Source organism: Peribacillus sp. B2I2, assembly GCF_041261685.1.
Lineage (GTDB): Bacteria > Bacillota > Bacilli > Bacillales > DSM-1321 > Peribacillus.
On the sequence record NZ_JBGCCB010000001.1, the window covers coordinates 809,902 to 1,040,587 of the forward strand.

Sequence of the window (230,686 nt, forward strand, 5' to 3'; positions counted from 1 at the left end):
ACTTGAAATATGGGTGAGGAATAAGACAACGATGGTGCTTGTCACCCATGATATTGATGAATCCATCTTTTTATCGAGGAAGGTTGTCGTCATGGATGCAAAGCCAGGACGAATTAAAGCTATCGTTCCAATCGATTTACCATATCCAAGAACACGAACAAGCAAAGCATTTCAGGAATTCAGGTCCGTCATTTTAACCCAACTGGATCATCTTCCTGAGGAAAGGGAAGATTGGAGCATTTAAATAAATTTTTAAAAAAAGGAAGGATGAATAAAATGTCTACACAGACCGTTGTTCAAAACAAGCCGCTTGTCATGAGGGAAACGACAAAACAATCCAAGATTGCCAAGTCAGCATTGCGGGGTTCGGTCCTTCCCGTTGTCGTGTTGATTGCATGGCAATCATTAGGTTCAATAGGAATCCTGCCTGCCCAATTATTCTCATCACCTTTATTGATCGTCACAACTTTCATTGATCTCGTTCAGTCAGGGGAAATGGCCATGCATTTACAAATTAGTTTAACGCGGGCTCTTCTTGGTTTTGCATTGGGTGGTTTTTTAGGCTTAATGATGGGTGTCATCGTGGGCATGCAAAAAAAATCCGAAGAATATCTAAATCCAAGCATTCAAATGTTACGAACAGTTCCTTTACTTGCGATTACCCCTTTATTCATTATGTGGTTCGGATTTGGTGAACTATCAAAAGTGCTGCTTATTGCATTAGGTGCTTTTTTCCCGCTATATTTACAAACATTTTTGGGCCTTCGGAATGTGGATAAAAAACTATACGATGTTGCCCGAATCTTAGAGTTCAGCCGTCTGGAACAAATAACGAAGCTCATGATTCCGGCAGCTTTACCAAATATATTACTTGGTATCCGTTTAGCCTTAAGTGCTGCTTGGATGTGCTTGGTCGTCGCTGAATTGCTGGGCGCCGATAGAGGGGTGGGCTTCATGATCCAGGATGCCCGTTCATTCATGCAAACGGACGTCGTATTCGTAGGCATCATCCTTTTTGCCCTCGCTGGTAAAATCTCCGACTCGTTTGTCCGCTTTTTAGAAAACCATTTGCTGAAATGGCAAGATAGTTTTAAAGCCTAATTGAAAAGGATGACCGCCCGTTGATGGAAGGTCATCCTTTTTCTTGTTTGAAAGGTGTTTTTATACTATTTCTTTAAATAAGGGCAAATAAATGGTGAAAGATGTTCCCTTGTTCAATTCGCTTTGCACCACGATTTTCCCTTTGTATTTTTGAACGATGGAATAACAAACGGTCAGGCCGATACCAGTTCCCTTATCCTTAAGCGAATAAAATGGAGTGCCGAGTATTGCAAGCTGGTCTTTGGAAAGACCTATTCCTGTATCCGTTATTCGTATTTTTGCCATAGTGCGTTCCTGCTCTGTTTCCACCTTGATGAATCCAGGATTGTTCATTGACTCAATTCCATTTTTCATGATATTGACCAGTATCTGCTTAAGCTCGATGGGATTCATATTAATATGTAGGTTGTCACGGAAATCCAGGATAAAGCCTATGTTGCGATTATTGGCGAAACTGGTTAATAGATCGGAAATCTTTTGGATTTCATAATTTAAAGGAATGACCTGTATATTATCCGTTTGCGGTTTTGCCAAAGACAAATAGTCATTGATAATCACTTGTGTATATTCAAGTTCTGTAAGCATGGTCTGTACATAAAATTTTTCCGTTTCATTCAGTTCCTTCTCTTGATCTAATAACTGGGCAAACCCTTTTACGACTGTAATGGGATTCCGTATCTCATGTGCAATGGTGGCAGCGAGCTGTCCGACTGAGTTCAATTGCTTGGCCTGCTGAATTTCCTTATGGAATGCATTAGTGGATTCCATCCTATTATTGGTTCCAATGAATACGAATACCAATATGATTTGTATAGCGATGAAATTAAGCGTATTGCCGAAACTATCCAAAGCGACATATTCATAAGTGTATTGAAGGTCCGTTTGCGAAATGGTCAAGATGGAAGCAGGACCTAATATGATATTTAAAGTGGAGACAATATAAAATCCAATTTTATCAAAGAGAAAAATGGGAATCAAGGGTGCTATAGCAAATAAAGCCAGCATAATTGCAGTGTCTGAAAATATCCAGAATTTACCATACAAATAAACAGTAATTAAGAAAATGAATAGGGTTTTATAGAAATTGACTTCTGTTTTTAAGAAAAATAACAGAGAAATTATCATCCCCGATATTAAAATGACCTGTAATGTCATCTCGTAAGGATTATCTTTCCAACTTATAGGTGATACAGAAATCCCCACCAATAGTAAAAAAGATATCATTGCCATGAATGCCTTCAGGATAAATCGGTGTTTGTTTTGATAATATTGATAATTTTTTAACATAATTCCCCTTAATATTAATATTCTGTTTGCTTAATAGTAATATGATACTAGTTTTTTGTAAATTAGAAAAAGATAGATTTTGTCATCGATAGTCTCTCTTTCTATTTCTAAAAAGGGCTGTTCTCTACGAATGGTTCAGTTGGAATTTGAGAAAATCCTTTCAAAAAGTCTTCACCCTGGTTAGGCTAGGGCTCTCAGCTTCATATTTGCTTTTAAAGGTGTTTTGTTTTTTTCTATATGAATTAAACTTAAGGACAACTATAAAAGCGTATAGAAGTGGATTCTAAAGGCCGTCAAATGTACCAGTAATACCAACTCTGCCCAGGCCCTCTTGGTATGTCAACATTGACACACATGATCTCATATCTGGAATTTGTAAGCTATAGATTTAGTTTATTATGGATTTGGAAAACTATTAAATTGTAGAGAAAGGATGATGGATTATGAAACTAGCCAAGTTTATGTTCATTTTAACTGCACTTGTACTGATCATTAGTTCTATTGGTCCAAGTTCTGCGAAATCTAAGTCGACTCATGACATAAATAAAGAAATTACAGATGTAACATCACTTGAAAATGCAGAAGAAACTTCCTTCGATAATCTTGAGGATGTTAAAATTACAAAAAAAACTGAAAAATTGGCATCTGAAATTGAATTGGATAATTATTATTATCTAATGAATTCGATTTAGAATAAGTCGCTAATAATCAATCCTTACGAAATGACTAGTGAAGAAAAAGCAAAAAAAAACTATGATTCTGAATCCAATTCTTTTATTGAGGATTCTGCTTCAATATCCACAAACTCAAAATTGATAGCTTTGGCGTTCAAACAGCGAAGTAAGGAGTTTAGTAATGAAGAGAATGTGGAAATATTTAGTAATAGGTATATGGGTTACTGTTTTTTTCTACTATTTCAATATCTACATGCCAAGAAACTTTTTATATTTTCTTATTGGATTACCAGTATCCATGTTTAGCACATTTTTTATTTATAACTTTTTCAGTAAAAGAGGCTTTTAGTGGGTTCCTACTCCGACTCTCTTCACGGGACTTTCTTGTATCAACTAGAGTGAAGAAAATGCATGATGGGGAGACGAATGCTTTTTGGTTAGGTACAACAAACTAAATGAATGCCCTGTGGGTAATTTATTAGATAGGTTATTTTACCCAATTAAACCAATTTATTATTTCTTTACACTATATTTGCTATAGATTCACATTCCCCTTCTAAAATGATGGTAACAATAGGAGGGAGAGAGGGAAAATGAAAACGAATATAAAGAAATTCGGTTTATGTATGATGAGTGCGGCCTTTATATTGCAGGCTACTTCTATGGGGGCTTCAGCAGCAAATGAAAATCATTCGAATTCATCTATTTATGAGAAGAAAATCGTGAATGTCGCACATCGCGGAGCTTCCGGTTATGCACCTGAACATACCATTCCCGCTTATCAATTGGGAGAACAAATGGAAGGCGACTACATAGAAATCGATCTTCAGATGACCAAGGATGGAAGATTGATAGCGATGCATGATGAAAAGGTTGATCGTACAACGAATGGTACAGGTCTGGTGAAGGATTTAACTCTGGCAGAAGTCAAAAAACTGGATGCCGGTACATGGTTCAATGAAAAATATCCGCAATTGGCAAAAAAGAAATATGAAGGGTTAACGGTACCCACTCTTGAAGAAGTCTTTAAGAAATTCGGCAGGCAGGCAAATTACTACATTGAAACAAAGTCCCCTGATGTATATCCAGGAATGGAAGAAGAACTTCTGAAGGTTTTGAAAGATTATAAAATGGTAGATTCAAAGGGCCGTACCAAAAATGTACTTATACAATCGTTCAGTCAAGAAAGCCTTTTGAAGGTTCATGACATGAATCCAAAGTTACCGCTTGTGCAACTTTTTTCTTATAAGAACCAAGCAACCATTTCTGATGAAGAATTGGAATCGATTAAGGAATATGCCATTGGAGTTGGCCCGAACTTCAGTAAGGTTGACGGACAATATGTGAAGATGGTTCGAGACCATGGCCTTCAATTCCATCCATATACAGTAAATGAAAGAGCGGACATGAAAAAGGCTCTGGAATGGGGTGCAACGGGGCTGTTTACGAATTATCCCGATGTATTTAACGAGGTACTAAGAGAGTATAAGCACAATAACAATGGGAATTTATAAGTTTACTAAATAGGTGTTTCATAGGTGAGTCCCGGTTTTCCGGGGCTTTTTTTGTATGATCCGGATTCAACTTAAAGAAGGTTATTTATTTCTTGGGAAAATCAGGTGTTGCTAGGCTTAGTAGTCTTTTTTGGCGGGTATATCAATTGTATTAAGAATATTTCAGGAGGTTGATTATGAAGGCTGTAACTTTCCAAGGTGCAAAAGATATTCAGGTAAAACAAGTTGAAGATCCGAAACTTCAGCAAAAGGATGATATCATCGTCCGAGTGACTTCAACGGCGATTTGCGGGTCCGATCTCCATATATATCAGGGCGCTTTGCCTACGCATAAAGATTATGTCATTGGTCATGAACCGATGGGAATCGTTGAAGAAGTGGGTCCGGAAGTATCGAAAGTGAAAAAAGGGGACAGGGTTGTCCTGCCTTTCAACATTTCTTGTGGACATTGTTATTATTGTGAACATGATATGGAGAGTCAATGTGACAATTCCAACCCCAATGAAGCGGTGGATACTGGAGGATACTTTGGTTTTACGGAACGATATGGGAACTATCCAGGAGGACAGGCGGAATATTTAAGGGTCCCTTATGGGAACTTCATGCCGTTTGTCATCCCAGAGTCATGCGAACTTGAAGATGAGGCGCTTCTGTTCATGTCCGATGTGCTGCCAACCGCTTATTGGAGTGTAGAGAACGCAGGCGTCAAGAAAGATGATACGGTAGCGGTACTGGGCTGTGGGCCAATTGGCTTGATGGCCCAGAAGTTCGCTTGGATGAAGGGCGCAAAAAGGGTCATTGCCATCGACAATCTTCCTTATCGGCTCAATAAGGCAAAACAGATGAATAAGGTTGAAGCGTATAACTTCGATGAGTATAACGATATGGGCGGCTATATTAAGGAAATCACTTCAGGCGGGGCGGATGTCATCATTGATTGTGTGGGAATGGATGGCAAGAAATCGACGATTGAGGCGATTGAGCAAAAGTTGAAACTTCAGGGTGGAACGTTAAGTGCGATCGAAATTGCCATTAACGCCGTGCGTAAATTCGGCACGATCCAACTGACTGGCGTATATGGGTCCAAATATAATATGTTCCCGTTAGGCAATTTATTTGAAAGGAACATTAATATAAAAATGGGACAAGCACCGGTCATACACTATATGCCAAAGCTTTTTGATAAAATCACAGCTGGAGATTTCGACCCGACGGAAATCATATCACATAGAGTTCCTCTCGAAAAAGCGAGTGAAGCATATCAAATCTTTAATGATCACGAAGATGAATGTTTTAAAGTGGTGCTAAAGCCATAATAAGAAGTTGGCGAAATCCAATGCATGGAGCTGCATTGGATTTCTTTGTTAGGTTCGTATAGGAAAAAGAAGCGTTGGCATTCAAAACGAACTACGATGCCAAGTGATCTTGAATAAGGGTTTTTGGTAAGGAAATGAAGGATTTATATTATATAATGATAGTGACAAAAGGAGGATGTTCAGATGGTATATAATTCGGCAGCGGAACTTTGTGAAGGGTTTGGGTATCCGCCCGTTTACGTTAAAATGACAATAGAGATCATAGATAAGAGATTGGGACCTGTAAAGGCGGAAGCAGAGATTGCCATCAAGCCTGTTAAGTCAAAGGAATATCTAGAAGTATTGGTGGAAGAACTTGAATCGGAGCATATCTTTGCTGAAGAAAATGGCAGTATCTATGGCAGCTTCGGCATCGATCAAAGCATCCAGATTTATGATGAAGTCCTGACTACCATACCATTCGATGAGTTAATCGGAAATGAAAATTGGAAAGAGACAGTGGAGGAATCCATCACTGTGGATAAGCTAAAGGAACAATTGGGAAAATCCCTCAATGATTATCAATTCAGTGATTTGAGCGGGAAATATAAATTCAGGAAGAGATGTACGATAACAGAACTTCAATTCATAGGGTAACGACATGTGGAGAAGGCAAAATGCTTTCTCTTTTTTTGATAATTTCAGATAGAGTCTGGCCATGAAATTTTTCCCTTTAATAATTGCTATTACTCCTGTAACATCTTCCATGAACTCGTAAGGGAAAGTCGTTTCTTGTATTTTTACGTTTGTTGGTTAAAGTGAAGAAAGGGTATTAAAAAAGCATAGGGGTAAACGCTTGGTTATAGCATGTGACGGGACCACTTCTGCAGGACCATTTTCAGCAGTGACCCAATCTGTAAGATTGTATAAAACACATACTCGCAAGTGCAATTCAGTAAGGTTTTTAATGGTTTTCATATACCTGTTTTTGTATAATTTTACATAACTATTGAAAAGCCAAAAAGAAACTTATATTTAAAAAGATAAAAAGGAGAATATATGAAAATTGGTTTGGTACGGCATTTTAAGGTGGCACATGAATTTCCTACTGGGAAATCTGTGACGGCGGATGATATGAAGCAATGGTTTGAGGACTATGATGCAGCGGATATTATTTATGGAACGACTTTATTTGGCATGGAGGAATGGCAGGAATGTTATTGCAGTGATATGTCGAGAGCTGTCAAGACAGCGGAACATATCTATCCAGGTAAGGTTCATCGAATGGAGGAGCTGCGGGAAATACCTTCTCCCCCTCTTAAAGGAAAAGTGAAGCTGCCGTTCATCCTATGGGCCATCTGGATTCGATGCTGCTCGATGTTCAACAGGCAGACAAGGGCGGAAATTAAGATCGCTGAACAAAGAATCAATAAGGTATTGGATGAAATCTTTACAAAGGGGGATAGGGATGTTCTGATCGTGAGTCATGCCGCCCTCATGATATATATGAGAAAAGAGCTGATCCGACGGGGGTTCACCGGTCCAAAATTCAAGATTGCAAGTAATGGAAAGCTGTATGTATTCGAAAGATGATAAGTGAAGAAATATAGGGTTTTCCATCAGAGAAGGTAAGTATGATGTTCATCGTACATTTTGCTGATTTTAAGAAAGATGCAGGGATTTTCTGAATAATTATTCTTTTTCCATTGGTTGTGGTTTATTATTGTAATAGTGTAATTTTTACGATTTCAATAATAGGGAAAGAGGGTGGACATTTTGGTGAAGGCAGTTTTTTTTGATTTAGATGATACATTACTATGGGATCAGAAAAGTGTAAAAGAGGCTTTTGTGGCTACATGCGAAGTGGCTAAGGAGAAGTATGATTTGAATGTCGACGAGTTTGAAGAAGCTGTGCGGAAGGAAGCGCGTGAGCTTTATTCTTCTTACGATACATATGCATTTACTCAAATGATCGGTATCAACCCATTTGAGGGGCTATGGGGAAATTTTCAGGATGATCATGATGAATTCCGGAAGATGGCCGGGATTGCACCGGCTTATCGGAAAGAAGCGTGGACGGGAGGCTTGAAGGCATTAGGGATCGATGACCCGGAATTTGGGCTTGAACTGGCAGAACGTTTCCCGGCCGAGAGACGCAAAAAGCCATTTATCTATGAAGAATCATTTCGTGTGTTAGATGAATTAAAAGGGAAGTACAAATTGCTATTGCTTACGAACGGGTCTCCTGAACTGCAAAACACCAAACTTGAAATTACGCCTGAACTAGTTCCTTATTTCGACCAAATCGTCATTTCTGGTGCGTTTGGAAGAGGTAAACCGGATGCCTCCATTTTTGAGCATGCTTTGGAAATCATGGAGCTTGATAAGGATGAAGTATTGATGGTCGGCGATAATTTAATGACGGATATCCTTGGAGCGTCACGGGTAGGCATAAAGTCGGTTTGGATAAATCGCCATGATAAGGAACGGAATGAAGTGCTTCCAACCTATGAAATCAAGCATTTAGAGGAGCTTTTCCCAATCCTTGAGAGCCTGTAAAATTACTCTTCAAGTAACGAATTTTGGAGAGGTTGAAATAAAATATTAGGTCTTTTAAATTATTTACAGAGTGAAAAGGGTGATATATAGTTACCCTGTAATCAATTAAATTATTTAGACTAGGGGTGTCCAATAAAAGTTGGGCTGAGAGAGAAGCGCTTAAGCTTCTTAACCCTCAGGACCTGATCTGGTTCATACCAGCGTGGGGAAGTTAGAATCTACTAAACAATGACCATTTCAATTGGTCATTTCTGTAGTCATACTAACGTTAGCCGGGTCTTAAATATGAGACCTGGCTTTTTCGTGCGAAATGGATTGGATTTTGTCCTTTTTAAATGAACTTAAAAAGGAGAAATGAAATCATGAGTAATTCAGTAAATGACATGAACGTTTCAATTATGTCCAGTTTTGCTGGGAGTAAAAAAGTGTATGTTGAGGGATCTAGACCTGATATTAAAGTACCTATGCGTGAAATTAAGCTAAGTCCGACTACAGGGGCATTCGGCGAAGAGGAGAATCCGCCTTTACGAGTTTATGACACAAGCGGTTTCTATACGGATTCAGAATATCCCATTGATATTCATAAAGGTCTTGCCCCGATTAGACGCAACTGGGTCCTGGAACGGGAAGACGTTGAAGAGTATGAAGGACGTGAAATAAAACCAGAAGATAATGGGTATAGAAAAGTGGATTCACAATCCAAAGTAGAAATTTTTCCGGGATTGAAAAGAAAACCATTGCGAGCGATGGAAGGGCAAAACGTAACCCAGCTCCATTATGCCCGTAAAGGTATCATTACCCCAGAAATGGAATTCATTTCGATCAGGGAAAATGTTGCCCCTGAGTTTGTAAGAGAAGAGGTAGCTAGCGGACGGGCGATCATTCCGGCAAATATTAACCACCCTGAAAGTGAGCCCATGATCATCGGACGAAAATTTCATGTGAAAATAAATGCGAATATCGGAAACTCAGCTGTTAGTTCATCGATCGAAGATGAAGTGGAGAAAATGACTTGGGCTACACGATGGGGAGCCGACAATATAATGGATCTTTCCACCGGAAAGAATATTCACACCACCCGGGAATGGATTATCAGGAATTCGCCTGTGCCAGTTGGAACTGTTCCGATATATCAAGCATTGGAAAAAGTGAATGGAGTCGCGGAAGATTTAAATTGGGAAGTTTTTAGGGATACATTAATCGAGCAGGCCGAGCAAGGTGTCGATTACTTCACTATACACGCTGGTGTGCTTTTGCGATATATCCCTTTAACAGCGAAGCGAGTTACGGGAATTGTTTCCCGAGGGGGCTCCATCATGGCACAATGGTGCTTGGCCCACCACCAAGAAAGCTTTCTCTATACTCACTTTGAAGAGATTTGTGAAATCATGAAGGCATATGATGTCTCTTTCTCATTAGGCGACGGCCTCCGTCCTGGATCCATTGCAGATGCAAACGATGAGGCTCAATTTGCTGAATTGGAAACATTGGGGGAACTGACGAAGATTGCATGGAAGCACGATGTTCAAGTCATGGTTGAGGGACCCGGTCACGTACCTATGCATTTAATTAAAGAAAATATGGATAAGCAGCTGGAAGTGTGTCAAGAAGCACCATTCTATACCCTAGGACCATTAACAACGGATATAGCACCTGGGTACGATCATATTACTTCTGCAATTGGTGCTGCCATGATTGGATGGTTTGGAACTGCCATGCTTTGTTATGTGACACCGAAAGAGCATCTGGGACTTCCGAATAAAGAGGATGTTCGAGTAGGGGTCATTACCTATAAAATTGCAGCCCACGCAGCTGACCTTGCAAAAGGCCATCCGCATGCACAAAAACGAGATGATGCCCTTTCTAAGGCTAGATTCGAATTTCGTTGGAGAGATCAGTTCAATCTTTCTCTCGACCCTGAAAGGGCGGTTGAATATCACGATGAAACTCTACCAGCTGAAGGTGCCAAAACAGCCCATTTCTGTTCAATGTGCGGACCTAAATTCTGTAGTATGAGAATCTCACAGGACATCCGTGATTTGGCGAAAGAAAAGGGTCTGGGCTTTGAGTCGGTAATCGATGAAGGGCTTAAAGAAAAAGCCAATGAATTTAGGAAAACGGACGGAAAAATCTATCAATGATTCGGACGAGAGGGAGAATTCGATGAATCGGGTAATCCAGATAAAAGTTGAAATGAAACAGTTGGAAACTCAATTGGAACAGCTGAAAAGAGAGCTGAACATTTTTCGGGAGAATTGTAATCATGAATTTATAAAAAATGATTATAGTCAAGAATGCACAAAGTGCCACTTAATCGAAAGTCTGCAATGGTAGTGATTCATTAATCTTCCTTTCATACGGAAATCAATCCCTTAATCATGTTGGAGATTCAGCCAACATGATTAAGGGGATATTTCATCCATGTTTTACGAACTTGTTTTATTAATATGAAGAGGAGGAGGGACCAGCCATCCTTTTTCCTTATTTAATCTTAGGAAATCAGCACTCAATGCCGCTTTTTTTGTGTGGAATTGTGCAAACATTTCCGCAATATCTTCGTGGATGCATTGACCATGATCTGGCTGCAAGCAACTAATCCTGCACTAATATCAATGGATACTGAAGCGGAGATTTCAGGATCTTGAAGTCTTGCCCCCACGGGAATATCCTCTAAATTAGCTATAGGCCTTTCAGGTAGTGATGGAGGCAGTCCTACGTTATTTTCTTTTAATGATAATTCAATGGTCATTTTCCTGTTTACCTTGATTGATCACTTCTACAAGGAATTTATGTAGGGTCCTTATCAGTCCTTATCACCAGAATGATTAAGCATGGTTTGATGACATGCAATCAACCCTTTTGTTTGCTTGAAATGGCCATGGCCCAAATACGTCACCATAATGCATAGGCTATTCTTTCGGATTTACGCTTAAAATTCCCATAATCATTATATATTTGTACTGTGTGAAACGAATTTAAGTTGCCCTATACTTAATCATTTTTGAGATTATTTGAGGGCTTTTTATACTAACCTTTTATTCCTTGCAGCCATTCTTGATAACATTCATCACAAAGCATTTCATTTCTATCCGTGTCAGTAACTTGAAACGTTACAACATGGATTTTTTTTTCTTCTGTGTCGTCAGTACAATAGAAGCATTTATGTGTCATTAGAAATCCTCCCATACATATTAAAGGTGTTTATAGTTTAAAACGTCTCGGTTTTTTTATACAGACAAACAGACAACATGATGGAGGTAGCTTAATTGGTCTTCATGGAAGAGTTTAGGTTGAATAATCCTGTTGGGGTTTAACATACTAAACTTGTTCGCATGATTGATAAAACGAGGAGGGAAATACAATGCAAAATCAAAATCAATATCAACAAGGTCAAGTACACCAGAACATGCAAACGGGTGCTATTCCTCCACAAATGAATCACGGAGGTCATGAAGTATTCGATGTACATGAAGTGTTATCGGGAACGATTGGTACATTAAACACATATATGCTTTTGCGTCAGCATGTACAGGATCAGGAATTGCTGGATATTTTGGATCGTCAATATCAGTTCATCAAAGATGAATATAATATTACATTGGAGTGCTTCCAAACGGGCCAGGATCCTTCTAAACCGACCCAGAGCTACAAAATGAATCAAGGTAACGATTTTATATATGGATTGACTCCAACACAGCCAAAGAAACCTTTGCAATCCGTCTCGGAAATTACGGATGAATGCATTTCAGGTATGATGCTTGGAGCTGTTAAGTCTGCAGCATCCTTGAAAGCGATGGCTGCTCTTGAAATAACGAATCCGGTGGTTCGCCGCGTATTTGCAGATTCCGTTCCGAACTGCATTGAAATGGCATACGAGATTTCGTTATATCAAAACAAACATCATTACTACCAAGTTCCACAGCTTGCACAGCAGGATATGCAACAGATGATGAATTCATATGCACCCGCACAAAGAAATAACAACATAAGTCATTAAAAGCTATATGTGACAGTTATTTTTGCAATGAGGAACTGAAAACGGCTATATAACTGGATTTCTTAGTCAAGAACATAAAGAAGGGGTAGGACTAAATGTCCTATCCCTTCTTTATTACTGTTTCATCTGATTTATTTCCTGGATGCATTCCTGGACAAGGGTTACTGCCTGACTCATGGTAGCTCCTCCGCCAAATGCTGCGGTCACTCCAATGGCTTCCAGAATTTCTTGTTCCGCACACCCTTGATCAAGACATCCTTTTGTATGATAGATAATACAGTATTCATCTTGTGAATATAAGCTTATCCCTAGTGCGATAAGCTGTTTTTCTTTCTTGGATAATTGACCTTCTTTGAAGCACTCTTCCGTAAAGGCATTGAATTTCTCAGCGAGGTCTGGCATTTTATGCGTAAAGGCACCGATTCCAGCTTTATAATCACGAAGAGCATTTTCAGTAGAATTGTTAGCTTCAAATTCCATTTTCCATTCAGCTCCATCCTAAATTTTTTTCATCAAAAATTAGTATGAGCTAAATGTTGAACGATTAAACAGAAACACAGGAGTTTACTGAAGTAATCATTTAACCGTTCCTGTTACAAGGCAAGTGATTCCTTAGGACGGGTGGCTTTGAACCATTGATAGAAAAGGATGCAGATAAGTGCAAGGTCAATGGCATCACCGGCATAGTACATTATCATGCCTCCACTTTCCGCTTGTTCCTTAGTGACTCCGCTTGGCGGATGGGCATAAATATATTTAGAAAGGATATCATGGCCTGCCAGTGAAATGGCAAATACGATAGCTCGAAACATGAAGCTGAACCGATGGGGTGACGGGTCCATATAAATCATCGAGGCAGTGAATAGATAACCCGCAATGAACACGTGAAAATGAACCAATGCATGCAGAAGGACATTCTGTTGCATCACCCCATATAACCCAGTCGTATATAGTATCCAAAGCCCCCCAATATTAAGTGCGGAGGCAAGGATTGGATTGCTTAATATGCGCAACGGCCAACTTTTCAACACCTTTGAAAGACGTCTTGCAGATGGCACATCCAGTGTTCGAAGTGCAAGAGAAATGGGAGCAGCAAGCACCAGTAGGATGGGTGCAATCATTCCAAGCAGTAAATGACCGACCATATGTGCCGTGAAGTCCATATGAGCGCGATTGGCTATTGGACCAATGATTGCAAAAGCGGCACAGATGATGCCAAGAATCCAAAAGAACGTACGGTATAAGGGCCATTTTTTGTAGCGGCGGTTCGAAACTACGCCAGCTGCGATATAAATCACAATAACAAGCGCGAATAGAATCCATAATATCGGCTCAATGCCAGCTCCATTTTCATGAATATGTCCATTACTGTGCATTTCTGCCGTCTTCTTTCATTATAATTAAGCTGCGCCTTGTTCGAATGACGAGGGTAATGCCGATCAAGATCATGACAGTGGCAGCAATGTTCCAAATCAAGTCGTATGGGAGAATATCGACATTGTAACGGATCTGATGGAGTCGCATGAGCTTGTGCTGGATGATCCCGTCGTATAACTGAAATGAACCAGCCCCGAGTAAAACTCCTCCTGTCCATCTTTTCAGCCATAATCCCTTTCGACGACGAAGGTCAGCATACAAGAATAAAGAACCGACCGTCGAGAACCAGCTTAGGGCATGAAATAAACCATCCGAGACTAGCCCGATATTGGATGTGGACTTGTCATAGAAGTGGTGCCAATGTAATAGTTGATGAAAGATGGCCTCATCGATGAATGCGACCAGTCCGATTCCGAATAGAAAACCGGACCATAGATTACGAGCGGAATAAGTATAACGTATTTCCGAAATGGATTGATCTTTTTGATTTCTGGGCTTGAAATCCAATTTTCATCCTCCTTTTGGGTTTCTTTGATATGGATTTTTTTTCTATATATGGTTCTCCTTACTTTACCCTGTTTTGTAAAGTTATAGACAGGTAAATGGACCTTTATAACACTTATTTATTGAGCCGTTCATAGACCTAAGATAATCCTTGGCTTTACGTTTAGTCGCCATTATTAACTGTCTGTAAATTTTTTCTAATTGATGTTCATTATAACGTAATACATGTTTCAAGGATGGACAAGCGGGTAATAAAAAACCGTAGATCATAAAAATTAACCTATAATAGAAGGAGGAGTTAATATGTTTCGTCATCAAAAAGAATTGCAATTTGAAGTGAAGGTAGATCGACCAGATCCAATGCTTGCCCGTCAAATCCAGGAAGTGTTAGGTGGACAGTTTGGGGAAATGACTGTCATGATGCAATATCTTTTTCAAGGTTTCAACTGCCGTGGAGAAGAAAAATACAAAGATATGCTGATGGATATTGGTACAGAGGAAATTGGACATGTAGAAATGCTTTGTTCGCTCATTAGTCAATTGCTTGATGGCGCTTCTCCGGAAGATCAGGCAGAAGCCGCAAAAGACCCTGCTACAGCAGCGATCATGGGTGGGATCAACCCCCAGCATTTGCTCGTGAGCGGACTTGGCGGACTGCCAACCAACTCGAATGGGGTGCCTTGGAACGGATCTTATATTGTAGCGAGCGGAAATTTACTAGCGGACATGCGGTCGAATCTGCATGCTGAAAGTCAAGGACGTCTTCAAGTTGCCCGTTTATATCATATGACAAAAGATGAAGGGGTTCGTGCTACGTTCCGTAAAATGTTAGCCCGTGACCGTTACCACCAATATCAATGGATGGCAGCAATTGCGGAACTTGAAGAGAAAAATGGCGTGGTCGTTCCTGCGTCATTTCCACCGGAAGCGGAAATGGAATCTCAACCTGAAGCGTACGAATTCTGGAACTTGTCGGAAGGTAATGAATCAGGAGACGGCCTGTGGGCAACAGGAAGCGCCCCAGATGGAACAGGAGATTTTGTTTATGTAGCAGAACCAGTAGCAAAAGGGCAGATTCCTAACCCTAAGGTTCCGGCAGCAGAGTTGCATCATGACCTCGATAGAAATCAAGCACTTAATAAAAGGTAAAGAGATAGTACTCTTAAAGAAAAGCTCGATGGACCCAAAAGGGACATCGGCTTTTTTTATTCGACTAGGTTTCCCGATTTATCACTATCCTTCTATATGATCAAAACCTAATTATTTGCTTATGGATATTTATTGGAGTAGCATAGTTTCCATCATCAAGACAAACCATTTTAAAGGGCGGTCACTAATATAATTTGTAAGGAGTGTGACAAATGAAAGCAGTAGTGGTTAAAGAACCGGGTGGTGCTGAACAATTACTATTTAAGGATTTTTCGAAGCCCATGCTGGGAAAAGGGGAAATTTTAATTAAGGTGAAAGCCTCTGCAATAAATAGAACGGATATTGTTTCACGAGAAGGAAAATCCGGTTATATGACCAATCCAATATTAGGGATTGAAGTTTCTGGGGAAGTGGTGGAAACAGGGGAAGGTGCGAATATAGAATTAGGGACAAGGGTGATGGGCCTTGTAAATGGCGGCGGTTATGCTGAATATGCCGTGATGCCAGCTGATAGAGCGATGAAGATACCGGATAACCTGTCATTTGAAGAAGCAGCAGCGATTCCTGAAGTTTTCTTGACTGCGTATCAAACCTTATTTTGGTTAGGTGAATTGACAGATCATGATACGGTATTGATTCATGCTGGCGGAAGCGGTGTAGGCACTGCAGCCATCCAACTGGCAAAAAAATTGACAAAAGCGAAAATCATCACTACAGCCGGCTCAAAGGAAAAATTGGATTTCTGTCACTCTCTAGGAGCGGATATCTGTATCAACTATAAAGAACAATCTTTCGATGAGGAAGTACTGAAAGCTACAAATAATCAAGGAGTGGATGTCATTCTGGATTTCATCGGTGCTTCTTACTGGGAGAAAAACCTTAAAAGCATAAAGACTGATGGAAGATGGGTACTGATAGGCATTCTAGGAGGAACTGTAGTCGAGAAGGTGAACTTGATGGAACTTCTATTAAAAAGAGTTCAATTAAAAGGCACTCTATTAACTCCTCGGAGTGATGAATATAAAAAAGAGTTAACGGAAGAATTTGTTGCAAAGTCGATGCCGTTATTCCTCCAAAATGAAATCAGGGCAATCGTGGATCGTGTCTTTCCTTTTGAAGAAGTACAAAGGGCGCATGAACATATGGAAGCCAATAAGAACTTAGGTAAAATCATCTTACAGGTAAATGAATGATTAAAGAAAGCTTCTTTGGTGCATAAATGGAAGAAGTTGCCCAGAAATACTACATTATTGGGCGACCTCTTTTAATGAGGAAGGAGTAATGTCGATTTTTGTTAATGTCGATTGATTGATGAATGAAATATGGGCAAAGTATAATGAATATAAATAGAGGTTTAGATACTCTTCATCGGTAATGGACTTAAGGGGGGAATCGTGATGAATGAACTGAATGCATTATTCAGGAAAAGAATAGGGTTCCAGGCAGATGTGAAACTGACTTTTGATAAATTAGATGAAATTCTTGAAAAGACAGCGCAAACCATTCCTTTTGAAAACTTTTCAATCATGGCATCCCATCTGAGTGATATCAACAAAGAGAATATCAAGAAAAAAGTCCTCGTGAGGAATGAGGGGGGATTATGCTATGAATTGAATACAGCCCTTTACTTTTTCCTAATGGAAAATGACTTTGATGTATTCTTGGTTAGGGGTGTCATCTATAAAGAAGGGTGGATGACCATAGGAAGGACCCATGTCACCATTCTTTTGAACCATGAGGGCCAAACCTATTTAGTCGATACGGGATTTGGTGGGAATCTGCCATTAAAACCAGTTCCGTTAAATGAAAAAACGGTCGTTTCACCAAATGGTGAATTCAGGATAAAAAAAGAAAGTACCGACCATGGAGATCATATCCTAGAATTAAAGCTGAAACATAAGGATCCCGATTGGAAAATAGGGTATGCATTCGATTCGTCAAAACCCTTAGGAAATGTAGCGGAACTTAATGAGATCCAAACGATCATCAGGGAAAATCCCCAATCGCCATTTAATAAGCATCCATTAATCACTCGTCTGACAAACAGCGGGAACATCACTTTAACTGATACATCCTTTACACAGTGGGACGATGGGAAAATGACGAAAGAAGAAATAGATGGCACACGATTTAAAGAGTTATTGAAAAAACACTTTGATAGATAAGTGAATAGGTCTGAATATCAAAGACGTGCTGGATAGTCCATTTATAAGTAGTATGTTCACTTTCATGGGACCTCATTGATTTATGAGACGATCTAATTTTTTTGAAAGCAGGACAATTGTCATTCCTTGTCGAATTAAGTAGTTGAAAAGAGGCTGATGAAAATGAGTAATGCAAAATATAAATTTTATTATGTGAATGGTGAGACAGAAGAGTTAGAGACGAATGAACAATATTCTGATGAAGCGAATAGTATCCTGAAATTGCAATTAATCCAAAATGCGACGTGGCTGCAAGCCGGTGGCAAACATATCAATTTGGCTAATGTAATTAGTATTGAATATACAGGAGAAAAAAGTAATCTTAAACCGGATTCAATCAAGTTCAGACCTAATAAGTAAAAACATCCGTTATGGATGTTTTTTCCCATTTATCAATAGATTCGAATTAAGAGGGGTGAAAAGAATATGGAGAGGAAGAATCGGTTGGTTTTTACCAGATCGAATGCTGGTACTAAACGAAAATTCGATGAAGCAATCACCATTTTGGAATATAGCTTAATGCTTGTCGAATTTTTTGAATTAGAAGAATTCAATAATATAATTGCCGGCCAGTTAAAGCTGATTCTATGTGAAACGAAAAATACGCGTATAAAGCGGGAAAAGGTCACCATTGATCATTCCTTAATAAAGAAAATCAATCCTAATCCGAAATTGTATCCGATTAAAGACTCAATTCAATTGAGCAATGTTGATATTCCCGAAGTCATTTTCGATTACACTAAGCAGAGGATCGAGTTAAAGCTTTGGAGAAATCAAATTATCTATAAAACCAATATCGAAGGAAAAATCCATGAAATTAAAATCATTGATTTTATTAAGGAAACAGCTAATAAGATTGGTGGGGCGCAAGCAGAATCAAGTCTTCCTAATAAATCCATTATTGCGGATGCACATACCAAAATCATGTTAAGAGGTATAGCGAAAGGATTATTCAAATCCATCGGCAGGGATTATAACGAACATACTTCCATGAACCTTTCACATATCATCCAAAAAATAGAACAATCAAAAGCCACGGAATAGGTGCTTATAAAATGGTGGCTGTCATTTTGGCAAGTAGACAAAGAAAAAGAAGGACTTTTGGCCAAGTCCTTCTTGCTTGATTTTCAATTAATCCCCGACAGACCTCTTTCAATAAACCTTCTCTTTTTCTCCGCTAGAACTACAATCGGTGATATGGCATTCACTTTTATTACTTGTTATTAAATGATTGGCTTAACTAAAAGAAAGACGATTTTTTCTATCTGCGGCAGAAAAGTTCGTCAACTTTACATACCTTTAATTATCTTATAGGACATTAGGTGGGATGCTGTTAGGTACATTCATAATAAGGGCAGGATTTTACAATAAGCTCCGTTCTTTGATCATTCAGTGTACTCCACAATTTCTGCATATTTGATTGGTAAGATGGATGTGAATCTTAAAGGAGGTTTTTCCATGTTGAAAAAAAGAACAAAAATGCCAATCATTTTATCATTATTGGTAGCCCTGTTTTTAGCCCTCGGCGCATGCTCCAACAGCGATGATCGAAACAAAGAAAATAAAGAAGAAAAGGAACATAGTGGAATGGACATGAACCATTCTAGTTCAGGAGAAGTTCCTAAAGGATTAAAAACTGCTGAAAATCCAACCTATCAAGTTGGAAGCCAAGCGATTATCGAATCAGGTCATATGGAAGGTATGAAGGGGACGAAAGCAACTATAGTGGGTGCCTATGATACGACTGTCTATGCTATTTCGTATACGCCTGCAACTGGCGGAGAAAAAGTGGAAAATCATAAATGGATTATTCACGAAGAAATCAAAGACGCGGGTGAGAAAACGTATGAACCCGGAGCAGAGGTTACAGTAAATGCCTCTCATATGGAAGGGATGAACGGGGTAGCCGCTGAAATTGAATCTGCTGAAAAAACGACTGTTTATATGGTCGATTTCACTCCGACTACGGGAGGAGAAAAAGTGAAGAACCATAAATGGGTAACGGAAAGTGAATTATCAGAGTCTGAATGATTTAGCACCATGATTTGCAAATCGGAAGAAGAAAAAAGGAATGGCAAACAAGCCATTCCTTTTTTTGTTGTATTGGATTGTAAAACTTCAGTATCTGTTAATATGGATTTATCAGAAATATAAAAATGGGGTGCGGGTATGGTGATTGGATTAACTATTAGACCTTTTATAGAGAATGACTATAAGGCGCTGAGCAACTATTGTTTACCTATAGAACAAGCAAACTATACTTCTTTACCTTTGAAAGTTATCGAAGACTTCAGGAAAGATAACTACAACCTTCCCATGGTCATATATTTAAATGAGGATTTGATTGGTTGTTTTGCCTTATATACCGATAAAGCGGGAAATCAATATACAAGTAATGAGAAAGCCATTCTTCTAAAATCATTCTCCTTGGATTCACGCCATCAGAAAAAAGGGTTAGCTTTTAAGGCCTTAAAAGTGTTGCCTGAAATGATCAAACTAAGCCATCCTGATAAAGATGAGATTATTCTAACGGTGCATCATTCAAATATTCCAGCGATAAATTTATATAAAAAAGCTGGATTCGTTGATAAGGGATACAGATTTAACGGGGAAGACGGGGAGGAATTAATTTTTCACCTTGCACTGGATTAAGGGAACTTTAGGTAACTTCCGGTAACTTCCGGAATGCTAAGGAAACGGGAATCTCCCATGGTACCTTGACCCGATATTAATGGAATTTAACTTAACGTCCTTAAACAGTCAGCTTAAAAATGAAAGAGTGGTTAAACGCAAAATAAGCATCTTAACGATGCTTATTTTTGGGGGGATATTCCAACCGAACCTATCATACAGGGAAATTTTCTTAATAATTCATGATATGGATAGGGTTTAATTCAGAATTCATGGTATCCATCCTACAATTTCTAAAATCGTCAGGACAATCTCAAAGACAATGAGAATCACAATGATCCATTCAACGAAGAGGCCCCTGATCGAATGGCTGATGTTAGAAAATCCATCCATAATGTTATATAAAATTTCCGTTTTACTTTTCAAGATTTTATACCGATCATTCAATTCAAAAAAATCCAGCATGCTGTCATAAAATTCGCCGGCAATGCTGCTTGTCCATGTAATATCAGGTTTATCCAGAATCATTATATACGCTAGGGTATTATACTCGTGACGTACGATTTTTGCGGTCGTCCTCGCTAGTTCCTTGTTGCCGATTCTCAGCTTGCCCTTTTCTAGTCGGTCTATCATGGCTTCGAGCTTGTCGTGGATTTTCCCGAGTTGCTCCTCAGTTTTTTCGAGTGCCACCGATTTTGCGAGAACAGTGGAAATTAATTCAGGGTAGAAAAATTCATATTTAGGCACAACTACATATTCGTCTGTCAACTTGATGTTTTCAGTTTCACTGAAGTGAAGGCTATAATCGTCTGTGTATCTATCTACATTTACGAGATCAATGTCTGGCTCGAAAGAACGGATATAGGCAGCAAATTCCTTTATCTCATCCACGTGTGAGTAATTAATGAAGACAATGCTGCCAAAGGAAAAAACCAGTACCTGTTGAGAATCGTTTACATTCTTATTAAGGATGGAATTTAGAATATCGCCTTTAAGGATTAAAGGCTCTTCCCAGGTGAATTTTTTAGGAATGCCGCAATGAATGGCGATTTTGTTTAAATCAATTTCATTAGTGATTGCAAATGCTTTAAAGGTAATTGGTTTCATTTATATCACTCTCTTCAGCAAATTGGTCTTGTTTCGATTTTATTCTTTTCTTACAAAAACATGCTTGAAGAATTCTTGAAGGTAGAAAAAAGTTTACTTACAGATCAAGTTGATAAAGATAGTGATACTAATGATTTGATAACTAATCAAAAAATATAAAAGTGTATAAGTAAGAGGGCGATGCCGGTAAATGGATCGTCCTTCTTTATTTTGCTTGTTTATATGCCCTTCCTTCATGCCAATACTGATCCTTTCAGTTATGTCATTACTGAACCTTTACAAAATCATATAAAGTTCATGAAAACTTTACTTTTATTTACAGAATTCTCATATTGATGTCAATATTCAGTAATACATGTTTGTTATAATCGATTGACGGTTTTAAAAGTGATTGGAAAGGGTCTTCTAAAAATCCTTCATTTACAGATAAGTAGCAAGCTGGTTGAAGATGACTGAATAGTAGGAGTGAACAAAAATGGAGGAATCTATAAATCTATATGAGCTTACATTTAGTGAAAAAGATAGATATGTAATCATTACGAATGCTTATCCACATGAAGATCAGTTATATCGGAATGGGTTCATCCACCGAAGAGTAAAGGCTTATCTGGATGAGGGTTTGAAGGTTGATGTCTTTGTTTTGCATCCTGCCTATAAAAAAGCAGAAAAGTATACGTATGAAGATGTGCCTGTTTATCGAGGAACTGAACAGCATCTACGCATTTTCTTAAATCATAAAGTACATAAAAAAGCGCTCATTCATTTTGTTAATCCAAAAATGGTGCAAGCGATTAAAGAAACAAATACCGATTTACCGATTATCACCTGGATACATGGATTTGAAACGGAGGCATGGCATAGAAGATGGTTTAATTATCTTGAAAGCCCTGAAAGCTTACGGAAGATACTTGAAATGTCGGACGACTATTATGAAGCACAGCTTTCTTTTATGAATTGGTTCTATCAAACGAATGAATTGGATACAACTTTTGTCCATATTTCCAAATGGTTCAAAGAACATATCGCGGAATGTGATGCGAGAGCAGAATCAAAAAATTCAGTGATCATTCCTAATGTAATCGATGACAACCTGTTTACCTTTATTGAGAAGCCAGTTGAGATGCGGACAAAAGTACTTTCAATCAGGCCGTACGCTTCGCGAAAATACGCCAATGATTTATCGGTGAAAGCAGTGCTGGAACTATCGAAGAGACCGTATTTCGATAAATTGGAATTTGCATTTCATGGTGATGGAAAATTGTTCGATCAAACAGTTGAGCCAATCCGGAATTTTGAGAATGTTACGATTCATAAAGGTTTCCTCTCTCAGGAGCAAATAGCTTCATTACATAAGGAGTATGGAATTTTCCTTTGCCCGACCCGGTTGGATTCTCAAGGCGTTTCTATGTGTGAGGCAATGTCCAGTGGGCTAGTGCCGATTTCAACAGATATCACGGCCATCCCGGAATTCGTTAAACACGACGTTTCTGGTCTTCTTACAAAACCTGAGTCTCCTATCGAAATTGCCGATGCAATAGAGCGCTTATATTACAACTCGGACGTATTCTTGAGAGTGTCAAAACAAGCATCGCAGTCGATTCGTGATAAATGCGCCGTAGATGTTGTCATTAAAAGAGAATTGGAGATTATTCAAGGTTAATAGAGGGGAGTTTTTTCAATATGGACGAACGAAACGAATATTGGAAAACTATGTATGAGGAACTTGAATTACAAATGAAAGACATGATGTCCATGACATTGGAGCTCATAGAGGGCAATAGCACTGAAAAACAAAACATTATCGAGAAGGTTACAAAAGAAAATAATATATTGCGAGAAGAATTAGAAAAAAGTAAGGTAGCCCAACAAGAAAATATTAAGCTAAACAAAGAGATACGAAGACTTAAGTTATTGGAACACAAATTCAATGTTACATATGTTGGGAAATTCACGTTGAAATATCTTGCACTTAAATCATCAATTAAGGAACAAATAAAGAAATAAAAATTCATATCAGATTTCAGTCATTGGAGTGAAAACTTTGAATTCACATGAAATAGCAGAAAACAGAAAAATGAAGGTACTTTTATTTGGCTTTATTGACATGAATTCAATGGATGGATCTGCAGTATTTTTATCTTCCTTAGCATCGACTATTGCGTTAGACCCTAACATCGAGGTTGATTTACTTTTAGCTAGCCCGGTAAAACGCGATATCTTAATTCAACCTCTTGAGAAATTTGATAATATAACCATTCTAAATCCTTTTGTTGATCCTTTTTTTAATGCCACCGATGATGAATGGGTAAAAAAAGGTGTCATTAATTTTGATATTGCTGAAATGCTCATTTCTCATTACTGGAGTCAAAATGAATATGATTGGCTATTTGTCAGAAGCATAGAGACTGTGGAAAAAATAGCAAGGCATAAACATATCATAAATAATACCTTAGTTTATGCTACAGGCTTGACTCACATAGGGCAGGATGTTAATGAAGAAAAATTTGAGAGCATCAAAAATATATATGATCAGTGTGCGTATTTCTTATGTCAAACAGAAGAGATGTGCGAATTTGTAATTGAGATTCTTAATTTGAATAAAGAAAAAAACAAAGTTTCCCTGCTTACTCCGATGATACCAAACGTTGAATCAGCGGGAGGGGAGACCCGGTTAAAAAACAAACTTGTATATACAGGCAAATTCGACCCCGATTGGAAGACCATTCCGATCATTACTGCTTTTAAAGAATTAAAACGCGAGATTCCGAATCTATCACTTGATATTGCGGGGGATAAATTCAAATGGGTTAAAGATGATTCTCAGTTTAAGGAAGAAGCAGCATACCTCCTTAAAAATACGGAAGGACTTACATGGTACGGGGCAATGACAAGGGAGAATGCCCAACAATTAATCGTGAACAGTGATATTGGGATAACCTGGAGAAGTGAGGCAATGGACAGCAGTCTGGAACTGTCCACAAAGCTATTGGAGTACGGAATTTTAAGGAAGGCTGTAATAATGAATCCAACCAAAATGCATATTAAGCTTTTTGGCGAAGATTACCCCTTATATGCTGTTACAGAGAAGGATTTCCGTGACGCAGTCAAATTAGCACTATGTAATAAGGATATATATGAGGTTGCGGCAAAACGGATGTATCAAGTCAGCAGGCAGTTTTTGTTTTCGGAAGCATTAAAAAAATTGCAAGGGCTATTATGGAGCGGACGTATAACAGATTATATGAATCAAAGTGGAAGTAGGCATTTTTATATTGATGAAGATGACTTTGATGAACTGAATAAGCATGCACCATCAAATCAGGTGAAAAAATTGCCTGCAGATTTTAATGTTGAAGAAGTTTTCACCTATATTGTCAAAAACACACCTGAAGAATTAAAACGGGTTGGAAAAATTTTTAAACTGTCTGAATTCGGTCAAATCATTCAAGCAGAAAAAGCAGGTTGTTTTACCTTCCTCCACATCCATAAAAGTTATGGGAACTTTGAACGGAATTTTCAAAATAACATGGCATATTTAAAAACCATAGGATCTGAAACCAATGGCACTCCTAAATTAAAACCAAAGAACCTGGAAATTCCAATGATAGAACGGGTAATTGTTGAAAAAGAAAAATATGATATGAAAGCGAAAAATAAAGAACTTGTTAAAGAAGTAAAGCAATTAAAAAAACTGAACGCCGTTCAACTTAAACAAATTACTAAGTTAGAAAAACAAAACCTGGCACTTGGACGTAAATACGATTCACTTTCGAAGTCGAAAATGGGTAAAATGACATTCAAGTATTGGGATTTAAGAAAAAGGCTTAACTTTTAAAAAGAGGGGAAAGGCTTTCCTGCAATTAAATTAGTAGACAAAAAAATACATCTGATCGAAATTAGTCAAATGAAAGCCCCTGAACGCTACTTAGCGTACAGGGGCCTTTGTCATTTAAATTGTAGAAAAGGAGCAGCATTTTCACAGTCTATCATTACTTAAAAAAATTAAAACATGGACGTGAACTCAATAAAGAATCAGGGAAATACAAAGAAACTAACATTTCGGCTATTATCCAAATAGACCCATTATCCTTTTGAAGTGTTATAATATTCTGAAAAAGATGGAGGAGATACGATGGAGGAGAAAGTGCTAAAAGCGATTCAAGATGATTATCCAGATGCATTTGCATGGTGTTATGGATGTGGTCGTTTAAATAAAGATGGTCATCATTTTCGAACAGGTTGGCAAGGAGCGCACACAAAGACAATTTATACACCAAGCCCAGAACATATCGCGATTCCAGGCTTTGTTTATGGAGGCTTGATTGCATCATTAATTGATTGTCATGGAACGGGTTCGGCTTCATTGGCATTACATCGTAAAAATGGGCATGAAGTTGGGGATGGAGTGGAGCCTCCAAGGTTTGTGACAGCTTCACTGAAAGTTGAGTTCGTCAAGCCAACCCCTAATGATGTGCCATTAATAGCCGTTGGGACGATTCATGAGGTTCATCCTAAGAAATGGAGAATCGAAACAGAAGTATTTGCTATCGATAAACTCTGCGCCCGTGGAGAGGTAATCGCTGTGGTGATGCCAAGTACTTTTACAAGCAAAGAGTGATCTTAATTAATGTAAACACATTCAAAAGTAGATTTTGTGTATCAAAGGGCCGTCCAATTATTTGGACGGTTATTTAGTGTATCTGAGTATCCATTTCAAGCATGTTATCACTGTAAAGTTACATGTAGCCGGAAATCACAAGCGAATTGTCAAAAATATCAATATACTTACACTATAAGCAAAGGGAGGCCACAGAGATGAAAATAAACGTAGAGATAGATGAGGAGGTCAAGGCGATAGAGGTGCTTATCCGCAATCATGAATGGAATGAGGAAGTGCAGGAACTGATGGAGCGCTTGAGGGAGAGGAAAAGACCGTATTTTGTTGGCAGGAAAGGAGAAATGCAGCATGTCTTCCGGGCAGAAGAAATTATCTGTTTGTTCACAGAGCAAGATTCCATAATGGTGCGGACGAAACAGGGGACTTTCGAAATGAAAGAAAGATTATATGAACTGGAAAGGGACCTTCCTGGTAATCAATTCGTGCGATTGTCCAAGTCAGTGATTGCCAACTTAGATGAGTTAAGCAGATTCGAGACATCTTTCAACGGGACCTTATGTGTGTATTTCCGATCAGGGGAAAAAGAATATGTTTCTCGGCACTATGTTCAAGGGATCAAGAAAGCATTTCAATGGAAAAGGAAGGGATTATGATGAAAACACTATTATTCCGTAGCTTTGTTGGGATTTGCTTTGGAGCACTCGTGATGGTGCTGACGTGTTTTGGAGTAATCGGATTTGGGGAGGCCACTGCATTAGACAGTGAAATATTTGTGAAAAACGCGATTGGCTGCTTATTATGTGGCTGGTTCTTCAGCACGGCGACCATCTTATTTGAAATGGAAAAATGGAGTTTATTATCTCAGACCATTATGCACTTCCTGACTGTCAGCATACTTTACTTCCTATTATCTTTCTTTGTTGGCTGGATTCCATTCAGCTTAAAAGGGTTAGCGATAGGCATTGGGATATTCATTCCATTCTATGTGATCATCTGGATTATTTTCTATCTTTATTTCCGCTATCAAGTGAAGATATTGAATGATGGATTAGATAAGCGAGGGAATTGATGGGGGATGTACAAGGGATTGATCAGTTAGATTTAAATGTTTATTTACTTAAACGACACCGCTCCCTATTTGAACGGTGTCGCTTTATATTATATTTTATCAATTTTGTATCATGAGCATTTCATCATAGATTAAGTTTTGTCTAAGTTCAGTTGCCGTTTGCATGGATATTTGCTCCTCTTCAACCATTTGCTGAATGATATCACGTTCGATTTGCATTGCAATCAACTGAAAATGACTTACCATCTCTTCGAAGCGATGTGCTTCTTTTTCACTTAATGTTCCGAATGGATTCAGATAACGATTATATCTTTGAATGACAAGCATAACTTCATGACGGTTTTCTGGTGTAGTTTGTTGTTTGATTAATGAAATAGCTTCCTTTGAAGCTTCTTTTTGTGCATTACGGAACTCCCGGATCAGATCCGCGTTTTTAACGATGGAGTTTTCTAATTTAGCTTCCCATTTTTTATCCCATTTGACATTGATCTTTTTCTTGAAAAGCATTGCCTGCAAATTAATCCAAGCTCTTTGCAGCGATGATTTTTGCATGTAATTTAACTTTCTTGAAATATACACTTTATAAAGCTCAAAGGCTGTTTCAGATATAGTCCCTTTTTCGATCAATCCAGAGACTACTTCCAATTCCTCAGTGGACCCTAGCTCCACTAAATCCTGTATGGTCCGATTATCCGGTCTATTCGTTATTCCTCGTTCCAAATCAATCAGTTGTTCATTTAAATCTTCCATTACTTGATGGACCGCTTTCTGATTGTCCATCGTTGCTTCTTTGCTCAACAGATGGATTGTTTTATTTAACACAATTTTATAAGCTTCCTCGGAGGTAAGGCGTTCATCTTTATATTCAGTAGGTGTCTTTACTAGTATGGGCAAAAGAACCGTAGCCAAAAAGACGCTTAACAAAATAACGCAAGCAGCGATAAACAAGACTGTATTACGCATCGGGAATAAAGTGTCATCCGGCATAAAATATGGTATGGATAAAGCGGTAGCTAGTGTAATGGTACCATGAATGCCGCCAACAGATATCAAGAAGGCATATCGTGATCTTGAAACATTTTTATCATCGTTGTCTTTGATATTTTCTGGATGAACCCTGGACATAATGAATTGCTCTAATGGATTCACTCTGTTTTTAGTAAAAGTATCATGCAGAATGTATACCCAAATAAAACGAATCACCAATAATAAAAGAACAATCAATACACTTATCCCAAAAAGAGTACCCCTATTTAAGTTGGACTCAATTTCCTGATAAACGCTCGGTAACATAAATCCTAATAAAGCGAATACCAGTCCATTCAAAAGATAACTTAATACAGACCATGTATTCGATGATACAATTTGCAATTTAGTTGTGGAACTCTGAAGGCGATCCCGCTCGATGCCATGAATCACACCTGCGGCAACCACTGCTAAGATTCCGGAAACATGGAATTCTTCAGCCACCATATAAATGACAAAAGGCGTAATCAGCTCAATAACAATAGACATCGAGATTTCTTCAAGTCCGTGAACCCGTAAAAGTAATCTTAATTTAACGATTAAATACCCCAATAGGATACCTATAATGATTCCGCCTAAAGCCACAAATATAAAATGAAGCGAAGCATCTTTTATAGAAAATGCTCCAGTTAAGGCAGCTGCTAGGGCAACTTTAAAAGCAACGATTCCGGCAGCATCATTGAAAAGTGATTCACCTTCCAGGATGGGCATCATATTTCCGGGCAATTTCAATCCTTTTGTAATCGATTGTACCGCTACGGCATCCGTAGGGGTAATTGTAGCTGCTAAAGCAAAAGCAACCGCCATCGGCATATCCGGTATTAACCAGTGGATGAAAAAACCTCCTGCAAAAACGGTCACAAATACTAACCCAAAGGCCAATAACAGAATAGGCTTACGCAATTCAAGCATTTCTTTACGGGACGTATTTTTTCCTTCTGTAAAGAGTAACGGAGCAATAACACAGATCATAAATAATTCTGAATGAAAATCGAACGATAAGTGAAATGGTAATAATGAAAGCACTGCTCCCATGGATATCTGATAAATCGGAAGTGGAATACGAGGCCATATGGCATTTAATATTGTAGCAATTATTGTGGACACCAATAATCCGAGCAATGTGATTAAGAATGACATAGAATCTCCTTATCTTCTAATGTTTTAGTCTGATTGCCCATGAAACCTATATAAAAAGATAAAAAAGCAGAGGTATTTAAATCGATTAACCATTCTTTTAAATTTTTTAGAAACCCTCTTATTGCACGTCGTGCATGTATCTGTACAGATACACGTACTATCCGCCAATGTGTAGCCTCGGTCTTTGATATACCCCTTAGTCATTAATTACAAACAGGATATCACATATGAATATGGTTTATTCAATATCAACCTTTAACATAGCCTCTTTTGTATTCCCTTTAATACTGCTTAAATGAAAAATAAGTTCATGTTAAGCTCAGGATTTTCTGTATAAAATACCCTTAATGAAGAAACATAGAAAAATGGAGTTAGAGCGACCTGCAAAAAAATGGGGGTAACCAGTTTGATTCGTAATGTAGGCAAATTGTTAAGAAAAAAGAAAGAAAAAAAATCCAGTGTACAAAATAATTACCAAGATTCTAAGCCTGCAGATGCACTTGATGCGAATTTCAGTCAAAATGTAGAAACACTTCGTTCTGTTTATGATAATTGCTCGGATGTCATGTTCCGTTCGTTCCTACTTTTCGGAAAGACGAGAGCCATGCTTATTTACATTGCGGGACTCTCAGACATCGAGGCGATAGAGCAATATGTGCTATCTCCACTCATGCAAGAGTCATCAAAAGAGCCACAGCCATTAAATGAGTTTATTGAACATAAAATGCCCGTTCCTAAAGTCGTAAAAGTGAATATGTTGGCGGATTGCATTGAATCGATTTCCTCTGGAAACCCGATCCTTCTATATGAAGGGGAAAGCGATGGATTTTCTTTAGGATTGTCCAAATGGGAAAAGCGGGCGATTGAAGAACCTATGGCAGAGGGGGGAGTTAGGGGGTCACGAGAGGGATTTATTGAATCTCTAGAGGTAAATACGTCTCAATTGCGACGTATTATTAAAAGTCCTGCCCTTAAATTACAATCGATGAAGATCGGAACTTATACCAGGACGAATGTTTCGATTGCTTATATTGATGGACTTGTGGATAAAACACTGATTGAAGAGATTACAACTCGGTTGGAACGAATTAAAATAGACGGTATTTTAGAAAGCGAGTACATCGAGGAAATGATTGAGGACAATCCGTTTTCACCTTTCCCTCAGATCATGACGACAGAACGGCCGGATGTAGCCTGTTCTTGCTTGCTGGAGGGACGGGCTGTAATTCTTGTAGAAGGAACCCCTTTTACTTTAATTGCACCAATATCGTTCTTTTCTTTGATTCAATCACAAGAGGATTATGCTCAACGTTTTATGGCAGGCACTTTTATCCGTTGGTTACGTTATTTTTTTATGGGATTATCCCTTTTGCTTCCTTCGCTTTATGTTGCTATTTTGACGTTTCATCATGAGGCGGTCCCAACCGCACTCCTGCTAAGCAGCGCGGCATCCCGGGAATCGGTCCCTTTTCCTGCAATAGTAGAGGCATTGGCTATGGAAATTACCTTTGAAGCACTAAGAGAGGCAGGGGTTCGATTGCCGAAGCAGGTAGGTTCTGCTGTCAGCATTGTTGGAGCGCTAGTGATTGGTCAAGCTTCCGTACAAGCGGGGTTGGTTTCAGCGCCAATGGTCATTGTGGTTGCGATTACGGGAATCGCTTCTTTTATGATGCCTCGTTATATTGCCGGAATTGCTTTCCGGATGCTGCGTTTTCCAATGATGCTGCTTGCCGGTACATTAGGACTGCTTGGTATCATGATGGGGATCATTGCCATAGTCATTCACTTATGCAGCTTGCGTTCCTTCGGCGTTCCCTACTTAACGCCACTGGCACCTTTAAAAGGTCAAGGGCTGAAAGATGTGCTGTGGAGAGCTCCTTGGTGGATGATGACTACACGCCCGCGCCTCACAGGGGATTCTAATGTATACCGTCAACCCCCGGAGCAGGGACCAAATCCAAAAAGGGGAAGTGAAACGGAGTGAATAGTGGTTGGAGGAGAACAAAGATATTGGAGAAAGTAAAGAGGCGTCATTTTATGAAAAGCGTCCTTCTTTTGCTCGGTATTAGTGGAACAACCCCTTTTCTAAGCGGTTGTTGGGATCGAACAGAAATCACTGATTTGGCGATTGTCACAGCAGCCGCCATCGATAAGAAGGATAATAATCAAATCGAACTATCCGTCCAAGTCTTTATTCCAAGTTCAATAAGTAGTGGAGGCGGAGGTCAAGGAGGAGGAGCCAGTCAAGGAGGAGGTGCGGTTACGACATTGGTGAGATATGAAAAAGGCTCCAATATTTCAGATGCATTGTCTAAGCTTCAAAGCAAGCTTCCGCGAAAAGTATTTTTGGGGACATTGTAAAGTATTTGTATTCGGTGAAAAGTTAGCGAAGGAAGGAATTCAAGAGCAGCTGGATTTTTTGCTGCGCCATCCGCAGCCAAGAGAGAAAGCAAATGTGTATGTCAGCAAAGGGGAAGCAAAGCCTATCCTTGAATCTTTGCCACCCCTGGAAAACTATTCAGGGGAAGTGCTTAGAGAACTATCTGATTTACATATCGGGATGCTGGTCACAATGCAGGATTTAGATGAAATGTTAACGGGTATACCTCAAGCGGCCGCACTTCCATTCGTTAAAATTTTACCACCAGGGAAAGGGCAAACGAAATTACAGGGAATTCCTTACATTGTCGGGACAGTCGTGTTCAAAAAAGATAAAATGACTGGGATGATGACGGAAAAAGAAACAAGAGGGCTATTGTGGTTAAGGGATGAAGTGGAATCATATACCGTGACCATAAAACCCAAAGGGGTGAAAGGGAAGATATCTTTAAGTCCAGTGTCAGCCAAAGTCAAGATCATTCCGCAAATTATCAATGGAAAATGGAAATTATTGGTGAGGGTAAATACAGATGGATCTGTTATACAAAATGGAACGAATTTAAACCTTTCAAATCCTAAGTCTCTAAAAGCTGCAGAACGAGCATATCAAAAAGATATAGAAAAACGCATCGAGATGGCTTTTCTGCATACTCAGGATAAGAAAGCGGACATTTTAGGGTTAGGTAAAGATTTCTATAGGAAATATCCTAAACAGTTTAATAAGGTCGATAACCACTGGGATGAGATATTCGCGGAAATGGAAGTGGAAGTCGATGTTGCGGCCCATATTCGAAGACAGGGCTATATAAACAAACCGGCGGGTTTGTCTGAGAAAGAGGTGAAGGACAAGTGAGATGGGGGGCCTTTATGTGTACAACCGTGATTGTAACTCTAATCATTTTGTTTGAATGGCCGAAAATGAAACAAAACCCTAAAAAAGATAAAATGGCATTTCTTACACTGCTCCTCACTGGCCTGGTTCTGTCCATGTTCAATCTCCCACAGATGTCAGGACCCACTCAATGGATCGAAGCTTTTTTCAGGCCATTTGGAGAGTTTATGGAAAAGTGAGTCCATTAGTGGGTGTTGCGTGATTAAATTCATTCTTTTAAAGAAAGGAGGAAGGAGGAAGCAGATGGAGAAAGGGAAAATTTCATCATTACAGATGGCATTCATGTTGTATCCGACGATTGTGGCAACGGCTATTATCGGGGTTCCCAGCATCACAGCGAAATATGCCAAAACTGATTTATGGCTGTCCCCCATTTTTGCTGCGCTCATAGGATATCTGACGGTGTATATCGCTTATAAACTGCACCAACTTTATCCAAAACAAACGGTGATCCAATTCACTGAAAAGATCATTGGTCGGATTCCGGGGAAAATTTTCGGTTTTTTACTCTTGTTTTTTTATATCCAGAACACGGGGCTAATCCTTAGAAGCTACGCAGAATTTATTGTCGGCTCTTTTCTGGTACGTACCCCGATTAGTGTGATCATGACATCGATGGTGCTTCTGTGTGCGTTCATCGTACGAGGGGGAATAGAAGTGTTGGGGCGAGCTGCTGAATTGTTTGTACCTGTTTTCATTTTTCCAATCTTTATCTTAATCCTCTTGCTGATTCCTGATCTTGAATTCAAGAATATATTCCCGGTATTGGCGGATGGTATAATGCCCCCAATCAAGGGTGCGATTGTACCGGGGGGATGGTTCAGCGAGTTTTTCCTGATCATTTTTCTTCTTCCTTTTTTGGCAGATATGAAAAAAGGGATGAAATCCGGGATGATGTCTGTGTTTGCCGTAATGATGACGTTAATTGTGGTGAATCTTACGGTTCTTTTTGTACTCGGGTCAACCACATCCACAAAGCTTTACCCGTTGATGAATGCATCTCGATACATCAGTTTTGCCGACTTTTTTGAACATGTAGAATCCGCCGCCATGGCGGTATGGATAGTAGGGGCGTTTGTGAAAATTTCGGTTTTTTATTATGCATCTGCTTTAGGTACAGCGCAGTGGCTGAATCTCTCCGACTATCGTCCTGTTGTATGGCCGATAGGGATTTTAATTGTCATATTCAGTTTGTGGTCGTTGCCTAGCTCTGTGGATGTCAGTCGTAATGATATCAACGTCTTCCCTATACAAGGTATTTTGATGCAAACGATTATTCCTCTGTTATTGTTGGTGATTGCTGTTGTAAGGAAAAGAAATCGTAAAGAAACCGAAACCAGCTGACTGGGCATTTTTTAAATATCCTATCGATAAAGTGCTATCTATGTTCGTACTCGCGCAGAGGACAGGACCAACTGAATGGATTGCATCTCTTTTATTAGCCGTTTGAAGAGTTTATGAAAAAGTAAATCTATCAGTGGGTTGCGTTATTTCAAATTTACATACTATCACAGAAGGGAGGAAGATGATGGAGAAAGGTAAAATTTCATCTCTACAGATGGCTTTCATGATGTATCCGACGATTGTGGCAACGGCTATTCTCGGTGTTCCAAGCATCACAGCGAAATATGCCAAAACTGATTTATGGCTGTCCCCCATTTTGGCGTCTCTCATCGGGTATGCGACAGTGTATATCGCTTGTAAACTGCACAAACTTTATCCGAAACAAACGGTTATCCAATTCAGTGAACAGATCATTGGTCGGATTCCGGGGAAAATTCTCGGTTTTTTATTCTTGTTTTTTTATATCCCGATCACAGGACAAATCCTAAGAAGTTACGGAGAATTTATTGTCGACTCTTTTCTGGTCAAAACCCCGATTAGCGTGATCATGGCATCGATGGTACTCCTCTGTGCCTTTATCGTACGCGGAGGGATAGAGGTGTTGGGGAGAGCTGCCCAACTGTTGGTTCCTGTTTTCATCTTTCCAATCTTCCTTTTAATCGTCTTGCTGGGCCCTGATCTTGAATTTAAGAATATATTCCCGATATTGGGGAATGGAATTATGCCTCCAATCAAGGGTTCGATTGTACCGGGTGGATGGTTCAGCGAGTTTTTTCTGATGATTTTTCTCATCCCTTTTTTAACCGATATGAAAAAAGGGATGAAATACGGGATGATGTCTGTTTTTGCCGTGATGATGACGTTAATTGTGGTGAATCTTTTGGTTCTTTTTGTACTCGGATCAACAACATCCACAAAGAATTATCCCTTGATGAATGTATCTCGGTACATCAGTTTGGCCGACTTTTTTGAACATTTGGAGTCCGCCATCATGGCCGTATGGATAGTAGGAGCGTTTGTCAAGATTTCTGTTTTTTATTATGCCGCTGCTATAGGTACCGCGCAGTGGCTGAATCTCTCCGACTATCGTCCTGTTGTATGGCCGATAGGGATTTTGATTGTAGAATTCAGCTTTTGGTCGTATCCTAGCGCTATGGATGTCAGTCGATATGATATCATCGCCTTCCCTTTTCATGGAATTTTGATGCAAACGTTGATTCCTCTGTTATTGTTGGTGATAGCTGTTGGTAAAAGAAATAGACAGAGAAAGAGAAAGGGAAGCAATTCAAGCTAACCTTTTCTCACTTGGTTTAAAAGAATTGAAAAAGTTTGGGCATGAAAGTAGGTAAAAGGAGTTCTATCTTTAATGTTAAAACAAAGTTGATTGTAACGGAAGGTGCGAGACTCCTGCGGGAAAACGCGTCCAAGGGAGACCCCGTTGGCGCAAAGGCGCCCGGAGAGAAGCAACATTCAATTTAAACACACCTCAAAAGCCAACTCAATTACTATCGAGTTTGTCTACAGTCTGCAACCATTCCTTTTTCGAATGGTTTTTTTTGTTGAGAAAAAATAGAAAAGCTTAAGATCATCAGATGGATTTTGCAGAAAGTTAAAAATAATTAACAATTCTTTTTCAAACCGTTTTGAGGTTTGTCCCGTTATCTATAGTACAAAGGTTTTTTTAGAAGGGAGAGAAGAAAGACGTGAAAAAGGTCATTTTTGTTGGGTGGATATCATTGATGGTAGTCTTGTTAGGATTTTCAACGGAAATGGGTTCGAAACGGGGGCAAGCTGTCAACGATGTCGTAAAAGTATACGGTCCAGGTGGCCCTCTTGGACCTATCAAGGAAGCAGCGTATCAATTTACTAAAGAAACGGGAATTAAAGTTGAAGTAACAGCGGGACCCGAAGAAAAATGGATTGATCAAGCCAAACAGGATGCGGATATCATTTATGGAGGGTCCGAGTATATGCTAACTGATTTTATGCATAAACATCCGGAAGTTCTTAATGAAAAAAACCGTACAGAATTGTATACACGGTCGGCTGGAATTCTGGTTAGAAAAGGAAATCCAAAGAATATACAGTCATTGGAGGATTTAACGAAGAAGGGCGTAAAGATTGTGGATGTTAATGGAGCCGGGCAACTGGGGCTATGGGAAGATTTGGCTGGAAGAAAAGGATTGATTCCTGGAATTAGCAGGAATATTGACATTTCAGTGAAATCCAGTGCAGAAGCTATTGATCTATGGAAGGCGAATCCTACATTAGATGCCTGGGTTACCTATGAATCCTGGCATTACCGTCTGGCGGATGTGACGGACCTGGTTCAACTCCCTGAGGAAGACAAGCTCTATAGAGGAACCCCAGTAAGCATAACAAGTAAGAGTGAAAACAAGAAAAAGGCAAAACAATTCATTGATTATCTTAAAACGGAAGAATCCCATCAAGTATTTCAAAAATGGGGATGGAAGTAAATTTACGAGGAGTGAGAGTATATGAAAAAGTGGATGGTATTTTCAGTTTTTATGATGGTCCTAGTTTTGGCGGCATGCGGAAATGAAGCTAATGATTCAACACATAATGATCAAGTGGTTGGTGGAACAGCCGATGAAAAGGCAGTAACCCTAAAATTATTGGAAAGTGAAACAACAGGCGAATACTTGGCTGATTCCAAGGGAATGACACTCTATTTTTTCAAAAATGATAAATCTAAAAAAAGCAATTGCATGGGTGAATGTCTGGAAAAATGGCCGCCGTTCATGGAAAGCGATTTTGCTGTCCCTAAAGGATTTGAGAAAAAAGACTTTGGAACCATTAAAAGGGAAGATACAGGGGAAGAGCAGGTAACGTACAAAGGATTTCCACTCTACTATTTCGTAAATGATAAGGTAGCGGGAGATGTCAATGGTGAAGGTGTGAAAAATGTTTGGTATATTGTAAATAATGAGACGGTTTTTCCAAAATAAGAAAAAAGGGAACGACCACTGGGGGTCGTTCCTGTTATTCGTTTTCCAAATTTACTTGGTGAGGAGTTGCAGGTGCGATTGAAAGAAAAACCTGATAAGGAATTGATGGCATTAGTAATGAAAAAGCACCGTCCTGCTCTGGAAGAACTTTATGACCGGCATATTAAATTAATCTATGGTTTTATTTTTAAATTCACAAACGGAAATGCTGAAAAAACAAAAGAGATTGTGCAGTTGGTCTTTTTAAAGCTCTGGACCACAAAAAGCACTTATAATTCCGAAAAGGGGCACTTTATAAGCTGGCTTTTGACCGTTACAAGGAATGTGTGTGTGGATTATGTCCGTAAAGACAGTGTACATATTCGTAATAACAAACAAATGGACATGAGCCATCCAATTGACATGGAAGATCCGAATAATGATATAGAAAATGGGCTTTTATCCAGTGAAATTGCCAATGCAAAAAGTAAGTTAAGCAAGCCGCAAAAAAGACTGATTGATTTACTGTATTGGAAAGGGTATTCGCTAACGGAAATCGCCAAAATTGAAAACGAACCGATTGGTACCATCAAGAGCAGGCTTCATCAGTCGCTCAAACAGTTGAAAAAGTACTTGGAAGTAGGTGGTTTGTAAATGAATACAGAGTGCGCTAACCTGCTTTCATTTTTATCTGGTGAACTGGGAGAAAAAGAAAAAAAGGCATTCGCGGAACACTTAATTCAATGCTCTGAATGCACTAAGGATTATGAACAAATGACGGAAGCCTGGAATTCATTGAAATGGGATTTCGAAGAAATGGAACCTTCTTCTTCTCTGAAATCAGAGGTTATGAATTTTGTTTTTGAACCTAATGATCAAGTTCCGGTGCGCAAGGAAAAGAATTGGAGCAGTTTTTTCTTTAGGCAGTTTACCCCTGTAACTTCGGGTCTCTTGCTGGCAACACTAGTTTTTGCGTTTGTGCTGCTGTATTCCAATATTCAACTAAAAAAAGAACTTGCGGCCATCAATCTGCCAATGGAGGTTAAAACGTCACTATCTTTGCAGCCCGCTGATAAGACGGCTGCAAAGATGAATACGGATGGAGAAGCATACATTTTGCAGCAAGGTGAAGATAGGAGGTTAATCGTTCAGATTCAGAATTTGCCTAGCCTTAAAGAGTCCGAGGTGTATCAGGTGTGGTTGCTGAAAGATGGAAAACGGACAAATGCAGGAACTTTCAAGCCTGATGAAACCGGCACAGGATCGTTGACTTACAAACTGTCCATTAATGATCATTTCAATCAAATTGGCATCACAAGAGAACCGGATTCAAATAGTACAAAGCCGAGAGGCGAAAAAATAGTTGGATCATAAAAATAAGAGACTTTCCTGCGGGGAAGTTCTGCGTATGAAGGTCTTCAAGCCGAAATAGGTCTAACGATGGGAAAAAAAAATAAAGATCCTGAACAAAAAGAGCCCCTTCCTGAAAAGAAGCTATACAAAAGGGATTGTCTCAATTGTTCGAATAATGGTCATTAATAACAAAGTGTTCATTAAGAAGTGGATCTTCATTCCGATTCTAATGATACTATTAATAGTAATACAGATGATGTTCATTATGATTATGGAGGCAGCGATGAAATACGAGATTATCTTATTTGATGTTGATGATACATTGCTAGACTTTGGAATATCGGAAAAAAAGGCACTGCATGAAGCCTTTTTAGAGTACGGTTTGCCCACAGGGGTGAAGGATTATGTGGGATGCTATCAAGAAATCAGTGAGGTATTATGGAGAGATTTGGAGCAGGGGCTTATAGATTTAACAAATCTGGGAGTGGAAAGGTTCAAGCGGTTGTTCCTCAAGCATGGGCTTGATATCGAGGCGGATGCATTCAGCCGTGCGTATCTGGGATATTTGGGAAAGGAAATACACCTAATGCCAGGTGCTGTAGAGGTTTGCGAGAAGCTTGAAGGATGCCGGCTGGCTATTATAACAAATGGCTTCACGACAGTGCAGACAGCAAGAATCGGGGGTTCTCCCCTTAGCAATACTTTTGAAACTTTGATAGTTTCTCAAGAGGCTGGGTTTCAGAAGCCTGATAGAGGGATTTTTGATTATGCATTTTCCAAATTAAAGATTACAGATAAATCGAAAGCGTTGATAGTGGGAGACTCCTTGACATCAGATATACAGGGCGGATTGAATTATGGAATGGATACCTGCTGGTACAATCCCCAGCAAAAGGGTAATAATCTGGGAATCAAGCCCACCTATGAAATTCGGAAGCTGACTGATCTTTTGGAGATTGTTGGAAGTAAGGGAGTTTAGAGAGTTATCCACATTCTAAAAAACAGAGGCAGCTTGTCCAAGTGATAGGACGTGCAGCCTCTGTTATTATTTTAGCTAGGGATTTAGAATTAGTTCAAATCCAGATCTTGTGGTTTGAGTGTTCGATCCTTTACGATCCTTCTGCTGAAATACGGTGATAATATACAAAGCGCCAGGGAAATAGCGAGACCTGCCATCATGAATCCGCCAAATACCAAAGGGGATGGGCCATATGATTCAGCCATGGTGGTCCAGATGAGCGGACCGAAACCTGCAATGGCTGCTGCGACCTGATAACCGACGGATAATCCAGTATAACGGACCTTTGCTGGAAAGAGCTCCGAAAATAATGTTCCTTGTGTAGAAAAAATGGCTCCCCAGATGACGCCGAGCACAACTGCCTGCATAAAGTAGAACCAGCCGACCCCTTGCCCAATCATTGTGAAATATGGGATGGCCAAGACGAAAAGGAGAATCAGTCCTCCAAAATAGATGATTTTTCGATCGATAAAATCAGAAATGTAACCAATGACAGGAATGGTAATTAGCATTGTAGCACAGCCAATCGTTAACCCGGTAAGGGCTGAATCTTGTGAATAACCAAAATACATTGTAGTAAAGACAAGAACATAGGACATGATGAATACATTGAAGAACCCGTCGCCAATTTTTAGTCCGATCACTTGCAGCACACTTCTCCAATCGTGTTTCAACGTTTCAATAATGGGAACTTTCGCAAGATCACCGCTATCTTTCTGCTGCTGGAATTCAGGCGTTTCTTCAATGCCACTCCTTACCCAGATTGCCAATGCGATCAGTACACCGCTTAAAAGGAATGGAATCCGCCAACCCCAAGATAAAAATTGGGCATCGGTTGTCAAGGAACTGATAAGGGTTAGGCTGAACGAACCGGCAACCAAACCGATGGGGACCCCTAGTTGGGGAATGGATCCATATAACCCACGGACACCCTTTGGAGCAGATTCCGTTGCCAATAGGATGGCTCCACCCCATTCACCTCCCAAAGAAATTCCTTGAATCAACCTCAGCACCACCAAGATGGCTGGGGCGGCCAACCCTACCTGGGCATATGTGGGCAGAACACCGATGAGCATTGAACTCCCTCCCATACCAATAAGGGTGAACATGAGTGCAGCCTTCCGTCCGATGCGATCACCCATATGACCGAATAGGATACTTCCGATTGGACGGGCTGCGTAACCAGCCCCGAAAGTGACAAAGGCGAGAAGAAGTGAAATGGCAGGATCATGATTTGGGAAGAATAGAGTTGTAAAAACTAGGCCCGTTGCTGTACCGTATAAATAGAAATCATACCACTCAATAACGGAACCAGCTAAACTAGCGAAAAGAACTCGACTTTTTTTCATGGAAAATGCTCCTTTAATGCAAAGTTTTTCATCAAAATTGTTTTCAACAATAAATAAAGCCGAAATGAACAAAAATGATGGTTAATGAATATAAGTAAAAAAATGGATTATTTAGATTATTTTAGAGAGCTTATCCATATCGGTCAATATATTTCTGACTTTTCTGAAAAAAATGAAGCGAATAACTTAGCTCCCATCACCTGTAGTGGAATATAATTAATTCTAAAGTAATGGAAATAAACGATTCGACCATCTCGGATAAAATGACTTAAACGAAATGAAATGGAAAAGTTTCAACTATTTTTTATGTATAGAAGAGTGGCAAAGTGGAAATCATGTGGATAAGGAAATAAAAAAGAGGAAAGGATAAGTTTTTAATAAATAATAATAATCTCCAAGTTATTTAGTATAATAGAAAAAAGGTTAAGGAGTTGGTTTCGTATGGAGAAGCAATTGCCAGGAACATCGCTTGAACCTGAAGAGATGGCTGAAATGGTTTTGAAAAAGGCCCTTAGTGATTACCGGAAAGCACAAATCGAAAAAGAGATCGATAACTCATTAAAGAATCGGGATAAGGAAGAGTTCATACGTTTAACTGAAATATTGAAGGGCATTTCCTGAAATTTTATACACTGTGAACAAGACAAGTAGTTATGATATAGAAAGTACACCTAAAAGCCAGCACAGCTTGATAATATAAATATGATGAAGATGAAACTTTATTTATCTGGAACATTCTAAGTAAATAGCAATCTATGGTATTATAATATTTTACATTGTAAGCGCTTTCTTGTATAATCAAATAAAGAAACCGATGGAGAGAAGATATGTAAGTTCGCTAATGGCGGGATTCACAGGTATTAGTGGCTGAAAAGTTTATGCACCGGGATTAAAAACAAAAAGGGGGAAAAGATATGAAAAAGAATGGAGTGTCGTTAGTTGAATTTGTTCAGGAGGATCGATTCGAACTCAGCTCCTACATTACTTCTTTATTTAACAAACTGAATGACTATGTTCCCAAAAGTCTTAAAGATAAAAGGTGAATGACAATAAAAAATGGATCAGGAAGATCTGCATAACTTCTTGATTCATTTTTTATTTTGTTTTTGGGATCTAGAGTTTTAAGTAGCGCCCTTAAGTCAAAGTCTCAATAATTGACAATGAGAATCGTTATCGACTAATATGATTGATTATAAGTATATCGATTGGAGTTGTTCATATTGTTCGTTCAAATGAGAAAAACGGTGGTTAAGGAAGGTAATGCAGAACAAGTAGTAAAACGGTTCGGTGGGGAAGGGATCATAGAAAAGCAGGAAGGTTTCATCGATTTAAGTGTAATGGTGAAAAAAGTGAGACGCGGGGATGAAGAGGTCATCGTTATGATCAATTGGGAGTCGGAGGCGCATTGGAAGCAATGGGAAAAGAGTGAAGCCCATATCGCAGGCCATAAAGCAAACCTTGGGAAACCGAAACCTGAATATATCGTCAGTTCGGAAGGATCATTATATGAAGTGAAAGCTATTAAAAAGGCAGTGAAATAACAGACTATAAGCTACCTGTTTTAATTTCCTTACAATAGAAAAGATATTTCTTAAGTTACTGGGTGGAATATCCCATTTTTCAACTATCGAGGCGCATAGGGATGCGGAATGGTTGCCGTTCACATACAATAGCTTACCTTCACTAAAATTCAGGCTCCCATTATGGGTGCCTTTTTTTGTTGATGAACTCATCACGGATTAGGTTATATATTCCTATTCTGTTGATATAGTAAAATATCTTTTGTTTTTTTAGAATGGGACATTGATGGAAATGTGAAGAAAAGGGGAGAGCAGGAAGGTCGTTTATTATGTTTACATATATGAATTTATAAGGGATGTAGTTCTAAGGATAGCTGGATTTCCTATGATAAAGTTAATTACATTTATAAATAATAATATTCAAAAATAGTAGTTAATTTAAATAGGACCAAGACCGGCCTTAGCTGGGATGTCAATTACGACGAAGAGGTATTCTCCCAGGAAATGATATTAACTAAATATTGAAGCCCATTTCCATAGCCATCAATATATTGGAGTGCAAAGAAGAAAGAATATTATAAAAAATCCAAAAAAAAGTGTTTACAGGGAAAAAATTTCATTGTAGTATTTCCTTATAAAGTAAATGAAATCGATTTCATCCCAGAACGCGATTATCCAAGCTTTATTCAGAAATTGATGCGAATAGTGATGAACTATTTCATGTTTAAGGATGATTAGATATTCGTTATCCTGGATTGGTCTTTACCTTTTTCCTTCAGGTGGAACTCCAGAAAGAGAAATGAAATCGATTTCATTCGCGGTTTTATGATGGCTTTGATATTGGGATTGAGCTAGATAAACTGATTGATCCTAGAAAGAAACCTGGATGGATTTTCTTTAAAGTCAAATGAAATCGATTTCATTGGCGTCGATACCTATACTTTTTAGAAATGGCTTGATGATCAAACAAATTACTTATTTTAAGGAGGAAAAGACATGTCATCAGTAACACATGAGGTGAAAAAAATAAAAAATTATATAAATGGTGAGTGGATTGAATCCACTTCAAAGGAAACGGAAATCGTGTTCAACCCTGCAACTGGTGAGGCGATTGCCGAGGTGCCACTTTCAACTAGGGAAGATGTGAATCGTGCGGTTCAAGTGGCGAATGAGGCGTTTAAAAAATGGTCGCAGGTTGCCGTCCCGAAACGGGCACGGGTATTGTTCAAATATCAGCAGCTCCTTGTGGATCATTGGGAAGAACTTGCTAAACTGGTAACTATCGAAAATGGTAAAAGCTTATCGGAATCGATTGGTGAAGTTCAGCGGGGCATCGAGTGTGTCGAGTTTGCGGCTGGTGCACCTACGCTGATGATGGGCAAACAGCTTCCGGATATCGCGACAAACATTGAATCGGGTATGTACCGCTACCCAATTGGTGTAATCGGCGGTATCACCCCATTTAACTTTCCGATGATGGTCCCTTGCTGGATGTTCCCTCTTGCGATCGCATGTGGCAATACATTCGTGTTAAAGCCATCTGAACGTACACCTTTGCTTGCTGCACGCATTGTTGAACTGTTTGAGGAAGCCGGTCTTCCTAAAGGAGTACTGAACATTGTTAATGGAGCACATGACGTGGTTAATGGACTTCTGGAGCATAAAGATGTGAAAGCTATCTCCTTCGTCGGTTCACAGCCAGTGGCAGAATATGTGTATAAAACAGGCACGGCTAACTTAAAGCGCGTCCAGGCTCTTGCGGGAGCGAAGAATCACTCGATTGTCTTGAAAGATGCCAATCTTGATATGACGGCCAAGGAAATAACAAGTGCGGCTTTTGGGTCGGCCGGTGAGCGTTGCATGGCCGCTGCGGTTGTTGTTGTAGAAGAAAGTGTAGCGGACGAGTTAGTTGAAAAATTGAAACAGGCAGCTGATGCCATTACGATCGGTAATGGTCTGGATGACGGCGTTTTTCTTGGACCGGTAATCCGGGAAGGGGCTAAGAAGAGGACCATCGATTACATCGAATCAGGAATAGCTCAAGGCGCGACCCTTGTACGCGATGGTCGTAAAGACGAGGCAGCAAGCGGCAATGGATATTACCTCGGGGCTACGATTTTTGATCATGTGACGCAGGAAATGAAAATCTGGCAAGATGAAATTTTTGCACCAGTGCTCTCCGTTGTCCGCGCCAAAGATTTAACGGAAGCCGTTGAGATTGCCAATGCTTCAGCATTGGCAAACGGGGCTTGCCTTTATACGGACAGTGCTGCCGATGTACGCCAATTCCGTGAAACGATTCATGCCGGGATGTTGGGCATTAACGTGGGTGTTCCTGCACCCATGGCATTCTTCCCATTCTCTGGATACAAAGATTCATTTTATGGTGATCTGCATGCAAATGGAACCGATGGTGTGGAGTTCTATACTCGTAAAAAAATGGTGACTGCACGCTACGTGAAATAAGTGAACGAAAAGACATTGCAAGATGGCCCGTTTGGATACGGGCCGGATTTTTTGAAAAACAAGGAGGTATATATGAGTAAACTGCTTCAAAAACCGGAAAAACAAGAGGTCGCTGAAGGTGTTACAGTCGTTCAAGCGGTTACGAAAGGAAATTCTCCTTTAGAATTTGTTGAATTTAAAATAGTGGAGTTGACTCCGGGTGCTAAATATTCAGAATTACTAATCAAGAAAGAATGCTGCATTGTCGCTCTTACGGGAAAAATCAATGTGGCTGTAGGCGAAGATGTATACCATGATTTGGGCACACGCGATAGTGTTTTTGATAAAGTGCCGACCGATAGCATTTACGTGTCAAATGATAGAGGTTTTGAATTGGAAGCGATAACCAAGGCCAGAGTGGCGCTGTGTTATTCACCTTCTGATAAGCAGCTTCCGACTAAATGGATTAAAGCGGGAGATGTTGACGTGGAACATAGGGGCATTTTGAGCAATAAGCGGATGGTGCATAATATATTACCGGATTCAGCTCCGTATGCGAATAGCCTTCTGGTGGTTGAAGTATATACAGAAAGCGGAAACTGGTCGAGCTATCCTCCGCATAAACATGATCGGGATAACTTACCAAATGAGTCATTATTGGAAGAGTCCTATTATCATGAAATGAACCCGCCTCAGGGATTCGTATTTCAGCGAGTATATACAGATGACCGTTCGATCGATGAGACCATGTCCGTCGAAAACGGTGATGTCGTACTTATACCGGCCGGTTATCATCCGGTAGGGGTGCCTGACGGTTATGAATCTTATTACTTGAATGTCATGGCCGGTCCGACAAGGACATGGAAGTTCTACAATGATCCCGATCATGAGTGGATCCTGAATCGTTAAAGGAAAAGGAGCTGTTAACCGGATGAACTATACTTTTAATATCGATAAGGAATTTGACTTGATTGCCATAGGCCGTGCCTGCATCGACTTGAATGCCAATGAATATAACCGTCCGATGGAAGAGACCATGACATTCACAAAATACGTGGGCGGTTCACCTGCCAATGTTGCCATCGGAAGTGCAAAATTAGGCTTGGAAGTCGGATTCATCGGTAAGCTTGCAGATGATCAGCACGGCCGTTTCATCGAGCGTTATATGCGTGAGGCAGGTGTTGATACATCGAATATTGTAATCGATCAAGAAGGGCATAAAACGGGACTCGCCTTCACGGAAATTAAAAGTCCTGAAGAATGCAGTATCCTGATGTATCGGGATAATGTAGCCGACCTTCATTTAGCACCTTCGGAAGTGGATGAAGAATATATCAAAAAATCAAAGATTCTATTGGTTTCAGGGACGGCTTTAGCAAAAAGCCCATCACGTGAGGCAGTTTTAAAAGCCGTCAGCCTTGCGAAAAGAAATGATGTAAAAGTCGTATTTGAATTGGATTACCGTCCTTATACATGGAATTCCATTGAAGAAACCTCTGTTTACTATTCGTTGGTTGCCGAGCAATCAGACATTTTGATTGGCACGCGTGATGAATATGATGTTATGGAAAATACCGAAAAAGGTACAAATGAAGAAACCGTCCGTTACTTGTTTAAACATTCCGCAGACCTGGTGGTCATTAAACATGGCGTCGAGGGTTCATATGCCTATGCCAAATCAGGCGAAGTTTTTAAAGCGAAGTCCTATAAAACGAAAGTATTGAAAACATTCGGCGCAGGGGATTCATATGCTTCCGCTTTCTTATATGCGTTAGTGAGCGGCAAAGGGATTGAAAGCGCTTTGAAGTTTGGCAGTGCTTCCGCTTCCATAGTAGTAAGCAAGCACAGCTCATCCGAGGCGATGCCCGTTGCAGAAGAAATCGAAGGTTTGATTGCCGAACGCGTGTAAGGAATTTATCTACATAGAGGGGTGAACTGAAGATGGGAACAGTGAGGTTGACTACAGCCCAGGCATTAATCAAGTTTTTAAATCAGCAGTACATTCATGTTGATGGTGAGGAGTCTCCATTTGTAGAAGGTATATTTAATGTATTCGGCCATGGGAATGTCGTTGGTATTGGTCAGGCGCTCGAACAGGACGCTGGCCACTTGAAAGTGATTCAAGGAAAGAATGAGCAAGGGATGGCACACGCAGCAATCGCCTACAGCCGGGAAATGCTGCGGCGGAAAATTTATGCCGTCACTACATCTGCCGGGCCAGGCTCGGCAAACTTGATAGCTGCGGCGGGGACTGCACTTGCCAACAATATTCCTGTCCTCTTACTTCCTGCTGATACATTTGCGACACGTCAGCCGGATCCGGTTCTTCAGCAACTTGAGCATGAGCATAGTACGGCCATCACCACAAATGACGCTTTTCTTGCTGTATCAAGATATTGGGATCGCGTCACTCGCCCTGAGCAGCTCATGTCCAGTCTGATCCGGGCCTTCGAGGTGATGACCGATCCCGGGAAAGCCGGGCCAGCGACGATATGCATCTCACAGGATGTAGAAGGGGAAGCATTCGATTTCGATGAACATTTTTTTGAAAAACGCGTCCATTATTTAGATCGGAAAGCTCCGGTTGATCGGGAACTGCAAGGAGCGGCCGATAGAATTAGAGCAAGTAAGAAGCCGATCATCATCGTCGGTGGCGGAGCAAGATATTCCGGAGCTCGGGATATATTGATGAAGCTGGCGGAAAAGCATAACATTCCACTTGTGGAAACACAGGCAGGTAAATCGACGGTGGAATCATCTTTTCCTAAGAATTTGGGCGGAGTCGGCATTCTCGGTACGATGGCTGCCAATAAGGCTGCCCGCCAGGCAGATCTCGTAATTGGTGTCGGGACCCGCTATACTGACTTTACGACTTCTTCCAAAACTGCATTTGATTTTGAAAGGACAAAGTTTTTGAACATTAACGTCAGCCGCCTTCAAACCTATAAATTAGATGGATTTCAAGTCGTCGCCGATGCAAAAGTGGCGCTCGAGAACCTTGAAGCGTTACTAGTGGGCTATGAAACCGAATATGGGGAAATGCTTGGAGAATGGAAGGCGGAGTGGCTTTCCGAACGGACCCGTTTAAGTCAAGTCACTTTCAGCCGTGAAAATTTCATGCCTGAAATCAAAAGCCAGTTTTCACAGCAAGTCTTGAATGAATACTCGGATGCATTGAAAACTGAATTGGCGCAATCCACTGCGATGATCGCAATAAACGATACAATCGATCAGGAAAGTGTGGTGGTCGGTTCAGCCGGATCACTTCCGGGTGACTTGCAGCGACTCTGGCATTCAAACGTGCCAAACACGTACCATCTTGAATATGGATTTTCCTGTATGGGCTACGAAATTGCAGGAACATTAGGAGCTAAGCTTGCCCATCCAGACCGGGAAGTCTATGCAATGGTAGGGGACGGCAGTTTTCTGATGCTTCATTCGGAATTGATCACAGCCATCCAATATAATCATAAAATCAACATATTATTGTTTGATAATTCTGGCTTCGGCTGCATCAACAATCTGCAAATGGAGAATGGCAGCGGAACATATTGCTGTGAGTTCAGAACACATGATAACCAAATCATGAATATAGATTACGCAAAAGTGGCGGAAGGGTACGGAGCCAAAACTTACAGGGCCAATACTGTCGATGAGCTGAAAGCTGCATTGGAGGATGCAAAGAAACAATCGGCATCTACATTAATAGAAATGAAGGTTCTGCCGAAAACGATGACGGATGGTTATGACTCCTGGTGGAATGTTGGCGTGGCAGAGGTCTCGGAACGAAAAAGTATACAAAGGGCATATGAAGCGAGACAAGAGAAATTAAAAAAGGCCAAACAATATTAAAAGGGGGAAGTCTGAAAATGCAGGAGATTTCGTGGGGGATTGCCCCAATTGGCTGGCGTAATGATGACATACCGGAAATAGGGGCTGAAAACACCTTATCCCACCTTTTAAGCGATATTGTCGTGGCAGGATTTCAGGGGACCGAAGTAGGCGGTTTCTTCCCGGAACCTGCGGTACTGAATAAAGAGCTGCGGCTTCGGAACTTAAAAATAGCCGGTCAGTGGTTCAGCAGTTTCATCGTTCGTGATGGAATCAAAAAAGCAGAACGGGAATTCCATGAACATTGCAAATATTTACAGGCTGTCGATGGCGATGTAGCGGTAGTATCCGAACAGACCTACAGTATCCAAGGCGGAAGGTACGATGTATTTAAGGAAAAGCCCCACTTTACTGAAGAAGAATGGGGAATATTGTGTACGGGCCTGAATCGGCTCGGGGATATTGCTGGACTTTACAACTTAAAACTGGTGTATCACCACCACATGGGGACAGGGGTCCAGACACTGAGTGAAATTGACCGCCTTATGGAAAATACCGACAAGAAGGTGCATCTGTTATATGATACTGGACATATTTATGTATCGGATGGCGATTGCATGTCCCTTCTGCAAAAGCATATCGACCGCATTGGGCACGTTCATTTCAAGGATGTGAGGCATAACGTGATGGAGCAGTGCCGGAAAGAGGGGAAATCATTTCAAGAATCTTTTTTAGCCGGTATGTTCACAGTGCCTGGTGACGGCTGCATTGACTTTGTGGAAGCTTACCATACATTACTGGAAAATCATTATAAAGGCTGGATTGTAGTAGAAGCGGAACAAGATCCGTCCGTTGCCCATCCATTGGAATACGCATTAATCGCTCGCAAGTATATAAATGAAAGGCTGCTCCTCGTTCAAGATTAAAAACCGGAAAGAAGTGATTAATTTGATAAATGATGGAAATCAAATGGCATTCTTACGCAAGATTATTATCATCTCGACGTTAGGCGGTCTTTTGTTCGGATATGATACAGGTGTCATTAATGGTGCCTTGCCGTTCATGTCCGAAGCGGATCAACTTAACCTCAATTCACTTACGCAAGGACTTGTTGCCAGTTCACTTCTTTTAGGCGCGGCACTTGGAGCGTTTCTGGGAGGCAGGCTTTCGGATTATGCGGGCCGCAGAAAAAACATTCTTTTTCTTTCGGTACTTTTTTTCTTTTCCACCCTTGGATGCACGTTTGCACCGAATGTTACGGTCATGATTGCTTGCCGTTTTTTTCTCGGCCTTGCGGTAGGCGGGGCGTCAGTAACCGTTCCTACTTATTTGGCGGAAATGTCTCCTGCTGAACGACGCGGCCGGATCGTCACCCAAAATGAATTGATGATTGTTAGCGGACAGCTGCTTGCATTCATCTTCAATGCCATTCTAGGGACAACGATGGGTGACAGTTCACATGTTTGGCGTTACATGCTGGCAATAGCATCACTTCCAGCCATACTTCTTTTCTTTGGTATGATCAGATTGCCTGAAAGTCCAAGGTGGCTTGTGTCCAAGAACAAAAATGAAGAGGCCCTGAAGGTTTTGAAAAGAATACGTAAAATGGATGAGGCAGAATCGGAATTTCAGGGAATCAAAGCGACATTCGATGAGGAGAACCATGTTAAAAAAGCTACATATAAAGATTTGACCGTCCCATGGATACGGAGAATCGTCTTTCTTGGAATCGGGATTGCCATCGTTCAGCAAATAACGGGCGTTAATTCTATCATGTACTATGGTACCCAAATTTTAAAGGATGCAGGGTTTGAGACAAAAGCTGCTTTGATCGGGAATATTGCAAACGGTATCATTTCTGTTTTGGCAACGTTTTTAGGTATTTGGCTGCTTGGTAAAATCGGGCGCCGTCCAATGCTCTTAACCGGTTTGATCGGGACTACGACCACATTGCTTCTGATTGGCGTCTTATCTTCCCTTCTTGAAGGGACGGCTGCCCTTCCTTATATCGTTTTGTCCTTGACAGTCACTTTCCTTGCCTTTCAGCAGGGAGCCATTTCACCGGTTACCTGGTTGATGCTTTCAGAAATCTTCCCGCTTCAAGTACGTGGGCTTGGTATGGGTGTCACCGTATTTTTTCTATGGGTCGTGAACTTTCTGATTGGCTTAACATTTCCTGTTTTACTTGATAAAGTCGGATTGTCCACAACATTCTATTTCTTTTGCGCTTTAGGCATTTTGGCTATCATCTTTGTGAAAAAATGTCTACCGGAAACAAGAGGACTTACACTAGAACAGCTTGAACAAAACTTCCGCAATCATGGAAAAGAACCTATTAAGGAAATGACAAAAATAATATAAGAGTTACAGAGAGAAAATATAGATACGTATAATAGGAGGAATATGATCATGACATTAAATTTTGGCGTAATAGGAACGGGTGCCATCGGCCGGGAGCATATTAAAAGAATTGCAAACAAATTATCCGGAGGGAGAATTGTGGCTGTAACCGATGTGAATCAAGAGGCGGCAAAGCAGGTCGTGAATCAATACGGACTTGAGGCACTTGTATATCCGGATGACCAATCACTGGTAAACTCCGAAAATGTGGATGCTGTGCTTGTTACGAGTTGGGGCCCTGCACATGAGCAAAACGTATTGAATGCGATTGAAGCTGGAAAATATGTGTTCTGTGAAAAGCCACTGGCAACAACGGCGGAAGGCTGCAGGAGAATAGCCGAAGCGGAAATGAAACACGGGAAGCGTTTGGTGCAAGTTGGTTTTATGCGACGTTATGATAGCGGTTACGTACAACTGAAAGAAGCCATTGATAGAAATGAAATTGGCGAGCCACTCATGGTCCGCTGCGTACACCGCAATCCAGAAGTGGATGAAAAATATACGACGGAAATGGCAGTCGTTGATACATTGATTCATGAGATTGATGTATTGCATTGGTTAATCAGCGATGATTACAAATCAGTTCAAGTCATTTACCCGAAGAAAACAAGCCGCGCGCATGCTAACTTAAAAGATCCCCAACTCATCATAATGGAAACGAAGAGCGGGATTGTCATTCAAGCTGAAGTATTCGTGAATTGTAAATATGGCTATGATATCCAATGTGAAGTCATTGGTGAGGACGGTGTTGCATATCTTCCTGAACCAGCGAGCATCGTGACAAGGAAAGGCGCAAAACGGAGCACGGATATCTTGGTAGATTGGAAAGACCGTTTTATGGATGCATATGACATAGAGTTGCAGGATTTCATAGATTCCATTATAAAGACAGGTCAGCCGAATGGTCCAACTTCATGGGACGGATACATCGCTTCCGTAACAGCTGATGCTTGTGTAAAAGCACAAGAGTCCGGACAGAAAGAATCCGTTGATCTAGAAGAGAAGCCCGTTTTTTATACGGGGAAAATCACTGTACAGTGAACGTACCATGCATTGAAACGAAAAATGAATTATAGGGGGAAAGACCAATGAAACTAGCTTTGGATCCTACGATGTATGCCAATTTATCATTAAAAGAAATGGTCGATAAAACAGCTGAAATAGGCTATGAATATATCGAACTGTCACCGAGGGAAGATTTTTGTCCATTCTATAAATACCCTAAAGTGGATAAGGAACAGATTAAGAATTTGAAACGCTGGTGTAGCGACGCAGGTGTGAAGATATCATCCTTGCTTCCGCTTTACTACTGGGCCGGTCCTGATGAGGAACGGCGCCAGGCCGCAGTCCGTAATTGGAAACGTGCCATTGAAGTGGCAGTGGAATTGGATGTTGACTTGATGAATAGTGAATTTAACGGATCTAAATTCAATGAAGTTATCTGTGAAGAGAAATTCATTAAATCAATGGATGAGCTCCTCCCGGTGTTTGAAAGGGAAGGCGTCAAACTGAATTTGCAGGCACACCCATTCGATTTCATTGAAACGCATGAGGGAGCGATGGATATGATCCGTGCCCTTGACCGTCCATGGATCAACCTTGTGTATTCAACCGCACATACATTTTTCTATGACGATGGCAAAGGCGATATTGCCCCTATGTTCGATTCAGCCGGGGATCGCCTGAAACATGTCTTGTTTGCAGATACATTTAATCATAAAGCATCCAACGGACTCCGTTATATCGTCAATCCTCCAGGTGTCGAGGCAACCGTCCACCAGCATTTGAACATCGGCGAAGCGGAAGTTGACTTTGATACGATCTTCAAAAAACTGAAAGAAATGAATTTTGACGGCATCGCGACAAATGCAGTATTTGCTTGGATCGACAAAGCAGACTGGTCAAGTAAACTTATGCTTCAAAAAATGAGAGACGGATTGGGTTTAGCAGAAAGAATTGGAGGCTGACAGAATGAAACTTTGTTTCAACCAAGCGACAACACTTGAAAATTCCAACTTGGTCAAAGATCTCAAATACTGTGAAAAACATGGTTACGATTATATCGAAATCCGTACCATGGATAAATTGCCTGAGTATTTGGAAGAGCACTCTATTGAAGACTTAGCCGAATTTTTTAACGCAAATCATATTAAACCACTTGCCTTCAACGCGCTCGTATTCTTTAATAACCGAGATGAAGACGGCCATAAGGCGATAATAGCCGAATTTAAAAACATGATGATCATGGCGAAGAAATTGGGTGTTAAATATGTGGTGGCGGTTCCACTTGTAACGGAAGCGAAAATATTGAAAGAAGATATTAAAAACAGCTGTGTGGAAGTATTGACGGAGCTTTCCGAAATCGCTGAACCGTTTGGCGTAAAAATTGCAGTCGAATTTGTCGGGCATCCGCAATGTACTGTGAATACATTCGGTCAGTCATACGATATTGTTGAAACAGTCAATCGTGATAATGTTGGGTTGGTGCTGGACTGTTTTCACTTCCATGCTATGGGTTCCAGTTTGGAGGACTTGAAGAAAGCGGATGGGTCGAAAATCTTCATTTTACACATTGATGATACAGAGGATTTTCCAATCGGTTTTTTGACGGATGAAGACCGGGTGTGGCCTGGGCATGGTGCCATAGATTTAGACAGCATATTATTCATCTTGAAGGGAATTGGTTATTCTGACGTCGTATCTGTTGAATTGTTCCGTCCTGAATATTATGAACTCGATGCTGAAGAAGCCATTAAGACTGCAAAAGAAACGACAATTCAAGCTATCTCGAAATACTTTGTACTCCAGAATGCGTGAGTAAAAATGGTAATCTCGGGAAATGGGGGGTGATGGAATTATGCCTTTAGTATCAATGAGAGAGATGCTTTTGAAAGCAAAAGCAGGAAGTTATGCTGTGGGTCAATATAATATTAATGGTTTGGCATTCGCCCAGTCTTTTTTACAGGCTGCCAATGAGGAACGAGCGCCAATCATACTTGCGGCATCGGACAGGCTCGTTGATTATCTTGGCGGATTTAAAACGATTGCGGCTATGGTAAAAAGCCTTATGGAAGAAATGGACATTACGGTTCCGGTTGCCCTTCATCTTGATCATGGAATGGATGTGGAACGCTGCAAGAAAGCGATCGATGCGGGTTTTACATCGGTCATGATCGATGGCTCCCATCATTCAATAGATGTAAATATTGAAATGACCAAAATGGTTGTCGACTATGCCCAAAAGAGCGGCGTTTCCGTTGAGGCGGAAGTGGGGACAGTCGGTGGGACGGAGGATGGCCTCGTCGGAGGTATTCAATATGCAAATCCCCATGAATGCACGAGGATTGTAAAAGAAACGCAAATTGATGCACTAGCGGCTGCTTTGGGTTCCGTTCATGGTCCATATCAAGGAGAACCTAAACTCGGTTTTGAGGAAATGGAATTAATTTCAAACATGACGAATGTGCCTCTCGTCTTACATGGAGGTTCAGGTATTCCGCTGCACCAAATCAAAAAAGCAATTGAACTAGGACACGCTAAAATAAATGTCAATACCGAAAACATACAAGTGTGGGCAAAAACGATTCGGGAAGTATTGGCCGTTGAAGGAAAAGTATATGAGCCTCGCGCCATCATCACACCAGCGAAAGAAGCTATCATCTCCGTCGTGAAGAGAAAAATGGCAGAGTTCAATACAATTGGAAAGGCTTAAGTATGTAAAGGTGTTCCCAATTACGTTGCGGGCACCTTTTTGTATATTCACTTTTTGAATGAGGTGCCATTGCTGAAAAATAGTTCGCTGGTCAGAGGAAGGGTTGCAATGACTTTGTTACATACCGCACGAAATAGATTTTTATTTTTAGTGCTCTCATTTATTTTTTGGTTTTCAAATTTCATTTATATACCCATTTTGTCTCCTTACCTTGAGAGGATTGGAGGGGATTATACATTTATCGGCATGGTATTAGGCAGTTATGGGCTGATGCAATTTCTCTTCAGGCTTCCGTTCGGAATTTTTTCCGACCTCATAAAGGTAAGAAAACCTTTTATTATCTTTGGAATGGTCGTGAGTACGTTGAGTTGCGTGACTTTTGCTTGGGCCGATAGTTTAGGCTGGATCCTTTTGGCCCGCTCGTTAGCTGGAGTTGCCGCCGCAACATGGGTAGCGTTCACCATTTTGTTTTCCAGCTATTTTTCAGAACGTGATCTTCACCGAGCTATGGGCAGTATCTCGTTAGCAGTGGTTCTGGCACAGCTGCTTGGAATGGTGGTCAGCGGATACATTGTCGATCAATGGGGATGGCAAGCACCTTTTTGGATGGGAGGGATTATCGGTTTCGTTGGTATCGTCCTTTCACTTTTTATTTACGAATCGAACGAAGACTTTCTGAAAGAGCCTATTCAATTGAAAGAACTCGTATCAGTTATGCTTGAGCCGGCGCTTTTAAAAGTATCATTTCTATCCATTCTCGCACATGGCATCATCTTCACGACAATGTTCGGCTTCACTCCGACATTTGCTTTAAAGCTTGGTCTCCAGACTGATGAGATCAGCATGGTCATCTTTTCATTCATGATTCCTCATGCCATTGCCACCATGCTTAGCGGAAAGATATTCGTACCATTATTCGGACAATGGAGGTTACTGAAACTAGCTTTCGGACTAACGGCCATTTTCACAACATGTACGCCATTAATAGATACAAAAGAGATGCTTTTTCTGATTCAAGGGTTGAATGGATTCTCATTAGGAATTCTTTTTCCATTATTTTTAGGAATGGCGGTGGAGTCGATTCCCCTTGAAAAAAGGGCAACGGCCATGGGTGCATATCAAGCAATTTACGCGATTGGTATGTTTGCGGGACCTTTTATTGCGGGAGTATTGATTTCACATTTAGGTATTTCTGCAGGATTTTATTTTTCGGGTTCACTTGGTGCAACTGCTGTATTCTTTATGGTTTTATGGAGCCGCCGTAAAGGAAAGAAACCGAACAGAGAATTGACTGAGCGGCATGTACGGGATGTCTAGTTTAAATAGAGGAGGAAAACTTTATGAAGGTTGGTTTAGTTACTGATATTTTAGGTTACATGCCATTTGAAGAGATGCTGGATACGTGTGTTGATCTGGGAATAGAGTCACTCGAGCTTGGATGCGGCAATTGGTCGAGGGCGCCACATCTCGATTTGGATGAACTTCTTGGAAGTCCCACAAAACGAAAGCGGTTTTTAAATGAATTAAATATAAGGGGGATGAGCATTGCAGCGTTGAATTGTTCTGGCAATCAGCTTGACCCATCAGAAGAAGGAACCATACATAAATCCGTTGTGGATAAGACCTTTCAGCTAGCAGGGCTTTTGGGTGTCGAAACGGTTGTCATGATGTCGGGATGCCCTGGCGGCGGACTAAGTGACAAGACGCCCAATTGGCTGACACATCCCATTTTGCCCTCGCATTTTGAGATGCTTGATTGGCAGTGGAATGAGGTGGCATTCCCTTATTGGGAAAAAGCGGTGACAACGGCAAAAGAACATGGAGTTCGAAAGGTTGCCATTGAAAATCTGGGCTGCAATTTAGTTTACAATCCTGAAACACTCTTTAAATTAAGGCAAGAAGTCGGTGATACGGTCGGCATGAATTTTGACCCGAGTCATTTATTTTGGATGGGCGGTGACCCCATCGCGGCTTTAAGGACATTAGGAAGCGCAGTTTATCATATTCACGCAAAAGATGTCCGGTTAGAAAGAGGGATATATGATGTCCAGGGATTGATTGATGTAAAACCAATGAACCAATACGCAGGAAGATCATGGAATTACGTTGCACTTGGATATGGTCACGACAGTGGCTGGTGGAAAGAGTTTTTTACTATCGTTAAAATGATAGGTTATGAAGGACCGATCGTTCTCGAAATGGAAGATTTAACAATGGTGCCATTAACAGGCGTGAAAAAATCCATGAATGTTTTGAAAGAAACGTTGCCTAGGGAATTCGATATTTTAACATGAAGTCTAAATTACTTTATAATGGACTTAATGAAAATGACAAAATAGAAAATAGGCAGGTGGAGATAATAGAATGAAAATGAGCGATGTGGCGAAATTGGCCAACGTATCTCCCGCAACCGTTTCAAGAGTGCTCAGACAGCCGGATTTAGTAAGTGAAGATACCAAACAAAAGGTGCTGCAGGTGATTGAAGAGATGAATTACAAGCCTCACATGATTGCCAGTCAGTTCAGGACGAAAGAGACAAAGATCATTCTGGTCGTCGTACCGGATATAACAAGACCCTTTTTTTCCGAAGTCCTTCGGGGCATTGAACATACTGCTGTAGAAAATGGCTATCAGGTTATATTGGGAGATACCGAGAATGACATTGAACGGGAAAAGGAATACATCGATTTGCTATACAAAAAGCAGGCGGATGGAGCGGTACTCCTTACCGCTAGAATGAACAGAGAAAGCCTGGAAAATCTCTCAAATCAATTCCCGATTGTACTGGCATGTGAATACGTGGACGGACTGGACATTCCAACTGTATCGATCGACAATGTAAGCAGTGCCAGAAAAGTAACGGAACATTTAATCAAGCTTGGACATACACGAATTGCTCATATAACAGGCCCCATGAATATCATCCTTAGCCGGGATCGCTTAGGGGGGTTCCAGCAGGCAATGAAGAATCATCACTTGAAAGTCAATCAGGAATTAATCCAAGAAGGGGGGGATTATAGCATTGAATCAGGGTATGACCAGATGATGAAATTATTATCGCTGGAAAAAAGGCCTGAAGCAGTGTTTGTTTTTAATGATGAAATGGCGCTGGGAGCTGTAAAAGCGATCCAGGATCATGGGTTGAGCGTTCCCAAGGATATTGCTGTCGTAGGTTTTGATAATTTGAAAATAGCATCCATTTTTCATCCTCATATTACGACCATTGACCAGCCTAAGTACGAAATAGGGAAAAAAGCAACAAACTTATTGCTGACCTTAATGAAAGGCGGAACCGTTGAAAAGAAAAAATTCGTTATGAAGGATGAGTTAATCATCCGCGAATCTTGCGGTGCCAATTTGGAAAAAAGTTTGAATGCGTAAAAATGTTTGGCAAGATTGCTATGTTAGTAGATGAGTGGCTTCCTTTTATGGGGGCCTTTTTGTATGGTGTTTACCGTTCCTGTTACTGGTCGTTATTATTTGACGTATCAAATAAATACAACCGCTGGACTTCTTGCTGGTTCGAGGTTGATTTTAAATGGTGCCACGCCTATTCCTAGCTCCATAATATCACCAGCTGTCGCGATTTCTAATTATAATAATGATGTGATTGTAAACTTATCAGCAGGTGATTCAATCTCTCTTCAGATATATTTGGTTTAATTGCCACCGTTGTCTTAACGGGGGGAGGATCTGCAGGAGCTTCACTGACGATCATTCGTTTGAGTTAATCTAAGTCCACAAATCTTAAACATTGAATATGGAACGTAAATGATATTTGTGAATCCCATTCATCTTAAATGGGGATTTTTTTGTTGATTGAATGTATTATGGATTTTTTATTGGACTTATTGTCGATAATCATCATTGGTTTCATTTCGAATTGATCATTTTTGGCGCTTGCATATATAGTTTCAAAAGCACCCTTAGCTAGAATGGCATCCATTACTAAAGGCTAAGGACCATTCATGGTTGCAAACGGGTTTTAATCCAGATGAATTTACAAGTACTTTTTGTATTTCTTTAATTTATAGATGACTGTTGGCTGGCTGATACCCATATGTTCTGCCATTTCGTAGGTTGTTTTACATTTTTTCCATGCTTTTGCAATCAGTTGCCTTTCAACCTTTTCCAGTGTCTTCTTTAAATCGAAATTCTCTTCACATTCCTGTTCGATTGCCAAGAAGGTGGAATCTTCCGGCTGTTCTATTTGCCCTGTGATGGATTGGGGAAGGTGTTCGGGAAATATATTTGTTTCTTCAATGGTCAGGATTAATCGTTCAATTAAGTTTTCTAATTCTCGTATATTTCCGGGCCAATGATAATGGGTCAAAACTTCATAAGTCGATGGATGGATTTTTTTGAATTTCTGGTATTTTTCATTGGTTTTCTGTAAGTAATGCTGTATTAAGAGAGGTATATCTTCTTTACGTTCATGTAGTGCCGGAATTTGGATGGGAATCACATTCAAACGATAAAATAAGTCCAATCTAAACTTACCTTGACTTACCATCTCCTTCAGATCTTGATTAGTTGCTGCAACCAGGCGGAAGTTAATATGGTTTTCTTTTTTTCCACCGATGCGCTTTATCTTTTTTTCCTGTAATACCTTCAGTAATTTGGCTTGCATGGCCAGTGGGAGTTCCCCGATTTCATCTAAGAACAGAGTCCCGCTGTCAGCCTGCTCAATCAGGCCCTGCCTCCCTTGTTTATCTGCTCCTGTAAATGATCCCGGCTCATAGCCGAATATTTCTGATTCAAACAAACTATCAGGTATCGTGCTGCAATTCACTTCGATAAAAGGTTCTTTCTTTCGGTTGCTTTGGTCATGAACAGCACGGGCAAAAGTGCTTTTCCCTACCCCGGAAGGTCCTAATAAGAGTATCGTGGCATCGGTTTTTGCGACATTATGGATCGTTTTTAAAATATGCTTCGTTTCGTTACTTCTAGCAATCAAATAATGGTAATCAAGTTCCTTTTCTCTTAAATCCTCGACTTCCGTTTGATAGCCTTTTACTTTTCGTTGTAATTGCTCAAATTGATCCTGCAATTGCAGGATCTCGGTTTGATCCTGACCATAGCTTATTACCCTAACGAGAAGTCCTTCCTTATTAAAAATGGGATAGCCAGTCGACATGACAACATGACCGGTTTTTGTTTCTTGCATTATCCGCTTCGCCTTCTTTTCCTTTAAAACAATTGCATTGATGGAAGGTGTGAGAAGGCCCTCACTTTCTAATTGATAGACGGAGGTACCGATATAAGAGTCACTTTCCATACCATAAATTTCCCAAAGCTTTGGGTTGGAATATAAAATGATTCCATCTTGATCGGTAATAAGTATGTTATTATTAGATGTTTCAATAATCTTATTTAGTTCTTCCTCCAGCATATCGTCGTACATAGGTCCCGCTCCTTTGGGTTTTGAGATGGTTATTAATTAAAATATAAATCAAAAAGTCGGAATAATCAAAAATTAAATTAATAAATAAGAAAATGATTAAGTTATTAATCATTTGATGAAACAGAAATAACGAAAAGCCTTATAAACCGCAGCTAAATAGTTGGCGTGAATCTTGCTTATGTAAAAGGTAAGAAGATAATTTTAAAACAAGGGTGTTATATAATTCTATTCTTCTATTAATGTATAAAAAGGTGGAAGTTTATATGGCATCGTGCAATGCCATGGAGTGAAAAATAATAGTGGAAATTTAGGAGGATGTTACATGATGAAGTATCAACCCAAAGACTCATTCAAATCACCCCGTTTTTGCGGAGTACGTACGTTTATGCGGCTTCCATTTGTTGAACAGGTAGATGAACATATGGATTTTGTCATTACGGGAATTCCTTTTGATTCCGGGCAATCATTTAGGACGGGTGCGAGATTCGGACCAGAAGCCATTCGCGATTTTTCAATCCTTTTACGTCCTTATAATCCAGAACAGGATATTAATATTTTTGATTATATATCAGGAATTGATTATGGAGATATTCCGATCATTCCTGGCTATATTTCTGAGACTTATAAAAAGATTGAAGAAGAGCTTACCCCCATCATTGATAAAGGGATCATTCCCATTTCATTAGGAGGCGATCATTCTATTACTCTAGGGGAGTTACGTGCAATCGTTAAAAAACATGGACCAGTTGCCCTGCTTCAATTCGATGCTCACTCCGATACTTGGGATAGTTATTTTGAACAAAAGTATAATCACGGAACCGTTTTTCGCCGCGCAATAGAAGAGGGCCTCATCGATGTATCGCGTTCTCTTCAAATTGGTATGAGGGGTGGTCTGTACGGACCGGAGGATCTTCAGGATGCCCGGGATTTAGGGTTGGGCGTTTATACGACGAACGATTATAAACGTATCGGGGTTGAAAAGATGCTTGGAGTCATTCATGAGCGTGTCGCGAAGGGGCCGGTGTTTTTATCTTTTGACATTGATTTTTTAGATCCCGTTTATGCACCTGGAACAGGAACCCCGGAAGTTTCAGGGGCCAGCATTGATGATGCTTTAGCCTTTGTAAGAGGTTTGACAAATATAGATTTTGTAGGATTCGATCTCGTTGAGGTTTTACCATCATACGATCACGGACAAGTCACGGCTGCCGCAGCGGCTAATATCGTCTATGAATTCATCACACTCATCGCTCTCGCAAAAAAAGGGAAACTGGAGAAAAAAGAGAGAGTTGGAGATCTGGAAACGCAGCTTAACAACTAGTTTCCTCATTTAAATGGAAGGAAGGAATGGTATACTTCCTCCTTCCCTCCCTCTATAAAGCGATAAAAACAAAACAACCCCAAAAGGAGATGTGTAAATGCATATTTTGGATATATCGATCATGACTCTATATTTTTCTGTTTTAATCATTGTGGGAGTAATCGGGTCCAAACGGGCAAAAACAGCAGATGATTTCATTGTAGCAGGGCGTAATCTGGGTCATTTTATGTATTTATCCTGTTTAGCTGCTGTGATATTAGGGGGTGCTTCTACTCTAGGAACAGCAAAGTTAGGTTATCAGTTTGGGATATCCGGTATTTGGCTAGTGGTGATGATCGGTCTCGGTATTATTGCTATCGGGTTGTTTTTAACAAATAAGATATTTGATTTAAAAGTGCTGACGATCAGTGAGATGCTTGAGAAGCGCTACAATTCTCAAACAAGATTGATCAGTGCCCTGGTCTCTGTCATCTATACATTCATGCTGACTGTAACGCAAGTGATTGGGATGGGGACGATATTACATGTTTTGGCAGGCTGGAATTTAACCGTTTCCATGATAGTCGGGGGTGGGATCGTTTTATTTTATACAATATTAGGAGGTATGTGGTCCGTCACCATGACTGATGTCGTGCAATTTGTCATCATGACGATCGGTATTTTCTTTATCATGCTTCCAATGAGCGTCTCTAAGGCAGGAGGGTGGGGCTCGCTTAAGGAAAATCTCCCTGCATCACATTTCGAGTTAGGAAATATTGGCGGAGAGACAATTTTTCAATACTTCTTATTATTTACTCTAGGGGTTGTTGTTGGACAAGATATTTGGCAGCGTCTTTTTACCGCACGAACCAAAGCGATATCTCGTGGCGGAACGGTTGGAGCAGGAATATATAGTGTTTTTTATGCGATTGCAATCAGTATAATTGGAATGTGCGCTTTTATTATCCTTCCTAATTTAGGAGATCCACAAAATGCATTTACTAGCATAGCGATGGAAACTTTACCTGCTGGTCTATTGGGGGTTGTCATTGCGAGTGTGGTATCTGCCCTTATGTCTACAGCTTCAGGAACGTTGCTTGCTTCTTCCACTTTAGTTGTTAATGACATCATAAAAAAATATATCGGTCCAGGAATGAGTGAACGACAATTTTTAAAAACATCCCGGATTACAACTTTAACAATTGGTGTATTGACCATAATCGTTTCAATATGGATTCAAGATATTTTAGTTGCATTGGATGTAGCTTACGCAATTTTATCCGGTGCTGTGTTCTTTCCGATCATCCTTGGCTTCTTTTGGAAGAGGGTCACGGCTACAGCCGCATTTTACTCCATTCTGGCAAGCATGGTCGTTATTATTGTGGGATTGGTGATTAATGGACCTTCCTCCACACAACCAATTCTGTACGGGCTTGCTACTAGTTTTGTCGTCATTACTGTACTTACTTTCTTAAGTTCCAATAAAAATAACGAGAACAAAAGTGAAGTCAAGCAAGATGGAAAGGTTAAAGCTGACATGGATACCATGGCTAATTGATTGGTCAGCAAAAAAAGGAAAAAGATCGAGGAGGAAAGAAAAATGACAAAGACAATTTCCCTGCAACCCGCAACATTCAATACTATGGAAGAAGAACGCAATCACCGGAAAGAACGGTTGGCAGCTTCATTCCGTCTTTTTTCAAAGTTTGGATTCGATGAAGGGATAGCTGGCCACATTACGGTCCGTGATCCTAAATATACAGACCATTTCTGGGTCAATCCGTTTGGGATGCACTTTAGTCAAATTTCCGTTTCAGATCTGATATTGGTAAATCATAAAGGTGAAATTGTAGAGGGTGAACATTCAGTAAATGGTGCTGCCTTTGCCATTCATTCGGAAATTCATAAAGCACGACCGGATGCCATTGCAGCGGCACACGCTCATTCGGTATATGGAAAGACATGGTCTTCTTTAGGGAGACTGTTAGATCCGATTACGCAAGATGCCTGCCAATTTTACAATGACCATGCATTATTTGATGATTTTACTGGTGTGGTTTATGCATCTGAAGAAGGGAAACGCATTGCCAGGGCTCTAGGTCAATACAAAGCTCTCATCCTCCGCAACCATGGATTGTTAACGGTGGGTCAATCTGTAGATTCAGCTGCTTGGTGGTTCATAACGATGGAGCGTTCATGTCAAGCACAGATAATGGCTGAATCTGTAGGTAAGCCCATTTTTATTGAAGAAGAGTATGCTAAGCTAACGGCAGAACAAACGGGAACGGAATATGAGGGATGGTTGAGTTTTCAGCCTCTTTGGGACAGAATCAGAAAAGAGCAACCAGATTTCTTGAATTGATCATAAAGCACGCTATGGTATGATCGCATTCACATTTAACATGGGTTCTTGAGGAGGTTTTATAATGTCCGCTTCCAAGAAAAAATCACCTTCACTTTATATAAGGGTCGATATACCGGAAAAATACATCAACGAGTTTAAGGAGATTTGTTCAGAAGTTGTTGTCGAGCCATGGGAATTCGGCGAACCTGAACCACAGCCAACAGTTGATCTATCAAAGTTTGATGTCCTTTATACGCTGGGGCTTCATGATAATCTTAACATTATAAAAAAAGCTCCAAGGATTAAATGGATCCATTCAGACAGTGCTGGAGTTGAGGCCATGCTGACTGAAGATATACAAAACAGCGATGTCATCATCACCAATGTCAAAGGCTGCACATCTGTCCCGATAGCCGAGCATACAATTGCGATGCTATCTTCGTTAGCAAGAGGTGTGCCGGCAATGATCAGAAATCAAATAAACAAAACTTGGGTTGAAATTCCTGTGAAAGATCTTGAAAATGCGACAGTTGGGATAATTGGGTATGGTGATATTGGCTATGAGATAGCAAAGAGATGTAAAGCACTAGGTATGACGGTTATTGGGTGCCGCCGGAATCCCGCCAAGAGGAACGACGAATATGAACCTGCTGATTTGATAATGGGCATGGATCAAGTGGATGAAGTCCTTTCTAGGTCCGATTTTGTTGTATTGGCACTCCCGTTTACGAAAGATACCTCGTATTTTTTTAATAAAGAACGCTTAAATAAAATGAAAAAAGGCAGCTATGTAATTAATGTCGGCCGGGGTAATACGATTGTGGATGAAGATTTAATCGATTCCTTGAGCAATGGGCACATAGCAGGAGCGGCGCTCGATGTGTTTGAAGTAGAACCTTTACCTGAGGATCACCCTTTTTGGCAGCTGGAAAATGTCATGGTTTCCCCACATAATGCTTACAACTCGTCCAAACACCAAGATCGTGTGATGGAGTTATTCCTGAAAAATTTAAAACTTTTTTCTGAAGGTGAACCACTAATGAACGTTGTGGAAAAAAGACTGGGTTATTAGTAGTAATGGGCTCTTTGTAAGAAAAAAATTTATAGATTGTTTTCAATATTGTTGATGAGGACATAAATGTGAGAGACTGCAAAAGCCTAGAAAGCTTTGTGGTCTTTTTTATATTTTAGACCTTATGAACTAGTAATCGATTAATATATTGCATTTATGAAAGGAGATATTTCAATATTGAAATATTACTAAAGCTATCTAGACGTTTTATTAGTTTAATAGTCTGAAAAATCGATAAATATTATGTTTATCAGTTTTGGCATGATAATTGCAATGGTTTATTATAAATCCAATAAAAGAGGTGAAGTCCATTGACCCGTTACGAATATGGCGGTGATGAGTTTATTTTTGTTGAATTAGCAGAGGGAATGAGTCTTGAAACTAATTTTCAAGCAATGGCCATTACTAAGGCGTTACGAGAAGAGGAGGTATCAGGAATTTTGGATATTTGTCCTTCCAATGCTTCATATATGATTCGGTTTGATCCAGATCTTATTCATCCAGATGATTTAATTTCAAAATTGAAAGAACTTGAACAAGATGTTACATTGGAGAACTTTGAAATAACTGCACGTGCAGTGGATGTACCCATATTATTTGAAGACCCTTGGACACATGAGGCATTAATGCGTTTTAGAGATCGACATCAGGATCCAACATCAACAGATATAGAATATGTGGCACATGCTAATGGTTTTCAATCAAAAGAAGATTTAATTAAATCAATTACAGATGCCCCTTATCTTGTGTCGATGATAGGCTTTGTACCGGGCTTGCCATGGTGCTATCAAATGGTTCCAAACGAGCAGCAAATCGAAGCACCTAAATATGTCCGTCCTCGAACATATACGCCAGAGAGAGCATTCGGATTCGGCGGTTCATTTGCCGTTATTTATCCGGTTCAAGGTGCAGGAGGTTACCAGTTGTTTGGAACTGCTGCAGCACCGATCTTTGAAAAGGAGCAGCGTTTACATGATTTTAAAGAGTCAATGACCTTCCCGAGACAGGGGGATGTTTTTAGATATCGAAGCATTTCCGTGGAGGAGTACGAAGATATTCGAAAACAAGTTGAAAATGGGGAATTCCGTTATTTGACGAAGGATATCACCTTTAGACCGAAAGATGTTCTCGAAAATCCAAATGCGTTTTCAGAATCTGTGATAAGGAGGTTATATGCATGATTAAAGTTATTAACCCTGGCCTTCAAACTACTGTTCAAGATTATGGGAGAATTGGCTTTTATGAAGTGGGGATGCCGCCATCGGGAGCAATGGATAAATACTCCTACAGGGCAAGCAACTTGCTTGTTGGGAACGATGAAAATGCAGCTGTTCTCGAGATTACTTATATGGGGCCAGTCTTAGAATTCCAACAAGATGTAACCGTTGCTATTGCAGGAGGGGAAATACCGCCAAAAATTAATGATCAGTATGTTCCAATGTGGGAAACATTAGAAGTTAAGGCTGGAGATGTTCTGTCCTTTGATTTTGTTAAACAAGGAGCCCGGGTGTATTTAGCGGTAGCTGGCGGAATTGAAGTGCCGCTTATTATGGAATCACGGTCCACATATACATTGTGCGGAATTGGAGGTTTCGAAGGAAGGCCACTTCAAGCTGGGGACTTTTTGAAAATCGGTAATGCAAACCAATCAAAGATTGCGATTGGAACACGCATAAGTGATGAATTAATTCCGGTTTTCTCAAAAACGAATGTAATTCGTGTTGTTGTAGGATTGTGCAGTTATCGCTTGACTGAAGAAAGTAAAAGACGCTTTTTCTCTATCGATTGGACGGTTACAACGGAAGCAAACCGTGTTGGCTACCGTTTTAAAGGGGAGCGTTTGAATTTCGTAGAGCGTCAACAACCATTTGGAGCCGGCAGCAATCCTTCAAATGTTGTGGATCTAGGGTATCCAATCGGATCAATCCAAGTACCCGATGGCGTGGAACCGATTGCTTTGTTAAACGATGCTGTGACAGGTGGAGGCTATGCCACGATTTGTACAATTATCAGTACGGATTTAGACAAAATGGCACAAATCAAAACAAATGAAAAGGTTCGCTTTGTTGCTGTTGACATAAATGAAGCCCTCGAGGCAAGAAAAGTAAACAAAGATAAATACAATGAAATGAAAAAACAAGTATTAGGACAATTAGGGGGAATCAATCATGGCTGAACAAAAAACAGTTCTATCACCAATCCCAGGAGTATTTTATCGCAAACCCGCACCTGATAAGGACGTGTACGTAAAAGAAGGAGATACTGTTAATACAGGCGACGTTCTTGCTATGGTGGAAGTCATGAAAAACTTTTATGAAATTAAAGCAGAAACAGATGGGGTTCTTGCACAATTCTTTGTTGAGGATGAGGATCTTCTAAACGCGGGGCAGGAAATAGCGGTAATCATTGAATAGTAATTATTTATGTGAAAAGAAGGAGGAAGAGTAAATGGGCTATTTTAAAAAGGTGCTGATTGCAAACAGAGGGGAAATTGCTAGGAGAATTATTCGTACATGTAATAAGGAGGGCATTCAAACAGTCGCTGTTTATTCTGAAGCCGATGCAGAGGCTCCTTATGTCAGGGAAGCGACTGAAGCTGTATGCATCGGTCCGGCTCAAGCGAAAAAGAGTTATCTTGATATTGAAAAAGTGATTCAGGTAGCGAAAGAAACACATGCCGATGCAATTCATCCTGGGTATGGATTCTTATCCGAAAATCCGGAATTTGTACGAAGATGTGAGGAAGAAAATATTGTCTTTATCGGTCCAACTGCGGAAACAATACATATTATGGGCAGTAAGCTTGAAGCTCGTACCCAAATGCAAAAGGCGGGCGTGAGGGTTGTGCCAGGTACGGATAAAAGCATTGAGTCAGTCGACGAAGCATTGTTGATTGCGAACGATCTTGGCTACCCGCTCATGTTAAAAGCTAGCGCCGGTGGTGGTGGTATTGGGATGAAGCTTGTTCAAGATGACGCAGAGTTAATAAAGGTGTTTGATGCGACGAAGCAACAAGCTAATTCATTTTTTAGTGATGGTACTGTCTTTTTAGAAAAATGGATATCAAATCCTCGCCATATTGAAGTGCAAATTGTTGCTGATACATACGGAAATGTTTTGCATTTATTTGAAAGGGAATGTTCGGTCCAACGCCGAAATCAAAAGGTGCTAGAAGAAAGCCCTTCACCATTTCTAAATGAAACCCTTAGAAAAGAATTGTTGGAAGCAGCCATTCGAGGTGTAAAACAAATAGATTATACAAATGTAGGCACAATGGAATTCATTTTTGATGAAAATCAAAAATTCTATTTTCTTGAAATGAATACTCGTCTACAAGTAGAACACCCAATAACCGAAGAAATAACGGGACTGGATTTAGTTGAACTACAGTTGAAAATCGCTGCTAAGGAAAAATTGACGATCACACAGGAGGAGATAAACAAAACAGGACACGCAATTGAATGCAGACTTTATGCAGAAGATCCTAATACTTTCTTTCCTAGTCCAGGGGTAATTTCTAGGTTAAAATTACCCGAAAACGATGTAAGGTTTGATTTCGGCGTCATTGAAGGCAGTGCGGTGACCCCTTATTATGATCCGATGATCGGTAAAATTATTGTTCACGGCTTAACGCGTGATCAAGCAATCACAAAAATGCAACGAGTACTTGAAGAGATTGACGTACAAGGAGTTAAGACAAATCTCTTGCTTCTCAAACAAATCATGAAAAGTAACCAGTTTATTAGTGGTAATTATACAACTCAATTTTTAGCAGAAAATAAAGTTCAAGTGCTAAAGGGGTGAAAACAATGTATAAGGTAGATTTGAACTGTGATATGGGAGAAAGCTTTGGGCTTTATGAATTAGGCAATGATGAAGAATTAATGCAGTCCATTACATCGGCTAATATTGCATGTGGTTTTCATGCCGGAGATCCCCATGTTATGAGGAAAACGGTGGAACTAGCAAAGAAATATGATGTAGGGATTGGTGCACATCCAGGGTTGCCTGATTTATTGGGTTTCGGTCGTCGCTTCATGACCTGTACACCCTCAGAAATAAAAGACTATGTGATGTATCAAGTAGGCGCTTTAAGAGAATTCTGCGCTGCTGCAGATGTCAAAATCCAGCATTGTAAACCACACGGAGCTTTATTTATGAAAGCAATGGAAGATAAGACTATAGCACGAGCAATATTAGAAACAATTCATACAATCGATCCAAAAATGGTCATATTTGCGCTTAGCCAATCGGAAGTGATGGAAGAAGCGATAAAAATGGGTGTCCCGGTTGCAAAAGAAGCTTATGCTGACCGGGAGCATACTGAAAGCGGGTCCATTTTGTTAACGAGAACAGGCGCACAAATCAATGATTATGAAGAAATGGCGCAGCGAGTTGTTCGTATGGTCAAAGAAGGAAGAGTCTTCACGCACGATGGAAAAGATGTTGCCATTAAAGCAGAGACCATTTGTATTCATGGAGATACACCAGGAGCGCCGGCTCTTGCTAAAAAAGTTGTAGAAGCTTTAAAAGAGAGTGGCGTCGAGATTGTACCTATTAAAAAGATTATCTCGTAAGGTACTCGTCCTAAAATGTATATTGGTATAGTAATGGGGCTCTAATTATTGAACTATGCTCTTTAAAAAGGATTTATAGATTAGTCGACTAGTAGAAGAATCCGGTATTGTATGCCGGGGTCATTCTATTTGGCCCCGATATAAAGAATTGTATCCCTCTAGACACTCTTCAATTAATTTGTAAACTTCTCAAACTAGCCTTAGTCCTTTCACATGTCGTTGAAACTTCAGATACTATACAAAAGATATAATTGACCTATTAATCAAAATTATATATATATTAAAATACTTCTGAATACATATCCTTACCTATAAAAAGTATAATAAAATAAAGATCTCGTTATCGGGAGGGGTGAGTAAGTTGATTATTTGGAACGATATTCTTAAACCGATTTCAGTATATGTTAATATTCATAGCACTATTAGAGCTGTCATTCAAAAATTATCAAATCAAAAAGCGAATATTGTGTTTGTTAAGGATAAGGGGAGTTTAGTTGGCTATAGTACAATGGAGATTTTAATGAACCAAATTGCTCAAATGGAAGACTTATCACAGCCTATTAGCTTTAAAAATGATATTTTAAAAGTCCCACAGTTTTCGCCAGTTGAATTTTTCCATAACGTTTCTCTGATTATAGGGGAAGATGCCAATGGAGATATTGTCGGCTACACTACAATTGAACATGCACGGAATAAAATCAGTGAGCTGAATTTGAAGGATTTAAATCTCCTTTTACAAGGAGCTGGAGTAGGAATTATCCGAACAAATATCGATTACCAAATAGAATATATTAATGAAACAGCAGAAGGTATTTTAGGTCTCCACCGTTCATTTTTACAGTTTCGAGACTATAAAATGCTTTTAACTATCGATAAAAATCTTGATAAAGTAATGACTGGGGAAACTCTTATAAGTGTGAACGCTTCTCTAAACTTTAAATACAAAGTTGGGAATTTTTACCCGTTAAAAATGGGAGATAAAATAAAAGGACTCATACATATTTTTTTCTCACGTGAAGTTTTCGAGGATTCTGTTAAAGAATTAGACTTTGTTCGAAATCTGAATTCTGATTTACAAACGGTATATGCTTCTTCTCAGGAACAAATACTCGTCATTGATGAAAGCGGTAAAATCATTCGAGTAGCGGGAATGTTTCTTCACGATTTTTGGAAAGTGGATAATCCAGAAAACATAATTGGTAAGCATATAAGTGAGTTTACGAGAAAAAACATTTTTCAGCCTAATGTTTTTGAACTATGCCAGAAACAAAAGAAAAAGGTTACATCGATTCAGGAGTCCATGGGGAAAAGTAGAATCTGGTCTGTCGCAACCCCGGTATACCATGAGGGGAATTTAGAAAAAGTAGTTGTCCTTTCAAGGGACATTACACAAGAAAATTCCTCAATTCTAGATCAGTCGGAAGAAGGTTCTAAAACTTTACAAGATCCTGATGATTTAAACAACAACGAAAAACAACTTGTTTATCGTTCGAAAACAATTGAGCGCTTAGTGGTAGAGATAAAGCGAGTAGCCCAATTTAATTCGACTATTCTACTTGAAGGTGAATCCGGTGTTGGAAAAGAAGTATTCGTCCACCAAATTCATTCAGCCAGTCCTCGGAGTAATCAGCAGCTAGTGCGGATTAACTGCGGTGCTATTCCAGAGAATCTCATTGAAAGTGAATTGTTCGGTTATGAGAAAGGGGCATTTACTGGTGCAGATAAAAATGGGAAAGCAGGCTTGTTTGAGATTGCTAATAACAGCACGCTTTTTCTCGATGAAATTGGTGAACTCCCTTTAAATATGCAAGTGAAGCTATTACGTGTGTTGCAGGAACGAGAAGTGACTAGAATTGGCGGGACCCATCCTATACCTGTAAATGTTCGAATTATAACGGCAACGAATAAGGATTTACGAGAGTTGGTGAACCAAGGTGAATTCAGGGAGGATTTATACTACCGATTATATGTTATTCCATTTAGTATTCCGCCATTACGTGAACGAAAGGATGATATCTTTCCCCTCGCGATTTATTTTTTGGAACAATTTAAAAAAATGTATGATATCAAGAAAAGTTTCACCCCAGAAGCCATTGAAGTCTTAGAGACATATTCATGGCCGGGAAATGTAAGGGAACTTCAAAATATAGTGGAGCGCTTAACGTTATTGGGCGAGGGAGAATGGGTTAAACGGGAGCATGCATTGAAATTTTTGTACGGGGAAGTTCAAAAAAAGAAAAAACAACTATTAGTTTTAGAATTAATGCCGCTTAAAGAAGCAGTAGAAGAATTAGAAACTCAACTTATTCAAAGAGGGATGCAAAAATACGGCACTGCCGATAAATTATCTAAGGTACTAGGTGTTAGTCCTGCGACAATAAGCAGGCGGATGAAAAAGCTGAAATAACAAAGGGGGCGACAATTATTGTTTAATTTGCCTGAAACTCATTTTAATTTTGGAGGAGACGAATACATATATGCTGAAATTTCTCGTGATATGAGAATTGAGAGTAACTTTAAAGCAATTGCGGTGACGGAGGAGCTGAGAAAAAGAGAGATTCCAGGCATTATTGATATTGTTTCATCCAATGCCTCCTATTTAGTTCGTTATAACCCAGACATCGTCTCAGCAAGAGATTTACTGGACTATTTAAAAGAAATAGATTTAACGAAAAGCAATCCTGAAAAGTTAAATCTATCAGTACGAATAATAGAAATTCCAGCATGGTACGACGATCCTGTGTCAAGAGAATATTCCCTCCGTTTTAAGAGCAGACACCCGGCCCCTGACTTAACAGATTTTGAATATGTGATGAAAGTAAATGGGTTTACAGACAAAGAATCATTTATTAAAACTCATTCAGAGACTCCATATTTAATTACAATGGTTGGATTTCTGCCTGGAACGGGTTGGCAGTTTCCGCTTGGATTGCAGCCAAATGAGATCATTCAAGCACCAAAATATAATAGTCCCCGTACAGAAACGCCGGAAAGAGGCATAGGTATAGGTGGTGCATTCAATGTGATTTATCCAGTAAATGGACCAGGTAGCTATCAACTAATAGGACGATCAGCTATCCCTTTAGTAGATAAAATAAACCATTTAGAAGAGACTTCTTTTTTGGCAAGACCTGGGGATATATGGAAGTATCGTCCTGTTAATGAATCTGAATATAATAAAATCGAAAGCAATGTACGTGCTGGAACGTATCTTAATAAAGTAAAAGAAATTGATCTTTCGCCACTAGAATATGTAGAAAAAGGAAAAAAGTATATCGATGAGCTCATGGAGGATTTTTAAATGATAGAAATTAAGGAGCCTGGGTTATGGACAACGGTACAGGACATGGGACGCGTCGGGAAGTATCATCTAGGCGTACCGCCATCAGGAGCAGCTGATAAATATTCATTTATGATCGGGAACCTTCTTGTAGGAAATCCAGCTGAATTCGCATCACTTGAGATGACATTATTAGGGGGAGAGTTTGAATTTCATAGAAATTTAATTATTGCCCTCACAGGTGCTCCAATGGAAGCATACTTAAATCACCAGCGATTATCTTTCTGGGAAACCCACCAAGTAAAAGATGGAGACATCTTAACGATAAAAGCTTGCCAACATGGGGTGAAAAGCTATTTAAGTATCTCTGGTGGCATAAAGGTTCAAGATGTTTTAGGTAGTAAATCAACCTATGAACTAAGCCAGATTGGGGGCTTTGATGGCAGAAAGTTGGCTGTAGGCGATAGAATACAGATTAATGAGCCATTGCCGGGAGCTTCCAAACAAATTGGTAAATATGCTCCACTAGAATTCGTCCCAACCTTTAATGATTTTCAAGAATTACGTGTCACGATGGGGTTATCGGGTTACTTATTGAGCGATCAAGGGTTAAAAACTTTCCTCAATTCGGAATGGATTGTTTCGCATGAATCCAACCGGGTCGCATACCGATATACTGGCCCAAGAGTGACATTCACTGAGCAATATCCACCATTTGGTGCAGGAACTAGTTTTTCGAATGTAGTTGATTTTGCGTATCCTATAGGCTCTATTATGTTTACAAATGAGGAAGAACTGATTGTTTTACATAATGATGCAATGACAGGTGGTGGTTTTGTCACAATAGGTACCGTCATAAGCCAAGATTTAGATTTAATTTCTCAATCTAGACCTTTATCGAAATGTCACTTTATCACGGTTACCATTGATCAGGCCATCCAAGCGAGAACAGAAAGAAGGGGAAATATGGAAAAGTTGTTCGACCTTCTTAAAAGGTAAGTAATGACTTAAACTTTGTACCAAAATAATAAAACTCATTTCTATAACAGAAGCAAAGTGTATGAGTATTATATGAAGAGGCTCAAAAAACACTCGATAGCAGAAGCGGAAATCAAGAGCTTCTAGTCAATAAAGAGTTTAGATTGAAGTCGACTTCCAATAAATATGTACTTTCGATTCCAAGGAACATGATTATTACGAGAGCATACTCTTACTGGGTTTGCTCTTTTTTTATTATTAATGCACTATACCGTTGAAATGCCAGTACTTTATGTTTTCTTGTATAGGACAATCTCTGATCAGGAAAAGCTGAATATAAGGAGGCGATGTATGAATGGGTACTTTCGAAGTTATTTCCCTGATGCTAAGCTTTGGCATGTTTGTAATTGCTATTCTTGATTTCAAAAATCATGACAAGAATCCTTGAAGATACCGAATTTGTTATGAAAAGAAAGGCCGATGTGTTTGATAATTGGAAGCGTTTAATAAATACTGGGTACAATATAGAAGGTATTGATTTCCTCTATTCTTTAAACTTGCAGAGAACACCAATATGAGGTGTTCTTTTTGTTGTAAAAGTATTTCAAATGGGTTCATTAGTAAATCCCATCCACTCAAAAGCTGTCATCTTTGACAAAACAATGATATGCAAGTATAGTGCTAATAGACCGGTTGATATAATTTCAAGGAGTGATCCAGCTATGGCAGAAAAACGAAACTCTAAAGACATTCTTATTGAAGCTGCTTCCCGGCTTTTTCGAATACGTGGATATTATGGTGTAGGGCTTAAGGACATTATTGAGGAAAGTGGTATCCCAAAAGGTTCGCTGTATCATTATTTTCCGAAAGGCAAAGAGGAATTGGCGATAGAGGCGATTAATCATACAAAAGAATTCGTGATAGATGAAATTCGACGGGGATTTGATGAAATAGAAGACCCTATCAAAGCCATTCAGGCTCATATTTTTCAATTATCCGAGGTTTTTGGTGATAGTGAAAATCTATTAGGACTGCCAATCGGGACGATTGCAGCGGAAACATATACGACGAGTGAGCAGATAAGAACGGCCTGTCAAGAAGCGATAGAAGATTGGCAATCCATTTATGTGAAGAAATTACTCGAGGCGGAATACAGTGAGAAACGGTCAAAGGAATTGAGTATCGTAATTAATGCTTTAATTGAAGGAGGTATCCTTTTATCCTTAACGGCGAAAAACGGGCAACCTCTCCAAGCCATTGCGGAACAGATACCATTATTGCTGATAAATAAATAATTCATCGGGAAAAATTATTATAAGCTTAGGTCGAACAGTTAGTAATTGGAGGAATCATTTTATGTCTACAGATGCAGGACAGCAACAAAACCCAGTCATTAGAACGACCCCCATTTTAATTGCATTTTTAATTGCAGGGTTCATTGGGTTATTCAGCGAGACGGCTTTAAACATGGCGCTGGGGGATTTAATACAGGAATTCAATGTCAGTCCTTCCACCGTGCAATGGCTGACAACGGGTTACTTATTGACATTGGGGATATTGGTTCCCGTTTCGGGACTCTTGATTCAGTGGTTCAATACCCGTCAATTATTCATTGCATCAATGGTGTTCTCGATCATTGGGACGCTCATTGCAGCAATTGCACCTGGGTTCGGCATCTTGATGCTAGCCCGTGTCATCCAGGCTATCGGAACGGGTCTTTTATTGCCCCTTATGTTCAATACCATTTTATTGATTTTCCCTATTCATAAAAGGGGAGCGACGATGGGATTGATGGGGCTGGTGATCATGTTTGCCCCAGCCATCGGGCCGACAGTTTCAGGTTTGATTATTGAAAATCTAAAATGGAATTACATTTTCTGGGTGTCTTTGCCGTTCTTTGTGATCGCTTTACTATTCGGTCTCAAGTATATGCAAAACGTTTCAACAATCACCAAACCTAAAATCGATGTACCATCCATTATTTTATCGACCATTGGTTTTGGTGGAATTGTTTATGGCTTTAGTATTGTTGGAGAGCAAGGGTGGAATAATGCGATAGTTCTATCCTCGATCATTGTTGGCCTTATAGCGCTGTTCCTGTTTGCTGTAAGACAATTCAACATGGATAAACCGATGATTGACTTGCGCGTTTTTAAATATCCGATGTTCACGATAGGGTTAATAACCGTCTTCATCACCTTCATGATCATCATGTCATCCATGATTCTCTTACCGTTATACTTGCAAACCGGGCTTGCATTAGCTGCGTTTTCTGCTGGGCTCGTACTTTTACCTGGTGGAGTGCTTAATGGTATCATGTCTCCGGTTACGGGGCGCATTTTTGATAAGTTCGGACCAAGGGGATTAGTGATCCCAGGCTTCATTATCATGATTGTCATGTTATGGACTTTGACGAACGTAACGACTGAAACATCGATCATTATGGTAATCGTCATGCATACTCTCCTTATGATTGGTGTTTCGATGGTCATGATGCCAGCCCAAACAAATGGCCTGAATCAACTGCCGAAAAATCTTTATCCGGATGGAACGGCTCTAATGAATACATTGCAACAAGTATCGGGGGCCATCGGTACAACCGTTGCCATTACCATCATGTCAGCATCACAAAAAAATTATATGGCAAATTCAGAAGATCCGTTCGATCCATCTGCCATTAGCGGTTCATTGACTGCAGGCGTTCAAGATGCCTTCATTTTTGGTCTTGTCCTAGCAATCATTGGCTTGATCGTATCGTTTTTTATCAGAACTGCACGAAACTAATAAGATATATTAATGGAAAAAGATAAATAAGCCAGCAGGGAAAAGATTTTCTCTGTCTGGCTTTTTTGTTTGAAAAAGGATATTGGTGTTTTTAAAGAACTTAATAATTTTTTACGCCCCATTAGTTACACTGTTTTGTATTCTATTCTTCTAAAATCCGAAACCATATTAAGGAACTTCGCATTTTCTTCTAAATAAGGGAAGTGGTTACTCTCTTCAAAGATATAAAGTTTCGAATCCATCAATCCAGCATCGATTTCTTCTGAGAAGACTAAAGGGCATTGTGCATCATGTCGTCCACAATAAACAATGGTGGGAATTCTAACTTTTGATAGTTCTTTTTGTAAATCAAAATTAGGTAGGTCATTAAAAGAAAAGTAATCTAACCTTCTATGTACTACTTTGCCACTTGAAGGTCTTTGAAAATATTCAGCTTTTTTTTCAATATTGTATAAAGACATATCTGTCCATTCTCTATTGGCAGATCTTCTTTCCTCAATAGTGGTATCCGGAGACTTCAAAATAGAGAATATCTCTTTCAACCTCTTGTTAAGTGAACTACTGGGGCTATACATACTTCCTTCGTGTTCCATATATTTTTTTGTAGCAGTTGCCCCTCCGACCATTAACTTTGAAAGGGTATTAGGAAATGATGTTACATAGACCAACGCTAACATTCCTCCAGTTGAATGTCCTGCAAAACTCCATCGCTCCAATACTAATGCTTCCCTAATAGCTTCCAAATCCATAACTGATTGACTCATACTCATTTCTTCGTCTGACTCTGCATTACAAGAGTTTCCCGCTCCCTTTAAATTTACAAGATAAACTTTAAAATCACTTACAAAATTATCAGCAAAATAATAGCCAAGTTCATTAAATTCGCTATATAAATGAGTGATACAAACAGGTTCACCTTCTCCTTGGACAAAGACCTCGAACTTTCCACGGCTTGTTTCAACCATTTGTCGTTTCCACATAAAAACACCCCATCTTTTTTATTTTTAATAAGGTTATGTCCAGTCCTTATAAACATTCTTGTGCTATCCTGTTCCTTAATATCTAAAAGTTAACAAGAATACCATAAGGGTAAAATCGTTTTTACTGGTCTTTATTACCATATTTTATCAAAAACTATGAAGATCAGAGTGAATTATTTGAAAATTAACCACTTATCGGATAATCTTACACAATAATAGTTACTAAAAGTCAGCTCAATAAAGCGGTTAACAGGAGGAATTCAAATGAATACAATAAAAACTAAAATGTTTGAACCTGTAACAATAGGTGCATGGAACTTAAGAACAAGAACGGCAATGGCTCCTATGACACGGTCGTTTGCTGATAACGAAACCGGTGTTGTAAATGACCTGACCGTAGAATATTACCGAAAACGGGCTCAAGATGGAATCGGACTTATCATTACTGAAGGTGTAGTGATTTCACCAAGAGCAAAGGGCAATCCTGGAGTTCCCGGAATATATACACAAGAGCAAATCAACGGGTGGAAAAAAGTAACGGAAGCTGTACACGCTGAAGGCGGAACGATCATAGCGCAAATCTGGCATGTTGGCCGTGCAAGCCACCATGAAATTGCAGGAGGACTTCCTCCGCAGGCTCCTTCTCCTATCGCTGCTGAAGGAAAGGTTTCACGATTCGGAAAACCTTTTGATACTCCTGAAGAAATGACAGAGACGGATATTGAAGAAGTGGTGAACCAATATAAACAAGCTGCTAAGAATGCGATGGATGCTGGCTTTGACGGCGTTGAAATTCATGGCGCACACGGCTACTTAATAGACCAGTTCAATTCCGACACTTCCAATAAAAGGACCGATCGGTACGGTGGTAATTTAAAACAGCGTCTGACCTTTATGAAGGAAGTGCTAAACGCGGTTATTGATGCGGTTGGAGTGGATCGTACCCTTATTCGTTTCTCAGCTTTGAAAATTGACCAGCCGTCTTACATGTGGGAAGATCCTGAAACAGCGATCCAAACATTTATTGAAGCGTTTAAAGAAACAGGAGTCACAATGATCCACCCGTCCACGATGGAATTCACCAAACCGATTGCAAGAGGATTAACCATGCATGAATTGGTACGCAGCCACTGGGATGGAATAATAGTTGGAGTGGGGGGGCTTGATCCTGAAACAGCAGAAGCGGCACTGGAAAAAGGCATCATTGATGTTGCGGCAATCGGACGTCCGCTTATCGCCAACCCGGATTATCTGACACGAATTAAGCAGGATGAAAAACTTGTTGATTACGAGGCAAAGAAACATTTAGGGCAACTGATTTAATAGAGAAAAAACAAAGCCTTTCTTAAGAGGCCAGTGCACCGAAGTAACCATTCATTTTTTCTCTCAATTAACTGATGCGATTCTTCATTAAGAAGGATCGCCTTTTCTTATGGAACTAAAAGTGGTGAATAGAGATATGTATTTGGTAAGCTTACTGGTCATTTTAATAAATAAGGTGAGGAAACGGGTATATCAATGGAATGAATCATGGTTATCGGAGTGTCCGCGGGTGTCGGAAAATCAATTTTTGCAAGAAGGCTTGGAGATAACAGATCATCTGCGGGGGGGGGGGGATATGCTGAAAAAAGGACAACTTTAATAAGGGGGTGAAGACTCTCCAAAGCGAGATTGAATTCATATATATATTATTTGGAGTAGCATCATCATTCATAAATGAAAAGGATATTGAGGTTCTATGTTTCTAACAAAACATATTATTCTAGAGTTTCGACATTATATTGACAATAATATAGTTACTCTTTAGAATTGAAAATGATTCTCAATATGGTACTGGAGGCACCAATGTTATGTCAAAAAGAAGAAACAGCAAACAAGTGTTATTTATATCTGCCATCGTTTTAATTTTATCAACGCTTTTACTTGGATGTACAAATGAATCAAAAGAAAATTCAACTTCAAATAAAGACAGTAAAGACATGCTTACTTTTGCTTGGCCTAGAGATATAGGTGAAATGAATCCGCATGTCTATAATCCTTCTCAATTATTCGCTCAATCGATGGTATATGAACCTTTGGTTAGCTACCAAGATGGAGGCGAGCTGAAACCACATTTAGCTGAATCTTGGGAAATTTCCAAGGATGGGAAGGAATATACGTTCAACCTGCGTCAAGATGTGAAATTTTCTGACGGTACAAGCTTTAATGCTGAAATTGTGAAAAAGAACTTTGATGCTATATTGAAGAATGTTGATTTACATAGTTGGTTGGGCTTTATTCCGAAAGTGGATCAAACGGAGGTAATTGACCAAAACACGTTTAAACTAACATTAAAGGAGCCATATTATCCTACTATTCAAGAGTTAGCCGTCGTTCGTCCAGTCCGTTTCTTAGGTGATGCTGGATTCCCTAAAGATGGTGACACTTCAAAAGGCGTTACAAAACCAGTCGGTACAGGTCCATGGATTTTGGAAGAATATAAAGCAGATGAATATGCTATTTTCAAACGCAATGAAAATTATTGGGGTGAGCTCCCTAAAGTAAAGAAAATCAAAGTCAAGATCATTCCTGATGCTGAAACCCGAGTTCTTGCTTTTGAAAAAGGAGACCTAGACCTTATTTATGGTGAAGGGGTTATCAGTCTAGATTCGTTCAAACAATTAGAAACAACAGGTACCTATGAGACTAGTATTTCTGAGCCGGTTGCGACAAGACAACTAGTTATGAATACGAAGAAAGAACAGCTTTCAGATTTACGTGTTCGTCAGGCGTTACAATATGGATTTAATAAAAAAGCAATGGTTGAAGGAGTTACTTCTGGGTTGGAAGAGAAGGCAGATTTTATTTTACCGACAAACTTCCCGTATACTTCAGACATTGATGTTACAGCGATTGATTATAATGTTGAAAAAGCACAAGCTTTATTAGATGAAGCAGGATGGAAGCTGCCAAAAGGAAAAAACGTTCGTGAGAAAGACGGAAAACCACTTGAAATCGAGTTAATGTACGACTCTGCAGAATCGATTCAAAAAGCAATGGCCGAAACATTACAATCTGAGTGGGCGGCACTGGGTGTTAAATTAAATATCGTTGGAGTTGAGCTTACGGTACAAATTCAAAGATTCAAAGCTAATGAATTTGAATTGAATTTCTTTAGTAACTATGGCGCACCCTATGATCCTCATACTTTCGTAAACATCGTTGGTTCAGAAGGATTTGGATTTAACGAAGCCATTTCATCTTATCCGAACAAAGATAAGTTGTTAAAACAAATTGCTGATGTTCCTAGAACAACAGATGAAAAGGAACGTCAAGAACTTTACTCGACTATTTTGGAATCACTGCAAGACCAAGGAGCTATTGTACCTATTTCTTATATTAAGAAAATAGCTGTTTATCAAAAAGATGTATCAAATTTCACATTCCCTGCTAACCGGGATGAACATCCATTCACAGGAATTAGCATCGAGTAGTAAGATACAGGAGGGCTTTCATGGGAACTTATATCTTGAAACGAATTATGGCCATCATTCCCATCTTTCTTTTGGCCACTCTTCTAACGTTTGGAATGATTCACCTTTCACCCGTGGACCCAGCTGAGGCATATTTATCTGCAGCACATATCCAATCTACAGATGAGATATTGGCTCAGAAAAGACATGAGTTTGGCTTAGATCAACCCCTCCATGTTCAATATGTAAACTCTATCATTAAGATATGCCAATTTGATTTTGGCATATCTTATGTTTCGAATAAACCTGTTTGGGACGAGGTTACATATCGAATGCCAGCGACCATTCAGTTAGCTTTAGGTAGCATCATATTAGCGGTCCTGGTCAGTGTCCCTCTTGGATTTTTGGCAGGCATAAAGAAAAACAGTGGTATTGACCATTTTAGTCGAATTCTCTCTTTTTTCGGGGCATCCATCCCTTCTTTTTGGCTTGGTTATTTATTGATTTTTTTCTTTTCTGTTAAACTCGACCTATTTCCTGTTGAAGGAATCGGAACTTTGCAACATCTGGTTCTCCCTTCCGTTACTTTAGCTTTGCCATTAATAGCCTTGTATACTCGATTGTTACGTGCCAGTGTTCTTGAAAATTTACAGGAACCTTATATCCTTTTTGCTCGTACAAGAGGGATTCATGAAAAAGTGATTATGGGAAAACATGTATTGAGAATAGCCATATCTCCTATGATTACTGGACTAGGGATGAATTTAGGAAAGCTACTGACTGGAACCATTATCGTCGAAGCGGTCTTTTCCTGGCCAGGATTTGGTCGTTATTTTATTGAAGCTATTTTTAATCGGGATGTTCCTGTCATTCAATGCTATGTGCTTTTAGCAGCGGGACTATTCATTTTTAGCAACTTGATTGTTGACCTTATTCAAATGTGCATCGACCCACGCATCTCCAGAAAAGGAGGGCAACGTCAATGATAACAAGTCTTCGCATTATGATGAGAAGTCAGAAAGTGATTGTCCTTTGTTCGATAATATTGAGTTTCCTATTTATCATAACCATCTTGGCTCCTTGGATTGCACCTAATGATCCCATTGCTGTCAATTTAGCTAATAAACTACAGCCCTCTTCCTTTGAGTATCCATTGGGAACTGATCATTTAGGAAGATGCACGTTATCACGCATCTTATATGGAGCTCGCATTTCGTTAGGATTTGCCACATTAATCTTTATTTCATCTTTAGGCATCGGTTTGATTGTTGGAACCATTGCTGGTTATAAAGGTGGATGGGTGGACCAGGTGCTAATGAGACTTTGTGATGGTGTTATGGCATTTCCGAATCTTTTGCTCATTCTTGGACTTGTTGGTATATTGGGACCTGGCCTTAAACAGGTAATCTTAGCATTGATGCTTGTGCAATGGGTGTATTATGCGAGAATTTTCCGAGGAATGGTACTTAGTCTGAAAGAACAAAACTATATTGCGGCAGCTAAAATAAGCGGTTCTTCTCAATGGAAGATAATAAAGAAACATATTGTTCCAAATGTTCTCCCTCCGCTCGCTGTTATGGGTACATTGGAAATGGGTTGGGCCATCATGGATATATCCGCTATGTCGTTTCTAGGTTTAGGTGTGCAACCCCCTACTCCAGAATGGGGAGCAATGATTCATGAGGGGAAATCGTATATCCGGACGAATCCAGAATTAATGCTATATCCAGGTTTGATGATTATGCTCGTTGTCGTCACCTTCAATTTATTAGGCGAAGCGCTATCAGAACGTTTTGGAGTCAAACGTCGTTAATAAAAAGGAATGAGAAGATTGAGAACAGAACGGTCGAATGTATTAAAAGTGAGCGATCTACATGTAAAGGTACAAACAAAAGATGGTGCTTCCACCCTCGTTCAGGATATTAATTTTGAACTGGAAAAAGGGAAGGTACTGGGGCTTGTTGGGGAAAGTGGGAGTGGTAAAACCGTTACGAGTATGTCCATTCTGCAACTTCTTGATCGGAAAACAACGACGATTGAAGGAAGCATTACCCTCCAAGGACGAGAATTGAATGGTTTAGACGATAAAGAAATACGTGAAATTCGTGGCAAGGATATTGCCTTCATTATGCAAAATCCGATGAATTCATTTACGCCTGTTTTTACAATCGGCAATCAATTTATCGAAACGATTAGGTCACATACCTCATTGAATAAAAAACAAGCAAAAGAGCTTGCCATCGATGCGATGCAGAATGTAAACCTGCCAGATCCCGCGAAACTATTAAAAAGCTATCCTTTTCAATTGAGTGGAGGTATGCTTCAACGCGTGATGATTGCGGTGGCAGCATGTTTAAATCCTTCCGTTATTATTGCTGATGAGCCGACAACTGCACTCGACGTTCATAACCAATTACAAGTACTTCGCCACTTGGATAAAATTCGTTCTGAATATGGAACATCCATTTTACTCATTTCTCATGATCTGGGAGTCATTTCTGAAATGGCAGATGATGTAGTCGTTATGCAACATGGCAGAATTGTAGAAACTGCAAATGTATTTGAATTATTTGATAATCCACAGCATGAGTATACAAAGAAACTGCTAAATGCCCGCCTTATCTTAAATCATGAAGAACCTATCACCCATATGTTGTGATATATAGATTACATTCTTTTGAGGGGTGAACAAATGAGTTTATTACAAGTAAAAGCAGTAACTCATAGCTATAATTCTCATACTTTTTTAAAATGGAAAGACCATTCAAAAAAAGTACTCACTGACATTTCCCTCTCTATTGACGAAGGAACATGTTTAGGACTACTTGGGACGAGTGGAGCTGGAAAAAGCACATTAGGAAAAGTGATTCTTGGCTTAGAACGTCCACAGCAAGGACAAGTTCTGTTTCAAGGGCATGATATTTATACTGCTGATAAGCTTATTCGAAAAAAGATACGCCGAGATCTACAAGTCGTCTTTCAAGATTCGTATTCATCTGTCAATCCACGAATGACAGCCGAGCATATTATAGGCGAGCCATTAGAAAACTATGAAAAACTAACCGTAGCCGAACAAAAAAGAACCGTTATTGAGTTATTGGAAAGAGTAGGCCTGAGTGAGAAGGATTTGAAAAAATACCCACACCAATTTAGCGGTGGACAATTGCAAAGAATTAATATTGCTAGAGCAATCTCTCTTAAGCCAAGGCTAATCGTCTTAGACGAATCCGTAAGTAGTCTGGATATGGTTAATCAAACTATAATTTTAGAATTATTAAGTGAGTTAAAAAAAGACTTCGGCTTATCTTATCTTTTTATTACACATGATATTAAAGCGGCCTATTCAATCGCTGATACTTTGGGTGTACTGGAAAAAGGAGAATTAATCGAGCTTTACGATTCTAAAAATCAGTTTTTTTCGTCAGAACATCCTGTCGTCAAACAGATGAGGGGTTCTATCCTTGCCGAGCATCCACGTTTTCGTTCTCTTCCAACGAGGATTAACAAGACCTAGTCTAGAATTTATATTTATTGATTGGAAGGCCTCGATTTCAGTTGAAAATCGAGGCTCTTGTTTGTAGAAATGGATTATATGTGCTGGAATTCAAAAGTAGTTGTGGATCATTTGAATAGCGTATACAACGTATTTTTCCTTCATGTTGCATGATAAAATGGTATAAAAGGGAGAAGTCGGAGTAGGTGTGAATACAGCTATATATTTCATTTCTATCATACTTTTCTTTTTGCTTCTGATATGATCAAGAGTAACAAAACAACTTTTAAACAGGAATCAATACAAATTGAGCAAAAGTAGCAGAAGAATTAGCATTGCACTAACATGACGTACGTTAAACTAGGATATTCTACAAAGAACAATGAATTTATTACTGATGATAAAGGAAGTCGATTACTGGATGTATAAAATCGGACTAGTCGGTCTAGAAACTTCTATAGAACAAATTTTAGTTTTGGCAGAAGAATATAAACATGAGTTGGAATTCATCTCATTGCCTTATGTAAAGACCGCAGAGGTGGATAATATTGTAAAAGAATATGATTCTCACGTACATGCATGGCTTTTTTCTGGTCCACTTCCCTATGAAATTGCAAAAAAAACACTAGGTACAGATAAAATAATGGTCCATGTTCCTGCTACGGAATCAGGTTTTTATAAATCCTTTTTAGAGTTGATCTACGAACAAGGGAAAATCATTGAGCATCTAAGTATCGACACTATGTCCTCAAATAATATTAGCGAAGAAGCTTTGTCACAGTTGAATATAAAAACCAAAAAGATTTATACGAAAGTGTTTGAGACAGATGCTGATACGGATGAATTGGTTCTTTTTCACTTGAATTTATGGAATGAGGGAAAGACAGAAGGCGCTTTTTCTTGTTTTCCGTCTGTGTGTGAAGTTTTAAGGGAATATGGCATTCCAGCCTACCGTATGTCGATGAGTAAGATGGAAGTGCGGCAAACGCTTCGAATTCTTTCTGAAAAAGTAAAGACTTCCTACTTTAAGGATACACAAATCGGAGTGGAGATCATTGAAGTTGAACACTTTGACAAAGTGGCAGAGGAAATGAAAACTCCTTATCATTTACAGTACTTGGAGCTTCGGCTAAAAGAGATGTTAATTAAACTTGGTGAAAAAATAAATGGTTCCTTTTCAGAGAAAGGGAATGGAAGATACATGATCTTTAGTTCTCGCGGCGCAATTGAACGAGAAATCATTACGCTCGAAGATACCATTCAAAGATTGGCTTTTGAAGCAGATACAACCGTTGCCGTTGGTATTGGCTTCGGCGAAACTGCCTATTCGGCGGAAATTAATGCTTTTCGTGCTATTCAACATTCAAAAGAGATGAAGAAGCGTGAAATTGTGATTATTCAAGATGATGGTAAGATTATCGAATCACCAGGCAAAAAGAAAGAACTGCAATATGCTGCCCGGACACATAATAAACTCCTTATCGAAAAGTTAAAAAAGGGGAATATCAGTGTTAAAACGTATAAAAAGATATCGGCTCTCGTTCAAAGAATGGGCTGGAGTGAGTTTACAACAAAGGAATTAGCGACACATCTTGAGATGACAGAGCGCAATGTACGGCGTATTGTTGCGGATATGTGCGAAGTTGATTTGGCACAATGCATTGGTGAAGAGGCTAACGCCACCCGTGGAAGGCCGAGTAAAATTTATCGATTATTATAAATTAAAGGCACCCATAATTTGGGTGCCTTTTTATTTCTACTTCATGTCGCATATCAAAGTATTGAAAAATTCAACAATTGGATTCAGTGCGAAAAAAACGGTTTGGAATTTTCAAAAAATATTGAAATAAAAACCGCGTGAGATTATAATCTATTTAAGGAATTTTTTCCTTAAACTATCCTAAATTAATGGTTGTTATGTAAATTGAATGAAAAAGGGGTTGAAGTGGGTGTCTCAAACGATGATGTTTCATGATTTAATCGAGACTGTTAAAGATGAAGTGATTGCTTGGAGAAGATATTTACATAAGCATCCGGAGCTGTCTTTTCAGGAGGGAAAAACAGCACAATTTGTTTATGAAACGCTACAAACTTTTGGTGAATTAGAAATTTCACGTCCAACAAAAACGAGTATAATGGCTCGTTTGATTGGCCGGCAGCCTGGGAAGGTTATTGCACTGCGGGCAGATATGGATGCGCTTCCAATTGAAGAAGAGAATGATTTTGACTTTGTGTCACAGAATTCAGGAGTGATGCATGCTTGCGGACATGACGGACATACGGCGATGCTGCTTGGCACGGCAAAGATTCTTACCCAGTTAAAGGATCAAATTAAAGGGGAGGTACGTTTTTTATTTCAACATGCTGAGGAACTGCCGCCGGGTGGAGCCCGAGAGATGGTGGAGGCCGGTGTGCTTGATGGTGTAGATATGATCATTGGCACTCATCTCTTGTCGACTCTTCCTTTAGGGAAAATTGGTTTGAGTTACGGTCCGATGATGGCTGGAGCTGATACTTTTAACATTACCGTAGTGGGTAAGGGAGGGCACGCCTCACAGCCCGAACTAACCATTGATCCCATAGCAATTGGAACTCAGGTGGTATCAAATCTCCAGCACATTGTTTCGAGATATCAAGATGCACAGGACGCTCTTGTTATTTCAGTGACTCAGTTCCATGCGGGAAGTGCGATTAATGTTATTCCAAGTAGTGTAAGCATTGGAGGCTCCGTTCGAAGCTTTAATCCGGAACTGAGGGAAAAGATTCCAACCTTTATGGAACGGATTGTAAAAGGAATTACTGAAGCGCATGGAGCTACTTATGAAATCGATTATCAGTTCGGTTATGCTCCTACCATTAATGATGAAGACGTAACTCGATTGATGGACGAAACGGTCTGTGAAGTATTTGGTGAAGAGAGTCGAGAGATTTTAAAGCCAATTATGGGAAGTGAAGACTTCTCTGCTTTTCAAAAAGTAGTTCCGGGATCTTATATTGTAATAGGAGCTCGTAATGAAGAAAAAGGGATTATTCATCCTCACCATCATCCCCAATTCACTTTCGATGAACAGGCTTTACAATATGGGGTGAAGTTATTTGTTCACGGGACTTTTAAAGTGTTAAATCTATCATACTAGGGGGTTGAGCGTATGAAAAAAATATATTGGCTCGGAATTATCCCGTTTCTTGGCTTTATTGTAGGGGCTTTGTTTACAAATAAAGTGACTCCCTATGTACTTGGAATGCCATTTTTTCACTTTTGGATTGTACTCTGGTCTGTGCTAACCACAGGTATTATGGGGATTATCTATCTATTTGATCCTGCTAATCAGGAGGGAGATTCAAAATGAATATTGCCGTGTTTGTCATCCTGTTTTTTTTCGTCATTTCTGTTTTGATTGGTATTCAGGCTAAAAAAGGGAAAGAAATGAACTTAGAACAATGGTCGGTTGGAGGACGCGGAATGGGAACCCTACTGATTTTCCTCTTGTCCGCAGGTGAAATGTATACTACCTTTACCTTTTTAGGGGCAAGTGGTTCGGCTTATGGGGAAGGGGGTTCCATCTTTAGTATCGTATCATACGGCTGCCTGGCAACAGTCATCTCCTACTGGACATTTCCTGCTATCTGGAGGTATGCAAAGAAACACCGATTAGTTTCCCAATCTGATTTTTTTGTAAAAAAATATCAAAGTCCTTATCTTGGTGTGCTTGTTGCGGTTATTGGTGTTATAGCTTGTACTTGCTACTTAGTCCTGCAATTGAAGGGGTTAGGGTATATCGTTTCTGCAACATCATATGGCGCAATCTCCTCTACAGCTGCCATTTGGGTTGGAGCAATTGGTGTAACCATTTTTGTAATGGTCTCCGGTATTAACGGTTCCGCCAGGACAGCTATTTTGAAGGACATTCTGATTCTTGGCATCGTCGTATTTTTAGGAATTTATTTCCCTCTTCATTATTATGGCGGTATTCAACCTATGTATGAGGCCATTGAAAGTGCAAAGCCGAACTATACCATACTTCCGGATAAAGGAATGAGCGTTTCGTGGTATATATCAACCGTTATATTAAGTTCGATTGGATTTTATATGTGGCCGCACGGGTTTTCTCCTATTTATGCCGCCTCTAGCGAAAAAGCTTTAAGAAAAAATGCAATCCTAATGCCAATGTACCAATTGATTTTGTTGTTTGCCTTTTTTGTCGGATTTGCAGCTATCTTACAGACGCCTGGATTAAAAGGCAGCGAAGCCGATCTTATCTTGCTGCAACTTTCTAAACAGGATTTTGATCCATGGTTTGTGGGCTTAATTGGTGGAACTGGCGTGTTAGCCGCTTTAGTGCCAAGCTCTATGCTGTTGATGTCAATATCAACATTGCTTGCAAAAAATGTATATAGCGTATTCACTCCATCCGCAACGGAAACTCAGATTGCAAAACTGGTAAAATACTTGGTTCCGCTAATTTCGCTCGTAGGGATTTACTTGACCTTTAAAGGTGGAAATTCCCTCTTTAGTCTCGCTTTAATCGCCTATAATTTTATCACACAACTTGCTCCTGCCTTTTTCGCAAGTTTGATGAGAAAGAATTTTGTAACCAAACAAGGAGCATTCGCCGGGATTATAACAGGAGGCGTGCTAGTCTCCATTATGGAACTAGGGAACATAAAAATTGGTCAACTGTTTCCTTATCTTCCTCAAGCTATTAAAGACCTGAATGTAGGAATTATCGCGCTATTTGTTAACATTGCAGTATTAGTGGTGGTTAGTCTGATGACAAAAAACATTACTTATACTCATAAGGATAATGATGTGTTGGAGACAAAAACAGTATAGCACAAGGTTTTAATACAAAATGAATCAAATAGCCAATCAACATGAATATTAACCATTCAAGAGTAATTCACATCAGATAAGTTTATGAAAACCGACCGTCCTCCACAATTTGGGGGCAGTTTTGTAGGGGTATATTTACAGTTCGGATAACGCTGATTATGTAGACTGATACAGAATGGGACTTTTTTGAAATCAAAGGGTGTCCAGTGCACATGGTAATTCAGCGAGTCTCCCTTTTGGGTGAGAATCCATGGGAACCAAATTAATCATCAACTTGAAGGAAATAGATCATTTAGATCGCTTTCTAAACAATAACAAAGAAGATTATCTATAAATGAAACAAACCGGTCTGAATTTGGCCGGTTTGTTTCATTTAATTACTCTGTTTTAGAGCTCTGATCTTTATTTCTTTTATTTCCTTTACTGTTGTCACCACTAACAGGAACTTGTCCATGTAATTGCGGTGAATTTTGATTACGGCTGCCTTTATTAAATTTTTTTGTCATGTCTCACATCTCCTTTCTTTTTTCAAATACAGTTTGTCCCTTTTTGATGAACTTATGTTTTTCAATTGAAAAGTACATCTTTATCCAAGTGATATTCAAACCATTGTTTCAAAGATAAAATCCGAAAATTACCCTCCAGGATATGGGCATATCGTTTATGTTGATGAATTTGAACAGAGTGGCGACATTCTATGATATGTAATTTGTATCTAAAATTTTACTAAAGGGGGGTAGTAAGCTGAACCAGGGGAATTTTTAAGTTATTAGTAAGCGTTGCAGGTCGTACTCAAAGATGTAGTACAACAAGTAGAAACCATGAACCGTGAGTTGCAGTGTGGAAACACACTTCTTCCACACTGTTTCACGGCCAATAAGCGGTAGTTCAATAGGGATGATGGATAGAATTATTTCCTGTTGAAAAAAGGGGATCAGCTGCATTTCTAGTCAGGTTGTTTAGACTAGAGTCACAGCAGGGCTGAGTCAAATTATTAAAACGCTAGTCGGATTTCCAAGCTTATTGATCTGGATTCAGCAAAGAGATTGTCATTTCGCCCTTGAGGGATCGTACATACAAAGCGTGAAAAATGGCTGTTTTGACTGTTGAAAGTTTTGACTTTGGAGATGAAATAAAATTATCGTTAGGGAATGTTCGGAACTAGAGGATCTTTTATCATAAGTTTATTCAAGAGGTTTTAATTACATAAATCGCTACTTTATTTTTAATAAGCTTGCAGTAGTAGTTTGTAGTTCTGAAAAAAAGAACAGTATATACAGATAAATGATTTCAAAGATACATGTAGTGTTCTTTTTTAAAGCATGTATAAACATTTGCATAATGATCTTTCCTTTCTTAATGTAATTTCATCAATTATACTAATGATTTTATACAATATCTCCCACTTTGTTAGATTACCTAACAGTGTTTTTTTTGAAGTGGATTTTGTTGAAAAGGGATCGTTCGCCAAGGTGAATATCATCATGTAAATGAAGGAGGGCTATTTTAAGTGGACAATATTTTCAACAATTACCACGATAGAATATATTTTTCGTGCTATTTTGGGAATGATGTGTGGCTTCGGCATTAAATGACCTGATAACAAACGGTCTGTACAGCTCACGACTACAGTCCATGAGTCCTGTTCCATTTACGGTGATCACAGCCTTGCCGAAAGAGATATCAATTTCCCCAACCTATCGGAAACTAACTGAGAAAAAATAAGTAGAAAGTCGCAATAAGCGCTTTGCTCCCAAAAATTAATAATGCTCGGGCCTAAAGGTGTATTCTTCAGTTCTCTTGGTTTTAATCAATACATGATTCATCTTTTCGAGTATAAGTAATTCAGAATCTCCTTTTTCCTTATGTAACGCTTTGGAAACGGTTGATTTGGAATCTTTATATCTCCTTCCCACCTACCTTCAATGGCTTTCAAATGAGAAGACTTTTGTCGATTATATGTATTATCGTAAGTGCTTTTGTATTGATGGTAGGTTGCAGAACTAAGGACACGGAACAGTAGCTCGTTGATCTTAAAATAATTAGACACTAGAAGATGTTCTACTGAGTACATTTAGTGTAACATTGATAAAATCCAATGATGCAATCTGATTTTTGTTTCAGTAACTCATTCATTCTCAATTTTTCTTGAATTTCACTTCCTTCCGTCTTCATTATTAGTGTATTTCACTACAAAATCCCAATAATTCTGATAATAATCTTATAGCCAATTGATTTCCATCCATTGGAGGCGTACTATAAATCAAACATTGACATCTAATAGAAACTCTTTTAGAGTGGATGTGTAAATTAAATATCCTCGTTAGGTGAGGCTCCTGTGTAGGAGATACGCTACTGCCCAAAAATGTCGAAAGACGCCAATGGGTCAACAGAAACCATCGACATAAGGTGGTTTTTAATGTAGCTGGCTTTGTCCTATGCCACACAGTGCTAAAGCTCTACGAATGGAGGAACTGGATTTATGCTATGTATTTGTCATTCAGCCATTTACGGCTGTTTGTATTTGTCTTCCAGGCAATGTACGCATATATACCGTATTTAACACCTTCATTTGTAATGGAGGTGTTTTTATTTTTTCCTGGAGGTGAGGATTGTGGGTCACCACTCACGGGAATACTCCAAGCTTATTGAAAATTGAATGAACACAAAGATTTTGAAGGGGAATAATAATATTTTTTTGCTCCCCTAAAAGGAGTTGAGGGCAAAATGAAAGTCCTGACAGAAGACCAAATAACTTTACAAATCATAAAAGTTTTAAAAGAAGGAAAAAAGAAAGAATTTCAAGCAATATTAGAAGAACTCCAACCATATGACATTGCTCGAATATTCGAGGGACTCCCAGAAAAACATCATACACGTTTCTTGTTGTTCCTAGATTCAGAACAAATCGCTGAACTGATTCAAGAACTTGAAAAAGTACATCAATTAAAGATTCTTAGTAAATTAGGAATTGAGAAATCCGGCCATGTAATGGATTTAATGGATAATGATGATCTAGCTTCATTGTTAGAGAACCTATCCCCTGAAAAAATTGAAGAACTTCTTTCAGGTATGAAACAAGAAGAATCTAAAATCGTTCAAAATATCATGAATTATCCCCCGGAAACGGCAGGACGAATAATGACGAACCGTTTTGTATGGATCCCCCAACATTATACGGTTCGTGAATCAGTTGAAAAGCTTAAAATCTTTGCGGAGTTTTCGGAAACGATTAACTATCTTTATGTAATAGATAACGATAAAAAATTAGTGGGTGTTGTCTCATATCGGGATTTAATAATAAATGATGAATCTGAAAAAATTCAAGATATTATGTACAGCCGGGTTATCTCCGTATTTGCTTATGAAGATCAAGAAGAGGTAGCCGGTGTTATTGAGCGTTATGATTTTTTAGCGATTCCTGTAGTTGAAAAAAATAATGAGTTATTAGGAATTGTAACCGTTGATGACATCATTGATGTTGTCATTAAGGAAGCGAATGAAGATATTGAAAAACTATCGGCATCTGGTAAATCCATAGATTTTGACACGAAGGCGCACGTGGCCGCATATCGTCGGCTACCCTGGCTTATTTTACTGTTATTTATCGGATTAGTGTCTGGAACCATTATAAGCGGCTTTGAAGAAACATTGTCCCAAAGTTGTTGCACTTGCCTTCTTTATGCCGATGATTGCTGGGATGACTGGAAATACAGGTACTCAATCTTTAGCTGTTGTTGTAAGAGGCCTGATTACTAGTGACACGGATAAGGGAGTGGTTACCAGACTTATTATACGAGAGCTTAAAGTTGGATTGATAATAGGTGTTACCTGTGGAATTTTAATTTCCATCATAGCTTATGTTTGGCAGGGTAATCCCGTTCTGGGATTAGTGGTTGGAAGTTCATTAGTCATGACTCTGATTATTGGGACTTTAGCTGGGACCATTATTCCTCTGATATTATATAAATTCAACATAGATCCTGCAGTTGCTTCGGGTCCATTAATTACAACACTAAATGACATACTCTCGTTACTTATTTACTTTGGAATTGCCACAATGTTCATTTCAAAATTGATGTAGACTATCCACGAGTTAGTTTCTTAAACCAGTTCATAAGAAGAAGGGGCGGTACCCCTGTCAAGTGTACAATAAAAAAGAGTATTTCAAGCTGCGGCCTTTTCTCAGTATTCAATAGGGAAAAGGCCGTTGAATTTTTCTTGGAAGAGATCCATGTATTGTAGAATTCCGTATATGAGAAGCAGCTCTCTATGTCATCCAAGTTTAATCAGGAACTCAAAGGTTATTAACCATGCCTTTGTTCATTCAGCCATTATGCTCATGACCTTTATATGAATGAAAAACATGGGACATAATAGGTCATAGCAAGTTTAGGATATCCATTAAAGGCTACATAAAGAGTGTTATGGAAGCAATAGACAGTCATATTCTTCTTTGACCTGCGAACTTTATCAGTGATACGCTTCTTTTCGAAATTACGTATTCAAAACCAAGGAGGAACGAATGATGACACAAACCAAACAACAAATAATCACCCTGGCAAACCGTCCAAAAGGTATGCCTTCGAAAGGGGATTTTAACTTTGTTGAGAGTGAAGTTCCCAAACCAAAAGATAATGAGATTTTAGTACGGACGCTATATTTATCCGTCGATCCATACATGCGTGGAAGAATGCAGGAGACCAAATCATATATTGCTCCATTTGAATTGAATAAGGTCATCACGGGTGGCGTTGTTGCTGAAGTTGTAGAGTCCAAATCGAATTCCTTCAAACAAGGGGATGTCGTTGTTGGGAATATCGACTGGGCCGAATATACAGTTGTCACTGAAAAGGAAATCCGCGTGATTGATCCCAAGGTGGCTCCGGTCACAACTCATTTAGGGATTCTTGGAATGACCGGTTTAACAGCTTACTTTGGATTGCTTGATATCGGTAAGCCACAAGAAGGTGAAACTGTAGTGGTTTCCGGGGCAGCTGGTGCTGTTGGTTCAGTAGTTGGACAAATCGCTAAGATTAAAGGTGCGAAAGTTGTTGGCATCGCAGGCTCAGATGAAAAACTTGAGTACTTAACGAAAGAGCTCGGATTTGATAGTGCCGTAAATTATAAAAAGGATAGTTTTACGGCAGATTTAGCTAATGCTGTTCCTGATGGAGTCGATGTTTATTTCGATAATGTAGGCGGCGAGGTGTCCGATGCTGTTTTCACATTATTGAATCCGAATGCCCGAATTCCATTATGCGGAGCGATCTCCTCGTATAATGCAGAAGGAAAAGATCTAGGACCGCGCCTGCAATCGGCGATGATCAAAACGAGTGCACTTATGAAAGGCTTCACATTTGGAAATTATGCCGATAGATTCCAAGAGGGTGCGACGGATTTAGGAAAATGGCTCCAAGAAGGAAAGCTGAAGTATGAGGAAACGATTATTGAAGGGTTTGAAAACGTACCAGATGCATTTTTAGGTTTATTTAAAGGAACGAACCTCGGTAAACAGCTTGTGAAAGTAGCGGAACCTGAATTCGCTAAACTATAAGTTTTATGGAAATACGGCAGAGGCAGGCCTTTGTTGTGATTTTTAAGCAGCTTATAATAAAAGCGGCCTTTTTTCGATATTCAATCGGGGAAAGGCCGTTTTCCTTTTCAAGTTAAAGATATAATGCCGGGTTGAGTTTCTCTGATCGGCCAGTACCTTAAGAGGGGGAGCTCGCTCAATTGCAGTAAGTTTTTGAAACCATGGCGATAACGGCAGATATAGGTCGATCAAAGAATCTCTTGAAATATCCAGGGGATTTTGGATTTTCAGAAAGCATTTTTAGCGGAGAAGCATATGGCATCAATCTTATCTATTCGAGGAGCCCTTTTTTGAACCATTCGTTAAATGGAGTGGTTCACTCTTGTATGAAAAGGATGAAATTGGAATGTTTGTAGAAAACTCTGTAAAAATGGCAATTTTCATTATAAAATGTAAATACATAGAGAAAGGTGATGAACCATGTCAAACGTTGCTAAATTTCGTGATTTTTTAACCAGTGAGAAAATCTATATGAATGAGTTGAATGAAGATGGCACCACCTTTTTTAGAGCTGAGCAAAAGTTAAAGGACGGGTGGAAGGTCCTTTTAGTATTTGCATTCAATGAAGATGAAAATGTGGCGGACTTATTTTGCTTTAATGTCGCCGAGTTGAAGAATCCTGATAAGAAGCAGGATGTACATACACTGTTGAATGAATATAATGCTAATTTTAGGTATTCAAAGCTTTATGAAGAAAATGGGACGATTTCCATTAGGTATTCATACTCCATCGAGGGGGATATCGTACCGGATCTCGCGTTCAGGAAGTTAATCATGCTGCTTGAGACGGCACAGCAGGTTTATCCGCGGTTAATGGAAGTCATATGGTCATAACATAATATAGGATGAAAAAGTTCTCTGAATCAGGGGACTTTTTAACATCTTTACTAAAGTGAATGAATATATTATCGTTACAATCCATTAATTTATATTTTTTTAAAAAGAACTATTGCATTTTTTCACATTAAACTATATAATTAATTTTGTTGGTAATTCGACAAAGTTCTACAAGGATTTTGCGGGTGTAGTTTAGTGGTAAAACCTCAGCCTTCCAAGCTGATGATGAGGGTTCGATTCCCTTCACCCGCTCCAATACATACTCATAACGTAGGGTTTCGTTACCTGGAGAACGAAGCTTTGCGTTTAAATATTATAACTAGGATTCTACTGTTTACAGTGGAATTTTTTTATTGTCCAAAATTACCTGTATCCAGAAGGGTGGCTATTTTGATGCAGCACACTCTTGTTCAAAGTGATTAACTACGGTAGTAGAATCAGTTTGAACAAGAGTGTGCTTTTTTTGTCCAAATAAACGTTTATTGAGACGGTGCTTCATTGAATAAAAGGTATTTAAGGGAATATTTGTAATGCGATTACCCAATCTTGTAGTATTGATAATGAGAGTAAATATATTTCATGTTTTCGCGTAAATCCTGATCCTTTAATGGTTAGAGGAGAATTTCGGGAAGTTTGTTCAATGGATCCATTTTGAATTGTGAATATGGAGGGGGAAGCGAAAATGTCACTACTTTTAGAACCAATAGGTTTAATCCAAAATAATAGAGTTAATTTGGAAGATGATTATTGGGGAGAAGTAATTTCCGAGATAATTATGGATGGATCCAAATTCAAAGAAGATTGCCTGTTTGGATTAGAACAATTTTCACATATTGAAGTCATATTTTATATGAATAAAGTGGAACCTGACAAAATTCAGTTCAATGCTAGGCATCCAAGAAATCGAACTGATTGGCCAAAGGTAGGTATCTTTTCTCAAAGGGCCAAAGCAAGGCCAAATCAGCTTGGTGTATCAAGATGTGAATTGTTAAAAGTAGAGGGTCTAAAGATAACTGTGAGGGCTTTGGATGCCATTGATGGAACGCCAGTATTGGATATTAAACCTTATATGTCTGAATTTGGCCCGATTGGCCAAGTGAAACAACCCAATTGGTCAAAAGAGGTAATGAAAAACTATTATAGTAATGGTTAACAAAATGAGCAGCAATAAAAAAATCGTGCATATTTTTTTATTGCTGCTCATTTTTTCTTATTTGGTAATGGTATGAAATTAATTTCAAGTAGCTATTTCAATCATTCTTATATGCTCTTCCATTCAGGAATCATAATACTCCTTTTTCGGGGACGAGAGGGTTAATAAAAGGATACTAGCTAGTTCCTTGGAATTATGAAAAGACCCCTTCCGATTGTGGAAAGGGTTTATTTCCGTTCAATTTTGATTATCCTTCTACAATCGAGTAAGTCCCTTCACCACCGTGGATTTCAAGGAACATGTCCATCAAAGATTTCGTTAGCTGATGGGCTTCAGTGATTGGAGTCTTGGGTTGTAAATAAATGATTTGGATGGCCCTTTTCGTCTCTTCGGTGACTTTCGTTCGTTCTGAATCAACGTATGGACTTCCGAATGCACCATCATGATCGGCTGATGTAATCATATTTTCCATGGAATTCAAGCGGCCGTTCAAACCGTCATAACCATCTGTTCCCTCGCCAATCTTAATCGAGATGTCACCCGCTAATTTATCCGCATCATAAATGCCGATAGGAACTTCATATAAAAGGGAGAAGAAGTTATTCAAATCGATGGCTGAATGGATGGGTGTCAAGTAATTCTGTTTTTTAACGCGGCGGTAAAGGGCTTCCACGGATGGGCGATACCGTGACGGGTTGGTTCCTGTGGTCTTGAAAATTTCTCGCCACTCTTTAATGCCGGAAAAGTCGGTCAACTCCTTTTCTTCAAGGTCGAAAAAAAGAGCCTCCTGAAATAATTGAAGTCTTCCTTTCACCATTTGGGGGGAGGGACCTACTTCGATGTTTTCATATGTAATGATCCCAACTTTGAATTCAGGGATTTTGCTGCTAAGATTAGCCGATATGGTAATTTCCAAGACGTTACACCTCCAAAAATGATTGGAATTAGTTTATCATAGATAGCAATGGTTTGAAATGAATACAAGCTTCGATGGGAATACTGAATGAACGTAGGTGATTAATATGGATATGAATACATTCAAGCAAGAAGTGATTTTATATAGTAAAGAGATCGGCATCGATAAAATCGGGTTTACATCGGCCACGGCGTTTACCGAATTGAAAGGTCGGCTGGTACGTCAACAGGAACTGGATTATCAGTCAGGGTTTGAAGAAGCAGATATAGAAAAAAGAGTCAGGCCTGAATTGATATTCGATAAACCGCAATCCATCATTTCGATTGCGCTTGCGTATCCTTCGAAATTGAAGGATGCTCCGCAAAGTACAAAAGGTGAGCGGCGCGGGATTTTTTGTCGGGCTTCGTGGGGAACGGATTACCATGCCGTCCTTCGGAATAAATTGCAGTTACTTGAGGATTTCATTAAAGATAAAGTGCCGGGGGCAGTGGCGAAGTCAATGGTTGATACGGGCGAATTATCAGATCGGGCTGTTGCTGAGCGGGCAGGAATTGGCTGGAGTGCAAAAAACAGTATGATCATCACTCCGGAATACGGGTCTTATGTCTACTTGGGAGACATGATCACCAACCTGCCATTTGAACCGGATCAACCGATGGAAGATCAATGCGGGACATGCAATAAATGTGTCGATGTTTGCCCGACAGGTGCGCTCGTTCAGGGTGGTCAGCTGAATTCCAAGCGTTGCATTGCGTTCTTAACGCAGACAAAGGGTTTCCTACCGGATGAGTTCAGGACGAAAATAGGCAATCGTTTGTATGGATGTGATACATGTCAGACCGTATGCCCCAAAAACAAAGGAATGGATTTTCATCTTCATGAAGAGATGGAACCCGACCCCGAGTTAGCGAAACCGCTGTTGAAACCTCTGCTTACGATTTCAAATCGGGAATTCAAAGAGACATACGGCCATGTATCTGGCTCTTGGCGCGGTAAAAAACCAATCCAGCGAAATGCCATTTTAGCATTGGCCCACTTCAAAGATGAAACGGCATTGCCTGAATTGATCCAGGTCATGAAGGATGATCCGCGGCCCGTCATACGGGGAACGGCAGCCTGGGCAGTTGGTAAAATTGGTCGGGAGCAGGCGGTTTCCCATACTGGAAGAAGCACGAATGAAGGAAACGGATGAAGAGGTACTGGCGGAAATAGAAAAAGGACTTCGGTTTACCTTGGAAACAAAATGATATGTAAGACGTAGCAGCCCCGTTAATATTAATGGGGCTGCTTTTTTGCTTAAGATATTCCGAGTTCTTTCAAGGAAACCTTCTATATATTTATAAGATTAGAAAGGGTTGAAACCCTACATTTTATGAAGTTGTGTTTTTGTCCATGCCCTTATACATACACATTAGCATAGATGGTAAGAAGGAGGGCATGAACTTGAGGAATCAATTGCAACGCCTTTTACAAGAAAGAGTGGAGTTTTATACTTCCGATAATCAGGAACGGAGTGAAAGGAAGTTACATCTGAAAAAGGATTTGATGAGGAACCGTGCTGCGGAAATTGTTCGGGTGAATGCTGCAGGCAAGGTTCATTCGAAGAGAAAGGAAGACATGGATACTGTCCTGACTTATCATGTGCACCTGCAATATTTATTGAAACAGGAGGATTCATTTTATATAGAAGAAGAAATGGAAGAACGGGAGGCTCGGTTTCGAAATGGGTATATAGTGGATGAACGTGAGCTGTTTCCCACCATTGAAACGGAAGAGGTACCGCCAGAATCTGATCCAGGTGCAGATCGTCTCGCATATAAGTACGATCGGATGAAGGCCGTCCAATATGCCGAGCGTTGGTGGAACGAATTCAATCCTGCTTATAATAAATTCACTGATGATTGTACGAATTACATTTCACAATGTTTACATGCGGGAGGAATCCCGATGTGGGGGGCGCCGAACAAAAATAAGGGCTGGTGGATAAGAGGGAAAAGCTGGAGTTACACATGGACGACGGCCCATTCTTTATATCATCTGCTTAAAGCCGGGAATGCCATCAGGACAAAGCAGGTGAAGACGGCCAAGGAATTGAATTTGGGTGATATCCTCTGTATAGATTTCGAAGGGGATGGGCGGTTTGATCATAACTTGATCGTTACGGCGAAGGATCAGGATGGGATGCCGCTTGTGAATGCCCATACGATGAACAGCCGTCACCGGTATTGGACGTATGAGGATTCGACTAGGTATACACCGAATATCGTTTATAAATTCTTTGCGATGTTGGATGGAAGATGATTGGTTTTTAGTCTTTTTTGTTTAATGCTATAATTAAGGTGAAGTTTAAACTAGAGGTGAAAATGAAGTGTCAATACATGTAGTTTTATATCAACCACAGATTCCAGCAAATACAGGCAATATCGCAAGAACATGTGCAGGGACGGATACGTCTTTACATCTCATTCGTCCGCTCGGTTTCTCAACGGATGACAAACAGCTCAAAAGGGCCGGGCTCGATTACTGGGAGAATGTAAAGATCCATTATTATGATTCGTTGGAAGAGTTCTATGAAAAGAATGCCGGCGGTGAATTTTATTACTTAACGAAATTCGGGGAGCAGCCGCATTCCAGCTTCGATTACAGTGATCAAGACAGTGAGATATACTTCATTTTTGGCCGTGAAACGACAGGTCTCCCGAAAGAGCTGATCCAGGAAAATGTGGATAGGTGCCTAAGGATTCCAATGACGGATAAAGTACGTTCCCTTAATCTTTCGAACACGGCTGCCATCTTGGTTTATGAAGCATTGAGACAGCAAAATTACCGTGAATTGGATTTGAAAACAAAAGATTGAGTTTCATCACTGCATACTGTCATCGGGGTAGATTCAGCCCCGATGATGGTTGTTTCACTTTACATATTGAATAGGGGTGGGAGCTTTGAATCATATTATTGAGAAGATTTTAGATCACCGTTCCATTCGTTCTTTTGAGGACAAGCTATTGTCTGAGGAGCAAATCAATACGATTGTGGAATGTGCCCAGGCTGCATCGACTTCAAGTTACATTCAAGCGTATTCAATCATAGGGGTATCCGATCCGGAAAAGAAAGCCAAGCTTGCTGAACTTGCCGGACCACAATCTTATGTAGAGAAGAATGGGCATCTATTCGTCTTTTGTGCTGATTTATATCGTCAGGATATGGTTTCCGAAATGGAAAACACGGACCTGACTGAATCGATTGAAAGTACGGAGAAATTCATGGTTGCCTGTATTGATGCTGCTCTAGCGGCTCAAAATGCAGCGCTGGCCGCAGAATCGATGGATCTTGGCATTTGCTATATCGGCGGGATCCGCAATAATCTCCCGGAAGTGTCAGAGATTTTGAATATACCTCATCGGGTCATTCCGTTATTCGCCCTAGTGGTCGGATATCCGAAAAACCGTTCTGATAAAAAGCCGCGTTTGCCGCAGTCCAATATCTATCATGAAAATGGATATCAGGAGGATAAGCAGGAATACATCGGACAGCTTGAAGAGTATAATGAAACGATCTCGAGTTATTACGAGCGTCGGACTAAAGGTAAACGAAAAGACACCTGGACCGAGCAAATGGCTGCCATGCTTGGAAAGAAAAGCAGATTATACATGAAAGATTATGTGGAGAAGCAAGGGTTTAAGAAACATTGATCGATGAAATGACCTTTTAGGAGTATTCTTTCCGTTCCCATAAGGGACATTTATCAAAATCCTGAACATGAGCCAAACAATAAAGATCCCGGAAATATTTCCGGGATCTTTATTGTTTTCATTTGTCGCTAAAAACGGGTTCAGCTCAATAATCCTATCAGAATTGCTCCTTATATACCCATGAAATAACTATTGACAATATATTTAGATAGAATTATAGTAAATAAGTAATGGATAATGATAATCATTTTCATTTGAGTTTTTACTTACCTATTTTTCAATAAATGGAGGTTAAAAAATGGTTCGCCTATATACAGAGAATTTAAATATTGGTTATGGTGAACGTTTGATTGTAAAAGATCTCAGTGTGGAAATTCCAGATAAAAAAATCACAACGATCATCGGTTCAAATGGATGTGGGAAATCCACACTTTTGAAAGCGATCACCCGGATCATTCCAAATCAATCAGGTATGGTTGTTTTAGATGGGATGAATATCTCAAAAGAGAGCACTAAGATCCTTGCAAGAAAAATGGCCATACTTCCGCAGACACCCGAGAGTGCAAGCGGATTGACAGTTGGCGAGCTCGTATCATATGGGCGCTTTCCCTATCAAAAAGGTTTTGGGCGTCTAACCCAAAAAGACTATGATGTGATTGATTGGGCACTTGAAGTGACCGGCACGAAAGACTTTAAGTTCCGTCCGGTGGATGCTCTCTCAGGAGGTCAGCGCCAGCGTGTTTGGATTGCCATGGCCCTTGCCCAGGAAACGGAAATCATCTTCCTTGATGAGCCGACCACCTATTTGGATATGGCGCATCAGCTAGAGGTTTTAGAACTCTTACAGAGGCTGAATGTAGAACAGGAACGTACGATTGTCATGGTTCTTCATGATTTAAACCAAGCTGCTCGCTTTGCCGACTATATCATTGCCTTAAAAGACGGGGAAATAGTCAAAGCGGGAGATTGTGAAGAAGTCATCACTCATGAAGTGTTAAAGGAAGTCTTCCATATTGATGCGGTTATCGGACGAGATCAACGAACGAACAAACCAATGTGCAGTACATACAATTTACTAAAAGGAGATTTGAAAACAAATGAAAAAGATAATGATCCCGTTTATACTGCTGTTAGTGTTAATTATTAGTGCTTGTGGTAACGAGGCAACCGAAAAAGAAAAAAGCTCCACTTCCAAAAAGGAAAAATCAGGCACCATCACTTACCAATCTGAAAATGGCCCTGTTGAAGTTCCGGCAGATCCAAAGCGTGTTGTCGTTCTATCTACTTTCGCAGGTAACGTAATGGCTTTGGATGTTAACCTTGTAGGGGTTGATTCCTGGTCTAAAATGAACCCGAATTTTAAAGAATTAAAAGATGTCGAAGAAGTGACTGACGAAAACCTGGAAAAGATCATCGAGTTGGATCCGGATTTAATCATTGGTTTATCAACGATTAAAAATGTCGATAAGTTAAGTGAAATTGCCCCAACCGTAACGTATACATACGGAAAAGTGGACTATTTAACACAGCACATAGAAATTGGTAAGCTTTTGAATAAAGAAAAAGAAGCCCAAACTTGGGTGGATGATTTCAAAAAACGTGCAAAAGCGACCGGTGAAGACATTAAAGCTAAAATCGGTGAAGATACTACCGTTTCGGTATTCGAAAAGTTTGACAAACAGTTCTATGTATTTGGCGATAATTGGGGTCGTGGAACGGAAATCCTTTATCAGGAAATGAAATTGGCCATGCCTGAAAAAGTAAAAGAAGCGGCGTTGAAAGATGGTTACTTCGCTTTATCTTTAGAAGTTCTGGCAGACTATGCTGGTGATTATGTGATTTTGAGTAATAATAAAGATGAGGACAATTCATTCCAACAAACAGATACGTATAAAAACATTCCTGCTGTAAAAAACAATCAACTCTTTGAAGCTAATGCGAAAGAATTCTACTTCAATGATCCTATAACATTAGAATACCAATTAGACTTCTTTTCAAAAAGTTTTCTTGGAAAATAATACAGCGAGGGAGAGGGATACCAATTCCTCTCCTTTTATTCTATAAAAAAAGAGATGAGAGAGACAGATGACTAATGAAAATCAACGTTTCATCCCATTTATATGTAAACTGATGATAGGGATTGCTGTATTCATAGGCATGTTCATTATTTCCATGGCATTTGGTGCGGCTGATGTTACCGTAAGAGATGTCTGGCAAGCACTGACATCGAATGCTACCGGTGAAAAGATTTCAATCATTCGGGAAATCCGGTTCCCTCGTGAAGTGGGGGCAATCTTTGTTGGTGCAGCACTTGCCGTTTCTGGTGCCATCATGCAGGGGATGACTAGGAATCCACTTGCCGATCCGGGGTTGCTTGGATTGACGGCAGGAGCCAATGCGGGTCTGGCCATTACTTTGGCATTTATTCCAACAGCTAATAACTTAGGGATCATGACTGCGTGTTTTATAGGTTCCGCTGTGGGGGCAACCATGGTTTTCGGGATAGGTGCGATGAAAAAGGGAGGATTTTCTCCTTTACGGATCGTATTGGCTGGTGCAGCAGTCTCTGCATTCCTATTTGCCGTTTCGGAAGGTGTCGGGATTTATTTCAAAGTATCAAAAGATGTTTCAATGTGGACTGCAGGCGGGAATATCGGAACATCATGGGATCAGCTTCGTGTAATCGTCCCGTTCATTTTAATAGGCATCCTGATCTCCTTTCTCTTTTCCAGACAGCTCACCATACTTAGCTTAAGTGAAGAGGTGGCGGTAGGATTAGGTCAAAAGACAACACAAATAAAGGCGGTACTCTTCGTAGTCATCATTCTCCTGGCTGGTGCTGCCGTTGCGCTTGTTGGGAATATGGTATTCATCGGGTTAATGGTTCCCCATATGGTTCGGGCTATCGTGGGTACGGATTATCGATTCATCCTGCCTATGTCCGCGATTTTAGGGGCCACTTTCATGTTGCTTGCCGATACGATCGGACGTACTATCAATTCTCCATATGAAACGCCTGTGGTAGCGGTTATTGCGATGATAGGTTTACCTTTCTTCCTCCTAATCGTGCGTAAAGGAGGTAAAGCATTTTCATGATCCAGTCAGCATTAGTCAAAAAACAGCGATGGATATTAGGTGCATTATCCGCACTCATTATCATTACGATCATTATTGGGACGTGTTCGGGATATTCGAATCTTTCTCTTGGGCGACTGATTCCTACGCTTTTCGGGCAAGGGACGTTTAAAGAGGAATTCATATTATTTTCCGTCCGATTACCAAGAATCATCATTACCCTTTTAGCAGGTATGGCCCTTGCACTGTCGGGAGCCATTCTACAGGGAATCACACGCAATGATTTAGCCGATCCCGGAATCATCGGAATCAACTCAGGAGCTGGTGTAGCCATTGCCGCTTTCTTTCTGTTTTTCCCGATTGACGCAGGTTCATTTGTTTATATGATTCCACTTGTCGCTTTCATCGGCGCGTTACTGACGGCCTGTTTAATATATATACTCTCATTTAAGAGAAGGGTCGGTCTTGAACCAGTTCGGTTAGTGCTGATCGGGGTTGGTTTTTCAATGGCGCTTTCAGGCCTGATGATTGTCCTCATTTCATCGGCGGAACGGGCAAAAGTCGATTTCATCGCAAAATGGTTGGCGGGGAATATTTGGGGCACGGATTGGCCCTTCATTTGGGCGGTTCTACCATGGTTAATCGTCCTTATCCCATTCACTTTATATAAAGCAAATCGGTTGAATCTGCTTGGTTTAAGTGAACCGGTCGCAATTGGAGTGGGTGTATCGATTGAAAAGGAACGGATCGTATTGCTAATAACTGCTGTCGCACTGGCCGCAGCTGCCGTTTCCGTTACAGGCGGAATTGCATTCATTGGACTCATGGCTCCGCATATAGCAAAATCATTGGTAGGACCTCGAAATCAATTATTCATTCCAGTTGCCATTTTAATCGGTGGATGGCTATTGTTGCTTGCCGATACGATAGGCCGTAATATAATTGAACCCGAAGGGATTCCTGCAGGTATCATGGTTGCATTGATCGGTGCTCCTTATTTCATGTATTTATTGCTGAAAAAATAAGAACGTAGCTAAAATCCCTTGAAATTTTTCAGGGGATTTTATGCTTTTTGAGTACTTCCGTAGTTTTTTTTGTGATTATTCATGGATTATCTATATCTAATTATTTCATCTGGATTCAAGCGTTTCGCTTCGAAATAAAATACTTGAATAAACTTTTTTGTATTTACTCGGGTAGGAGTAAGAAGTATTGTAGAATCATTTTGCAGTTCTTTCATCTTTTGGCGAACGACTGTGAAATCAAAAAATTTAGAAGCGTAATTTTCAAACTTTGGATTTGAAAAATCCGTTAAACCGAGCGAAGCAAAATGATTTAACGATTGGTTGATGGTTCTGCGTATTCGCTGTTCGGCAGCTTTAATTTCACGATTAATATCAGCCTGCACAGCTGATGTTCCGAGCTTTTTCTTTGTGATTTCCACAAAGATATCTTTAAGGGTCGGGAAATGCTGTTTAAAAGTAAAAGTCCGTTCATACATAAATAAATATTGAAGCATTTCCATTAAATCTTTTGCCCCATTTTCTCCAACTATTCCTAATTCCGATAAAAGAAATTCGCCCACTTCTTTTATACTGTTCTCATTGAAATTATTTGATTTAGCAACTTTTGGCTGTTCAAAACTCAATACACTATTTAAAGAGGCTTGGATATTAGTGATCGATCTTTCCAAATGGATACGTTCCATAACTTTTCGAATGACTGTTAATATTTCAATACGATTGATTGGTTTAGTAATATAATAATCAATTCCGAGCGAGTATGCTTCACCAATTAGCTCCTTGGATTCAACCTGTGAAATCATTATTATTTTTCCGTTAAATGTATTTTTTATATGACGGAGTGTCTCAATGCCATCTCGAATGGGCATTAATAAATCAATGAATAATATATCAATTTGTTTTAAATTCAAAATATGTCCTTCTAATAAACTTCCATCTTCCGCTTCCTCCACCACTTCTCCTAAATCTTCGTTCTCAATGATTTGGCTTAAGTTTGAACGTATAGCACAATCGTCATCTGTAATAAAAAAACGCATGAAATCATCCTCTCTGAATCAACTTATGAATTGGTAACTTTATTGAAAAAAGGGCCCCGTTAAGCTTATTTTCAAATAGGATGTCCCCCCCCAGTTCTTTCACGACTTCATTAACATATGAGAGTCCAATCCCTGTTGAAGGTGTTCCGTATTGATCATATTTTGAAGTGAATCCAGGTTTAAATATAACGGTCTGATATTTTTGAGGGATACCAGGTCCATTATCAGCCACTTTAAATTCTACATTGTCGCAAATTTCACACAAACTTAAACGAATGATTCCCTTTTCTTTAATTGCTTCCACTGCATTAGCGACTAAATTATTGAAAAGAGATAATACGGTATATACATGATAATGTGAATGATTATTTCCATCCAATGAGTATTCAAATTGAATATCCTTTCCAAGTGATAAGGCATATTTTTCATTAATTCGGATAATTAAATGAAAGAGTTCAGCAGCATTCATATAATCTTTAAAACTCTCATTGGAGATCAATTTAGATAGACCAGCAAAAATTCGTTGATTATCCTTCTTAACTTCATGCATTTCACCCGCGATACGCAAAGCCTTTTGACTATATTGCTGTGCAGGAACATCAGGTTGCTTTTCCCTTTTTTCCAGTTCTTTTAAATCACGATACAAATCATACGATTTCTTTGTAATATTCTCTGCATTTTTTAATGTTTTTTTTAAATGAATCGTTTCCTCATATAAATTTGAAATGAGCATCAGCATATGTTCATTTTGTTTTCTGATTTGCTTTTCTCGTGATTGTGCTTCATAAAGTTTCATCATATTAAAAAAGCTTAAAACGATAAAACTGTGGCCGAATGCGATCACGATCATCTCATTTAGTGAACCTAACGTAATCGTTGTTTCTAATACAATATATTGAAAGAATAATTCTACAGAGTCGGACAATATTTCGATAATGAGACCAATAAACCCAATAACTAAAGATCGGTTTTGAAAGCGGTGTATTTTCACTAAAGAAAAAAGAAAGGAATAGGTGAAATAAAAGAAAAAACTAGGATATTGGACTTGGAAAGAAGAAGTCCAGGAAAAATTATCATGCATGAAAAAGTCTATTAGGATTCGAAATACCACGACCATTGTTCCTGTCAAGATGCCTGAAAAAATGGCAGGTGTTTTCTGTAATAATAGTAAAAAGAAGAAAAGTGCAGGCGGACCAAAACTTATTCGAAACGTTTCATTTAAAGGATAAAAACTCAATTCGCCTGCTAATGGTACTGTTAACAACATCAGAACAAGGATATTGACCTCTTTTTTCATTAACGTACTGAGATTCAAGTCGTCACCTCCCAATTTGTTTAAAAAATCAGTATACAGTTTCATCGGCTTCAATACAACGCTTACTTTGTTCCTGATTAAACGGCTTAGTACCAATTATGGCAAAACCAATCTGTTTTTCTATCAACAAATAATGGTAACAGTTGATGTGAATTAATCACGTTTTTTTTGTGGATTTTTATTTTTTAGAATTTGTAGGTTTTCGTATGTTTATGTAGTTCCCATTTTAAAATTAAAGGTAGATAGAAATATTTTGAAAGCGCTTAACGATTTTCATTGTGTTTTCAGCAAATCCAATAAAGTAAGCACAAACAACTAATGAGGTGGAAGAATGTGATTGAAGAATTGTCAAAAGAGTATGACATTCACGTTAATAGCCAAAAGCAAGCCTGCTTAGATGAATGGGTGGCACACTACAGATCCTATGCAACAGAAGGACAAACCGCCAATTATATACCGGCATTGAGTAATATACACTTATCGCAATTAGGTATCTGCATACTAGAGCCAGGTGGAACAATGATGAAGTCAGGGGATTGTGAAGTCCCTTTCACGTTGCAAAGTATTTCAAAAGTGCTTAGCTTTATAGCCGCATGCTTGGGTTGCGGCATTTCTTATGTTTTAGAGAGGGTCGATGTGGAACCAACTGGGGATGCTTTCAATTCAATTATTCGTTTAGAAATGCATAAGCCGGGAAAACCGTTTAATCCTATGATAAATGCTGGAGCGATTACTATAGCGTCGCTTCTTCCAGGGGATTCTTCACAAAAAAAATTGGAATTTCTCTATGCATTATTTGAAAATTTGTTAGGGAAGCGCCCGACCATCAATGAGGAAGTGTATCAATCTGAGTGGCAAACCTCTCATAGAAATAGAGCTTTAGCTCACTATTTAAAAGAGGCGAATTATTTAGAATCGGATGTTGAGGAAGCTTTGGAGGTTTACCTGAAGCAATGTTCCATAGAAGTGACCACGGAAGACATAGCCCTGTTTGGATTGATTCTTGCACAAGATGGATACCATCCTATTCGTAAAGAACAAGTTCTCCCTAAAAAAGTGGCAAAACTAGCCAAAGCATTAATGCTTACTTGTGGAATGTACAATGCCTCGGGGAAATTTGCGGCTTTTGTTGGGGTGCCAGCCAAAAGTGGAGTATCTGGTGGGATTATGGCGTTAGTTCCTCCAAATGCCAGAAGCGGACTGCCTTTTCAAGATGGATGTGGTATTGGTATTTATGGACCGGCCATAGATGAATATGGGAATAGCGTAACAGGTAGTTTGTTATTGAAACAAATGGCACAAGAATGGGATCTAAGTATTTTCTGAAAGTAAAGAAAATTTTGTTCTTATAAAAAATCAATATAGGGTACCATCCTAAAGATTTCCCTATCAATTCACTAAACCATAACAAGAGGTGATGTAATGCAGTAAGAGAAATCATTAATCTTGTTACTTTTAAACGTAAGGAATAATTTTGGAAAGCATGGTGATAAACATATGAATAATTTGCAGCGAAAGATGGGAACGTTTTCGTTAACGATGGTGGGACTCGGCTCTATTATTGGCTCAGGTTGGTTATTCGGAGCTTGGAGAGCGGCACAAATTGCAGGACCAGCAGCCATTATCTCTTGGATTATCGGGATGGTCGTCATTTTATTTATCGCACTTTCTTACAGTGAATTAGGGGCAATGTTTCCTGAAGCTGGGGGAATGGTAAAGTATACGCAGTACTCTCATGGTTCGTTTTTAGGGTTTCTTGCAGGTTGGGCAAACTGGATTGCAATCGTTTCCGTAATTCCGGTTGAAGCGATTGCTTCTGTTCAATATATGAGCTCATGGCCATGGGAATGGGCACAGTGGACACATGGTTTAGTGGAAAATGGAAGTCTTACTGGGGGAGGCTTGGCAATTGCCTCTGCATTATTGATCGTCTACTTTTTATTAAATTACTGGACAGTTAGTTTGTTTTCGAAAGCTAATTCATTTATTACAGTCTTTAAGGTTATTATACCTGGACTTACGATTGGATCACTTTTATTTGCCGGTTTTCATGCATCCAATTTTACGTCTGCAGGAAGTATAGCACCTAATGGTTGGGCAAGTGTACTCACTGCTGTAGCAACCTCTGGTATTATCTTTGCATTTAACGGTTTTCAAAGTCCAATTAATATGGCAGGTGAGGCAAAGAATCCTGGACGTTCGATCCCAATTGCAGTAATTGGTTCCATATTAATTGCAACGGTCATCTACGTTTTATTACAGGTTGCGTTTATTGGAGCCGTTGATCCGTCTATGATTGTGAACGGATGGCAACATTTGAATTTCAATTCACCGTTTGCTGACTTAGCTATTGTTTTAGGCATAAACTGGTTAGTTATTTTACTATATGTGGATGCTTTTATTTCTCCTTCGGGGACGGGAATAACATACACGGCGACAACGTCACGAATGCTTTATGGAATGGAAAAGAATAAATATTTACCAAGCGTGTTTGGAAAACTACATCCTCTTTATGGTATCCCTCGTCAAGCCATGTTTTTAAATCTAGGCGTATCGTTCTTATTTTTATTCATGTTTAGAGGCTGGGGTGTACTGGCAGAGGTTATTTCGGTTGCGACTTTAGTCTCTTATATTACGGGTCCAGTTACTGTTATAACATTAAGACGCACAGGTCAGAACTTGTATAGACCATTACGTTTAAAAGGATTAAGTATTATTGCACCACTTGGCTTCGTTTTTGCTTCTTTAGTTCTATATTGGGCAAGATGGCCACTGACAGGACAAGTATTATTTATCATTATGATTGGTCTTCCCGTTTATTTCTATTATCAATCAAAAATAAAATGGAAGGGATTCCGTCAAAACTTTTCAGCAGGGCTTTGGATGGTTGTTTATTTACTCTGTATGATGACCATTTCATACTTAGGCAGTGAAAAGTTTGGCGGACTGAACGTAATTCCATTTGGTTGGGATATGGTCATCATTACATGTTTATCACTAGTGTTCTATAGTTGGGCAATAAAGAGTGGATTCCAAACAGAATATTTGGAACAAGGGCAAAAGGTAAACGACGACTTGAGATCAATGGAGAACGACATCACATCTCAAACGGAAAAAAAGAACGCTGTATAAAATATGAAGGCACTGCCATTGATTTCATGCTTCGATAAGCAGAATTCAATGGCAGTGTTTATTTTTAATCTTTTAAAAAGATATTTAATTACGAAAGTGCTTTTTTCTATTTATATGGATTGGATGCAAAAGGGGACGGCAAATTTTAATTTGCTGTCCCCTTTTTGGAATTTAAGAAAGGCTTTTATATTCTTTATTTCACACCTGGTTTATCGTCATACCCAGCAGTGAAGATAGCGGTTAAAAATGTAATAGCGACTGCAACGATAATAACTGTGCCCATGTTGTGACCTCCCTTTACCCATATTGTCCCACTTAAGTATAGGCTTAGTATACCCTAATTTTTAGCAGGAGTGCACACAATTTTTCTTGTCAGCTGTTTTGTCATCAATTGTTCAATGAATAAGCCTTTTTAGATACAAAAAGAGTGAAGGGGGATTCGAAACAATGCCCGGCGACTTTTTAAAGTCTGACATGTTTGTCAGACTTGGTGCATAGATTTAAGTATTCTCTGAAAGTGACAGGGGGAGGTTCCTTAAATGGATATTTTAAAGAAAATCGAAAAATTTAGAGAAGATGAACAGAAGCTTAAGTGGGAAGGCACCTTCGCAGAGTACTTAGACATCTTGAAAGAAACACCATTGGTTGCACAATCTGCTCATTCACGTGTATACAACATGATCAGAGATGCGGGGATAGAGGAAGTAAATGGATCAAAGAAATACAATTTTTTCAGCGGCCAGTTGTTTGGCCTTGAAGATTCACTGGAAAGACTCATCGAGGAATATTTTCATCCGGCGGCAAAGCGGTTGGATGTACGTAAACGGATCTTGCTTTTGATGGGTCCGGTCTCAGGAGGGAAGTCTACGCTCGTTTCTTTACTGAAGCGTGGACTTGAAAATTATTCGTTAAAAGATACTGGTGCCATCTATGCAATAAAGGGATGCCCGATGCACGAAGATCCACTGCATCTCATCCCACAGTACTTACGGCAGGATTTTTATGAGGAATATGGCATCCGAATTGAAGGTAATCTTTCGCCGCTGAATGTTATGAGGTTAGAACAGGAGTATGGAAGCAGAATTGAAGATGTGATGGTCGAGCGTATTTTCCTTTCGGAGGATAAACGTGTTGGTATTGGAACATTCAGTCCTTCTGACCCTAAGTCACAGGATATTGCTGATTTGACGGGCAGCATCGATTTTTCGACGATTGCCGAATATGGATCCGAATCGGATCCGCGTGCCTACCGTTTTGATGGCGAGCTGAACAAGGCGAACCGCGGGATGATGGAGTTCCAGGAGATGCTGAAATGTGATGAGAAGTTCTTATGGCATTTGCTTTCACTGACTCAGGAAGGAAATTTTAAAGCGGGACGGTTTGCATTGATCAGTGCCGATGAACTTATCGTGGCACATACGAATGAAACGGAATATAAAGCTTTCATTTCCAACAAGAAAAATGAAGCACTGCATTCCCGGATCATTGTCATGCCGATTCCATATAATCTGAAGGTTACAGAGGAAGAAAAGATTTATGAAAAGATGATTCATGAAAGTGATGTTTCCGATGTTCATATAGCTCCGCATACCTTAAGGGTGGCTGCAATCTTCAGCATCATGACCCGCCTTAAGGATCCCAAAAAGGGCGATATAGATTTAGTGAAAAAGATGAGGCTTTATGATGGGGAAAACGTGGAAGGCTTTAATTCCGCTGACATCAATGAATTGAAAAAAGAATATCAGGACGAAGGCATGAGCGGAATCGATCCACGTTATGTGATTAACCGAATTTCCTCAACGATCATTCGTAAGGAAAATCCGTCCATTAATGCATTGGATGTACTTATGTCATTAAAAGCAGGTCTTGACCAACATCCATCCATTACGAACGAACTTCGGGAGCGGTATCTGAATTTCATTTCACTGGCACGTAAAGAATATGATGCCATTGCAAAAAATGAAGTGCAAAAGGCGTTTGTCTATTCATATGAAGAGTCGGCTAAGATCCTCATGGATAATTATCTGGACAATGTCGAAGCATACTGCAATAAATCAAGACTGCGCGATCCTTTGACTGGGGAAGAAATTAACCCGGATGAAAAATTGATGCGCTCGATTGAAGAGCAAATTGGAATTTCCGAGAATGCAAAAAAAGCATTCCGCGAAGAAATATTGATTCGAATTTCTGCATATGCGCGTAAAGGTAAGCGATTCGATTATAATTCACATGATCGTTTACGGGAAGCGATCCAGAAAAAACTATTTGCCGATTTGAAGGATGTAGTTAAGATCACCACTTCAACGAAGACACCAGACGAAAGGCAACTGAAGAAAGTGAACGAAGTCATCACGAGACTTATCGATGAGCACGGATATAATTCCACTTCAGCCAATGATTTGCTGCGCTACGTGGGCAGCTTGTTAAATCGGTAATCCATACTTTTTTGCCCCTGCCCCCTATCGGGCAGGGGTTTACCTACTTTTACGGAAAGTTACTTATATCCTACGAATGAAACAAACGCAACGATTCCATTATAAAAAATGATAGTGCAACAAGGTTTTCAGGAATATGTGTAGAACAGTTATCTATAATCAAAGAAAAACAAGTTGCCTTAGTTAAGAAAAGGGCAGGATTTGGAGTCGATTGAATGGATTATGTTCGTGAAAAATTAATGATTACGACAGAAAGGCTCGTCCTTAGATTATTTCAAACACCCGATGCAGCAGCGGTTGCGACCCTTTGCAATAACAATAATATTTACAAAAATACATTGTACCTACCTTATCCGTATAGTTTAAATGATGCTTTATCCTGGATGGGGCACCATTACGATAATTTTATGGCTGATAAAAATTATGAGTTCGCGGTAACAGACAAGGAAACTGGCGAATTATTTGGAGCAATTGCATTATCGAACAATAAAAGTTTTAACCACGGAGAAATAGCCTATTGGATTGGCGAGCCATATTGGGGAAATGGCTATGCGACAGAGGCAGCACGAGCGATTTTGCAATTTGCTTTTGAAGAAAAGAAACTGCACAAAGTGTTTGCACGATATTTTCTATCGAACCTTGCTTCAGGTAAAGTTATGGAGAAGATTGGTATGAAAAAAGAGGGGATATTAAAGGAACATGTCATAAAAGACAGTAAATATGAGGATTTAGTATATTGCGGGATTATTAATGAAATGATCAATAATTAACATACGAAGTTAAGAAAAGGGGGGTGAATATTACTTACTCGCCATTCGAAAAAAATTTGTATTCGATTTTCATTTCGAAAACGCTTATTAATTGAAGAAAATCAACAATCAAGTTAAACAGGGCCTAAGACAAAAAAATGCCGGGCACTTCTCAATGGATGGGAGCCCGGAGTTTTTTGTTTTCTATTTAGTTACATTCAAACCGTACTGTTCAATAAGTGTGATAAGTTGGTCAGGTGAAAGTTTTTCTTCGCTATGATCAATTTTAATTTCCCCATCATCAACATCGATGATCGCACGTTCCACACCTTCCGTTTTTAAAAGTATGGACTCTAGATTTAATATCGGCCCTTCTGATGTTGCTTCCTTTACATAAAGAGTAGTTGTTTGCATGTTTCTTGCACCTCCTTAGATTGCTCATAATGTCTTATCTATACCCCATCTTTCCATCAGATATGTTACGTTTTGGATTTGGAAATATTGGGTATCAATAAGTAGAGGTGATAAAAATGAGTAAAGAAGAATTGAAAAAGGAGCATGTTCCGGAAAATAGCTCCATGGCGAAGGATTATGAAGAAATGAAAGAACTTGGGAAGCAGATGGAAAATCAAAGGACGAATGAAGAATTGAAACAGTGGGATAAACGCCCCGGTACAGTTCAACATGAAATAGAGGAAGATAAAGATTGACGAATATCATAACCAGAATCATTCTATCTATATAAAAGGGATGCCCAGAAAATTACTGGAGCTCCCTTTTGTTGTTTTCATTGCTTTTTTTGAAATGTACCTTTATGTCTCTGCTGTGCAGATTATGTACCCCAGCCAATCAAAAAAATGAAGCATACAAGAAACCGAAAAGACTGAAAAACATCAGGTCTGTTCGTTTTGATGAAATACCTATTTTGCAGTAACGTTTAGAAAAAATCTTAAAAGGGCCTCTAATGTACATGTCATGACTTGTCTAGTTCGTAGGCAAACATCCATTTTGAATTTTGTTGTAAATTATCCTGCACCGCTGCATAAGATAGAGTAATACTTTTCTTTTAATCCGTTTTTTCGTACAGTATTTTTTCATTGAAAAACCGGAATGATGTGGGCTTTCTCACACTAATTTATTATATGAAGGAATGATGAAAAGCGTGCAAACATTTTTAAGGGGGGAAGAGAATGTCGGAAGAGAATAATCAACAATATGTTATCTCACAGGAAAATTGGACCCTCCATCGGAAAGGCTATGATGATCAACAACGCCATCAGGAAAAGGTGCAGGAAGCCATCAAGAATAATTTACCTGATTTAATTTCAGAAGAAAGCATCGTAATGTCCAATGGCCGGGATGTTATCAAGATTCCCATTCGCTCCTTGGATGAATACAAAATTCGTTATAACTATGATAAAAACAAACATGTAGGGCAAGGCGATGGAGATAGTAAAGTGGGGGACGTGGTTGCAAGGGATGGCTCGCCGTCCGACGCCGGGGCCGGTAAGGGCCAAGGTGCAGGTGACAAGGCAGGTGAGGATTATTATGAAGCCGAAGTGTCAATGATGGAATTGGAGGAAGCCCTGTTCAGCCAGTTGGAACTGCCTAATCTCCAGAAGAAAGAACAGGCAGAGCATACGCTTGAACATATCGAATTCAACGATATCCGCAAGACAGGCTTAATGGGAAATATCGATAAAAAGAAAACGATGATATCTGCTTTCAAACGGAACGCTTTAAGCGGTGACCCGGGTTTTCACCCTATTTATCAGGAAGATTTTAAATTCAAAACCTGGAATGAGATCCAGAAACCTGATTCCAAAGCAGTTGTGCTGGCAATGATGGATACATCCGGTAGTATGGGATTATGGGAAAAATATATGGCTCGAAGCTTTTTCTTTTGGATGAACCGTTTCTTGCGGACAAAATATGAAACGGTAGAAATCGAGTTCATTGCTCATCATACCGAAGCGAAGGTGGTTCCGGAAGAGGATTTCTTTTCAAAAGGGGAAAGCGGCGGTACGATTTGTTCGTCCGTATACCGAAAAGCATTAGAACTTATTGATCATAAATATGACCCTGCGAAGTTTAATATCTATCCGTTTCACTTTTCAGACGGTGATAACCTCACATCTGACAACGTCCGATGCGTTAAGCTTGTTGAAGAACTCATGAAGGTTTCCAATATGTTCGGGTATGGTGAAGTCAATCAATACAATCGTCATTCGACATTGATGACAGCGTATAAGAATATCGATAATGAAAAATTCAGGTACTATATCCTTAAGCAAAAGGCAGACGTTTTCCACGCAATGAAGAGCTTTTTTAAAGACGAGGAAAGTAAGAAGTATGCATGAAAAAGGAAACGTGGAGAGTGATTTTTGTAAATCAATATAGTTGAAGGTGAAAAGGCGTGCGATTTACATTGTGCGTCTTTTTTTCAAAATATTCAGTTCCCTTCAGTATTAAGATTCATAAAGTCGAATTACATATGAAAAGGCCATTGCTCAACAGAAGCAATGGCTTTTTCAAATCCACTATACATAGATCATTCTTTTCGTCATTTCAACAGCACGCTGTCCAAACGCTTTCCCAAGTTCTTCATCATGTTTGGTAATAAGTAGAACATTCAACTGGGTAGGATTCTTACAGTTAAAACGATCCCTGTTAAACCAACAATGATACCAACCCTCAAGGACGATATAACCTTAATTGGAAAATGCAAAAAAACCAAATAATTACTGAATTGGTTGGCATTTATTTTTCAATATGATAGTATGAAAATACATATCACATATAAGATTTAAAATCACATATGTGATTTAACAAAGAGGTGAACAACAGATGTCAGTTAAATCGGCAGAACGTGTTTTGAGAGTTTTTGAATTATTAAGCCAGTATCGAGATGGTTTAACGATTAAGGAAATAAGCGAGAAGTTATCATTTCCACAGAGCAGTACATCTGGTCTGATTGGTACGTTATTTAAGGAAGGTTATCTTTCTCTGGATTCTTTTAACCAATATAAGTTAGGGCCAAAGTTGATCCAGATTGGAAGCGCTGCATTGGAGTCGTTAGATATCTCCAAACAGGCGTTACCTTATTTAAAAAGGTTGATGGAGGATGTACAAGAGACTGTATTTATGGCGTTATTGTCGGAGAAGGACTTGGTGTATGTAGCGAAGATTGATAACAATCGTTCCATTCGAACCACTGCACAGCCGGGAAGTCATAAACCATTATATTGTACAGGACTTGGAAAGGCCTTTTTGGCATTTATGAACGAACAACAAAAAAATCAAATTCTGGACAGCACGGAATTACTTCGTATTACGGGTCACACGATTACCGATAGACAAGAGTTGGAACAGCAGCTTGATATCTTTAAGCAGTTGGGTCATTCCATCGATGATGAGGAAAATGAAGAAGGGTTATTTTGTATGGCGGCTCCGATATATGGAGCGGATAATTCCATTCAAGCAGCGATCAGTGTGGCAGGACCTAAAGAAAGAATGATCAAACAAAGGGAAACGATTGTAGAAAAATTGTTGTTCACTTCAAAAGAAGTGTCAACCAGTATTGGCTACAAGGTAGGTCAAGGTCAACCTTAATGGAAGGAGGGACAGGTATGGATGTTGTAAGTTTAGGAGAAACGATGATCTTATTTTCTCCTGAAGAAACGGGTCAATTAAGATATAACCGAAACTATTCTTCCAGGGTAGCCGGGGCAGAAACCAATACACTGATCGGCCTGGCGAAGCTTGGTTATCAAACAGGCTGGATGAGCAGAGTTGGTAAGGACGAACTTGGAAAAAGAATTATTGCAAGTGTGCGTGGTGAAGGAGTGGATACTTCTTTTGTAAAAGAAGATGAAAGCGCTCCCACTGGGCTGTTTTTAAAAGAACGAACAACTATCGATAGTTCAAAGGTTTTCTATTACCGAAAATTTTCAGCTGCCAGTAAAATGACTCCTGCTGATATGGAAGAAAGCTACATTGCGAGAGCGAAGATCTTATATATTACAGGCATAACCCCGGCGCTTAGTGATTCATGCAAAGAAACCGTCTTTCATGCGATCGAGATTGCTAGAAAAAATGGAGTGAAAATTGTTTTTGATCCAAACATACGAAAAACGTTACTAGATGAAAAAATAGGAAGAGACATGTTATTGGAAATAGTCGCTAAGGCTGATATCATCTTACCCGGTATTTCGGAAGGTAACTATTTATTTCAAACAAAGGATTGTAAGCAAATCGCGGCAGAATGTAAGTACTTAGGGGCAGAAATGGTGGTCGTGAAGCTTGGTGAAAAAGGAGCTTACTATTCAACCCCCAAAGATTCTGGCTATGTGGAGGCCTACCCGGTCAAAACTGTGCTCGATCCGATTGGGGCGGGAGATGGTTTTGCTGCCGGTGTACTGTCGGGCTTACTGGATGAGCGGTCCATTCAAGAATCGGTGAAAAGAGGCTGTGCCATTGGAGCAATCGTCACAAAGGTCAGCGGGGATATCGAGGGTCTTCCAGATAAAGAAGCACTGGAAGAATATATGAACCGTATTGACAAAGATGACGTCATCCGCTAAACAGCAAGAAGGAGGGTTCAAAAATGAATGCGCTTTCAACTATTTTAAAACACAAGGTTATTTCCATTGTCCGTGGCTCAAAGCCTGGGGATACGGTGAAAATTGCAGGAGCTTTAAGAAACGGTGGCGTTAAATTAATAGAAATCACGCTGAATTCTCCCAACGCCTTACATTCGATCGAACTCGTTTCCGAAGCGTTTGGCGATGAAATGGTGGTTGGTGCCGGTACAGTACTGGACCAGGAAACGGCACGGGCAGCGATCCTTGCTGGTGCGAAGTTTATTTTATCCCCAACGGTTAATTTGGAAACAATCAAAATGACCAAACGATATGGGGCAGTAAGTATTCCCGGTGCCTTTACACCAACAGAAATCTTAACGGCTTATGAAAACGGTGGCGATATCATCAAAGTATTCCCAGCAAGCATCGGCCCGGGTTATATAAAAGATATTCGTGGTCCTTTATCACATATCCCACTGTTGCCAACAGGAGGCGTTACGTTAGAAAATATCGCTGAATTCCAAAAAGTTGGAGCGGTCGGCTTCGGAATTGGAAGCGCGCTGGTCGACACAAAGCATGAAGTCAACGAGAAATACTTAGAGGACTTAACCCGTAAAGCAGAAGCATTTGTCTCAGCCATTCGTTCTTAGGAAAAACATAAAACTTTTAAGGAGAGATTCACTATGAAAATCACAAGCTATGAATTGTTCCAAGTACCACCACGCTGGTTATTTTTAAAAATCGAAACTGATGAAGGAATCGTTGGTTGGGGAGAACCGGTAATTGAAGGTAGAGCCGCAACGGTAAAATCCGCAGTTGATGAATTAATGGAAAACCTTATTGGAAAAGACCCGCGTAATATTGAAGATCATTGGAATGTGATGTACAGAGCAGGCTTCTATCGTGGCGGTCCTATCTTAATGAGCGCAATCTCTGGAATTGATCAAGCACTTTGGGATATTAAAGGGAAATATCATAATGCTCCAGTCCATCAACTTCTTGGAGGAAAAGCAAGAGAATCGATTAAAGTTTATTCATGGATCGGCGGGGATCGTCCGACAGAGGTCGGCGAAGCTGCCAGGGAAGTTGTTTCTAAAGGATTTACAGCGGTAAAAATGAATGGTACCGAGGAACTGCAATATGTGGATTCCTATGAAAAAATTGATCAAGTGTTAGCTCGGGTTTCAGCTGTACGTGAGGCAGTGGGACCATATGTAGGAATTGGTATTGATTTTCACGGAAGAGTGCATAAGCCAATGGCAAAAATTCTTGCAAAAGAATTGGAAGTTTTCAGACCGATGTTCATTGAAGAGCCTGTATTACCGGAAAATAATGAATCATTGCGTGAAATCGCCAATCATACAGCGATCCCGATTGCGACAGGTGAAAGAATGTTCTCCAAGTGGGATTTCAAAAAGTTATTGACTGATGGATATGCCGATATCATCCAACCCGACTTATCACATGCTGGTGGAATTACCGAATGTAAGAAAATCATATCCATGGCGGAGGCTTTCGATGTGGCAGCTGCTCCTCACTGTCCATTGGGACCGATTGCATTAGCTGCCTGCTTGCAAGTCGATGCTACTTGTCATAACGCATTTATCCAGGAACAAAGTCTAGGTATTCATTATAACCAAGGTAGTGATTTGCTAGATTACATCGTGGATAACCAAGTATTCGAATATGAGGAGGGGTTTGTAAAAATTCCAGACGGAGTCGGTCTTGGTATTGAGATTAACGAAGATCACGTGAGAAAAATGGCTGAGATTGGCCATAACTGGAGAAATCCGGTTTGGAGACATAAAGACGGAAGTGTAGCAGAGTGGTAAAAGGTCTGCGGTCCTTTTGGTGGAAGAAATAACTCAAGCGAATCTGATTCTTACTAATAGTCTTGATAAGGAAATCCTTGCTCAGTCCAAGAAGGGCAGTCAAGTCATCTTCTTCGCGGAAAAGGGGGATGGTGTAAAGAATAAAGCCCATTATTCCTTCCGTCAGCTGGATATTGGGGAAAGCTGGGCCCGTGCTTCTTCAATGAATTATGTGGACACTGCTTGGTTTGAAGGGTTACCGATCCAACCTGAAATGGGATGGGAATTCGATCGATTAATTCCGGATTATGTGATTCCATTCAAGGATTACAAAAAGGTAGGTAAAAAGCAGACCGTGAACATGTTTGGCAATCCCTTGCTTTCGGAGAATGTAGATATCACTTCTGGTTACTTCGAAGGATGGCTCGGGCAAAATGGCGGCTCCGTTATCAAACAAGACATGGGCGAAGGGTCGATCCTAACGGTTACCTGGAAACTTGTCAGTCAAATCGAGCATAACCCGATCGCTCTATTAATCTTGAATCGACACATTGAGATAATGTGTGGAAAACACAAGGTTTCAAGCAGTAAGAGTGTCAGGTGATTGATAGGAATTAGCAATCCATTCCATTTTGGATTGCTAATTTTTTTTGTTCGTTAGGGGTGCTGCGCTTTCCCTTTAGTGGAGGTGGATGGCGGGGTCTGGTGAAAATTTCGTTCATGATACTTCGTTCCTATCCTTCTTCACCTGCCATGATCATATCTTACAGGATGAATAATATAAAAAATGATTTATCTCATTTCATTTTTGAAACGATATGATTTTGTGAATATTATAAAATGAAATAGCAGTGAGGGCCACTTCCCCAAACCCCCATTGTAAAAAGAAGGCCCAATTCTCTGAGCGTATCCATAATATTGTGCCTGGATAAACACTCAGGCTGCCTGTTCCCTTTGTTCAAGGGGCAGGCTGTTTTAATTTTTCGTGAATTTATAATATTTTTTTGCTCCTTTTAATACATGCAGATTGAATATTAGGTGTTCTGTTCCCCAGAAGCTACTATATTTGCGATTCCCTCTCTTCCTTTTTATATCCCCATGCCATTTCATTCAAACTTAGTGCCTCTGTGAGAAAAGAATAATTAGCCGCTCTCACCAGCATTTTCAAAATCTATTAAATCAAACACAGCAAGGTTCCATTTATGAAAACATAACTGCATTTCTTTTCTGAATGAATGTTTTTACTTTATGAAATACCGACATTCACCAATTTGTATATAATGATGCCAGAATATAAATCTAGATAATATCAACATCATGATAAAGGAGAAAGATGATGTCGAAGCAATTTAACTTTTTTTTACTATGGGTACTACAAAATTGGTCCACCCTATTGAAATATAGGATCTATATTATTCAAGCCTTTTTAGTCTTATTTTTGATGTACCTTTTATTAAATGAACAAGAAATAAATACGCTGAAAGTCACCCTCATTTTAATAACGTCACTATCCTTTCTTAAAAGTGCCCATAGAAAAAAAGGATGAATAAAAGTAAAGGTGTATGTAAGAGGATTACCGGGGAAGGTCTATGCGCGATACCGAGTCGCCACATATGCTTTGGATTGTATACTGCTATGGATATAAATGTTCACGTAATGGCGACGGGCGTTATGAAAATGAGCTACAGGTTAAAATAGAAGAAACTCTTCATGGAATGAAATAATGACTAAATAGGATGAATCCTTTCAAGGAAAATGAAGGTTTTAAAATAAAGTAGAATCTGTGTGATAAGAAGGAACTAATGGTTTCTCTTATCACATTTTTGTTATGTAACCATAATGATTGTACCCCATAAAAGAAGCTTGAATTTTAAACGTGGAGTTGATAGGAAGGTGTGTTTTTTTAAAAATGCAGGATCATTATATTTACATATTCCTTTTAACACCCATCACCATAAATGAAAATAATCACATAAAAATTGACGGTTAATGCCCTAATATGGTTCCTAAAATGATTTTTAATGGATCATTATTGGAACGAGGTACTTGTCGAAAAAAAGTAATATTAATCTTGTAATAAAAATTAATATTTATTTAGGAGGAACGTTCAATTTATGAAGAAAAATAAAATGTTAAAACCTATTAACGTTATGACAACATCATTTCTATTAGCAAGTTCTCTATTAATACCAAGTGTAGGATTTGCGGAAGAACTATCCACACCAAAGAATAAGGATATTTCGAATGCACAAGCATCCGAGGTGAAAACTCAAGAAGCGCGTACACAAACAACTGAAACACAATCACCGAGTAAAGCCGTTACAAAAATGACAGCAAACGAAACAGTCGTCAACAATTTTCAAGAGTTAAAGGTTGCTTTAGAGGCAGATAACGGAATATCGACGATTCATCTAGGTAGAGATATAGACATAAGCGGAGCGATTAAAATTCACCCGGCAAAAACGGAAATCGTGATTGAAGGAAATAATCATACACTATCGGAAACAGGAGGAGCGTTAGGAGCCGCAGATGGTATCTATGCCAATGGTAATAAACTAAGAAGTGTCCATGTAAAGAACTTGGATATTAAAGGAAAGAACTATTATGGTTTCATTACCATATATGATGGAACACAAAATGTAGAGCAAATATTCGAAAATGTAAATTACAGTGGACCACAATTAATCTGGAACCGTTTCGGGAATGCAATTTTTAAAGGAGTTAACGACATTTTTATTAATAATCATACAATGCCAGGATCAGCACCTGCCCAGGAGATGGCGGAAACTGGAAGTGTAGAGATTGATGGTGAAACTAATATAAGCCATAATAATGGCTATGCTCTTATTTGGTCGATTACAGCAGAACCACAATTTAAGATTGCTCCAAATGCGAATGTAGACATTAAAACACTTCATAGTGGTTATGGAATATTTTATGCAACAGGTGGCGATGGAGGTTTTTCCATTGGAAATAATGCAAAGGTAAAGTTTGATGGGGCAAAAGGAGTTACCGTCAATGGAAAGTTTAAGTCATTTAACGTGGATGACGGTGCAGATGTACAGATAAATAGATCTGGTACGGATTCATACCCAGTGATCTCGCTTTATGGGACAGCCAAGATCAATAATCAAGCGAAACTGCATGTAACTACAGAAGATGGTCATGCTTTGCAAGTGGTAAATAAACTATCCACCATTGATTTTAATAATCCAGAGAATGTTTTATTGTCCTCAGTAAAAAAACAAGCAATAAATAATTTAAGTACATCCCTTACGATGAGTATGAATACGGGTATGGTGAATCTTTGGACGAGTGCGACAGAAAATCCTACAAATAGTTATATGGGAAAATCAGGTGGAAATCTTACATGGAAAGCTATATATAAGTATAACGTAGCTCAATCAATTAGTGGTAACCCAACGAATTTCATTATTGACCTTGCTAAAACAAAAAAGATTGAATTAGGAAAAGATAAAGATGGGCAAGCAGAAAAAGACCTAGCCGATGCGAAGAACAAAGTGGAAGATCTGTTCACGGATGATAAGTTCGACACATTGAAAGGAACAACGGATAAAGGGGCGATTGACGAAGCCCAAGAAGCGGTCAATAAGCTTCCTGAAGGTGCAGAAAAAGACCGTCTGCAAGATTTACTGAACAATGCGAAAGATTTATTGAACAAAAAAGAACAAGCAGAAAAAGAACTAACCGATGCGAAGAACAAAGTGGAAGATCTGTTCACGGACGATAAGTTCGACACATTGAAAGAAACCACGAATCAAGCGGCGATTGATGAAGCCCAAGAAGCGGTTAATAAGCTTCCAGAAGGTGCAGAAAAAGACCGTCTGCAAGATTTACTGAACAATGCGAAAGATTTATTGAACAAAAAAGAACAAGCAGAAAAAGATCTAACCGATGCGAAGAACAAAGTGGAAGACCTGTTCACGGATGATAAGTTCGACACATTGAAAGGAACGACGGATCAAGGAGCGATAGATGAAGCAAAAGAAGCGGTCCGCAAATTACCAGCCGGATCTGAAAAAGACCGTCTGGAAGATTTACTGAACAAAGCCCAAGATCTATTGAATAAGAAAGAACAAGCAGAAAAGGACCTATCCGATGCAAAGAACAAAGTCGAAGATCTGTTCACAGATGATAAATTCAACACATTGAAAGACACGACGAATCAAGGAGCGATTGACGAAGCTCAAGAAGCGGTTAATAAGCTTCCTGAAGGTACGGAAAAAGACCGTCTGCAAGATTTGGTGGACAAAGCGCAAGATTTATTGAACAAAAAAGAGCAAGCAGAAAAAGACCTAAACGATGCGAAGAACAAAGTGGAAGATTTGTTCACGGACGATAAGTTCGACACATTGAAAGGAAGTACCGATCAAGGAGCGGTTGATGAAGCCCAAGACACGGTCAACAAATTACCGGAAGGTCCGGAAAAAGATCGCTTACAAGATTTGGTGGACAAAGCGCAAGATTTATTGAACAAAAAAGAACAAGCAGAAAAAGACTTAGCGGATGCAAAGGACAAAGTGGAGAATCTGTTCACGGACGATAAGTTCGATACATTGGAAGGAACGACGGATCAAGGGGCGATAGACGAAGCCCAAGAGGCGGTGAATAAGCTTCCTGAAGGTGCAGAAAAAGACCGTCTGCAAGATTTACTGAACAAAGCTGAAGATTTATTGGATAAAGATATAACGGCTCCGAATGCACCGAAACTAAATGAAGTTACAACAAACAGTAAAGAAGTAACAGGAAGCGGTGAACCTGAAGCAAATGTGACTGTCACCATTAATTCCAAGAAATATACTGGGGTTGTAGGTCCAGACGGGAAATTCAAGGTTGCTATTCCAAATCAACCCGTTAATACGATAATAACAGTCACCCTTACAGACGCGGCAGGAAATATCAGCGGGAGTTCATCTGTTAAGGTGGTACAGTTTATGCCGAGTGAACCTGTTAAGCTCAATACTGTGTACCAAAATGCAGAGGTTATAACAGGAACTGCACCTGAAGGGGCAACGATCGTACGCTTACTGGTAAATGGCGAACCTCTACGTACGGCACCTGTCAATGAAGATGGAACATTCAGTATATACAGTAAGTACGTAGGAGTGGACGAGAAGGGAAATAATAAAACCCTACAAGTAGGCGATGTCGTAACGGTTGACTACGGTATGCGGACTCCATCGAAATTACAAGCTCATACTACGGTAGTCAAGGAAGTTGAAAAACTACAGGTAAATGCAGTGGCTCCTAATGCGGATTATGTTACTGGCAAAGCACCTGAAGGAACTCTAAGTCTCCGTTTGTTAGTGAATGGAATGCCTCAGAGAACAGTTTCCCTAACTCAAACCGGGGCAGGTTACATTAATTCGGATGGAAGTTACCAAATTTACAGCCGATTTATCATCGATGAAAATGGAGCAAACCGGAGGCTAAAAGCAGGAGATGTCATAGAAGTTGATTATGGTCCACTAGTAGTTGGAGGAGACGTAGTAAAAACGATCGTCAAATAACCATTGTGAGAATGATGTAAGAAGGCCTCTCCTATAGGAAGTGGGTCCTTCTTACATGTTTCAAAAGCTTTTAAAGTGTTATGAGTATTTTTTTCGTTACAAATAAATAAGGATCCAATTTTGTGTATGAGAGAGTGAGAAATATGGAGAAAAGATACTGAAGAATCTCTCTTTAAAAAGGATTTATATATTTATTAAGGGGTGACATTATGATATTAAAGAGTAGCTTCAGCAGTATTTGGATCTGTATATTAACTTTAACTATATTTTTGACGGGCTGTACGTCAGGAGAAAAGGTTGTTCAGGATGAACAGCAAAAGCAAACGAACTCTTCCACTAAGGACGAAACAGGACAAGAGAAAGCCATATCTGGCGTAAACATTCGGATTGTAAAGGCTTTGAAGCTTGAACATCCAGATCAAAAAGGAAAAGTAGTTTTACAGATACAGCTGAAGGCAACTAATAAAACGGCAGAAGAACGATTTGTAGACGTTTTTGAAATGTCGGTATGGAATAAAGAAAATAAAAAACTAAGTATCTATCCAGGAGATAATTTGGGGACACAATTATCACCTGGAAAAAGTGTTAAAGGAAATGGGTACTATGTAATAGAAGGTAAGGGGCCGTTTAAGGTGCAGTATGAAAATACTGACACTAAAGATAAGCAGGAATGGATCATTAACCAAGTGACAGACATGACAGCTGCTGCCCCTAAAAAGTAGGCAGTGTTATTATAAGCCTGGCTAAAATGTTTGAAATCCCCCGAGTAATGGCACCGTGATAAAGGCCAATTCATCGGGGGGTTTTTGTATTTCCTTAAACGATCAAGAGAATGGAGTAGTGAAAGTTTTTGATCGTTTCCTATCTGCTTGCTTGTTAATATATTTTCATTTTTTGGGGAGGGTCCGGCCTAAATTAGAAATATACTCGGCTAAAAATGCGTGTTGGCAAAGGGCAGGCTACTCTTAATCTTTACGCATAATCCAGCTGTTGGTGTGAGTTTATATATCATGAAAAAAACATGGTTATCCAGGTTATAAAGGGTAGATGAATCAAAAACAGAACGATTCATTCGAAATCTGGAACTAGGATTAAAAGTAAATATGATAATTTATTAATGCTAACGAAAAATATAATGGGAAACGAAGCTTACAAAACGGATGTTCAAGAATTTCTAGTATGTGTATCATAAATTGGTTGTACCTGGTCGGTTTTGCTTACTTATATCTTTAATATTAGAAGTTTGCCAGTTTATTCGGTGTAATGGTTTGGTTCGTGAATTGACATTATAGCGTGTTAGTTTTAATAAATCGTTAAGTTATAAATGAAATGGAGGAGTTGAATCATGATAACTGCGATAACTCATGAAAGAAAACAACAAATATATAATGCTCAATACTCGCACAAATCTAATCTGCGGAGAGAATTAAAGAACAAGACGGCTAAAGTCGGAGTGATTGGATTGGGGTATGTTGGTCTTCCAACAGCTTGTCATTATGCAGCTGAAGGATATAAGGTGACTGGATTCGATGTCTCTGAGTCAAAAGTGGAAAGTTTAAATAGCGGAATTAATTATATCAATGATGTAGATAATGACGAGCTTAGCGAATTGATAAACCAAAAGCGATTTACTGCGACAACGGATATGAAACAGGTTGGAGAGATGGATGTTCTTTTGATTTGTGTCCCGACCCCTGTCAATAATTTGAAAGAACCTGATATCTCGTATGTGAAAGATGTAGGACAAGTTATAGCTGAACATGTGAAGGAAGGAACAATGGTTATTTTAGAAAGTACAACGTATCCAGGAACGACAGAAGAATATATCTGTACACCATTAACAGATAGAGGATATGTGATTGGGGATAACCTTTTTGTAGCTTATTCGCCTGAAAGAATTGATCCAGGAAATAAGAAATTCAACTTAAGCAACACCCCAAAGGTTGTCGGGGGGATAACGGAAAACTGTACAGAATTAGCATGCATGTTTATCGGAAAGAACGCACATTGTGTTAAAGGGATCCGCGTTGCAGAATTAAGCAAAATCTTTGAAAACACATTCCGGTGGATTAACATGGCTTTGGTCAATGAATTGACAGTTTTGTGCAAAGAATTGGAAATTGATATATGGGACACGATCAATGCAGCTTCCTCGAAACCATACGGGTTCATGAAATTTACCCCAGGTATTGGTGTAGGGGGACATTGTATACCGGTCGATCCCTACTACTTGCTCTATAAAGCAAAAGAACATGGTCAACGAACAAAAATGATTGAACTGGCAGGGGATATTAATGACGGGATGGTTCACTATTCATATAACCGCATACTTGAGCTGCTTGCAGCCAAAGACAAGCTTATGAAACACTCACATGTTGTGGTTTTAGGTGCTTCTTATAAAAGTGATATTGGTGATTTAAGGGAAAGCCCGGTCGTTCGCTTACTAGAAAGGTTACAAAATAAAGTCCAGAATCTAACTGTCATCGAACCCTATGCAAAGGAAATCCGGATCAATGATCAAATTCAACCGGTGGCAAAATACGATGCTGCCATTCTTCAAAGAGCCGATATTGTTGTCATTGGAACACCACACAATTGTTTTGACTGGAAAAGTGTCCATGATAATGCGTCATTAATATTCGATTCCAAAAATGTGATGGAGGAAAATGGTCTGCTGTCCGATAAGGTTGCAAAATTATAGGCATCAAAAACAAATATGTGAACAAACGAAAAAGGTTTAAAGATGGATTGGAGTTGATGGAATGAGTGGGACACTCAATATAAACGATATTTTTCAAATGGTAAAAAAGCGCATGGCACTCATTTTTATCATCACAACCCTTATTACGGCAATAACGGGTATCGTAAGCTTTTTTATTCTTTCACCTGTTTACCAAGCTTCTACACAAATCTTGGTCAATCAATCCAAGGAAAGTACAGAACTTTACAATATAGGTGAGATTCAAACCAATATTCAATTGATTGAGACTTATGGAGAGATCATCAAAAGTCCAATGATGTTGGAAAAAGTAAAAAATCGACTGAATCTTGACATTTCAAATACAGCGTTATCGGAACAAATCGAAATCGTCAGTAAGGGTAATTCCCAAATATTTACCATTAAAGTTGAAAGCACGGACCCTAAACTTGCTGTAAATGTCGCCAGTGCAATTACGGACATCTTCCAAGATGAAATAAAAGCGCTAATGAATGTGGATAATGTCAATGTCTTATCAAATGCAACTATAGGAGATAATTCCTCACCTATAAAACCGAATCCGATCACGAACATGATCTTCGCATGTTTTGCAGGGTTGGTAATAAGTTTAGTTCTTACATTCTTGATCGAATTTTTAGACAATACAATCAAGGTTGAATCTGATATTGAAGATCATTTAAAGATGCCGATGCTAGGCATCGTTAATTTAATGGAAAATAAAAAAAAACGAAAAAAGTAGATTTATAATCACAACCTCAAGAGGTGAAAAGCTTGACACGCAATGAACGGCATAAAATGACGGAGAGTAAGAAAAGGAGCAGTATTTCTATGTTGAAATCGAAATCTCCGGTTGTGGAGCAATATAGGACGATCCGAACGAATCTTCAATTTTCCGCTGTGGAAAAAGACATAAGATCCATGATTTTCACCTCAGCAAACGCAGGTGAAGGAAAATCAACCACTTCAATTAATGTCGCAGCAGTTTTTGCACAGCAAGGGAAACGTATCCTCATCATAGATGCGGATTTGAGAAAGCCCAGTGTTCATACTAACTTTAACATGGAGAACTACCTGGGGTTAACGAATGTCATATCAAAGCAAAACAAATTACATGATGCTGTACAACCTTCCATTTACCCGAATTTAGATGTGTTGACAAGTGGACCCATTCCTCCTAACCCATCGGAATTGCTTGGGTCAAACGGAATGGTGACATTGTTGGATGAAGTAAAGATGAATTATGATTTGGTTATTCTGGATACGCCGCCTGTTAATGCTGTTACAGATGCTCAAATACTAGCGAATATGACAGATGGAGTCGTTTTAGTGGTTAGCAGCGGAAGTACTGAAATACAGCAAGCAAAAAAAGCGAAGGAATTACTTGAAAATGCAAATGCAAAGCTTTTAGGCGCAATCTTAAATAAGAAAAAACAAAAACATCCTGACGAATACTACTACTATGGTAAATAAAATAAGCAGTTTGGAATTTGATTTAACATTCGTAGTTAGGCCAAAGAGGGGATACCAATGATTGATATTCATAGTCACATTTTACCCGATATCGATGATGGGGCTGGAAATATCCAGGAAAGTATAGAAATGGCGAGAAAAGCTGTAGAACAAGGAATCACCAATATCATTGCAACCCCTCATTATAATAGGGGGATATATGAAAATGATAAAGAAAAAGTGTTGGAGGAAACTAGAAAAATAAACCGAGTACTTGATGATCTGGAAATCCCGCTAAAAGTATGGCCTGGGCAGGAAATCAGGATATCCGATGAACTTATGGATGATTATGATAATAATAAAATCATGGGCTTGAATGGTTCGCAGTACATCCTTCTCGAACTGCCTTCAAACCATGTGCCAAGATATACGGAACGATTAATCTATGATCTTCAAATGAAAAGAATGACACCGATCATTGCTCATCCAGAGCGGAATTTGGAAATAATAAAAAATCCGCAACTTCTAAAAGAGCTAATGTGGAAGGGGGCGTATTCACAAATAACAGCAGGGAGCATCACAGGTAAATTCGGATGGAGAACAAAAAGATTTTCCAAATTTTTAGTTCACTCAGGTCTTACTCATTTTATTGCTTCAGATGCTCATAATGTTGGAAACAGAGGTTTTCAAATCAGGGAAGCACAAAGGATGATTGAAAAGAATTTTGGACAAGAAGTAGTGAATGTCTTTAATGAAAATGCCGAGAATGTTTTGTACGGGATGAAAGTTAAGGAACTCTTGTTTGATTAAAAATATTTATATGAGGAGAAGTAGATTTGACATATTATAACCGGCTTTTCACATTAGTCATACTGGACGCCATGATTGTTGTGATCGCTGTATTTTTAAGTTATTGGTTATTACATCCATATGATGAAATACCGGCTTTTGCACTGAATAGTACGCTTATTTTGCTTGTGTGTCATTATTTCTTTACTGCTTATTTGAAACAGTATAAAAAGGCTTGGGAATACGCCAGTATCAGGGAAATGTTCAATATATTCAAAGTGACTGCATTTGCTATTACCATTACTACCTTCTTTCAGCTGTACTTTACCAATTTTCTATATATAAGAGAACTTTTCATTACATGGATCCTTTATATGGCCATGATTGGGTGCTCACGTTTGGCATGGAGGGTTTATTTTGATCGATACATTAAGCAATCACCGAATAAAAAAAGAACGTTGATCGTTGGAGCCGGATCTGCTGGGACGATGATAACTAGTCAGTTGTTAAAATCCAGCAATATAGAATTAGTCCCAGTTGCATTCGTTGATGATGATAAAACGAAGCTAAGTTTAGAAATCTTCAACATACCAGTAGTAGCAGTAACAAAACATATTTCTCAAGTGGTTGAGGAATATAAGATTGAGCATATCGTCATTGCGATTCCTTCTTTGAAAAGGGATGAAATAAATTCCATTTTTGCAGAATGCAATAAAACTTGTGTAAAGACTCAAATTGTCCCTAGCCTTGAAGCGATTGTTCAAGGTAAGGTTCCAATTAATGAATTGCAAGATATCCAGATGGAGGACTTATTGGGGCGCTCACCCGTTCAACTTGATGATAAAGGTATTTCGGAAAAGATTGTTGATAGTACTATTTTAGTAACAGGTGCGGGCGGTTCAATTGGATCAGAAATCTGTCGTCAAATCATGAAATATAATCCAGCTAAAATTGTATTGCTTGGACATGGTGAAAACAGCATTTACTCGATTGAGTTGGAATTGCTTGAGGCTTATGCAGATACCATTGAGATTGTGACTGAAATTGCAGATATTCAGGATCGCAGGAGGATGTTTCAGGTCATCGACCATCATCGTCCTAACATCGTCTATCATGCAGCCGCTCATAAACATGTGCCACTTATGGAGTCCAACCCTAAAGAAGCGGTGAAAAATAACATCATAGGCACGATGAATGTTGCAGAGGCATCGGAGGCTGGCATGGTGAATATTTTTGTCATGGTTTCGTCGGATAAAGCCGTAAATCCAACCAGTATAATGGGCGCCTCTAAATGTTTAGCCGAGATGATGATCCAGCATAAGAGTTTGTCGAGTCATACTAAATTTGTAACGGTCCGATTTGGAAATGTCCTTGGCAGTAATGGCAGCGTCATCCCACTCTTCAAAAAACAAATAAAAAAAGGGGGACCTTTGACAATTACTCATCCGGACATGATTCGCTATTTCATGACCATTCCCGAAGCTTCTAGATTAGTCATTCAGGCAGGGGTCCTGGCCAAAGGCGGAGAGGTATTTGTACTTGATATGGGTGAACCTGTCAAAATTGTCGATTTTGCAAAAAAGCTCATCCAATTGTCAGGTTACAATGTTGAAGACATTGGGATTACCTATACTGGAATTCGGCAAGGTGAAAAATTATACGAAGAACTACTTGGGGAAGATGAAGTTTATTTAAATCAGATCTATCCAAAAATCCATATTGGAAAACCAAGAGTGGTAAATTGGAATGCAATAAAGGATATTATCACAACATACGATGTCTTGAGCGAAGAAACGTTAAAAGAAAGAGTGTTGAATTTAGCAAATTATAGGACGAATAACAAAATTCCCGTTCCGTGACAATGACTGATATCCCGATGATTAGCAATTACTAGAGAAGGTAAGGCGAGTGTTTACATTCTAGCAACCTTGTTATCCAAAGAATGTAATAGAAGTGAAGAGAAATGAAAAATAATGAAGAATAATAGAAAAAACGATTGGAAATGCGATAAGAGTAGCAATTAAATGCTGTAAAGCTATCTGAGATTTCCTTTGTTTACTTGTAACGATCCACAATGATGATTTAGGAGGAAAAAATGAAACGGGCTTTTGAATTATTGATATCTTGTCTGGCGCTCATATCCAGTTCACTTCTTATGCTGTTTATCGTCATCCTCATCCGTTTGAAATTAGGTTCCCCTGTCATTTTTAAGCAGGAGCGCCCAGGCCTTAATGGGAAATCATTTTATCTGTACAAGTTTAGAACGATGACAGATGAAAAAGATGAAAAAGGGGATTTGGTTCCTGATGAGAAGAGATTAACCGATTTTGGGAAATTGCTTAGAAAATTAAGTTTAGATGAATTGCCACAGTTGATTAATGTTATCAAAGGCGATGTGAGTTTTGTAGGTCCACGGCCGTTATTAATGGAATATCTCCCATTATACACTGCCGAACAAGCAAGGAGGCATGATGTCCGTCCAGGAATGACAGGTTGGGCACAAGTGAATGGACGCAATGCAATCTCGTGGGAGAAAAAGTTTGAGCTTGATGTCTGGTACGTAGAAAATCAATCCTTTTTACTGGATATGAAGATCATATATCTTACCTTGATTAAGGTATGTAAACAAGAAGCCATTACCCAAGAAGGGCATGTGACAACCCGAAAATTTGTTGGATAGTAGGATGAATGAAGTTCATTGACCATTGGCCAATATAACTCAAATGTTTTGAACTTGGAGGGAACACCAGTAAACCTCTAACTCCTGTAGATATTTATCTTAAAGAAACACTAAATTAGATGAGTGAGAAGTGATTTAAATTGAAGAAAATCGTAATAATCGGTGCAGGCGGGCACTCAAAAGTTGTGCAAGATATTATTGAAGCAACGGGTGAGTATCGGCTCATGGCTATTTTGGATGATCAATACGAAGTGCTGAAAAAAAAGGGAAATATATATCTTGGCCCCATCTTATGCTTTAAAAGCTTGTTTATCCATTTTGAATGTAAAGTAATTATTGCGATAGGCAGGAATGATTTAAGGTTAAAAATCGTAAACGAGCTGAATTTAGATGTAATGGATTATGAGACAGTCATTCACCCCACTGCTGTAGTGGGTGAAAATGTATCGATAGGAAAAGGAACAGTCATTATGCCGAATGTCGTCTTGAACGCGGACGCGAGAGTGGGGAATCACGTCATCGTTAATACGTCTTCTGTCATTGAGCATGATACTCAGCTTAATGACTTTATCCATATAGCTCCTAGTGCAACCCTGACTGGAGCTGTCATGATCGGAACTGGAACCTTGATAGGGGCTGGATCTACCGTTATACCAAACATCACGATAGGTGTATGGTGTACGATTGGGGCCGGATCGACCGTTATTAAAGACATTCCTCATGCATCTACCGCTGTTGGGTCCCCAGCAAGGATAATAAAATAAGGAGTGTGTGGGATGGAGTATAAAAGATTGTATCTTTCGCCTCCTCATATGAGTGGGAATGAACAAATGTACATTAGCCAAGCGTTCGAGACAAATTGGATTGCGCCTCTAGGACCGAACGTAAATGCTTTGGAAGAAGGATTTGCCAAATATGCAGGCACTAAAGGGGCATTGGCAGTAAGTTCAGGGACAGCAGCTATTCATTTGGCATTGCAAGTATTGGGAGTCACCAGTGGTGATACCGTATTCTGTTCTTCATTAACTTTTATAGCCAGTGCAAATCCTATCGTATATCAAGGGGCGAAGCCTGTCTTTATTGATTCTGAATCAGATACTTGGAATATGTCTCCTAAAGCATTGGAAATGGCTTTTGAAGACGCTAGGAAAAAACGGGAAATTCCAAAGGCTGTCATTTTAGTGCATCTATTTGGTCAGAGTGCAAAGCTGGATGAGATCAAGAGCATTTGCAGGAAATATAAAGTTGCTTTGATAGAGGATGCTGCAGAATCCCTTGGTAGTACGTATAAGGGGAAGCAAACAGGAGCGTTTGGTGACATAGGGATTTATTCGTTGAACGGAAATAAAATCATTTCAACTTCTGGTGGGGGCATGCTTGTTTCAAATAACGAAGATTTTTTGCATAAAGCTCTCTATCTATCTACTCAAGCACGTGACCCAGCCATTCATTACCAGCATAGCGCAATTGGATATAACTATCGTTTAAGTAACATTCTAGCTGGAATTGGCCGTGCCCAATTGGATGTATTGGATGAGCGTGTAAAAGCACGAAGAGAAATCTTTGCTCGGTATAAAAAGTCGTTGGCAAACATAGCAGGCATCACCTTCATGCCCGAGTTAAAAGATACGATGGGGAATCGCTGGATGACGGCTTTAACAATAGACGACAAAATTACTGGAGTACGTTACAGTGATGTGATTAATGCGTTAGAAGAAAGAAATATTGAATCAAGGCCTGTCTGGAAACCATTACATTTACAACCCATCTTTAAAGATGCAGCATTTTTTTCAGAAAGCGGCGATAAAAGCATTTCAACTATGTTATTTGAACAAGGTCTATGTTTACCATCCGGTTCCGGCATGACATTAGAAGATCAAGAGCGGGTCGTGAAAATCGTAAAGGAAGTAATTGAACCGTCCAAAATAGCTCGATGAATTTTTCGTCGTGTCATACGAGTCAAATCATTAGAGGACCGTGACATACATTTTACATTGAGATAAACTAAGTCCGCTTTAACAGTATTTAAACTTCCTTACAATGAAAAAGGAGGCCAAACAAAATATGAGAATTACCTTTAAACAGATTTATCAAGATATCGACAAGTTAGTTTGTTTATCCAATAAACATAGGCGAAATGGTTTGAATTGCAGAGAGATTGAAAAAACAAGAAAAAGACTAGTTGAAAATATAAAAGCCATAGAGCTTCATACCATCGTTTTCAATAATGAAGATTCTGGATAAATAGTACCTGATATTACCTTTTCCTTCCGAAAAAAGGTTTCATTTTTGGAAGCCTGTTTAAATCTATAATAGAAATGAGCGTGCTTATGAAGATCGGTGATAAAGTGATTTATAAATCAAGTGAATATAAAATTATTTACATCTATAGAAATGATTTAAAAGTCGAGCTTCTTTCACTTGATTGTAAGCATGGGAAATTCGAATTGGCACATATATCTCATTTGAAGAAGACAAACCCTCATTATGCAGAGAATTCACAAAAAGTGCCCCATTATGACTATCGATGAGTAAGGGTTGTATTTTATTTTCTTGTTTCTAAAATAGAATAGAAATTGACACACCACTCCGGATGTTGGTCAGGCTGTCGAGAAACTCTCCACAGTCTTTTTCTTTCCTTTGTTTATTATCTATTTACCGCTTTAATTAGACTTATTCCTATGTTATGACTTACCGCATCAACTATAAGGTCATAAAAAGACAATACATCTATCGATATTATATTAAATCTTTTTGGGAATGTATTTAACTTGGCATTCGTGTTCTTCCTCCCCAAAATAGAAGACTCCCGTGAATTTTTAACTTTTCCACCAGGAGGAAATGCATTTCTTTTAATAGTGTCTCTCTACAAATCCTCGATAAAAGAAGGATGGTTTTTTTGTCAAGAACATACGGATGTTGCAAAATGGATGGTTTCTAAAATGAAATGCTTCATTGCTAGTTTGGAATTTTATTACTAATCCCAATTATATATAACCACTATTCGTAATAGGATATTATCATTACCTTTCTAATTCCTTAACTGTACAAAGCTTGGGATAGTATTCGATGGTCATGCTGTTGCTCAAAAATATCTAAAAGTGAGTCAATTTTCGAGCAGGTTATCTACTGGAAAGAGTGTTTTACTGATACCTATATGGGAGTCCAAGCTCGGATAAGTTTCAAAAATTGATTTTCCTGTACCGTATATGAAACGACGCTGGAATAAAGTTGTGGTAAATTTAGGTAGTAAGTAGTGTGTGTTTTCTGTTATTTTGAAAATGTGTGTGGGATTTATGAAAATTAGGTATTAATACTCAATCGTATGTATCGATAGTTATAATAAGAATATATGAAAATCAATAAAGTTAAAGGTGATTGTATGAATCGATTTAATGACCGTTATTCAAAACTGCTGTATCATTTATTTTATGAGGATAACTGGTGTAGTTTAAACGAACTATCAAAAAAAACAGGTTATTCGAAAAGCACTTTATGGCGGGATATATTACATATGAGTTCCAATCTTCCACCTCAATGGAAAATTGAAAAGAATGAAGTTCAGGGCGTAAGATTATTGAAACCTAAAAACGGCACCTTGGAGGAACTTTGGTTTCATCTTAAAAGCGAAAATACCTATTTTCAAACCTTGGAATTGATTCTTTTTAACAATGGAGTAACGATAAAATACATTACTCAAAAAGTACATATTAGTCGCTCCACAGTGTACCGCCAGTTAGAGAAAATAGAAGAAGTATTAAAAAGTGCCGAAGTTCAATTATCGAATAGTCCTTTTAAAATTGTTGGGGATGAAAAAAAGGTTAGGCGATTCATCATGCAGTATGTAGAGTATATGTCGGGCAATTTAAATGACTTTATTACATCTTTTGATCTTAAGGAGTTTCAAGACACTCTATTGGAGCTATTGAAGGAACATTCAACTTCTTTGCATATGGGTGCAATACAAAGACTAGCGATAATCCTTCATATCTCTAACATTCGCATAACACATAATAGTTTTGTGACATTCCCAAAAGTGGTAATCGATGAAAATGAAACATCCAAAGCATTTGAAATATCAAAGAAACTTTTCAAGTTCATGGTAAAATGTCCAAATAGGGAGAAACAGATTCGAGAAATTTTATATCTTTCTTTATATCTAATGAGCGAAGAAATGTCTTTAAACCGTACCCAAGAGCTTCGGTACATTCGTTCCAAACTTAATTCGGATAGCGGTAAGCCATTAAGTCAATTTCTAAGTAATTTATCTAAAAAAATTGGGTTGGATGTTTCTCAGGACGATATTTTCATGTATGAATTTGCGCAAACTCTTCGTGGGATCTCCTTTGATTTTCAATTAAAAACAGATACTAGAATAAATAATATTTTACAATTCGTTCCTTATTTTGAAAAAAACCCGTTATTCGGAATTATTGAAGAAATAGCAAAATATATCTCGGAAGAATTTACTATTTCTTTTGAAAATATAGAAATATTAGAAATATTCATGCTGGTCCAAGCTTCAATCTTAAGAAAAAAAAACCAGATGGTTATAGAGACAGCATTAATTTGTCGTTCATATGTAGAGAAAGATTATATTCGTGAGGTATTAAAACATCATTTTGGAAACCAGCTTAATATTTATGTAATGGATTTTTCCGATATAGATTCACTTTTCAGAAAAAATGGTTTTGATATTTTAATAACCACGGATTTAGGGCAGTTAATTAATATTGAGCACATTCCTGTTTATAAAGTTTCTTCATTTCCAACTCCTTCAGAATTAAAAGAAATCAAGATGTTCACTCGAAAGAATTTTATTGATAGGTATGGTTTAAACCCTAATATCTTATATCCATTTGAAGAAGATATTGATTGAGGTTAGTCTTCAACATTTAATTTCATCACTATGTCCTTTTACCCCTAAACAGTAATATGCAGACAATAAACTACCTCGTCATTAAGCCTTGGTCATTCTTTTTTCTCCAAAGGGGAAGGTGAAAAGCATTACTTATCTGACAGAAGTTTAAGGGTTGATATCATTTACAATAGATAAGGGAGCACCAAATGACCAAAGCGAAAATGCCAAACATTCACTTCCCAATTTAAACCACAGATCATTCTCTTATTTTCAAAATTTTAAAACACGAATGGATACCCTTTTGATACCTTTATCACGGAAGCGATATCTGAGATCAGAAAGTGAACGAATCCAAAACATTTCCCTACTTCCCAGCTTGAATTTTGAAATGATGTTAAATGGTAAAATAAGCTCAACTATAGGCTGCATTCCTTCTTTAATTAAATATTCGGACCGAAAAGGGTTAGTGATATTTCCAACATATTTGCTAAGGTCATCCACAATTGTAATTTTGGATCAAAATACTGGGTGTCCGTTGAAAGATTGTGTCTCTTTAACGATTTGACAGCAAATCATTAACCTGTAGTGCAATGCTGTAACGGAGGAAAGAGTTTAAACCACCGCGGCTATCAGTGGCTGCTAAAGGAAATGGCCCAGGTACAATACCTGGGCCATTTCCTTTAGGAACTTTTTATGATGTTCAAATAATGTGTGACAGTTCTCTTTTTTTAAGGTTGTTTTAACAAAATTTATTGAGTTGTAACATATTCATTTTTCCCTGCACGCATTCCAACAATAAATATAAGTGCAGATATTACTACCAACATTAATAAGGGAATTGTCCAGCTGTGTGTAACGTCATGAAGCAATCCGAATAATATTGGTCCAATGGCAGATAAGAGGTACCCGAATGATTGAGCCATTCCTGATAATTCTGTAGCTTCATGGGTATTTTGTGTTCGAAGACTAAAGAACATCATGGATAAACTGAATATGGTACCGACTCCAATCCCGATCAATATCATGCATACTGGGATGAATAGAGTGCTGCCGTACAATATGCCGAATATCCCTGTAATAAGGAAGATGACAGGTGGGACCACTAACAGACGCTGACTTTGTAAGCGGCCAGCTAAAATTGGCACAATGAATGTTATAGGAATGACTGCAAGCTGCATGATGGATAGCATCCAACCAGCTTCATCAGCGTTAAGGCCTTTTTGCTCCAGGATTTCCGGCATCCAGGTAATGACGGTATAGAAGATAAAAGATTGCAATCCCATGAAAAAAGTGATCTGCCAGGCTAAACCAGAACGCCATAAGTTAATCTTTTTAAACTTTTGTGCCGTTTGTACATCCTTACCTGACTTGAATGGCCGTCTTAATTGCGGCATCCAAAAGAAAATTGTAATAAGAGATAAAATCCCCCAACATCCAAGGGCACCAGCCCATCCCAATCCTGATGAAGAAGCAATGGGAATGCTGATCCCGGAACCTATTGCGCCACATAAATTCATGGACACTGCATAAGTCCCTGTCATCAAACCGATATTCCTGGCAAAGTTATGTTTAATCAGACTGGGTAACAATACATTGCCGATTGCGATGGCTAACCCGATTAAAATGGTTCCTATGAACAATGTCTGCACTCCGCCAACGGAGCGTATCCCAATCCCGATCGTTAATAATATCAAAGATAGGAAAAGGGTGAGCTCCATTCCAAAACGCCGTGCTATCCTAGGTGCAAATGGTGATAGTAATGCGAAAGAAAGCAAAGGTAATGTCGTTAATGAACCTGATAGTGTATTGGATATCCCCAAATTATCACGGATCGAAGTGACAAGGGGGCCAACCGATGTTAAGGGAGCCCTTAGATTGGCCCCAAGGAGAATGATCCCGATGATGAGTAGTCCAAATCTGGGTTTAATATCCATTTTGGTTTGTTCTAGTTGATTTGCCGCTTGATGAATGCCCATAATCTCCTCCTTACTTACTTTAAAGATTTCTTGAATTGTGCAATGTATTCATTCACTGTTTCGATTGCCCGGTTCACATCTTGTTCAATGATGGCATCTACTAGGTTACAATGAATGTTCAAATGAAGGTTCGCATCAGAACTCATCTCGACTATCTGATGGATGGAATCATGCAGGGAGTCATCCATATGTTCGTATAAATCAATCAATAAATCATTATGTGATGAACCCATAATCGATTTATGTAACTGTATATCCGCTTCTTCGTAAGCCTTGATATCCTTTGCTTCAGCAGCTTCACTGCATGCATTTATATAAAACCGCAATCGTTCTATATCTTCTTGGTTCCGTCTTAATGCCGCTAACTGGGCTCCCTCTCTTTCAAGGGCATGACGGACCTCTAATGTTTCCAATAAACTTGACTGCTGAATCCTTCTTTGAAATGCAGCCCCCAAGGTACTTGATGACCTTACAAATGTCCCCTTTCCTTGTTTCGTTACTAAAAGACCAGCATAAACAAGTGATCGTACAGCTTCTCTTAATGTATTTCTGCTTACATCGAACTGTTGGATCAAATCCATTTCAGGTGGAATCTGCTTTCCAATTTGCCATTCGCCTGATTGGATTAAGGATTCAATTTGGGAAACCACTTGCTCTACAAGTGATAAGCGATTTGTTTTAGATATGGTCAATATTCACACCTCGAATTTGTAGGATGATTGGTTCATTGGTTATTTTAACATATGTATGTTGAAAATGGAGCATAGGGAGTATTTTTAACCAAGTTTATTTCCATCCTTAACTTTAGCTGCTTAAAGGACAAAAGGCTTATTAGGACAATAGATAATATTCCAGTTGATTTCAGAAATCCGCTCACTTTCCGCCGACTGTCTGCCAAGCCGCATCAAAGCAAGCGCCTGCGGGGTCTCGTCTAGCCCGCGGAAAGCGAGTGCCTGTAGTTCCAATCAACGTCCAAATTGTACAAGCTTTAAAAAAACTGTAGGCAAACTCGATTTCATCGAGTTTGCCTACAGTCTGAAATCCCAGATATTAAAATTCAGGGATTTTATAATATTTCTATTTTTTTTGTTTGACAATAAAAGAGAGAAGGATAAATATTCCCAAAGTTACAAGACATACAGTGGTCCCGATTATGTTTTGTTTATTAAAGATGAATGCTAAAAAGATGATGCTCAAGGCTGTGATAGCTAATATGGTTGGATATGGGTACCATTTTACCCGGAAACCTGGTTTGCCTTTGTATTGTTTACGCAGCTTCAATTGTGCGGAACAAATACTGATCCATAATAATAAAACTGTGAAGCCAGGGATGGCCATAAGGTAGCTTAATATCAGATCAGGTGTCAAATAGGATAAAAACACACCAGCCAATATACATAATGTAGTTAAAAATATACCATTAAGCGGGATTCCCTTTTTAGTTGTCCTTAAAAATGCCTTAGGGGCTTCGCCGTTCTGGGAAAGAGTAAACAGTGTCCTTGAGGTAGCGTATATCCCTGAATTTGCAGCTGATAAGACAGCTGTTAAAAGGACGAAATTCATAATATCAGCTGCTCCGGGAAGTCCTGATAAGCTGAAAACCTGTACGAAAGGACTTACTTCAGTGCTTACTTGGTTCCAAGGTATAACCCCGCAAATAATAAAAATTGGGAAGACATAAAAAAGAATCACCCGCCATACAGTTCCTTTAATGATTTTTGGTATGACTCGCTGACTATCTTTTGTTTCCGTGACGGCTACACCTATTAATTCTGCACCCCCATATGAAAACATTACAACCAAAAGTGCACTTAACAATCCGTCAATTCCATTGGGGAAAAAGCCCCCATGCTCCGTGTAATTAGAAAAAGAAGCCGAACTAGGAAAAAGTCCTAACATGATCAAAGCTCCCAAAATAATAAAAGCAATTAAAGTTATTATTTTTATACCTGCAAACCAAAACTCGAGTTCACCATAGTATTTTACTTGAAACAAATTTATTCCTATTATTACTGCAGCGCAAAGTATACTTAACAGCCATAATGGTATTGAAGGAAACCAATATTGTAGAAAGCTCCCGGCTGCGACTATTTCTACAATGATCACGATAATCCAGTTAAACCAATAGAGCCATCCGACAATGAAGGATAGTTGAAACCCAAAAGCTTTATTTATGAGATGCTGTACATTCAAATTAGGAAAAGCGGTAGCCATCTCTCCTAGTGCCGCCATTACAATAAATAACAAAAGTCCCCCTATTAAATAGGCTATCACGACACTTGGACCTGCCATATTTAATGTATCTGAACTCCCCTTAAAAATCCCTGTCCCTATCATTCCGGCTAAAGCAATAAATTGGACATGCCTAGGCAATAAACCCTTTTTTAAATCTTGATGAGTCTTTTCCATTTTATTCATGCCTTTCTTTCGCTATTTTAATAGAATGTTAATTTCAGTAAAATTAAAAGTTCTTCTGTTAATGAACGCTTTTACGTACTAAAGTACTATGTTAATATATCACGATTCGGGAAAATGTCAATTTAAGCAGGGGAACGGAAAATTATTTTTTAACAGTAAAGAAAGATTCTCCTTTATTATCTTAAAAGTACTTGGATTTTATGAAAAATTAACCTGATAGGTGATTTTTTAAGAGATGTAGGCATTTTATAAAAAAATGATCGGAAGTTAAATGGCTGAATCAAACAAGTGCCACGAGTAAACAAAATTCCCTTATATTGCATGATTACTGTCATTTTGTTTGACGGTGAATAAGATGTTTTAACCAGTTCAAGTCCTTCTATAAAAACGAATTAGGAAATGTTCATATATGTCAGGCTGTGATTGCGGTTTTCGATATGGCGGAGGTTTCGCCTTTAAAGTCGTTTTGTTTATCCTTTTGGTTGCGGCGGCGATGCCCCAGGTTATGGAACATACTGCTGAATACAAAAAACCGACATTGATAGGTCGGTTTTTCTATGACATATAAGGTGTTGGAGCAGGCTAGCTAATGAGACTACCCGTTCTCATATAAAAAGGTGAGAGGAAGCGGCTGTAGGTTTTCGGTTTCTTGTACCGGGTCAATTTCCCTTAGAAATTCCAAATAACCGGTATATACCTGCGAGGCCATCCCTAAATATTGCAATTCAGTGTGGATGATACCAATCCTTGGTGAATGGAGCATATACATTTTTCATCCCTCCTTTCAAAAAAGGCCAGTCTCATAAAGGAGTTATTCCTAGGCTTTACTGATATGAATGTCTTGTTCATGGGGGATAATTCATATTCATTAGATCAAGGATGCTCCAGGTTCGAAGGATTCTGTATTTCTTTCTTCTACTACCATGCGCAACCCACTCTTAGGTCTGAGCGTAAGGGACGGAAGGGGGGTTACTTCATGATGGTCAGGTGCAATCTGAATCCTATATCGTTGAGCAATGCAGGCCAGCACAAGCACCGCTTCCATCATGGCAAAATGATTGCCCATACAAACCCGCGGCCCTCCGCCAAAGGGAAAGTAAGCGAACGCAGGCAGGCTTTTCAAATAGTTGTTATCAAATCGTTCAGGAATAAAAGATTCAGGTTGATCAAAATACTCTGGATTATGCTGCATCAAATAAGAACTTATTAGAATCATAGTGCCTTTTTTAAAGTGATATCCTCCTATTACAACATCGTCCGACACATCCCGGGATAAGATATAAAGTGGCGGGTACATGCGAAGTGTTTCATGAATGATCTTTTGAGTATATTGTAATTTCATGAAATCGTCAGGCTCGGGTTTCCGAGAACCGATTATGCTATCCACTTCATTGAAAAGTTTAGTTTGAACTTCAGGATGCTGCGAAAGTGCGTACAGTGCCCAAGAAAGAGCATTTGCTGTAGTTTCATGACCGGCAAGAAAAATAGTCATTAACTCATCACGTACCTGATGGTTTGTCATTCCTAATCCGTCTACGGCATCCCGGGCATCCATCAAGATTCCAAGCATGTCTTCGTGTTTTCCTGTATCGTTCTTCCGTTTTTCAATAATTCCATAAATCACTTTATCAAGGCTTTGTATCGCCTTTTTATATTGACGGTTGATTTTAGTTGGTACCCATAATGGCATACGGAAAATCGATCTCATCCTTTTGACTGCGATTCTTAAAGCTGTTTCCAGCGGTTTCCCAACAATTTCATAGCCATCTTTGAATTCCATGCTGAACATGGTCTTGCTGATTATCCCGAGAGTGATGTCCAACATATCCTTCGTGATAATCCGTTCATCGTTATGTTTCCAAGTTGATATATAATCCATTGTGGTATCAATCATATCCGTGGCGTAATGGCTAATATGAGTCTTTTTGAAGGAGGGTTGAATAAGCCTTCTCTGACGCATATGAAAGTCCTTTTCGCTTGTAAGTAGACCTTCACCGAGAAGTGGTTTCAATACAGTGAAGTCCTTTGATTTGACGAAGGATTTTTGTTTTGTTACGAGTATTTCTTTTATTAGATCAGGATTTAAAACGAGGTAAACATTTTGGAATGGTCCTAAACGGAATTTAGCAACCTCCCCATATTCCTTGGCCAATTGGGTAAGAAAGCCGAGGGGATCTGTTTGAAATTCCTTTGTATGTCCGGAAATCAGCCTTCCATTTGGAACTTTTGGAGAATCACGGAAGGCACCATCAGTTTGGCTCAAGTTGTTTTCCCCCTTTCTTTAAAATAATTCCATATAATCATTCTATGAGCATAAACTAAATCGGTTTGGACAAGTCGATAAAGAAAGGGCGGATAATATAAATATGGCTATATATAGAAATGAAAAGAAGTAAACTTGCAGAAACCATAGAAAAACTCTGGAAAAATAGCGCCAGAGTTTTTTATGAGAGCTTTAGATTAAGAAGATGTGGGAATCGGTTCTCGGCAGAGTAAACTTTTTGTATTGATAGGGAGCTTAACTTCTTTCTTCATCGTTTCCATGTTGGAAATGATCATTTTTTTCATTAATGGGTCCACCAAATTGTTCATTGATTTCCTTAACTACTTGATCTAAAAATTCATCGGATATTATCGGATTTTTTGTTTTTTTGTGCATGTGATTCTCTACAATCCTTTCTGATATCATGTGTTTGGATCACTTATGAAAGATACTTATCAACATAACCTCAGTTACAATGAATTATTCTTTTTCTGTGCAAATTTTCACGGGCTTTTCCATTCATATTCATAAATCGCTTAAACCTTATGGTACGGGGTATATGTTTTTGGGTTCATTTTACAATCAATGGGGTGATCCGACAGCTACGCTCGTAACGGATATGAGAAGGGAGGTGGAGCTAATTAGACAAAGGTATCTAAGAGGACTGCTTGTGGAAGATGTCTTTTTTACGGGTGAAATCACAGGAATTCAAGAAGATGTGAAAATAGCCCAATCACTTCTTGGCAATTGGGCATGAGCTATATTAACTTCATTAAGGAAACAACTGTCTTAAATATGTTATTAGCTGATCACGAAGTTCAGGTCGTTTCATGGCGAAATCAATTGATGCTTGAAGAAAGCCGAATTTATCCCCGACGTCATATCGATGTCCATCAATGATATACGAATATAATGGTTCCTTTTTTAGCAAAAGATCCAAAGCTTCGGTAAGCTGGATTTCCCCCTTAGGATCTGGCTGTAAGGTTTCGAGGATTTCAAAAATGGCAGGCGATAAAATATATCGGCCAATAATCGCCTGTGTTGAGGGTGCCTCCTCAACTTTTGGCTTTTCCACTAAGTTTTTTACCAGAAATAAATCCTCATATTGTTCTTGAAAATTTACAATCCCATACTTGGATACATCGGCAGGTAACACTTCCTTACATCCGATAATGCTCGCTCGAACCTTGTTATACCGTTCCATTAACTGCTTCAAGGCTGGGACCCGGCTATCCACGATATCATCACCTAACAGGACTGCAAAAGGTTCGTCTCCAATAAACGTTTTGGCACATAAAACTGCATGCCCCAGACCCAATGGTTCCTTTTGTCTTACATAGTGAATATCCACCATATTGGAAATGTTCTCCACGGTCTTTAGCAGATCATTTTGTCCTTTCTTTTGTAAAAGCATTTCAAGCTCAATGGATTTATCGAAATGATCTTCGATGGCACGTTTGTTTTTCCCTGTAACGATGATAATATCTGTAATCCCTGATTGTACCGCTTCCTCGATAATATATTGAATGGTCGGCTTATCGACAATCGGCAGCATTTCCTTTGGTTGAGCTTTCGTAGCGGGTAAAAATCGTGTTCCTAAACCGGCTGCTGGAATCACGGCTTTCTTTATCATAGCCCAGCCCCTTTTTAAGGTTCTTTTATCTCGCTTTTCGTTCTACCGTTCATTTTATGTGTTCATTGGTTGACCTATATCAAAAAAGGTTAAAATAAATTCCTGAAAAAGAATAGATTTACCATTGAAGCAAATATTATTGATATATGAATTTTGGTCAAGAGGTGTATATTTTGCCAATTGAAAATCAAGAGAGAAAACAAATCCTTTTTGCCTTACTTGTCATTGTTTTATATCTTTCCCCTTTATTCATCCTTGGAGAAAATGCGCATATTCGTGTACATGATAATTTGGATTCCAACATTGCCTGGTATAAAGTGCTTTCTGAGAGCGGTGAATTATTCGGTGCAATAGACGCCAAAATTCCACAGATTATGAATGGGCTGCCACGAAATGCGTTTGGCAGTGAATTCAGTATCATCGTGTGGCTGTATGCACTTTTCCCGACAATGGTTGCATATGCAATAAGCCAGGCATTAACAAGATTCATTGCTTTCTTTGGTATGTATATCCTATTAAAAAAACATTTGGTTACAGGGCGCCAATCAGGATGGATTAGGGTTGGAACATCCTTGGCCTTTGCCCTTACCCCATTTTGGCCATCGGGAATGCTCAGTACTCTTGGGATGCCGCTAGCCCTTTGGGCTTTTTTGAATATCCGCAGCAAGGACCATTCGTGGAAGAATTATTTGGTCCTTACACTTTTACCGCTTTATTCAAGCATCGTGCTTGGCTTTTTCTTTTTTCTTGTTGCAATGGGCTTCCTTTGGATATCGGATGTGATCAGGAAAAAAGGGTGGAATTTAAGGTTTCTACTTTCAATCGTGTATATGACGGTCATTTTTGGTCTGGTCGAGTATCGGCTGGTCGCTTCCTTCATTTTTGATTCGGAGCCGAACAGCAGAGATGAATATTTTCATGCAAGGCTGCCGCTCGAGTGGGTCATCAAGCTTACTTTCAAAAATTTCGTCCTTGGACATACGCATGTCATGACTGTACATGCGCTTATCATTCTGCCGATTACAGTCTTTGCCCTTTATATCATTTTGACCAAAAAGCTATGGAGACAGGAAAAGATATTTGTTTTTTTGTTCGGCTTGAATTTTATGCTTTCCGCGTGGTACGCATTTTGGTTTTATAAAGGCTGGCTTCCTTTAACGGAAAGGTTCCACACCTTGGATACCTTTAATTTTGCCAGATTTCACTTTTTAAGGCCAATGGTGATTTACTTGGGGTTTGCCCTCGCGATAAAAATCATCTGGGAGCACAGCGATTATGCCAAGAAAACCCTTTCAATATTCATAGCCGTTCAAATTATGATCTTAATGGGTTTCAATGAAGAAATCACTCACAATAAAAAACCATCTTTTAAAGAGTTCTATGCAGAAAGTCTTTTTCAAGAAATAAAAGATCATATTGGCCTTCCACAGGAAGAATATCGGGTAGCGAGCATTGGCCTACATCCTGCGATTGCCCAATTTAATGGGTTTTACACGCTTGATAGCTATAACAATTTCTATCCGCTTACTTACAAACATCAATTTCGTCAAATAATTGAAAACGAATTGGCTAAGAATAAAAACATCAAAATCTACTTTGATGAATGGGGAGGGCGTTGTTACCTATTTACCGATGAGCTTGGGAAGCATTATATGTTCAAGAAAGGCTCGAAGAAAGAGCTGGAAAATTTGGAACTTAATGTCGATGCGTATAAAGGGTTAGGTGGCAAGTATATATTTTCTGCTATACCAATCAACAATGCGAAGGAAAACGGGTTGGTACTAGAAAGGATTTTCACAAAGAAAGGAAGTATCTGGAAAATTCATTTATACAGAGTCACGTGAAAAGGGGGGAATATTGTGAATTCACCGATAGTAACGATTGTTGTACCTTGTTATAACGAAGAAAGCGTTTTGCAGGATACCATTTCCCAACTTTGTGGATTGGTGAGGGGTTTAGTCGAAGAAAAAGTTGTATCCGATAAAAGTAAAATTCTATTGGTTGATGATGGAAGCAAAGATCAAACATGGAAGATCATTTATAAAGAAACGATTAACAATGAATTTGTTCGTGGGCTAAAGCTTTCCCGGAATGCAGGTCATCAAAATGCACTTCTGGCAGGAATGTTTACAGCCAATGAAGCCTCGGATTGTGTGATTTCCATTGATGCAGATTTGCAGGATGATATTCAAGTCATCCCTGAATTCATTCGGAAATTCAATGAAGGTTGTGAAATTGTATATGGTGTCCGCCAGAAAAGGGACCTTGATTCATTTTTTAAACGAACATCTGCAACTGGTTTTTATAAATTGATGAACAAGATGGGGGTTAACCTTATCTATAATCATGCCGATTTCCGGCTAATGAGCAAAAGGGCGATCGTGGAGCTGGAACAGTTTGAAGAAACGAATCTTTTTTTACGGGGAATCGTCCCGCTCATTGGGTTCAAGACGGACTCTGTTTATTATGACAGAAAAGAAAGATTGGCTGGGGAAACGAAGTATCCATTAAAGAAGATGGTTGCCTTTGCGCTTGATGGCATTACTTCTTTTTCAGTTACGCCGATCCGGCTTGTATTATGGCTAGGATGTCTTTCCTTTTTCATTAGCTTACTCTTTGGGTCATACTTTTTATGGTTAAAGTTTTATGGACAGACCGAAACGGGCTGGACCTCATTAATTACCTCCATATGGTTGATCGGTGGACTGCAGTTGATTGCTGTCGGCTTGATTGGGGAATATATCGGTAAAATATATAATGAATCCAAACGCCGGCCTAAATATATTGTTGATCTGGATCTATTTAATCCGCTCGATTTAACAAAACGGGAGCAACTAGACAATGAACGGAACAGTATTGAAAAACTATCTAAAACACACTAATTCCTTTATCCGCTTTTTATTGGTTGGAATAGTCAATACAGCGGTTGGACTTTCCATCATGCTTTTTCTCATGAATGTTCTTGATTTATCTTACTGGATCTCCACCTTTTTCGGCAATGGTACGGGAGCTGTAACGAGTTTTCTGTTGAACAGGACATTTACCTTTAAAAGCGATATAGACTTGCGGAGAGGAGTTGCCCGTTTCTTTTGCGTCATCCTGATTTGTTATTCCGCCGCTTATTCTTTAGGACAGGCCATTGCAGAATCGATGGAAGGATTCGTTCATTTATCCATACAGCAAAATGTGGCTGTACTCATTGGAACAATCTTTTATACAGTACTTAACTATATTGGCCAGAAATACTTTGTCTTTAAGAAAAGTAATTTGAGACCAATTCAAGAAGGAAGGAACTAATTAGAGTGGATCATTGGGAATAATGAATAATGCCCTCTGATTGGATGGAAATTAAAGTTGACTATCCAAACGGGGGCAGATCTGTTTAGTGGGAAAGCGAATTAGTTGATTGACTAGAAAGGTATTCAGTTTCGTTTTTCGCTGTCTCCGGTGGCTGATGATTTTTCCTTTTGTGGACCGCCATATTGTTCATTGATCCGTTAATGCTTTGACCTGAAAATTTTCATCAGATATTATTTGTTTTTTTCTTCTTTTTTAGACATGTCATTCACCTCTTTCCTTCCTTCAATCATTTGTTTTGATGACTTATGTAATATACGTCATGAACAAAACCTCACTAACAATAAATTATTCTTTTTCCGTGTAAAATTTTCATTTACTTTTCCATTTCACGGGAGTATGATAATCAACAGTTTCATATTTCTAAATCGCTTAAACCTTATGGTACGGGGGACCCGTTATAGGGATTGTTTTTCAATCCAAGGGGTGAATCCTTTCAAGGTAAAGGTAGGGCTACTCTTAGGTCCGAATCCGACAGCTAACCTCGTAAGCGTTATATGAGAAGGAAGGTGGAGCTTGTCAGACAAAAAAATTGATGTCTACAGGTCTATTTAGCTATGACTTGTAGGCATTTTTCTATTTCGTCTTGTTTTTTGCAATAACTGGGGGAACATAAATTTATAACTAAAATATGGTGGTGAATACTTGATGTTATCTTCTATAAAGAGGTTCTTGATAGGGAGACCTTTAAAATCAAATGCACTTGGCGAGCAAAAGCTAAACAAAACTAAGGCTTTGGCCATCCTATCTTCTGATGCATTGTCTTCGGTTGCTTATGGACCGGAACAAATATTGATCGTTCTCATCACGGTCGGTGCCGCGGCATTCTGGTATTCAATCCCGATAGCAATCGGGGTATTGATCCTGTTAACGGCCTTGATCTTGTCCTATACACAAATCATTTTTGCCTATCCCCATGGCGGGGGAGCCTATGTGGTTTCAAAAAAGAATTTAGGCATCAATCCAGGGTTGATAGCTGGAGGATCCTTATTGGTCGATTATATATTAACTGTCGCTGTAAGTGTTTCTGCAGGAACGGATGCCATCACGTCCGCTTTTCCAGGCCTGCATTCATATAATGTCGGCATAGCCATCATTTTCGTCATTCTACTTACCATCCTAAATCTTAGGGGGGTTACGGAGTCGGCCTCTGTTTTGGCCTATCCGGTGTACCTATTCGTTTTAGCATTGTTCATCTTGATTGGTGTAGGAATATACCAGATCTTGACAGGTGGAGTTTCACCGGAATTGCACGCGCCAATTGGGACCCCGGTAGCGGGCATTAGTTTATTTATACTGCTAAGAGCATTTGCATCAGGCAGCTCCGCATTGACAGGAGTCGAAGCGATTTCCAATGCGATCCCGAACTTTAAAGATCCAGCCCCGAATAATGCTGCAAAAACTTTAATAGCGATGGGGTCCTTACTAGCTGTATTATTTTCGGGAATCGTATTCTTAGCCTATTATTTAAGCATTGTTCCCAGCGCAGAGGTCACGGTCGTCTCGCAGATTGCTGAAGAAATCTTTGGACGGAATTTCATGTATTTCTTCATTCAAGGTACGACTGCATTGATCTTGATACTGGCCGCAAATACTGGCTATTCGGCATTCCCGCTGCTTGCGGTAAATCTTGCAAAGGATAAATTCATACCAAGGGCGTTTACGATTAGAGGGGACCGATTAGGATATTCCAATGGAATTATCATACTGGGGCTTGCGTCCATCATCTTAATAGTCGCATTTAAAGGACATACAGAAAATCTAATTCCCCTTTATGCTGTAGGGGTATTTATACCATTTACGCTGTCCCAGACCGGGATGATCGTTAAATGGCTCCGCGAAAAGCCAAAAGGCTGGGTGGTTAAATTAACCATTAATTCAATTGGTGCCATTATTAGCCTGGTCGTCACGATGATATTCTTTTTAACCAAATTTACGCAGGTATGGTCTGTTTTGATTTTTTTACCAATCATCATTTTAATTTTTCATCGAATAAGAAAGCATTATGAAGCAGTTGGTGACCAACTGAGGATTACAACTTGTGAGCCCATCTTACCAATAGAAGGGAATATCATTCTTGTCCCTGTGGCGGGTATAACTCATGTGGTTGAGAATTCCTTAAATTATGCTAAATCTCTTTCAGCAAATCAGATCATTGCCGTTTATGTTGCTTTTGAAAGAGAAGATGAAAAGAAATTCGAAGAAAAATGGAAAAAGTGGCAGCCTGATGTTAGACTCGTCACACTGAACTCTTATTACAGAAGCATCATTCAGCCATTAACTAAGTTTGTGGATACAGTTGAACATAAGGCGAGTGAATCTAACTATAAAGTTACAGTGATCATCCCGCAATTCATTCCGAAGAAGGGATGGCACAATATTCTTCATAACCAATCAAGTTTACTGATCCGTGCCTACTTACTTTATAGAAGAAATGTAGTTATTACGACAGTGCCATATCATTTGAAGAAGTAATTTAAGAATAGAAGCAGACCTTGATCAGGTTTGCTCAGACTGTAGGTAAATTCGAAGAAAGCGAATTTGCCTACAGTTTTTTTCTTTAAAAAACGTTCCAGTTGTTTTCAGAAATCCGCTCCCTATCCCGCCGACTGTATGCCAAGCCACCTCGCCGCAAGCGTTTCTGGTGCTCGTCTAGCCAGTTATTCGGCAGGAGTGTCGCAAATTTCTTCAATCTATTGGGGGTTTCATAAAACAGTAAAGACCATTTTAATAAATCATAGTTAGGGATGAGACCATTCCGAACTCCCTTTTGTCGACAAGCTGAGCAAACCTTGATAGGGTTTGCTTCTTTTTATTTTCACCCTAGAAACTTACAGAGAGTCAAGTGTTCTGTAAGTTGGACATTGGAACGGAAGGGTGGTTTTTGAACACTTCATAAAATTACCAAGGTTCAATTTAAATAATGCGAACATATTAAAAAGAAGACTTAATGAAATTTTCGCTATAGATTGGAACTTACATATATGGGGGTTTAAGATGGATATATTATTAGCTCTCTTGCCGGCATTATTCTGGGGAAGCATCGTTCTATTTAATGTGAAACTGGGGGGAGGACCTTACAGTCAAACATTAGGTACAACGATTGGCGCCTTGATTTTCTCAATTGGTGTTTATATTTTTGCCGATATTAAGTTATCCCTATTGGTATTTGGTGTCGGGGTCGTTTCTGGATTGTTTTGGGCCGTGGGACAAGCTAATCAGCTTAAGAGCATCGATTTAATGGGTGTTTCCAAAACGATGCCGATATCAACTGGATTGCAGCTCATTTCAACCACTTTATTTGGGGTCATTGTTTTTCACGAATGGTCTACAATGAAAGCGGTCATTTTAGGCGTTTTGGCATTGGTTTTCATTATTATAGGAATTGTTTTGACCTCCTTGGAAGATAAAGAATCAAAAGAAGGCAAATCGGGAAACTTGAAGAAAGGAATTGTTATTCTCCTCATCTCGACATTCGGTTATTTGGTCTATGTGGTCGTGGCCCGTCTTTTTGATGTTGATGGCTGGTCAGCGTTGTTCCCTCAAGCGATCGGGATGGTGATAGGCGGTCTATTATTGACCTTTAAACATAAGCCGTTTAACAAGTATACGATTCGCAATATCATTCCGGGACTGATATGGGCAGCAGGGAACATGTTTCTATTCATATCCCAGCCCCGTGTTGGAGTGGCTACGAGTTTTTCCCTTTCTCAAATGGGCATTGTCATATCAACTATCGGCGGGATCATCATTTTACGTGAAAAGAAAACGAAGCGCCAACTAATTGGAATCGGCATTGGAATTATCTTGATTATCATAGCTGGGATTATGCTTGGATTGGCAAAAAGTTAATTGGAGGGTGATTAAATGTATACAGATTTAGAGGGTAAGGTCGTTGTTATAACCGGTTCATCCACTGGTTTAGGAAAAGCGATGGCCATTCGCTTTGCTCAGGAAAAGGCAAAGGTAGTCGTTAACTATCGCACAAAATCAGAGGAAGCGGATAGTGTATTGGAAGAGATCAAAACCAATGGCGGGGAAGTTATCGCAGTGAAAGGCGATGTCACCGTTGAAGAAGATGTGATTAACCTGGTTCAATCAGCGATAAAGAAGTTCGGGAAACTCGATATATTCATCAATAATGCAGGTATAGAAAACCCTGTTCCATCTCACGAGATGCCGTTAAGCGACTGGAATAGGGTAATCGATACAAACTTAACCGGTAATTTCTTAGGCTGCCGTGAAGCCATCAAGTATTTTGTAGAGAACGATATTAAAGGGAATGTGATAAACATGTCCAGTGTACATGAGATGATTCCCTGGCCTTTATTCGTTCACTACGCGGCAAGCAAGGGTGGTGTGAAGTTGCTTACGGAAACCTTGGCTCTTGAATATGCACCAAAAGGGATCCGTGTGAATAGCATTGGTCCTGGAGCTATCGCCACGCCAATAAATGCCGACAAGCTTGAAGATCCCGAAAAGAAAAAGGATCTGGAAAGCATGATTCCGATGGGTTATATCGGAAAGCCTGAGGAAATTGCCGCGGTTGCTGTATGGCTTGCATCTTCAGAATCCAGTTATGTAACGGGCATCACTCTCTTCGCTGACGGCGGTATGACAAAATACCCTTCATTCCAAGCGGGAAGAGGATGAAAGTATCTGCTTGGAAAAAGCAGGATTACATCTAGCAGGAACACTGCTAGTTGATTCCCTCATTTATGAAATGATGCAACAAGAATCCCAGCAGGATTGGACCCTGCTGGGATTCTTGTTAAAAAGCATTAACGAGTATGATGATTATACCAGCTAATGAAGTTATCAACGACAGTATCTATAAACTGGACAGTCGACTCATGTGTAAGACTGCCTTCGTTATCGATTTTGTCATGAACGGCTCCAACATATACTTCATTCCCGGGAAGGAGTGGGGAGGAGATGCCTAATGCGAATAGGATTTCACGCAAATGCAATTGAGCTTTAACCGTACCTAATTGCCCCATTGATGCACCCATGATCCATGAAGGTCTGCCAATCAAGACTTTATCGACACGTGATAACCAATCGATTGCATTGCCCAATACACCTGGAATCGTACCATTGTATTCTGGTGTTACCCACAAGACTGCATCTGCTTCGGCCACTTTGCTTTTAAATTCTTTTACAACTAATGGAGGATCATTTTCAATATCTTGATCATAAAAAGGTAAATCCCGAATGTTTAAGATTTCGAGTTCAAACCGATCTTGATATCTAGTTTGAATATATTTGGCAAGCTTAAGGTTGTAAGATTCTTTACGGATACTTCCCACTATTGCAACAACTTTCATCTTCAATACCTCCAATTATAATATGTAATGGATAATGGATAATCATGTAAATATGTTCCACTTACTTATTATAATTGGAATGTAAATGAAAGGGAAAAAGGATGCTTAGGAAATAATCATTCGGCGGATCGCCCCTCATTCACAACGTGATGGTAATGCTTCTCCATTACATAGCCAAAAAAGGAAGCAAGCATTTGTTGAAACAGCATGCCAAGTACAACTGGTACCGCGACGGCAGCAGGAAAATAGGTGGTTGCAAGAACGGCTCCTGCACTGATATTTCGCATACCGCCTGTAAATGTCAAGGTGATGATGTCCCCCTTTTCCCATTTTAAACATGCACCGACCATCCAAGAAAGGGCATAGCCTGAAGCAGCGATGAACAAAACCAAGAAGGACATGATCATTAATTTCTTGTCGAAATGTGTTAAATAGGGCGCAATTTTTGAACTGTTCAATATGACTACGATTCCAACGCTTATCTTGGAAAATGGAGCTAAGCGGGGGGATAGTATATATGGTATCTTCCCTTTTGTAATCTGATTCAAGAACATGGCAAGAAGGGACGGAAGAACAACCATCCCGATTAATCCTTTCACCATCGACCCCGAATCCATTTCGATTGAACCGCCTCCAAAAAGGGAAACACTGTAAGGAACGATGAATGGTGAGAGAAGGGTGTCGATTAAGATGATGGTTAGGGCAAGTGCGGCATTCCCTTTATACATCGATACCCAAATCATACTAGTGACACCGGTTGGAATCACTACAGCCAGCACTAAGCCGGTAATCGTGAAAGCATCACCATGAAACACTAAATGGCCGAGACAAAAGGCCCAAATAGGCATAAGTATGTGGAGGATGATCAATACGATGAATACAGGTAAAGGGTGGGTGACTGCCCGTTGCAGAGATTTAAAGTTGGAGCCTAAACTTCCGGAAAATGTAATGAAGGCAAATATCCATGGAACAAGAAAGGTGTAATCCATTAGATGTTCGGCCAACAAGATGCCAATAACCACGCTTATCGGCGTGATGAGAGGCATAATTTTATCCATTTGTTCATTTATTAACTTCAGCATCATTCATCCACTTCCTAAGCAAAATTCTATTAAGTAAGTTTACCATATTCCAAAAAAGATATATTGTAAGACAAACAGTTTGTTTATTTATTTTTGTCTGGAATGGCGAAAACCATTATTGGAAGGGGAGGTCTAGTGGGAGATTCTTCGTTCCTATCAATATACTATCACTGCGCTGGAACTCCCATCGATCCAAAAAGAGCTGCAGGCTTGCTCAGATGAATCTTCTTTAAAAGGAGATTAGGCAGGATTGTTCGATGCAGCGTTGTATATTCATTGAAAAATAGTTTAAAGTAGAGGTGAGGTGAAAGTAATGTCAGAAAAGGTTTCCAGTATAATGTGGTTTAGTCTTGCAGTACAATCTCTGCTTGTACTTGCTGATCATGATGGATTATGCAATAGTACTAAATTGGCCGATAAGCTTGATTCGGAGTCGGGTTTTCTTAGAAAAATATTAAGTAATTTAGTGAAGGCAGGGCTGATTCAAGCGAAGGAAGGCAGGGATGGAGGATATTCACTTGCCAAAAATCCCGATCAAATCATACTTGCGGATATATACTCTGCAATTAAATCCGAACCTTTTTCAAAAGGCTTCCTAGATGTAAATGATAAAAAATGCTTTCAACCATCTTCTCGTGAAGCTTTATGCGGTTTGAAAAACGAGATGGAGAGCTGGATAATACAGGGCTTGGAGAAGAAGACGATTGCTGATTTACTATCAAAATCTTAATGTGAAAAACGAAACTAACAGGGTTTCGTTTTTCTTGAACTGTATTTGACAAAAGAACAGTATGCGTTATATACTGTTTCCGTATTAAACACAGTTAAATGGAGGTCATTACAAATGACAAAAAATACAATGAGTAAAGAAGAGTACCTAAATAAATCGAAAGAATTGAATATGCAGCTTGAAAAGCCGAAGGCCCTTACTGATACAGACTTCATTACGGTAGCAAAAGAACGGAGATCTGTTCGCCAATACGATGCTGAATACGTGATGACTGAAGAAGAAATTCGTGAAATCCTGGATGTTGCGATTCAAGCACCGTCTTCTTCCAACTTGCAGCCATGGAGATTCCTTGTGATTCAAGATAAGCATACCCAACAAGAATTGCTGCCCATCGCAAATAACCAACAACAAATTGTTGATGCCTCTGCTGTCATTGCCGTTTTAGCTGATATAGAAGGGTACAAAAATGCAGAGCGGATTTATGGTGAATTAGTAAATAAGGGGATCATGAAGAATGAAATAAAAGAGCCATATGTAGCCTCAATCATGCATAATTATGGTAACTTTTCTGCTGAAAAGGCTTTAAGTGTAGCTATGATTGACGGTGGCTTGGTTTCCATGCAGATCATGTTAGCTGCAAAAGCAAAAGGTTACGATACAGTACCAATGGGAGGGTTCGATGAAGCCCAATTTGTTGATGCATTCAATGTACCGGAAAACTTCAAACCCGTCATGTTAATCTCCATTGGGAAAGGGGCTAAAGCAGGATTTGAAAAAGTCCGTTTGCCACTCGATTCTATATTGACTTGGAATAAATACTAAGGTTCATAATATAAGGTTTTTGGAGCCAGGATAGCTGAAATTCGCTATCCTTTTTTCTATATTAGAGTTGCTCTGCGCTCCTGTTAATAAAAATGATTAATTCTCGCAAGCGATAAATGGATATGTTACAATTTTTCCAGATATTTCTTTTTGGGTATCTCCTCTATAATCACCGACCGCTCAGCATTAAGGGATTAAAAGAGCTAAAGAATGGGTCTTGACGCTGCGTGCCAATATTAGCCGTTCACAATGGATGGGAGGGAGCCGTTATGAAGAAAGAAGTGAAAAGTGAAGTGTTCTCGTGGTTGAAATCTATCTTATTCGCTTTACTGATCGTGTTCATTTGCCAACAGTTTTTATTTACGCCAGTCACAGTCAAAGGTGAATCAATGGAGCCGACTTATGAAAATGATGACCGGATCGTGGTAACTAAAGTCGGAATGCCGGAACGCTTCGATATGGTCGTATTTTATGCTCCGGACGCGGATGAGAAGTATATAAAAAGGGTGATCGGTTTACCGGGTGACAGTGTTGAAATGAAAGATGATGTCCTATTTATCAATGGGAAAAAGTATACAGAACCATATTTGAAAACAAAAAAGGAGGAAATTCCACCTGACGAAAATCTGACGGAGAATTTCACCTTGAATGATTTACTTGGGAAATCCAAAGTACCTGTTGGTCATTTATTTGTCATGGGGGATAATCGAAGGAACAGCTGGGATGGAAGGAGATTTGGTTTTATTTCGGAGGAATCACTTGTGGGGAAAGTGAAGTTTCGTATCTACCCATTAAATGAAATAGGGGTGCCGAGATAAATGGATCCGAGTGAGAGAAAGCTTAGTGGATAATTATATGGACTAAGTTGTATTTATAGCAGATGATTGATAAGAACCTTTTCCGATGGTTAAGGTTTTTCATTTTTGATTAATGGAGGTTTTTAATATGACGAAGGGTTTGGCCGCGATTTCCATCCCGATGCTGGATGTAGAAATGGGACGGCAGGTAAAAGGTCATGTCGATTCCCTGACTGTTCCTCAGGGGAGCTTAGGACGGCTTGAGGAATGGATAATCGAATTGGCCAAGATGACAGGTGAGGCCTTTCCGGACATTTCGAAACCAGGGGTGATCGTGTTTGCAGCCGATCATGGAATTACTGAAGAAGGGGTTTCGGCTTATCCAAAAGAGGTGACGGAACAAATGGCGCTCAATTTCCTGAATGACGGAGCAGCCATCAATGTATTCAGCCGCGCGATAGATGCTTGCTTGGACATTGTCGATATAGGGATCGATTCAGAAATCAAAGCACCGGGGTTAACTTCGAAAAAAGTCCGCAATGGAACTAGAAACTTTTATAAAGAAGATGCGATGACAAAGGAAGAAGTAATTCAAGCACTTGAAATTGGATATGACCGTGCACAGAAAATGATTGCCCGTGGAGTTAATTGCCTGATTCTTGGTGAAATGGGAATCGGTAATACGACATCCAGTTCTGCCATCATCTCTGTCGTAAGCGGAAAAAGTGTCGAGTCGCTAGTGGGACAGGGAACAGGATTGAAGTCTGAAGGGATTTTACATAAGCAAAGAATAATTGAAGAAGCCATTTCATTAAGAAAACCTAATCCTGATGACCCAATCAATATTTTGATGAAAATCGGTGGATTCGAAATTGCAGGTATGACAGGGGCCATGCTTGCTGCAGCGAATGACCGTATCCCTATTCTTGTTGATGGTTTCATTACAACCACGGCTGCTGTATTGGCCAACCTTTTTTCCGGACGTGCAGCCGATTATATGTTCATTGGACATCGATCTGCAGAACCAGGTCATAGAACGGCCATAGAATTGCTTGGTAAGGAGCCTATCCTTGATTTAGGAATGAGAATCGGAGAAGGAACAGGGGCCGCATTGGCATACCCCATCCTTAAGGCAGCGACATTGGTGGTAAAAGAAATGGCAACATTTGAATCGGCAGGCGTGTCAAATAAATAAGAAATAGGAGACCTTCATGTGAAGGTCTCCTATTTCTTATATGCTCAAAAGGGGAGATTGCAGTGAAATATTCTTTTACTTAATGGGTAGTTGACCTTTATATTTCTTCATTTTCCTAACGACGGAAGGCTGGCTGATACCTAAGAATTTAGCCATTTCATATGTGGATTTACATTGTTTACTCGCTTTCATCATCATCCATTTCTCCACTTGTTCGAGAGCGGTATTGAGATCACGATCATCAACCATCATATGTTCGATCATTAGGGTATCATCTTTTTTCTCCAAAGATTCTTGTCCATGGAAATGGGAGGGGAGGAAGCCTGGGAAAATGATGGAGTCTTCCGAGGTCAAAATGAGCCGTTCAATCAGATTTTCCAATTCACGAACGTTCCCTGACCATTTATGCTGAATAAGGATTTCGTAAGTGGAAGGGTGCAATTTCTTATCTGTCTTGTATTTCTTGTTGATGATTTCGAGATTATGATTGATCAAGATGGCAATATCTTCTTTTCTTTCTCGTAAAGGCGGTATTTGGACGGGAATTACATTTAAGCGGTAATACAAATCGAGCCTGAAAGTTCCCTTTTCGACCATTTCCTCAAGGTTTTGATTGGTTGCTGTCACAAGCCGGAAATCTATCTTATGCTCTTTTTTTCCTCCCACTCTTTTAAACGTCTTCTCTTGCAGGACATTTAATAATTTCACTTGCATATCCAGGGGTAGCTCCCCGATTTCATCCAGAAATAAGGTTCCGTTATCTGCCTGTTCAATCAGCCCTTGCTTCCCATGTTTTTGCGCACCGGTGAAGGATCCCGCCTCGTATCCAAACATTTCAGATTCAAAGAGACTTTCTGGAATGGTACTGCAGTTAACTTCGATGAATGGCTCTTTGCTGCGGTAACTCTGATTATGTAGCCGGCGGGCGAAGACGCTCTTACCCACACCCGATTCCCCAAGAAGCATGACGGTGGCATCCGTTTTGGAAACACGGAGTATCGTTTTGGCGATTTGCCGCATTTCCTTGCTGCGATAGATCAGCTCTTCCTGCTCTCTAAGTTCCTCGACCTCCGATTGATATTCTTGAATCTTTTTCTCCAATTGACCGTACTGATCCTGGAGGTTCCTGATTTCAGTTTGATCTTGAGCATAACTGACGACACGAATCAATTCACCATCATCATCAAAGATGGGATAGGCAGTCGACATGACGATTTTTCCCGTCTTCGTATGCTGCATGATCTGGACAGGTGTTTTCTCTTTCAATACCATGGCAGAAATCGAAGGTGAAAGAATTCCTTCCGTTTCTAGCTGGTAAACGGATTTTCCAAGATAATGGTCGGGTTCAATTCCATAAATCCACCAATGGTTAGGATTCGTAAATAAAATGAATCCCTTTTCATCGGTCACTGTAATATTATTATTCGATGTGCTGATGATCGTTTCCAAAACTCTTTTCACATTGTTATCACTCATCATTTTCCCCCTTGTCCGTTTTTTCGATTGATTCAAATATAAATCAAAAATAGTGGCGAAATCAAGAATTTTCAGACATTTTGATTTGAAATTGAATCATTTTTTAGAAATTGGCAATTTTAATGTATACAATCGCTCCGATGTTGTAGTTTGTTTTGGAATGGTTGATAATCATAAATTTTCTTTAACACTTTTAAAAACATCCTCTTCCCTTTGGGTGGTTACCGCCATTCCTTGTTGATTTCACTAACTTCAATCAAAGTGTTGAATAGAGTAATAGATAAGCGAAGCCCGCTCTTTTTTTATACGGTTAACCTACTTATGTTTGGGTATAAATAAAGTAGTAGAGATGAATCGATTGGAGGAGTGATTGACTTGGCTGGGAACAGAACCTTGGGACAATTTTTATACGATTGCTTAAAAGCAGAGGGCATTACAGAGATTTTTGGTGTACCCGGAGACTATAATTTCTCATTGCTAGATACTTTGGAAGATTACGATGGGATTGAGTTCATTAATGGACGAAATGAACTCAATGCTGGTTATGCAGCGGATGCCTATGCCCGGGTGAAGGGCATGTCGGCACTGATCACCACTTTTGGTGTCGGTGAAATGAGCGCATGTAATGCAATCGCTGGTGCGTACAGTGAAAATGTGCCGCTCATACATATTGTCGGCTCGCCAAAGTCCATGATGCAACAGGAGAAGGAGCTTGCCCATCATACGTTAATGGATGGAGATTTTGATGTTTTCCGTAAGGTTTATGAGCATATCACCAGTTATACGGCAATTCTTACACCAGAAAACGCAGCTAGGGAGATACCAGCTGCAATCAGAATCGCGAAAGAAAAGAAAAAGCCCGTTTATTTGGTAGTGGCTATAGATCTCGTAACAAAACCGTTGCTTTCTCACAGCGAGACTTCAGAAAATATGGCCAAAACGAATGTCGGTGCGTTGCAGTCAGCAATGGAGCATATTAAAGGAATGTTAGAACATGTAAACAAAGCGGTTCTGCTTGTCGACGTAAAAACACTTCGTTATAACCTGCAGAAACCCGTACTGCAGCTCGCTGAGCGGTTAAATGTTCCAGTTGCTTCGTTAATGCAGGGGAAAGGCGGATTTGATGAGAGTCATCCCCAGTATATTGGTGTATACGGCGGAGCTTTCGGAAGTAAGGATGTAACTCAGACTGTTGAAGAAGCGGATTTCATCATAGCCGTTGGTGCTGTTTGGTCAGACGTAAATACTTCCAAAGGGACAGCAAAGCTTAACCCGCTGAAAATGGTGGAAATTCAACCTGACACATTAAAAGTGGGAGAAGCCAGTTATATGAATGTCAGGGCTGAGGAAATTCTAAATGCCCTCCAGGACACCAGCTACCGGCAGAACGAATCTGTTGGAACCATCTCGTTTCCGTATGACACAATGGTTGAAGACCCAACAGCACAACTGGAAGCGGCTTCCTATTATCCACGGATTCAGCAAATGTTGAAGGAAAATGACATTGTGGTCACGGAAACAGGAACATTCTCTTATGGCATGTCACAGGTCAGATTGCCGAAAGGGGCGACCTATATTGCACAGGGAGGCTGGCAGAGCATCGGATATGCGACTCCCGCCGCTTTCGGGGCTTGTATAGCGGATAAAAACAGACGTGTTCTTTTGTTTACCGGTGACGGCTCGATACAGCTGACAGTACAGGAAATAAGCTCGATGCTGGAGAACGGCTGCAAGCCCATCGTGTTCATCCTCAACAATAACGGCTATACGATAGAAAAATTCTTAAACGTAAAGGTCGATATAGAAAAACAGAAATACAACGAGATACCAGAGTGGGATTATACAAAACTGGCTGAAGCGTTTGGTCAAGAGGCATTCACAGCACGAGTCGAGACGAATGGTGAACTGGATGATGCCATCACAAATGCTCAGGATATGAACGCCGAGAAACTTTGCCTTATAGAATTGGTCGTGAAAAATCAAATGGATGCACCGGATTATTTGCAAAAAATAAGGCAGTATCTTGAAAAGCAAGAGAAGCAAAAGTAATGCCAAAAGGCCTTCTGTATTGAAGGCTTTTCAGTTTGCCGACAAAATGGGTTCGTAAGTGTCTCACACCACCTGATTAAGACTGGGTTATACTTTATGGGTTTTTACTGTTTTATGAAATTTCACTAGATTGAAGAAATTTGCGACACTCCTGCGGGAAAACTGGCTAGCCGAGACCCCACAGGCGCTTTCAGCGAGGGGGCTTGGCAGACAGTAGGTGGAAAGTGAGCGGATTTCTGAAATCAGCTGGAACTTTTTTAAAAGTAAAAAACTGTAGGCAAACCTGCTCTTCTTATTAGTCTACAGTCCGAAAGGTCTTCTGTGATGGAGGCCTTTTTTTGTTGGGAAAGTCGATACTGGAAAGTGTTTAAGAATTGAATTTTTCGAGTATAAATGAGAATTGGCAGTGAATTTCCTCCGTGGGGCTTACTATATTTACCCGTGTTTAGCCCGATCAAGGACAAGAATGGCGAGTTGACAAAGTAAACAGAATATATCCGTCATGATAATACCAGTATTGGTCACTGGCATTTCAAAATTGAAACCAAGAATTTTTAAATTAAGAGTATTATGAAAATGTCACGAAGTAATAGGGAATATATTTTTCCTAAGTAGAGAAAACCATTCTTTTTAAAGCTGGCTATTTTTGTAGATAAGGGGGCACAAAAATGCGTAAAAATGTATCATTAGCGCGGTTAATAGAGTCGAATAAAGAAAATCTCAGCAATAATCAGTTGTTCATAGATCTTATTGAAGAAAAAGTTCAAAAAAAGCAAGTGGAAATGCAGGAAAAACATCTAACAAGACAGGCAGGTGATGAGAATGTTATTAAGAAAAGCCTGGTTATTACAACAAACGATGACCTATCATAGAAAAAAGAAGGATGAAATAGCTGAACGAAAGGAATTATCAAGCTTGGAAGGAGTCCGTATCAGTAAACAACTTAATTATGCGATTATTGAGATGCAAAGGTTAATGCGTGAGTGATGATGGATTCAAAAAAGATAATGAGAAGGGTTATAAGCCATAACGCCAGTTGGCGGCTATTTGACATTATAATACGCAAAAAAGCGTGTATGATATTTTATTAATACACGCTTTTTTGCTCTTTTATCAAGGACTATAGAGTTAGTTTTATAGCCAAAAATTGTTTGTTGTCATATCGTTATTTAGTTAAGAACTCGGACTGCCTTTACAAAGCTAGGTCCCCAGTAAGAATTGTTAATGTTAGCGTAGGACACACCTTTAGATGTGGAAGCATTCAGCATCTGACCATTACCGGCATAAATTCCCACATGATTGATTACACCATCATTATTGGTATCAAAAAATACTAAATCCCCTTTTTGGAGGGATTTCGAAGATACAGTTGTACCAACGTGTGATTGTGCCACTGAATTTCGAGGTAAGGAAACACCTGCACTTTGGAATGCCCTTAATGTGAATGAAGAGCAATCAAATACGTCAGTGCGTGAAGTGCTTGCACCGTAAACATACTTGGCTCCCATGTATTTAGCGCCAGCTGCCAAAACTTGGTCCGCTTTGGTCGCTTTGGACGGTTTTTTAATTGCAGATGCCGAGGCTTTCCCAGAAACACGGATGGATTGGCCTATTCGAATACGATTTGAATTAGAAATATTAGGGTTTATTTTAAGTAATGCACTAAGGGAAAGGTTATATCTTTTAGCAATTGTTGATAAGGAATCCCCTAATTTAACCACATAAACTTCTGTTGTATTTTTACTATTATCCGGTTTGCTGGTAAGGGTATTAACCTTCAAGACTTGGCCGGGAAAAATAAGAGTACTAGTCAAATGGTTTTTAGACTTTAATTGTTGGATAGTCATATTATTGACTCTGGCAATTTTGTCCAGGGTGTCCCCGGGTTTGACTGTATATGTAGCATTAGATTGACTGTTTTTAGCCGTAGAGCTGGATGCAGGTGCTTGTCCGGAAACCCGGATGGATTGGCCAATATAAATGCGATCCGAATTAGAAATATTAGTGTTTAACTTTAGCAGGGCACTAAGGGAAAGGTTATATTTTTTTGCAATTTTGGATAAAGTATCCCCCAGTTTAACCACATATTTTTCGGTTTTATCTATATTTTTAGTCTGGATATTAAGGGTATTAACCTTCAAGACTTGGCCGGGAAAAATAAGGTTACTAGTCAAATGGTTTTGAGATTTTAATTGTTGCACAGTTGTATGATTAGCTTTAGAGATTTTATCAAGGGTGTCCCCTGATTTAACTTGATAAGAACCAGCATAAGCAGAGGTGCCGGCGATAAGGGTACCTATAATAGTTCCTGCAAGAATGAAAGAGTTTTTCGAATTGTTCATTTAGGAAAGTTCCTCCTGATGTGGTAAAAAAATATGTAGCATTTATATTATAAAGGTAAGGCATATAAAAAACATGACCCATATAAATAAAATTCAACTTTTTCGTCATTTTTCAGGTTATTTTGTAGATCTGTCACATCTAGTGGATTCAAGTGCAATTATGAAAGTGTAAATTATATTAATTACAGGTAAGTTGAGATGTGCAAAGATAGATTCAAAGATGAAGGATATGGCAGAATGAATGGATGACTATTCTTCTTGAAGAAGTTTGAGCTGGAGTAATTAAAAAGAAAGGTAAGAATAACATATCCTTACCTTTTCATGATTAATTTTTTAATATTGTCTATAAACGTAGGAATCATCAGGCTAGCTCATCTGAATTGTACGAAAACCCGGTTAACGTAATTTGTTTGCCGGAGAACTTTCCAGGAGAGTAATAGTTGGCTTCTAAATCATTAAGATAGTTTTTATCGGTTAAATGAAGACTATCACGCTCAACCAAGCTTTGGAGCGAATGATCCATTAGAGTTAAATAGTCATCCTTGCCATAATAAAGACGACTTGTATCCGGCTGCAGAAATTGATGCTGGCTATATTCATCCGAATCATCATACACCGGGAAATGAAATCCTTTTTTTTCTACGATATTGGAGTCCATTGTGGCAACAGGCAAAAAGAGGCCTGTTACCTGTTGCCTTTTATACTGCTTACTTAGAGGGGATAAGGTCACTCGGGTTTTTTCGGTCCCCCTTTATTAATTAGGTTCTTGCGAGATATGAACGGGTTGCCGGTAACCCAAAAACGCCACGGATAATCTTTTGCTTCACCGGAGTTGTCAATTCCGACGCGGGGGCCGCTGGATATGTGTTCAGGCTGCTTTCCGGCAGAAATATAAAGCGGAGGAACCGTAAAAGATTGACCATAATCATCCATGGTGATGCCTAGTGCCTTGGTTAGCTTCCCTGGTCCATCGGTCCATTTTCGTATATCGGCATTTCCGCGTCTTTCATGCATTAACTCGAGCCCTGAATAGGGTTCAATCGCCCGGATTAAAATGGCCTCCGGATTTTCAGGTCCGCCGCTTACGACATTGACCAGTGTATGTGTGTGCATGACGTATGTATATATCAAACCGGAATTTCCGAACATCACTTCCGTCCGTTTTGTCCTTCTATTTCCAAAACTATGTGCGGCCCTGTCCACAGGTCCCATATAGGCCTCTGTTTCAACAATGAATCCAGAAGCGGTTCCATCCGCTGTTTCTTTTACAATCAGGCACCCAAGAAGGGATTTTGCCAGTTCAAGCGTGGGCTGCTGATAAAAATCCGCAGGTAAAATTGAATGGTTTATCTTGTTCATAGTATCACTCCATTTAGTCTCATACAGGTAAAATTCCCTTATCAATGAAAAAGAAACATGAAGGGATTAAAAAGGCCGGCTGATTATATCAGCCGGTCCCGAGCATATTTTTAGCCTAATTCTTTTTCCGTTTCTTGATCTTTTTTGATTCGGCCCGAACCCACGGAAAGTGCCACTAGTATCCCTGCGGAAACAAAAAAGATACCGGTGATGAAAACACTGGAGAATGCATCGATCCAAGCATTTTCAATCGTTTTTACAAGGACATTGCTGACTTCTGCCGGCATTTTAAGGTTTTCCGGATAAAGCATGATGTTGAATAACGCATCCGTTTTATCGGCTAATGCTTTCAGTGCCTCATGCAATATAGGGTCCTTTTGGCTTACAACCGCGTCATCCATATTTTGCTGGAGATTATGGTTCATGACGGCATTCAAAATCGTGATGCCCATCGTTCCCCCTATTGATCGGAAGAATGTCGAAGCCGCTGTAACCGATCCTAGCTGGGATTTTGGAAATTCGTTTTGAACGGCAATCATCAATGTCGGCATGACAAGACCCATACCTATTCCAAGGATGGCCATGAATGAGTACGCAGTGAATATAGTCGTACTGCCGTCCATCGTACTCATTAGGAAAAAGCCGAGCGTCGCAAAGGCCATTCCAAAGGTAAGCACGGTACGAAAACGGAATTTCAACAGTAACCGCCCGCCAACGACGCTGGAAAGAATCATACCGATCATCATCGGAGTCATGGTCGACCCCGCTTTTGTTGGTGAAACTCCCAGTACGCCTTGCATGAACAGCGGAACGAACATGATTGCCCCGAACATTCCGAGGCCCAGCAAGAATCCCAAAATATTCGTGGTGGCAAAAACCCTATTTTTAAAAAGGGATAAATCAAGGATCGGTTCAACTGCTTTTCTTTCAAAAATGATGAAAAGGGCAATGAAGACAAGGGTACTGCCGAAAATCAAGAGAGATTCCAGTGATAACCATTCGAACTTATCACCACCAAAGGTCAAGCCCAGCAGTAACAGGACAATACCAGGAGTCAAGGTGAAAATCCCTAAATAATCGATATTCACTTTCTCCGTTTTTCTTATGGCTTCATGTTTCAACCCTACATAAATTAATATGGCGGATAGTAAACCCGTCGGTACATTGATCAGGAAGATCCAATGCCAGCTGATATGATCAACGATCAGGCCGCCCAGAAAAGGACCAATGACAGAACTTAAACCAAAAAGGGCTCCAAATACACCCTGCCATTTAGCCCTTTGTTCCGCAGAGAATATATCGCCAATTATCGTTTGGGATAAGGGCATGATCATTCCGCCGCCGATTCCCTGCAGCCCCCTGTAGATGATCAATTGCTCCATCGAAGTGGCAGTGGCACATAAAAATGAGCCGATTGTAAAAATGATTGTACCAAGCAGATATAGGGAACGTCTGCCATATAAATCAGATAGCTTTCCAACAATCGGTACAACAGTAGTTGAGGCTATTAAATAGGCAGTCGTTACCCATGCAAAGATGGTAAAACCATTCAATTCCCCGATAATAGTCGGCATTGCCGTCCCGACTATCGTCTGTTCCAACGAACTGAAAAACATTCCAATGATCAATCCTGTTAAGACAAGCTTGGTATTGACCGCTTTTTTATCCATTTGCATACCATTTCTCCATTCTTCGAACTTAATTCCTTTACTCGATTGTGACTAATAGGTCAAAATTATAAATCCGAAATGACCATTTCTGTAAAAAATTCAATTGCATGAAGGAGTGTTTTCGAAAGGTAGATATCATATAAAATTATTAATTCGACCAGAAACCACTAAATCCTTCCTGATTAATATCCCCAGCGTGTTTCCATTTACCATATTAGTTATAATAAGAAGGAATATAGACGAACTTATGATTGGAAGTGTACGGAATGAATAAAAAAATTGGGTTTATTGGATGCGGTAAAATGGGTGTGGCAATGCTTGAGGGCATGTTGCATGCAGAGGTCATTTCACCTGATGGAATCATGGTCAGTTCAGCGAGTGTGGAAACGAAAACTAAAATCACCACGAAATATAAGGTTAAAGGCACTTTGGATAATAAAGAGGTTGCCGGTTTTGCCGATTTTCTTTTTCTAGGGATTCAACCTGCCATGCATGAGCAAGTGCTTGAAGAAGTAAAGAATCATGTGAAAGATGACGTTGTGATCATTACCATGGCTGCTGGGATCACTGTATCTCTAGTTGAGAACTGCTTCGGAAAAAGCGTGAAAGTTGTCCGGACGATGCCCAACACTCCTTCACTTGTAGGTGAAGGCATGACGGCAATGAGCATTAATGATGAAATTACCGATGCTGATATAGAGGATGTGACTGCACTGCTGAATAGTTTCGGTAAAACGGAAATCCTCCATGAAGATCTGATGGACGCAGTACCGGCCATCAGCGGTTCGTCGCCTGCTTATGTATACATGTTCATCGAGGCGCTGGCTGATGGAGGGGTCCGTGATGGCATTCCACGAAAACAAGCATACCGAATGGCAGCACAAGCTGTAATGGGCGCTGCTAAAATGGTACTAGAAACGGAAAGACATCCTGCTGCTTTAAAGGATGATGTCTGTACGCCGGGTGGTTCAACGATAACTGCGGTAGCGTCATTAGAAGAGAACCAGCTTAGATCAAGCATTCTACAGGCAATGAAGGCCTGCACGGATAAAACGAAAGGTTTCAGTAAATGAAAAAAGATGGATTGCCTATTAGCGGGCGATCTCATCCGCTTGCCATTTTCAGAATGTTTGGTGAAAAAAAGAGGAGGCTGCATTATGAATGGTTATATAGAAGAATTAAGGAAGATTCTGACGGAAGAACAAGTAACGGTGAATGAAACATTATTGGAACAGCACAGCCATGATGAATCCTATCACACTCCTCATTTACCGGATATGGTCATATATCCAAGGGATACTGCGGAAGTCAGCTCAGTCATGCGTTATGCGAATGAGCATGAAATACCGGTCATTCCTTTTGGATTGGGATCAAGTTTGGAAGGTCATGTCGTTCCAGTCAAAGGGGGAATTTCACTGGATTTGTCCTTGATGAATCAAGTATTGGAAATCAGGGAAAATGATTTCCTTGTGAAGGTCCAACCAGGTGTGACAAGGACGCAACTCAATAAAGAATTAAAAAGGTACGGTTTGTTCTTTTCCGTCGATCCGGGTGCCGATGCTACATTGGGAGGGATGGCAGCTACGAATGCAAGTGGGACGACCTCGGTCAAATATGGGATAATGCGCGATCAAGTCAGGGATTTGGAAGTGGTTTTAGCAAACGGTGAGGTGATCCATTCCGGAAGTTTAGCGACAAAATCATCTTCAGGCATTCATTTGAATGGCTTGTTTGTCGGGTCGGAAGGTACACTAGGTGTATTTACTGAACTGACATTAAAGGTATACGGCATTCCTGAGGTAACCATGGCAGGAAGAGCCTCATTTCCAACCGTCGAACAGGCAGTATCTGCGGTTAATGGGATCATGCTTGCTGGAATCCCAATTGCACGAATTGAATTGGTTGATGCCGAGTCCATAAAAAAAGTTAATCAATTCATGGACAAATCCTATGATGTCAAACCAACTTTATTCCTGGAGTTTCATGGTAACTTTGCCGGACTTGAACAGGACGTCAAATTTGCCAAGGAAATCGTAAGTGATTTTGGCTGTGGGGATATCCAGTTTGAAACTGATTCAAAAGCACGGAATGCTTTATGGGAAGCCCGCCATAATCTCGCGTACGCATTTATTCACAGTGCCCCGGGAAAGAAGCTGATGGTGACCGACGTAAGTGTGCCCCTTCATGAATTATCGGATGCCATATTGGATGCAAGAAAGAAAGTCGAACAATCAAAAGTGGAGGGGGCGATTGTAGGACATGTAGGTGACGGGAATTATCATGTATTGTTCATGATCGATCTGAAAAATCCTGAAGAAGTGAAAGAAGCGAAGAGGTTAAATGAAGAAATCGTTGAATTTGCCTTAACCAAAGGCGGTACATGTACAGGTGAACATGGGGTAGGCCTTGGAAAATCGAAGTATCAGCGAAGGGAGCATGGAGCAGCTTACGAAGTGATGAAAACGATCAAACAGGCATTGGATCCGAAAGGAATAATGAATCCCGGGAAAATTTTTATAGATTAAGAGGAATGTTTAATTATGGTAGATTAGTAACAACCAAAAATATACAATAAATCAATTGGTGAAAAGGCAGACTTGCTGTCCCATATAAAATGTTAATGGCAAATCATAGCCTAGATATGGGGCCAATTCAAACACTAATTTCATATCATGTAATTTAAAAAAATAAACGGATAAAATTTATTTTCGTCTTTAACTGACCTATATTCGGAAAAATCGCCTGTTCGTGGTGATAATCCGACCCATATCGAGATAATTCAATCTTCATCGGAATAAATCGACCGATGAGCGTGATAAATCGATCTTTCATCCAAATAAATCTACCCAATTCCCTTTCAAAAAAAATAAGACTCCAGATGTCTGGAGTCTTATTTTAATATTAAGCGTTAATGTTATTTGGGTTTAAGGCGTTTTCAACACTTACGTAGTTGTAGCCTAGGTCTGTTGCAACTGCTTCAAACGTGATTTCACCGTTCGCCACATTGACGCCTTTTGCAAGTGCATCATTTTCAAGGATCGCTTTGATGGCGCCTTTGTTTGCGATTTGCAGTGCAAATGGCACTGTTACGTTAGTTAAAGCAACTGTAGAGGTTTGAGGCACTGCACCTGGCATATTTGCCACTGCGTAATGCACTACTCCATGTTTAACATAAGTAGGGTTATCATGTGTTGTTATGTGGTCAACCGTTTCGAAGATACCGCCTTGGTCGATTGCAACATCAACAATGACTGAACCTGGAGACATCGATTTAACCATTTCTTCAGTAACGAGCTTAGGAGCTTTAGCACCTGGGATCAATACAGCACCAATCACTAAATCAGCATCTTTGACTGCTTCTGCAATATTATAAGGATTGGAGATGAGTGTAGTCAGTTCATTTCCGAAAATATCATCAAGTTGACGTAGGCGGTCAGGGCTTAAGTCAAGAATTGTAACATCTGCGCCTAATCCTATAGCGATTTTAGCAGCATTCGTTCCAACCATGCCTCCGCCGACAACAGCGACTTTACCACGTTTCACTCCAGGAACTCCGCTTAAGAGGATTCCTTTACCACCGTTATTTTTTTCCAGGAACTGAGCACCGATTTGTGCAGCCATGCGTCCTGCAACTTCACTCATTGGTGTCAATAAAGGAAGTGTGCGGTTCACTGCAACCGTTTCATAAGCAATGGCCAAGACACCGCTTTCTTTTAGGGCCTGAGCTAGTGCCGGTTCAGCCGCAAGATGCAAATATGTGAAAAGGATTAAATCTTTTCGGAAATATTTATATTCAGATGAGATAGGTTCTTTTACTTTCATGATCATTTCTGTGCTTGCCCAAACGCTAGCAGCGTCCTCGACTATTACAGCACCAGCTTCTTGATATGATTCATTTGTAAAACTGCTTCCTAGACCTGCGTTCATTTCGATTAATACTTCATGCCCTGCATTGACTAATGCAACAACCCCAGCTGGAGTGATAGCTACACGGTTTTCATTGTTTTTAATCTCTTTTGGAATTCCTATTCTCATCTTAATCCCTCCAATAATATGTTTTACTATTTGTATCACAAGTATAGTTGGAAATAGAAACAGTTAGTATGTGGAAATCAGAAAAATGAAAAAGGTGTATTTGTGGAATTCCACAAACGCAATATCAATAAACATGGACTCGTCAGGAACTAGACCCCTGATTCATATCATAAACGTTAGAAAATATAACGCTGAAGTTAATTTTTCGAAATAGGTTCTTGAATGCGCTCTAAAATCCGTCTTTTTTTATAAAGCATGATTCCCGTATCGGCCATATCGGCAATCATCGATCGATTGGTAAGGGCTCCAAAGATTATTCCAGCAACAGGAACCATTTGCAAAAGCTTTTTCCAGCCAAACTGATCACGGTATGTATAAACGACTTCTCGCCATCCTTGCAGCTCGGATGCTATTTCCCTTTTTGATTCGGAATCAGGCAGGTGCATTTTCGACAATTCAATTAATAGTGCTTTTTTGCCTACAACATCCGATGTTGTGAATTGCAGACATTTGACGATGAAAATACGCTCTTGACGGTCACTGGGATCGAACCCATATGTGATGGCGATATCTTGAAGTGTTTTAATCGACATGCCGAGTAGAAGGGGGATGTCGATGGCTAAGGTGAAGATTCCGCCAATACCGGTAGTGGCACCTTGAACCGTTGCCAATTTGCTGCCTGAATTTTTAATATCTTGACTCACGCTATCCATGATATGGAGGGGAATGCTTGATACATCTTCCAGGGAAGTAATTTTCAACTCGGGGTTCTTGGCCTGTAGCTGACTTAGAATTTGAGCTTCTTTCGTTAAATATTTTCCGCCATTCTGAATATAGCTGCCGATTTCATCAAGCATGACACCCAATTTTTTCTGAATGAAATCCGGTGTCAGCTTATCCAATAGTTTGAAGGGGATTCGCCCAATCCGTTCCCAAAACCATAGCCCTTTCTGATCCTTCTCCCATTTTTCAATGATTATTAATTCCTTCTCAAGTTCTTCTTTTGTTTCAAATTTCATATGATCAGCCTTTCCACATTTCTAGTATTCCATATCAGGGAATTTATCATTAATTTTTCTTGAAAAATTTATCATATTGATCAAGTTTAATGTTAAGAAAGAGGGACATTTTTTGAATCGGGTCTTTTAACCGGATATTTCCCACTTCTGAAATCCTTTTTAATCGGTAATTCAATGTATTCACATGGATATGAAGATTTCTTGAAGCTTCATTTGGGTTGCAGTCTTTTTCTAGATAGACAGTGAGTGTCTGCAGCATTTCCGTCTGGTTTTTCATGTCATATGCTTTTAGCTTCAGGATGGAAGGATGAACATGACGTTGTTTGTTGCTTGCGAGCGATTCAATCATTTGAAACATGCCAAGTTCCTCATAATGTAAGATGAGCTTCATGTCATCAGGGAAAATAGTCTTCATTTTTAGAGTGTATTGAGCTTCATCGTAACTTGTTTTAACATCCAATAAGTTTTTATACATATGGCCAGCCGTTCCAAGGATATGCTCAACACCGAAACGCCGTTTCATTTCCAAAATGAAAAAAGGGATGAAATCATAAATCGATGATGTGAAAGAAGGGCTGTTTTCCTGGTTGGCTCCTGCAAAAAGAATGAGCTTGTTATGGTCAATCGCAAATAAGGAACTGTTTATCTTTTGCGTAGTCGTTAACATGTATGAAATGTATCGCTCTACTTCCCGATTGATCTCTTCAGGAAATTCGAATACCAATATGGAAAAAACCACCGGAACATGTAAGGAGAATTTCGTGAAATTTTCAATTATTTCCGATTCTTCTTGGTAGTGTCCAGTCAGCATGCGCCAAAGGAACTCTTGATTACCCGCTTCTTTCCTTTTCTTTTTCAATTGCAATTGCTGTAACTGGTTTTTCGCCTCTTTGGCAGCGAATTGCAGAAATTCCATATCTTCTTCGGAGAAAGGTTCATTTACTTCTAAAGCCCAAATGAATCCAAGGACTTCATTATTTTTCCGAATGGACACCGCAGCCCTGTTACCGAGACCGACATCATTGATGGCCCCGATCTTAATGGGGGCATCTTCTTTCAATAAAGCTGGGATGAAGCCATCTTTCCATAAACTGTTGATGACTTTTTCAGGGACGCGTCTTCCGATTATGGTCATGATACGAGCCTGATCCGTAGTATCATCGTGTGTGCTATAAGCAAGTAAGCGGTGATTACCGTCCTCGATTGTAATGGGGCAACCTAAAACAGAACTGATTCTATCGGCAAACTCCATCATATCTCCATAAAGGTCTTTAAAAATATCTCTATTTTTTTCTAATTCCTTCATTTTTTTGTGCCCCTCGCTTAAAAAAATTCCTTCTCCTTGAATTTTAAACGATTTCCTATTAATAAGCATAGATAAATCCATTCATAAAACAGAAAATCCCTGCCGACGGAAATCGGAAGGGATTTTTTTATTTTAGAATAGGAAATTAATCAAAAGATAAATCAAACCTGCTAATGTTGCCGAGATGGGAATGGTAATGAACCAAGTGATGATCATTCTTTTTGCCGTTCCCCATTTTACGCCTTTGACACGATGGGCGGTTCCAACTCCAAGGATTGAAGAGGAAATAACATGGGTAGTACTGACTGGCATGTGTATTACGGTCGCGCCGAAGATGATAAAGGCTCCGGTTAAATCCGCTGCAACACCATTGACCGGACGGATCTTCATAATTTTGCCGCCAACGGTTTTAATGATTTTCCATCCACCTACGGAAGTTCCAAGTCCCATTGCTAACGCACAGGAAAATTGAACCCAGAAGGGGATATCGGCATTTGATGCATAACCATTTGCAATAAGTGCCATCGTGATGATACCCATCGCTTTTTGAGCGTCATTCGTTCCGTGGGTATACGATTGAAGTGCTGCAGTAGCAATCTGTATAGTACGAAATTTTTGGTTTGTTTTTGTCAGGTTATTGTTCTTAAAGACCACTTTAAAGATGCTGTATACGATAAACCCGATTGCAAAAGCAATTAACGGGGAGAAGATCAAAGCTTGAAGAATTTTCATGAATCCTTCCCATTTAATTCCGGCGAATCCAGCTGCAGCAATGGCGGCACCTGCAATCGAACCAATCAATGCGTGGGAGGAACTGCTTGGTATTCCGTAATACCAGGTAAGAAGGTTCCATATGATCGCGGCAAGCAGAGCAGCCAAGATTACATATGAACCATTCGGAAGTGTGAACGGATCCACGATATCTTTGGTTATGGTCTTCGCTACTCCAGTAAATGTCATAGCTCCGACGAAATTCATGATAGCTGCCATGATGATGGCATGCCGAGGCTTCATGGCCTTTGTTGAAACAGCAGTGGCTATTGCATTGGCTGTATCATGGAAACCATTGATGAAGTCAAATGCTAAAGCAAAGAAAACGATTAATATTGTTAAAATTAATAAAGTATCCATTTATTGGGGTACTCCTTAGGCGTTTTTCATTATGATTGTTTCAAGTGTATTGGCCACTGCTTGACAGTGATCGGCAATCTCTTCAAGGCTTTCGTAAATTTCTTTATATTGAATGATCCTGATTGGATCTTTTTCAACTGTAAACAAGTTTTTGATTGATTGACGTTGGATCCCGTCACAAACGGATTCAAGATCTTTAATTTTGATTGCATTTTCACGAATCATTGGTAATTTTTTAGTGGATAGTGTATCGACAGCTGTTTCAATCTCATACGTACACTGCTTGATTGCATCCACAAACTTAAGCATATACTCATCTGCATTGACTATTGAGTACATTTCAAATAATGCGGCACAGTGTTCCAAGCCGTCTATGACATCATCCATTCTCATGGTTAGTTCAAGGATATCCTCGCGTTCGATAGGAGTGATAAAGGCATTGTTCAGCTCTTTAATCACGTTATGAACCATTGAATCGCCTTTATGCTCATAATCTTTCATAGTATCTGAAAATACTTTTAGATCGGAGATGTTTTTGAGTTTATAATCCGCGAAATAGTCAGCACCTTCTTTAAGGTTTTGAGCAATGTTGAAAAGCATTACTGCGAATTTGTCTTTTTTTGATTTAAAAGCCATGTTAAAGCCTCCCAATTAGTCATGCAATTTTACACACTTTTATCGTACGTTTAGTATTAACAAATTGATTGTAACGAATTCATGTAGTCTCAGGGAAGGTTTTTCGACGAAAATTTACAAAATCTTAATAAAACTTTACAAACAAAAACAAGGATAAGTAAAAAATGGGAAACAGTTGCCACTTACAAAGGCGATATTTGTAGAAAAAAGCCTTCCCGAAGTGGAAAGGCTGAAGGTTCTATAAAAATAAAGCAATTAAATAATAAATAATTCCAGCTAATGAAGCGGAAATCGGCAAGGTAATGAACCAAGTAATCAACATGCTTTTAGCAGTTCCCCATTTTACGCCTTTGATGCGGTGTGCAGAACCGACACCAAGTATGGAAGAAGAAATGACATGTGTCGTACTGACCGGCATATGCAGGAATGTGGCACCGAAAATGATTGCTGCACCAGTCATATCTGCAGCCACCCCATTAACCGGCCGGATTTTCATGATTTTACCGCCAACGGTTTTGATGATTTTCCAACCTCCGATTGATGTACCAAGCGCCATGGCTATTGCGCAGGATAATTGAACCCAGAAGGGAACTTCCGAGGTAGAGGCATATCCGTTAGCGATTAAAGCCAACGTGATGATACCCATCGATTTTTGAGCGTCATTCGTTCCGTGTGTATAAGACTGGATGGCTGCCGTGAGAATTTGTATTCTCCTGAATCGCTTATTGGTCTTTCCTAAATTATTATTTTTGAATACTACCTTGAAGATACTGTATACAATGAATCCAAGCGTAAAGGCAAGGATGGGAGATAGAATTAATGCCTGGACAATTTTAGTGAATCCACTCCATTTTATTGCATCGAATCCACTAGCCACGATGGCCGCTCCTGCTATTGACCCAATGATTGCATGTGAAGAACTGCTTGGAATGCCGAAATACCAAGTGATTAAATTCCACGTTATTGCAGAGAGCAGAGCAGCAAGGATTACATAAGAGCCGTTGTTTAATGTGAAAGGGTCAACGATATCCTTCGTAATGGTATGCGCTACACCGGTAAAAGTCAGTGCTCCCAATAAATTCATGACCGCAGCCATGATGATTGCATGACGTGGTTTAAGCGCCTTGGTTGATACTGCTGTAGCGATGGCATTAGCCGTATCATGGAAACCATTGATAAAATCAAAGACCAAAGCAAATATAATAATTAGCGCTGTTAAGATGAATATGCTATTCATACATGGAAGACTCCCTTGATTTCAAGTATATAATGTGAATTTGGATTGTGGCCCATGATTGGGCGCAGTACAGGACAGTTTGCAACCCCTCATTATTTAAAATGGGAGTTTTTAAGGTTGATTATTTTTTAAAGATGGCACCTTCTTTATTACTTGGTTTTAAAACGAACTATTTCATTGTAACGAATTTCATATCTATAAGGATAGACGTTTCGTCATTTTTTTACAAAATATTTAACTTAGTGAAGGATTTAATGACAAATTATTCATTTTATTATATTAAAAGGATAATGGGACTTTTTAAATCCCGAGGCTTATGGTTAGAAATAGAAGTTGGGGCGATGTATAATTGGTAAATAAAAGTAAGGGGGATGAAGGATGATTTCAAATATTGCGGAAACGATCACTCTACATAATGGAGTTCAAATGCCACAGTTGGGTTTCGGTGTATTCAAAGTGAAAAATGGCAAAGAAACGGTTGAATCCGTTAAGAAAGCAATCCAAGTAGGATATCGAGCGATTGATACGGCAGCCATTTATGAAAATGAAGAAGGTGTTGGACAGGCGATTCGGGAGAGCGGAGTACCTCGTGAAGAATTGTTCATAACATCTAAAGTATGGAATACGGAACAAGGATACGAAACCACGCTTCAGGCATTTGATGATAGTTTAAATCGCCTTGGGCTTGAATATTTGGATTTATACCTGATTCACTGGCCTGGAAAAGATAAATATCTGGAAACATGGAGGGCGCTGGAAAAGCTTTATAAGGATGGAAAAGTGAAATCTATCGGTGTAAGTAATTTCCATGTTCATCATTTGGAAAATTTACTTGCAAATAGTGAAGTGAAACCGGTCGTAAATCAAATCGAATTGCATCCACTTTTGACTCAAGTCGAAATTCGTGATTACTGTGCAAAGCATGAAATAAAGGTGACATCATGGAGCCCGCTAGGCAGGGGGAACTTATTGGAAGAACCAACAATTAATCACATAGCTAAGAAGCACGGGAAAAGTTCAGCGCAAGTGTTAATTAGATGGCATCTTCAACATGATCTCGTAGTAATACCCAAATCGATTACGCCGTCCCGTATCGAGGAAAATGCACAGGTATTTGATTTTTCATTAAGCCTTAACGAAATGAACCAAATAGATGCCTTGAACAAAAATGAACGGTTCGGAAGCAATCCAGATGAACTTTTGTTCTAAATAAGAATGTTGAAAATGATAGGAGGATGTCCCGATAAGGGGCATCCTTTTTCTTTTTTCTTTATGAACATAATTGACACAGTTACTGCTTATACTAACTATGTGACAGAGTTAAGCATATTCTATACCCGTTTATTATGACTAATAATCCTATTTCCGTTGCCAAATATTTTTAAATAAAATTAGGTTTTAGATTAGTTAAACGGGGAAAATAATGAGTACAGCGGCAAACAAAAAGAAAAACACACTAACACATTGAGGATTGTCAAATCAGTTCCTCAGGGGCTCTAGCTAGCTAATTCTACCCAATAACTAAAACATTCACATTCATTAGATATTGTGCGTAATCGGCATCATACCATTTGGATGTAAAAGTTAAAAGAACTGAAGGCATGACAATATGGAAGTGTGATGAAATTTCTTGGAGTCTGCTGTAGATAGTAAAAAATCAACTAATTAGAAGGAGGAAATATATTATGGGATTTTTATGGTCATTAATTATCGGAGGTATCATCGGTTGGTTAGCAGGTATGATCGTTGGACGTGACGTACCATTTGGAATTATCGGTAACATCATCGCTGGTTTTGTTGGTGCATGGTTAGGTTCATTAATTCTTGGGAACTGGGGACCGTCAGTAGCAGATTTCGCTATTATTCCAGCATTGATTGGTGCTATCGTGTTTGTCTTCATCTTAAGCCTTATCTTAAAAGGCATGAGAAAAGCTTCATAAATACAAAAATAAAGCTGGCCCAAGTGGCCAGCTATTTTTTTATACTGAACCGGAATGGAACTTGTCTGCGATGCGGAAAACCCGTCCGTAGAGCAGTATAATTAGTCCCAGAACCAAATAATCCGTCCGTTAGTGCATTAAAAAACACCGTTCCGAAATGGAACGGTGTTTTTTAATTATATGTGAAGATCGAATATTTCAGGTTTATCCAGGAAAGGAGCTTCAATAATCAATTTTTCTTCGGAAATGGGGTGGATGAATTCGATTTTCCTTGCATGCAGGGCTTGACGTGGAAATGTCCTTCTTCCGCCATACAGGGTATCTCCAGCCAAGGGGTGATTCAAATGGCTGAAATGGACCCTGATCTGGTGGGTTCGGCCGCTTTCCAAGGTGCAGCTTACGAGCGTCAAGTTTTTCTTGGGATTACGATTGAGCACCTGATAATGGGTAACTGCCGTCTGGCCTGTAGGGGATACCCTTCGTCTCGTGGCATGGTGGCGGTCCCTGCCAATTTTTTCTTTGATTTCGCCTTCATCCTTTTTAATGTTTCCTTCAACTAATGCAAGATAAGTCCGTTTGATTTCCCTTTCTTCCAACATTCTGTCCAGCATGGACCCAATGAGGCGGTTTTTGGCAAAAAGGACCGCACCGGTGGTATCTTTATCAAGCCTATGAATATGCTTGATCATACAGTTCTGGCCAGTTTGTCGAAGGTGGTGCGCTACTCCATTGATGAGGGAGTGTGCTTCACCGGGGTGAGAAGGGTGAGTATCCATTCCAGCCGGTTTATTGGCTATCAACAACACGTCATCTTCATATAAGATGGATATTCCTAAGTCAGCCGCTTTAACCGGTTCATTTTCAACGTGATCAAGCAAGGGAATGCATATCGTATCTCCTTCAGTAAGGACAGTTGACCATGTGACGGAATGGCCATTCACTGTCACTTCTTTACTCATCCTCCATTCATGGACCAACTTCTTTGGGGCTTTCCACCGCTCCCTGAAAAGCTTTTCCAATGTTAATCCATTCCAACTTTGAAGAACTTCTATTATTAAATGTTGGTTAGTTATTTTGAAATCTTCCAATTTCATTCCTACTTTCGACTTATTTGGTTGTGGTCAAATGAAAAAAATATATAATAATTACAGATAAGTCATAAAAAAGTGATCTTGGACCTATTGTCAAGATTTCCGTGGTGGAAATTACCACATTTTTTTTACAATTTTTATGTTATTCTATGGGGAAAGAAATCGCTTGTCCTAGAATATACATATATTAGATAGGTCTAACGGATCTGAAAAAAGGTGGTTTTTTTAGTGAAGACAGTCTTTTCTTCAACGGAAGAGCAAGAGCAAGAAATAGCGAGCCTCGTTTCTCGTTTCTACGAATCTGTATTTCCGAAATACTTCACGGAAAGTGAAATCCTTCATTTTCGCGAGATTGGCGTTTTGGAGCCCAATCAAGGTTCTTTTACCTACTTTGCAACATTAAGAGATGCATTTCAAGTAATGACATGTCTTCAAGTCCTCATGTCGATATTAGACAAACAGAAGAAGGCAGATTCTATTGTGTTGGAATCTAAATCTGAAGAATTGTTCCAACATAACATCACTCTATTGAATGAATACGGAATATTCTTCCCTTTTTATTATGACCATTTTTCCTGTATAAACCATGAACTGAGTAATGATATGCAGATGATGGATATGCAGGTGGCGAATCAATATTTAGTATAAGGGATAAAAATGAGCCGGCTATAACGGGAGAAGCATTTCCGTTAGGGCCGGCTCATTTTTTCCATCCTTAATTAATATCGTGGTCCTTGAACCATTTCTCGAAGGTTTCCTCTTCATTAAAGCCAACGATCCGTTCTTGTTCTTGTCCATTTTTATAGTGAACGATGGTCGGAGTCTTTTTGATGCCATAATCGCTCCATCCTTGTTCAAATTCCTTAAGGTTGTATTGAACTAGGTCGATTCCCAACTTTTCTGCCAAAGGCGCAACGATTGGTGTGGTTTTTTGACAGTGCGTGCAAGTAGGACTATAGAAATAAACGGTCATATCTTTATTATCCTGGAGGTCCTGCTCCAATTCTTCCGGCAGTATCAAGTTTTGATAATTGGGATCATCCAGCTGATCGACAGTAGCGGGATGAAGCTTATCCTTCCCGTATGGATTTCCTTTTGATTTTTCTTCCTTTTTCATGTTTGTAAAAACGCCCAGCAGGACAAATATCGCGACGATTATCACTAAAAATATAGCCATTTTCTTCATTAAGCTGCAACCTCCTTGGATCTTGTCCATATGATGTAACTGCATATGAAAATAATGATGAATGCAGTCAAGGCTAGGAACGGGATGGTAATGAAACCAAATATGTTTATATATTGTCCTGTACATGGAACCCTTCCGCATGCAAGGGTGTGGTCAGAAAAGAATGAAACCTTTTGTATCAAATAATGGTACGTGGAAATGAATGCACCGATAGCGGATAATATCATGGTATAAAAGCTGATCCAATAATCTTTTCGAATGATTGCAATTCCTAAAATGATTGTAAAAGGATACATGATGATCCGTTGATACCAACAGAGCGCACATGGTTCATATTGCTTGATTTCAGAAAAATATAAGCTTCCAAACATAGCAATGATGGAAGCAGCCCAGGCTACAAATAATAAGTTTTCCACACTGCGTTTTGTATTGTTCATGGTTCCTCTTCCCCATCTCTTTTTGCTCTCATGAAAAGTATAGTATGTATGGACGGCGTCTGTAAAATATATATTCTTTTTAAGGGACATTCAGAATGGATTTTATCAATGCCTTGGGCAGGTTCAGGTGTTTTAATTTTTGAATAAGGGGTATAATTCTTATGGAAGAGATTAAAGGAGTCTGAGGAAAATGCCTAATTTGGACCTGCATAAATATGAAAAAATAATGGAAATACGTAATATGAGGCTAGGAGACATAGATGAAATAATTGCTTTGCAGTCGAGTTGCTTTCCTGGAATGGTTCCTTGGAAGCGAAATCAGCTTGAGAGCCATCTGGAAATTTTTCCGGAAGGTCAGTTTGTAGCTGAATATGATGGAAAAGTGATTGGCTCATGTTCCAGCCTCATTATTAATTTTGACGAATATGATGATCGCCATACATGGGACGATGTAACAGATGGTGGGTACATCACTAACCATAATCCGGACGGTTATAATTTATATGGAATCGAGGTCATGGTCCATCCTAAATTCCGCAGGATGAAAATTGGTCAAAGACTATATGATTCTAGGAAAGAACTTGTTGCCCAATTGAATTTAAAAAGCATCATTATCGGAGGCAGGATCCCCAATTACCATAAACATGCGGAGGAACTGTTACCAAGGGAATATGTGAAAGAAGTGCAATTGCATAAAATATATGATCCGGTACTTTCGTTCCAGCTTTTAAATGGGTTCACGCTAATGAGGATCAACCCGAATTATTTGCCGGATGATCTGCAATCCAATAAGTATGCTACGCTCATGGAGTGGAATAACGTCGATTATCAGCCGAAAACAAAACGTTATTATAAAACATCTGAACCGGTACGGATTTGCGTCGTGCAATATATGCTGCGTAAAATCGATTCATTCGAAGACTTCGCTAACCAAGTCGAGTATTTCACCGACGTCGCTTCGGATGCTAATGCGGATTTTGCCGTATTCCCTGAATTGTTCACCACCCAGCTGATGTCTTTCCTAAATGAAAGATCACCAAGCTTGGCTGTACGGAAACTGTCCGACTTCACGGAGCAGTACATTGAATTATTTACCACTTTAGCTGTGAGGTATAACATAAATATCATCGGCGGATCCCATTTCGTAAAAGAAGATGATGACAACATCTATAATATCGCTTATTTATTCCGTCGTGACGGGACGATTGAAAAGCAATATAAAATTCACATTACACCGAATGAAAGAAAATGGTGGGGCATCAACGCAGGTGACCGCGTTCGTGTCTTTGATACAGACTGTGGAAAGATTGCCATACAAATTTGTTATGATATTGAGTTTCCGGAACTTGCCCGGATTGCTACCGACATGGGAGCCAAAATCATATTCACTCCATTTTGTACAGAAGACAGGCAAGGCTATCTGCGCGTTCGTTATTGTGCCCAGGCCCGTGCTGTGGAAAATCAAATCTATACAGTCATTTCCGGAACGGTCGGGAATCTTCCGCAAACGGAAAATATGGATATCCAATATGCTCAATCCGGAATCTTCGCTCCATCGGATTTCGAATTTGCACGTGACGGCATAGTCGGGGAAACCAGTCCGAACCTAGAGATGGTCCTGATTGGTGATGTTGATTTGGAAATCTTACGCCGGGAGCGGCAGTCCGGTACTGTAACGCAATTGAAAGATCGCCGCCATGATATTTACAAACTGCATTATCAAAAAGGCGAAAAATAAAGCGAAAAAAGGGCTCGTGATGTGAAGAACGCTGGATGCGGTTCTGTTCATTACGAGCCTTTACTTCATTTATTGGAATAAATGTGATAATTTTGTATATGTAAGCTGATACATAATAATTACAAATTAGGCGTTTGGGAGGAGATGTTGGAGATGAACTGGAAATCTTTATACACCACTTGGGCAGAGTACCATAATTTAAATGGGGAATTACGTGTCCTCCTTGAGGAAATGCAGCGGGATGAAGCAAAACTCGAAGATGCCTTTTATAAGAATTTAGAATTTGGAACAGGCGGAATGCGTGGGGAAATTGGAGTCGGAACGAACCGGATGAATCTTTATACTGTAAGGAAGGCAACGGTTGGGTTGGCTCAATTTATCTCATCGTTTGGGGAAGAGGCAAAAGGAAGAGGGGCCGTGATTGCTTATGATTCACGACATAAGTCCCCGGAGTTTGCACTCGAAGCAGCTAAAACCTTGGCAACTTTCGGGATAAAGGCTTATTTATTCGATGAATTGCGTCCGACACCAGAATTATCATTTGCGGTTCGCGAGCTTAATGCTTTTGCTGGAATCGTCATCACGGCAAGCCATAATCCGCCTGAATATAATGGTTACAAGGTTTATGGACCAGATGGGGCCCAATTGCCACCTGAAGGAGCGGATCAAGTGATCGGCTACGTGAATGCCATTGAAAGTGAGCTTGAAATTCAGATTGAAGAAGCAGAAGTCCTTAAAGGGCGGGGCCTCATTGAAATGATTGGGGAGGAATTGGATGCAGCGTATAACCGGGAGTTGCTCACAGTTCCCGAGAACCCACAGCTTGCCGAGGAAATTGATGTGTCAATCGTCTTTACACCTCTTCATGGAACGGCAAATAAATCCGTCAGAAGGGCACTGCAAAGCTTAGGGTATCAAAATGTGCATATCGTTAGGGAACAGGAACTTCCAGATCCGGATTTTTCGACTGTCAAGTCTCCAAATCCTGAGGAACCGGCTGCATTTGAAATGGCGATAGAGCTTGGAAACAAAGTGGAAGCCGACTTATTGATAGCAACGGATCCGGATGCCGATCGACTTGGGATTGCCGTGAAAAACGAGATGGGCCAATATGTTGTCCTGACTGGAAATCAAACAGGTGCCCTTTTCCTGGATTATTTACTGTCCCAGAAAAAAGAAAAAGGGAAGATTCCTGAAAATGGAGTCGTCTTAAAAACAATCGTCACATCAGAAATCGGTCGGACGATTGCGAAGTCGTATGGCTTGCAGACGGTTGATGTGCTTACCGGGTTTAAGTTCATCGCCGAGAAAATAAATCAATATGATGAAAGCGGGGAAAATAGCTTTCTGTTCGGATATGAAGAAAGCTACGGTTATCTGATAAAAGACTTTGCACGTGATAAGGATGCCATTCAAGCGGCAGTGCTGGCTGTCGAGGTCTGTGCTCATTTTAAAAAACAGGGATTGACACTATATGAAGGGTTACTGAATGTGTTTGAAAAGTACGGCTTCTACTTGGAAGGATTGCGTTCATTAACTTTAAAGGGCATTGAGGGAGCGAAACAGATTCAAGGAATATTGAATCAATTCCGTCAATATCCTCCTGCTCGAATAGCAGGCATCCCGGTAGTCGTTGAAGAAGATTATCAAAGCAGCAAAAAGCGTACATTACTTTCAAATGGTGAAGAACAGATCGAGCTTCCGAAATCAAACGTATTGAAGTATTTCCTTGAAGATGGTACATGGGTTTGCCTCCGTCCTTCAGGCACTGAACCAAAAATTAAATTCTATTTCGGTGTCCAAGGTGAATCAATGCAAGAAGCTGAGTCCAAGTTATCTGGAGTCATGACAGATTTCATGAGCAAGATTGAAGCATTAGTTTAAATGGATGAAAAGATAAACGAAAGACTTAGGTCTTTCGTTTTTTTCGGGTAAAGTGAATGAAAGTTGACTCTGGGAATTTCCAGTAGCATGAATAATCAAAATTCTAGGAATTTCCGTTTCAGTTTTGGTATACTGTATTGGCGAGTGATCTCGGAAAACATCGATTAATTATTGTATTTAGAGTGAACAGCATATAGGAATAATGGAGGTATATATTCATGAAATTAGTAATCATTAATGGTTCACCACGTAAACAAGGGCGTACAGGTATAGCCTCACGCTACATTTCCAAGAAATACGGAGCGGAACTTATTGATTTAAGCAATAGTGAGATCCCTTTATATTCAGGTGAAGGTGAGCAATATCAATTGGACGTGATTCAAGGTCTTCGCAAAAGCATCGGGGAAGCGGATGGCGTGATCCTGGCCACTCCGGAATATCACGGTTTAATGAGTGGAGCTTTGAAAAATGCCTTGGATTTTCTTAGCAATGAACAATTCACTCATAAACCAGTCGCTTTATTAGCAGTCTCGGGCGGAGGAAAAGGCGGGATCAACGCCTTGAATTCCATGAGGACAGTGGGCCGCAGTCTGTATGCAAATGTGATTGCCAAACAACTGGTTTTGGATCCACATTGCTTCGATTATGAAAATGATGGTTTATTTGAAGAATCTGCCGTACTTGTAGAAGGTTTAATTGAAGATCTTAAAATGTATGCAACTGCATATGCAACAATGAAAAAATAATGAAAAGAGGGTCAGGTATTTAATACCTGACCCTTCCTTGTTTTTATAGGGTTTCACCAGCCAAAGTTAAATCCCCGAAAATCAATCTTCTTGTATAAATTTTCCCGTTTAGCAAAAACTATAGTTGATTTTAGCTTGGAAGTTCACTTAAATAATCACTTGTTTTTTCTGCCGCATGATCCAGATAACGAAGCAGAGCATACAACTGGGATTGAACGATTTGATAATCATGCTCAAACCGGTAAGCGTGCAAAAAATGTTCTATTTTTTTCGAAAGAAAGTGATCTTTCGTTCGAACCATCAATACTAACAAGCTGTCCCAATCGGAACGGTGTGTGTGAAACAATGCCTGATCATAATCCGCAATCCTCATGTAGTTCTCCCCCTTAATAAGGAGCTATTTGTATTTTGTTCAGATCGGACAGAATATTTCCTTACAATAAGTGGCGATGTATTTGGACCGCGGTTGTTGCTTTTTACCTGAATAAAAATAAAAGGTGAGTACATGAGAAAACTAATGGTAATTGGAATATTGGTCCTGCTTTTTTTTCCTGAAACCACACTGGCACAAGAAGTGTATTCCCCTGAACAGATGGAAATGGATCTTCAAGGGATCCAAAACAAGTATGAATTGGACGTTCAAATAATCGGACAAACTGAAAATGGGAAAAATATAAAGGCAGTCAAGTTAGGAAAAGGAAAAAAAACGATTATGCTTGTTGGATCACATCATGGTCGGGAATGGCTCAGCTCCAAAATTCTGATGAGCATGCTTGAAGACTATGCAGCCGCCTATCGAGCGGGCAAACCTGTTGAAGGATATCCGTCAAGATCATTGGATGAAGTTAGCATCTGGTTTATCCCGATGCTGAATCCAGATGGAGTCAGCATCCAGCAAGGTGATTTATCAAACTTAAATATACTTGAAAAGGCATCAGTATGGAAAATGAATCGATATAGCAAGAATTGGTCGCGATGGAAAGCTAATGCCAAAGGCATTGATTTAAATAGGCAGTATCCGGCTGGATGGAAAGAAGTCATGAGTCATGAAACAAAACCAACTTATCAATTTTATAAGGGCGAACAACCACTTGAAGCAGCTGAAGTGAAGGCGCTTGCGGAGTTCACAAGGGAAATCGATCCCCTTATTGCCGTTTCCTATCATACTTCAGGAAGGGAAATCTTTTGGCATTACAAAAATAAACGGGAAAATATGGCGAGGGATTATGGGATTGCCAAAAAAACTTCGGAATTGACTGGGTATGAACTGACCTTTCCGGAAAAGGAAGCGGTAGGAAGCGGATTTACGGATTGGTTCATAACGGAATTCAGCCGCCCGGGAATGACAATCGAACTTAGTTATTTAGTGGATGAAACCAATCCTCCATTGACTGTATTTCCTGAGGAATGGAAGAGGAATCGATTAGTTGGAATCATGCTTGTAAAAGAAGCCATGCAGGTGCATAACAAATGAACAATTTTACATAATAATATCAAGAGGAAAGTATGAGGAGGAAAAGATTTTGAAAAAAGTCATCGTGATGTTAATGGGGATTTTTTTGATTATACAAGCAGGGTCCATTTCAGCACAAGCCCAAAAACCAGATTACGAAAAATACGGAAAGATTGCGATCACCGTAGTGCAGGCTGATTATCCTGAAGTTGAGATTACCGATTATGCCTATAAGGGGAGAAAAACTGTAGCGAAAAATCTTGTCGAAGACGATTTCAGATTTTTAGTCGAGGATAAAGGAAATCAGTTCACTGTAATCGTGACCGTACAACATGATTTGAAAAATGAAAAATTACTTAGTTTAAAGGTCACCGAGCAAAAAGGAAAGTGATTTAAGAACAAACGGAAAATCAAAGGTTTGTATCCTGTCCAACATCTTCACTTCGAGAAGATGTTTTTTTCTGATTTGAGTAAAAGAATGTCCAGGAAATGGTAGATATCGGATAAGTTGCCAGTGGGAAGTGATACTATCCGTTCCCTGATATATGCTGCCATGAAGTTTTCATTGCATTTATGAGCAGCTAACCAGTATAGTTAGTATCAGATTGAAACAATAAGCTTGATAGTAGGGGTATTAGAAAATGAGAAAGTTTAAGAAAGTTTATGTGGAAATTACTAATATATGTAACCTGAAGTGTAATTTCTGTCCAAGCTCCAGCTTGCAAAGGACGCTGAAATTCATGGATCCTGAAGGGTTTACGCGTGTAATCGAGAAAATCAAACCACACACCGATCATATTTACTTTCATTTGATGGGTGAACCATTTTTAAATAAAAATTTGGGTACATTCCTGGATATCAGTGCTGAAAATGACCTGCAGGTGAATATAACAACGAACGGCACTTTGATTCAAAAGGTCAAAGATAAGCTGCTCTCCAAAAAAGCCCTTCGTCAGGTGAATATTTCACTTCATAGCTTCGAGGCAAACGATACGAGCAACAGTCTTGACTCATATGTCAGCAATATTGCCGATTTCATAAATGAAGCAAATGAAAAAAGTGAAATGATTTGTGCCATTCGATTATGGAATATGGATACGGATGAACTAAAAGCGAGTAATGGCCTGAACGACGATATTCTCAGCATGTTGGAAGAAAAGCTTTCATTGGACGTTCGCTTAAGTGAAGCCCTTCAGCAAAAGAATAATATTAAGTTGAAGGACCGTGTATATATAAACATGGCTGAAAAATTCGAGTGGCCGGAATTGGACCGTGACATTATCGATGAGAATATTTTCTGCTATGCTCTTAGAGATCAGTTAGGCATCTTGGTGGATGGTACAGTCGTACCTTGTTGTTTGGATAGTGAAGGGAAAATTCCACTGGGTAATATATTTGAAACGTCACTTGAAGACATTTTAAATGGTGAACGGGCTAAAAATATGTATGACGGCTTTTCAAGAAGATGTGCAGTTGAAGAATTATGTAAACGATGTGGCTATGCAAAGCGTCATAAAAAATAAATGAAGGAAAACCAAGGAGTCCATCTTCGTGGTTTCAGACTGCAGACAAACTTGATGAAAACTCAGTTTGCCTGCAGTTTTTTATTTAACAAGTTCAGTTGATTTCAGAAATCCGCTCCCTTTCCGCCGACTGTCTGCCAGGCCCCCTCGGTGCAAGCGCCTTTGGTGTCTCGGCTAGCCAGTAATTCGGCAGGAGTGTCGCAAATTTCTTCAATCCAATGAGGATTACAGTAAAAAACCATAAAGACCGGAGCACTTTATTCGTCCCGCTTTACTGTCTTGGGCCGTTGACGCAGTTTATCGACCAAAACCACACTTTATTCAGCCGTTCACGCATTGTATTCGACCTACCCCGCACATTATTCGGCCGTTGAAGCACGATATATGACTGTTCACGAATTTTTTTTTGACCTTCATCTCACTATTCGGACTCCGAACACCATTTTGTCGCCAAGCTGAAATTACGGAGTCCATCTTCGTGGTTTTTTTTTTGCGATTTAAGGACAGTAACCACCTTCTTATTAAAAATTCTGAATATTATTGTTTTATTGAAAATCCCATGATAAAATACTCTTTATTATTGACGAAGCGAAAACTTCATATTGGAATATTTAAAGTTTTGGATTCATATCTTGCAACAGAGGGGATGTTTTATGGAATTACAGCAAAAAGTTAAAGAGGTGTTCCCTGATTTATCAACTGGCCAAAAAAAGGTAGCAAAATACTTGTTAGTACATTCACATACATTTGCAGTCACTTCAGCTCAAAAGCTCGGAAAAGATATAGGCGTGAGTGAAACGACCATCATCCGCTTTTGTTATTCATTGGGGTTAAGCGGATTTGCGGAACTTCAAAAACTTATTCGCAATCAGTTGATATTCGAGAGCAGCAGTTTGAATGAATATCATTCTTCAAAACTTGAAGCTGCGAATCAGCCAAACTTCATGGCTCAAGTGATGGGGCAGGATATCGTCAGCATCGAAAAGACAATCAAAAATTTATCAAATGAAGATTTCTCCAAAACAATTGATAAATTGGCGGCAGCAGACAATATATTGGTATCAGGACATCGATTATCATTTTCGGCAGCACATTGGTTAACCTTTACGCTTAGGCTAGTAAGGGAAGAGGTCCATTTATATAGGCCGGATACAGATGATATTTTTTTATTGCTGAATAAAATGACTGAAAATTCCGTTTTTGTGGCCATTTCATTTCACCGTTATGTGAAAGAGACTGTGAAAATCACGGAAATGGCCAAACAAGCCGGGGCATTTGTTATTGGCGTTACGGATTCTGAACTGGCTCCAATTGCTGACTTCACTGACATTTTATTGCCCATTTCAACACCTAGGACTTCCACTATCGATACGGCACCGGTTTTATTCTCATTATTGAATAGTTTAGTAGCAGGTGTATCGATTAAAGATGAACAGGGTTTTAAAGAGAGAAAAGCTATATATGACGCGTTCAATCAAGACAATTATTTCTTTTGAGATAAACATCAGTTCGAGATGCAAACCGATTAACCGGGATATAAGGGGGAGACATAAATGGATATCACACAATCAATCGAAAAATTAAGGCCGCGTATCATCGATATCTTCGACCATTTACACGCACATCCTGAAACGAGTTGGAATGAGGTGAATACGACAGCTTTCATTTCAAATATTTTAAGGGAAAATCAGTCTACGGTAAAAACATTCGAAGACTGTACAGGAGTGATTGGGGAAATCGGGGATGGGAATTTCACAGTCGGGTTACGATCGGATATCGATGCACTTTGGCAGGAGGTACATGGGACGTTTCAGGCCAATCATTCCTGTGGACACGATGGGCATATGACCTTGGCCCTTGGAGTATTCCTGGTATTGAAGGAAATGGACTTTCGACCAAGAGGTAAGCTGAAATTCATTTTTCAACCTGCTGAAGAAAAAGGTACTGGTGCCTTGAAGATGATTGAAGAAAAAGTTTTGGATGATGTGGATTTCCTTTATGGGGTGCACTTAAGGCCAGTCGAGGAAGTGAAGGATGGGCAGGCTGCACCAGCGATTGTACATGGAGCCGCCCGGTTCATTAAAGGAGAAATAGTGGGAACGGATGCACATGGAGCCAGACCGCATCAAGGACAAAATGCCATCGAGATAGGAGCGGCATTCATCACTTTGTTAAATGGGATCCATCTCAATCCATCCATCCCTTATTCAGTAAAAATGACCCAGTTTTTTGCTGGTGGTGAAAGTTCCAATATCATCCCGGGGAGAGCCACATTTTCATTGGATTTACGGGCTCAGGATAATGCAGTGATGGAAGAGCTCACCCGAAAAGTGGAAAAGGTTGCAGAATCTTTGGCCATTGTCCATGGAGTTGATGTGAAACTCGAACCGGGGACTAAAGTTGCTGCAGCAACCGTGAACGATCAAGCCCAGGAAATAATGGCTGAAGCGATAGCCGATACACTTGGGGAAGAAAATCTGGTAGCGCCTGTCATTACAACAGGAGGAGAAGATTTTCATTTTTATACGTTGAAAAGACCTGAAATCAAAGCGACGATGCTTGGATTGGGCTGTGATTTGACACCAGGGCTCCATCATCCGAACATGACGTTCAACAAAGATGCTTTGTTATCGGGAATTGAAATCCTGACAAAGGCCATCATTCTTACTTTCGAGAAATATGGAGAGGGGGTCCACTTACATGACTGATGAATTAATCATTAAATCCCTATCGACACTAGAGGATTTACAAGAAGTGCAGCGACTTGAAATCCTTGTATGGGGCATGGATTGCGTTCCTACCCATCAGACGATTACCGCAGTCAAAAACGGAGGGCTCGTTTTAGGTGGTTACATCAATGGCCAGTTAGTGGGATTTCAATACAGTTTCCCAGGATTTAAGGATGGAAGGGTGTTTCTTTGTTCACATATGTTAGCCATCCATCCGGATCATCAAAAGAAGGGCTACGGTAGATTGCTTAAACTGGCACAACAAGAAGAAGCACTCAAAAAAGGCTACGACTTAATCACATGGACTATGATCCATTGGAAAGTGTGAACGCAAACTTGAATATCGGTAAACTAAAAGCGGTTTGTTCAACATATATGGAAGATTGTTATGGAGATATGAAGGATGCCCTCAATGAAGGATTGTCGACTGATCGGTTCATGGTGGAATGGAATATACGGCAGGAAGCAAATGAAGAGCCCCCACTTCCTGATAAAGCCACACATATCGTAACCACTGGAATGAATGACCAAGGCTTTCCTTACATCAAGGATTATCATTTGGAAACCAATGCCGATGTGGTCGCCATTCCCATTCCGACGGATATTCAAAAAATCAAAAAAGGTGATCTCAGCCTTGCGATAGATTGGCGGGCGAAAACGGGTGAATTATTCAAAACGCTTTTTGCCAATGGGTATGTTGCAGTCGGAATAGCTCGGGAACAAGGTGAAGACATTCAAAACTACTTATTAAAAAAACAAGAATAAAAGGGGAATCAAGATGAAAATAAAAGAAGTGCGTTTACGCCATCTAAATATGGATTTGATAGCTCCATTTACAACAAGCTTTGGAACATTTGTAGATAAGGAATTCATACTTGTGGAAGTGAAAAATGGAGAGGGGCTTTCAGGTTGGGCTGAATCAGTGGCGTTTTCAGCACCTTGGTATAACGAAGAAACCATAAAAACCAATTGGACCATGCTGGAGGATTTCTTGATTCCGCTTGTATTGGATAAAGATATAGAACATCCTCGTGATGTATCGGATATGTTCTCGCACATACGGAAAAATAATATGGCAAAATCGGCAATCGAGGGAGCTATCTGGGATTTATATGCAAAAGAAAAGAATGTTCCATTAAGTATGGCCTTAGGCGGGGAACTGGAAAAAATCGATGTTGGAATCAGTATCGGCATCCAAAAAACGGTACCCGAATTATTGAAGAAGATAGAAGATGGATTGAAGGATGGGTATAAAAGAATCAAAATAAAAATTCAACCAGGTTGGGATGTTGATGTAATCAGGGAAGTGCGCAATCGATATCCCGATGTACCGATCATGGCAGATGCAAACTCCGCTTATCGGATGAAAGACATCGAATTACTGAAACAACTTGATCAATTTGATTTAATGATGATCGAGCAGCCTTTGTCATCAGATGATATTGTCGATCATGCCACATTACAAGCGGAAATCAAAACACCGATTTGTTTGGATGAAAGTATACATTCCGTGGAAGATGCAAGAAAAGCCCTTGAATTGGGAAGCTGTAAAATCATTAATATCAAGATCGGCAGGGTAGGCGGTTTAACGGAAGCGAAGAAAATACATGATTTATGTAAAGAAAGAAATGTTCAGGTTTGGTGCGGGGGGATGTTGGAATCCGGTGTGGGACGTGCCCATAATATCGCATTGACAACACTTGATAACTTCACGATGCCTGGTGATACGGCGGCATCTGCGAATTATTGGCATAAGGACATCATTAAACCAGAGGTTACAGTGAAAGATGGAGTCATAACTGTTCCAAAGGCGGCAGGCATCGGCTATGAAGTCGATTACGCTGCGGTCGATGAATTCACTTCCTATAGTAAAAGATATACAAATTGATAAAAGAACAAGGTTGGAATAGTAACTCTACCCAGCTTCATGGGCGATGGCTCGTTAAAATTAATGAAGCTGGGAAGCTATTACGGAACAGTGATGAGCGGAAGATATTTTTTTAACTCAAATTGTCAGAATAATCATTTAATTGAAGGTGGAATCGGATATGAAAAACAGTGTAAATCTTGCAGGTGCATATATTGGAATCATCATTGGAGCAGGCTTCGCCTCAGGACAAGAAGTATTACAATTCTTCACGAGCTTTGGAATCTACAGTGTATTGGGAATTGTGGTGGCGACAGCTTTATTCTCGTTTTTAGGCATGCAAGTTACACAATTGGGGAGCACCCTCCAAACACGCTCCCATAAAAACATCATCGATCATATTTGTGGCCGCTATTTAGGCAGGGTGGTCGATATTATTATCACATTTTTTTTGTTTGGAGTTACAGTCATCATGATTGCTGGTTCCGGAACGATTTTTGAAGAACAATTCGGGGTACCCAGTATAGTTGGTGCAATCCTCATGACAGTGCTGACGATAGGTACGCTTTTACTTAATGTTAATAAAATAATGTCTATCATTAGTGCCGTCACACCATTTTTATTTGTTATCATGATTATTATTTCAGGTTATTCATTTTTCACCTCCGATCTAAATTTCAATGAAATCATATCTTCTTCAAGTAAAGGGAATGCTGCAACCGGAAATTGGATGATGGGTTCATTACTTTATGTTTCATATAATATGACGGCCGGAATTGCCATGCTAGCCGTAATGGGAGGGACCATTAAGAATAAGAAGGAGGCTGGTATGGGAGGCCTTCTAGGAGGTATTGGATTGGGGATCTTGCTATTCTTGATCAATATGGGGATGATGTCCGACTTGAAGGGCATAGAAGGCTCAGGGATGCCTACCCTTCATTTAGCGAATCAGATTTCTCCATGGTTGGGATATATCCTATCAATCATCCTTTTAGGGATGATTTATAATACCTCGGTCGGGATGCTGTATGCATTTACAGCCAGGATGGTGCCTGCCGACACGAAACGCTTCAAGATATCCGTGATTATGGTGGGAATCCTCGCATTCCTTGCAAGTTTCGTTGGCTTCATTAAATTGGTTGGAACAGTATATCCAGTCACAGGATATTTAGGATTTGTAATCATTGCTGCGCTTATCATATCCTGGATCCGTTCAAAAGCGAAAAAAGGGGCAGTGACTACGGAACTCGCGAAATTATAATAGGGAAGGGAAATTTAAGGATTAGAGTTTAAAACTGCATGGATCTTTGACCTGACATCTTCTTCATGGAGGTGTTTTTTTCTGTTATCGAGGACCTTTACTCATGATCACGGCATTTTTCCTCCTTTTTTTCATACATTAGTTTAAAGGCGGAAGACAAGGGGGATATCGGATGAATGGAGCGGAGCAAAAGGCTCTGGAATATGCCATTAGTGAAATTACAGAAATAGCAACTGGGTTCGGGTTGGATTTTTACCCGATGCGTTATGAAATTTGCCCTTCAGAAATCATTTATACATTTGGTGCCTATGGGATGCCGACCCGTTTTTCTCATTGGAGTTTTGGGAAGCAGTTTCATAAAATGAAGCTGCAGTATGACTTTGGATTAAGTAAGATCTACGAACTGGTCATTAACTCTAATCCTTGTTACGCTTTTCTGTTGGACTCCAATTCACTTGTACAAAATAAATTGATTGTTGCCCACGTTTTGGCGCATTGTGATTTCTTTAAGAATAATATACGTTTTAATAATACTAAGAGAGATATGGTGGAAAGTATGTCGGCCACGGCAGAAAGAATCCGTGAATATGAAATCCTGCATGGCAAAAAGGAAGTGGAAACTTTCCTCGATGCACTATTAGCCATTGAAGAACATATCGATCCGTCGTTGATGAGACCGAAGCTTGCCTGGACGATGGAAGATGAGGAAGAAGAAGAGGAAATAAAACCGACAGCCACACAATACGATGATTTATGGAATCTTGAAAATAAGGATAAACCGAAGAAATCCACCGTGAAAAAAAGAAAAAAATTCCCGCCAAGGCCTGAAAAGGATATTATGCTTTTCATAGAACAGTACAGCAGGGATCTAACAGATTGGCAACGGGATATCATGACGATGATCAGGGAAGAGATGCTGTATTTCTGGCCGCAGCTGGAAACGAAAATCATGAATGAAGGCTGGGCATCCTACTGGCATCAACGCATAATCCGTGAATTGGATTTATCCTCAGGGGAAGCGATTGAATTCGCTAAACTGAACGCAGGTGTCGTTCAGCCATCAAAGACCAGCATCAACCCTTATTATCTTGGATTAAAAGTGTTTGAAGATATTGAAGAACGCTATGATAATCCAACTGAAGAGATGATCAGGCTTGGCGTCATGCCCGGATCTGGACGGGAAAAGATGTTCGAAGTTAGGGAAATCGAATCTGACATTTCCTTTATCCGTAATTATTTGACGAAAGATCTGGTCATGCGTGAAGATATGTATTTATTCCAAAAGCAGGGCAAGGATTATAAAATCGTCGATAAAGCATGGGAACAGGTTCGTGACCAACTCGTCAGTATGAGGGTTAACGGCGGATTCCCCTATATCACAGTAAATGATGGAGACTTCATGCGTAATGGCGAACTTTATCTGAAACATTGGTATGAAGATATTGAACTGGATCTGAAATATCTTGAGAAAGTCATGCCATATATCCATCAGCTTTGGGGACGCTCCGTGCATATGGAATCAGTCATGGAAGGAAAAGAAGTCCTGTTTTCCTATGATGGAAAAGGTATTCACCGGAAATATTTATAAAGAGGAAGAAAACTGCCGGTCACTCGGCAGTTTTCTTGTTTCATCCAATACTTGCGATTTGCAAGTATTGGTGTTATATATAATATAGAATATTTTGAATGAACTCATTTGGTAGCGAAAGGAGCAGGGGAAAGATATGATCATTCGTGAAGCGATGGAAACGGACATAGATTCCGTCAAAGAAATTTACAATCAAGGAATTGAGGATAGGGTTGCCACGTTAGAAACGGAACCGAAGGATCAAGCCTACATGAAGGATTGGTTTGCCAAGCACATGGGACGATATAAGGTAATCGTCGCCGAGCAAGAAGGGGAAATCGTTGGATGGGCTTCCTTGAATCCATATAACAATCGCTGTGCTTATAAAGGGGTTGCTGATTTATCCGTTTATATCTCAAGAGATCATCGAGGAAAAGGGATTGGCGGTTTATTGCTTCAATCAATCGAAAAGATCGCAGAAGGAAATGACTTCAATAAAATTGTGTTATTCACTTTTCCTTTTAACCAGGTTGGTCAAGGATTGTACAAAAAAAGGGGTTATCGTGAAGTGGGTGTGTTTAAGAACCAGGGAATATTAGATGGGGAATATGTCGATGTTATGGCTATGGAGAAATTACTGTAAACAAATAGGGGGTAGGAGGGGATGACTGTTAACCATTCAAGCGTATTGTCTGTTGATTATTTTGATGCCTATTTCAAGTTGGTTTTAGCTTCTCGTGAACCTAGGGTGGAAAAGGCAAAAGAATTCATCGAAACAAACTTTTTTAAAGGCGAAGCTTGCTATTATGGCGAGCAAACTCACCGAAATTTCATTACGGCTTTTAACAAGCTATAAGGATAAATTAAAAATAGTTGATTTAAATAGTTGCAATATGCAAATAATGTGAGTATAAATATAGTGAGGTGAAAGTAATGGAAAATGAAAACCTTAGAGGTCTCTTCCAACTCTTAACTAGACGTTTTGGATTATTGAATAAAAATTGCTGCAGCGCAGATGGAATTGAGATATCACTCGTTCAAAGTCATATTCTATATGAAATAAACCGACAGAATAACGCTTCCATCCAGCAAATTGCAGAAACACTGGGAACGGATATTACGACGTTCAGCCGACAAATCCAATCCCTAATAAAATTGAATTTAGTCACAAAAACCCCTCATGCGGAAGATCGGAGAATTTCTATCCTTTCTCTGACCGATGAAGGAGTGAAAGTCAATCAAACAATCGATCAGCAAATGAATGATTACTTGAATGAGATCTTCAAGACGATGAATGAGTTTGAAAAGGAATCCGTCGTGCGTGCTCTGACATTGCTTAATGATCGAATGTTGAAGTCTTCCGTATGTTGTACTACTCCTTGGGGGTAGTATAATTTTTCAAGAATACTTGCAAATTACAACTTTTTTGAAATGAAAATATAGGAGGGAATAATGATGGTTCAATTTGATAAAAGTGCATTACCCGTAGCAATTATAGGTGGGGGTCCTGTGGGGCTGGCCGCTGCCGCTCATTTACAAAAAAAAGGAGAGAAGTTTATGGTATTGGAAGTAGGCGACTCGGTTGGTTCCAGCATGTTGGAGTGGGGACACGTTCGAATGTTTTCTCCGTGGCAATATAACATCGATAAAGCAGCAAAGGAACTGCTGGAGAACTCTGGTTGGATGTCACCTGACGAGAATGCTTTGCCAACAGGTCGCGAACTGGTAGAAGAGTACCTTCTTCCGCTAAGTAACCTTCCAGAAATAAAAGAACAGATCATCTTACAGGCAAAAGTAGTCGGTGTTGCCAAAAAGGCTCACGATAAATTAAAAACAGGAAGACGAGACACTGTTCCCTTTCAACTCTATGTAGAAATGAAGGGTGACACAAAAGTCATTGAAGCGAAAGCTGTCATTGATTCATCAGGTACTTGGAACAATCCAAACCCGATCCTTTCAAATGGAATTTGGACGAATGCGGAGAGACAATTACACAATCAAATCCACTATGGCATTCCTAACGTCGAACAATTAGAAAACAGATATCAAAATAAAACCACCGTGGTGATCGGAAGTGGTCATTCTGCAATAAATGCGCTATTGGACTTGGCAACATTACAGCAAAAATATACGGATACAAAAATCTACTGGGTACTTCGTAAAAAACAGATCAATGAAGTGTACGGCGGTCAAGAAAACGACGCCTTGGCGGCTCGTGGGGAACTTGGTATCAGAATTAAGCACTTAGTGGAGTCTGGACGCATAGTAATACTCACTCCCTTTCATATTAACGGAGTTTATCCAACAAACGATAAAATCACTGTGGTGGGAGAACTTAACGGCGAAGAATTCACACTCGGTGATATCGATGAAATCGTTGTGAGTACGGGTTTCAGACCAGATACATCCTTTTTAAATGAAATTAGATTAAACATCGATTCGGCAGTCGAAAGCATGGAAGGGCTCGCTTCGCTAATCGATCCCAATATTCATAGCTGCGGAACAGTGCGGCCGCATGGTGAACAAGAATTACGGCACCCTGAAAAGAACTTCTACATTGTTGGCATGAAGAGTTATGGAAGAGCACCTACATTCTTATTGGCAACAGGCTACGAACAAGTACGTTCCGTAGTGGCTTATCTAACAGGCGATGTGGAGGGGGCAAAAGAAGTACACTTGGAACTACCTGAAACAGGAGTCTGCAGTGTTAATATAACTTCTAGTTCCTGCGATTCTGATATTCCTGAAACTGAAACAAAGGATGGTTCTTGCTGTGGCGTCCCCGTTCTAGCGAGGTTGGAAATTAAAAATAATTCTTGTTGTAAATAAAACAGAAGACGAGTCTGGTGATACGAGACTGGTCTTTTTATAGACATTGGTAAACATAATCTCTCGGGCACTAAGGAACTAACTCACCTTTAAGTTTAAGTACAATATTTCACAATCTTGCTTTCTTGATAACTATTACTAAAGGTTTGATATAAAAAAAGGGAACACCTGCTAACCAGGAAGTTCCCTTTTCATTTCGTGAGTTAAAAATACACTAAAACAACAGTTGAAAAAATAGGCTGGGGTTTCAAGCTTCTTTAACAGACAACCGTTACATTACCAACAGGAGTTGCATTGAATGAATGTGGTTGGCTATCAGCACCTACGACTAAAAGATTTTGTATTCGCGGAACCGAAAAGAAAAATAAAACTCCAGAATTAATAAGAGCTCCTAGACAACCTAACCGGAATAAACACTTTCACATGTTCCAGGTTTTGGTTCATAATAACAATGATTTTTATATTGTCCAGCAAAAGGTTGACCGTACCATGTTGGTGGGCATGGAGCATATGGATTAAAATACCAAAGAGCATATTTCCCTGGGTGTTGCCTCCAATATTCCAAATTCTGTTTCGCTAATCTTTTTTCAGCAGTTCTCGCTCTTTGATAAAATACATTACCTTTTTGAACAGCTTCAAAAGAATAATTTCCTCCTTGAACTTGATAAACGACTTGTGGAATTGTTCTTAAATCTTTAAAGTCTATACAATTTGCTTTAAGACGATTTACAATTACATTGCCAACATATAACATTCCTTGTAATCCTTCACCTTCAGCTTCTGCTCTCATCATCCTTGCCATTAAGTCAACGTCTGAACTTCGGTAATTTACTCTTGGCATTTTTTCACCCCAATAATATAGTATGAAAAAAGCCTACATTAATGTCATTGTTTATAAAATAAGAATGCTTAGTTTTTAAAGCTTACAGCTTTTAAGTAAGAAGTAAACTATGGCCTTCTTTTATATAACTTTATGTAACTATCCTGTCCCGTTAGGTCAATAAGAAAATCAACAACCCCTTTAACCGAGCCTTTGGATAAGATTTCCCAATGCTAGTGAAGTGCGGGCGTAGGCAAAGTTCGCCTTAGTCGGAGTTATTTCGAAACATCTTTTAGCAGACTAAAAATTAAAAAATTATATTGTTGAATATTTAATTATTGATTAAATAAGAATATACTTATACAATTATCCTAAATAATCACATAAGCATATGATTATTTATTTGATTAGACTAGGAGGGATTAAATGCAAACGAATGAAGCTTTGGATATAGAAGGAACTGCAAACGTTCTTAAACTTCTAGGTGATAAAACTCGTTTGACTATGATTAAAATCATGTATGATCATGAATGTTGTGTCTGTGAATTTGTGGACCTGTTCGAAATGAGCCAACCTGCCATCAGCCAACATTTACGGAAAATGAAAGATAGTGGAATCGTGAAAGAATCGAGAAGGGGGCAATGGGTCTTTTATTCGTTAAACCAGTCTTCTTCCTATTACTCATTTATTCAGACGGTCATCAAGGATTTGCCAAGTCAAAACTTTAAATTAGAAGAATTATCAGCACAAGGAAAACGGATTTGTTGTGACTAACTAGGAGGTACTATTTCAGTGGGACCAGTTATTTTGGCAGTTATCATCTTTTTATTAACACTCATTCTCGTCATCTGGCAGCCAAAGGGATTGTCGATCGGTTGGTCAGCTTGTGGCGGTGCGGTTTTGGCCTTACTTGTTGGTGTGGTGGATTTTACTGATGTCATAGACGTGACATCCATAGTCTGGAACGCTACACTGGCCTTCATCGCCATCATCATCATCTCGCTTATTTTGGATGAGATAGGATTTTTTGAATGGGCAGCACTGCATATGGCTAGGGCAGCCAAGGGAAATGGAGTAAGGATGTTTGTTTATGTAAGTATCCTCGGTGCTCTTGTAGCTGCTTTTTTTGCAAATGACGGAGCTGCTCTAATCCTTACCCCGATTGTATTAGCAATGGTTCGTGCCCTAAATTTTAATGATAAAATGATATTCCCATTCATCATCGCCAGTGGGTTTATTGCGGACACAACCTCATTGCCTTTAGTGGTGAGTAATCTTGTAAACATTGTTTCTGCAGATTTTTTCAATATCAGTTTTGCCGAGTTTGCATCAAGAATGATCGTACCAGATCTTTTTGCATTGGTAGCAAGTATCTTGGTTTTATATCTGTTTTTCCGTAAAAGCATACCGGAAAATTATGATGTATCCCAACTTAAAAAACCAGTGGAAGCCATTCGGGACCAAAGAATGTTCCGGTTGTCCTGGATAGTATTAGGAATATTGCTGGTAGGTTATTTTGCCAGTGAATTTATTGGAGTGCCTGTATCCATCATTGCAGGCATTGTGGCTATTTTCTTCCTCATGATGGCTAGAAGGAGTCCAGCAGTCAATACGAAAACAGTTATTAAAGGAGCACCATGGGCAATCGTCTTTTTCTCTATAGGCATGTATGTTGTTGTGTACAGCCTGCGGAATGTTGGATTGACGAATGTATTGACGGATTTAATCCAAGTTACATCCAATCAAGGATTATTTACAGCAACGATGGGGATGGGCTTCATAGCCGCCATTCTTTCATCGTTTATGAATAACATGCCAACCGTGATGATTGATGCCCTTGCCATTTCCGATACCAATACTACAGGCGTGATCAGGGAAGCCCTTATATATGCAAATGTCATTGGTTCGGACTTGGGACCGAAAATCACTCCGATTGGTTCTTTGGCAACGTTATTGTGGCTGCATGTCCTATCATTAAAAGGCGTGAAAATCTCATGGGGAACCTATTTTAAAACTGGAATCATCTTAACCATCCCAACATTGTTCATCACATTAGTTGGCTTATATATATGGTTACAAATTATTCATTAAACACTTACATTATTCATGAAGGAGAAACAGCATGGCTAAAAAAACATTATACTTCTTATGTACTGGTAACTCTTGCAGAAGCCAAATGGCAGAGGCTTGGGGGAAGAAATATTTAGGTGACGAATGGCAAGTGCTTAGTGCAGGAATCGAAGCACATGGGTTAAATCCAAAAGCTGTACAAGCAATGAATGAAGTTGGATTGGACATCTCCAATCAAACATCGGATATCATCGACCCTGACATATTGAATAATGCCGATTTTGTCGTTACGTTATGTGGCGATGCGGCAGACAAATGTCCAATGACACCACCGCATGTTAAACGCGAACACTGGGGCTTTGATGACCCGGCAAAAGCGGAAGGAACAGATGAAGAAAAATGGGCTACCTTCCAACGTGTTCGTGATGAAATAGGAGAAAGAATCGAACGTTACTCTAAAACGGGCGTATAAAAAATGTAAAGCCGTGGTATAAGTAAATGATTGTGTTTTAGTTAGTAGGCGAACCAAAGACCATTAAGAAAGAGCTGCCAATTTTGGCAGCTCTTAAATGCATTAAATCTTAATATCGACCTTAGCATTTTTCTGAAGTTCTTCCACATGTTTCACAAGCTTTTCTTGTTTCTTTTGCTGCTCTAGTTGTTTCTTGATTTGCGGCTTCATTTCTTCGAGTTTCTGTACCGGTTGCCCGCTTGTTTTAGCTTGCTCCGCAACCTGGTCGTAGTACTTTTGAATTTCTTCATCAGTTGCTTCTTCCACTTTAATCTCTTTTTCAACGTACTTAGTATATGGAATATTCTCTGCAATCTGAGTATTCAACATTTCCGAATTCAGACCTGCTTGTTTCATCGCTTCCTTGAATTTCTCTTCACTTTCATATTCGTCTTTGATTTCGGCAAGTTGCTTTTCGATTTCAGCCTTGGTGGCTGTGTAGCCCTTTTTATCAGCAGCTTGAAGCAGCAATGTTTGTCCCACTAAAGAGTTGAGCGTTTGCTCTTTAATTTGTTTGGCTCCCTCTTTGGATGTTGGATCTTGTCCGAATTGCTGCATTTGCATTTGTGTCGTGGACAACACTGTATTATATTCCGCACCTGAAATTTTTTCGTCATTGACGATGGCCACCGTTTTCTTTTCATCTACCTTTTGTTTATCCAGTTCCTTCTGCATTTCTTCCATCTTTTTTTGCTGTTCCTCAGTTGCTTTAGCCGTTTCTTTCTCCTCAGTTGTTTTAGTTTCTTTTTCGTCATTTTTTTTATCAGCTTCATCGTTCGAACCACAAGCTGTTAGAACAACTGCCAATAATCCAATAACGATTGGGTACAATAGTTTCTTCATATTCAGTCTCCTCTCTTATTCGGTGCTAAAAAAATCATCTAATGCGCATTATAAAGGAATGTCCCATAGAAACACAATATATTCATTCTTTTTTTCCAGAAAACAGGAAGATAGTATAGGCATTATCTCATTATATAGGTGAAGCATTCGTGGAAATGAACCAATTTACCCTTCGATAATCGTGATAGATTAATTAGCGAAGAGAGGAATTTCCGATAGCGGCCAGGCCGTGTTGATTGTTTTCCACCGTATTGCTGACTTGGGGGATGCCTTCAAGGGAATATCAAATTAACTTTCTTTTAGGTCGTATCTGCCGAGTTTAATAAAGAAGCCTTTTTTTTCTACATTCCTTTTTTCTTGTTTCTTTTAAAGTAATAAATGACTGCAATTACCAGAATCAACAGCACCAAAACAATCCTCACATCGTCTGATGCCTTCAATACTTGTGTCACCGAATAGGCCTCGACAAGGAGGGCAGGCAGTTTTCCGATGGATGTGGCGAAGAAGAATATCATCACGCCCGTCTTGCTTAATGCTGCTGTAAGGTTAATCACGCCGGATGGTATAAAAGGAAGGAGCCTAAGCATCAGGATCATCCAAAATGCATGAAACCCTTGTGACTTTTGCAGCTGCATGACCCATCGGTTCCTCATGAATTTGGGTTTGAATGTTTGAATGCCCTTTCGATATAACCAAAAGCTGACTACTGCTCCTGCAATTTCCCCCAAGTAAGAAAGGATCAATCCCTTTTCAAATCCAAATACGGTGATATTGGCAGCCGTGATGAATACGCTTGGAATAAAACCAAGCACGCTAATCAATATGTTCAATACTAAACTTATAGCAATGGAAAAAGGTCCGCTGGATGCTAATGCCTCAGAAATGAAATTCATATCAACCCACAGAACTCCATTTATATCCGATGCCCCATACCGTTTTCAAATGTTGATCAACTGGAAAACCGGCATGACGTAATTTCTCTCTAATATTTCGAATATGGGAATCGATTGTCCGATCTTCCGTATCCGTTTTAAATCCCCATATGGTCGAAAGCAGGTGATCTCTGGAATACACTTGATCTGGTGATTTTAAAAACAGGCACAACATGGAAAACTCTTTTGGGGTTAATGGGATGGTATTGGAATCATAATGCGCTTCATAAGCGGATTCATTTAATTTTATTCCCCTAAAGATCACACCTTGATGATTATGTATTCGCCGCGTCACCGCTTCGATTCTGGCTAGTAAAACATCTTCATTAAAGGGTTTCGTTACATAATCGTCGGCGCCCTTTTTCAGCCCTTTGACCATTTCTTCTGCAGCATCCCGTGCGGTGAGCATGATTATGGGAATATTGGAAAACGCCCGGATCCTTTCGCACGTTTCCCACCCATCCATCTCAGGCATCATTACATCAAGAAGGACCATGTCAGCTTGTTTATGCTCTAAGAACTGGATGGCTTCATGTCCAGAATTCATCTTTATGCATGTAAACCCGTGAGGTATAAGGTATAGCTCTATAAGATCAAGCATTCTCTGTTCATCATCAACCAGAACTACTGTCTTCATTTTTTATCTCCTTAAATGTAATAGTGAAGCACGTTCCTTGCTCCAACTTGCTTTTAACTGAAATGGTTCCTCCTTGAACCTCCACTAATTGCCTGACGATGGACAGCCCCAATCCGAATCCACCGGTATCTCTAGCCCGTGATTTCTCGACACGATATAAACGATCAAAGATATGCGGGATGTCTTCACTTGGAATGCCCACCCCTTGATCGATTATGGAGATCGAGATTCCGTCAGGTGATTCAGTGGCTTTGATGGCGGTGACTGTATGTTCGTTCGAGTACTTCAGTGAATTATCCAGCAGGTTAAGAATAACTTGCTCAAATCGTGTGGGATCTAAATCTATAAATAAATGATCCTTACATTCCAGATTCAATTGAATTTTTTCATTTGTAAAAGCTGGTAGCACTTTTTCATGAATGGTTTGCAGGAATGAAGAGAGCTGAATGGTTTCTTTTGATATGGTGAATGTATGTACATCCATTCTAGCCATATTGAATAGTTCGTCCAATAATCTGTTTAATCGTTGGGATTCATCATGGATGATCTCCAAGTATCGTGATCTTTCGTATGCATTCAAATCTTTCCGGCGGGCTATATCAGCGTATCCCTTGATATAAGTTAGCGGCGTGCGCAGTTCATGAGAGATACTTGCCAAAAATTCATTGCGTTCCTTCTTTAAATAGTTCAATTCATTAGCCAAGCTTTGAATGGATTGGGCAAGTTCCCCAAGTTCATCTTGTGATCGTACTGGTACAGCCACTGAAAAATTCCCTTTGCTAAGTTTGGTGGTCGCTTCTTTCATCGCAATAAGCGGTCTAGTCAAAGCTTTTGATAAGAAATAAATGGTGATAAGCATAAAGAAAAGGAGCATTACAGTTGCAAAGAGGAAATGCCTATTCAATTGAGCGATTAAATCTTCAACATCCCTGGTATCTTTGAACATGTAGACATAGCCTTCATTTTCTTTATCACTGATAAATGGTGTAACGGTGGCTATATACCTTTCATCCTTCCAACTTGATTGGATGATCAGACCTTTTCGGGATACCTGTGGGAGATTTTTTCCTAAGATTTTTTTCATTCCCCCATTAACCTTTTCGGAAGATATCAGGATATTTCCTCTTGTATTCGTTATCACGACATCTGTATCGGTATGTGATTCCATCAGGCCGATATGCTGAAGAGTTGAGTCGGAATAAGTGATTTCCAACACATCACGATGACTATTACCTCGGGCCTTCAGTGATTCCAATTCTTGATTGATACGGGAGTGGATCACTTTATTATGTAAGTAAACCATGGAAACGGTTTCCATCAAAAAAATGCAAACAAATATACACAGTCCCAGCTTAAAGGAGATTTTCAAAATATTCACCTTCTTATTCAATGGAGTCAGTATAGCGAAAAAGTATGAAGAAAGTATGCAGTTTTTTTCAATTCCGTCGCATCTTCTTAAACAACGATAATCCGAATGATGACTGGTTGCAAGAATGGGCAGCTTTTTTATTTTAGTCTATACAAAATTTTTTGCTCGCAGGAAACATTTTGTCGCAAATGAATACTATGTAAAAAGGAGCTGATCCATATGAATTGTACAAACCGTACCCAAAAAAAAATAATGGCTTATTCTGCATTATTCAAAAAAATGGGCATTCTCAATGACGAGGAATATAAAAGTATCGCGAAAACTTTACAAACAAGGGATTGAGGAAGGGTCCATTGGATACTCATAAACTTTTATCCTACATTAAACAGGCTGTAAAACCCCCACCTTCAATTTCCGAATAAGGGAGGGGGATTGAAGTCTGATAAATACTCATTTGTGCCCTTTAATTACAAAGAAGGGTATATATGGTATTCTAGGAGGATTCATATATATATAGGGTAAAGTCGATTAAAAGGAGAGTATTAGATAGAATGAATGGATTGTTTGATGCAGAAAAATATATGCATGCACCCTCTTTAATTTTTATAGCATTAAGTTACATGCTGATTGCGATAGCTTTTGCCATTATTTATAGAAGACAAGAGGATTCACCTAAGGTATGGAAGGCTTCAGTTGTCTTGGTACTTGGAATGATCGCTTTTAATTTTTCTTTTAATCTATCAGATGAGGTTGTTAGTGTACCCATTGTCCCTTTAGGGGTGGCTCTTTTATCATGGTTATTGAGAAGGAAAGGAAATGAAGGGCGGTGGCAGCGATTCCGTCGATTTGCCTGGCTCGGATTCCTATCGAATTTCATCTTTTTGACAGCTTCACTTTTAGCCATGCCTCTGGATGGAATTATATATCCTAAGTCTGAAACAACTACATATATGATGGACGTTAACAAGGCTTCGCTGATAGCGACCCATTCGAATTCCAAAGAGGTCACTTTGAATAAAGAAGAACTGCAAAGACAAATGAACAAGATGAAACAAAAAAAGATCGAGAGCGAATCTTGGTATTATGGGATCAATGAAGAGAGCGGGTATAAAGAAACGTTCCCTTATATTCTGACAGGGTCAGCTCCTAAAAAAGGAAGTGGTCTTGAAACACTCATTTTCATTGAAGAAGATGGCAAGGGTCTGCTGATTACACCAAATAAGGGGCACCAGGTCTACTTCAGGTTAGAAGAGTCCATTTTAACCGGAGGTGTGTTGGAAGAATGACTAAAAAAGCAAAAATGAGTGTTTTAATTACAGCTACCATCTTGATAGGAGGTATTCTTTTATTTGTACTATTCCAAAAAGAGCCGGAACCCTTTCTATCGGAAAAGCAAATCATTAAACGAATAAACTCAATCTTCCCTGAAGCACAACCAAAGTCCATTCAGAATAAAATCTTTTTAGATGATACACATGTGTTTGTCCCCTTTATCAGCGAAGAAAGTGGATATGGGATGAGCTTTTGGGTCTGGAAGGGTAACAAATGGAAAGCTGCTTCCGTGAACATGGGCGGTCAGCCACAGGTTTGGAATGGAGAAGAAAAATCATTGATCATGTGGAATATGAATCCAAAAGATGACGTATCCGAAATCGGGGTTTTTATGAAGGGTGATAGGGGTTTTTTGGTATCGGATGGAATAGCCACATATCAACCAGGTATAGAAATGATGCACAGCATTGCGCTTAAGGGGAAAACGTACGGAGTCGAGAGGTTTCCTGACAATTGGCGGGAACTTATGAAACAGTATGTAAAACTACAGGCAGAAGATGGACAGAATGACTTCCCTGATTTTAACGACCCGATACGGTTGGTCACTAATTTTCATGATAAAGAAGGGGAGGAGATAATCCCTGAGCACTCCTTTAACGGAAATAGCTATACGACTGGATATAATTTCGTGGATGTTCCTTTCCTGGTTACTGTGCAAGAGGAAGAGTTGGAGGGGGCTTATTGAAAAGGGGCTGTCAAAACTTGAAGGCCTTCATTCATTACTCAATCGGTTTATTTTGTTTGGGTATTGCTTAAATTCTGCCGTTTCTTGGAGGGTAAATTTGAAAGTGAAAAGGAAGAATGTTGTGATCCGGTGGTGTTCTCTGCGATAATGGAATTAAGAAATCGAAAAGGAGTTACATAGGATGGCAGAGGACTTTAAGATTCCCAGCTTGAAAGTTGATGAGATCGATAAGAAAATCATATCGGTTTTACATGAAGATGCGCGAATTTCGTATACCGACTTAGCGAAGAAAGTGGAACTCTCCAGAGTTGCGGTTCAAATGAGAATTAATCATCTTGTTGAAAACGGCGTGATCGAGAGATTCACTGCGGTCATAAATCCAGCTAAGGTCGGCATCCATGTCTCGGCTTTTTTTAACGTTGAGGTTGAGCCTAAATATTTGGAATCGGTCGCCCAGCAATTAGAAAGTGAACCGGCTGTAACGAGCTTATATCATATGACTGGTCCGAGTAAACTCCATATGCACGGAATCTTTACTGATAATCAGGAGATGGAACGCTTTCTCAATGAGAAGCTGTATGCGGTAGTAGGTGTTGTCAGCGTTGATTGCCAAATTCTCATTAAACGTTATAAAAGCCGGATGGGCATGAAGCTTTAAATGAAAAAATCCCCCTATATAGGGGGATTTTTTTTTATTATGTGAGCGGGATGATAAAGCCGCCATACGCAAAAGCAAGAATGATTACGAATGCGGGGTGAATCTTGAATTTACCTAAAGCCAAGAATGCCAAACCAGCGATGACGATTGAATGGATGTAGCCGATGGAACCGACGGCATCAGCGGCCATATTCCAAGTGAGCAATAACATCATGATCGCAATCACGGGCTGCACAAGCAGGGACATGCCTTTTACGATAGGCGATTGCTTGTGTTTTCGCAGGATTTTTAATAAATATATCAAAGCCACTGCTGAAGGGATGACGGTGCCCGCCAATGCAGCTAAAAATCCTGGCCACCCATATACATCATATCCGACATATGCGGCTATTTTGGTGGCGATCGGCCCTGGGAGTGAATTCCCTAACGCAAGCATTTGTGAAAACTCGGTATTATCAAGCCAACCGTACCGGGTGACGATTTGATCATACATAAGCGGAATCGAGGCTGGGCCTCCGCCGTAACCAAGGATATTGGCTATGAAAAACGCTAGAAAAACAGCGACTCCAATTGGGATTATAAGACCCATTAAGCGGATTCCTCCTTCCTATCAACCTTTTTATTTTTCAATCTATCTTTTAATTTAAAATGGAACGCCCCATATAAAAGGAAAATCATTATGACGATACCCGGATGCAGGGAAATGACCTGCAGAAGCAAAAAGGAAATCGCAAAAAAGGTGATTCCGAGCACCTTCCCTAAACCTTTTACCGCCTTTTCGCCAAACTCGTAAGCCATTTGGCCAAGCATGACGGCAACAACTGGCATGACAGCAGCGATCATATTGCTGATCATTGCTGAATTACTTAAAACATTAATGAACGCAATTAAGAAAACCATCGCAAAGCATGAAGGTAAAACGTGAGCGGCCACACTTACGAGGGCTCCCGGCCAGCCTTTTAATTTATAACCAAGATATGCTGCCATCTTAGTGGCAATCGGTCCTGGGAGTGTATTGGCGATCGCTAAAGTGTCCCCGAATTCATCATCGTCGAGCCAGTGATAACGGGAAACGGCTTCGTGGCGGATGAGCGGGATGACTGATGGCCCGCCGCCGAAACCTAAAATCCCCGTTCTCATCATCCCAACCGTTAATTCCGTATATGGATTATTCAAAACGATTCCTCCTTTGTTTTAAATTTAGAATTCATTTCCATGATTATGAATTAATGATAACAAAAATCCTTTCGAAATGTATATAAAATTTTAATGATTATTACGTAATGAACGAATAATTGGTATTTTTAAATAAAATAGGCTTATAAAAGTGATGAAAAAACAACTTTTTGTTTTGAGGAATGAAATTTGGATTACGTAAGAAAAACATACAAGTTATAATACAATCATCATTATTTTTTGAAAAATCAAATAATTCACAAGGAGTAGATTTATGACCCAATCGGTAATTGGTGGTAAGCCCACACTATTTAGCATCGGTGACAGGTGAAGTAAAGTACGGCAAAGATTTCAGGGAAACGGGAGAAAAAAATACATCCAAAATATAGGGATCAGATTCTTCTAGAATGAGTACCTAAAAAAAGCCAGTTCTGAGGCAAATGGATTCCACCAATTGAACAAACCAAAAAGTAACAGTACTTTTGATTTTTCAATTTCATTGTCCTCTTCAACTTTAGAATGTATATACTCCCTTTACTGTAATTGTCATAAAATTAATTTTCTATGTAAAAAAAATTTAACGCATTTTCGATTTTAATAGATTTTTACTATGACTATTTTTAGATTTCCCTTTTATTTACTCCATTTTCCTGATTCCAATGTCCAAATGCAAAACTGGCACGCTGCTTGCAATATCTAATCATGAAAGCTTTTAAAACAGTATTGGAGGTAATGGAAATGATAGAGCGTCACATTGAATTTTATAGTGAAGGTTACAAATTAGACGGCACGGTATATCTTCCAGACGATTATAAAAAGGGAGAAAAAAGACCAGCGATTATTCCGAACTCTGGATATCAAGGATTTAATGAATTTTATCCAAAGTTATTTGCACGAAATTTAACAGCGGCAGGTTATGTCTGCTTAGGATTCGATTATCGGAGCTTTGCGAAAAGTGAAGGGGAAGAAGGTCGCGTTATTTTGGATGAGCAGGTAGAAGATATTCAAAATGCGATAACATTTCTCTCCCTCCAAGAAGAAGTAGATTCAGATAGAATAGGATTGATAGGTTGGGGTATGGGTGGTTCGAATGTTGTCCGTGTGGCTGCAAGAGACAACCGGGTCAAGGCAGTGGCAGCACTGAATGGTTTTTATAATGGCCAAAGATGGTTACGCTCCATTCATTCCTATGTTGAATGGAATGAAATCTTAAAGACAGTTAAAAAAGATCGAGAACAACGAGTATTAACTGGGAAGTCGCAACTTGCCAATACGTTTATTCATTATCCACTTGATCCGGAAACAGCGGATTACGTTGAAAAGGAATTGGCCATTCTATCCCCATTTGGTAAGCAAACAGTGTTGCAGTTTACAGATTCAATAATAAGCATGAACGCAGAAGAAGAAGTGAAAAATGTAACTGTGCCACTTTTCATTGCTCATGGGAAAGATAACTTATTACATCCACTGGATGAGGCAAATGGGCTGTACGAAGCAGCAAATGAACCTAAGGAACTTTATATAATAAATGGTAAGCATAATGATTTCATGTATCATGAGCATGAAGTTTTCCAAGATTTGAATGAACAGCTAAAAGCATTCTTTAATGGAATTCTAACGAAAAAGGAAGAAGATAGTAAAGTCACCCAATTGCAAAGGTGAATTAGATAATAGCTTGGCAGGTGGCAAATTATTTGTCATCTGTCTTTTCATATAATTTATCAAAAGGAGCAACTTTATGGGAATTAAGCATCCTTTCAAAACAGCCGTTATTGAATTTAATCCACAATTAAATCAATTGGATAACAATATGGATAATTTGCTGGAGGCGGTAACAGAAGCAGCAAAAAATGGAGCAAAATTAATTGTCACTCCGGAAATGGCTACAACAGGCTATCATTATGAGAATCGTCAGTCTATCCTGCCATTTACAGATACCATCCCTGGTAAAACGACCAAACGTTTTGAAGAAGTCGCAAAATTATACGATACACATATTGTCATAGGAATGGCGGAAGTGGATGTAGAGGACGGACTTTGCTATAATTCCGCTGCGCTTGTGGGACCTACGGGATATATCGGAAAATACAGGAAAGTGCATCAATGGGCAACAGAAGATAACTGGGCTCATTGGGGGGACTTGGGTATACCAGTTTACGAAACGTCTATTGGGAGGATTGCAATAATTATTTGTATGGATTCAAGCTATTTTGAATCAGCCAGGATCGTTGCAGTGAAGGGAGCTGATATTCTTTGCTTTCCGACGAATTCAACAGGTGGATCGCTTTCGATGCTGCAGGCATGGGCTGAAATGAACGGTCTGTATGTCATAGGTGCGAATCGTTCAAATACAGAAACCGATTATCATATGGTCGGTGCAAGTGCCGTTTGGTCACCTTTAGGTAGGAAACTTGCTGAAACTCCATACGTGGAAGAAAGTCAAGCAAGAGATGAGACCGTCATTTTATATGCCGATATTGACCCTGCATTATTTGAGAATCCTGCAAAGAAAAGAATGGAAAAACGAAAGCCAGACCTTTACTCTGATCTAATGTTGCATGTCGGACCATGGGAGTATAAAAAATCGATAAACACATTAGAGCAAATTAGTACGGAGAATTATGAAAAAAAGATTTCTACTGCTTTATTGCAGTATGAACCGGTTATAGGAGATAAAAAAGAAAATCTAAAGAAAATAAAAAGGCTCTTGGCGGATGCTGCCGTAAAAGCAAAAGAACAAAAGAGCGAATTATCACTAGTTATTTGCCCAGAGCTTTCTTTAACAGGTCCTGTTAATTCACTTAGTCCTGAGGAAATCCGGAAACTCAGTGAACCCATACATGGAGTAACTGTAAGAGATATGAGAAGGCTTTCAGCTGAATATCAAATTAATATTATATTTGGTATGATAGAGAGAGAAGAGAATCACCTTTATAATACAGTTGTTCTTCTGACGCCAGAGGATGATATAGTAACTAAAGCCCGTAAAATTCACTTGTCAGAAGCGGACGAACGCTGGGCCTCTGGAGGTTGGGAAATTGTTATTGCAAATGTAACAGATATTGGTCGTGTGGGCCTAATAGTCGGTTCTGATGCTACATTCCCTGAGGTAGCCGGCATTATTGCCGTAAAGCGTGCTGATGTTATTATTATCCCCTCATGCTGGCATGGTGAATTTGGAGAAATATTGGCACTTCCTGAAAAAATCATGGAGAATAAGTTTCCGTTTAATTCAATGACGACTTGGGATGCCACTGCAAGATTTTCGCAAACGAAAACACTCATTGCAAATTTTATTGGTACTGATATCGGTTGTAAAGGTGGGAGTGCTCTTTATACGCCTGATCCAATATATGGAAGTGATATGCCTGTAGTTGCCTCTTCTCAAAATGAAGAAGTATTGATAGTGGTTAATTCTAAAATGGAACAAAATTGGTGGTTTGATCAACATAAGCTTTTACTATCAAGAAGGACTATCTTTTACAGGCCGTTGGTAAAAAAAATAAAAATGTAAACGCTTCAAATCTGAATTTAATAATTGTAACTCATTAAAAGTGGGAGTTAATATGAAACAAACATATAAAGTACTTTGATTACATGTGTAAAGTATCCTGTTTCATTTCTCCCATATCGAGGTTTTGTAAATGAAAGTATTTCAATCAAAGCTAATGAAACGTTATGTAGCTATTGTTTTAGTAGTCATTCTATTTGTACTAGCCTCGCTTTATATGATTGCCGTAAATGTAATAAATGGATCTGTTCGGTCTCAAATGGAGTATCGAGATGAACTAATAGCAAAAACCCTAGGGAACCAAATTGAGAATGTTTTCGAAAATTCAGTTTCCGATATGCGCCAGATATCACCCATTGTTACAAATTTTGATAATGATGCAGAGAATGCTTATCGAGTAGAAATGGAAACAATCTTGTCACATGACCCACTATATCTGTTTATTGAAGTATATAAAGATGATCAGTTGGCACTCCGTCTTCCGGATGTTCCCTTTTCTTATTTTGTAGAAAATGGTTCTATTATAAAAAGACTTTCCTGGAGTCAGACAAGCTATATTTCAAATATGATTGAACTGCCGGACGGGCGCAAGACCATTGCAATTGCCTATCCATCCATTAATGATCAGGGAGAATTTGTGGGGAGTGTAGTCGCTTATTTGAATCTACAGGTTTTATCAGATCTCCTTCAAAGGTTTGCAATAGGGAAAGAAGGAGTGAATGCGATGATTGACCGCAATGGAACAATTATCGCACATACCGAACAAAGTTATATTGGCAAATCCATTCAGGATCATGAAGTTGGAATTCATCTTCAAAAAGAAGATTTTGATATATGGAATGGTGAGATTTTCAGCAAAGAATTGGTCATTGCCTATCGCCCCATTCTTTTGGGAGATATTAGTCTGATTGTGGGAGAACCGATTCAACAAGCACTAAAGCCAGCTAGATTGGTGAAATTTTTACTATTCCAAGGTTTTTCTATCGTTTTTATTATAGCAATAGGACTTGCTATGTTCAGTGCATCAAGGGTGATTCGCCCTGTCACGACGCTTATTAAGCATGTGCAAGAATATAAAGAAGGTAAGCGAAATGCATTTGTTAAAGTGAAAACAAATGATGAAATAGAGGATCTATCGATTGTTTTATCAGAAATGGCTACGGAATTGAGGGAAAAGGAAAGAAGTATGTTTTATATCCTGGAGTCCATTCCATATTGTGTTATTACTACAGACAAAGATGGTAGGATCATGACCTTTAATAAAGGCGCTGAAGATTTAATGCTATATAGACGCGAAGAAGTATTAAATCAGCTTATTTTTAATTTGTCGATAAAACATGATATACAAGAGTTTGTTCTGTTAAAAACGTTTAATGCAGGGAAGTCTTTTGAAGAAGTCGAAAGCTATATTATTGATAAAGAAAAGGGGTTCCATGATGTTCGTATTTATGCCTCACTACTTAAAGGGGAACAAGATGAGTACATCGGCTCCATTCTTGTCATTCGTGATGTAAGTGATGTTAAAAAGCTTGAAGAATACTTAAAACAAAGTGAACGGCTGGCATCACTGGGTGAGTTGACTGCTGGGATAGCCCATGAAATAAAAAATCCTTTAAGTATTATTCAGGTTGCAGCTGAAACGATTCGACTTCAAATTGAAGATGAATTTGAAGAAAGTGAAGTTATTGATGAATTGACAGGAGATATTTTAACAGCATCGGATCGCATGAACAAACTATTAACGGATTTTCTGAAGCTTACCAAAGATGATGAATATAACAAGCATGTTCTAACGGATCTGGTTGTTATTACAAATGAATTGCTAAATTTATTAAGAAGAAAATTTAATGATGCAAACATAATGGTCACAACCGAATATAATTTTAGTAAAGCCCCAGTTTTAGGGGACCGGCATAAATTGACTCAATTGCTTTTGAATATTTTTTTGAACAGTATACAAGCGATAAAAGATGAGGGCAATATTCATATTTCGCTTAATGAGAAAGGGGCATATTGGAAACTTTCAATTTCGGATACGGGAGAAGGCATTAAAGAAGATAAACTAAATTGGGTTTTCAATCCATTTTATTCCACGAAACCTGAGGGGACTGGTCTAGGGTTATCTATTGCCCACGAAATAATAGCTCAACACGGTGGGGAAATCTGGGCGGAAAGCGTAGACTCTCAAGGTACCACAATACATATTGAGATACTAAAATATGAGGAGAATCAATATGAAGAGCATTCTGTTTGTGGATGATGAAATTAGACTTTTACGCGTTCTATCACTGTCATTTCGAAAGAAGGGATATGACGTAATTCTAGCTGCGAATGGACAAGAAGCACGAAGAAGAATGAAAGAGGACGATCCCAATCTTATTTTTCTGGATTTGAACCTTCCTGATGCAAATGGTTTGGAACTCTTAGAGGAGTTCATTGCACTTTATCCTCAAAAAGTGTTCGTCATTATGACAGCTTATGGCGATATAGAAAGTGCTGTATCCGCAATAAGGGCAGGCGCATTTGATTATTTAGTAAAACCAGCAAAACTAGAAGAAATAGAACTTGTGATTAATAGGGCATATACACTACTTGAAGTTAAACAAGAGAATATCCAATTGAAAAATCAGTTAAACAAGCTTGAATCGTTAGAGGGCTTTATTAGTATAAGCAAACAAATGAAACAGATTTATGAATTAATTGGACGTGTCTCAGCCACAGATGCAACGGTTCTTCTTCATGGAGAAAGTGGAACAGGAAAAAGCATGATCGCCAAAATGATCCATAGCTTAAGTGATCGAAACCAAGGTCATTTTATTTCTGTAAACTGTGCAGCTATCCCTGAAAATTTATTGGAAAGTGAGCTTTTCGGTTATGAAAAAGGTGCTTTTACCGGAGCTGCAGCCAGTCGAGCGGGAAAATTTGAAGCTGCCCAAAACGGTACTATTTTTTTGGATGAAATTGGCGAGGTGCCTCTTACGCTTCAAGCTAAGCTTCTTCAAATCGTTCAGGAGAAATCATTTATGCGTCTGGGAAGCAATCAATTAAAACAAGTGGACGTTCGAATTATTTCTGCAACAAATCGTAATTTGAAACAAATGGTACAAGAAGGAACTTTCCGCGAAGATTTGTATTACCGCTTGAATATTATAGATATGCATATTCCTTCACTTCGAGAAAGAAAAGAAGATATTTCCCTTTTGGTGGGGGAATTTTTGGAGAAGCACCGTAAAAAAATGAAGAAAAATTATCGTGTATCACCTCAGCTTATGAATATTTTGACAGCTTATGAATGGCCAGGGAATGTTCGGGAGCTTCAAAATGCTGTAGAGCGAGCAGTTGTTTTGTGTAAGGAGGAAGATTTGTCGTTACAAGATTTCCCTTGCGAAATTAAGGGAGCTAGTGAACTGAGTTCAGAGTTACCGACCATCGTTTCTTTTAATAAGAAGAGAACGCTTCCTGAACAAATGGAAGACATTGAGCGACAATTTATTTTGTCTGCAGTTGAGGAGAACAATGGCCAAATTGCTGCAGCAGCTAGAGAACTAGGTATTTCAAGGCAGCGGCTATTTTACAAGATAAATAAATATCATGAACAAATGAATAAGTCATCTGAAGAAATTAAGCAAAAAAAAGAAGAGTTTTATTAATTCTTCTTTTTTTTCGTTTTAATATTTGCAATCTTCACTTTTTTTGTAAAAGGATTTTTTCAAAGAGAAAAATTTTTTTACAAATAAAAGAAGAATTTTTTAAAAAACCTTTATTATAGCGTGGCATAGTTCTTGCATTCATTTCTATTAAAGGAATAAATTCAAAAAAAGGAGTGGCATGATGGGTTTTCATCCTTTATTAGAAGGTGCAATTGAGTTGCATTGCCATACGTATCCGAGTATTTTCCCAAGAAAGCAAACTGATTGGGAATTTATAGAAGACCTAAAAAAGGCTAAAATGGCGGGGGCCGTGTTAAAGGCACATGAGGCATCAACAGTAGACCGCACTACATTAATACGCTTAAAAGAGCCTGATCTTCATGTTTACGGTGGACTTGTGTTAAATGAATTTACAGGTGGCTTATCACCCAAAGCTGTTGATGCTGCAATTAGGCAGGGTGCCAAAATAATTTGGATGCCTACTATTTCAGCAAATCAGCATTGTTGTAATTTTGCCAAGAAGAAAACCCGTTTTTTCAATAGTGAACGGAGCCTGCCCATTGAAGACGGTTTAACCATTTTAAATGAGAATAAACAGTTAAAACCTGAAGTCATTGAAATTCTGGAACTTATTAGTGAGGCAAATATAACCCTTGCAACAGGTCATTTATCGGAAGAAGAAGTGGCTGTTTTAATTGATGCAGCCAAAGAACGTCATATCGATAAAATTCTAATTCAGCATGCAGATCTAGGCATTGCCCCTGTCTCAATTGAAATGCAAAAAGAGTTTGCCAAAAAGGGCGCTATCATCGAGAAATGCTATTTAGCCTGTGGTGAGGATTTTCAAGACTTAACGGTAGCTCAAATGGCTAAGTCTATACGTGAAATCGGGCCAATGTCCTGTGTGCTTGTAACTGATTATGGCCAAGAACACAATATTCCTCCAATAGAAGCATTAAGTCGTTTTGTCGGTGAAATGATCGAAGAAGGTATAACGGAAACCGAGATAGAAAGGATGATTGTTCATAATCCAAAGCAGCTTTTAGATATTGAATAGTGAAGGTGGTGACGTGTGATGGAAGAGCAACTGATTAGACTTATATATACCATCGTTCCAAAAGATAGGGTACTGACAGATTTAGCAGAGCTATATTCTTACAGTTTTGATGCTTCATTCGGTGAATACTTGCCGGAAATCGTTGTTCAACCAAAAAATAAAGAAGAAGTGGCAGACTTAGTCAAGCTAGCAAACGAATTTAAAATTCCTGTTTACCCAAGAGGGGCAGCTACCTCTTTAAGCGGAGGTTCCCTTGCTGTTGAAGGGGGCATGATTCTAGATATGTCACAATTTGAGAAAAAACTTGTTATTGACCGTGAAAATTTACTGGCAATCTCCTCACCAAGTGTAATTACAGGTGACATACAACAAAAGGCAGAAGAGGTGGGCTTATTTTATCCTCCCGATCCAAGCAGCTCCCATGTCTCAACAATTGGAGGAAACTTGCTGGAAAATTCAAGTGGTCCAAAAGGCTTGAAATATGGTACTACGAAGGAGTATGTGATTGGTTTGGAAGTTGTTACGCCAACCGGGGAAATTATTCGGACGGGGGGGCGAACAGTTAAAAATGTGACAGGCTACGATTTAACAAGACTCATAGTTGGATCGGAAGGCACACTGGGAATTGTAACAGAAGCCATCTTACGTCTTATTCCAAAACCGATTGCAAGAAAAACACTATTAGCTTCATTTGTACGAATTGCTGATTCGGGGCACGCCATAACAAAAATATTATCAAATGGTATTTTACCATGTGCGATGGAATTAATGGATAATGCATGTATTCGTGCGGTTGAAAATTACTCACCAGCAGGTTTGCCAATTGAGGCGGAAGCGATTGTCATCATTGAAGTAGACGGTCATCCGGCGGCAATCGATGCAGAAATAAAAAAGTGTGAAGATATCTGTCTCTTACAAGGCGCAACAAATGTCAAAGTGGCTAAAACAGATGCTGAGCGTGATGAGATATGGAAAGCTCGTAAAATGGTCTCTCCAGCTATTACACAAATGGGACCAACGAAAATTTCTGAAGATGCGACAGTACCAAGAAGTCAAATTCCCGCGATGATTGAAAAGCTTTATCAAATTCGTAAGAAATATCAGCTGAACTTAGTAGTTTTTGGTCACGCGGGGGACGGTAATCTCCATCCCAATATTATTACCGACAAGAGAAATATAGAAGAAATGAAACGTGTCGAGGATGCAGTCAGTGAAATTTTTGAAGCTGCTATAGAACTTGGCGGGACGCTTTCAGGGGAACATGGGATTGGGATATTAAAATCTCCATATATGGAATTGGAGCTTGGATCTGATGGTCTGCTCATGATGAAAAAAATTAAAGATGCATGGGATCCAAATTCTATATTAAACCCAGGAAAAATATTTCCACAGCCTGGAAAGCTAAAGGTGGAACTAATATGAATGAAGCTCCTCTTGAAAAGGAACTAGCGCTTACAGATAAGTTTACCCAAAAATTGCATGATCTTTCGTATGAGGCAACCAATCAATGTGTGCAGTGCGGATACTGTCTCCCTGCTTGTCCAACCTATGAATCTATGGGGAAGGAATCGCAATCACCTCGCGGACGAATTAACCTGGTCAAAATGGCGGCAGAGGGAAAAATCGATCTTCAAAAAGATCTAGCTGAACCAATTGACCTTTGTCTCGGTTGCAGAGCTTGTGAAGTAGCGTGTCCGGTTAATGTACCATACGGACAAATTTATGAGGCAGCCAAAGAAGTCATAACTGAAAATCAAAAGCATGAACATCATAAAAAGCAAAATAGTAAACCGAAGATTCAAACAAAAGCGGTCAAGTTTACGTTGACAAATTTATTTCCGCACCGAAAGCGTCTTCGTACATTAGGCAACCTAACCTGGCTGTATCAAAAAACGAATTTAAATAAAGTGGTGCAAAAAAATAAAAATGATTAATAAAGTGTCGGAGTCCATGGGACAGTTTGAAAAGGTCTTGCCGGAGCTCGAAGCCCCCTATAAACGTTATAAATACGGTCAAAAATTCCCTGCAAAAGGTGAGACTAAAGCAGTAATTGCCTTCTTCCCGGGGTGCATCATGGACGCTATCATGTCTAAGACTAATAGACTTACAATTGAACTGCTCCGAGCAATTGGCTGTGAAGTGATTATTCCGAAAAATCAAAATTGTTGCGGTGCACTTCATTCCCATCAAGGCTTGAAAGAAGAGGCTGTAAAACTCGCAAAAGCAAATATAGAAGCATTTGAAGCGTCCGGTGCTGATTATTATGTCAATAACGCAGGAGGCTGCGGAGCGATGCTTAGTGAGTATAATCACCTTTTGGGCCAAGAATCAGAATGGAAAAAGCGCAGTGAAGCATTTGTAGGGAAATCAAAAGATATTACCGAAATTCTGGTGAAGTTTGGTCCTCTCCCATTTAAAAAAGAATGGAATGGTATTATAACGTATCAAGATTCTTGCCATTTGAGAAATGTCCAGGGAGTATTTCAAGAACCTAGGCAACTTCTTAGGTCTATACCTGGTGCAAGTTATTTGGAGATGGAGGGTAGTGACCGTTGCTGTGCTTCTGGCGGTATTTATAATTTAATCAATTTTGATGAATCGATGAAAATATTAGATGAAAAAATGCGTAAAGCTGGAGAAACCAAAGCAAAAACAATCGTTACAACTAATCCGGGGTGCCTGCTCCAAATGAAACTAGGTGTAGAGAGAAGCGGCACTAGAGGTGATGTGGATGCTAAACACATTGTAGAAATATTAGCGGATGCTTGTTTAATTAAGTAGGCAAACGCTTATGGAAGTGACACTAGACCGTAGTATTTCCATATATAAAAAGATTGACACACATTGAAAATAACATTTTTTTACAACTGAATTAAAAAATTCCTGAAATATAGCTTTTAATGTGGCCTAATACTTGTATAACTATAAGTCAGCAGCTGGTCATTAAAATTAAAGGAGGGAGAACGAAGTGGAACTATTAGACTTTATCGGTTCGAACTGGGGGGACCTTTTAGCAATGACATGGGAACACATCCAATTAGTTGGATTAGCGGTTGGGGTAGCCATCTTACTCGGTGTTCCATTTGGAGTTTATATTACACAGCACGATAAATTGTCAAACCTTGTACTGACAGTTGCAGGTATTATTATGACGATACCAAGTATTGCACTGTTCGGTATCATGATTCCGATTTTATCTATTATTAATCAGGGAATTGGGTTTTTACCAGCGTTTATCGCCTTGGTCTTATACTCGCAGCTTCCAATAATCCGTAATACATTCATCGCTGTTAAAAATGTGGATCCCAATATGCGTGACGCGGCTATAGGAATGGGAATGACAACATGGCAGCGTCTTCTAAAAGTTGAAATCCCAATTGCCCTTCCAGTCATTATGGCAGGAATTAGAATGGCCGTTGTGTTAACGATTGGAATTGGGGCCATTGCAGCCTATATCGGTGCGGGTGGACTTGGTGTATATATCGCAAGAGGGATATCCACAAGTTACACAGAGATGGTTCAAGCTGGAGCCATTGCTGTTTCAATATTAGCGATCGCGGCTGACTATTTACTAGGTCAGGTACAAAAACGGGTTTCGCCCAAAAAAGTTCATATAGGATAGGGAAGGGGATGTCTTATGATTACATTTAAAAATGTTTCGAAGGTATATAAAAGCTCTGGCAAATCGGTGAAAGCAGTGGATAATGTAAATATGACAATAGAAAAAGGCGAGATTTGTGTATTCCTTGGCCCCTCAGGTTGTGGGAAAACAACACTTTTACGAATGGTTAATCGTCTGGTTTCGATTACAGATGGGACTATTGAAGTAGGAGGCAAAGATATTTACTCATTGGACCCAATCGAATTAAGACGCTCAATCGGCTATGTGATTCAACAAAATGGTTTGTTTCCGAATATGACGATTGAAGAAAACATTAATGTTGTTCCAAAGATGCTGAATTGGAACGAAGGGGAAATGAAAAAACGTTACAAAGAATTAATGGAAATGATGGGATTGAACCATGAGGAATACCGAAAGCGTTATCCTTGGGAACTTTCCGGAGGACAGCAACAGCGTATAGGAGTGGCAAGAGCGCTGGCGGCAGACCCGCCCGTCATGTTGATGGATGAACCATTTGGAGCACTGGATCCGGTTATTCGTGATAAGTTACAAAATGAATTTTTACGAATTCAAAAAGATGTAAAGAAAACAATCTTGTTTATTAGTCACGATATCGATGAGGCTTTGTGCCTTGGGGATAAAATTGCTATATTTAACGATGGCCAAATCATGCAATATGGAACACCGGATGAGATTTTGTCTAATCCCCAAAATGATTTCGTGAAGAATTTCATTGGGAATGATCGTGAAATTAAACGGTTACAGCTATTAACGGTTAGGGATCTATTGAATAAAGCGAAAAAGGTGAATCGTAAAATGAATATGACAATTGAATCTAGCGAATATGTCGTTAATATTGATACAGATCTTCGAACAGCACTTTCTCTATTATTATCATCCCCAAAAGGGGAAGCCGTGATTATGGATCATAAAGGACAGCCAAGCGGAGTACTAGGTATTGGTGACTTTGAAGTTTTGACAGGTGTACACCCTTCGAAGTTAAAGTCAATAGTTCAATAAGGAGGGGTTTTGATGAAGGAATTTAACAAGATAGAAATAATGATTCGCGCGTTGTTAGTGTTAATTATTGTTGCCCTACTCGTTTATACTTTCCAATCAGGTGCGTTTCAATATATAAAAGAAAACTCTGGTGAACTTCTATACTTAGCCGGACAGCACATGAAATTGGTGGCGCTTTCATCGATGGCAGCCATTCTTGTGGCCGTGCCGCTGGGGGTCTTTATTACGAGACCTCAGTTTAGAAAATTTGAATTTATAGTAGTGAATTTTGCGAATATCGGGCAAACGGTTCCGAGTATAGCAATTTTAGCGCTTGTAATGAGTTATTTAGGTTTAGGGTGGCAAACAGCGGTATTTGCGTTGTGGTTCAGCTCACTTCTCCCAATTTTACGTAATACAATCGCTGGAATTCAATCGGTTCCTCCATCAATTATTGATGCTGGAACAGGAATGGGGATGACGCAAAAGCTCATTCTTTTCAAGCTTGAACTCCCGAATGCGTCATATGCGATTCTTGCTGGCATTCGTACCGCAACAGTTATTAATGTTGGATCAGCTGCACTTGCCTTCTTAATTGGAGGAGGTGGGTTAGGTGACCTTATATTTACCGGAATTTCACTTTACGATCCAGGCATTATGCTCGCAGGTGCCATTCCTGTAATCTTTTTGGCCGTTGCAATTGATTTTCTATTAGGGAAAATTGAAGAAGTCACTACTCCGAAAGGGTTACAAAGAAAAGCTGATTTTATATAAGACAATAAAGGGGGATGTAAAATGAAAAAGTTTAGCCTATTATTTTGTGTCGCGCTTCTTGCCTGTATGCTTACAGCATGCAGTTCTTCGGAGTCCAATGCCGGTTCAAATGCAAGTAAAGGGAAAATAACGGTAGGCGGGAAAGATTTTACTGAACAGCACATTTTAACGCAAATTACTTCTATTTATTTAAAAGAAAAAGGATATAAAGTCGATGAAGCAAGTAGTATGGGGAGCACAGTGGCCCGGTCCGCGCTTGAAAATGGCCAGCTCGATGTGTACTGGGAATATACGGGTACGGCATTAATGGTCTATTTAAAGGAACCTGTTGAAACTGATCCAGATAAGGCATATGAAAAAGTAAAAGAACTGGACAAAAAGAATGAACTTGAATGGTTAAATAAATCCGAGTTTAATAACACATATGCTATTTTAATGCGGGAAGATTATGCAAAAGAATTAGGAATCAAATCAATATCCGATCTTGCAGATTTTATAAAGAAAAATTCTAGTAAATTAAAACTTGGATCAAACTCTGAGTTCTATGCACGAAAAGATGGAATGAAAGGTTTAGAGAAAAAATATAATTTCTCTTTACCAGCTAAAAATGTCGTCAAAATGGATACAGGACTTCTATATAATTCTTTAAAAGAAGGCCAGGTTGATGTAGCTGTTGGTTTTGCTACAGATGGTCGCATTAAAGGGTTTAAACTTCTTGTGTTGGAAGATGATAGTAAGTTTTTTCCAGCGTATAATGGAGCACCTGTCATTCGTCAAGAAGTATTAGAGGAGTATCCAGAATTAGGAGATCTTCTTAATGAACTGTCAGAACATTTAGATGCAGATACAATGAAGGATTTAAATTATCGTGTTGATATTAAACATGAAGATATTAATGAAGTTGCTAAAACATGGCTGGTTGAACAGGGAATGATAGATTGAGATGAAAGCAAATAACTCACTCATCACCTACATAGAATCTGAGTCGATAAAATGTTTGGACGGAGGCACATTAACTTCACTCAAAGAAGCTCTAGCAGACATTATCGCTTGTACTATTGCAGGTCGAAATACGAATGCAGCAGAGATTTCAAAAGAATTTGCTGTATCGCAGTGGGGGACGGGAAACAGTTCGCTCATCCTGTACCGTGAAAGATTAACGACTGCCGGGGCAGCTTTTGTCAATGCGACAATGGCAAATGCCCTAGATTTAGATGATGGTCATCGCTTCACAAAAGGGCATCCCGGCGCGGTTGTTTTTCCCGCGGTACTCGCCGTTGCAGAAGAAAATAATATAAGCGGAGAAGAGTTTTTGACGGCACTCCTTATAGGCTATGAAGTGGGTATCCGTGCTGGAATTGCAGCACACCTGAGCCGGCCAGATTATCATTGCACAGGCTCTTGGGGAGCAGTTGGTGCTGCAGCTGGTGTTTCGTACATTTTAGGACTAAAAGGGAATACGATTGGGAACGCACTGGGCAATGCAGAATATTTTGGTGCTTATTCTCCAATGATGCGCTGCATCGAACACCCGTCTATGTTAAAAGACGGAATTAATTGGGGATGTATGGCCGGGGTTAGTGCAGCTCATTTAGCAAAAGCAGGCTATACAGGTATTCCATCATTATTTACACAAAAAGAAGCAGAAGGGCTTACACACGATTTAGGAAAAAACTATCGTGTAAATGAACTGTATTATAAGCCGTATGCATGCTGCCGGTGGGCACAGCCAGCTATTGAGGCAATTAGGGAAATACAAACTAAAAATATACTAATATCCACAAATATTAATAAAATAGTAATTCATACATTTACAGAATCGGCAGCATTATCGAAAGATTATCCAGAAACTACAGAGGAAGCACAGTACAATCTGTTTTTTCCTGTTGCAGCATTTATTTCTTACGGTGAAGTGGGTCCAAAACAGATAATAGACCATCTGGATGATCCAAAAATTTTGAGCATTATGGACAAGATTTCAGTGGTAATCGATCAACAACTTAACGAAGCATTCCCTGAAAAAGCATTAAGTATGGTTAAAATACTAATGCAGGATGGATGCACTTATCAATCAGAAATTATGCAAGCTCGTGGAGACTATAATTACCCCTTAACGGCTGAAGAAAAAAAAGACAAGTTTTTTAGGCTGACCACGCCATTTCTAGGAAAAGAACCTGCGCAGAGGTTATCAGAAACCATTCAAAACCTTGAATATATGAAAAGTATCCGGGAGCTTATGATTGCTATAGAGGAAAAAAATATGAGCACCTAATTGCGTAGTGATTCCGATCTCTAAAAACCGGAGCTGAAAATTACAAATGTACATGGGGAAATGAGCGTCTGTTCTTAAGAAAACTATTAATCATTTCTGGACTTTTTATTGCACTTGTACCCAGAGACTTTTGTTGTTTTCGTTCAATAGGTTAATAAAATGATGGAATAAATGTATGAATTCCTTTTAAGGCTCCACAGAGGAGAATACTGCCGGGCCTGCTATAGTAGCACAACTTTTTCCAATCCGCTTTTTTATTACAAAAAGTACCCTATAGGCAGACTTTTTTAAAAGTCTCTATAGGGTACTTTTTAATATAAAACACCATTCAACGTTTTTATTACGGTTATTCTTCCCGAATGACTATTAACACACCAATAAAAATTAATATTGTACCTATCCAAAAAGACAAGCCGATTTGCTCACCTAGTAATAACCAGCCTAAAAACGTACCGACTATAGGTTGTAAAAAGAAAAATAATCCACCACTTGAAGCGGTAAGCATTTGCAGTCCGCGATTCCACAGTAAAAAGGCACATGCTGTCGAAATAACGCCTAAGTATAAAAGGCCGCCCCATATGGATGGATGCATTATTGCTTGGAAATCGAGCTCATCCAATCGACTAATTGTAAAAGGTGTTAAAAAGACAATTGCCACAAGCACAGCATAGGTAGTTACAACCAGTTGTGAATATTGCCCAGGTACACGTTTAATTAGAACTGACATAAGTGCCCAAGTTAATGCAGCAATAAGCAGTGATACGCCCCCAAGTTGGTGAGATGAACCGATATGGGCATTTCCGACAATGATACCGACACCGATTGTAGCTAAAATAACCGAAATTGATTTTTTAAAAGTAATCTTTTCTTTTAAAATGATACGTGCAAATATCACCATAAATGCAGGTGTAGTTGAAGTAATGATGGCTCCCATTTGTGCAGTAGAAAGTAGCGTACCGACTTCCTGGGTTACGATGGAGATTGTATTTCCAACAAGTCCCATAATGAGAATTAATAGCCAGTCCCGTTTTTCAATCCGCCAAGATTGTTTTGTTATTAAACCAATGGTTAGCAATGCTAAAATCGCAATTACATATCGTAATAAAACTAATTCAAGTGGTGGAACAACGTCTACCACAACTTTTACCACCACGTACATTCCGCCCCAAATGCTAGCAGCGAGTGATAAATATAAAGAACCTAATAAAGTGTTTTTCATTTTGTACCCTCCGTTTTAACTAGATCTTTCCAGTCCTTAACGGAGTTGCAAGTTTTCTACCGTTAAGGAAGAATGACTGCAGGTACATCATTTTCGAATAGCGGTGACCACATCATAAGCTTTCAGCTCACTTTCAAAATATTTATTTTATCATATCATACAATGGTTTTAGTTAATTGTGTATAAAAACAGTTCCGAGATTCTACTAATCATTCGATTCAAAAATCAGTAAGCAATAACTACATACTCATTTAAATAAACAAAAAAATTTTTTATTGTCACTTTAATTATGTGAAAAATACCATCTTCGCTATTGAAGGCCAATTATCCAATTAAATTTGTGTCAGTCTCTTTTTTGTTAAGTGATACGGTTAGCGAAGAACAATAGGGGTAATACTAAAGGTAATATGAGTTATTTCTGAAATTTCAGAAAATTATATTGACGCGGGAATGACTCTGTTATATATTGTTTTTAAGTTAAATTAATTGTTATATAACAGAAAGGGGAGCAAGATGATGAACACTTATGATAAAGCTTATGAAAGTTATTTAAAGATTTGTGAAAGGTATGAAATGGAGTCGATAAATATCGATCACTTCATCAAAAATTTAACCAAAGATCAGTTGGATGAATACAGTAAATTAGCTGTTTAAATGAAAGGGCGTGATTACACAAGATGGACCTCCCGGTTGATGTAGATGTAGAAGGCAAATAGAAACCCCACCAGTTGTTAATAACAGGTGGGGTTTTGTCATGTGTATGAAGAGTTTATTTTTAATTAGTATTGCAAAAAACATTTTTCAAAAGTGGATTTTCAGTTGGAATAATAAAGAGGTTATTTGTAGGGAAGGTAAAGAACAAATGGAACTTGGTCAAATGTGGTATCGGAAATGATCGATATTATATAGTAATGTTTAGTGTTGGAAAGAAAACGTGGACTAGGAAAGATTGGATATTACTTTGGTATTAATAGGCTCTTAGGGAGTTTTTTTATCCTAATCCACAATAATAGTCAAAGTTGGTACATGCCTTTCTAGAAATATCACAATTTGGTATATTTCCTTTCAATTTTCCTGAATTCATTTGAAAGTTCAAATAAGGTGTGTAAAACGGCTGTTTGAATATATAGATTCATATAATTATCATTGCTCTTCTTTTGAAAAGATAAATCATGTTTTTCATCAATTACTCGATTTATACAATCATGAATTTCGCTCCACATTTCTTTCGTTCCTTCTTTAGTTTTAGTCTCCATAATCTCCCACTCCTTTTTTATTAGTTTATCCACTCTATTACATTCTTATACTTTGTTTTTTTATAAATATTAAATACAGTTGGTGATTAGCTCTTGATTTTGGGAGAGCGAAGCGAATATAGTATCCGGACACAATTATTTTTTTGGTATAAATTACCTGATAAAAGTATAATGACTTTTCCTGTCATTTCCAAAGCATGGGGATTTGAATAAATCGTAATGGCTATGGGAATTCCAGCGTCTCCAAATAAAGTTGCCGAAAGGGGAATTTTGGAGGAGGGCTTTGTTTCACTTCGTCTCTATAGTTGCTTAATTGGGCCATATTCTTGAGTGACGTATTGTACAAAAGGCAGGAGTTTGGAATAATTAGTATTAGATGCTAAAACGCAGGTTAAACCTTTATCGATTCTGTCCATGAATAGGAGATTGTTATGTTTAAAATTAACTTCATATTTCCACTTCGTTAGTGTATCAGCCACTATTTTTCTAATCTTTTCATCATCTTCAATTATCATTCATATTCAGTAAGTTCACCTTTGAATCCCTCCCATGGCACTCTGGATGTGAAGGATTCGATCAAAGAAGTCACTTTGACTTTGGTCACCTTTATAAAGCTCGTTTACGATTCCTCCATCACGCAAGAAGATAACTCGTTTACAGAAGCTTGCTGCATACGAATCGTGCGTAATAATAAGGATAGTCGTTTGAAAGGTTACATTTAAGGTAGCTAACTGTTCCAATAATTGTGTTGCTGATCTGGAATCAAGCGCACCTGTAGGTTCATCTGCAAAGACAATCGCAGGATTTGTAATGATGGCACGTGCAGATGATGCCCTTTGTTTCTGACCACCAGAAACTT

General features: G+C 39.4%; 218 protein-coding genes, 1 tRNA gene, 5 pseudogenes and 3 riboswitches (2 of these 227 running past the window's edge). Of the genes and pseudogenes, 170 read left to right on the plus strand and 54 right to left on the minus strand.

All coding sequences use genetic code 11. The annotated features are described in order from the left end of the window. Together ABIE66_RS04140 and ABIE66_RS04145 are read left to right on the plus strand one after the other, a co-directional pair. A protein-coding gene (locus ABIE66_RS04140; protein ID WP_370016975.1) for an ABC transporter ATP-binding protein crosses the window boundary here: on the plus strand, positions 1-244 show its 3' portion. 527 nt of this gene lie to the left of the window's left edge; the window shows 244 of its 771 coding nt (coding positions 528-771); its start codon lies off the left edge, out of view; its stop codon occupies positions 242-244. 23 nt (positions 245-267) lie between these two features. Then, complete coding sequence (locus ABIE66_RS04145; RefSeq protein ID WP_370013932.1) at positions 268-1,101, plus strand: ABC transporter permease; 834 nt, start codon at positions 268-270, stop codon at positions 1,099-1,101. A 60-nt stretch (positions 1,102-1,161) separates the two neighbouring features. On the opposite strand, the gene ABIE66_RS04150 is transcribed toward ABIE66_RS04145, so the two are convergent. Then, the gene (locus ABIE66_RS04150; RefSeq protein ID WP_370013933.1) at positions 1,162-2,331 is read right to left on the minus strand and encodes an ATP-binding protein; all 1,170 of its coding nucleotides are present in this window, start codon (positions 2,329-2,331) and stop codon (positions 1,162-1,164) included. 500 nt (positions 2,332-2,831) lie between these two features. On the opposite strand from ABIE66_RS04150, the gene ABIE66_RS04155 reads away from it, so the two are divergent. The 7 genes from ABIE66_RS04155 (at position 2,832) to thiC (ending at position 10,571) form a co-directional block, all read left to right on the plus strand. Next, positions 2,832-3,080: a hypothetical protein gene (locus ABIE66_RS04155; protein WP_289323788.1), complete on the plus strand. Its 249-nt coding sequence runs from the start codon at positions 2,832-2,834 to the stop codon at positions 3,078-3,080. 575 nt (positions 3,081-3,655) lie between these two features. Beyond that, positions 3,656-4,576 carry a glycerophosphodiester phosphodiesterase gene (locus ABIE66_RS04160; protein WP_370013934.1) on the plus strand — a complete coding sequence of 307 codons (921 nt, stop codon included), beginning with the start codon at positions 3,656-3,658 and terminating at the stop codon, positions 4,574-4,576. Positions 4,577-4,752: 176 nt separating this feature from the next. After that, positions 4,753-5,892 carry a zinc-dependent alcohol dehydrogenase gene (locus tag ABIE66_RS04165; protein ID WP_370013935.1) on the plus strand — a complete coding sequence of 380 codons (1,140 nt, stop codon included), beginning with the start codon at positions 4,753-4,755 and terminating at the stop codon, positions 5,890-5,892. A gap of 183 nt (positions 5,893-6,075) precedes the next feature. After that, complete coding sequence (locus ABIE66_RS04170; RefSeq protein ID WP_370013936.1) at positions 6,076-6,528, plus strand: hypothetical protein; 453 nt, start codon at positions 6,076-6,078, stop codon at positions 6,526-6,528. Positions 6,529-6,930: 402 nt separating this feature from the next. Further along, a complete protein-coding gene (locus ABIE66_RS04175; RefSeq protein ID WP_289323791.1) occupies positions 6,931-7,464 on the plus strand; it encodes a histidine phosphatase family protein in 534 nt (177 codons plus the stop codon). A 183-nt stretch (positions 7,465-7,647) separates the two neighbouring features. Continuing rightward, the gene (locus tag ABIE66_RS04180; RefSeq protein WP_370013937.1) at positions 7,648-8,430 is read left to right on the plus strand and encodes an HAD family hydrolase; all 783 of its coding nucleotides are present in this window, start codon (positions 7,648-7,650) and stop codon (positions 8,428-8,430) included. Positions 8,431-8,541: 111 nt separating this feature from the next. Further along, positions 8,542-8,656, plus strand: a riboswitch (TPP riboswitch). A 133-nt stretch (positions 8,657-8,789) separates the two neighbouring features. After that, positions 8,790-10,571, plus strand: a complete 1,782-nt coding sequence (thiC, locus tag ABIE66_RS04185) for a phosphomethylpyrimidine synthase ThiC (protein ID WP_289327228.1) — start codon at positions 8,790-8,792, stop codon at positions 10,569-10,571. A gap of 285 nt (positions 10,572-10,856) precedes the next feature. Here the strand turns inward: thiC and ABIE66_RS04190 are convergent. Together ABIE66_RS04190 and ABIE66_RS04195 are read right to left on the minus strand one after the other, a co-directional pair. Continuing rightward, positions 10,857-11,336: pseudogene (locus ABIE66_RS04190) on the minus strand (DUF3231 family protein). A gap of 121 nt (positions 11,337-11,457) precedes the next feature. Continuing rightward, the gene (locus tag ABIE66_RS04195; protein WP_167555965.1) at positions 11,458-11,601 is read right to left on the minus strand and encodes a hypothetical protein; all 144 of its coding nucleotides are present in this window, start codon (positions 11,599-11,601) and stop codon (positions 11,458-11,460) included. 190 nt (positions 11,602-11,791) lie between these two features. Here ABIE66_RS04195 and ABIE66_RS04200 point away from each other — a divergent pair, with 190 nt between their 5' ends. After that, positions 11,792-12,427, plus strand: a complete 636-nt coding sequence (locus ABIE66_RS04200; RefSeq protein ID WP_370013938.1) for a spore coat protein — start codon at positions 11,792-11,794, stop codon at positions 12,425-12,427. Between the two features lie 114 nt (positions 12,428-12,541). On the opposite strand, the gene ABIE66_RS04205 is transcribed toward ABIE66_RS04200, so the two are convergent. From ABIE66_RS04205 to ABIE66_RS04215, 3 genes are all read right to left on the minus strand, one after another. Further along, positions 12,542-12,907: a carboxymuconolactone decarboxylase family protein gene (locus ABIE66_RS04205; RefSeq protein WP_289323794.1), complete on the minus strand. Its 366-nt coding sequence runs from the start codon at positions 12,905-12,907 to the stop codon at positions 12,542-12,544. A gap of 113 nt (positions 12,908-13,020) precedes the next feature. After that, the gene (locus ABIE66_RS04210) at positions 13,021-13,803 is read right to left on the minus strand and encodes a cytochrome c oxidase assembly protein (RefSeq protein WP_370013939.1); all 783 of its coding nucleotides are present in this window, start codon (positions 13,801-13,803) and stop codon (positions 13,021-13,023) included. Further along, entirely contained in the window at positions 13,793-14,311 is a 519-nt protein-coding gene (locus tag ABIE66_RS04215; RefSeq protein ID WP_370013940.1) for a DUF2243 domain-containing protein, read from the minus strand. The genes ABIE66_RS04210 and ABIE66_RS04215 overlap by 11 nt, the downstream gene beginning before the upstream one ends. A 300-nt stretch (positions 14,312-14,611) precedes the next feature. Between ABIE66_RS04215 and ABIE66_RS04220 the strand changes: the two genes are divergently transcribed. The 7 genes from ABIE66_RS04220 to ABIE66_RS04250 all read left to right on the plus strand — a co-directional run bounded on the left by ABIE66_RS04220 (position 14,612) and on the right by ABIE66_RS04250 (position 20,313). Continuing rightward, on the plus strand, positions 14,612-15,457 hold the full coding sequence (locus ABIE66_RS04220; protein WP_370013941.1) for a manganese catalase: 846 nt from the start codon (positions 14,612-14,614) through the stop codon (positions 15,455-15,457). 212 nt (positions 15,458-15,669) lie between these two features. Continuing rightward, positions 15,670-16,650: an NAD(P)H-quinone oxidoreductase gene (locus ABIE66_RS04225; protein ID WP_370013942.1), complete on the plus strand. Its 981-nt coding sequence runs from the start codon at positions 15,670-15,672 to the stop codon at positions 16,648-16,650. 204 nt (positions 16,651-16,854) lie between these two features. Next, a complete protein-coding gene (locus tag ABIE66_RS04230; RefSeq protein WP_370013943.1) occupies positions 16,855-17,622 on the plus strand; it encodes an arylamine N-acetyltransferase family protein in 768 nt (255 codons plus the stop codon). Positions 17,623-17,784: 162 nt separating this feature from the next. Then, on the plus strand, positions 17,785-18,021 hold the full coding sequence (locus ABIE66_RS04235) for a hypothetical protein (RefSeq protein WP_289317858.1): 237 nt from the start codon (positions 17,785-17,787) through the stop codon (positions 18,019-18,021). Between the two features lie 66 nt (positions 18,022-18,087). Further along, positions 18,088-18,705, plus strand: coding sequence for a hypothetical protein (locus ABIE66_RS04240; protein WP_370013944.1), 618 nt, complete (start codon positions 18,088-18,090; stop codon positions 18,703-18,705). A gap of 414 nt (positions 18,706-19,119) precedes the next feature. Then, entirely contained in the window at positions 19,120-19,692 is a 573-nt protein-coding gene (locus ABIE66_RS04245; protein WP_370013945.1) for a YdhK family protein, read from the plus strand. 138 nt (positions 19,693-19,830) lie between these two features. Further along, complete coding sequence (locus ABIE66_RS04250) at positions 19,831-20,313, plus strand: GNAT family N-acetyltransferase (protein ID WP_370013946.1); 483 nt, start codon at positions 19,831-19,833, stop codon at positions 20,311-20,313. Between the two features lie 249 nt (positions 20,314-20,562). Here the strand turns inward: ABIE66_RS04250 and ABIE66_RS04255 are convergent, their stop codons facing one another. Beyond that, positions 20,563-21,399 carry an RMD1 family protein gene (locus ABIE66_RS04255; RefSeq protein WP_370013947.1) on the minus strand — a complete coding sequence of 279 codons (837 nt, stop codon included), beginning with the start codon at positions 21,397-21,399 and terminating at the stop codon, positions 20,563-20,565. A 475-nt stretch (positions 21,400-21,874) separates the two neighbouring features. Between ABIE66_RS04255 and ABIE66_RS04260 the strand changes: the two genes are divergently transcribed. The 6 genes from ABIE66_RS04260 to ABIE66_RS04285 all read left to right on the plus strand — a co-directional run bounded on the left by ABIE66_RS04260 (position 21,875) and on the right by ABIE66_RS04285 (position 27,086). Beyond that, a complete protein-coding gene (locus ABIE66_RS04260; protein WP_370013948.1) occupies positions 21,875-23,059 on the plus strand; it encodes a glycosyltransferase family 4 protein in 1,185 nt (394 codons plus the stop codon). A gap of 20 nt (positions 23,060-23,079) precedes the next feature. Continuing rightward, positions 23,080-23,403, plus strand: a complete 324-nt coding sequence (locus ABIE66_RS04265) for a hypothetical protein (protein WP_370013949.1) — start codon at positions 23,080-23,082, stop codon at positions 23,401-23,403. A gap of 37 nt (positions 23,404-23,440) precedes the next feature. Continuing rightward, a complete protein-coding gene (locus ABIE66_RS04270) occupies positions 23,441-25,234 on the plus strand; it encodes a glycosyltransferase family protein (protein ID WP_370013950.1) in 1,794 nt (597 codons plus the stop codon). Positions 25,235-25,531: 297 nt separating this feature from the next. After that, positions 25,532-26,017 carry a PaaI family thioesterase gene (locus ABIE66_RS04275; protein ID WP_370013951.1) on the plus strand — a complete coding sequence of 162 codons (486 nt, stop codon included), beginning with the start codon at positions 25,532-25,534 and terminating at the stop codon, positions 26,015-26,017. Between the two features lie 197 nt (positions 26,018-26,214). Beyond that, entirely contained in the window at positions 26,215-26,670 is a 456-nt protein-coding gene (locus ABIE66_RS04280; RefSeq protein WP_370013952.1) for a LytTR family DNA-binding domain-containing protein, read from the plus strand. After that, entirely contained in the window at positions 26,670-27,086 is a 417-nt protein-coding gene (locus ABIE66_RS04285; protein WP_370013953.1) for a DUF3021 domain-containing protein, read from the plus strand. The genes ABIE66_RS04280 and ABIE66_RS04285 overlap by 1 nt, the downstream gene beginning before the upstream one ends. A gap of 99 nt (positions 27,087-27,185) precedes the next feature. Here the strand turns inward: ABIE66_RS04285 and ABIE66_RS04290 are convergent, their stop codons facing one another. Further along, positions 27,186-29,252 (minus strand): Na+/H+ antiporter, encoded by a 2,067-nt coding sequence (locus ABIE66_RS04290; protein ID WP_370013954.1) that lies wholly within the window; start codon positions 29,250-29,252, stop codon positions 27,186-27,188. Between the two features lie 391 nt (positions 29,253-29,643). On the opposite strand from ABIE66_RS04290, the gene ABIE66_RS04295 reads away from it, so the two are divergent. From ABIE66_RS04295 to ABIE66_RS04345, 11 genes are all read left to right on the plus strand, one after another. After that, entirely contained in the window at positions 29,644-31,236 is a 1,593-nt protein-coding gene (locus tag ABIE66_RS04295) for a spore germination protein (RefSeq protein ID WP_370013955.1), read from the plus strand. Positions 31,237-31,262: 26 nt separating this feature from the next. Further along, the gene (locus ABIE66_RS04300; RefSeq protein ID WP_370013956.1) at positions 31,263-31,613 is read left to right on the plus strand and encodes a Ger(x)C family spore germination protein; all 351 of its coding nucleotides are present in this window, start codon (positions 31,263-31,265) and stop codon (positions 31,611-31,613) included. Further along, positions 31,531-32,484 carry a Ger(x)C family spore germination protein gene (locus ABIE66_RS04305; RefSeq protein ID WP_370013957.1) on the plus strand — a complete coding sequence of 318 codons (954 nt, stop codon included), beginning with the start codon at positions 31,531-31,533 and terminating at the stop codon, positions 32,482-32,484. The genes ABIE66_RS04300 and ABIE66_RS04305 overlap by 83 nt, the downstream gene beginning before the upstream one ends. 14 nt (positions 32,485-32,498) lie before the next feature. After that, the gene (locus ABIE66_RS04310) at positions 32,499-32,702 is read left to right on the plus strand and encodes a hypothetical protein (RefSeq protein WP_251435278.1); all 204 of its coding nucleotides are present in this window, start codon (positions 32,499-32,501) and stop codon (positions 32,700-32,702) included. 64 nt (positions 32,703-32,766) lie between these two features. After that, on the plus strand, positions 32,767-33,867 hold the full coding sequence (locus ABIE66_RS04315) for a GerAB/ArcD/ProY family transporter (protein ID WP_370013958.1): 1,101 nt from the start codon (positions 32,767-32,769) through the stop codon (positions 33,865-33,867). 184 nt (positions 33,868-34,051) lie between these two features. Continuing rightward, a complete protein-coding gene (locus ABIE66_RS04320) occupies positions 34,052-35,161 on the plus strand; it encodes a GerAB/ArcD/ProY family transporter (RefSeq protein ID WP_370013959.1) in 1,110 nt (369 codons plus the stop codon). 409 nt (positions 35,162-35,570) lie between these two features. Then, positions 35,571-36,344, plus strand: coding sequence for an extracellular solute-binding protein (locus ABIE66_RS04325; protein ID WP_370013960.1), 774 nt, complete (start codon positions 35,571-35,573; stop codon positions 36,342-36,344). Positions 36,345-36,365: 21 nt separating this feature from the next. Then, on the plus strand, positions 36,366-36,836 hold the full coding sequence (locus ABIE66_RS04330) for a COG4315 family predicted lipoprotein (protein WP_370013961.1): 471 nt from the start codon (positions 36,366-36,368) through the stop codon (positions 36,834-36,836). Between the two features lie 78 nt (positions 36,837-36,914). Continuing rightward, positions 36,915-37,469, plus strand: a complete 555-nt coding sequence (locus tag ABIE66_RS04335; RefSeq protein WP_370013962.1) for an RNA polymerase sigma factor — start codon at positions 36,915-36,917, stop codon at positions 37,467-37,469. Then, positions 37,470-38,189, plus strand: coding sequence for an anti-sigma factor domain-containing protein (locus ABIE66_RS04340; protein ID WP_370013963.1), 720 nt, complete (start codon positions 37,470-37,472; stop codon positions 38,187-38,189). It abuts the gene before it with no gap. Positions 38,190-38,451: 262 nt separating this feature from the next. After that, a complete protein-coding gene (locus ABIE66_RS04345; protein ID WP_370016976.1) occupies positions 38,452-39,147 on the plus strand; it encodes a YjjG family noncanonical pyrimidine nucleotidase in 696 nt (231 codons plus the stop codon). An 89-nt stretch (positions 39,148-39,236) separates the two neighbouring features. On the opposite strand, the gene ABIE66_RS04350 is transcribed toward ABIE66_RS04345, so the two are convergent. After that, positions 39,237-40,535, minus strand: a complete 1,299-nt coding sequence (locus ABIE66_RS04350) for an MFS transporter (protein ID WP_289323816.1) — start codon at positions 40,533-40,535, stop codon at positions 39,237-39,239. Positions 40,536-40,976: 441 nt separating this feature from the next. Between ABIE66_RS04350 and ABIE66_RS04355 the strand changes: the two genes are divergently transcribed. From ABIE66_RS04355 to ABIE66_RS04435, 17 genes and pseudogenes are all read left to right on the plus strand, one after another. Then, on the plus strand, positions 40,977-41,156 hold the full coding sequence (locus ABIE66_RS04355) for an IDEAL domain-containing protein (protein WP_289323817.1): 180 nt from the start codon (positions 40,977-40,979) through the stop codon (positions 41,154-41,156). A 293-nt stretch (positions 41,157-41,449) separates the two neighbouring features. Then, positions 41,450-41,578 (plus strand): hypothetical protein, encoded by a 129-nt coding sequence (locus tag ABIE66_RS04360; protein ID WP_260359184.1) that lies wholly within the window; start codon positions 41,450-41,452, stop codon positions 41,576-41,578. Between the two features lie 177 nt (positions 41,579-41,755). Further along, positions 41,756-42,076 carry an antibiotic biosynthesis monooxygenase gene (locus ABIE66_RS04365; protein ID WP_370013964.1) on the plus strand — a complete coding sequence of 107 codons (321 nt, stop codon included), beginning with the start codon at positions 41,756-41,758 and terminating at the stop codon, positions 42,074-42,076. A 975-nt stretch (positions 42,077-43,051) separates the two neighbouring features. After that, positions 43,052-44,521: a CoA-acylating methylmalonate-semialdehyde dehydrogenase gene (locus ABIE66_RS04370; protein ID WP_370013966.1), complete on the plus strand. Its 1,470-nt coding sequence runs from the start codon at positions 43,052-43,054 to the stop codon at positions 44,519-44,521. 72 nt (positions 44,522-44,593) lie between these two features. After that, entirely contained in the window at positions 44,594-45,409 is an 816-nt protein-coding gene (gene iolB / locus ABIE66_RS04375; protein WP_370013967.1) for a 5-deoxy-glucuronate isomerase, read from the plus strand. Positions 45,410-45,431: 22 nt separating this feature from the next. Beyond that, positions 45,432-46,409, plus strand: coding sequence for a 5-dehydro-2-deoxygluconokinase (gene iolC, locus ABIE66_RS04380; protein ID WP_370013968.1), 978 nt, complete (start codon positions 45,432-45,434; stop codon positions 46,407-46,409). A gap of 32 nt (positions 46,410-46,441) precedes the next feature. Further along, complete coding sequence (iolD, locus tag ABIE66_RS04385; RefSeq protein ID WP_289323822.1) at positions 46,442-48,352, plus strand: 3D-(3,5/4)-trihydroxycyclohexane-1,2-dione acylhydrolase (decyclizing); 1,911 nt, start codon at positions 46,442-46,444, stop codon at positions 48,350-48,352. 17 nt (positions 48,353-48,369) lie between these two features. Next, entirely contained in the window at positions 48,370-49,257 is an 888-nt protein-coding gene (iolE, locus tag ABIE66_RS04390; protein WP_370013969.1) for a myo-inosose-2 dehydratase, read from the plus strand. Positions 49,258-49,300: 43 nt separating this feature from the next. Continuing rightward, the gene (locus tag ABIE66_RS04395; RefSeq protein ID WP_370013970.1) at positions 49,301-50,692 is read left to right on the plus strand and encodes a sugar porter family MFS transporter; all 1,392 of its coding nucleotides are present in this window, start codon (positions 49,301-49,303) and stop codon (positions 50,690-50,692) included. Between the two features lie 48 nt (positions 50,693-50,740). Next, positions 50,741-51,772 carry a bifunctional inositol 2-dehydrogenase/D-chiro-inositol 1-dehydrogenase gene (gene iolG, locus ABIE66_RS04400; RefSeq protein WP_289323824.1) on the plus strand — a complete coding sequence of 344 codons (1,032 nt, stop codon included), beginning with the start codon at positions 50,741-50,743 and terminating at the stop codon, positions 51,770-51,772. A gap of 47 nt (positions 51,773-51,819) precedes the next feature. Continuing rightward, positions 51,820-52,698, plus strand: coding sequence for a sugar phosphate isomerase/epimerase family protein (locus ABIE66_RS04405; protein WP_370013971.1), 879 nt, complete (start codon positions 51,820-51,822; stop codon positions 52,696-52,698). Between the two features lie 4 nt (positions 52,699-52,702). Further along, entirely contained in the window at positions 52,703-53,548 is an 846-nt protein-coding gene (gene iolI, locus ABIE66_RS04410) for a 2-keto-myo-inositol isomerase (protein WP_370013972.1), read from the plus strand. Between the two features lie 40 nt (positions 53,549-53,588). After that, positions 53,589-54,443, plus strand: a complete 855-nt coding sequence (gene fba, locus ABIE66_RS04415) for a class II fructose-1,6-bisphosphate aldolase (RefSeq protein WP_370013973.1) — start codon at positions 53,589-53,591, stop codon at positions 54,441-54,443. Positions 54,444-54,551: 108 nt separating this feature from the next. Continuing rightward, the gene (locus tag ABIE66_RS04420; RefSeq protein WP_370013974.1) at positions 54,552-55,760 is read left to right on the plus strand and encodes an MFS transporter; all 1,209 of its coding nucleotides are present in this window, start codon (positions 54,552-54,554) and stop codon (positions 55,758-55,760) included. 23 nt (positions 55,761-55,783) lie between these two features. Beyond that, positions 55,784-56,737, plus strand: a complete 954-nt coding sequence (locus tag ABIE66_RS04425; RefSeq protein WP_370013975.1) for a sugar phosphate isomerase/epimerase family protein — start codon at positions 55,784-55,786, stop codon at positions 56,735-56,737. Between the two features lie 70 nt (positions 56,738-56,807). After that, a complete protein-coding gene (locus tag ABIE66_RS04430; protein WP_370013976.1) occupies positions 56,808-57,824 on the plus strand; it encodes a LacI family DNA-binding transcriptional regulator in 1,017 nt (338 codons plus the stop codon). Positions 57,825-57,890: 66 nt separating this feature from the next. Then, positions 57,891-58,174 (plus strand): annotated as a pseudogene (locus ABIE66_RS04435) (BclA C-terminal domain-containing protein); the annotation flags it as partial. A 269-nt stretch (positions 58,175-58,443) separates the two neighbouring features. Here the strand turns inward: ABIE66_RS04435 and ABIE66_RS04440 are convergent. After that, positions 58,444-59,847, minus strand: a complete 1,404-nt coding sequence (locus ABIE66_RS04440) for a sigma-54 interaction domain-containing protein (protein ID WP_370013977.1) — start codon at positions 59,845-59,847, stop codon at positions 58,444-58,446. A gap of 322 nt (positions 59,848-60,169) precedes the next feature. Between ABIE66_RS04440 and speB the strand changes: the two genes are divergently transcribed. The 15 genes from speB (at position 60,170) to ABIE66_RS04515 (ending at position 76,182) form a co-directional block, all read left to right on the plus strand. Further along, positions 60,170-61,168, plus strand: a complete 999-nt coding sequence (gene speB / locus ABIE66_RS04445) for an agmatinase (RefSeq protein WP_289323832.1) — start codon at positions 60,170-60,172, stop codon at positions 61,166-61,168. A gap of 97 nt (positions 61,169-61,265) precedes the next feature. Further along, a complete protein-coding gene (locus tag ABIE66_RS04450) occupies positions 61,266-62,705 on the plus strand; it encodes a sodium:solute symporter family protein (RefSeq protein WP_370013978.1) in 1,440 nt (479 codons plus the stop codon). After that, the gene (locus ABIE66_RS04455) at positions 62,706-63,509 is read left to right on the plus strand and encodes a class II aldolase/adducin family protein (RefSeq protein WP_370013979.1); all 804 of its coding nucleotides are present in this window, start codon (positions 62,706-62,708) and stop codon (positions 63,507-63,509) included. 64 nt (positions 63,510-63,573) lie between these two features. Continuing rightward, entirely contained in the window at positions 63,574-64,563 is a 990-nt protein-coding gene (locus ABIE66_RS04460; protein ID WP_370013980.1) for a D-2-hydroxyacid dehydrogenase, read from the plus strand. A gap of 311 nt (positions 64,564-64,874) precedes the next feature. Next, positions 64,875-65,744, plus strand: a complete 870-nt coding sequence (locus ABIE66_RS04465; protein WP_370013981.1) for a 5-oxoprolinase subunit B family protein — start codon at positions 64,875-64,877, stop codon at positions 65,742-65,744. Continuing rightward, positions 65,741-66,739: a 5-oxoprolinase subunit C family protein gene (locus tag ABIE66_RS04470; RefSeq protein ID WP_370013982.1), complete on the plus strand. Its 999-nt coding sequence runs from the start codon at positions 65,741-65,743 to the stop codon at positions 66,737-66,739. The genes ABIE66_RS04465 and ABIE66_RS04470 overlap by 4 nt, the downstream gene beginning before the upstream one ends. Further along, complete coding sequence (locus tag ABIE66_RS04475) at positions 66,732-66,977, plus strand: acetyl-CoA carboxylase (RefSeq protein WP_370013983.1); 246 nt, start codon at positions 66,732-66,734, stop codon at positions 66,975-66,977. The genes ABIE66_RS04470 and ABIE66_RS04475 overlap by 8 nt, the downstream gene beginning before the upstream one ends. Positions 66,978-67,011: 34 nt before the next feature. Next, positions 67,012-68,367, plus strand: a complete 1,356-nt coding sequence (locus tag ABIE66_RS04480) for an acetyl-CoA carboxylase biotin carboxylase subunit (RefSeq protein ID WP_370013984.1) — start codon at positions 67,012-67,014, stop codon at positions 68,365-68,367. A gap of 5 nt (positions 68,368-68,372) precedes the next feature. Continuing rightward, complete coding sequence (locus ABIE66_RS04485; RefSeq protein WP_370013985.1) at positions 68,373-69,140, plus strand: LamB/YcsF family protein; 768 nt, start codon at positions 68,373-68,375, stop codon at positions 69,138-69,140. Between the two features lie 361 nt (positions 69,141-69,501). Continuing rightward, the gene (locus tag ABIE66_RS04490) at positions 69,502-71,547 is read left to right on the plus strand and encodes a sigma-54 interaction domain-containing protein (RefSeq protein WP_370013986.1); all 2,046 of its coding nucleotides are present in this window, start codon (positions 69,502-69,504) and stop codon (positions 71,545-71,547) included. 18 nt (positions 71,548-71,565) lie between these two features. Then, the gene (locus tag ABIE66_RS04495; RefSeq protein WP_370013987.1) at positions 71,566-72,441 is read left to right on the plus strand and encodes a 5-oxoprolinase subunit B family protein; all 876 of its coding nucleotides are present in this window, start codon (positions 71,566-71,568) and stop codon (positions 72,439-72,441) included. Then, entirely contained in the window at positions 72,442-73,419 is a 978-nt protein-coding gene (locus ABIE66_RS04500; RefSeq protein WP_370013988.1) for a 5-oxoprolinase subunit C family protein, read from the plus strand. A gap of 334 nt (positions 73,420-73,753) precedes the next feature. Further along, a complete protein-coding gene (locus tag ABIE66_RS04505; protein WP_220126990.1) occupies positions 73,754-73,846 on the plus strand; it encodes a putative holin-like toxin in 93 nt (30 codons plus the stop codon). A 274-nt stretch (positions 73,847-74,120) separates the two neighbouring features. Continuing rightward, the gene (locus tag ABIE66_RS04510) at positions 74,121-74,693 is read left to right on the plus strand and encodes a TetR/AcrR family transcriptional regulator (protein ID WP_370013989.1); all 573 of its coding nucleotides are present in this window, start codon (positions 74,121-74,123) and stop codon (positions 74,691-74,693) included. A 61-nt stretch (positions 74,694-74,754) separates the two neighbouring features. After that, entirely contained in the window at positions 74,755-76,182 is a 1,428-nt protein-coding gene (locus tag ABIE66_RS04515) for an MDR family MFS transporter (protein ID WP_370013990.1), read from the plus strand. 125 nt (positions 76,183-76,307) lie between these two features. On the opposite strand, the gene ABIE66_RS04520 is transcribed toward ABIE66_RS04515, so the two are convergent. After that, entirely contained in the window at positions 76,308-77,162 is an 855-nt protein-coding gene (locus ABIE66_RS04520) for an alpha/beta fold hydrolase (RefSeq protein ID WP_370013991.1), read from the minus strand. 264 nt (positions 77,163-77,426) lie between these two features. On the opposite strand from ABIE66_RS04520, the gene ABIE66_RS04525 reads away from it, so the two are divergent. The 10 genes from ABIE66_RS04525 to ABIE66_RS04570 all read left to right on the plus strand — a co-directional run bounded on the left by ABIE66_RS04525 (position 77,427) and on the right by ABIE66_RS04570 (position 88,941). Further along, positions 77,427-78,485 carry an alkene reductase gene (locus ABIE66_RS04525; protein WP_370013992.1) on the plus strand — a complete coding sequence of 353 codons (1,059 nt, stop codon included), beginning with the start codon at positions 77,427-77,429 and terminating at the stop codon, positions 78,483-78,485. 527 nt (positions 78,486-79,012) lie between these two features. Further along, entirely contained in the window at positions 79,013-80,635 is a 1,623-nt protein-coding gene (gene nikA, locus ABIE66_RS04530; protein WP_370013993.1) for a nickel ABC transporter substrate-binding protein, read from the plus strand. A gap of 20 nt (positions 80,636-80,655) precedes the next feature. Beyond that, positions 80,656-81,600, plus strand: coding sequence for a nickel ABC transporter permease subunit NikB (gene nikB, locus ABIE66_RS04535; protein WP_289323840.1), 945 nt, complete (start codon positions 80,656-80,658; stop codon positions 81,598-81,600). Further along, positions 81,597-82,427, plus strand: coding sequence for a nickel ABC transporter permease subunit NikC (gene nikC, locus ABIE66_RS04540; RefSeq protein ID WP_289323841.1), 831 nt, complete (start codon positions 81,597-81,599; stop codon positions 82,425-82,427). Before nikB ends, nikC begins: the two co-directional genes overlap by 4 nt. 18 nt (positions 82,428-82,445) lie before the next feature. After that, positions 82,446-83,273, plus strand: a complete 828-nt coding sequence (gene nikD, locus ABIE66_RS04545) for a nickel import ATP-binding protein NikD (RefSeq protein WP_370016977.1) — start codon at positions 82,446-82,448, stop codon at positions 83,271-83,273. A gap of 33 nt (positions 83,274-83,306) precedes the next feature. Beyond that, positions 83,307-84,128, plus strand: a complete 822-nt coding sequence (gene nikE, locus ABIE66_RS04550) for a nickel import ATP-binding protein NikE (RefSeq protein WP_289323842.1) — start codon at positions 83,307-83,309, stop codon at positions 84,126-84,128. 400 nt (positions 84,129-84,528) lie between these two features. Beyond that, positions 84,529-85,827, plus strand: coding sequence for a helix-turn-helix domain-containing protein (locus tag ABIE66_RS04555; RefSeq protein WP_370016978.1), 1,299 nt, complete (start codon positions 84,529-84,531; stop codon positions 85,825-85,827). A gap of 241 nt (positions 85,828-86,068) precedes the next feature. After that, positions 86,069-87,244 (plus strand): M20 family metallopeptidase, encoded by a 1,176-nt coding sequence (locus ABIE66_RS04560; protein ID WP_370016979.1) that lies wholly within the window; start codon positions 86,069-86,071, stop codon positions 87,242-87,244. Between the two features lie 12 nt (positions 87,245-87,256). Continuing rightward, positions 87,257-87,457: a DUF3311 domain-containing protein gene (locus ABIE66_RS04565; RefSeq protein WP_289317800.1), complete on the plus strand. Its 201-nt coding sequence runs from the start codon at positions 87,257-87,259 to the stop codon at positions 87,455-87,457. Further along, positions 87,454-88,941: a sodium:solute symporter family protein gene (locus ABIE66_RS04570; RefSeq protein ID WP_370013994.1), complete on the plus strand. Its 1,488-nt coding sequence runs from the start codon at positions 87,454-87,456 to the stop codon at positions 88,939-88,941. The genes ABIE66_RS04565 and ABIE66_RS04570 overlap by 4 nt, the downstream gene beginning before the upstream one ends. A 377-nt stretch (positions 88,942-89,318) precedes the next feature. On the opposite strand, the gene ABIE66_RS04575 is transcribed toward ABIE66_RS04570, so the two are convergent. Then, on the minus strand, positions 89,319-89,447 hold the full coding sequence (locus ABIE66_RS04575; protein ID WP_340887998.1) for a hypothetical protein: 129 nt from the start codon (positions 89,445-89,447) through the stop codon (positions 89,319-89,321). A gap of 1,806 nt (positions 89,448-91,253) precedes the next feature. After that, positions 91,254-91,419: riboswitch (M-box (ykoK) riboswitch) on the plus strand. Positions 91,420-91,668: 249 nt separating this feature from the next. On the opposite strand from ABIE66_RS04575, the pseudogene mgtE reads away from it, so the two are divergent. The 5 genes and pseudogenes from mgtE to ABIE66_RS04600 all read left to right on the plus strand — a co-directional run bounded on the left by mgtE (position 91,669) and on the right by ABIE66_RS04600 (position 96,527). Next, a pseudogene (mgtE, locus tag ABIE66_RS04580) lies at positions 91,669-93,025 on the plus strand (magnesium transporter). 444 nt (positions 93,026-93,469) lie between these two features. Then, positions 93,470-94,498, plus strand: a complete 1,029-nt coding sequence (locus ABIE66_RS04585; protein ID WP_370013995.1) for an NADP-dependent oxidoreductase — start codon at positions 93,470-93,472, stop codon at positions 94,496-94,498. A 459-nt stretch (positions 94,499-94,957) separates the two neighbouring features. Beyond that, the gene (locus tag ABIE66_RS04590) at positions 94,958-95,371 is read left to right on the plus strand and encodes a YbjN domain-containing protein (RefSeq protein WP_289323849.1); all 414 of its coding nucleotides are present in this window, start codon (positions 94,958-94,960) and stop codon (positions 95,369-95,371) included. Positions 95,372-95,555: 184 nt separating this feature from the next. Next, a tRNA-Gly gene (locus tag ABIE66_RS04595) sits at positions 95,556-95,629 on the plus strand. 427 nt (positions 95,630-96,056) lie between these two features. Then, on the plus strand, positions 96,057-96,527 hold the full coding sequence (locus ABIE66_RS04600) for an SAM-dependent methyltransferase (protein WP_370013997.1): 471 nt from the start codon (positions 96,057-96,059) through the stop codon (positions 96,525-96,527). A gap of 247 nt (positions 96,528-96,774) precedes the next feature. Here the strand turns inward: ABIE66_RS04600 and ABIE66_RS04605 are convergent, their stop codons facing one another. Continuing rightward, positions 96,775-97,443, minus strand: a complete 669-nt coding sequence (locus ABIE66_RS04605) for a B3/B4 domain-containing protein (protein WP_289317792.1) — start codon at positions 97,441-97,443, stop codon at positions 96,775-96,777. A gap of 106 nt (positions 97,444-97,549) precedes the next feature. Here ABIE66_RS04605 and queG point away from each other — a divergent pair. The 8 genes and pseudogenes from queG (at position 97,550) to ABIE66_RS04645 (ending at position 105,235) form a co-directional block, all read left to right on the plus strand. Beyond that, a pseudogene (gene queG, locus ABIE66_RS04610) lies at positions 97,550-98,690 on the plus strand (tRNA epoxyqueuosine(34) reductase QueG). A 196-nt stretch (positions 98,691-98,886) separates the two neighbouring features. Further along, positions 98,887-99,744, plus strand: coding sequence for an amidase domain-containing protein (locus ABIE66_RS04615; protein ID WP_370013999.1), 858 nt, complete (start codon positions 98,887-98,889; stop codon positions 99,742-99,744). A 67-nt stretch (positions 99,745-99,811) separates the two neighbouring features. Continuing rightward, the gene (gene trmL, locus ABIE66_RS04620; RefSeq protein WP_370014000.1) at positions 99,812-100,300 is read left to right on the plus strand and encodes a tRNA (uridine(34)/cytosine(34)/5-carboxymethylaminomethyluridine(34)-2'-O)-methyltransferase TrmL; all 489 of its coding nucleotides are present in this window, start codon (positions 99,812-99,814) and stop codon (positions 100,298-100,300) included. Positions 100,301-100,385: 85 nt separating this feature from the next. Beyond that, positions 100,386-101,135 carry an oxygen-insensitive NADPH nitroreductase gene (gene nfsA / locus ABIE66_RS04625; protein WP_289323854.1) on the plus strand — a complete coding sequence of 250 codons (750 nt, stop codon included), beginning with the start codon at positions 100,386-100,388 and terminating at the stop codon, positions 101,133-101,135. 298 nt (positions 101,136-101,433) lie between these two features. Further along, positions 101,434-102,282 carry an ABC transporter ATP-binding protein gene (locus tag ABIE66_RS04630; RefSeq protein WP_370014001.1) on the plus strand — a complete coding sequence of 283 codons (849 nt, stop codon included), beginning with the start codon at positions 101,434-101,436 and terminating at the stop codon, positions 102,280-102,282. Continuing rightward, entirely contained in the window at positions 102,233-103,153 is a 921-nt protein-coding gene (locus ABIE66_RS04635) for an iron-hydroxamate ABC transporter substrate-binding protein (RefSeq protein ID WP_289323856.1), read from the plus strand. Before ABIE66_RS04630 ends, ABIE66_RS04635 begins: the two co-directional genes overlap by 50 nt. 67 nt (positions 103,154-103,220) lie before the next feature. Continuing rightward, a complete protein-coding gene (locus tag ABIE66_RS04640) occupies positions 103,221-104,231 on the plus strand; it encodes a FecCD family ABC transporter permease (RefSeq protein WP_370014002.1) in 1,011 nt (336 codons plus the stop codon). 56 nt (positions 104,232-104,287) lie between these two features. Further along, positions 104,288-105,235 (plus strand): FecCD family ABC transporter permease, encoded by a 948-nt coding sequence (locus ABIE66_RS04645; protein WP_370016980.1) that lies wholly within the window; start codon positions 104,288-104,290, stop codon positions 105,233-105,235. Between the two features lie 86 nt (positions 105,236-105,321). On the opposite strand, the gene ABIE66_RS04650 is transcribed toward ABIE66_RS04645, so the two are convergent. Continuing rightward, entirely contained in the window at positions 105,322-106,269 is a 948-nt protein-coding gene (locus ABIE66_RS04650; protein ID WP_370014003.1) for a response regulator, read from the minus strand. A gap of 4 nt (positions 106,270-106,273) precedes the next feature. Further along, positions 106,274-107,536: a sensor histidine kinase gene (locus ABIE66_RS04655; protein ID WP_289318475.1), complete on the minus strand. Its 1,263-nt coding sequence runs from the start codon at positions 107,534-107,536 to the stop codon at positions 106,274-106,276. Between the two features lie 384 nt (positions 107,537-107,920). On the opposite strand from ABIE66_RS04655, the gene ABIE66_RS04660 reads away from it, so the two are divergent. The 4 genes from ABIE66_RS04660 (at position 107,921) to ABIE66_RS04675 (ending at position 113,921) form a co-directional block, all read left to right on the plus strand. Then, positions 107,921-108,910, plus strand: coding sequence for a glutaminase (locus ABIE66_RS04660; RefSeq protein ID WP_289318474.1), 990 nt, complete (start codon positions 107,921-107,923; stop codon positions 108,908-108,910). A gap of 171 nt (positions 108,911-109,081) precedes the next feature. After that, positions 109,082-110,716, plus strand: a complete 1,635-nt coding sequence (locus tag ABIE66_RS04665; protein WP_289323860.1) for a glutamate/serine transporter AimA — start codon at positions 109,082-109,084, stop codon at positions 110,714-110,716. 539 nt (positions 110,717-111,255) lie between these two features. After that, positions 111,256-113,151, plus strand: coding sequence for a PrkA family serine protein kinase (locus tag ABIE66_RS04670; RefSeq protein ID WP_289323861.1), 1,896 nt, complete (start codon positions 111,256-111,258; stop codon positions 113,149-113,151). 215 nt (positions 113,152-113,366) lie between these two features. Continuing rightward, positions 113,367-113,921 (plus strand): GNAT family N-acetyltransferase, encoded by a 555-nt coding sequence (locus ABIE66_RS04675; protein ID WP_370014004.1) that lies wholly within the window; start codon positions 113,367-113,369, stop codon positions 113,919-113,921. 183 nt (positions 113,922-114,104) lie between these two features. On the opposite strand, the gene ABIE66_RS04680 is transcribed toward ABIE66_RS04675, so the two are convergent. Beyond that, positions 114,105-114,314, minus strand: a complete 210-nt coding sequence (locus ABIE66_RS04680) for a hypothetical protein (protein ID WP_289317779.1) — start codon at positions 114,312-114,314, stop codon at positions 114,105-114,107. A 116-nt stretch (positions 114,315-114,430) separates the two neighbouring features. Here ABIE66_RS04680 and ABIE66_RS04685 point away from each other — a divergent pair, with 116 nt between their 5' ends. From ABIE66_RS04685 to ABIE66_RS04780, 20 genes are all read left to right on the plus strand, one after another. Beyond that, on the plus strand, positions 114,431-114,610 hold the full coding sequence (locus ABIE66_RS04685) for a hypothetical protein (RefSeq protein ID WP_289323863.1): 180 nt from the start codon (positions 114,431-114,433) through the stop codon (positions 114,608-114,610). A 480-nt stretch (positions 114,611-115,090) separates the two neighbouring features. Then, on the plus strand, positions 115,091-116,260 hold the full coding sequence (yhbH, locus tag ABIE66_RS04690; RefSeq protein ID WP_289323864.1) for a sporulation protein YhbH: 1,170 nt from the start codon (positions 115,091-115,093) through the stop codon (positions 116,258-116,260). A gap of 487 nt (positions 116,261-116,747) precedes the next feature. After that, on the plus strand, positions 116,748-117,512 hold the full coding sequence (locus ABIE66_RS04695; protein ID WP_289323865.1) for an IclR family transcriptional regulator: 765 nt from the start codon (positions 116,748-116,750) through the stop codon (positions 117,510-117,512). Positions 117,513-117,529: 17 nt separating this feature from the next. Further along, positions 117,530-118,483 (plus strand): sugar kinase, encoded by a 954-nt coding sequence (locus ABIE66_RS04700; protein ID WP_370014005.1) that lies wholly within the window; start codon positions 117,530-117,532, stop codon positions 118,481-118,483. Between the two features lie 23 nt (positions 118,484-118,506). After that, a complete protein-coding gene (locus ABIE66_RS04705; protein WP_370014006.1) occupies positions 118,507-119,133 on the plus strand; it encodes a bifunctional 4-hydroxy-2-oxoglutarate aldolase/2-dehydro-3-deoxy-phosphogluconate aldolase in 627 nt (208 codons plus the stop codon). Between the two features lie 33 nt (positions 119,134-119,166). Next, positions 119,167-120,315 (plus strand): galactonate dehydratase, encoded by a 1,149-nt coding sequence (gene dgoD, locus ABIE66_RS04710; protein WP_289323868.1) that lies wholly within the window; start codon positions 119,167-119,169, stop codon positions 120,313-120,315. Between the two features lie 19 nt (positions 120,316-120,334). Beyond that, entirely contained in the window at positions 120,335-120,898 is a 564-nt protein-coding gene (locus tag ABIE66_RS04715) for a hypothetical protein (protein WP_370014007.1), read from the plus strand. A 1,510-nt stretch (positions 120,899-122,408) separates the two neighbouring features. Beyond that, complete coding sequence (locus tag ABIE66_RS04720; RefSeq protein ID WP_370014008.1) at positions 122,409-125,825, plus strand: toxin Cry1Ac domain D-VI-related protein; 3,417 nt, start codon at positions 122,409-122,411, stop codon at positions 125,823-125,825. Between the two features lie 209 nt (positions 125,826-126,034). Continuing rightward, entirely contained in the window at positions 126,035-126,547 is a 513-nt protein-coding gene (locus tag ABIE66_RS04725) for a DUF4352 domain-containing protein (RefSeq protein WP_370014009.1), read from the plus strand. Between the two features lie 623 nt (positions 126,548-127,170). Next, positions 127,171-128,526 (plus strand): nucleotide sugar dehydrogenase, encoded by a 1,356-nt coding sequence (locus ABIE66_RS04730; RefSeq protein WP_370014010.1) that lies wholly within the window; start codon positions 127,171-127,173, stop codon positions 128,524-128,526. A gap of 61 nt (positions 128,527-128,587) precedes the next feature. Continuing rightward, positions 128,588-129,283 (plus strand): YveK family protein, encoded by a 696-nt coding sequence (locus ABIE66_RS04735; protein ID WP_370014011.1) that lies wholly within the window; start codon positions 128,588-128,590, stop codon positions 129,281-129,283. 23 nt (positions 129,284-129,306) lie between these two features. Continuing rightward, positions 129,307-130,014, plus strand: a complete 708-nt coding sequence (locus ABIE66_RS04740; RefSeq protein WP_370014012.1) for a CpsD/CapB family tyrosine-protein kinase — start codon at positions 129,307-129,309, stop codon at positions 130,012-130,014. Positions 130,015-130,071: 57 nt separating this feature from the next. Next, on the plus strand, positions 130,072-130,803 hold the full coding sequence (locus ABIE66_RS04745) for a tyrosine-protein phosphatase (RefSeq protein WP_370014013.1): 732 nt from the start codon (positions 130,072-130,074) through the stop codon (positions 130,801-130,803). Between the two features lie 26 nt (positions 130,804-130,829). Then, positions 130,830-132,641 carry a polysaccharide biosynthesis protein gene (locus ABIE66_RS04750; protein ID WP_370014014.1) on the plus strand — a complete coding sequence of 604 codons (1,812 nt, stop codon included), beginning with the start codon at positions 130,830-130,832 and terminating at the stop codon, positions 132,639-132,641. Between the two features lie 236 nt (positions 132,642-132,877). Further along, complete coding sequence (locus ABIE66_RS04755; protein ID WP_370014015.1) at positions 132,878-133,462, plus strand: sugar transferase; 585 nt, start codon at positions 132,878-132,880, stop codon at positions 133,460-133,462. A gap of 140 nt (positions 133,463-133,602) precedes the next feature. Then, positions 133,603-134,226: an acetyltransferase gene (locus ABIE66_RS04760; RefSeq protein ID WP_370014016.1), complete on the plus strand. Its 624-nt coding sequence runs from the start codon at positions 133,603-133,605 to the stop codon at positions 134,224-134,226. Between the two features lie 12 nt (positions 134,227-134,238). After that, positions 134,239-135,399 (plus strand): DegT/DnrJ/EryC1/StrS family aminotransferase, encoded by a 1,161-nt coding sequence (locus tag ABIE66_RS04765; protein WP_370014017.1) that lies wholly within the window; start codon positions 134,239-134,241, stop codon positions 135,397-135,399. Positions 135,400-135,526: 127 nt separating this feature from the next. Then, positions 135,527-135,706, plus strand: coding sequence for a hypothetical protein (locus ABIE66_RS04770; RefSeq protein ID WP_370014018.1), 180 nt, complete (start codon positions 135,527-135,529; stop codon positions 135,704-135,706). Positions 135,707-135,792: 86 nt separating this feature from the next. Continuing rightward, complete coding sequence (locus tag ABIE66_RS04775; protein WP_370014019.1) at positions 135,793-135,993, plus strand: hypothetical protein; 201 nt, start codon at positions 135,793-135,795, stop codon at positions 135,991-135,993. 851 nt (positions 135,994-136,844) lie between these two features. Then, entirely contained in the window at positions 136,845-138,341 is a 1,497-nt protein-coding gene (locus tag ABIE66_RS04780) for a BglG family transcription antiterminator (RefSeq protein WP_370014020.1), read from the plus strand. A 731-nt stretch (positions 138,342-139,072) separates the two neighbouring features. Here ABIE66_RS04780 and ABIE66_RS04785 read toward each other — a convergent pair. From ABIE66_RS04785 to ABIE66_RS04795, 3 genes are all read right to left on the minus strand, one after another. After that, positions 139,073-140,257, minus strand: coding sequence for a CynX/NimT family MFS transporter (locus ABIE66_RS04785; protein ID WP_289318473.1), 1,185 nt, complete (start codon positions 140,255-140,257; stop codon positions 139,073-139,075). A gap of 56 nt (positions 140,258-140,313) precedes the next feature. Continuing rightward, entirely contained in the window at positions 140,314-140,991 is a 678-nt protein-coding gene (locus tag ABIE66_RS04790; RefSeq protein ID WP_370014021.1) for a FadR/GntR family transcriptional regulator, read from the minus strand. A 385-nt stretch (positions 140,992-141,376) separates the two neighbouring features. After that, complete coding sequence (locus ABIE66_RS04795) at positions 141,377-142,708, minus strand: amino acid permease (RefSeq protein WP_370014022.1); 1,332 nt, start codon at positions 142,706-142,708, stop codon at positions 141,377-141,379. A gap of 418 nt (positions 142,709-143,126) precedes the next feature. On the opposite strand from ABIE66_RS04795, the gene ABIE66_RS04800 reads away from it, so the two are divergent. After that, a complete protein-coding gene (locus ABIE66_RS04800) occupies positions 143,127-143,285 on the plus strand; it encodes a YjcZ family sporulation protein (protein ID WP_370014024.1) in 159 nt (52 codons plus the stop codon). Between the two features lie 27 nt (positions 143,286-143,312). Here the strand turns inward: ABIE66_RS04800 and ABIE66_RS04805 are convergent, their stop codons facing one another. The 3 genes from ABIE66_RS04805 to ABIE66_RS04815 all read right to left on the minus strand — a co-directional run bounded on the left by ABIE66_RS04805 (position 143,313) and on the right by ABIE66_RS04815 (position 145,376). Continuing rightward, a complete protein-coding gene (locus tag ABIE66_RS04805) occupies positions 143,313-143,486 on the minus strand; it encodes a hypothetical protein (RefSeq protein WP_289323883.1) in 174 nt (57 codons plus the stop codon). Between the two features lie 99 nt (positions 143,487-143,585). Then, on the minus strand, positions 143,586-144,980 hold the full coding sequence (locus ABIE66_RS04810) for a cytochrome P450 (protein ID WP_370014025.1): 1,395 nt from the start codon (positions 144,978-144,980) through the stop codon (positions 143,586-143,588). 255 nt (positions 144,981-145,235) lie between these two features. Beyond that, positions 145,236-145,376, minus strand: a complete 141-nt coding sequence (locus ABIE66_RS04815; RefSeq protein ID WP_289323886.1) for a bacitracin ABC transporter ATP-binding protein — start codon at positions 145,374-145,376, stop codon at positions 145,236-145,238. 79 nt (positions 145,377-145,455) lie between these two features. Between ABIE66_RS04815 and ABIE66_RS04820 the strand changes: the two genes are divergently transcribed. Beyond that, the gene (locus ABIE66_RS04820) at positions 145,456-145,737 is read left to right on the plus strand and encodes a hypothetical protein (RefSeq protein ID WP_289323887.1); all 282 of its coding nucleotides are present in this window, start codon (positions 145,456-145,458) and stop codon (positions 145,735-145,737) included. A 15-nt stretch (positions 145,738-145,752) separates the two neighbouring features. Here ABIE66_RS04820 and galU read toward each other — a convergent pair whose 3' ends face one another. Further along, entirely contained in the window at positions 145,753-146,613 is an 861-nt protein-coding gene (gene galU, locus ABIE66_RS04825) for a UTP--glucose-1-phosphate uridylyltransferase GalU (protein ID WP_370014026.1), read from the minus strand. Between the two features lie 146 nt (positions 146,614-146,759). Between galU and ABIE66_RS04830 the strand changes: the two genes are divergently transcribed. The 6 genes from ABIE66_RS04830 (at position 146,760) to ABIE66_RS04855 (ending at position 154,623) form a co-directional block, all read left to right on the plus strand. After that, complete coding sequence (locus ABIE66_RS04830; protein WP_370014027.1) at positions 146,760-148,457, plus strand: DUF6044 family protein; 1,698 nt, start codon at positions 146,760-146,762, stop codon at positions 148,455-148,457. 15 nt (positions 148,458-148,472) lie between these two features. Next, entirely contained in the window at positions 148,473-149,495 is a 1,023-nt protein-coding gene (locus ABIE66_RS04835) for a glycosyltransferase family 2 protein (RefSeq protein ID WP_370014028.1), read from the plus strand. Then, positions 149,455-149,910: a GtrA family protein gene (locus ABIE66_RS04840; protein ID WP_289323890.1), complete on the plus strand. Its 456-nt coding sequence runs from the start codon at positions 149,455-149,457 to the stop codon at positions 149,908-149,910. Before ABIE66_RS04835 ends, ABIE66_RS04840 begins: the two co-directional genes overlap by 41 nt. 419 nt (positions 149,911-150,329) lie before the next feature. Continuing rightward, positions 150,330-150,479, plus strand: a riboswitch (cyclic di-AMP (ydaO/yuaA leader). Between the two features lie 139 nt (positions 150,480-150,618). Further along, positions 150,619-152,445, plus strand: a complete 1,827-nt coding sequence (locus ABIE66_RS04845) for an APC family permease (protein WP_370014029.1) — start codon at positions 150,619-150,621, stop codon at positions 152,443-152,445. A 522-nt stretch (positions 152,446-152,967) separates the two neighbouring features. Continuing rightward, positions 152,968-153,822 carry a RhaT/GlcU family sugar-proton symporter gene (locus ABIE66_RS04850; protein ID WP_289323892.1) on the plus strand — a complete coding sequence of 285 codons (855 nt, stop codon included), beginning with the start codon at positions 152,968-152,970 and terminating at the stop codon, positions 153,820-153,822. A 15-nt stretch (positions 153,823-153,837) separates the two neighbouring features. Continuing rightward, positions 153,838-154,623 carry a glucose 1-dehydrogenase gene (locus ABIE66_RS04855; RefSeq protein WP_289317747.1) on the plus strand — a complete coding sequence of 262 codons (786 nt, stop codon included), beginning with the start codon at positions 153,838-153,840 and terminating at the stop codon, positions 154,621-154,623. 128 nt (positions 154,624-154,751) lie between these two features. Here the strand turns inward: ABIE66_RS04855 and ABIE66_RS04860 are convergent, their stop codons facing one another. Then, the gene (locus tag ABIE66_RS04860; protein ID WP_370014030.1) at positions 154,752-155,297 is read right to left on the minus strand and encodes an NADPH-dependent FMN reductase; all 546 of its coding nucleotides are present in this window, start codon (positions 155,295-155,297) and stop codon (positions 154,752-154,754) included. 116 nt (positions 155,298-155,413) lie between these two features. Continuing rightward, a complete protein-coding gene (locus ABIE66_RS04865) occupies positions 155,414-156,379 on the minus strand; it encodes a bile acid:sodium symporter family protein (RefSeq protein WP_370014031.1) in 966 nt (321 codons plus the stop codon). A 313-nt stretch (positions 156,380-156,692) separates the two neighbouring features. Between ABIE66_RS04865 and ABIE66_RS04870 the strand changes: the two genes are divergently transcribed. The 4 genes from ABIE66_RS04870 (at position 156,693) to cobT (ending at position 159,923) form a co-directional block, all read left to right on the plus strand. Continuing rightward, complete coding sequence (locus tag ABIE66_RS04870; RefSeq protein WP_370014032.1) at positions 156,693-157,109, plus strand: RrF2 family transcriptional regulator; 417 nt, start codon at positions 156,693-156,695, stop codon at positions 157,107-157,109. 114 nt (positions 157,110-157,223) lie between these two features. Beyond that, the gene (locus ABIE66_RS04875; protein WP_370014033.1) at positions 157,224-157,931 is read left to right on the plus strand and encodes a nitroreductase family protein; all 708 of its coding nucleotides are present in this window, start codon (positions 157,224-157,226) and stop codon (positions 157,929-157,931) included. Between the two features lie 269 nt (positions 157,932-158,200). Further along, positions 158,201-158,749 (plus strand): signal peptidase I, encoded by a 549-nt coding sequence (gene lepB, locus ABIE66_RS04880; protein ID WP_289323896.1) that lies wholly within the window; start codon positions 158,201-158,203, stop codon positions 158,747-158,749. Between the two features lie 127 nt (positions 158,750-158,876). Beyond that, positions 158,877-159,923 carry a nicotinate-nucleotide--dimethylbenzimidazole phosphoribosyltransferase gene (gene cobT / locus ABIE66_RS04885; protein ID WP_370014034.1) on the plus strand — a complete coding sequence of 349 codons (1,047 nt, stop codon included), beginning with the start codon at positions 158,877-158,879 and terminating at the stop codon, positions 159,921-159,923. 75 nt (positions 159,924-159,998) lie between these two features. On the opposite strand, the gene ABIE66_RS04890 is transcribed toward cobT, so the two are convergent. Beyond that, a complete protein-coding gene (locus ABIE66_RS04890; RefSeq protein ID WP_289318470.1) occupies positions 159,999-161,402 on the minus strand; it encodes a sigma-54 interaction domain-containing protein in 1,404 nt (467 codons plus the stop codon). A gap of 372 nt (positions 161,403-161,774) precedes the next feature. Here ABIE66_RS04890 and ABIE66_RS04895 point away from each other — a divergent pair, with 372 nt between their 5' ends. From ABIE66_RS04895 to ABIE66_RS04905, 3 genes are all read left to right on the plus strand, one after another. After that, positions 161,775-163,448, plus strand: a complete 1,674-nt coding sequence (locus tag ABIE66_RS04895; protein WP_370014035.1) for an alpha-keto acid decarboxylase family protein — start codon at positions 161,775-161,777, stop codon at positions 163,446-163,448. 668 nt (positions 163,449-164,116) lie between these two features. Next, a complete protein-coding gene (locus tag ABIE66_RS04900) occupies positions 164,117-164,320 on the plus strand; it encodes a hypothetical protein (protein WP_370014036.1) in 204 nt (67 codons plus the stop codon). Further along, positions 164,307-164,435, plus strand: a complete 129-nt coding sequence (locus ABIE66_RS04905; protein ID WP_370014037.1) for a hypothetical protein — start codon at positions 164,307-164,309, stop codon at positions 164,433-164,435. Before ABIE66_RS04900 ends, ABIE66_RS04905 begins: the two co-directional genes overlap by 14 nt. A 182-nt stretch (positions 164,436-164,617) precedes the next feature. Here ABIE66_RS04905 and ABIE66_RS04910 read toward each other — a convergent pair whose 3' ends face one another. The 4 genes from ABIE66_RS04910 to ABIE66_RS04925 all read right to left on the minus strand — a co-directional run bounded on the left by ABIE66_RS04910 (position 164,618) and on the right by ABIE66_RS04925 (position 168,825). Continuing rightward, positions 164,618-165,790: a C40 family peptidase gene (locus ABIE66_RS04910; protein ID WP_370014038.1), complete on the minus strand. Its 1,173-nt coding sequence runs from the start codon at positions 165,788-165,790 to the stop codon at positions 164,618-164,620. A gap of 361 nt (positions 165,791-166,151) precedes the next feature. After that, positions 166,152-166,463: a TIGR03943 family putative permease subunit gene (locus ABIE66_RS04915; protein ID WP_370014039.1), complete on the minus strand. Its 312-nt coding sequence runs from the start codon at positions 166,461-166,463 to the stop codon at positions 166,152-166,154. Between the two features lie 53 nt (positions 166,464-166,516). Further along, on the minus strand, positions 166,517-167,149 hold the full coding sequence (locus ABIE66_RS04920) for a DNA-3-methyladenine glycosylase (protein WP_289323900.1): 633 nt from the start codon (positions 167,147-167,149) through the stop codon (positions 166,517-166,519). 110 nt (positions 167,150-167,259) lie between these two features. Next, positions 167,260-168,825 (minus strand): MDR family MFS transporter, encoded by a 1,566-nt coding sequence (locus ABIE66_RS04925; protein ID WP_370014040.1) that lies wholly within the window; start codon positions 168,823-168,825, stop codon positions 167,260-167,262. Between the two features lie 260 nt (positions 168,826-169,085). Here ABIE66_RS04925 and proC point away from each other — a divergent pair, with 260 nt between their 5' ends. Both proC and ABIE66_RS04935 read left to right on the plus strand, forming a co-directional pair. Then, positions 169,086-169,892: a pyrroline-5-carboxylate reductase gene (gene proC / locus ABIE66_RS04930; RefSeq protein ID WP_370014041.1), complete on the plus strand. Its 807-nt coding sequence runs from the start codon at positions 169,086-169,088 to the stop codon at positions 169,890-169,892. 84 nt (positions 169,893-169,976) lie between these two features. Continuing rightward, the gene (locus ABIE66_RS04935) at positions 169,977-171,344 is read left to right on the plus strand and encodes an FAD-binding oxidoreductase (RefSeq protein ID WP_370014042.1); all 1,368 of its coding nucleotides are present in this window, start codon (positions 169,977-169,979) and stop codon (positions 171,342-171,344) included. A gap of 154 nt (positions 171,345-171,498) precedes the next feature. Here ABIE66_RS04935 and ABIE66_RS04940 read toward each other — a convergent pair whose 3' ends face one another. The 7 genes from ABIE66_RS04940 to ABIE66_RS04970 form a co-directional block, all read right to left on the minus strand. After that, positions 171,499-171,651 carry a hypothetical protein gene (locus ABIE66_RS04940; protein WP_370014043.1) on the minus strand — a complete coding sequence of 51 codons (153 nt, stop codon included), beginning with the start codon at positions 171,649-171,651 and terminating at the stop codon, positions 171,499-171,501. Positions 171,652-171,720: 69 nt separating this feature from the next. Beyond that, positions 171,721-172,854, minus strand: a complete 1,134-nt coding sequence (gene ald, locus ABIE66_RS04945) for an alanine dehydrogenase (RefSeq protein ID WP_289317734.1) — start codon at positions 172,852-172,854, stop codon at positions 171,721-171,723. 197 nt (positions 172,855-173,051) lie between these two features. Further along, positions 173,052-173,873, minus strand: coding sequence for an EcsC family protein (locus ABIE66_RS04950; RefSeq protein WP_370014044.1), 822 nt, complete (start codon positions 173,871-173,873; stop codon positions 173,052-173,054). Between the two features lie 49 nt (positions 173,874-173,922). Continuing rightward, positions 173,923-175,179, minus strand: a complete 1,257-nt coding sequence (locus tag ABIE66_RS04955; RefSeq protein WP_289323905.1) for a PucR family transcriptional regulator — start codon at positions 175,177-175,179, stop codon at positions 173,923-173,925. 132 nt (positions 175,180-175,311) lie between these two features. Next, positions 175,312-176,310, minus strand: coding sequence for an inorganic phosphate transporter (locus ABIE66_RS04960; RefSeq protein WP_289317731.1), 999 nt, complete (start codon positions 176,308-176,310; stop codon positions 175,312-175,314). A 15-nt stretch (positions 176,311-176,325) separates the two neighbouring features. After that, complete coding sequence (locus ABIE66_RS04965; protein WP_289317730.1) at positions 176,326-176,946, minus strand: DUF47 domain-containing protein; 621 nt, start codon at positions 176,944-176,946, stop codon at positions 176,326-176,328. A 238-nt stretch (positions 176,947-177,184) separates the two neighbouring features. Then, positions 177,185-178,183 carry an inorganic phosphate transporter gene (locus ABIE66_RS04970; protein ID WP_370014045.1) on the minus strand — a complete coding sequence of 333 codons (999 nt, stop codon included), beginning with the start codon at positions 178,181-178,183 and terminating at the stop codon, positions 177,185-177,187. A gap of 378 nt (positions 178,184-178,561) precedes the next feature. Between ABIE66_RS04970 and ABIE66_RS04975 the strand changes: the two genes are divergently transcribed. Together ABIE66_RS04975 and ABIE66_RS04980 are read left to right on the plus strand one after the other, a co-directional pair. Next, complete coding sequence (locus tag ABIE66_RS04975; RefSeq protein WP_289323907.1) at positions 178,562-179,392, plus strand: aldo/keto reductase; 831 nt, start codon at positions 178,562-178,564, stop codon at positions 179,390-179,392. 476 nt (positions 179,393-179,868) lie between these two features. Then, positions 179,869-180,123, plus strand: coding sequence for a GlsB/YeaQ/YmgE family stress response membrane protein (locus ABIE66_RS04980; RefSeq protein WP_170946860.1), 255 nt, complete (start codon positions 179,869-179,871; stop codon positions 180,121-180,123). Between the two features lie 176 nt (positions 180,124-180,299). Here ABIE66_RS04980 and ABIE66_RS04985 read toward each other — a convergent pair whose 3' ends face one another. Then, complete coding sequence (locus ABIE66_RS04985) at positions 180,300-181,217, minus strand: RluA family pseudouridine synthase (RefSeq protein WP_370014046.1); 918 nt, start codon at positions 181,215-181,217, stop codon at positions 180,300-180,302. A 225-nt stretch (positions 181,218-181,442) separates the two neighbouring features. Between ABIE66_RS04985 and ABIE66_RS04990 the strand changes: the two genes are divergently transcribed. After that, positions 181,443-181,862, plus strand: a complete 420-nt coding sequence (locus ABIE66_RS04990; RefSeq protein ID WP_289323909.1) for a DUF5365 family protein — start codon at positions 181,443-181,445, stop codon at positions 181,860-181,862. Between the two features lie 67 nt (positions 181,863-181,929). Here ABIE66_RS04990 and ABIE66_RS04995 read toward each other — a convergent pair whose 3' ends face one another. Further along, on the minus strand, positions 181,930-182,400 hold the full coding sequence (locus ABIE66_RS04995) for a thioredoxin family protein (protein WP_370014047.1): 471 nt from the start codon (positions 182,398-182,400) through the stop codon (positions 181,930-181,932). Continuing rightward, entirely contained in the window at positions 182,400-182,837 is a 438-nt protein-coding gene (locus tag ABIE66_RS05000; protein WP_289317724.1) for a disulfide oxidoreductase, read from the minus strand. Before ABIE66_RS05000 ends, ABIE66_RS04995 begins: the two co-directional genes overlap by 1 nt. Before the next feature lie 190 nt (positions 182,838-183,027). Here ABIE66_RS05000 and ABIE66_RS05005 point away from each other — a divergent pair, with 190 nt between their 5' ends. The 3 genes from ABIE66_RS05005 to ABIE66_RS05015 all read left to right on the plus strand — a co-directional run bounded on the left by ABIE66_RS05005 (position 183,028) and on the right by ABIE66_RS05015 (position 187,205). Then, positions 183,028-184,575 carry a bifunctional GNAT family N-acetyltransferase/carbon-nitrogen hydrolase family protein gene (locus tag ABIE66_RS05005; RefSeq protein ID WP_289323912.1) on the plus strand — a complete coding sequence of 516 codons (1,548 nt, stop codon included), beginning with the start codon at positions 183,028-183,030 and terminating at the stop codon, positions 184,573-184,575. 153 nt (positions 184,576-184,728) lie between these two features. Next, positions 184,729-186,459, plus strand: a complete 1,731-nt coding sequence (locus ABIE66_RS05010; protein ID WP_370014048.1) for a phospho-sugar mutase — start codon at positions 184,729-184,731, stop codon at positions 186,457-186,459. 218 nt (positions 186,460-186,677) lie between these two features. Then, positions 186,678-187,205, plus strand: coding sequence for an NADPH-dependent FMN reductase (locus tag ABIE66_RS05015; RefSeq protein ID WP_370014050.1), 528 nt, complete (start codon positions 186,678-186,680; stop codon positions 187,203-187,205). Positions 187,206-187,335: 130 nt separating this feature from the next. Here ABIE66_RS05015 and ABIE66_RS05020 read toward each other — a convergent pair whose 3' ends face one another. Next, positions 187,336-187,578: a YhdB family protein gene (locus ABIE66_RS05020; protein ID WP_048689737.1), complete on the minus strand. Its 243-nt coding sequence runs from the start codon at positions 187,576-187,578 to the stop codon at positions 187,336-187,338. A gap of 132 nt (positions 187,579-187,710) precedes the next feature. On the opposite strand from ABIE66_RS05020, the gene ABIE66_RS05025 reads away from it, so the two are divergent. The 3 genes from ABIE66_RS05025 to ABIE66_RS05035 all read left to right on the plus strand — a co-directional run bounded on the left by ABIE66_RS05025 (position 187,711) and on the right by ABIE66_RS05035 (position 190,181). Beyond that, complete coding sequence (locus ABIE66_RS05025) at positions 187,711-188,679, plus strand: M14 family zinc carboxypeptidase (protein ID WP_370014051.1); 969 nt, start codon at positions 187,711-187,713, stop codon at positions 188,677-188,679. A 49-nt stretch (positions 188,680-188,728) separates the two neighbouring features. Beyond that, positions 188,729-189,049, plus strand: coding sequence for a DUF3889 domain-containing protein (locus ABIE66_RS05030; protein ID WP_289317719.1), 321 nt, complete (start codon positions 188,729-188,731; stop codon positions 189,047-189,049). Between the two features lie 250 nt (positions 189,050-189,299). Beyond that, complete coding sequence (locus ABIE66_RS05035; RefSeq protein ID WP_289323916.1) at positions 189,300-190,181, plus strand: radical SAM/SPASM domain-containing protein; 882 nt, start codon at positions 189,300-189,302, stop codon at positions 190,179-190,181. Between the two features lie 94 nt (positions 190,182-190,275). Here the strand turns inward: ABIE66_RS05035 and ABIE66_RS05040 are convergent, their stop codons facing one another. Continuing rightward, on the minus strand, positions 190,276-190,437 hold the full coding sequence (locus ABIE66_RS05040; protein ID WP_289323917.1) for a hypothetical protein: 162 nt from the start codon (positions 190,435-190,437) through the stop codon (positions 190,276-190,278). A gap of 397 nt (positions 190,438-190,834) precedes the next feature. Between ABIE66_RS05040 and ABIE66_RS05045 the strand changes: the two genes are divergently transcribed. The 11 genes from ABIE66_RS05045 to ABIE66_RS05095 all read left to right on the plus strand — a co-directional run bounded on the left by ABIE66_RS05045 (position 190,835) and on the right by ABIE66_RS05095 (position 200,434). After that, a complete protein-coding gene (locus ABIE66_RS05045) occupies positions 190,835-191,677 on the plus strand; it encodes a MurR/RpiR family transcriptional regulator (protein WP_370014053.1) in 843 nt (280 codons plus the stop codon). A 57-nt stretch (positions 191,678-191,734) separates the two neighbouring features. Next, positions 191,735-192,889 (plus strand): M20 peptidase aminoacylase family protein, encoded by a 1,155-nt coding sequence (locus ABIE66_RS05050; RefSeq protein WP_289323919.1) that lies wholly within the window; start codon positions 191,735-191,737, stop codon positions 192,887-192,889. Continuing rightward, a complete protein-coding gene (locus ABIE66_RS05055) occupies positions 192,882-193,238 on the plus strand; it encodes a GNAT family N-acetyltransferase (RefSeq protein WP_370014054.1) in 357 nt (118 codons plus the stop codon). The genes ABIE66_RS05050 and ABIE66_RS05055 overlap by 8 nt, the downstream gene beginning before the upstream one ends. Continuing rightward, positions 193,211-193,675, plus strand: coding sequence for a hypothetical protein (locus tag ABIE66_RS05060; RefSeq protein ID WP_370014055.1), 465 nt, complete (start codon positions 193,211-193,213; stop codon positions 193,673-193,675). The genes ABIE66_RS05055 and ABIE66_RS05060 overlap by 28 nt, the downstream gene beginning before the upstream one ends. A 13-nt stretch (positions 193,676-193,688) precedes the next feature. After that, the gene (gene menC / locus ABIE66_RS05065; RefSeq protein ID WP_370014056.1) at positions 193,689-194,798 is read left to right on the plus strand and encodes an o-succinylbenzoate synthase; all 1,110 of its coding nucleotides are present in this window, start codon (positions 193,689-193,691) and stop codon (positions 194,796-194,798) included. A 160-nt stretch (positions 194,799-194,958) separates the two neighbouring features. Beyond that, positions 194,959-196,038: a YkvI family membrane protein gene (locus ABIE66_RS05070; RefSeq protein ID WP_370014058.1), complete on the plus strand. Its 1,080-nt coding sequence runs from the start codon at positions 194,959-194,961 to the stop codon at positions 196,036-196,038. Between the two features lie 172 nt (positions 196,039-196,210). After that, positions 196,211-197,626: a SpoVR family protein gene (locus ABIE66_RS05075; RefSeq protein WP_289323923.1), complete on the plus strand. Its 1,416-nt coding sequence runs from the start codon at positions 196,211-196,213 to the stop codon at positions 197,624-197,626. Positions 197,627-197,762: 136 nt separating this feature from the next. Further along, positions 197,763-198,248 carry an arsinothricin resistance N-acetyltransferase ArsN1 family A gene (locus ABIE66_RS05080; RefSeq protein ID WP_370014059.1) on the plus strand — a complete coding sequence of 162 codons (486 nt, stop codon included), beginning with the start codon at positions 197,763-197,765 and terminating at the stop codon, positions 198,246-198,248. Between the two features lie 21 nt (positions 198,249-198,269). After that, positions 198,270-198,461: a hypothetical protein gene (locus tag ABIE66_RS05085; RefSeq protein WP_370014060.1), complete on the plus strand. Its 192-nt coding sequence runs from the start codon at positions 198,270-198,272 to the stop codon at positions 198,459-198,461. Between the two features lie 77 nt (positions 198,462-198,538). Beyond that, positions 198,539-198,994 (plus strand): MarR family winged helix-turn-helix transcriptional regulator, encoded by a 456-nt coding sequence (locus ABIE66_RS05090; protein WP_289323926.1) that lies wholly within the window; start codon positions 198,539-198,541, stop codon positions 198,992-198,994. 63 nt (positions 198,995-199,057) lie between these two features. Continuing rightward, on the plus strand, positions 199,058-200,434 hold the full coding sequence (locus ABIE66_RS05095) for an NAD(P)-binding domain-containing protein (RefSeq protein WP_483313973.1): 1,377 nt from the start codon (positions 199,058-199,060) through the stop codon (positions 200,432-200,434). Positions 200,435-200,834: 400 nt separating this feature from the next. Here the strand turns inward: ABIE66_RS05095 and ABIE66_RS05100 are convergent, their stop codons facing one another. Beyond that, positions 200,835-201,275 (minus strand): cell wall hydrolase, encoded by a 441-nt coding sequence (locus ABIE66_RS05100; RefSeq protein WP_370014062.1) that lies wholly within the window; start codon positions 201,273-201,275, stop codon positions 200,835-200,837. 405 nt (positions 201,276-201,680) lie between these two features. Between ABIE66_RS05100 and ABIE66_RS05105 the strand changes: the two genes are divergently transcribed. The 3 genes from ABIE66_RS05105 to arsC are packed head-to-tail and all read left to right on the plus strand — an operon-like array spanning position 201,681 to position 203,796. Beyond that, entirely contained in the window at positions 201,681-202,028 is a 348-nt protein-coding gene (locus ABIE66_RS05105) for an ArsR/SmtB family transcription factor (RefSeq protein WP_289323929.1), read from the plus strand. 18 nt (positions 202,029-202,046) lie between these two features. Continuing rightward, positions 202,047-203,345, plus strand: a complete 1,299-nt coding sequence (locus ABIE66_RS05110; protein WP_370014063.1) for an arsenic transporter — start codon at positions 202,047-202,049, stop codon at positions 203,343-203,345. A 31-nt stretch (positions 203,346-203,376) separates the two neighbouring features. Further along, positions 203,377-203,796, plus strand: a complete 420-nt coding sequence (gene arsC, locus ABIE66_RS05115) for an arsenate reductase (thioredoxin) (protein ID WP_289317703.1) — start codon at positions 203,377-203,379, stop codon at positions 203,794-203,796. Positions 203,797-203,898: 102 nt separating this feature from the next. On the opposite strand, the gene ABIE66_RS05120 is transcribed toward arsC, so the two are convergent. The 4 genes from ABIE66_RS05120 to ABIE66_RS05135 all read right to left on the minus strand — a co-directional run bounded on the left by ABIE66_RS05120 (position 203,899) and on the right by ABIE66_RS05135 (position 207,529). Next, the gene (locus ABIE66_RS05120) at positions 203,899-204,678 is read right to left on the minus strand and encodes a SurA N-terminal domain-containing protein (protein WP_289323931.1); all 780 of its coding nucleotides are present in this window, start codon (positions 204,676-204,678) and stop codon (positions 203,899-203,901) included. 341 nt (positions 204,679-205,019) lie between these two features. Next, positions 205,020-205,571, minus strand: a complete 552-nt coding sequence (locus tag ABIE66_RS05125; RefSeq protein WP_289333301.1) for a TVP38/TMEM64 family protein — start codon at positions 205,569-205,571, stop codon at positions 205,020-205,022. A gap of 1 nt (position 205,572) precedes the next feature. Beyond that, the gene (locus tag ABIE66_RS05130) at positions 205,573-206,247 is read right to left on the minus strand and encodes a response regulator transcription factor (RefSeq protein ID WP_370014064.1); all 675 of its coding nucleotides are present in this window, start codon (positions 206,245-206,247) and stop codon (positions 205,573-205,575) included. Further along, positions 206,225-207,529 (minus strand): sensor histidine kinase, encoded by a 1,305-nt coding sequence (locus tag ABIE66_RS05135; RefSeq protein ID WP_370014065.1) that lies wholly within the window; start codon positions 207,527-207,529, stop codon positions 206,225-206,227. The genes ABIE66_RS05130 and ABIE66_RS05135 overlap by 23 nt, the downstream gene beginning before the upstream one ends. A gap of 638 nt (positions 207,530-208,167) precedes the next feature. On the opposite strand from ABIE66_RS05135, the gene ABIE66_RS05140 reads away from it, so the two are divergent. From ABIE66_RS05140 to chrS, 3 genes are all read left to right on the plus strand, one after another. After that, positions 208,168-208,902 carry a hypothetical protein gene (locus ABIE66_RS05140; RefSeq protein WP_370014066.1) on the plus strand — a complete coding sequence of 245 codons (735 nt, stop codon included), beginning with the start codon at positions 208,168-208,170 and terminating at the stop codon, positions 208,900-208,902. Then, a complete protein-coding gene (locus tag ABIE66_RS05145; RefSeq protein ID WP_370014067.1) occupies positions 208,899-209,633 on the plus strand; it encodes a hypothetical protein in 735 nt (244 codons plus the stop codon). Before ABIE66_RS05140 ends, ABIE66_RS05145 begins: the two co-directional genes overlap by 4 nt. Before the next feature lie 181 nt (positions 209,634-209,814). Then, the gene (chrS, locus tag ABIE66_RS05150) at positions 209,815-210,291 is read left to right on the plus strand and encodes a chromate efflux transcriptional regulator ChrS (RefSeq protein ID WP_034315019.1); all 477 of its coding nucleotides are present in this window, start codon (positions 209,815-209,817) and stop codon (positions 210,289-210,291) included. A gap of 37 nt (positions 210,292-210,328) precedes the next feature. Here the strand turns inward: chrS and chrA are convergent, their stop codons facing one another. Together chrA and chrB are read right to left on the minus strand one after the other, a co-directional pair. Continuing rightward, a complete protein-coding gene (gene chrA / locus ABIE66_RS05155) occupies positions 210,329-210,880 on the minus strand; it encodes a chromate efflux transporter ChrA (protein WP_370014068.1) in 552 nt (183 codons plus the stop codon). Continuing rightward, positions 210,880-211,467: a chromate efflux transporter ChrB gene (gene chrB, locus ABIE66_RS05160; protein WP_370014069.1), complete on the minus strand. Its 588-nt coding sequence runs from the start codon at positions 211,465-211,467 to the stop codon at positions 210,880-210,882. The genes chrA and chrB overlap by 1 nt, the downstream gene beginning before the upstream one ends. Before the next feature lie 675 nt (positions 211,468-212,142). On the opposite strand from chrB, the gene ABIE66_RS05165 reads away from it, so the two are divergent. The 4 genes from ABIE66_RS05165 (at position 212,143) to ABIE66_RS05180 (ending at position 218,628) form a co-directional block, all read left to right on the plus strand. After that, the gene (locus ABIE66_RS05165) at positions 212,143-213,129 is read left to right on the plus strand and encodes an alpha/beta hydrolase (RefSeq protein WP_370016981.1); all 987 of its coding nucleotides are present in this window, start codon (positions 212,143-212,145) and stop codon (positions 213,127-213,129) included. A 76-nt stretch (positions 213,130-213,205) separates the two neighbouring features. Then, the gene (locus ABIE66_RS05170; RefSeq protein WP_370014070.1) at positions 213,206-214,981 is read left to right on the plus strand and encodes a nitrilase-related carbon-nitrogen hydrolase; all 1,776 of its coding nucleotides are present in this window, start codon (positions 213,206-213,208) and stop codon (positions 214,979-214,981) included. A 130-nt stretch (positions 214,982-215,111) separates the two neighbouring features. Continuing rightward, the gene (locus ABIE66_RS05175; protein WP_370014071.1) at positions 215,112-217,238 is read left to right on the plus strand and encodes an ATP-binding protein; all 2,127 of its coding nucleotides are present in this window, start codon (positions 215,112-215,114) and stop codon (positions 217,236-217,238) included. Further along, positions 217,213-218,628, plus strand: coding sequence for a sigma-54-dependent transcriptional regulator (locus ABIE66_RS05180; RefSeq protein ID WP_370014072.1), 1,416 nt, complete (start codon positions 217,213-217,215; stop codon positions 218,626-218,628). The genes ABIE66_RS05175 and ABIE66_RS05180 overlap by 26 nt, the downstream gene beginning before the upstream one ends. Positions 218,629-218,662: 34 nt before the next feature. Here ABIE66_RS05180 and ABIE66_RS05185 read toward each other — a convergent pair whose 3' ends face one another. Further along, complete coding sequence (locus tag ABIE66_RS05185; RefSeq protein WP_370014073.1) at positions 218,663-218,821, minus strand: hypothetical protein; 159 nt, start codon at positions 218,819-218,821, stop codon at positions 218,663-218,665. Here ABIE66_RS05185 and ABIE66_RS05190 point away from each other — a divergent pair. From ABIE66_RS05190 to ABIE66_RS05230, 9 genes are all read left to right on the plus strand, one after another. Continuing rightward, positions 218,810-219,685: a DUF6282 family protein gene (locus tag ABIE66_RS05190; protein WP_370014074.1), complete on the plus strand. Its 876-nt coding sequence runs from the start codon at positions 218,810-218,812 to the stop codon at positions 219,683-219,685. The two genes, ABIE66_RS05185 and ABIE66_RS05190, sit on opposite strands and share 12 nt — an antisense overlap. Before the next feature lie 18 nt (positions 219,686-219,703). Continuing rightward, the gene (locus ABIE66_RS05195; protein WP_370014075.1) at positions 219,704-221,107 is read left to right on the plus strand and encodes an FAD-binding oxidoreductase; all 1,404 of its coding nucleotides are present in this window, start codon (positions 219,704-219,706) and stop codon (positions 221,105-221,107) included. Then, positions 221,104-221,619: a 4Fe-4S dicluster domain-containing protein gene (locus ABIE66_RS05200; protein ID WP_370014076.1), complete on the plus strand. Its 516-nt coding sequence runs from the start codon at positions 221,104-221,106 to the stop codon at positions 221,617-221,619. Before ABIE66_RS05195 ends, ABIE66_RS05200 begins: the two co-directional genes overlap by 4 nt. Continuing rightward, positions 221,612-222,466, plus strand: a complete 855-nt coding sequence (locus tag ABIE66_RS05205; RefSeq protein ID WP_370014077.1) for a (Fe-S)-binding protein — start codon at positions 221,612-221,614, stop codon at positions 222,464-222,466. Before ABIE66_RS05200 ends, ABIE66_RS05205 begins: the two co-directional genes overlap by 8 nt. Before the next feature lie 187 nt (positions 222,467-222,653). Continuing rightward, positions 222,654-223,307, plus strand: coding sequence for an ABC transporter permease (locus ABIE66_RS05210; RefSeq protein ID WP_289333292.1), 654 nt, complete (start codon positions 222,654-222,656; stop codon positions 223,305-223,307). Between the two features lie 15 nt (positions 223,308-223,322). Next, on the plus strand, positions 223,323-224,327 hold the full coding sequence (locus ABIE66_RS05215; RefSeq protein ID WP_370014078.1) for an ABC transporter ATP-binding protein: 1,005 nt from the start codon (positions 223,323-223,325) through the stop codon (positions 224,325-224,327). A gap of 12 nt (positions 224,328-224,339) precedes the next feature. After that, positions 224,340-225,080 carry an ABC transporter permease gene (locus tag ABIE66_RS05220; RefSeq protein WP_370014079.1) on the plus strand — a complete coding sequence of 247 codons (741 nt, stop codon included), beginning with the start codon at positions 224,340-224,342 and terminating at the stop codon, positions 225,078-225,080. 21 nt (positions 225,081-225,101) lie between these two features. Next, a complete protein-coding gene (locus ABIE66_RS05225; RefSeq protein ID WP_370014080.1) occupies positions 225,102-226,022 on the plus strand; it encodes a glycine betaine ABC transporter substrate-binding protein in 921 nt (306 codons plus the stop codon). Between the two features lies 1 nt (position 226,023). Continuing rightward, positions 226,024-227,352 (plus strand): MmgE/PrpD family protein, encoded by a 1,329-nt coding sequence (locus ABIE66_RS05230; RefSeq protein ID WP_370014081.1) that lies wholly within the window; start codon positions 226,024-226,026, stop codon positions 227,350-227,352. Positions 227,353-227,698: 346 nt separating this feature from the next. Here the strand turns inward: ABIE66_RS05230 and ABIE66_RS05235 are convergent, their stop codons facing one another. Further along, complete coding sequence (locus ABIE66_RS05235) at positions 227,699-228,571, minus strand: DMT family transporter (RefSeq protein WP_289323938.1); 873 nt, start codon at positions 228,569-228,571, stop codon at positions 227,699-227,701. A 516-nt stretch (positions 228,572-229,087) separates the two neighbouring features. On the opposite strand from ABIE66_RS05235, the gene ABIE66_RS05240 reads away from it, so the two are divergent. Beyond that, positions 229,088-229,225 carry a hypothetical protein gene (locus ABIE66_RS05240; RefSeq protein WP_289317688.1) on the plus strand — a complete coding sequence of 46 codons (138 nt, stop codon included), beginning with the start codon at positions 229,088-229,090 and terminating at the stop codon, positions 229,223-229,225. Between the two features lie 389 nt (positions 229,226-229,614). Here ABIE66_RS05240 and ABIE66_RS05245 read toward each other — a convergent pair whose 3' ends face one another. From ABIE66_RS05245 to ABIE66_RS05255, 3 genes and pseudogenes are all read right to left on the minus strand, one after another. Next, on the minus strand, positions 229,615-229,827 hold the full coding sequence (locus tag ABIE66_RS05245) for a hypothetical protein (protein WP_289323940.1): 213 nt from the start codon (positions 229,825-229,827) through the stop codon (positions 229,615-229,617). 299 nt (positions 229,828-230,126) lie between these two features. Further along, positions 230,127-230,342 carry a response regulator gene (locus ABIE66_RS05250; RefSeq protein ID WP_370014082.1) on the minus strand — a complete coding sequence of 72 codons (216 nt, stop codon included), beginning with the start codon at positions 230,340-230,342 and terminating at the stop codon, positions 230,127-230,129. A gap of 15 nt (positions 230,343-230,357) precedes the next feature. Beyond that, positions 230,358-230,686 (minus strand): annotated as a pseudogene (locus tag ABIE66_RS05255) (ABC transporter ATP-binding protein); it runs 418 nt beyond the window's last position.

Excerpts from the sequence above, each read along its gene's own strand:
- speB (WP_289323832.1), top strand. The coding sequence starts at position 60,170 with ATGATGAAGTATCAACCCAAAGACTCATTCAAATCACCCCGTTTTTGC.
- ABIE66_RS04785 (WP_289318473.1), bottom strand. The coding sequence starts at position 140,257 with ATGGATATTAAACCCAGATTTGGACTACTCATCATCGGGATCATTCTC.
- ABIE66_RS04515 (WP_370013990.1), top strand. The coding sequence starts at position 74,755 with ATGTCTACAGATGCAGGACAGCAACAAAACCCAGTCATTAGAACGACC.
- nikA (WP_370013993.1), top strand. The coding sequence starts at position 79,013 with ATGTCAAAAAGAAGAAACAGCAAACAAGTGTTATTTATATCTGCCATC.
- ABIE66_RS05050 (WP_289323919.1), top strand. The coding sequence starts at position 191,735 with ATGGATATCACACAATCAATCGAAAAATTAAGGCCGCGTATCATCGAT.
- ABIE66_RS05145 (WP_370014067.1), top strand. The coding sequence starts at position 208,899 with ATGACTAAAAAAGCAAAAATGAGTGTTTTAATTACAGCTACCATCTTG.
- ABIE66_RS04585 (WP_370013995.1), top strand. The coding sequence starts at position 93,470 with ATGACACAAACCAAACAACAAATAATCACCCTGGCAAACCGTCCAAAA.
- ABIE66_RS04640 (WP_370014002.1), top strand. The coding sequence starts at position 103,221 with ATGACTAATGAAAATCAACGTTTCATCCCATTTATATGTAAACTGATG.
- ABIE66_RS04720 (WP_370014008.1), top strand. The coding sequence starts at position 122,409 with ATGAAGAAAAATAAAATGTTAAAACCTATTAACGTTATGACAACATCA.
- ABIE66_RS05055 (WP_370014054.1), top strand. The coding sequence starts at position 192,882 with ATGACTGATGAATTAATCATTAAATCCCTATCGACACTAGAGGATTTA.
- ABIE66_RS04900 (WP_370014036.1), top strand. The coding sequence starts at position 164,117 with ATGCGTAAAAATGTATCATTAGCGCGGTTAATAGAGTCGAATAAAGAA.
- ABIE66_RS04730 (WP_370014010.1), top strand. The coding sequence starts at position 127,171 with ATGATAACTGCGATAACTCATGAAAGAAAACAACAAATATATAATGCT.
- ABIE66_RS05100 (WP_370014062.1), bottom strand. The coding sequence starts at position 201,275 with ATGCCAAGAGTAAATTACCGAAGTTCAGACGTTGACTTAATGGCAAGG.
- ABIE66_RS05195 (WP_370014075.1), top strand. The coding sequence starts at position 219,704 with ATGGAAGAGCAACTGATTAGACTTATATATACCATCGTTCCAAAAGAT.
- ABIE66_RS04955 (WP_289323905.1), bottom strand. The coding sequence starts at position 175,179 with ATGAAGGAATTAGAAAAAAATAGAGATATTTTTAAAGACCTTTATGGA.
- ABIE66_RS04355 (WP_289323817.1), top strand. The coding sequence starts at position 40,977 with ATGGAGAAGCAATTGCCAGGAACATCGCTTGAACCTGAAGAGATGGCT.
- dgoD (WP_289323868.1), top strand. The coding sequence starts at position 119,167 with ATGAAAATCACAAGCTATGAATTGTTCCAAGTACCACCACGCTGGTTA.
- menC (WP_370014056.1), top strand. The coding sequence starts at position 193,689 with ATGAAAATAAAAGAAGTGCGTTTACGCCATCTAAATATGGATTTGATA.
- ABIE66_RS04770 (WP_370014018.1), top strand. The coding sequence starts at position 135,527 with ATGAGAATTACCTTTAAACAGATTTATCAAGATATCGACAAGTTAGTT.
- ABIE66_RS04560 (WP_370016979.1), top strand. The coding sequence starts at position 86,069 with ATGATGTTTCATGATTTAATCGAGACTGTTAAAGATGAAGTGATTGCT.
- ABIE66_RS04975 (WP_289323907.1), top strand. The coding sequence starts at position 178,562 with ATGATTTCAAATATTGCGGAAACGATCACTCTACATAATGGAGTTCAA.
- ABIE66_RS05090 (WP_289323926.1), top strand. The coding sequence starts at position 198,539 with ATGGAAAATGAAAACCTTAGAGGTCTCTTCCAACTCTTAACTAGACGT.
- ABIE66_RS04275 (WP_370013951.1), top strand. The coding sequence starts at position 25,532 with ATGGAGGAGAAAGTGCTAAAAGCGATTCAAGATGATTATCCAGATGCA.
- ald (WP_289317734.1), bottom strand. The coding sequence starts at position 172,854 with ATGAGAATAGGAATTCCAAAAGAGATTAAAAACAATGAAAACCGTGTA.
- ABIE66_RS04700 (WP_370014005.1), top strand. The coding sequence starts at position 117,530 with ATGGATGTTGTAAGTTTAGGAGAAACGATGATCTTATTTTCTCCTGAA.
- ABIE66_RS04395 (WP_370013970.1), top strand. The coding sequence starts at position 49,301 with ATGGCATTCTTACGCAAGATTATTATCATCTCGACGTTAGGCGGTCTT.
- ABIE66_RS04980 (WP_170946860.1), top strand. The coding sequence starts at position 179,869 with ATGGGATTTTTATGGTCATTAATTATCGGAGGTATCATCGGTTGGTTA.
- ABIE66_RS04780 (WP_370014020.1), top strand. The coding sequence starts at position 136,845 with ATGAATCGATTTAATGACCGTTATTCAAAACTGCTGTATCATTTATTT.
- ABIE66_RS04220 (WP_370013941.1), top strand. The coding sequence starts at position 14,612 with ATGTTTCGTCATCAAAAAGAATTGCAATTTGAAGTGAAGGTAGATCGA.
- ABIE66_RS05070 (WP_370014058.1), top strand. The coding sequence starts at position 194,959 with ATGAAAAACAGTGTAAATCTTGCAGGTGCATATATTGGAATCATCATT.
- ABIE66_RS05175 (WP_370014071.1), top strand. The coding sequence starts at position 215,112 with ATGAAAGTATTTCAATCAAAGCTAATGAAACGTTATGTAGCTATTGTT.
- ABIE66_RS05250 (WP_370014082.1), bottom strand. The coding sequence starts at position 230,342 with ATGATAATTGAAGATGATGAAAAGATTAGAAAAATAGTGGCTGATACA.
- ABIE66_RS05120 (WP_289323931.1), bottom strand. The coding sequence starts at position 204,678 with ATGAAGAAACTATTGTACCCAATCGTTATTGGATTATTGGCAGTTGTT.
- ABIE66_RS04875 (WP_370014033.1), top strand. The coding sequence starts at position 157,224 with ATGACAAAAAATACAATGAGTAAAGAAGAGTACCTAAATAAATCGAAA.
- ABIE66_RS05080 (WP_370014059.1), top strand. The coding sequence starts at position 197,763 with ATGATCATTCGTGAAGCGATGGAAACGGACATAGATTCCGTCAAAGAA.
- ABIE66_RS04420 (WP_370013974.1), top strand. The coding sequence starts at position 54,552 with ATGACTTTGTTACATACCGCACGAAATAGATTTTTATTTTTAGTGCTC.
- lepB (WP_289323896.1), top strand. The coding sequence starts at position 158,201 with ATGAAGAAAGAAGTGAAAAGTGAAGTGTTCTCGTGGTTGAAATCTATC.
- ABIE66_RS04820 (WP_289323887.1), top strand. The coding sequence starts at position 145,456 with ATGAATTATTCTTTTTCTGTGCAAATTTTCACGGGCTTTTCCATTCAT.
- ABIE66_RS04225 (WP_370013942.1), top strand. The coding sequence starts at position 15,670 with ATGAAAGCAGTAGTGGTTAAAGAACCGGGTGGTGCTGAACAATTACTA.
- ABIE66_RS05020 (WP_048689737.1), bottom strand. The coding sequence starts at position 187,578 with ATGAGGATTGCGGATTATGATCAGGCATTGTTTCACACACACCGTTCC.
- ABIE66_RS04310 (WP_251435278.1), top strand. The coding sequence starts at position 32,499 with ATGTGTACAACCGTGATTGTAACTCTAATCATTTTGTTTGAATGGCCG.
- ABIE66_RS04520 (WP_370013991.1), bottom strand. The coding sequence starts at position 77,162 with ATGTGGAAACGACAAATGGTTGAAACAAGCCGTGGAAAGTTCGAGGTC.
- ABIE66_RS04965 (WP_289317730.1), bottom strand. The coding sequence starts at position 176,946 with ATGGCTTTTAAATCAAAAAAAGACAAATTCGCAGTAATGCTTTTCAAC.
- ABIE66_RS04360 (WP_260359184.1), top strand. The coding sequence starts at position 41,450 with ATGAAAAAGAATGGAGTGTCGTTAGTTGAATTTGTTCAGGAGGATCGA.
- ABIE66_RS04505 (WP_220126990.1), top strand. The coding sequence starts at position 73,754 with ATGGGTACTTTCGAAGTTATTTCCCTGATGCTAAGCTTTGGCATGTTT.
- ABIE66_RS04510 (WP_370013989.1), top strand. The coding sequence starts at position 74,121 with ATGGCAGAAAAACGAAACTCTAAAGACATTCTTATTGAAGCTGCTTCC.
- ABIE66_RS04890 (WP_289318470.1), bottom strand. The coding sequence starts at position 161,402 with ATGATGAGTGATAACAATGTGAAAAGAGTTTTGGAAACGATCATCAGC.
- ABIE66_RS04440 (WP_370013977.1), bottom strand. The coding sequence starts at position 59,847 with ATGTACGACGATATGCTGGAGGAAGAACTAAATAAGATTATTGAAACA.
- ABIE66_RS04450 (WP_370013978.1), top strand. The coding sequence starts at position 61,266 with ATGCATATTTTGGATATATCGATCATGACTCTATATTTTTCTGTTTTA.
- ABIE66_RS04260 (WP_370013948.1), top strand. The coding sequence starts at position 21,875 with ATGGAGGAATCTATAAATCTATATGAGCTTACATTTAGTGAAAAAGAT.
- ABIE66_RS04950 (WP_370014044.1), bottom strand. The coding sequence starts at position 173,873 with ATGAAATTTGAAACAAAAGAAGAACTTGAGAAGGAATTAATAATCATT.
- ABIE66_RS04840 (WP_289323890.1), top strand. The coding sequence starts at position 149,455 with ATGAACGGAACAGTATTGAAAAACTATCTAAAACACACTAATTCCTTT.
- ABIE66_RS04280 (WP_370013952.1), top strand. The coding sequence starts at position 26,215 with ATGAAAATAAACGTAGAGATAGATGAGGAGGTCAAGGCGATAGAGGTG.
- ABIE66_RS04675 (WP_370014004.1), top strand. The coding sequence starts at position 113,367 with ATGGATTATGTTCGTGAAAAATTAATGATTACGACAGAAAGGCTCGTC.
- ABIE66_RS04195 (WP_167555965.1), bottom strand. The coding sequence starts at position 11,601 with ATGACACATAAATGCTTCTATTGTACTGACGACACAGAAGAAAAAAAA.
- iolB (WP_370013967.1), top strand. The coding sequence starts at position 44,594 with ATGAGTAAACTGCTTCAAAAACCGGAAAAACAAGAGGTCGCTGAAGGT.
- ABIE66_RS04680 (WP_289317779.1), bottom strand. The coding sequence starts at position 114,314 with ATGCAAACAACTACTCTTTATGTAAAGGAAGCAACATCAGAAGGGCCG.
- ABIE66_RS04865 (WP_370014031.1), bottom strand. The coding sequence starts at position 156,379 with ATGCTGAAGTTAATAAATGAACAAATGGATAAAATTATGCCTCTCATC.
- ABIE66_RS05235 (WP_289323938.1), bottom strand. The coding sequence starts at position 228,571 with ATGAAAAACACTTTATTAGGTTCTTTATATTTATCACTCGCTGCTAGC.
- ABIE66_RS04725 (WP_370014009.1), top strand. The coding sequence starts at position 126,035 with ATGATATTAAAGAGTAGCTTCAGCAGTATTTGGATCTGTATATTAACT.
- ABIE66_RS05015 (WP_370014050.1), top strand. The coding sequence starts at position 186,678 with ATGAAATTAGTAATCATTAATGGTTCACCACGTAAACAAGGGCGTACA.
- ABIE66_RS04175 (WP_289323791.1), top strand. The coding sequence starts at position 6,931 with ATGAAAATTGGTTTGGTACGGCATTTTAAGGTGGCACATGAATTTCCT.
- ABIE66_RS04985 (WP_370014046.1), bottom strand. The coding sequence starts at position 181,217 with ATGAAATTGGAAGATTTCAAAATAACTAACCAACATTTAATAATAGAA.
- ABIE66_RS05225 (WP_370014080.1), top strand. The coding sequence starts at position 225,102 with ATGAAAAAGTTTAGCCTATTATTTTGTGTCGCGCTTCTTGCCTGTATG.
- ABIE66_RS04370 (WP_370013966.1), top strand. The coding sequence starts at position 43,052 with ATGTCATCAGTAACACATGAGGTGAAAAAAATAAAAAATTATATAAAT.
- ABIE66_RS04245 (WP_370013945.1), top strand. The coding sequence starts at position 19,120 with ATGTTGAAAAAAAGAACAAAAATGCCAATCATTTTATCATTATTGGTA.
- ABIE66_RS05000 (WP_289317724.1), bottom strand. The coding sequence starts at position 182,837 with ATGAACAATACAAAACGCAGTGTGGAAAACTTATTATTTGTAGCCTGG.
- ABIE66_RS04960 (WP_289317731.1), bottom strand. The coding sequence starts at position 176,310 with ATGGATACTTTATTAATTTTAACAATATTAATCGTTTTCTTTGCTTTA.
- ABIE66_RS05180 (WP_370014072.1), top strand. The coding sequence starts at position 217,213 with ATGAAGAGCATTCTGTTTGTGGATGATGAAATTAGACTTTTACGCGTT.
- ABIE66_RS04575 (WP_340887998.1), bottom strand. The coding sequence starts at position 89,447 with ATGACAAAAAAATTTAATAAAGGCAGCCGTAATCAAAATTCACCGCAA.
- ABIE66_RS04805 (WP_289323883.1), bottom strand. The coding sequence starts at position 143,486 with ATGTATATGCTCCATTCACCAAGGATTGGTATCATCCACACTGAATTG.
- ABIE66_RS05245 (WP_289323940.1), bottom strand. The coding sequence starts at position 229,827 with ATGGAGACTAAAACTAAAGAAGGAACGAAAGAAATGTGGAGCGAAATT.
- ABIE66_RS04555 (WP_370016978.1), top strand. The coding sequence starts at position 84,529 with ATGTATAAAATCGGACTAGTCGGTCTAGAAACTTCTATAGAACAAATT.
- ABIE66_RS04235 (WP_289317858.1), top strand. The coding sequence starts at position 17,785 with ATGAGTAATGCAAAATATAAATTTTATTATGTGAATGGTGAGACAGAA.
- ABIE66_RS04405 (WP_370013971.1), top strand. The coding sequence starts at position 51,820 with ATGAAACTAGCTTTGGATCCTACGATGTATGCCAATTTATCATTAAAA.
- ABIE66_RS04670 (WP_289323861.1), top strand. The coding sequence starts at position 111,256 with ATGGATATTTTAAAGAAAATCGAAAAATTTAGAGAAGATGAACAGAAG.
- ABIE66_RS05105 (WP_289323929.1), top strand. The coding sequence starts at position 201,681 with ATGCAAACGAATGAAGCTTTGGATATAGAAGGAACTGCAAACGTTCTT.
- ABIE66_RS05240 (WP_289317688.1), top strand. The coding sequence starts at position 229,088 with ATGAACACTTATGATAAAGCTTATGAAAGTTATTTAAAGATTTGTGAA.
- ABIE66_RS04470 (WP_370013982.1), top strand. The coding sequence starts at position 65,741 with ATGATTAAAGTTATTAACCCTGGCCTTCAAACTACTGTTCAAGATTAT.
- ABIE66_RS04460 (WP_370013980.1), top strand. The coding sequence starts at position 63,574 with ATGTCCGCTTCCAAGAAAAAATCACCTTCACTTTATATAAGGGTCGAT.
- ABIE66_RS04145 (WP_370013932.1), top strand. The coding sequence starts at position 268 with ATGAATAAAATGTCTACACAGACCGTTGTTCAAAACAAGCCGCTTGTC.
- ABIE66_RS04925 (WP_370014040.1), bottom strand. The coding sequence starts at position 168,825 with ATGCAAATGGATAAAAAAGCGGTCAATACCAAGCTTGTCTTAACAGGA.
- ABIE66_RS05220 (WP_370014079.1), top strand. The coding sequence starts at position 224,340 with ATGAAGGAATTTAACAAGATAGAAATAATGATTCGCGCGTTGTTAGTG.
- ABIE66_RS04475 (WP_370013983.1), top strand. The coding sequence starts at position 66,732 with ATGGCTGAACAAAAAACAGTTCTATCACCAATCCCAGGAGTATTTTAT.
- ABIE66_RS04705 (WP_370014006.1), top strand. The coding sequence starts at position 118,507 with ATGAATGCGCTTTCAACTATTTTAAAACACAAGGTTATTTCCATTGTC.
- ABIE66_RS05205 (WP_370014077.1), top strand. The coding sequence starts at position 221,612 with ATGATTAATAAAGTGTCGGAGTCCATGGGACAGTTTGAAAAGGTCTTG.
- ABIE66_RS04240 (WP_370013944.1), top strand. The coding sequence starts at position 18,088 with ATGGAGAGGAAGAATCGGTTGGTTTTTACCAGATCGAATGCTGGTACT.
- ABIE66_RS04970 (WP_370014045.1), bottom strand. The coding sequence starts at position 178,183 with ATGAATAGCATATTCATCTTAACAGCGCTAATTATTATATTTGCTTTG.
- nikC (WP_289323841.1), top strand. The coding sequence starts at position 81,597 with ATGATAACAAGTCTTCGCATTATGATGAGAAGTCAGAAAGTGATTGTC.
- iolG (WP_289323824.1), top strand. The coding sequence starts at position 50,741 with ATGACATTAAATTTTGGCGTAATAGGAACGGGTGCCATCGGCCGGGAG.
- ABIE66_RS04305 (WP_370013957.1), top strand. The coding sequence starts at position 31,531 with ATGAAAAAGGCTCCAATATTTCAGATGCATTGTCTAAGCTTCAAAGCA.
- ABIE66_RS04480 (WP_370013984.1), top strand. The coding sequence starts at position 67,012 with ATGGGCTATTTTAAAAAGGTGCTGATTGCAAACAGAGGGGAAATTGCT.
- ABIE66_RS04430 (WP_370013976.1), top strand. The coding sequence starts at position 56,808 with ATGAAAATGAGCGATGTGGCGAAATTGGCCAACGTATCTCCCGCAACC.
- ABIE66_RS04830 (WP_370014027.1), top strand. The coding sequence starts at position 146,760 with ATGAATTTTGGTCAAGAGGTGTATATTTTGCCAATTGAAAATCAAGAG.
- ABIE66_RS05190 (WP_370014074.1), top strand. The coding sequence starts at position 218,810 with ATGGGTTTTCATCCTTTATTAGAAGGTGCAATTGAGTTGCATTGCCAT.
- ABIE66_RS04635 (WP_289323856.1), top strand. The coding sequence starts at position 102,233 with ATGAAAAAGATAATGATCCCGTTTATACTGCTGTTAGTGTTAATTATT.
- fba (WP_370013973.1), top strand. The coding sequence starts at position 53,589 with ATGCCTTTAGTATCAATGAGAGAGATGCTTTTGAAAGCAAAAGCAGGA.
- ABIE66_RS05125 (WP_289333301.1), bottom strand. The coding sequence starts at position 205,571 with ATGAATTTCATTTCTGAGGCATTAGCATCCAGCGGACCTTTTTCCATT.
- ABIE66_RS05095 (WP_483313973.1), top strand. The coding sequence starts at position 199,058 with ATGATGGTTCAATTTGATAAAAGTGCATTACCCGTAGCAATTATAGGT.
- ABIE66_RS04315 (WP_370013958.1), top strand. The coding sequence starts at position 32,767 with ATGGAGAAAGGGAAAATTTCATCATTACAGATGGCATTCATGTTGTAT.
- ABIE66_RS05215 (WP_370014078.1), top strand. The coding sequence starts at position 223,323 with ATGATTACATTTAAAAATGTTTCGAAGGTATATAAAAGCTCTGGCAAA.
- ABIE66_RS04265 (WP_370013949.1), top strand. The coding sequence starts at position 23,080 with ATGGACGAACGAAACGAATATTGGAAAACTATGTATGAGGAACTTGAA.
- ABIE66_RS05230 (WP_370014081.1), top strand. The coding sequence starts at position 226,024 with ATGAAAGCAAATAACTCACTCATCACCTACATAGAATCTGAGTCGATA.
- ABIE66_RS04340 (WP_370013963.1), top strand. The coding sequence starts at position 37,470 with ATGAATACAGAGTGCGCTAACCTGCTTTCATTTTTATCTGGTGAACTG.
- ABIE66_RS04920 (WP_289323900.1), bottom strand. The coding sequence starts at position 167,149 with ATGAACAAGATAAACCATTCAATTTTACCTGCGGATTTTTATCAGCAG.
- ABIE66_RS04815 (WP_289323886.1), bottom strand. The coding sequence starts at position 145,376 with ATGCACAAAAAAACAAAAAATCCGATAATATCCGATGAATTTTTAGAT.
- ABIE66_RS05010 (WP_370014048.1), top strand. The coding sequence starts at position 184,729 with ATGAACTGGAAATCTTTATACACCACTTGGGCAGAGTACCATAATTTA.
- ABIE66_RS04685 (WP_289323863.1), top strand. The coding sequence starts at position 114,431 with ATGAGTAAAGAAGAATTGAAAAAGGAGCATGTTCCGGAAAATAGCTCC.
- ABIE66_RS04935 (WP_370014042.1), top strand. The coding sequence starts at position 169,977 with ATGAATGGTTATATAGAAGAATTAAGGAAGATTCTGACGGAAGAACAA.
- yhbH (WP_289323864.1), top strand. The coding sequence starts at position 115,091 with ATGTCGGAAGAGAATAATCAACAATATGTTATCTCACAGGAAAATTGG.
- ABIE66_RS04855 (WP_289317747.1), top strand. The coding sequence starts at position 153,838 with ATGTATACAGATTTAGAGGGTAAGGTCGTTGTTATAACCGGTTCATCC.
- ABIE66_RS04155 (WP_289323788.1), top strand. The coding sequence starts at position 2,832 with ATGAAACTAGCCAAGTTTATGTTCATTTTAACTGCACTTGTACTGATC.
- ABIE66_RS05200 (WP_370014076.1), top strand. The coding sequence starts at position 221,104 with ATGAATGAAGCTCCTCTTGAAAAGGAACTAGCGCTTACAGATAAGTTT.
- ABIE66_RS04250 (WP_370013946.1), top strand. The coding sequence starts at position 19,831 with ATGGTGATTGGATTAACTATTAGACCTTTTATAGAGAATGACTATAAG.
- iolE (WP_370013969.1), top strand. The coding sequence starts at position 48,370 with ATGCAGGAGATTTCGTGGGGGATTGCCCCAATTGGCTGGCGTAATGAT.
- ABIE66_RS04845 (WP_370014029.1), top strand. The coding sequence starts at position 150,619 with ATGTTATCTTCTATAAAGAGGTTCTTGATAGGGAGACCTTTAAAATCA.
- ABIE66_RS04910 (WP_370014038.1), bottom strand. The coding sequence starts at position 165,790 with ATGAACAATTCGAAAAACTCTTTCATTCTTGCAGGAACTATTATAGGT.
- ABIE66_RS04570 (WP_370013994.1), top strand. The coding sequence starts at position 87,454 with ATGAATATTGCCGTGTTTGTCATCCTGTTTTTTTTCGTCATTTCTGTT.
- iolC (WP_370013968.1), top strand. The coding sequence starts at position 45,432 with ATGAACTATACTTTTAATATCGATAAGGAATTTGACTTGATTGCCATA.
- proC (WP_370014041.1), top strand. The coding sequence starts at position 169,086 with ATGAATAAAAAAATTGGGTTTATTGGATGCGGTAAAATGGGTGTGGCA.
- ABIE66_RS04150 (WP_370013933.1), bottom strand. The coding sequence starts at position 2,331 with ATGGCAATGATATCTTTTTTACTATTGGTGGGGATTTCTGTATCACCT.
- ABIE66_RS04200 (WP_370013938.1), top strand. The coding sequence starts at position 11,792 with ATGCAAAATCAAAATCAATATCAACAAGGTCAAGTACACCAGAACATG.
- ABIE66_RS04600 (WP_370013997.1), top strand. The coding sequence starts at position 96,057 with ATGTCACTACTTTTAGAACCAATAGGTTTAATCCAAAATAATAGAGTT.
- ABIE66_RS04735 (WP_370014011.1), top strand. The coding sequence starts at position 128,588 with ATGAGTGGGACACTCAATATAAACGATATTTTTCAAATGGTAAAAAAG.
- ABIE66_RS04210 (WP_370013939.1), bottom strand. The coding sequence starts at position 13,803 with ATGCACAGTAATGGACATATTCATGAAAATGGAGCTGGCATTGAGCCG.
- chrS (WP_034315019.1), top strand. The coding sequence starts at position 209,815 with ATGGCAGAGGACTTTAAGATTCCCAGCTTGAAAGTTGATGAGATCGAT.
- cobT (WP_370014034.1), top strand. The coding sequence starts at position 158,877 with ATGACGAAGGGTTTGGCCGCGATTTCCATCCCGATGCTGGATGTAGAA.
- chrA (WP_370014068.1), bottom strand. The coding sequence starts at position 210,880 with ATGGGTCTTATAATCCCAATTGGAGTCGCTGTTTTTCTAGCGTTTTTC.
- ABIE66_RS04160 (WP_370013934.1), top strand. The coding sequence starts at position 3,656 with ATGAAAACGAATATAAAGAAATTCGGTTTATGTATGATGAGTGCGGCC.
- ABIE66_RS05130 (WP_370014064.1), bottom strand. The coding sequence starts at position 206,247 with ATGAAGACAGTAGTTCTGGTTGATGATGAACAGAGAATGCTTGATCTT.
- ABIE66_RS04665 (WP_289323860.1), top strand. The coding sequence starts at position 109,082 with ATGAATAATTTGCAGCGAAAGATGGGAACGTTTTCGTTAACGATGGTG.
- arsC (WP_289317703.1), top strand. The coding sequence starts at position 203,377 with ATGGCTAAAAAAACATTATACTTCTTATGTACTGGTAACTCTTGCAGA.
- iolD (WP_289323822.1), top strand. The coding sequence starts at position 46,442 with ATGGGAACAGTGAGGTTGACTACAGCCCAGGCATTAATCAAGTTTTTA.
- ABIE66_RS04745 (WP_370014013.1), top strand. The coding sequence starts at position 130,072 with ATGATTGATATTCATAGTCACATTTTACCCGATATCGATGATGGGGCT.
- ABIE66_RS04205 (WP_289323794.1), bottom strand. The coding sequence starts at position 12,907 with ATGGAATTTGAAGCTAACAATTCTACTGAAAATGCTCTTCGTGATTAT.
- ABIE66_RS05085 (WP_370014060.1), top strand. The coding sequence starts at position 198,270 with ATGACTGTTAACCATTCAAGCGTATTGTCTGTTGATTATTTTGATGCC.
- ABIE66_RS04630 (WP_370014001.1), top strand. The coding sequence starts at position 101,434 with ATGGTTCGCCTATATACAGAGAATTTAAATATTGGTTATGGTGAACGT.
- ABIE66_RS04295 (WP_370013955.1), top strand. The coding sequence starts at position 29,644 with ATGGGGGTAACCAGTTTGATTCGTAATGTAGGCAAATTGTTAAGAAAA.
- nikE (WP_289323842.1), top strand. The coding sequence starts at position 83,307 with ATGAGTTTATTACAAGTAAAAGCAGTAACTCATAGCTATAATTCTCAT.
- ABIE66_RS04850 (WP_289323892.1), top strand. The coding sequence starts at position 152,968 with ATGGATATATTATTAGCTCTCTTGCCGGCATTATTCTGGGGAAGCATC.
- ABIE66_RS05075 (WP_289323923.1), top strand. The coding sequence starts at position 196,211 with ATGAATGGAGCGGAGCAAAAGGCTCTGGAATATGCCATTAGTGAAATT.
- ABIE66_RS05045 (WP_370014053.1), top strand. The coding sequence starts at position 190,835 with ATGGAATTACAGCAAAAAGTTAAAGAGGTGTTCCCTGATTTATCAACT.
- ABIE66_RS04565 (WP_289317800.1), top strand. The coding sequence starts at position 87,257 with ATGAAAAAAATATATTGGCTCGGAATTATCCCGTTTCTTGGCTTTATT.
- ABIE66_RS04290 (WP_370013954.1), bottom strand. The coding sequence starts at position 29,252 with ATGTCATTCTTAATCACATTGCTCGGATTATTGGTGTCCACAATAATT.
- ABIE66_RS04590 (WP_289323849.1), top strand. The coding sequence starts at position 94,958 with ATGTCAAACGTTGCTAAATTTCGTGATTTTTTAACCAGTGAGAAAATC.
- ABIE66_RS04795 (WP_370014022.1), bottom strand. The coding sequence starts at position 142,708 with ATGGAAAAGACTCATCAAGATTTAAAAAAGGGTTTATTGCCTAGGCAT.
- ABIE66_RS04285 (WP_370013953.1), top strand. The coding sequence starts at position 26,670 with ATGAAAACACTATTATTCCGTAGCTTTGTTGGGATTTGCTTTGGAGCA.
- ABIE66_RS04350 (WP_289323816.1), bottom strand. The coding sequence starts at position 40,535 with ATGAAAAAAAGTCGAGTTCTTTTCGCTAGTTTAGCTGGTTCCGTTATT.
- ABIE66_RS04765 (WP_370014017.1), top strand. The coding sequence starts at position 134,239 with ATGGAGTATAAAAGATTGTATCTTTCGCCTCCTCATATGAGTGGGAAT.
- ABIE66_RS04345 (WP_370016976.1), top strand. The coding sequence starts at position 38,452 with ATGAAATACGAGATTATCTTATTTGATGTTGATGATACATTGCTAGAC.
- ABIE66_RS04800 (WP_370014024.1), top strand. The coding sequence starts at position 143,127 with ATGTCAGGCTGTGATTGCGGTTTTCGATATGGCGGAGGTTTCGCCTTT.
- ABIE66_RS04755 (WP_370014015.1), top strand. The coding sequence starts at position 132,878 with ATGAAACGGGCTTTTGAATTATTGATATCTTGTCTGGCGCTCATATCC.
- nikB (WP_289323840.1), top strand. The coding sequence starts at position 80,656 with ATGGGAACTTATATCTTGAAACGAATTATGGCCATCATTCCCATCTTT.
- ABIE66_RS04940 (WP_370014043.1), bottom strand. The coding sequence starts at position 171,651 with ATGAAAGATCGATTTATCACGCTCATCGGTCGATTTATTCCGATGAAG.
- ABIE66_RS04775 (WP_370014019.1), top strand. The coding sequence starts at position 135,793 with ATGAAGATCGGTGATAAAGTGATTTATAAATCAAGTGAATATAAAATT.
- ABIE66_RS04320 (WP_370013959.1), top strand. The coding sequence starts at position 34,052 with ATGGAGAAAGGTAAAATTTCATCTCTACAGATGGCTTTCATGATGTAT.
- ABIE66_RS04870 (WP_370014032.1), top strand. The coding sequence starts at position 156,693 with ATGTCAGAAAAGGTTTCCAGTATAATGTGGTTTAGTCTTGCAGTACAA.
- ABIE66_RS04525 (WP_370013992.1), top strand. The coding sequence starts at position 77,427 with ATGAATACAATAAAAACTAAAATGTTTGAACCTGTAACAATAGGTGCA.
- ABIE66_RS04655 (WP_289318475.1), bottom strand. The coding sequence starts at position 107,536 with ATGTTGTTAACAGTACCATTAGCAGGCGAATTGAGTTTTTATCCTTTA.
- iolI (WP_370013972.1), top strand. The coding sequence starts at position 52,703 with ATGAAACTTTGTTTCAACCAAGCGACAACACTTGAAAATTCCAACTTG.
- ABIE66_RS05025 (WP_370014051.1), top strand. The coding sequence starts at position 187,711 with ATGAGAAAACTAATGGTAATTGGAATATTGGTCCTGCTTTTTTTTCCT.
- ABIE66_RS04330 (WP_370013961.1), top strand. The coding sequence starts at position 36,366 with ATGAAAAAGTGGATGGTATTTTCAGTTTTTATGATGGTCCTAGTTTTG.
- ABIE66_RS04650 (WP_370014003.1), bottom strand. The coding sequence starts at position 106,269 with ATGCGTTTTTTTATTACAGATGACGATTGTGCTATACGTTCAAACTTA.
- ABIE66_RS05140 (WP_370014066.1), top strand. The coding sequence starts at position 208,168 with ATGAATGGATTGTTTGATGCAGAAAAATATATGCATGCACCCTCTTTA.
- ABIE66_RS04860 (WP_370014030.1), bottom strand. The coding sequence starts at position 155,297 with ATGAAAGTTGTTGCAATAGTGGGAAGTATCCGTAAAGAATCTTACAAC.
- ABIE66_RS04255 (WP_370013947.1), bottom strand. The coding sequence starts at position 21,399 with ATGAAACCAATTACCTTTAAAGCATTTGCAATCACTAATGAAATTGAT.
- galU (WP_370014026.1), bottom strand. The coding sequence starts at position 146,613 with ATGATAAAGAAAGCCGTGATTCCAGCAGCCGGTTTAGGAACACGATTT.
- ABIE66_RS04425 (WP_370013975.1), top strand. The coding sequence starts at position 55,784 with ATGAAGGTTGGTTTAGTTACTGATATTTTAGGTTACATGCCATTTGAA.
- ABIE66_RS05060 (WP_370014055.1), top strand. The coding sequence starts at position 193,211 with ATGGACTATGATCCATTGGAAAGTGTGAACGCAAACTTGAATATCGGT.
- ABIE66_RS04500 (WP_370013988.1), top strand. The coding sequence starts at position 72,442 with ATGATAGAAATTAAGGAGCCTGGGTTATGGACAACGGTACAGGACATG.
- ABIE66_RS04995 (WP_370014047.1), bottom strand. The coding sequence starts at position 182,400 with ATGAAGAAAATGGCTATATTTTTAGTGATAATCGTCGCGATATTTGTC.
- ABIE66_RS04230 (WP_370013943.1), top strand. The coding sequence starts at position 16,855 with ATGAATGAACTGAATGCATTATTCAGGAAAAGAATAGGGTTCCAGGCA.
- ABIE66_RS05185 (WP_370014073.1), bottom strand. The coding sequence starts at position 218,821 with ATGAAAACCCATCATGCCACTCCTTTTTTTGAATTTATTCCTTTAATA.
- ABIE66_RS04170 (WP_370013936.1), top strand. The coding sequence starts at position 6,076 with ATGGTATATAATTCGGCAGCGGAACTTTGTGAAGGGTTTGGGTATCCG.
- ABIE66_RS05005 (WP_289323912.1), top strand. The coding sequence starts at position 183,028 with ATGCCTAATTTGGACCTGCATAAATATGAAAAAATAATGGAAATACGT.
- ABIE66_RS04905 (WP_370014037.1), top strand. The coding sequence starts at position 164,307 with ATGACCTATCATAGAAAAAAGAAGGATGAAATAGCTGAACGAAAGGAA.
- ABIE66_RS04695 (WP_289323865.1), top strand. The coding sequence starts at position 116,748 with ATGTCAGTTAAATCGGCAGAACGTGTTTTGAGAGTTTTTGAATTATTA.
- ABIE66_RS04165 (WP_370013935.1), top strand. The coding sequence starts at position 4,753 with ATGAAGGCTGTAACTTTCCAAGGTGCAAAAGATATTCAGGTAAAACAA.
- ABIE66_RS04485 (WP_370013985.1), top strand. The coding sequence starts at position 68,373 with ATGTATAAGGTAGATTTGAACTGTGATATGGGAGAAAGCTTTGGGCTT.
- ABIE66_RS05170 (WP_370014070.1), top strand. The coding sequence starts at position 213,206 with ATGGGAATTAAGCATCCTTTCAAAACAGCCGTTATTGAATTTAATCCA.
- ABIE66_RS05035 (WP_289323916.1), top strand. The coding sequence starts at position 189,300 with ATGAGAAAGTTTAAGAAAGTTTATGTGGAAATTACTAATATATGTAAC.